The sequence below is a fragment of the bacterium genome (genome assembly GCA_035419245.1).
Lineage (GTDB): Bacteria > Zhuqueibacterota > Zhuqueibacteria > Residuimicrobiales > Residuimicrobiaceae > JAKPUX01.
This window is the reverse complement of the sequence record DAOLSP010000006.1, coordinates 1-194,773: the sequence shown is the minus strand read 5'-3', so window position 1 is coordinate 194,773 and position 194,773 is coordinate 1. Positions and strand designations below refer to the sequence as shown.

General features: G+C 59.5%; 150 protein-coding genes, 1 pseudogene and 1 riboswitch. Of the genes and pseudogenes, 100 read left to right on the top strand and 51 right to left on the bottom strand.

Features of this window, described 5'->3' with window-relative positions; translation table 11 throughout:
* The first annotated feature begins 726 nt into the window (after positions 1-726).
* From PLH32_10370 to PLH32_10360, 3 genes and pseudogenes are all read left to right on the top strand, one after another.
* A pseudogene (locus PLH32_10370) lies at positions 727-834 on the top strand (alpha-amylase family glycosyl hydrolase).
* A 589-nt stretch (positions 835-1,423) separates the two neighbouring features.
* Positions 1,424-1,750 carry a recombinase family protein gene (locus PLH32_10365; GenBank protein HQJ65003.1) on the top strand — a complete coding sequence of 109 codons (327 nt, stop codon included), beginning with the start codon at positions 1,424-1,426 and terminating at the stop codon, positions 1,748-1,750.
* A 169-nt stretch (positions 1,751-1,919) separates the two neighbouring features.
* A complete protein-coding gene (locus PLH32_10360; GenBank protein ID HQJ65002.1) occupies positions 1,920-2,156 on the top strand; it encodes a hypothetical protein in 237 nt (78 codons plus the stop codon).
* Between the two features lie 104 nt (positions 2,157-2,260).
* Here the strand turns inward: PLH32_10360 and PLH32_10355 are convergent, their stop codons facing one another.
* Together PLH32_10355 and PLH32_10350 are read right to left on the bottom strand one after the other, a co-directional pair.
* Positions 2,261-5,764 carry an FG-GAP-like repeat-containing protein gene (locus tag PLH32_10355; protein ID HQJ65001.1) on the bottom strand — a complete coding sequence of 1,168 codons (3,504 nt, stop codon included), beginning with the start codon at positions 5,762-5,764 and terminating at the stop codon, positions 2,261-2,263.
* Between the two features lie 673 nt (positions 5,765-6,437).
* A complete protein-coding gene (locus PLH32_10350) occupies positions 6,438-7,499 on the bottom strand; it encodes a hypothetical protein (GenBank protein ID HQJ65000.1) in 1,062 nt (353 codons plus the stop codon).
* Positions 7,500-7,790: 291 nt separating this feature from the next.
* Here PLH32_10350 and PLH32_10345 point away from each other — a divergent pair, with 291 nt between their 5' ends.
* Complete coding sequence (locus tag PLH32_10345) at positions 7,791-8,954, top strand: ATP-grasp domain-containing protein (GenBank protein HQJ64999.1); 1,164 nt, start codon at positions 7,791-7,793, stop codon at positions 8,952-8,954.
* 21 nt (positions 8,955-8,975) lie between these two features.
* Positions 8,976-9,710 (top strand): alpha/beta hydrolase-fold protein, encoded by a 735-nt coding sequence (locus PLH32_10340; protein ID HQJ64998.1) that lies wholly within the window; start codon positions 8,976-8,978, stop codon positions 9,708-9,710.
* A 22-nt stretch (positions 9,711-9,732) separates the two neighbouring features.
* Here the strand turns inward: PLH32_10340 and PLH32_10335 are convergent, their stop codons facing one another.
* Positions 9,733-10,689, bottom strand: a complete 957-nt coding sequence (locus PLH32_10335; GenBank protein HQJ64997.1) for an L-lactate dehydrogenase — start codon at positions 10,687-10,689, stop codon at positions 9,733-9,735.
* A 246-nt stretch (positions 10,690-10,935) separates the two neighbouring features.
* Here PLH32_10335 and PLH32_10330 point away from each other — a divergent pair, with 246 nt between their 5' ends.
* The 4 genes from PLH32_10330 (at position 10,936) to PLH32_10315 (ending at position 19,192) form a co-directional block, all read left to right on the top strand.
* Positions 10,936-14,259 carry a glycoside hydrolase family 38 C-terminal domain-containing protein gene (locus tag PLH32_10330; GenBank protein ID HQJ64996.1) on the top strand — a complete coding sequence of 1,108 codons (3,324 nt, stop codon included), beginning with the start codon at positions 10,936-10,938 and terminating at the stop codon, positions 14,257-14,259.
* Positions 14,260-14,321: 62 nt separating this feature from the next.
* A riboswitch (TPP riboswitch) is annotated at positions 14,322-14,438 on the top strand.
* Positions 14,439-14,536: 98 nt separating this feature from the next.
* Positions 14,537-16,936 carry a TonB-dependent receptor gene (locus PLH32_10325; protein ID HQJ64995.1) on the top strand — a complete coding sequence of 800 codons (2,400 nt, stop codon included), beginning with the start codon at positions 14,537-14,539 and terminating at the stop codon, positions 16,934-16,936.
* 135 nt (positions 16,937-17,071) lie between these two features.
* Entirely contained in the window at positions 17,072-17,707 is a 636-nt protein-coding gene (locus tag PLH32_10320) for a thiamine diphosphokinase (protein ID HQJ64994.1), read from the top strand.
* A 51-nt stretch (positions 17,708-17,758) separates the two neighbouring features.
* Positions 17,759-19,192: a sodium:solute symporter family protein gene (locus PLH32_10315; protein HQJ64993.1), complete on the top strand. Its 1,434-nt coding sequence runs from the start codon at positions 17,759-17,761 to the stop codon at positions 19,190-19,192.
* Here PLH32_10315 and PLH32_10310 read toward each other — a convergent pair.
* Positions 19,148-20,743 carry a radical SAM protein gene (locus PLH32_10310; GenBank protein HQJ64992.1) on the bottom strand — a complete coding sequence of 532 codons (1,596 nt, stop codon included), beginning with the start codon at positions 20,741-20,743 and terminating at the stop codon, positions 19,148-19,150. The genes PLH32_10315 and PLH32_10310 overlap by 45 nt on opposite strands.
* Positions 20,744-20,823: 80 nt before the next feature.
* Positions 20,824-21,777, bottom strand: coding sequence for a YitT family protein (locus tag PLH32_10305; GenBank protein ID HQJ64991.1), 954 nt, complete (start codon positions 21,775-21,777; stop codon positions 20,824-20,826).
* Positions 21,778-21,902: 125 nt separating this feature from the next.
* Here PLH32_10305 and PLH32_10300 point away from each other — a divergent pair, with 125 nt between their 5' ends.
* From PLH32_10300 to PLH32_10285, 4 genes are all read left to right on the top strand, one after another.
* Positions 21,903-22,871, top strand: coding sequence for a quinone oxidoreductase (locus PLH32_10300; GenBank protein ID HQJ64990.1), 969 nt, complete (start codon positions 21,903-21,905; stop codon positions 22,869-22,871).
* 269 nt (positions 22,872-23,140) lie between these two features.
* The gene (locus PLH32_10295; protein HQJ64989.1) at positions 23,141-25,570 is read left to right on the top strand and encodes a M6 family metalloprotease domain-containing protein; all 2,430 of its coding nucleotides are present in this window, start codon (positions 23,141-23,143) and stop codon (positions 25,568-25,570) included.
* Positions 25,571-25,681: 111 nt separating this feature from the next.
* A complete protein-coding gene (locus PLH32_10290; GenBank protein ID HQJ64988.1) occupies positions 25,682-28,525 on the top strand; it encodes a PAS domain S-box protein in 2,844 nt (947 codons plus the stop codon).
* A complete protein-coding gene (locus PLH32_10285) occupies positions 28,522-29,178 on the top strand; it encodes a response regulator transcription factor (protein ID HQJ64987.1) in 657 nt (218 codons plus the stop codon). Before PLH32_10290 ends, PLH32_10285 begins: the two co-directional genes overlap by 4 nt.
* 263 nt (positions 29,179-29,441) lie before the next feature.
* On the opposite strand, the gene PLH32_10280 is transcribed toward PLH32_10285, so the two are convergent.
* Entirely contained in the window at positions 29,442-29,600 is a 159-nt protein-coding gene (locus PLH32_10280) for a rubredoxin (GenBank protein HQJ64986.1), read from the bottom strand.
* Positions 29,601-29,688: 88 nt separating this feature from the next.
* Positions 29,689-33,090 (bottom strand): methionine synthase, encoded by a 3,402-nt coding sequence (gene metH, locus PLH32_10275; GenBank protein ID HQJ64985.1) that lies wholly within the window; start codon positions 33,088-33,090, stop codon positions 29,689-29,691.
* Between the two features lie 149 nt (positions 33,091-33,239).
* On the opposite strand from metH, the gene mazG reads away from it, so the two are divergent.
* Entirely contained in the window at positions 33,240-34,043 is an 804-nt protein-coding gene (mazG, locus tag PLH32_10270; GenBank protein ID HQJ64984.1) for a nucleoside triphosphate pyrophosphohydrolase, read from the top strand.
* Here the strand turns inward: mazG and PLH32_10265 are convergent.
* From PLH32_10265 to PLH32_10255, 3 genes are all read right to left on the bottom strand, one after another.
* Positions 34,040-34,513, bottom strand: a complete 474-nt coding sequence (locus tag PLH32_10265; GenBank protein HQJ64983.1) for an HIT domain-containing protein — start codon at positions 34,511-34,513, stop codon at positions 34,040-34,042. The genes mazG and PLH32_10265 overlap by 4 nt on opposite strands.
* 71 nt (positions 34,514-34,584) lie before the next feature.
* Positions 34,585-36,672: an elongation factor G gene (gene fusA, locus PLH32_10260; protein HQJ64982.1), complete on the bottom strand. Its 2,088-nt coding sequence runs from the start codon at positions 36,670-36,672 to the stop codon at positions 34,585-34,587.
* 62 nt (positions 36,673-36,734) lie between these two features.
* A complete protein-coding gene (locus PLH32_10255; GenBank protein ID HQJ64981.1) occupies positions 36,735-38,216 on the bottom strand; it encodes an AMP-binding protein in 1,482 nt (493 codons plus the stop codon).
* Between the two features lie 268 nt (positions 38,217-38,484).
* On the opposite strand from PLH32_10255, the gene PLH32_10250 reads away from it, so the two are divergent.
* The 6 genes from PLH32_10250 (at position 38,485) to PLH32_10225 (ending at position 46,363) form a co-directional block, all read left to right on the top strand.
* On the top strand, positions 38,485-40,032 hold the full coding sequence (locus tag PLH32_10250) for a S41 family peptidase (GenBank protein HQJ64980.1): 1,548 nt from the start codon (positions 38,485-38,487) through the stop codon (positions 40,030-40,032).
* Positions 40,033-40,324: 292 nt separating this feature from the next.
* Complete coding sequence (locus PLH32_10245; protein ID HQJ64979.1) at positions 40,325-41,278, top strand: PleD family two-component system response regulator; 954 nt, start codon at positions 40,325-40,327, stop codon at positions 41,276-41,278.
* A gap of 15 nt (positions 41,279-41,293) precedes the next feature.
* Positions 41,294-42,787, top strand: coding sequence for an ATP-binding protein (locus PLH32_10240; GenBank protein ID HQJ64978.1), 1,494 nt, complete (start codon positions 41,294-41,296; stop codon positions 42,785-42,787).
* 35 nt (positions 42,788-42,822) lie between these two features.
* Positions 42,823-43,503: a response regulator gene (locus PLH32_10235; protein ID HQJ64977.1), complete on the top strand. Its 681-nt coding sequence runs from the start codon at positions 42,823-42,825 to the stop codon at positions 43,501-43,503.
* A gap of 26 nt (positions 43,504-43,529) precedes the next feature.
* Positions 43,530-44,987, top strand: a complete 1,458-nt coding sequence (locus tag PLH32_10230) for a PAS domain S-box protein (protein HQJ64976.1) — start codon at positions 43,530-43,532, stop codon at positions 44,985-44,987.
* The gene (locus PLH32_10225) at positions 44,984-46,363 is read left to right on the top strand and encodes a sigma-54 dependent transcriptional regulator (protein ID HQJ64975.1); all 1,380 of its coding nucleotides are present in this window, start codon (positions 44,984-44,986) and stop codon (positions 46,361-46,363) included. The genes PLH32_10230 and PLH32_10225 overlap by 4 nt, the downstream gene beginning before the upstream one ends.
* A 4-nt stretch (positions 46,364-46,367) precedes the next feature.
* On the opposite strand, the gene PLH32_10220 is transcribed toward PLH32_10225, so the two are convergent.
* Both PLH32_10220 and PLH32_10215 read right to left on the bottom strand, forming a co-directional pair.
* The gene (locus PLH32_10220; protein ID HQJ64974.1) at positions 46,368-47,315 is read right to left on the bottom strand and encodes a 4Fe-4S cluster-binding domain-containing protein; all 948 of its coding nucleotides are present in this window, start codon (positions 47,313-47,315) and stop codon (positions 46,368-46,370) included.
* Between the two features lie 10 nt (positions 47,316-47,325).
* Entirely contained in the window at positions 47,326-48,486 is a 1,161-nt protein-coding gene (locus PLH32_10215) for a metallophosphoesterase (protein HQJ64973.1), read from the bottom strand.
* Positions 48,487-48,651: 165 nt separating this feature from the next.
* Between PLH32_10215 and dacB the strand changes: the two genes are divergently transcribed.
* The 10 genes from dacB to PLH32_10165 all read left to right on the top strand — a co-directional run bounded on the left by dacB (position 48,652) and on the right by PLH32_10165 (position 59,970).
* Entirely contained in the window at positions 48,652-50,136 is a 1,485-nt protein-coding gene (dacB, locus tag PLH32_10210; GenBank protein HQJ64972.1) for a D-alanyl-D-alanine carboxypeptidase/D-alanyl-D-alanine-endopeptidase, read from the top strand.
* A 163-nt stretch (positions 50,137-50,299) separates the two neighbouring features.
* Complete coding sequence (locus PLH32_10205; GenBank protein ID HQJ64971.1) at positions 50,300-51,688, top strand: adenylate/guanylate cyclase domain-containing protein; 1,389 nt, start codon at positions 50,300-50,302, stop codon at positions 51,686-51,688.
* A gap of 10 nt (positions 51,689-51,698) precedes the next feature.
* Entirely contained in the window at positions 51,699-53,942 is a 2,244-nt protein-coding gene (locus PLH32_10200; protein ID HQJ64970.1) for a tetratricopeptide repeat protein, read from the top strand.
* On the top strand, positions 53,920-54,084 hold the full coding sequence (locus PLH32_10195; protein HQJ64969.1) for a NusG domain II-containing protein: 165 nt from the start codon (positions 53,920-53,922) through the stop codon (positions 54,082-54,084). Before PLH32_10200 ends, PLH32_10195 begins: the two co-directional genes overlap by 23 nt.
* Positions 54,085-54,088: 4 nt before the next feature.
* A complete protein-coding gene (locus PLH32_10190) occupies positions 54,089-54,250 on the top strand; it encodes a Gx transporter family protein (protein HQJ64968.1) in 162 nt (53 codons plus the stop codon).
* Positions 54,251-54,443: 193 nt separating this feature from the next.
* Positions 54,444-56,837 (top strand): tetratricopeptide repeat protein, encoded by a 2,394-nt coding sequence (locus PLH32_10185; protein HQJ64967.1) that lies wholly within the window; start codon positions 54,444-54,446, stop codon positions 56,835-56,837.
* A 36-nt stretch (positions 56,838-56,873) separates the two neighbouring features.
* A complete protein-coding gene (locus PLH32_10180; protein HQJ64966.1) occupies positions 56,874-57,683 on the top strand; it encodes a dihydroorotate dehydrogenase electron transfer subunit in 810 nt (269 codons plus the stop codon).
* Positions 57,676-58,587, top strand: coding sequence for a dihydroorotate dehydrogenase (locus tag PLH32_10175; GenBank protein HQJ64965.1), 912 nt, complete (start codon positions 57,676-57,678; stop codon positions 58,585-58,587). Before PLH32_10180 ends, PLH32_10175 begins: the two co-directional genes overlap by 8 nt.
* A gap of 21 nt (positions 58,588-58,608) precedes the next feature.
* Positions 58,609-59,085 (top strand): septal ring lytic transglycosylase RlpA family protein, encoded by a 477-nt coding sequence (locus PLH32_10170; GenBank protein ID HQJ64964.1) that lies wholly within the window; start codon positions 58,609-58,611, stop codon positions 59,083-59,085.
* Between the two features lie 48 nt (positions 59,086-59,133).
* Entirely contained in the window at positions 59,134-59,970 is an 837-nt protein-coding gene (locus PLH32_10165; GenBank protein ID HQJ64963.1) for a phosphatidate cytidylyltransferase, read from the top strand.
* Between the two features lie 72 nt (positions 59,971-60,042).
* Here the strand turns inward: PLH32_10165 and PLH32_10160 are convergent, their stop codons facing one another.
* A complete protein-coding gene (locus PLH32_10160) occupies positions 60,043-60,861 on the bottom strand; it encodes a M55 family metallopeptidase (protein HQJ64962.1) in 819 nt (272 codons plus the stop codon).
* Positions 60,862-60,894: 33 nt separating this feature from the next.
* Positions 60,895-61,851 (bottom strand): aminopeptidase, encoded by a 957-nt coding sequence (locus PLH32_10155; GenBank protein HQJ64961.1) that lies wholly within the window; start codon positions 61,849-61,851, stop codon positions 60,895-60,897.
* Positions 61,852-62,109: 258 nt separating this feature from the next.
* Between PLH32_10155 and PLH32_10150 the strand changes: the two genes are divergently transcribed.
* From PLH32_10150 to PLH32_10045, 22 genes are all read left to right on the top strand, one after another.
* Complete coding sequence (locus PLH32_10150; protein HQJ64960.1) at positions 62,110-62,907, top strand: energy-coupling factor transporter transmembrane component T; 798 nt, start codon at positions 62,110-62,112, stop codon at positions 62,905-62,907.
* 6 nt (positions 62,908-62,913) lie between these two features.
* Positions 62,914-63,678, top strand: coding sequence for a tRNA pseudouridine(38-40) synthase TruA (gene truA, locus PLH32_10145; GenBank protein HQJ64959.1), 765 nt, complete (start codon positions 62,914-62,916; stop codon positions 63,676-63,678).
* Positions 63,675-64,328: a fructose-6-phosphate aldolase gene (fsa, locus tag PLH32_10140; protein ID HQJ64958.1), complete on the top strand. Its 654-nt coding sequence runs from the start codon at positions 63,675-63,677 to the stop codon at positions 64,326-64,328. Before truA ends, fsa begins: the two co-directional genes overlap by 4 nt.
* A 30-nt stretch (positions 64,329-64,358) precedes the next feature.
* Positions 64,359-65,600: a trypsin-like peptidase domain-containing protein gene (locus PLH32_10135; GenBank protein HQJ64957.1), complete on the top strand. Its 1,242-nt coding sequence runs from the start codon at positions 64,359-64,361 to the stop codon at positions 65,598-65,600.
* Positions 65,597-66,895: an adenylosuccinate lyase gene (purB, locus tag PLH32_10130; GenBank protein HQJ64956.1), complete on the top strand. Its 1,299-nt coding sequence runs from the start codon at positions 65,597-65,599 to the stop codon at positions 66,893-66,895. Before PLH32_10135 ends, purB begins: the two co-directional genes overlap by 4 nt.
* Positions 66,896-66,938: 43 nt before the next feature.
* Entirely contained in the window at positions 66,939-67,634 is a 696-nt protein-coding gene (locus tag PLH32_10125; protein ID HQJ64955.1) for a phosphoribosylaminoimidazolesuccinocarboxamide synthase, read from the top strand.
* A 118-nt stretch (positions 67,635-67,752) separates the two neighbouring features.
* Positions 67,753-68,538: a CDP-diacylglycerol--serine O-phosphatidyltransferase gene (gene pssA / locus PLH32_10120; protein HQJ64954.1), complete on the top strand. Its 786-nt coding sequence runs from the start codon at positions 67,753-67,755 to the stop codon at positions 68,536-68,538.
* A 16-nt stretch (positions 68,539-68,554) separates the two neighbouring features.
* The gene (locus PLH32_10115) at positions 68,555-68,845 is read left to right on the top strand and encodes a DUF4321 domain-containing protein (GenBank protein HQJ64953.1); all 291 of its coding nucleotides are present in this window, start codon (positions 68,555-68,557) and stop codon (positions 68,843-68,845) included.
* Positions 68,846-68,910: 65 nt separating this feature from the next.
* Positions 68,911-69,090 carry a twin-arginine translocase TatA/TatE family subunit gene (tatA, locus tag PLH32_10110; GenBank protein ID HQJ64952.1) on the top strand — a complete coding sequence of 60 codons (180 nt, stop codon included), beginning with the start codon at positions 68,911-68,913 and terminating at the stop codon, positions 69,088-69,090.
* A 28-nt stretch (positions 69,091-69,118) separates the two neighbouring features.
* Positions 69,119-69,319, top strand: coding sequence for a twin-arginine translocase TatA/TatE family subunit (locus PLH32_10105; protein ID HQJ64951.1), 201 nt, complete (start codon positions 69,119-69,121; stop codon positions 69,317-69,319).
* A 39-nt stretch (positions 69,320-69,358) separates the two neighbouring features.
* Positions 69,359-70,816 (top strand): Asp-tRNA(Asn)/Glu-tRNA(Gln) amidotransferase subunit GatA, encoded by a 1,458-nt coding sequence (gene gatA / locus PLH32_10100; GenBank protein ID HQJ64950.1) that lies wholly within the window; start codon positions 69,359-69,361, stop codon positions 70,814-70,816.
* Positions 70,813-72,279, top strand: coding sequence for an Asp-tRNA(Asn)/Glu-tRNA(Gln) amidotransferase subunit GatB (gene gatB, locus PLH32_10095; protein HQJ64949.1), 1,467 nt, complete (start codon positions 70,813-70,815; stop codon positions 72,277-72,279). Before gatA ends, gatB begins: the two co-directional genes overlap by 4 nt.
* Positions 72,280-72,323: 44 nt before the next feature.
* The gene (efp, locus tag PLH32_10090; GenBank protein ID HQJ64948.1) at positions 72,324-72,884 is read left to right on the top strand and encodes an elongation factor P; all 561 of its coding nucleotides are present in this window, start codon (positions 72,324-72,326) and stop codon (positions 72,882-72,884) included.
* Between the two features lie 10 nt (positions 72,885-72,894).
* Complete coding sequence (gene accB / locus PLH32_10085; GenBank protein HQJ64947.1) at positions 72,895-73,374, top strand: acetyl-CoA carboxylase biotin carboxyl carrier protein; 480 nt, start codon at positions 72,895-72,897, stop codon at positions 73,372-73,374.
* 41 nt (positions 73,375-73,415) lie between these two features.
* Positions 73,416-74,777: an acetyl-CoA carboxylase biotin carboxylase subunit gene (gene accC / locus PLH32_10080; protein ID HQJ64946.1), complete on the top strand. Its 1,362-nt coding sequence runs from the start codon at positions 73,416-73,418 to the stop codon at positions 74,775-74,777.
* On the top strand, positions 74,774-75,151 hold the full coding sequence (gene gcvH, locus PLH32_10075; protein HQJ64945.1) for a glycine cleavage system protein GcvH: 378 nt from the start codon (positions 74,774-74,776) through the stop codon (positions 75,149-75,151). Before accC ends, gcvH begins: the two co-directional genes overlap by 4 nt.
* A 479-nt stretch (positions 75,152-75,630) precedes the next feature.
* Complete coding sequence (locus PLH32_10070) at positions 75,631-76,710, top strand: PorV/PorQ family protein (GenBank protein ID HQJ64944.1); 1,080 nt, start codon at positions 75,631-75,633, stop codon at positions 76,708-76,710.
* 107 nt (positions 76,711-76,817) lie between these two features.
* Positions 76,818-79,892, top strand: a complete 3,075-nt coding sequence (locus PLH32_10065; GenBank protein ID HQJ64943.1) for a T9SS type A sorting domain-containing protein — start codon at positions 76,818-76,820, stop codon at positions 79,890-79,892.
* A 39-nt stretch (positions 79,893-79,931) separates the two neighbouring features.
* The gene (locus tag PLH32_10060) at positions 79,932-81,185 is read left to right on the top strand and encodes a hypothetical protein (protein ID HQJ64942.1); all 1,254 of its coding nucleotides are present in this window, start codon (positions 79,932-79,934) and stop codon (positions 81,183-81,185) included.
* Positions 81,186-81,221: 36 nt separating this feature from the next.
* Positions 81,222-84,245, top strand: coding sequence for a hypothetical protein (locus PLH32_10055; GenBank protein HQJ64941.1), 3,024 nt, complete (start codon positions 81,222-81,224; stop codon positions 84,243-84,245).
* Positions 84,246-84,262: 17 nt separating this feature from the next.
* Complete coding sequence (locus PLH32_10050) at positions 84,263-85,084, top strand: hypothetical protein (GenBank protein HQJ64940.1); 822 nt, start codon at positions 84,263-84,265, stop codon at positions 85,082-85,084.
* Positions 85,085-85,089: 5 nt separating this feature from the next.
* On the top strand, positions 85,090-85,779 hold the full coding sequence (locus PLH32_10045) for a hypothetical protein (protein HQJ64939.1): 690 nt from the start codon (positions 85,090-85,092) through the stop codon (positions 85,777-85,779).
* A gap of 57 nt (positions 85,780-85,836) precedes the next feature.
* Here PLH32_10045 and PLH32_10040 read toward each other — a convergent pair whose 3' ends face one another.
* The 5 genes from PLH32_10040 to PLH32_10020 form a co-directional block, all read right to left on the bottom strand.
* On the bottom strand, positions 85,837-87,027 hold the full coding sequence (locus tag PLH32_10040) for an ABC transporter permease (protein HQJ64938.1): 1,191 nt from the start codon (positions 87,025-87,027) through the stop codon (positions 85,837-85,839).
* Positions 87,024-88,232 carry an ABC transporter permease gene (locus PLH32_10035; GenBank protein ID HQJ64937.1) on the bottom strand — a complete coding sequence of 403 codons (1,209 nt, stop codon included), beginning with the start codon at positions 88,230-88,232 and terminating at the stop codon, positions 87,024-87,026. Before PLH32_10035 ends, PLH32_10040 begins: the two co-directional genes overlap by 4 nt.
* 23 nt (positions 88,233-88,255) lie before the next feature.
* Positions 88,256-89,233, bottom strand: a complete 978-nt coding sequence (locus PLH32_10030) for an efflux RND transporter periplasmic adaptor subunit (protein ID HQJ64936.1) — start codon at positions 89,231-89,233, stop codon at positions 88,256-88,258.
* Between the two features lie 40 nt (positions 89,234-89,273).
* Positions 89,274-90,749, bottom strand: a complete 1,476-nt coding sequence (locus PLH32_10025) for a TolC family protein (GenBank protein HQJ64935.1) — start codon at positions 90,747-90,749, stop codon at positions 89,274-89,276.
* A gap of 82 nt (positions 90,750-90,831) precedes the next feature.
* The gene (locus PLH32_10020) at positions 90,832-91,443 is read right to left on the bottom strand and encodes a TetR/AcrR family transcriptional regulator (protein ID HQJ64934.1); all 612 of its coding nucleotides are present in this window, start codon (positions 91,441-91,443) and stop codon (positions 90,832-90,834) included.
* Between the two features lie 181 nt (positions 91,444-91,624).
* On the opposite strand from PLH32_10020, the gene PLH32_10015 reads away from it, so the two are divergent.
* Both PLH32_10015 and galB read left to right on the top strand, forming a co-directional pair.
* Complete coding sequence (locus PLH32_10015; protein ID HQJ64933.1) at positions 91,625-94,471, top strand: glycoside hydrolase family 31 protein; 2,847 nt, start codon at positions 91,625-91,627, stop codon at positions 94,469-94,471.
* Positions 94,472-94,554: 83 nt separating this feature from the next.
* Positions 94,555-96,990, top strand: coding sequence for a beta-galactosidase GalB (gene galB / locus PLH32_10010; protein HQJ64932.1), 2,436 nt, complete (start codon positions 94,555-94,557; stop codon positions 96,988-96,990).
* Positions 96,991-96,999: 9 nt separating this feature from the next.
* Here galB and PLH32_10005 read toward each other — a convergent pair whose 3' ends face one another.
* The 5 genes from PLH32_10005 to PLH32_09985 all read right to left on the bottom strand — a co-directional run bounded on the left by PLH32_10005 (position 97,000) and on the right by PLH32_09985 (position 106,873).
* A complete protein-coding gene (locus PLH32_10005; GenBank protein ID HQJ64931.1) occupies positions 97,000-98,931 on the bottom strand; it encodes a T9SS type A sorting domain-containing protein in 1,932 nt (643 codons plus the stop codon).
* Between the two features lie 83 nt (positions 98,932-99,014).
* A complete protein-coding gene (locus PLH32_10000) occupies positions 99,015-100,271 on the bottom strand; it encodes a hypothetical protein (GenBank protein ID HQJ64930.1) in 1,257 nt (418 codons plus the stop codon).
* A gap of 20 nt (positions 100,272-100,291) precedes the next feature.
* Positions 100,292-101,356 carry a PorV/PorQ family protein gene (locus tag PLH32_09995; GenBank protein HQJ64929.1) on the bottom strand — a complete coding sequence of 355 codons (1,065 nt, stop codon included), beginning with the start codon at positions 101,354-101,356 and terminating at the stop codon, positions 100,292-100,294.
* A 13-nt stretch (positions 101,357-101,369) separates the two neighbouring features.
* A complete protein-coding gene (locus PLH32_09990) occupies positions 101,370-103,643 on the bottom strand; it encodes a hypothetical protein (GenBank protein HQJ64928.1) in 2,274 nt (757 codons plus the stop codon).
* A gap of 35 nt (positions 103,644-103,678) precedes the next feature.
* Entirely contained in the window at positions 103,679-106,873 is a 3,195-nt protein-coding gene (locus PLH32_09985; protein HQJ64927.1) for a TonB-dependent receptor, read from the bottom strand.
* A gap of 102 nt (positions 106,874-106,975) precedes the next feature.
* Here PLH32_09985 and PLH32_09980 point away from each other — a divergent pair, with 102 nt between their 5' ends.
* Positions 106,976-109,006 (top strand): tetratricopeptide repeat protein, encoded by a 2,031-nt coding sequence (locus tag PLH32_09980; GenBank protein ID HQJ64926.1) that lies wholly within the window; start codon positions 106,976-106,978, stop codon positions 109,004-109,006.
* A 112-nt stretch (positions 109,007-109,118) separates the two neighbouring features.
* Here PLH32_09980 and PLH32_09975 read toward each other — a convergent pair whose 3' ends face one another.
* From PLH32_09975 to PLH32_09960, 4 genes are all read right to left on the bottom strand, one after another.
* Entirely contained in the window at positions 109,119-110,948 is a 1,830-nt protein-coding gene (locus PLH32_09975) for a T9SS type A sorting domain-containing protein (GenBank protein HQJ64925.1), read from the bottom strand.
* Between the two features lie 382 nt (positions 110,949-111,330).
* A complete protein-coding gene (locus PLH32_09970) occupies positions 111,331-112,203 on the bottom strand; it encodes a C1 family peptidase (protein ID HQJ64924.1) in 873 nt (290 codons plus the stop codon).
* Between the two features lie 133 nt (positions 112,204-112,336).
* Positions 112,337-112,960: a LysE family transporter gene (locus PLH32_09965; protein HQJ64923.1), complete on the bottom strand. Its 624-nt coding sequence runs from the start codon at positions 112,958-112,960 to the stop codon at positions 112,337-112,339.
* A 102-nt stretch (positions 112,961-113,062) separates the two neighbouring features.
* Positions 113,063-114,310 carry a nucleoside recognition domain-containing protein gene (locus tag PLH32_09960; protein HQJ64922.1) on the bottom strand — a complete coding sequence of 416 codons (1,248 nt, stop codon included), beginning with the start codon at positions 114,308-114,310 and terminating at the stop codon, positions 113,063-113,065.
* Positions 114,311-114,542: 232 nt separating this feature from the next.
* Here PLH32_09960 and PLH32_09955 point away from each other — a divergent pair, with 232 nt between their 5' ends.
* Together PLH32_09955 and PLH32_09950 are read left to right on the top strand one after the other, a co-directional pair.
* A complete protein-coding gene (locus tag PLH32_09955; protein ID HQJ64921.1) occupies positions 114,543-114,728 on the top strand; it encodes a ferredoxin in 186 nt (61 codons plus the stop codon).
* Positions 114,729-114,843: 115 nt separating this feature from the next.
* Positions 114,844-116,562: an amidohydrolase gene (locus PLH32_09950; GenBank protein ID HQJ64920.1), complete on the top strand. Its 1,719-nt coding sequence runs from the start codon at positions 114,844-114,846 to the stop codon at positions 116,560-116,562.
* 60 nt (positions 116,563-116,622) lie between these two features.
* Here PLH32_09950 and PLH32_09945 read toward each other — a convergent pair whose 3' ends face one another.
* The 3 genes from PLH32_09945 to PLH32_09935 are packed head-to-tail and all read right to left on the bottom strand — an operon-like array spanning position 116,623 to position 122,127.
* The gene (locus PLH32_09945; protein ID HQJ64919.1) at positions 116,623-118,602 is read right to left on the bottom strand and encodes an alpha-amylase family glycosyl hydrolase; all 1,980 of its coding nucleotides are present in this window, start codon (positions 118,600-118,602) and stop codon (positions 116,623-116,625) included.
* On the bottom strand, positions 118,538-120,301 hold the full coding sequence (locus tag PLH32_09940; protein HQJ64918.1) for an ABC transporter ATP-binding protein: 1,764 nt from the start codon (positions 120,299-120,301) through the stop codon (positions 118,538-118,540). Before PLH32_09940 ends, PLH32_09945 begins: the two co-directional genes overlap by 65 nt.
* Before the next feature lie 8 nt (positions 120,302-120,309).
* Positions 120,310-122,127 carry an ABC transporter ATP-binding protein gene (locus PLH32_09935; protein ID HQJ64917.1) on the bottom strand — a complete coding sequence of 606 codons (1,818 nt, stop codon included), beginning with the start codon at positions 122,125-122,127 and terminating at the stop codon, positions 120,310-120,312.
* A gap of 268 nt (positions 122,128-122,395) precedes the next feature.
* On the opposite strand from PLH32_09935, the gene PLH32_09930 reads away from it, so the two are divergent.
* The gene (locus PLH32_09930) at positions 122,396-123,979 is read left to right on the top strand and encodes a M28 family peptidase (GenBank protein ID HQJ64916.1); all 1,584 of its coding nucleotides are present in this window, start codon (positions 122,396-122,398) and stop codon (positions 123,977-123,979) included.
* 16 nt (positions 123,980-123,995) lie between these two features.
* Positions 123,996-124,832 carry a hypothetical protein gene (locus PLH32_09925; protein ID HQJ64915.1) on the top strand — a complete coding sequence of 279 codons (837 nt, stop codon included), beginning with the start codon at positions 123,996-123,998 and terminating at the stop codon, positions 124,830-124,832.
* A 61-nt stretch (positions 124,833-124,893) separates the two neighbouring features.
* On the opposite strand, the gene serC is transcribed toward PLH32_09925, so the two are convergent.
* From serC to PLH32_09910, 3 genes are read right to left on the bottom strand one after another with little or no spacing between them, the layout of a single operon-like run.
* A complete protein-coding gene (serC, locus tag PLH32_09920) occupies positions 124,894-125,979 on the bottom strand; it encodes a 3-phosphoserine/phosphohydroxythreonine transaminase (GenBank protein HQJ64914.1) in 1,086 nt (361 codons plus the stop codon).
* Between the two features lie 41 nt (positions 125,980-126,020).
* Positions 126,021-126,905 (bottom strand): NAD(P)-dependent oxidoreductase, encoded by an 885-nt coding sequence (locus PLH32_09915; GenBank protein HQJ64913.1) that lies wholly within the window; start codon positions 126,903-126,905, stop codon positions 126,021-126,023.
* Positions 126,906-126,926: 21 nt separating this feature from the next.
* On the bottom strand, positions 126,927-128,168 hold the full coding sequence (locus tag PLH32_09910) for a DUF1015 family protein (protein HQJ64912.1): 1,242 nt from the start codon (positions 128,166-128,168) through the stop codon (positions 126,927-126,929).
* A gap of 714 nt (positions 128,169-128,882) precedes the next feature.
* Here PLH32_09910 and PLH32_09905 point away from each other — a divergent pair.
* From PLH32_09905 to PLH32_09845, 13 genes are all read left to right on the top strand, one after another.
* Entirely contained in the window at positions 128,883-129,056 is a 174-nt protein-coding gene (locus PLH32_09905; protein HQJ64911.1) for a Flp family type IVb pilin, read from the top strand.
* Between the two features lie 119 nt (positions 129,057-129,175).
* Complete coding sequence (locus PLH32_09900) at positions 129,176-129,346, top strand: Flp family type IVb pilin (GenBank protein ID HQJ64910.1); 171 nt, start codon at positions 129,176-129,178, stop codon at positions 129,344-129,346.
* A 185-nt stretch (positions 129,347-129,531) separates the two neighbouring features.
* Entirely contained in the window at positions 129,532-130,011 is a 480-nt protein-coding gene (locus PLH32_09895) for an A24 family peptidase (GenBank protein HQJ64909.1), read from the top strand.
* A complete protein-coding gene (locus PLH32_09890; protein HQJ64908.1) occupies positions 130,008-130,394 on the top strand; it encodes a TadE/TadG family type IV pilus assembly protein in 387 nt (128 codons plus the stop codon). The genes PLH32_09895 and PLH32_09890 overlap by 4 nt, the downstream gene beginning before the upstream one ends.
* 15 nt (positions 130,395-130,409) lie before the next feature.
* Positions 130,410-131,297, top strand: coding sequence for a Flp pilus assembly protein CpaB (cpaB, locus tag PLH32_09885; protein ID HQJ64907.1), 888 nt, complete (start codon positions 130,410-130,412; stop codon positions 131,295-131,297).
* 32 nt (positions 131,298-131,329) lie between these two features.
* Positions 131,330-132,406 (top strand): pilus assembly protein N-terminal domain-containing protein, encoded by a 1,077-nt coding sequence (locus PLH32_09880; GenBank protein HQJ64906.1) that lies wholly within the window; start codon positions 131,330-131,332, stop codon positions 132,404-132,406.
* The gene (locus PLH32_09875) at positions 132,403-133,383 is read left to right on the top strand and encodes a pilus assembly protein TadG-related protein (protein ID HQJ64905.1); all 981 of its coding nucleotides are present in this window, start codon (positions 132,403-132,405) and stop codon (positions 133,381-133,383) included. Before PLH32_09880 ends, PLH32_09875 begins: the two co-directional genes overlap by 4 nt.
* Positions 133,384-133,401: 18 nt before the next feature.
* Positions 133,402-134,595 carry an AAA family ATPase gene (locus PLH32_09870; GenBank protein ID HQJ64904.1) on the top strand — a complete coding sequence of 398 codons (1,194 nt, stop codon included), beginning with the start codon at positions 133,402-133,404 and terminating at the stop codon, positions 134,593-134,595.
* A gap of 3 nt (positions 134,596-134,598) precedes the next feature.
* Positions 134,599-136,008 (top strand): CpaF family protein, encoded by a 1,410-nt coding sequence (locus tag PLH32_09865; GenBank protein HQJ64903.1) that lies wholly within the window; start codon positions 134,599-134,601, stop codon positions 136,006-136,008.
* The gene (locus tag PLH32_09860) at positions 136,005-136,973 is read left to right on the top strand and encodes a type II secretion system F family protein (protein ID HQJ64902.1); all 969 of its coding nucleotides are present in this window, start codon (positions 136,005-136,007) and stop codon (positions 136,971-136,973) included. The genes PLH32_09865 and PLH32_09860 overlap by 4 nt, the downstream gene beginning before the upstream one ends.
* A gap of 8 nt (positions 136,974-136,981) precedes the next feature.
* A complete protein-coding gene (locus PLH32_09855; GenBank protein ID HQJ64901.1) occupies positions 136,982-137,932 on the top strand; it encodes a type II secretion system F family protein in 951 nt (316 codons plus the stop codon).
* A gap of 22 nt (positions 137,933-137,954) precedes the next feature.
* The gene (locus PLH32_09850; GenBank protein ID HQJ64900.1) at positions 137,955-138,296 is read left to right on the top strand and encodes a hypothetical protein; all 342 of its coding nucleotides are present in this window, start codon (positions 137,955-137,957) and stop codon (positions 138,294-138,296) included.
* Between the two features lie 3 nt (positions 138,297-138,299).
* Complete coding sequence (locus PLH32_09845; GenBank protein HQJ64899.1) at positions 138,300-139,274, top strand: methyltransferase; 975 nt, start codon at positions 138,300-138,302, stop codon at positions 139,272-139,274.
* A 61-nt stretch (positions 139,275-139,335) separates the two neighbouring features.
* On the opposite strand, the gene PLH32_09840 is transcribed toward PLH32_09845, so the two are convergent.
* A complete protein-coding gene (locus PLH32_09840) occupies positions 139,336-142,158 on the bottom strand; it encodes a pitrilysin family protein (GenBank protein ID HQJ64898.1) in 2,823 nt (940 codons plus the stop codon).
* A 257-nt stretch (positions 142,159-142,415) separates the two neighbouring features.
* Here PLH32_09840 and PLH32_09835 point away from each other — a divergent pair, with 257 nt between their 5' ends.
* The 12 genes from PLH32_09835 to PLH32_09780 all read left to right on the top strand — a co-directional run bounded on the left by PLH32_09835 (position 142,416) and on the right by PLH32_09780 (position 156,413).
* On the top strand, positions 142,416-142,889 hold the full coding sequence (locus tag PLH32_09835) for a hypothetical protein (GenBank protein HQJ64897.1): 474 nt from the start codon (positions 142,416-142,418) through the stop codon (positions 142,887-142,889).
* Positions 142,890-142,910: 21 nt separating this feature from the next.
* Positions 142,911-143,843 carry a 16S rRNA (cytosine(1402)-N(4))-methyltransferase RsmH gene (gene rsmH / locus PLH32_09830; protein ID HQJ64896.1) on the top strand — a complete coding sequence of 311 codons (933 nt, stop codon included), beginning with the start codon at positions 142,911-142,913 and terminating at the stop codon, positions 143,841-143,843.
* 4 nt (positions 143,844-143,847) lie between these two features.
* Entirely contained in the window at positions 143,848-144,252 is a 405-nt protein-coding gene (locus PLH32_09825; protein HQJ64895.1) for a hypothetical protein, read from the top strand.
* The gene (locus PLH32_09820) at positions 144,249-146,399 is read left to right on the top strand and encodes a penicillin-binding transpeptidase domain-containing protein (protein ID HQJ64894.1); all 2,151 of its coding nucleotides are present in this window, start codon (positions 144,249-144,251) and stop codon (positions 146,397-146,399) included. Before PLH32_09825 ends, PLH32_09820 begins: the two co-directional genes overlap by 4 nt.
* Positions 146,400-146,406: 7 nt before the next feature.
* Positions 146,407-147,810 (top strand): UDP-N-acetylmuramoyl-tripeptide--D-alanyl-D-alanine ligase, encoded by a 1,404-nt coding sequence (gene murF, locus PLH32_09815; GenBank protein ID HQJ64893.1) that lies wholly within the window; start codon positions 146,407-146,409, stop codon positions 147,808-147,810.
* A gap of 11 nt (positions 147,811-147,821) precedes the next feature.
* Entirely contained in the window at positions 147,822-148,907 is a 1,086-nt protein-coding gene (gene mraY / locus PLH32_09810; protein HQJ64892.1) for a phospho-N-acetylmuramoyl-pentapeptide-transferase, read from the top strand.
* A 17-nt stretch (positions 148,908-148,924) separates the two neighbouring features.
* A complete protein-coding gene (locus PLH32_09805) occupies positions 148,925-150,145 on the top strand; it encodes a putative peptidoglycan glycosyltransferase FtsW (protein ID HQJ64891.1) in 1,221 nt (406 codons plus the stop codon).
* The gene (gene murG / locus PLH32_09800; GenBank protein ID HQJ64890.1) at positions 150,142-151,275 is read left to right on the top strand and encodes an undecaprenyldiphospho-muramoylpentapeptide beta-N-acetylglucosaminyltransferase; all 1,134 of its coding nucleotides are present in this window, start codon (positions 150,142-150,144) and stop codon (positions 151,273-151,275) included. The genes PLH32_09805 and murG overlap by 4 nt, the downstream gene beginning before the upstream one ends.
* On the top strand, positions 151,272-151,994 hold the full coding sequence (locus PLH32_09795; protein ID HQJ64889.1) for a cell division protein FtsQ/DivIB: 723 nt from the start codon (positions 151,272-151,274) through the stop codon (positions 151,992-151,994). The genes murG and PLH32_09795 overlap by 4 nt, the downstream gene beginning before the upstream one ends.
* A gap of 27 nt (positions 151,995-152,021) precedes the next feature.
* Positions 152,022-153,248 (top strand): cell division protein FtsA, encoded by a 1,227-nt coding sequence (ftsA, locus tag PLH32_09790; protein HQJ64888.1) that lies wholly within the window; start codon positions 152,022-152,024, stop codon positions 153,246-153,248.
* Between the two features lie 175 nt (positions 153,249-153,423).
* Positions 153,424-154,764, top strand: a complete 1,341-nt coding sequence (gene ftsZ, locus PLH32_09785) for a cell division protein FtsZ (protein HQJ64887.1) — start codon at positions 153,424-153,426, stop codon at positions 154,762-154,764.
* Positions 154,765-154,814: 50 nt separating this feature from the next.
* Complete coding sequence (locus tag PLH32_09780) at positions 154,815-156,413, top strand: radical SAM protein (GenBank protein ID HQJ64886.1); 1,599 nt, start codon at positions 154,815-154,817, stop codon at positions 156,411-156,413.
* A gap of 48 nt (positions 156,414-156,461) precedes the next feature.
* Here the strand turns inward: PLH32_09780 and rpmB are convergent, their stop codons facing one another.
* The 12 genes from rpmB to PLH32_09720 form a co-directional block, all read right to left on the bottom strand.
* Positions 156,462-156,653 (bottom strand): 50S ribosomal protein L28, encoded by a 192-nt coding sequence (rpmB, locus tag PLH32_09775; protein ID HQJ64885.1) that lies wholly within the window; start codon positions 156,651-156,653, stop codon positions 156,462-156,464.
* Between the two features lie 192 nt (positions 156,654-156,845).
* Positions 156,846-157,724, bottom strand: a complete 879-nt coding sequence (locus PLH32_09770) for a D-hexose-6-phosphate mutarotase (GenBank protein ID HQJ64884.1) — start codon at positions 157,722-157,724, stop codon at positions 156,846-156,848.
* Positions 157,717-159,186 (bottom strand): pyridoxal-dependent decarboxylase, encoded by a 1,470-nt coding sequence (locus PLH32_09765; protein HQJ64883.1) that lies wholly within the window; start codon positions 159,184-159,186, stop codon positions 157,717-157,719. The genes PLH32_09770 and PLH32_09765 overlap by 8 nt, the downstream gene beginning before the upstream one ends.
* A 30-nt stretch (positions 159,187-159,216) precedes the next feature.
* Complete coding sequence (locus PLH32_09760) at positions 159,217-159,759, bottom strand: hypothetical protein (protein HQJ64882.1); 543 nt, start codon at positions 159,757-159,759, stop codon at positions 159,217-159,219.
* 46 nt (positions 159,760-159,805) lie between these two features.
* Positions 159,806-160,639 carry a glycoside hydrolase family 16 protein gene (locus PLH32_09755; GenBank protein ID HQJ64881.1) on the bottom strand — a complete coding sequence of 278 codons (834 nt, stop codon included), beginning with the start codon at positions 160,637-160,639 and terminating at the stop codon, positions 159,806-159,808.
* A 66-nt stretch (positions 160,640-160,705) separates the two neighbouring features.
* Positions 160,706-161,572 carry a DUF72 domain-containing protein gene (locus PLH32_09750; protein HQJ64880.1) on the bottom strand — a complete coding sequence of 289 codons (867 nt, stop codon included), beginning with the start codon at positions 161,570-161,572 and terminating at the stop codon, positions 160,706-160,708.
* Positions 161,573-161,580: 8 nt separating this feature from the next.
* On the bottom strand, positions 161,581-162,249 hold the full coding sequence (locus PLH32_09745; protein ID HQJ64879.1) for an RluA family pseudouridine synthase: 669 nt from the start codon (positions 162,247-162,249) through the stop codon (positions 161,581-161,583).
* 59 nt (positions 162,250-162,308) lie between these two features.
* Positions 162,309-163,988 carry a peptide MFS transporter gene (locus tag PLH32_09740; protein ID HQJ64878.1) on the bottom strand — a complete coding sequence of 560 codons (1,680 nt, stop codon included), beginning with the start codon at positions 163,986-163,988 and terminating at the stop codon, positions 162,309-162,311.
* A gap of 134 nt (positions 163,989-164,122) precedes the next feature.
* On the bottom strand, positions 164,123-166,426 hold the full coding sequence (locus PLH32_09735; protein HQJ64877.1) for a heavy metal translocating P-type ATPase: 2,304 nt from the start codon (positions 166,424-166,426) through the stop codon (positions 164,123-164,125).
* Between the two features lies 1 nt (position 166,427).
* Entirely contained in the window at positions 166,428-166,625 is a 198-nt protein-coding gene (locus PLH32_09730) for a cation transporter (protein HQJ64876.1), read from the bottom strand.
* A gap of 106 nt (positions 166,626-166,731) precedes the next feature.
* The gene (gene sppA / locus PLH32_09725; GenBank protein ID HQJ64875.1) at positions 166,732-168,645 is read right to left on the bottom strand and encodes a signal peptide peptidase SppA; all 1,914 of its coding nucleotides are present in this window, start codon (positions 168,643-168,645) and stop codon (positions 166,732-166,734) included.
* A 42-nt stretch (positions 168,646-168,687) separates the two neighbouring features.
* Positions 168,688-169,485 carry a lysophospholipid acyltransferase family protein gene (locus PLH32_09720; protein HQJ64874.1) on the bottom strand — a complete coding sequence of 266 codons (798 nt, stop codon included), beginning with the start codon at positions 169,483-169,485 and terminating at the stop codon, positions 168,688-168,690.
* A 203-nt stretch (positions 169,486-169,688) separates the two neighbouring features.
* Here PLH32_09720 and PLH32_09715 point away from each other — a divergent pair, with 203 nt between their 5' ends.
* A complete protein-coding gene (locus tag PLH32_09715; protein HQJ64873.1) occupies positions 169,689-171,140 on the top strand; it encodes a CsgG/HfaB family protein in 1,452 nt (483 codons plus the stop codon).
* A 24-nt stretch (positions 171,141-171,164) separates the two neighbouring features.
* On the opposite strand, the gene PLH32_09710 is transcribed toward PLH32_09715, so the two are convergent.
* Together PLH32_09710 and PLH32_09705 are read right to left on the bottom strand one after the other, a co-directional pair.
* Positions 171,165-171,740 (bottom strand): YiiX/YebB-like N1pC/P60 family cysteine hydrolase, encoded by a 576-nt coding sequence (locus tag PLH32_09710; GenBank protein HQJ64872.1) that lies wholly within the window; start codon positions 171,738-171,740, stop codon positions 171,165-171,167.
* Positions 171,741-171,751: 11 nt separating this feature from the next.
* Positions 171,752-172,681: a CorA family divalent cation transporter gene (locus PLH32_09705; GenBank protein ID HQJ64871.1), complete on the bottom strand. Its 930-nt coding sequence runs from the start codon at positions 172,679-172,681 to the stop codon at positions 171,752-171,754.
* Positions 172,682-172,873: 192 nt separating this feature from the next.
* Here PLH32_09705 and PLH32_09700 point away from each other — a divergent pair, with 192 nt between their 5' ends.
* Together PLH32_09700 and PLH32_09695 are read left to right on the top strand one after the other, a co-directional pair.
* Entirely contained in the window at positions 172,874-177,103 is a 4,230-nt protein-coding gene (locus PLH32_09700) for a fibronectin type III domain-containing protein (GenBank protein ID HQJ64870.1), read from the top strand.
* A gap of 14 nt (positions 177,104-177,117) precedes the next feature.
* Complete coding sequence (locus PLH32_09695) at positions 177,118-178,107, top strand: hypothetical protein (protein HQJ64869.1); 990 nt, start codon at positions 177,118-177,120, stop codon at positions 178,105-178,107.
* A gap of 1 nt (position 178,108) precedes the next feature.
* Here the strand turns inward: PLH32_09695 and typA are convergent, their stop codons facing one another.
* Positions 178,109-179,938, bottom strand: coding sequence for a translational GTPase TypA (typA, locus tag PLH32_09690; protein ID HQJ64868.1), 1,830 nt, complete (start codon positions 179,936-179,938; stop codon positions 178,109-178,111).
* 191 nt (positions 179,939-180,129) lie between these two features.
* Positions 180,130-182,025, bottom strand: coding sequence for a FlgD immunoglobulin-like domain containing protein (locus PLH32_09685; GenBank protein HQJ64867.1), 1,896 nt, complete (start codon positions 182,023-182,025; stop codon positions 180,130-180,132).
* A 308-nt stretch (positions 182,026-182,333) separates the two neighbouring features.
* Here PLH32_09685 and PLH32_09680 point away from each other — a divergent pair, with 308 nt between their 5' ends.
* From PLH32_09680 to plsX, 13 genes are all read left to right on the top strand, one after another.
* A complete protein-coding gene (locus PLH32_09680; protein HQJ64866.1) occupies positions 182,334-184,175 on the top strand; it encodes a glycoside hydrolase family 2 TIM barrel-domain containing protein in 1,842 nt (613 codons plus the stop codon).
* A gap of 30 nt (positions 184,176-184,205) precedes the next feature.
* A complete protein-coding gene (locus tag PLH32_09675; GenBank protein ID HQJ64865.1) occupies positions 184,206-186,164 on the top strand; it encodes a glycoside hydrolase family 97 protein in 1,959 nt (652 codons plus the stop codon).
* A gap of 60 nt (positions 186,165-186,224) precedes the next feature.
* The gene (gene dusB, locus PLH32_09670) at positions 186,225-187,205 is read left to right on the top strand and encodes a tRNA dihydrouridine synthase DusB (GenBank protein HQJ64864.1); all 981 of its coding nucleotides are present in this window, start codon (positions 186,225-186,227) and stop codon (positions 187,203-187,205) included.
* A 119-nt stretch (positions 187,206-187,324) separates the two neighbouring features.
* Complete coding sequence (locus PLH32_09665) at positions 187,325-188,632, top strand: cyclic 2,3-diphosphoglycerate synthase (protein ID HQJ64863.1); 1,308 nt, start codon at positions 187,325-187,327, stop codon at positions 188,630-188,632.
* Positions 188,633-188,645: 13 nt separating this feature from the next.
* Entirely contained in the window at positions 188,646-189,602 is a 957-nt protein-coding gene (gene arcC, locus PLH32_09660) for a carbamate kinase (protein HQJ64862.1), read from the top strand.
* 50 nt (positions 189,603-189,652) lie between these two features.
* The gene (locus PLH32_09655) at positions 189,653-189,892 is read left to right on the top strand and encodes a 4Fe-4S binding protein (protein HQJ64861.1); all 240 of its coding nucleotides are present in this window, start codon (positions 189,653-189,655) and stop codon (positions 189,890-189,892) included.
* A 3-nt stretch (positions 189,893-189,895) separates the two neighbouring features.
* Positions 189,896-191,029 (top strand): 2-oxoacid:acceptor oxidoreductase subunit alpha, encoded by a 1,134-nt coding sequence (locus PLH32_09650; protein HQJ64860.1) that lies wholly within the window; start codon positions 189,896-189,898, stop codon positions 191,027-191,029.
* A gap of 22 nt (positions 191,030-191,051) precedes the next feature.
* Positions 191,052-191,879, top strand: a complete 828-nt coding sequence (locus PLH32_09645) for a 2-oxoacid:ferredoxin oxidoreductase subunit beta (protein ID HQJ64859.1) — start codon at positions 191,052-191,054, stop codon at positions 191,877-191,879.
* Positions 191,876-192,436 (top strand): 2-oxoacid:acceptor oxidoreductase family protein, encoded by a 561-nt coding sequence (locus PLH32_09640; protein HQJ64858.1) that lies wholly within the window; start codon positions 191,876-191,878, stop codon positions 192,434-192,436. Before PLH32_09645 ends, PLH32_09640 begins: the two co-directional genes overlap by 4 nt.
* Positions 192,437-192,466: 30 nt before the next feature.
* Positions 192,467-192,892, top strand: coding sequence for a nucleoside-diphosphate kinase (gene ndk / locus PLH32_09635; GenBank protein HQJ64857.1), 426 nt, complete (start codon positions 192,467-192,469; stop codon positions 192,890-192,892).
* 84 nt (positions 192,893-192,976) lie between these two features.
* The gene (locus PLH32_09630) at positions 192,977-193,489 is read left to right on the top strand and encodes a DUF177 domain-containing protein (GenBank protein ID HQJ64856.1); all 513 of its coding nucleotides are present in this window, start codon (positions 192,977-192,979) and stop codon (positions 193,487-193,489) included.
* A gap of 2 nt (positions 193,490-193,491) precedes the next feature.
* Entirely contained in the window at positions 193,492-193,674 is a 183-nt protein-coding gene (gene rpmF, locus PLH32_09625; GenBank protein HQJ64855.1) for a 50S ribosomal protein L32, read from the top strand.
* A 93-nt stretch (positions 193,675-193,767) separates the two neighbouring features.
* Positions 193,768-194,773: phosphate acyltransferase PlsX (gene plsX, locus PLH32_09620; GenBank protein ID HQJ64854.1), on the top strand; the 1,006-nt coding region annotated here is incomplete at its 3' end.

The window sequence follows — 194,773 nt, the reverse complement described above, 5'->3', positions numbered from 1 at the left end:
CTGGTGGCGCCCGCGGACTTCAAATCCGTTGTGAGGCGGCGACGTCTCGGGTGGGTTCGATTCCCACACATTCCCGCAAAAACAACGCCCCCTTGATCGGAGATCAAGGGGGCGTTGCTCTTTATACCCATACAACGCCAGCGGGGTGGGAGCAAGAGTGTGGAGATGCTGCTATTCATGCCAGCGAGACACCAGGCGGGGTGAGGGTGAGAAATTGATCTTCAGGGATTGTGGAAATCCTGCATCGAAGAGCATATCCTGGGGGGCCATCAGAACCAGGCCGGGAAGATATCTCGGGCAGCTCACCTCAGGACCTTTCGCGAATGCTCCGCCTCTACTGAACAGTGCTCTGCCATGATCGCGTGCATCTCTTTATTTCGTTTTCCGGAAGGGGTCCGGCCTGGCCCCGTCCTGAGAAAGCCTGGATTAAATGCATCCTTCTGCTCTGAGTGCTATTTGCAGAATAAAATGCTTCCTTCGCTTCGTCCGCACCACCACGACCACGCACGAGTCGGTGTCATTACCGGAAATCAAGTCCAGAGCATCGCTGCCCTGTTGCGAATTTGGCTATTATACTCGATTCCCGGCGCGGAACTGGCCAATTTGCCGGCAAAGAGGAAAAGGGGAGAATTATGGCAAAAAAACAGGCGCGAAGCTGCACTTCACACCGGGGCAGGGGAAAGCCCCTCATCCTGGCGGCGGGAAGCTGTGTTTTATCAGATCTACATGCCTTTCTTTGAGGACAGCGATGGTGACGGCTGCAGTGATTTCGCGGGAATGACCTCCAGGCTGGATTACCTGCATGACCTGAGCATCAAAGGGATTTGGCTCACTCTGCTTCTGCAATCGTCCAAATGGATAAGCGCATGGAAGAGAACATGAGCGATCTTCCGACGCTCTTTTCCGGGAGCCATGATTATCCCCGGCTCATAGGCCGGCTGGCGGGCGGAAATCTTCAATGCGCCAGGACGCATAACCGCTAGCGCTCCCGCAGCCCGATCAAATGGGATGACAGTCCCCAGGCCGGATTTACCACCGGCACGCCCTGGATCAAGCTGCATGAAGAGTATCCGGAGGTGAATGTCCTGAAGTGCCTGGCGCGAGACGATTCGATCCTGCGCACCTACAAGGCGCTGTTGCGCTTGAGAAGTACGTAGAATATCCTGCGCTATGGACGATATGAACGCCTGGAGCGGCATCGGGATAGCTTTTTCCCGCCCGCGCCTGCAGAGACGATCGGATTACGGAGGGTGACGTTCAATTTCTTCGGCATCGCCATTGGAGCGGCCAGCCCTCATGCGGCTCATTGCTGGCATCGGGGCGGGCGAATTTGATTGCGTGCTGGTCTACAAGGTGGATCAGCTGAGCCGGTCCCTTCTGGACTTTACCTGCCTGCGCATTGGAGCTCTTCGAGAAGCACTCCGTGCGCTTCGTCTCGGTCACCCAGCAGTTCAACACAACCTGTTCCATTGGGCGTCTCACCTTGAACATCCTTTTATCCCTTGCCCGGTTCGAGCGGGAGATCGTCTTGGAGCGCACCCGCGACAAAATATTCGCCGCCCGGCGCAAGGGCGAGTGGGTCGGTGGAATGCCGGTTCTCAGATATGACGTGAACCCGAAAAGCGGAAGGCTGATCGTCAACGAGGGCGGCTCAGTGCCGGTTCGGGGGATATCCCCGCTCTGCCTGGAACACAAAGCCTTGATCCCTGTCGTTCAGGAAATCGAACGGCGCGGCTGGAAAAACAAGTAGTGGACCACCAAGAAGGGTCGGGAGCGCGGCGGATAGCCTTTCTCCAAGAACAGCCTCTTCCGGCTCCTAACCAACGTGATCTACTCCGGCAAGGTCGACTACAAGGGAACCATCTGCAGCGGCGAACAGAATGGGATCGTCGACATCGATCTTTGGCAGCGAGTGTAGGATGCTTCACGGTGGAGCGGCAGCAAAGGTTCGGGTAGAGTACGGCAAACGTATGGCGGAACTGAAAACCGAACAACGCAGCCCCGAGCGTGAACTCAACGGGCTGCCCGGCCTCGCCCAGGAGAATCCCCACGTCTATTTTTTCTCCTGTAATGGCAAATTCTGGATCGCCGGTCCCGCTGGGGCCGAGACTGAGCTGGAATCCCTACGGAGGCCGGAATTCCGTCGTCCTCGTTAACCCGGCACAGCACCGAGATCAGCCGACGCCGCGCAGTGTATTCGGCGTATTAAAAAAGCCGGGCGAAGAACCCGGCTTTTTTGTTTTCAGGACACACGGCAGCGTTATTTCATAAAGAGCAACCGGCGGATTTGCACCTCCTGCCCTCTCCGCAACACAGCGTGGTATATCCCGCTCGGCAGAGGATGCCCGGAGTCATCCCGGGCATCCCAATTCCAGCTTATCACCCCTGGGGCAAGGAGACCCTGTTGGAGCAGGCGCACCCTCTGCCCGCGGCTGTTAAAGATCGCAAGGCTGGCCTCCATCGCCTCCGGCACCTCGACTGTAATAGTAGTAGAGGGGTTGAATGGGTTGGGATAGTTTTGCTGCAGGCGCAGAGCGGTGGGAAAAGCGGCTTCCTCCTCCACTCCGGTGAGAGCGACCAGCACCCGCCAATCGACGCGGGCGGTGTCCTCCTTGTCCATCACCAGAGCGGTGACCAAATAGACCTGTCCCATCTCGATCGTCGGATAGAGTATCATCTGGCTGTCTGTGGAGGCGACGACATCATTGATCCGCCAGAGGTAGTGCAGGGAATCGCCGTCAGCGTCGTGGACAGTCGTCAGCGCGAAACGGAGGGGAGTGTAGTACTGGCCGTAAACCGGATTCTCGGTCGGGAAATAGGTGTAAATCTGCGGCGGCTGATTGGGCACCACCACCGGCAGGGCTGTGACCACCGCGCTGTCGGCCAGGGTGCTGCCGATCCCCTTGACCCGGGCATGAACGACGTATTCGCCCGGCTGCGAAGCTGAAAGGGTGGCCATGACGCGGCCCTGGGCATCGGTCAGGGTATCGGCGACACTCAGAACATAACCGCTGCCGCTCGCAAACAGTTCGACCGTATAGCCCGCGCCGAGGGGCTGGCCGCTGCTGTTGCGCAGGGTAGCGACGATATCCGACTTGGCGCTCCCGTCTCCATAGATGGGCGAGGAGGCAATGACACTCGAGAAAATCGCGCTCAGGTCGGCGGCCGGGTAGAAGAAAGTGAGCGGTGATCCGGCGATCTCTGCGCCGTCCAGCCATGCGGAGGCCTTGAGAAGATTGGCAACCCCCTTGTAGGGGCCGGGGGTCCAGTGGACGCTGGCATAACCCTCATCGTCGGAAAAGATTTCCAGACGCGTCTTACCGCGAAGGTGGCCTCCTCCCTCGAGCACCTCAAAGAGAACCGGTTGGTTGACGAACGGAAGACCGTGCTGATCCATGATGCGGGCGGTGAAATCATTCGCAAACTCCTGGCCTGGAGTGAGAACCTGACCGTCGCCCGACCCCTTGCTCATGGTCGGGATGCGTGCCGGCTCCGCGGCCGCAGGCTGTAAAAGCTGGCGGGCGGCCGCGCCTTCGATATCGATCGTCTGCTTATCGGTCAGGATGACGCGAACGTCGCAGGTGGCGCGGGTGCCGAGCCCGAAATGGAGCAGGACCGGGTTCTGGCTCATATAGCCGAACTGGCTGCCCACCTCCTGGTAGCCGATGATAAATCCGGCTTCGCCGAGGTGGCCCGCTTCATAGAGGATCACTTTCGAGCCGATGCCGCCCAGATCGCCGCCAGGGCCAGTGCAAAGGATATCGATCCAGTTATAACCGTTGTCGAGGTCATTGCGTACGAGATGGTTAGCCCCTTTGGCGCAGGCCATATAGATGTCGAGATCGCCGTCCTGGTCCACATCGGCCAGCGCCGCGCTGCGCGCATCAGCGGCCGAGACCTCCACGCCGCAGTTTTCGGCGAGGGTGAATCTCCCGCTGCCGTCGTTCCAGAAGAGCTGCGGTTTGGCGCCGGCATCTTTTTCGCCATTACGCAGAAGAAGCAGATCGAGGTCAGCATCGTTGTCCATATCGCCAAAGGCAGCGGTATAGCCGCTGACAGGCAGATTGTAGGTCGACGAGCGGTCGATGAAGTGACCGGTGCCGTCGTTGATCAGGACGTTGAGCAGGGGCACATTTCCTGAGGTCAGAAGATAGTTGACGACGAAGAGGTCGAGATCGCCGTCATTGTCAATATCCGCGAAAGTGGCGCCGTGGGAGCGGCCGTCGATTGCGGCTCCGCGCGACGCCGCCTCTTCTGTGAAGTGGCCTTGTCCGTCATTGATGAAGAGCCAGTTGGGCGCCGGCTGACTGGTCGATTCCTGACGCCGGCAGATATAGAGGTCGATATCGCCGTCATTGTCGATATCGCCGGAGGTTGCGCCCTGACGCCCGACAAATTGGGTATCCTCTACGCTTCCCTCGACCCCGCGCAACACGAGGGTAAAGTGGCCGTTGCCGTCATTCTCATAGAGTTCGTTGAACTCACCGGAGTTGACGATGAAGAGATCGAGATCGCCATCCCCCTCCATATCGAAAGCCACGCTGCCGTTGGATGTTCTCACCGTCTGCCGCAGGCCGGCCGCCGCACCGCTCTCGTTGAAAAAGCCGTCGCCATTGTTGAGATAGAGGGCGTTGATGCCGGCCGGATCGCCCGCTGCGAGGGGGACATTCCCGAAAAAGGCGTCCAGATCCGCGTCATTGTCGAGGTCAGCCAGCAGGATCGCTTTGGTCAATCCCCGGCTGATCGTTCCGCGTGCGGCAGCTTCTTCGCTAAAGGTTCCATCCCCCTCGTTCATGTAGAGCAGGTCAGGCATGGGGCCGTAGCTGGTGCCGTTGCTGACGAAAAGGTCGATCCGGCCGTCCTTGTCCAGATCACCAAAGGAGCTGCCCTGACCGTAGCCCGAGGAGGAATAGCCGCCGGTGAGGGAATAGGCAGTCACATCGGTAAAGCCCTTGCCCGAGGGATCAGGCACTTCGGTGGTATCGGGGGGTGGCGGTGGAGGAGGAGGAGTGCTGCCGTCCGGTCCATAGATGGTCAAATTGGAATAGATCGGACCGATCTGGGCTTCATACCCCCAAATCAGGTTCTCCTTGCCGAGGAAGATATAGCGGAAGGGTTCCAGTCGGCCGGAAAAGTTATGGTAGGTCCGGTTTCTGTAGTAGTCGCCAAGAAGGACATTGTTCAGGTAGAGAAAGGCCCTGTCGGCAGTCCAGACGATACGAAAAGTGTAGGTTTTGGATTTGTCCCAATCCTTGTTCAAGAGGTAATAGTCCTCCTCGCGGGAGTCATCCCCCGAGCCATGGGTCTGGGTGAGCCATTTAAAGCCCGCGCGCCCGTCACCGTCACTGTACTTGTCATGTCCGGAGGTGCGGATCTGGGTCCAGGAGGCCTGGGTCTCATAAGCATCCTTGTCCGCCTCCGGCCGTGACCAGATGTTGATGCAGTGATACTTGATCTCTGGATCATCCGCCTGCTCCGCGGGGTCAAAATTGGTCACGTCGACCTCAAGCGAACCCTCCCAGGGCAGTTCAGCGGGCAGGGTAATGAAAAGTTTACTGGTGGAGGCGACGGCCTGCCAGCCCTTGCCCGAAATAAAGACCCCGTCCGTGTTCTGCATTGTACCGATGGCTTTGGAGTTAGGGTTGTCGAGATTATCATGATAGAGCACCTGGGTGTGCCAGGGCTGTCCATAAAGCGGCAGTGCCAGGAGGATAAACATCCAGAGAACTATCGGGAGTATATTTTTGGATCGTTTACACTGCATGATGGGGTCTCCCGCATATTTTAGAATTGATAAAATGAATTCACGACTGCACCCGGTCTGAAGCCCTGAGGCAGGAGTGGTGTGCTGGTGTTATTACATACAGGCACAGCCGCAAGTTGCGTACAGGAGAGTTACCGCCTTGTGCGGGGGATCACATGGCCGGGTGAGGGGTGAGAAGCGTTTTCGCCGCCCCGAAATCCGGGACAGCGGAGAGCCGCGGAGTTTACCTGGGCGGGATGGTTTCACTTGCGGCGCGTTCAAAGATAATCCGGCCGTCAAGCACAGTGAGGACCACCGAGAGATCGCGGATCTATTAAGGCGGAATAGTGAAGTGGTCCCCGGGGAGGACGACCAGATCGGCGAGATTGCTTTTTTCAGCGTTTCCTTGATCTTTTCATCGAAAGAGGCATTGGTGCCCATCCGCCGGTTACTGGTGTGAAAGCGGATAGTGGGTGGGAGCGAGAGTATGGATTCGTATGGGCGCGAGAAGGGCGGGGCGGGGTGGTGCGCGGAACGAGCCCCCCGATCTCGGCCCCACCCGGATTCGCGTTCTACCATGACGAACCGGGTGGGAGCGAGAGAGGTAGAAGACCGGGTCGAAGCGAGAGCGGCAGTCGAACGGGTGGGAGCGAGATTTCGGGGCCAGGTGGCCACGTGAGCCAGGCGGCAAGATCTAGTTACTCTTGTTCTTTTGCAACTGGTAGCCCGCAGGCACCTCAAACTGTTCGCTTGCAACGGCGCCGACTGTGATGCTCTTCAGTTCGGTGGTGGTATGAAAGAAGCCCTTTTTCTTCTCGTCACCGCTGGCCTTGTTCTCTTTGGACTTGTCCGCCCGGGCTTTGGCCATCTCCTTCATCTTTTTGCCGAACATGCCTCCCAGGGCGCCCTTGACGTCCCGGACATCGGTCGTCTGCGGTTCTTCCTTTTCCTCCCCGGCGACCTCCTGGTCATCCCTGGATTTCTCCGGCATGGAATGGCGCGTCATCGAGAAGACCATTTCAGTGCGAACGGGGTAGCCCTCGACCTTTTTCATCTCCTCGGCCAATTTTTTCATCTGATCGCCATACTGGGCAGCCAGCGGACCAGCCAGCTTTTTCATTTCATCCAGACCAAGGGCCTGAGCCAGCCGCAGATCAAAGTCGGAGATCTGCTTCATCGCCTTGCCGACATTGATGCTGTTGAACATGTCTGCCGAGAGCACCAGGGTATCCAGCTTGCCGGTAGCGAGCTGTTTACCGATTGTGGTGACGGTCACCAGGTAATGGTTGCAGGCGAAATTGTTGATGGTCTGTTTTTCATTGAGGTTCTGAGCCTTGACGATCGGCGTCTGCCACTCATATTCCGGCTTGCCCTCCTCTTTCTCCCGCTTCTGCTCCTGAGGAAATCCCTTCAAGGCCTCTTCCATCATCTTTTTGTATTCGGCGAAAGTCATTTCGGTGTATTTTTTATCCTTGTCGTTGAACTTCCAGATGAGTTCCTTGTCGAGCCGAGTAATCTCGATTTCGGTCCCCTTGGGGCTCATGTGCTTCATGATCGAGCCCGTGAACTGCATTTGGCTTTCCTGACGGCGGGCATCCCCCTGAATGCTGGTCTTGACCGTTGAGGTCGCGGCGCCCATGCCCATGATGCCGTCGGTCGTTGTAACCGTCTCGTAGGTGACCTGCGCCTGAAGTGCGGAGAAGGCCAGCACGGCGGTCAGCATCAGGACAGCGGTGAGGAAGGTGTTTTTTTTCATAAACTTGCCTCCGGGTAGAATCGTTGCGGAATGATGCGATGGATAGGGACCCTGTAAGAGAGGGCCGGTACCATCTCTAACAGCACGGGCAGGGGCCGCATTTCCTCTTCCGTGCACTGAACGTGACCATCATCAAGAAAACGCTCAGGCTCTTAACCTCTATAATTACCTGCATCCGATTGATTTTGCAGGAATTTCCCGGATGTAAAGTTGTGTTTTCTACTTGTATTGCGGTGCAATTGTTCCGGCTGCAGGCCATCTTTCTTCGGCATCCAGACTAGAGGAATCCGTGTGAATTTCGTCTTTCTTTCCCCGCACTTTCCGCCTAACTATTTCCAGTTTTGCGTCCATCTCCATCACCTGGGCGTGAACGTCCTGGGGCTGGCGGACGAGCCCTATGAGCTGCTCAACCCGGCGCTGCGGGCGGTGCTCACCGAGTACTATCGGGTCAATGACATGCACAACTACGACGAGCTGCTGCGCGGGGTGGGCTGGCTCACGCACCGGCATGGCAAAATCGACCGGCTTGACTCGCAGAACGAATACTGGCTGGAGACCGAGGCGCGGCTGCGCACCGATTTCAATATCTTCGGCCTCAACGACGAGACCATCGCCCATGTCAAGCGCAAATCCCTGATGAAGGAAATGTTCGCAAAGGCTGGTGTTGCCTTTGCCGAGGGGGCTGTTGTCCATACCCTCGCGGAGGCCCGCAAGCTGGTTAGGCGGACCGGCTACCCAGTCGTCGCCAAGCCGGATATCGGTGTGGGAGCCTCACGGACCTACAAGATCCACAACGACGGCGAGCTCGACCGTTTTTTTGCGGCCAAACCGCCGACCGATTATATCCTCGAAGCCTTCATCCAGGGCAGTATCTGCACCTTTGACGGCCTCACCGACCGCGACGGCCAGCCGGTTTTTTACACCAGTCACCGCTACAGCAAGGGCGTGATGGAGACGGTCAACGAGGACAGTGACATCTATTATTATTCCTTGCGCGAGATCCCGGCGGATCTCGAGTTTGCCGGGCGCCGTATTCTCCGGGCTTACGATCTGCGCGAACGCTTTTTCCATCTGGAGTTTTTTCGCACGCAAAAGGAAGGCCGGATCGTCGCCCTCGAGGTGAACATGCGCCCGCCCGGCGGCATGACGACCGATATGTTCAATTTCGCCAACGACATCGATATCTACCATGAATGGGCGCATGTGGTCACTCATAACCGCTTCACCGCCCGTTATGACCGCCCCTACCACTGCTGCTATGCCGGCCGCAAGTACAACCGCCGCTATACCTGGAGCCATGAGGAGATCCTTCGCACCTTCGAGCGGCAGCTGGTGCATCACGAGGCAATCAACGGCGTTTTCAGTGCCGCACTGGGTGATTACGGGTACCTCTTCCGCTCGCCCGATCTTGAGGAGATCGAAGCGATCGCGGCTTTTATCCTCAAACAGACCTGAGCATCCCATTACGAGGAACACGTGCACACCGAACATCACAGCTGGTACAGCAGCCGTCTCGGGCAGGAGATGGGGATCAATGTCTACGGCCATGCGGGAAAGCCGGCTCTGGTCTTTCCCTGTCAGGGCGGACGGCACAACGAATACGCCGATTTCGGCATGGTCGAGGCTATTGCCGGCTTTATCGAGGAGGGCCGGATCATGGTCATCACCGTCGACAGCGTAGACGATCAGTCCTGGGCCAACTGGCAAGTCCATCCTCACGACCGCGCCGTGCGCCATGAGGTCTATGAATCTTATATCAACGACGAGGTGCTGCCCTTCATCTATTATCACCAGGGAGCGCAAGGCAAGCTGCTGGTGACCGGCTGCAGCATGGGCGGCTACCATGCCGCCAATTATTTCTTCCGCCGTCCGGATGTCTGCGATGCGATGATTTCGATCAGCGGGCTTTTCCAATTGGACTATTTCATCGGCGATTATATGGATGACAAGGTTTATTTCCACACGCCGCTCGCCTATCTCCCCGGTCTCCAGGACCCCTGGCACCTCGAGCAGTATCGACGCAGCCGGATCATCGTCGGGGTCGGCCAGGGCGAGTGGGAAGAGCCGATGGTCGCCGACGCCCTGCGGTTGCAGGAGATCCTGGCAGCGAAGCAGGTGCCAGCCTGGATCGATCTTTGGGGCCATGACGTCAACCACGACTGGCCGTGGTGGCGACGGATGATGCCCTATTTTCTCTCCACCCTCGTCTGACCTTGCCGGCATCGGGCGACGGCTAGAGACCGGCGGCTTGGATGGCCTGCCGGATGACCTCGGCCGAATGGCGTAATCCCGCCACCTCCTTCTCGTTGAGGGGCAGATCGATATGCGACTGGATGCCGCCGCGGTTGAGGATCGCGGGCACGCTGATGGCGACATCCGAGATCCCCTTGTACCCCTGCAGCAGGCTCGAGACCGTCAGGACCGAGTTCTGGTCGCGCGCAATACTTTCAATGACATAGAGGGTGGCCAGGCCGATGGCATGGTAGGTGGCGCCTTTTTTTTCGATGAGATGGTAAGCCGCGGTGCGCACTTGTTCAAAGATCTCGTCCTTGCGCAGCTGCGGGCAACCCTTGCCGCACTGCGCGCAATAGTCGTCCATGCGCAGGCCGGAGATATTCGCGAGACTCCAGACCGGCACTTCACTGTCGCCATGCTCGCCGATGATCATGGCGTGGACGTTGCGTGGATCGACGCCGCAATGCTGGCTGAGCAGGTAACGGAAGCGGGCGCTGTCTAGGGTCGTGCCGGAGCCGATCACCCGCTGCGGCGGCAGACCGGAGAGCTTGACCGCCGCGTAGGTGAGGACATCGACCGGATTGGAGACGACGATCAGGATGGCGGAGGTGGTGTGCCGCGTGATCTCGGGGATGATCTGGCGGAAGATATCGACGTTGCGCCGGGTCAGCTCGAGGCGGGTTTCGCCGGGCTTTTGCGCCGCTCCCGCGGTGATTACGATGATATCGGCGTCACGGCAGTCGGCGAAATCGCCGGCATAGATATGCGCCGGCCGCACATAGGGGAGGCCGTGGCTCATATCCTCGGCCTGGCCCTCGGCCAGCGCCCGGTTGGCGTCGATGAGGACGATTTCGGAGGCGAGGCCGCGGATCAGCAAGGCATAAGCGAAGGTCGCGCCCACCTGCCCGGCTCCGACCACGGCCACCTTGATGCTCAATTTATGTTCTTTTTCCATACAATCTCCTTTTGCATGAGTAACAGCGTCCACCGGGGGGTTATTTCATCCCTTTTGCCGGGGGCAAGCTGGATCCGGCAGATTCCGGAGGGCGCAGAAAAAAGTTGAAAAAGAACCGAAGGCTTTGTATACTTGAACAGCCTGCGATGCAACCTTTCCGGCCAAGAGGAGGCCATGAGCAGATTCATAAATTTCATTGTATTATGTATAATGCCTTTATGCTCCCTGACAAAGGAGGGTCCGGCCATGCCCGCAACCGGTCAACGAACGGCAAGACTGCTCAGCGGCTATGCGAAGAGCCTCTCCGGGACCGCCATCGACTATGAATCGCCGCTGCCCTGGCTTAACCACGCCCTGATCGCGCGCGCGAGTGATGGCCGGTCGGCGATCGCCTGGGAAACCGATCCCTGTCCGCCGGTCCGTGCTGGCGGCCGGCTGCGGTTCGTCTGGCTCGCCGGCCTCGGCTGCAACCTCGGCGAGCAGCGTTTCCGGCTCCATCTCAACGGCGAGCCGGTTCTGGAGTTCACCAGCCGGGATGCCGAAAGCTGGCAAAAGGGCGGGAGAGAGGGCATCGTGCTCTCCTTTCAAGGCATGAGCCGCGACCGCTATAACGATCGATTCGGGCTGATGATGCTTGACCTGCCCGCGAAGTGCTGTCCGGCCGGCGCTCCCCTGACTTTGACGGTCGTGGGTGACTCCGCCGCCAGCGCTGCCTGGTATATGACCTTCACCGGGCCTGTCCGGCAGGAGGTGCTGATCCAGCCGTCGAGCCTGCTGCTGCGCAATCAAGGCCATCCGGTGCAGCCGGTCCGCGTCGAGGTCATTTTTCTGCACCCTTCCGGCAGGGTGGTCCTGCGGCCGGAGGGCGGACCGGAACAGCGCCATCGCCTCCATTTCGGGCGCAATACCTTCACCCTGCTCTACCCCCCGGTTGCCCAGGAGGCGTCCCGTACCCTGCAGGTCGAGCTCGGCGGCGAGGTGCTCTCACAAAGCTTCGTCCTCAAACCGGTGCGACCCTGGGAGATCTATTTCGTCCAGCACACCCACACCGACATCGGCTACACCCGGCCGCAGACTGACATCCTCGCCGAGCATCTCCGCTACCTGGACTTTGCCCTCGACTACTGCGATCAGACGGATGCGCTGCCGGATGAGGCGCGCTTCCGCTGGACGTGTGAGACCGCCTGGGCGGTGCGTGAATACCTCAAGTGCCGCCCGTCAAACCAAATCGCCCGGCTGAAACAGCGCGTGCAGGAGGGGCGCATCGAGGTGACCGCGATGCTGCTCAACTGGGCGGAGGTGGCCGACGAAAACGCCCTGCTTCATTCGCTTGAGGCGGTCCGGAGTTTCCGGGAGGCCGGCCTGCCGGTGGAGACGGCGATGCAGGATGACGTCAACGGCTTCGCCTGGTGTCTGGTCGACTATCTGCACGACCTGGGCATCCGCTATGTCACCTCGGGCATCAACGACGCGCGCGCCCTCAAACCCTTTGCGGTGCCCACCGCCTTCTGGTGGGAATCGCCCGCCGGCAAGCGGGTGCTCGCCTTCCGCGCCGACCACTATATGACCGGCAACATGATCGGCCTCACCGGCGGCGGTCTCGAACGCCTCGAGGACGGCCTGCCGCGTTATCTCGAGCGGCTGGCGGCGGACGGCTACCGTATGAACCGGGTGAGTTTGCAATATAGCGGCTATTACACCGACAATGCCCCGCCCTCGACCGGCGCTGCAGAGATCATCCGCCAGTGGAACGAGAAGTATCTCTACCCGCATCTGCGCAACGCCACGGTGCATGAATTTCTCACTGCCATCGAGCGGGAGGAGGGCGCGGATCTGCCGGTGCTGCGTGTTGCCTGGCCGGACTGGTGGACCGACGGCTATGGCTGCGCCATGCGCGAGACCGCGGCCGGGCGCGCGACCCAGGCGGGGATGGTGGTGAATAAGGGGCTGCTCGCTATGGCGCAACTGCTGGGGGCGGCGCTGCCGGAGGCGGCGCAACGCCAGGCCGAGGCGGTGATGGAAAATCTCCATTTTTATAACGAGCACACCTTCGGAGCAGCGGAGAGCATCAGCGATCCCCTGGCCGAGAACAGCCAGGTGCAGTGGTCGGAAAAGGCCTCTTACGTCTGGCAGGCGGTGATGGGCGCCCGTCTGCTGCGCGAAACCGCCCTCGGGCAACTGCAGGCCCTGCTTCCTCCCGCCGGCCCGCCCTTGATTGCGGTCTACAACACCCTCAACTGGCCGCGCTCGGGTCTGGTCACCCTTTTTGTCGACAACCAGATCCTGCCCAGGGACAAGGCTTTCCGCATTCTCGATGACGGCGGCCGCGAGGCTGCGGTGCAGCTGCTCGCCAGCCGCGCAGAGGGCTGCACTTGGACGCTGTGGGCCGAGGAGATCCCCGCGCTGGGCTGCCGGACCTACCGGATCGTGGCAGGAGAGCAGCCCGCGCCGCTGGCGGAAAAATTTGTCCCAGCTGAGGGGATCATCGAAAATGGCTATTACCGGGCAGAGCTCGATGCTCGGAAAGGTACGCTGCGCTCACTGCTGGACCTTGAACTCGGCCTGGAGCTACTCGATCCGCAGCGGGAGTGGGATCTGGGCGCGCTGATCTATGAACGGTTGCAGGACCGCCGGGCGCTGGAGGAACTGCGGCTGGGGCCGCATACGCGAACCGCTCTCAAGAACGTCCGGATCGAGCCGGGCACCGATGGGCCGATCTGGCAAAGCATCCGGATCACCGGCGAGTGCGACGGCTTTGGCGGCACGGCGCCGGTGAGCTGCGAACTGCGGTTTTATAAAAAGATGAAGCAGATCGAGCTGCTCTTCCGGGCGCGCAAGCTGGCGGTGACCGATCCCGAGGCGGTCTATGTGGCTTTCCCCTTCGCCCTACCGGAGGGGAGTCTGCTGTTCGAGGCCCAGGGCGGCGTGGTCCGACCGGGGGAGAATCAGCTGGAGGGGACGGCCAGCGACTGGAACACGGTGCAGAATTTCGCCGCGTTGCACAACGGCCGGGCGCAGATCGTCCTGGTCAGCGACGACATCCCGCTGATGCAGTTCGGCGGCATTAATACCGGGCGCTACCAGCGCGCCGCCCGTCCGCTCTCGCAGCAGATCTTTTCCTGGGTGCTGAACAACTACTGGACGACCAATTTCCGCGCCGCTCAGGAAGGGGAGATCAGCTGGTCCTATCAGTTTACCTCGGGGACGGAGGCCTCCGATGAATCGGCGGCCCGCTTCGGTTGGAGCCGGCGGCTGCCGCTGGTGGCGAGGGTGTTGCCGGCAGCCGGCCAGGCTGCCGGACTGCGCACGGCGTTACCGCCGCCGGTCTCGCTATGGCCCTTCAAGCCTGCGCCGGTGCTGCTGGTGTCCGCCCAACCGGCCAAGGAGGGGGTCCTCCTTCACTTGCGCGAGCTCTCGGGCCGGGTGGTGCGGCTCGAGTGGCAGGAACCCGGCACCAGCTGGCAAGCGGAGGCCTGCAATCCCTTCGGTGAGCCGCTCGCCGATGCCAGCGACCTGGCGTTGGCCCCGCTTGAAGTCAAGTTCATCCGGCTGTGGCGCCAGGGCCGATGAAATAAATTTTCCGGCCCGGCTGTTTTCATTGCTGTAATGGATCCCAATGTGTTCTTTACAGTTGTCACCGTTAGGGGTGTCTCGCCACCTTTTTGCGAGTCTGAGATCATACCCTGCGTCCCTGTGGACCATGACCTGATCTGGGTAATTCCAGCGTAGGCAAACGAAGTATTCTTTTCGCACGCTTGAGCCGCCACCCTTGCAGGATGGCGGCTTTTTTTGTTGGCCTCAGTCACCCGGTCCGCAGCTGCGCACCACCTGTTTGAGGCACAACGCCATGAAATCTCTCCTTTTGATCTTTCTGACAGCCGCTCTGGCTGCGGCGCAGCCCTGGTCGCTCTCCGGTCAGGTCTACGACCAGCAGAACGGCCTGCCCCTCGCGGGGGCGCAGATCACCGTGGACGGCACCCTGCTGGGCGCCATCAGCGCGGACGATGGACGCTTTCAGCTGCAGCACCTTTCCAGTTCCTACGCTGATCTCACGGTCCGGCTGCTGGGTTACGAGACGGCCCATCTCTCGGTGCAGAGAATGCCCGAGACATCTCCAGCGATCCCCTTGCGGCCGACCGTTCTGCCCTTGCAGAGCATCCTTATTACCGCATCTCGCAGCCGCGAAAGCGAATGGTCGCCTTCCATCACCACCCTCAAGCAGCAGGAAATCCAGCGGCGCTATACCGTTCAGGATCTCCCCGTCCTTCTCTCCGAGATGCCCTCCAGCACCTTCTATTCGGAGAGCGGCAACGGCATCGGTTACACTTATCTCTCCCTGAGGGGCTTCGACCAGCGCCGGGTGTCTGTTCTGGTTAACGGTGTGCCCCAGAATGATCCCGAAGATCACATGGTCTATTGGCTGGATTTCCCCGATCTCGCGGCGAACCTTGAGGATATCCAGGTCCAACGCGGCGCCGGCAGCTCGTTCAGCAGCACCCCGGCCATCGGAGGAGCGATCAATCTGATCACCTCCAATTTCAGCCGCCGCTGCGGCATCACCCTGACCGGCGGTTATGGCGCTTTCAACACCCGCAAATACGGCCTCACCGCCAGCTCCGGGCTGGCAGACAACCGGTACGCCATCTATGGGCGGCTCAGCAAGATCAGCAGTGATGGCTACCGCGATAACAGTTGGGTCGAGCTGGGCAGTTATTTCCTTGGCGCTGCGCGCTTCGACAAGAACATGACCACCCAGATCAATACCTACGGCGGCCCGGTCTCCGATCATCTCGCCTATTACGGCGTCCCGGCGGCTGCTTTGTCGAACCGGACCGCTCGCCGGGACAATCCCATCCGCCGAAAAGAGGAGATCGAGAATTTCTCGCAGCCTCATTACGAGCTGATCCACGAGTGGCGCCTCGGCCGGACCACGCTGCACAATACCCTCTTTTATATCCGCGGCGAGGGTTTTTATGATTATGACGGCTCCTGGGCCCCCTACAGCTATTTCCGGATCACGCCCGAAAACGGTTTTGCGGTCACAGGCGATCCCGACAATCTCTACATTCCGAACACCTTGATCCACGCCACGGTGGCGAATGACCAGTACGGCTGGATGCCGCGCGCGCAGATCAACCACGATCGCGGTGTGCTCACCCTGGGCGGCGAAGCACGCCTGCACCGCTCCCTCCATTACGGCACGCTGAAATGGGGCGAAGCGCTGCCGCCGGGCGTCACTCCGGATTACCGTTACTACGAGTACCGCGGCGGCAAGCGGATGTTCTCTCTCTACGCCAATGAAGTCTATTCGGCATCCGGCAAGTTGCGGCTGCTGGGCGAGGCGACCCTGGTGCATCACACCTACCGGCTCTATGATGAAAAGTATATCGGTACCGACTTTTCCGTACCCTACCTCTTCTTCAATCCGCGGATCGGGGCGAACTACCGCTTCAGCCCGCGCTGGAGCGGTTATCTCACGCTTGCACGGACCAGCCGCGAGCCGCGGCTCAAGAATCTCTACGATGCCGCCGAGGCGAGTACGCCGGCCAGTTGGGGCGCGCCAGTGCGGCCGCAGTTCGTTGTGCGTGGCGCCGGCTATGATTTCGCGTCGCCCCTGGTCCGCCACGAGACCCTGTACGATCTCGAGGCGGGCGGCGGCTATACCGGCAGTCGGTTGGCGCTGACGGCCAATTACTACCGGATGGAATTCCACAACGAGATCGTCAAGAGCGGGCGGCTGGACCGATTCGGCCAGCCGGTCACCGGTAATGCGCGACGCACCCGGCACCAGGGGTTCGAGCTGGTGGGGCGGACGCGGCTCGGGCCGATGTGGCAGGTCAGCGGCAATCTCACCTGGAGCCGCAATACCCTGGTTCGTCACACCCAATACACCGGGGCGGGCGCGGTGCGGCTGGATGGCAATCCCATCGCCGGCTTTCCCGATCTGCTGGCCAATGCCCGGGTGAGCTACCACAGCGGGGCTTGGAACATCGCCCTGATTGGCCGCCATGTCGGCTCTTTTTATACCACCAATTTCCGCGATCCCGCCCGGCGGGTGGCCGCCTGCACCCTAGCGGACCTCCAGGTGACCTGTACCCTAGTGAGGGTGCCCGGTTTGCAGTCGGTCTCCTGGCAGCTGACGGCGACCAACCTCTTCGACCGCCTCTATGCGGCCGGGGGCGAGGGTGACGAATTCTTTCCCGGGGCGACACGGTCGCTCTTCGCCGGGATGAATCTGGAGCTGTGAGCGTTGGAGAGCAGACCACCCAATCCCAACCGGCCGCTTTTTCCCGTTTCCTCGGAAGCCGGATCGCGAGAGCCCGAGGCCCTGACAACCGGTTGCCGCTGCGACGCATCAGGCGGCATAGCTTGAGGCTGCGCGATGCATAACTGGACGAGCGCCCTGATTATCGGCAACGGCCCCCTGCCGCCGCGCCGGCGGATCTTGCCGCTCATCGCGTCCGGCACACTGATCGTATGCGCCGACGGCGGGGCCAACCGCGCCCGGATGCGCGGGCTCCGGCCCCATGTCATCGTCGGCGATCTGGATTCCCTGCGTCCGGAAACGGCGGCCGCCTTCCCCGAAGCCCGGATCGTACGCATTGGGGACCAGGAAAGTACCGATCTCGAGAAGGCCATCGATTATGTGCTAAAGCAGGGGATCGGCCGGGCGATCGTCATCGGCGCCACGGGGCGGCGTCCCGACCACGAGCTGGCCAATCTGAGCATTCTCGCCCGCTATCAGGGCCGGCTGGAGCTTTCCTTTCTGGATGCCTGGTCGCGGATCCGGATTGTTGACGGCGAGATCTCGTTGCCCCTGGAGATTGGCACCACGGTCTCCCTGCTGCCCCTGGGACGATGTGAGGGGATTACGACTCGGGGACTGGAATGGCCCCTGAACAATGCATCGCTCGAGCCGGGTGTGCGCGAGAGCATCAGCAACCGAGTGATTTCCTCCCCGGTCCTGATCCGTCTGCGCAATGGCAAACTCCTCTTTTTTATCATCGACCGGCTGTGATCCGCCGCCGACGGGAATACCATGGTCCACTTTGCATTTATTGATATATTTTTGATTATATTGTACTTTTCGGCCATTATTTGGGTGGGTTATCGCAGCCGCGGCGGGCAGCGGGGGACGAGCGGGAGCGAGAATCCGGGCGAGGCCGACTTTCTCCTCGCAGGGCGGACCTTGACGCTGCCGGTCTTCGTGGCCACCCTGGTCTCCACCTGGTATGGCGGCATTCTCGGGACCGGGGAGTACTCCTATTCGTTCGGCCTCGCGAGCTGGGTGATCTTCGGAGCGCCCTATTACGTCTTTGCTCTGATCTTTGCCCTTTTTCTGGCGGGACGGGTGCGTGAAACCGGTTTGCTGACGATTCCGGACAAACTGGCCTGCCATTACGGCCAGCCCGCAGCGTTGCTGGGAGCGCTGCTGGTCTTCCTGCTGGTCACTCCGGCCCCCTATCTGCTGATGCTCGGCGTGCTGGCACAGCTCATCTTCGGCCTGCCCCTGTCGCTGACTCTCCTCCTGGTGACCCTGACCAGCATAATCTATCTGATCAAGGGAGGCTTTCGCGCCAACGTCATGGTCAACCTCGTCGAATTCCTCCTCATGTTCCTCGGCTTTTTCCTCATCATCGGCTTCGCCCTCCACAGCTATGGAGGTCCGGCCTTTCTCCGGCACAATCTTCCTCCGGTCAACCTCACCTGGACCGGCGGCAACCCTCCTCAATTCATCCTGGTCTGGTTTTTCATCGCCCTATGGACCCTGGTCGATCCCGGCTTTCATCAACGCTGCTACGCCGCCCGGGACAGCGCCACCGCGCGGCGCGGCATTCTGGTCTCCATTCTCTTCTGGATGCTCTTTGATTTCCTCACCACCACCACCGGCCTTTATGCGCGCGCCGTTCTGCCCAGGCTGGAATCGCCGATCTTTTCCTATCCGCTGCTGGCGGAACGTCTGCTGCCACCGGTCGCCAAGGCACTCTTTTTCATCGGGCTGCTGGCTACCATCATGTCGACGCTGAGCAGTTATGCCTTCATCGGGGGTATGACCATCGGCAACGACATCGCCGGGCGACTTGCGCGCTGGCGGCGGGACCGTGAAGCTGGGACGCAGCCGGGTGGGCGTGATGCGACGCACCCGGCTGCAATCGATGCGCTGGTTAAACGCTGGACGCAGATTGGCCTGCTGCTCGCATCGCTCTACGGAATCCTGCTGGCCCTGGCCCTGCCCTCGGTCGTGCGCATCTGGTATGCGGTGGGTACCACCTGCATCCCGGGTTTATTGCTGCCGGTGCTGGCCGGTTACATGCCGGGCCTTGTGCTCAAGCCCCGGTATGCCTTTGCCGCCATGCTCGGCGGCTGGCTGCTCTCGCTGACGTGGCTGCTTTGGGGCGTTCTTCACCCCAGCGGGTATTGGTGGGGCATCGAGCCAATGTACCCGGGCCTGGCGCTGTCACTCCTGATCGGGCTGGCGGGCATCCGCCGCACCCGAATGTGATGACGCCTGCGCCATCACCTGCATGCGGCCGGCAGGGATCTCCGGCGTGATCCGCCAGGTATCGGAAAAGGGAAGGGGGTGCACCTTGAGGGGGGGCTGGGGATGCAGACGCTTGATGCGGAAATACTGGAGGAGCTGCCAGCCCGCGCGGAGGGAGCGGAAGCCCTCGGCCGGACGGGTGATCGCTTGACGCAACTTGCGGGCCAGATAGAGGGGGTGGAGGTGGAAACGGATCGTGGCACGGTCGCAGAACCGGTCGATCATTTTAGGGGTCAAGCTCGGCAGGTTGAGGACACAGCGGGACCATCCCGCGTGGGTGAGCCAATCGCGGAAGTTGAGGGTGGCCAGATAGCCGTGATGCTGGTAGTAGCGCCAGGCACCGGTCCCGGGATAGGGCATGATCGGATAAAATTGAGCGCTGTCGGGTTTGATGCGGCGGGCCCACTGATAGAGTTCCTCCATGCTGCGCCGGGTTTCTCCCGGAAAACCGACCAGGAAACACCCGTGGACCAGGATATCATGGCGGCTGGCGGCCTGCATGAAGGTGGCGATGCTCTTGTCACTTTGATGTTTTTGCATTTTTTCCAGGAATGAATAACGACGGGTATCAAAACCGACGGCGCAGTTGTGGAGGCCGGCAGCCTTGAGCGCGTCGAGGGTGGCGCTGTCGAGCTGGGCGCTGATATTGGCGAAGATCGGCAAGGTGATCCCGCGGACCTGCGCGACTTCCCCCAGCCGGCGGGCGAAGGCCTTGTCTTCGCCGAAGTTTTCGTCCTCGAAATTGATCTGGCGCACTTCCGGCATATTCTCCTGAATCCAGAGCATCTCCCGGACAATATTTTCCGCCGTGCGGTGGCGGTAGGTGTGGCCATGCGAGATCTGCGGAAAAGGGCAAAAAAAGCAGGTTGAGGAGCAGCCGCGTCCCGCCATGATCTGGACGAAGGGGTGGCGCGAGAGGTTGAAGGTGTAATGGGTGGGATGCAGAAAGCGTTTGTAGATAGGTGAAACAAAAGGCAGCTTGTCTAGTTCCTCGTTGAGCGGCCGCTCCACCGGGTGGCCATGGTGTAGGTGGCTTCGGGTCGCCACACCGGGGATGTTCCGGTCATCCGCGCCCGCTTCGAGCGCATCGGCCAGTTCGGTAACGCTCTCTTCGTATTCACCGAGAGCGATATAGTCGATCGCCGGGGCGCGCTCCAGGGTTTCATGCCAGAAGGCGGTGGCGTGGTGGCCGGTCATACAGATACGGGTGTGGCGGAGCTGCTCCTTCAGGGCCTGGGCGGTCTCGCAGTCGGCGTACCAGCTCGGGGTCGAGGTCTCCAGAAGAATCAGACCGGGATCGAACTGGACGGTCAGCTGGAGGAGTTGATCCAGACCGATGCCATCGGCCGGGCAGTCATGAAGCTGGATGAGATGGTTGTGCGCATCGAGCACCGCAGCGGCCAGGGCGAGCCAGTGCGGATAAAAGAGGTTGCCGGATTTCTCGACCGCCGGAACCCGGTGGCTGCGGCAGTAGCGGGGAAGGAAGGGGGGATTGACGACAAGCACACGCATGACCGCACCCTCGTATGGTTTTCATCCGGCGTTGTGGCGATCAGGAGCGCGGGCGGCAGGGTGAACCGCCAGACCCCAGGCTAGATCCGGCCGCGAAAGCCCTCGCCGAGCACCTCGTGAACGTTGTTGATGATGATGAAGGCCTGGGGATCGATCGACTTGACCACCTCAATAAGGGTGGCGATCTCCTTACGGCTGACCACGGTATAGAGCACCTTGCGGGGCTCGTTGGTATAGACGCCCTGGGCGGCGATGGCGGTCGCCCCCCGTCCCATGTCCTGGACGATGTGCAGGGAGATCTCCTCGGGCTTGCCGGAGATGATCATCACCGAACGGGCATAATCAAATCCATCGATGATCACATCCACCAGATGGCTGGAGACGAAGAGCAGGAAGAAGGCGTACAGGGTCAGCACCAGGGCCGGGCGTTCGGAACTGAGGTGGCGGTACTGGATGACAAAGCCGGCGAAGCTGATGACCAGTGAATCGACGCCCATGAAGACCATGCCGGGTTTGAGTCCCCAGCGCTTTTGTCCGACGGCCGCAAGCACATCCGAGCCGGCGGTGCTACCGCGGAATTTGAAGATGATGCCGAGGCCGACCCCCAGCAAGACGCTGCCGATGAGAATGAGAAAGAGGAAATCGTGCTGGCGCAGGTTGATGATGGCCGGATGGTCGTGCAGGTGGATGAAGTCTAAGCCCGGAGCCTCTCCGCGCAGCAGGTCGATGAAAAAGGAGTTGGCGGTGAAGCCGACGAAGGTGCGGGCGCCAAATTGCTTGCCCAGTTCCCGGACACCCCAGATGTAGAGCGGGATATTCATGATCCACATCATCATGCCGACCGGAAACCGGTCGCCACTGAGATAGTGGAAAGCCATGGCAAGTCCGCTGACACCGCCGGGGACCACCTTGGCGTCCACCAGAAAGATGGCGATGCCGGAGGCCATGATAAAAGCCCCCAGGAGGATGGCCAGATAATCCCGGAAAAGGTGCCTCCGGTTGATGGATTGGATCAATTGCTTGGCTGCGACCATGCCGATGAAATCCTCGTGATGCGGTCCCTGACCGGTTCCGGAAACTATTGCACAAGACCAAATTTACCATTATTTTAGGATAAAAGCCAGACAATTTTTACGCTCGACATATAAAAGGAGATCCCATGATAGCGATACGCATGCACCAGACCGGCGGTGCGGATGTGCTGCAGCCGGAAGAGGTCGCCCTGCCGCAACCCGGCGCGGGTGAGGTCCGGGTCAAGCTGGAGGCGAGCGGCGTCAATTTCATCGATATTTATCACCGCACCGGCCTTTACACGGTGCCGCTGCCCTACACCCCCGGCCAGGAGGGCGCGGGGGAGGTGGATGCAGTGGGGGAGGGTGTGACTGCGCTGCGGCCCGGTGATCGGGTAGCCTGGGCGATGCATGCCGGCGGTTATGCCGAATATGCGGTGATCCCGACCTGGAAGCTGGTACGCCTCCCGGAGGGGATGGACGCCGGCCTCGCCGCGGCGATGCTGCTTCAGGGGATGACCGCCCACTATCTCGCCGTTGATACCTTCCCGCTCCAGCCCGGCGCGCAGGCGCTGATCCATGCCGCTGCGGGGGGGACCGGCCAGCTGCTGGTGCAGATCGCCCGGCTGCGCGGTGCCCGCGTAGTGGCGGTGGTTTCGACGGCGGAAAAAGCGGAGATCGCCCGCCGTTGCGGCGCCGAGGAGGTGGTGTTCTCGAGCGATCCCGAATGGCCGCAGCGCGCCCGGGCGTGGAGCGGCGGCCGCGGTGTCGATGTGGTCTTCGATTCGGTGGGCCGGGCCACCTTTGCGGGAAGCCTGGTCGCCCTCAGGGAGCGTGGCATGCTGGTGCTCTTCGGGCAAGCGAGTGGTCCGGTGCCGCCCTTCGATCCCGCCCGTCTTGCCACCGGCGGCTCGCTCTATCTCACCCGGCCAGTCCTGGCCCATTACGCCACCTCCGCCGCTGAGGTGCAGCGGCGCTGCGGCGATCTCTTCACCTGGCTGCAGGAGGGGTGTCTGCAGGTGGCGATTGCCCGGCGTTTCCTGCTGACCGAGGCGGCAGCGGCCCAGGCGTATCTTGCCTCCCGCCAGGCCCTGGGCAAGGTCCTGCTGGTACCTTGACCGGCCCTGCGCCCTTGCAGCCCTGTTTTTGGCATGCCCGTTGCAGGAGAAGGTTGAGACGGAACACACGCAGCCAGCAGCCGGCAATTCTATCCAACATAAAAACAATATGATAATTGAGGGAAGCCCAAGCCGCTGCAGTTTCCGTCTGGCCCGCGCAGGGGACATCAAGACCGCAGCGATGTCCCCTGCGACGGGACAAGGCCATGGAACAGGTGGCAGCGGCCGCCGGGAAGCGGTCCGGATGGCGGAGAGGGTGGTGAGGCGAGATGGGATGGAGAGGAGGGTGGGCGGCCGCATGCGCCATTTGGCTGGTGATAGCGCCGGCCGGCCTGGAGGCGGCCTGGCTGGAAAAGGTGCCAATAGACCTGCAGCAGCCGGACGGCCGGGTGTTCATGGCATACATGACCGGGGATGAATTCTGCAACTGGCTGCACGACGCGGCGGGCTACCCCCTTCTCAAGGAGAGCGGCGGATGGTATGTCTACGCCCGTCGTTCCGGTGTGGCCCTGCTGCCGACAACCTTGCACGCCGGTTCCACTGATCCGGCCGAGGCGGGATTGATGCCCGGCATCCCGCTGGCCGCTGAAAAACTGGAACTGGCGAGGCAGAAGTATTGGCAGGCGCCGGCCCTGGTGTCCCGGATCGCAGCTCAGACCGCGCCCAAATCGGGCGTGCTAGAGAACCTGGTCGTCTTCATCCGTTGCAGTGATGACCCCGAATTCGGCGACGCCGCTGCAATCTACGAGACCTCCTTCAACAGCAGCGGCGTGGGTGTCAACTCTGTCGTCAATTATTTCCGTGAGGTCTCTTACCACCAGTTGACCGTGCGATCCCATTTCCTTCCGCTGCCCGGGGAGACTATCCTCTCGTGGCAGGATGCCCACCAACGCGGCTATTTCAAGCCCCGGAGCGACAATCCCCTGGGCTATGCCGACGAGGCCGAGCGTACCCGCCGCGAACAAACCCTGATTCGCGATGCCCTCGAGGCGGTCAAGAGCCAGGTTCCCTCCAGCCTCAATCTGGATGCAGATGGAGACGGCTTGATCGATAATATTGTGATCATCCTCCAGGGTACACCGTCGGCCTGGAACACTCTGCTCTGGCCGCATGCCTGGGCTCTCTATCAGTACGCGGTGACCATCAACGGCAAGCGGGCCTACTCCTATAATCTGCAGACCCAGAGTTTCGTCAGCAACGGCAGTACCCAAACCCTGGTACATGAAATGCTCCACAATATCGGCTTTCCCGATCTCTACCATTATTCCTATGACGGCCTCAATCCTGTCGGGGTTTGGGACGTCATGGCCAGTCCTACCGATCCGCCGCAGCATCCGGGCGCCTGGTGCAAATACAAATACGGACACTGGATTGGCGCCTTGCCGGAGATCTCCGGCAACGGCACCTACACCCTGAATCCCCTGACCAATGCCACGAGCAATGCGTTCCGCATTCCCTCCCCAGCGGTTCCCGATGGCGGGCAGTTTTACGTGGTTGAGTACCGGCGCCGGGCCGGCAGCTTGTTCGAGTCGGCGCTGCCCGATGCGGGTTTGCTGCTCTATCGCATCGACCAGCGTGATCCCGGCCATGAGGGCGACGGCGCCCTGCCGGATGAGGTCTATATTTACCGGCCCAACGGCACACCCATCGCGAACGGCAGTTTGTGGAGTGCTTCCTTGAGTGTGGAATCCGGGCGGACTGCCATCAACGATGACACCAATCCGGCGCCTTTCCTCGCCGATGGCGCGCCCGGTCATCTCGATCTGTTCGGGGTCGGCGCGGCCGGGGAGACAATCTCATTCTCCCTCGCCATGCAGCTCCCCGAAGCACCCACGCCGCTGAATCCCGCCAATCGCGCCCGGGACATCCCGCGTTCGGTGGTTTTTTCCTGGCAGGCCGCTCCGGGAGCGCTCTCCTATCACCTCCAGCTCGCCGCGGATTCCACATTCAGCCAACCGCTCGTCGACACACCGGGCCTGACGCTGCTCTTCTGGCCGGTCAACGGCCTGGAGGCTGCTACCACCTATTATTGGCGTCTGCGCGCTTCGAGCTCTCGCGGCGCGGGCGGATGGTCGCCGGCGTGGCGTTTTACCACCCTGCAGCCGGCCGATTTGCCGGTCGAGCTGCTTTCCTTTTCCGCGTCTGCGGAGACAGATGGGATTGTGCTGGAATGGACTACGGCCACTGAGACCGAAAACTTCGGCTTTGAGATCGAACGCCGCAAGGGAGAGGCCGAAACCGCGAGCTCCTGGGAAAAGATTGGATTCCGCGAGGGGCACGGCAACAGCAGCAGCCGGCAGAGCTACCATTTTCTTGATCCCATCCGCACCGCGGGAACCTATGGCTACCGGCTCAGGCAGCTCGATTTCGACGGCACAGCGTTCTATCATCCGGCGCGGGAGGTGACCTGGACTCAGCCCCAGGCCTTTTCGCTCGGACCAAATTGTCCTAATCCCTTCAATCCAGCGACGACGATCACCTACCACCTGGCGGAAGGCGGCGAGGTCTTCCTGGGGATCTACAACAGCCGCGGCCAGCTTGTGCGGCGGCTGGCGACGGGCCCGCAGCAAGCCGGCTCCTATGCGGTGCGCTGGGATGGCTGCGATGAGACGGGGATTCCGGCCGCTAGCGGCGTCTATTATAGCCTCCTGAGATGCGGCAATAAGGCCGATCGCCGCTCTATGATGCTGCTGCGTTGAGGGGCATAAATTTTCTTGCATTTGTCCCCCGTTATGATGAAATTCTCTTGAACCGTCCGGATAGACCCGGACCACAGACCAGGAATTTCATCCGAAGGGTGGGTAGCCATCGTGCCCGGCAGCAAGCCAGAGAAAATCGAGGGAAAAGCAGCGAAACGCAGGGGGGGCGCCTGCCCTGCCGAACCAGCGAGCCCGGCGCTTACCGAGGCGCCCGATTTCGCAGACTGGCAGCAGATGCAGGAGCAGCTGCGGCGCAAGGCGGAAGAGCTGGAGACGATCAACCGGATCGTCTCGCTCACCAATGCCTCGCTCGACCTGGAAACCATCCTGGAATCCGCCCTCGAAAGTGTCATCCATGCCGTGCAGGCTGATCTGGGTGTGATCTATTTATATGTCCCGGGAACTACCCTCAAGCTTGTCACCAGCCGGTATCGCGGTCTGAGCCCGAGCGAGGCGGAGGTGCTGGTCCCCACCCCGGAAGTCTCCACCCAGACTTGGCGGGCCATCCGCGAGCGCCGGGTCATCTATGTCCCCGACGTTCAAGCGGTGGAAAGCTTTCCGCCGCTTTACAGCCTGGGCATTTCCAGTTTTATCACCATCCCGCTCTACAGCAAGGATCTGCCCCTGGGATCGCTGAATCTGGGTATGCGCGACCGCAAGCCCCTGCGGCTGTTATCGATGGAAGCCCTGACCAGTATCGGCAACCAGATTGCTGTGGCGATTGACCATGCCGGGCTGCTGAAAAACCTGGAGCGCGAGAACGAGGAACGCCGCAAAGCTGAAGAAATGGCGCGTGAAAGCGAACTCCGTTATCGCCAGATCATCGATACCTCGCCGGAAGCCGTGGCCTTGACCGATGCCGCAGGAAATTACCAGATCGCCAATGACCGTTATGCGCACCTTTTCGGGTACGAAACCAGCGCCGCGTTTCTGGCGGCCAAACCGTGCGCTCGCCAGCTGATGACGCCTGAATTCTTGGCCGAATTGACGGCCCGGCTGCAGCAACTCGAGGTTGGCGACTCCATGCGGAACCTTCACGGCCAGATGGTGCGGCGGGATGGCACGCTCTTCACGGCGGAGATCAGCGCCTCGATGATCCGCGACCTGAGGGGAGAGATCAAAGCGGTCATCGGTATCGTCCGCGACATCACCGAACGCCAGTCCATGGAAGAGGCGCTGCGTAAGAGCGAAGAGCGCTATCGCACCCTGGCGGAGGCCGCCAATGACATGATCTTCATCATCGATGCGGAGGACCGCATCGTCTACGCTAACCGCTACGCCGCGAACCATTTCAATGTCGAGCCCGACGAGCTTGTCGACAGAGTCAGCACCCGTTTTTTCGGGGGTGACGCCAATAAAAGCCAGCTGATAAAACTGCACGAGGTTTTCAGGAGTGGCAAGCCGATTTATTTCGAGTCCAAAACCCCCTTTTGGGGACGGACACTCTGGCTGGGTACCTGGCTGGCGCCCATCTTCGACAAGGAGGGCCAGGTCTTACAGGTCCTTGGTGTAGCCCGTGATATCACTGAGTACAAACTGAATTCGCAACGCCTTGCAGAATCGGAGCAGCGCTTCCGTGAGACCATCGAGCGCTCGGTGGACGGCTATTATTTTCTCGACAAGGACGGTGCCATTACGGCATGGAATGAGGCCTTTGCCAGGATCCTCCAGATCAAGCCGGAGGAGATGGTGGACCTCCATCTCTTCAGTCGGGCAACGCCTGAAGTCCATTCGAAACTGGCCAAATTATTTGCCAAGGTCAAGGGGGGGCAGAACATCGCCAACGAGGAGATCAACGTCACTCTCTTCAGCGGCGAGATCCGCTGGCTCAGTTTTAATGCCCGCCGGGTGATCAAGGACGGCATTGTCATCGGGGTGGAGGGATTCGTGCGCGACGTCACCGAGCAGAAATTGGTGGCCGAAGCGCTGCGGATCAGCGAGGCACGATACCGCACCCTGTTTGACAGTATCCGCTATGAGGTGTACGGCATGGATCCGGAGGGGCGTTTCCGTGAGATCAATGCGGCCTTTCAGGAGGCCTGGGGACCGGTCCTGGGCTGTACCGTGAAGGAAGCGATCAAGGAGCGCACGGCCGCGCGTAATTTCAAGCAATTGGTCCGGCGGGTTCTTGCCACCCAGGTGACGGTGCAGGCCTCGTTCTCGCTGAAACGGGCGAGCGGTGTGGTTCATTATTCGGCAACGCTTAGCCCGGTTTTGACCAAAGACGGCCAGCTGATTGGTTTGGTCGGGATGAACCTGGATGTAACCGAGCAGGTGACGACTCTGGAAAGCTTGCGCCGCGTCTCCATGCGGCTGGTGCAGGTACAGGAGGAGGAGCGCCGCCGTATTGCGCGTGAGATTCACGACGCCCTCGGTCAGCATATGACTGCGCTCCAGCTTGAAATAGCTGCTGCCAGCCAGTCCCTGGGCACCAGGGGTGATGCCTCCAGGGCCCTTACGGACGCCCTCCAGACGATTGAGGAGTCGATCGAGCTGGCACAAAACCTCTGCTACGACTTGAGGCCGCCGCTGCTGGACGATTTCGGGCTCGAGGCCGCCCTGCGCGATTTGTTTTCTGAATTTCAGGAGAAATGGGGCATTCCCATCGAATTCGAGACAGAGACGCTCCATTCTTTACTCAGCCGGGATGCGGAGACCGCTCTTTTCCGGGTTACGCAGGAGGCGCTCACTAATGTGCTCAAGCACGCCCAGGCCAGGCGGATACGGATCCGCCTGCGGCGGGTCAAGCATAATATCGTCCTGCAGATCCAGGACGATGGACGGGGATTCGAGATGCAACAGATGCGTCGGCTCGAACGCAGCGGACATTATGGATTAATGACCATGAAGGAGAGAATTAAACTGCTGGGTGGTGAGTTCGAGGTGGAAAGTTCAAACGGCGGGGGTACGACGATCACCGCCCTGCTGCCCGCTGAATTGGGGGAGAAAGCATGAAACACAACCGGATCCTGCTCGCGGATGATCATGCCCTGCTGCGGGATGGACTGCGCATGGTGCTCTCCTCTGAGCCTGGGTTCGAGGTGATCGGCGAGGCTGAAGACGGCCTGAAAGCGATAGCTATGGCGGCTGAACTCCAGCCGGATGTGCTGTTGCTCGATGTTCAGATGCCGAACATGCGCGGCACCGAGGCCATTTCTGAAATCAAGCGCCTGGTTCCACAGATCCGGATCCTGGTACTGAGCATGCACGACCGGGAAGAGTATATCCTCGAAGCGCTCAGGAGCGGCGCCGACGGCTACATTCTCAAAAAATCAGCCGCATCCGAGCTGATCTCGGCTCTCCATCACGTCGTGGATGGCGAACTCTACCTCAGCCCCGCAATAGCGCGGCATGTGGTGCGCAAGTGGGTGCAGGATAGCCAATATCCTCCCCAGGCGATGTCAGCGGAATCGGAACTCTCCGACCGGGAGCGAATGGTGCTCAAACTAATCGCTGAAGGTCACTCCAACAAGGAGGCCGCGGAAATGCTGCATATCAGTCCTAAAACGATCGAGACCCACCGCGCCCGCATTATGGACAAGCTCGGTTTGCGGTCCGTCCCCGATCTGGTTCGGTACGCGATTAAAAACGGGCTGATCGAGCTCTAATTTGTTGCAATTGAATAAAAAAGGCTTTATATTAATAATGTAACGCGGTACCACTCCCGCACAGCAGCAGGAAAGGGGAGAATCCTTACACGATAATACATGATTTTCCCTATTGTTTGTTTCGCAGCCACGTTGTATATTATGTTGTTAAAAGAAACCTTTCTGTCTGGTTTAATGCCGGGCGTCCCCTCGGTTGTTGGTAACCCCCCTAATCCCAACGCCATGGACGGCTCGGCATTTTTTTTGCCCTGATAATTTTGCCCTCATAATGGATCGAAACGGTCGCGGCTCGCATAGCAGACCGGACAAATCCACTCCTCCGGCAGCTCATCAAAGGGCGTTCCCGGCGGAATGCCCCGTTCGGGATCCCCTTCCGCGGGATCGTAAACGAAACCGCAATTCGTGCAAATGTACTGCTCCATCACCTGTTCCTCCTTCTGCTGCTCCTGTTCCTTTTTCTGATTTCTTGTCCTCGATCCGGGTGTCACGACCGGATCAAAGCCTCCCCTCTCACTGGATATTGAAGTATTTGGCCTGCGGATGGTGCACGATGAACGCCGAGGTGGATTGCTCCGGTTCCATCTGGTCCCCTTCGGTCAGGGTCACGCCAATGCGTTCGGGCCGCAGGATCGCGAAAAGCTTGCGATTCTCTGCAAGGTCGGGACAGGCTGGGTACCCAAAGGAGTAGCGCGAACCGCGATATTTTTGCACAACCAACTCTTCCACACTGCTGCCGTCCTCCATTGTTATCCCCAGCTCTTCGCGCACCCGGCGGTGCCAGTATTCGGCGAGGGCCTCGGCGCTTTCCACGCTCAGTCCATGCAGCAGCAGATAGTCTTTATAGATGTTCTCCTGATAGAGCCGTTTGGTTTCTGTGCTGGCGCGATCTCCGACGGTCGCCACCTGCAGCGCAATGAGGTCCCGGCGGCCGGAAGAGCGTGGCAGAAAATAGTCGGCGATGCAACGGAACGGGGCCTGGCGCTCACGCGGAAAGGCAAAGCGCACCCATTCCGTTCCGTCTTCGGGATGGAGGAGGATCACCTCGTCCCCCTCGCTGTTGCAGGGATAATAGCCGTAGACCACCCGTGGCACTAGGAGCTTTTCCTGCTTGCAGCGCTTCTTGAGCGCCCTGAATTCGGGCAGAACGTGCTCCTCCAGCAGGGTCTGATATTCGGCCGCTGTCAGCTTGCCACGGCGGTAGCCCCAGCGGCCACGGAAGAGGACCGACTCGGTCAGATATCCGAAGACGGTGTCGAGATCGATCTCCTCGACGATCCGGTCGCCCCAGAAGGGCGGAACCGGGATATCGATGTCGCGGCGGATGGGGGCGAATTCCCGGGCTGGAGCCGGGGGCGCCGGTGCAGCGGCAGGACGTGGCGCCACGGCTGCGGACAGGGCGAGGGTGCCCTCACGCAGCCTGCCCATGGCTGCCAAACCCTCGAAAGCGTCGGCGCAGTAGACCACCGGGGCGTCATAAACCGGGGCGCAGACTCCCTCGACATAGCTGCGGGTGAGGGCGGCGCCGCCAAGTAGGACGGGCAGCCGCAAGCCGCGGCGCTGCAACTCCTCGAGATTCTCCCTCATCACCACCGTCGATTTGACCAGCAGGCCGCTCATGCCAAGGGCGTCGGCGCTTACTTCGCGGGCTTTATGGATCATGGTCTCGATTTCGCATTTGATGCCGAGGTTGTACACCTTATAACCGTTGTTGGTGAGGATGATGTCGACGAGATTCTTGCCGATGTCGTGGACATCGCCGCGTACGGTGGCCAGGACGATGCTGTTCTGCGACGGCACCTCGCTCCGGTCCATAAAGGGCTGGAGCTTGTCGACGGCGAATTTCATCACCTCAGCTGACTGCAGGACGAAGGGGAGCTGCATGCGGCCGCTGCCGAAGAGGTCGCCGACCTCGCGCATCGCTGGGATGAGCAGGGTGTTGATGATCTCCACTGCAGTGGCACTCTGCATGGCCTCCAGGAGCATTGGTTCGAGGCCGGAGCGGTTGCCGGCGATGATGCGTCGGCGGATGCGTTCCGCGATGGGGAGCTGGCTCTCGTCGCCGGCCGCCTCTGCCTGCTTGCCTGATTTTTTATCGAAATGATTGATGAAATCGAAGAGCGGATTCTCGCCACGGTTGTATATGAGATCACGGCAGTGTTCGAGATCCTCCGGATCGATCTGGTACAACGGGAGGATCTTTTTGACGTTGACGATGGCCAGATCGAGTCCCGCCTCGACCGCTTCGGCGAGGAAGACCGAGTTGAGGATTTCGCGGGCATGGGGGGCGAGGCCGAAAGATATGTTGCTGACCCCGAGCAGGGTGAAGACACCGGGCAGTTCTGCCTTGACGCGGCGGATGCCCTCAAGGGTGGCGATGCCGGCGGTTTTGAGGGAGGCATCGCCGCTGCCGAGAGTGAAAGTGAGGGTGTCAAAGATCAGATCCTGGGGTCGCAGGCCGTGACGGCCGACGGCGATGTCATAGAGACGACGGGCCACGGCTAGCTTGCGTTCGACTTCAAGGGCCATGCCCTGTTCGTCGATGGTCAGGGCGATGAGCGCGGCGCCGTAGCGCCTGGCAAGACCGCAGATTTTATCGGCTCGTGCTTCACCTTCCTCGAGGTTGATGGAATTGATGACCGCACGGCCGCCATAGCGCTGCAAGGCCTCTTCGAGGACGCGGACGTCGGTGGAGTCGATGAAGAGCGGCAGCTGCACCCGGGCCGCAAAGCGGCTGACGGCCTCGCGCATATCCGCCATCTCGTCGCGACCGGTATAGGCGACGCAAAGGTCGACGCCGTGCGCGCCGGTCTGTTGCTGCTCTATGCCGATCGCGACCACGCCGTCCCAGTCGTTCGCCAGTAGGTAATCGCGAAAGAGCTTGCTGCCGTTGGTGTTGGCGCGTTCGCCGACGAAGAAAGGGGCGGGTTCCTGCCGCAGGGTGACGCTGGTGAAGAGGGATGAGATCGCGGCGGCTGGCTGCGGCTGGCGGGGATGGGGCACGACGCCGGCGAGCTCTGCAGCGAGGCGGCGTATGTAGGTTGGGGTGGTGCCGCAGCAGCCGCCGGCCAGTTGCACACCCTCCTGGCGCACCATCGCCGCCAGATGACGGACGAATTCCTCCTCACCCAGGGCATAGACCATCTCGCCATTCACATTCTCCGGCAGTCCGGCGTTGGGCTGGCAGAGCACGGCGCCGGGGAATTCTGCGGCGATCTGCTGGATGTACGGCCGCATCGCTTCGGGCCCCGTGGCGCAATTCAAACCGAGAATGTCAATCCCATAGGGGGCCAGGGCAGCGAGGACGGCACTGATCTCAGAACCGACCAGCAGGGTACCGGTGGTCTCGACCGTCACCGAGACCGCCAGGGGAAGGTCACAGCCGAGCGCTTGCATCGCATCGCGGCAGGCGAGCAGCGCCGTCTTGATCTGCAGCAGATCCTGGCAGGTTTCGATCAGCAGCAGATCGGCCCCGCCCTCGATCAGCCCAAGGGCCTGTTCCAGATAGCTGGCGTGCAGTTCGCTGAAACGGATCTGGCCGAGGGAGATGAGTTTGGTCCCCGGCCCGATCGAGCCGGCCACATAACGCAGCGGGCCCCCCGCTGCGGCGGCCGCCCGCCGCGCGATTTCAGCGGCAGCGCGGTTGATGGCGCGGGTCTCTTCCTCCAGGCCGTATTCCGCCAGGACGATACGGTTGGCGCCAAAGGTGTTGGTTTCGACCACATCGGATCCCGCTGCGAAATAAGCCGCATGGATGGCGGCGATCCGCTCCGGGGCCGTGAGATTGAGAATCTCGTTGCAGCCTGTTTTGCCAGCCCATTCCGCGTCACGGATTGGCATCCCCTGGATCTGCGTGCCCATGGCACCGTCGAACAGGAGCACCCGGGGCTGCTGCAATTGCTCACGAAAGGTCATCGCTCTCCCTTCTGCTGATGGAATAAATCCCATGAAACTACTAAAATAATGGCAGTTTTTCAAGCCCTTAGTGGGAGAATGATTGCAGGACAGGCGAAAAATAACTATATTTTCCTCTGTTTGAAAACGCTCACCCGGAAAGGAATGCAATGGCGAGAGACACGGAAACGACCAGCGGGGATAATCGCCGCTTTTCACGGCTGGTGGAGATCATGGCCCTGCTGCGCAGCGAGCAGGGCTGCCCCTGGGATCGCGAACAGACGCACGCCTCGCTGCGCCAGCATCTGCTCGAGGAGGCCTACGAGGTCATCGAGACCATTGATGAGGGACGCTATGAGGAACTGGCGGGCGAACTCGGGGATGTGTTGCTGCAGGTGGTCTTTCACGCGCAGATGGCTGCCGAAGCGGGTCTCTTCACCATTGAAGACGTGCTCGAGCATATCAATAACAAGCTCGAGCGTCGTCATCCCCACATTTTTGGCGACGCTGTCATCAAGACCGCGGCGGAGCAGACCGTGGCCTGGGAACAATCCAAGCTGGCCACGGAGGGCAAGAAGTCGGCCATCGATGGAGTGCCCAAAGAACTGCCGGCATTGATCCGCGCCTATCGCATCCAGAACAAGGCGGCGGCGGTGGGTTTTGACTGGCCGGACGCGGGGCCGGTCTGGGACAAGATCCGCGAGGAGGTAGGTGAACTCGAGGAGGCGGTCGGCACTGCCAGCGCCGGGCGAATCAGCGACGAACTCGGGGATTTGCTCTTCTCCATCGTCAATGTCTCCCGATTCCTCAAGGTCAATCCTGAGGATGCCTTGCGCGGCACCATCGAGAAATTTTCCCGGCGATTTCACGCCGTGGAGGAGGAGTTGCACCGCCAGGGGCGGCGCATCGAGGATTCGAGCCTGACGGAAATGGACCGGATCTGGGACGAGGTCAAGCGGGAGGAGCGCTCCTAAAACAGGCCGCGCAGGGCTTCCCAGGACTCCTGCAATCCCTGCGAGAGCACCTTGGTGTGGCCGGTGACCGGCATGAAATTGGTGTCGCCATTCCAGCGCGGGACGATATGAAAATGGAGGTGCTCATCGATCCCCGCCCCCGCAACCTGGCCCAAATTCATCCCGATATTAAAGCCCTGAGGATGCATCTGCGCCCCCAGGACCTCGGTACAGCGGCCGAGCAGGGTCATCATCTCGAGCCGTTCTGATTCGGTCAGTCCGGCCAGATCGGCGGTATGACGGTAGGGGACGACCATGAGATGGCCGTTGTTGTAGGGATAAAAGTTCATGATGACGAAGCAGGAGGCACCGCGATGCAAGATCAGGTTCTCGCGGTCGCGCGCTTCGAGGGGTTTATCGCAAAAGATGCACCCCTCCGGTTTTTCCTGCAGGATATATTCCATGCGCCACGGCGCCCACAGCTTGTTCATACGCTCTCCTTTGCAATAAAAAGCCCTCCCCTGCGAACCAGCGGGAGGGCGTGTTGGTTGCGACCGTCCGCTTAATGCGCGGCGGCTTTTTCCGCCTGGGCTTCTGCGATGACCTTGGCCTCGACCTCTTTGGGCATCGGATCGTAGTGCGAGAATTTGCGCGTATACGAGGCGCGCCCTTGGGTCAAAGAGCGCAGGGTGCTGCTGTAGTTATGCAGTTCTGCGAGGGGAATCTTGGCCTTGACCACTTGGAAGCGGCCGATCGATTCCATGCCCATGATGCGGCCGCGGCGGCTGTTGAGGTCGCCCATGATGTCGCCCATATTCTCCTCGGGGCACTTGACCTCGATGTCGTAGATCGGCTCGAGCAGGATCGGCTTGGCCGACTGGACGCACATCTTGAATACCTCACGGCCGGCGATCTGGAAAGCGATGTCCTTCGAATCGACCGGGTGCTCCTTGCCGTCGTAGACGATGGCCTTGACATCGACGATGCGATAGCCGGCGATCGCGCCCTCCTCGAGGATCTGGCGGACACCCTTTTCGATAGAGGGGATAAACGGACCGGAGATGGAGCCGCCGACGATCTGGGATTCGAATTCGAATCCGGCACCGCGGGGCAGGGGCTCGATGCGCATCCAGACCTCGGCGAACTGGCCGGCGCCGCCTGTCTGCTTCTTGTGACGGTACTTCTCATCCGCCTTGCCCGTGATCGTCTCCCGGTAGGGGATCCGCGGCTTCTTCTGTTCCACCTCGACGCCATAGCGCTCCTTGAGGCGGTTGACGATCACGGCCAGATGGATCTCGCCCTGCCCGGAAAGGACCGTCTGCTTGAGTTCGGGATTGATTTCGATGGTGAAGCTTGGATCGGTCTCATTGAGGGTATGCAAGCCGCTCGAGATCTTGTCCTCATCGCCCTTGCTTTTCGGTGTCACCGCCACCTGGACCACCGGCTCGGGGAAGATCACCGCCGGGAACACTACCGGCTTCTTGCGGTCGGCCAGGGTGTTGTTGGTATGGGTGTTACGCAGCTTGACCAGGGCGGCGATATCGCCGGCGATGAGGGTGCCCATTTCCTTGCGGTTGCGGCCGTTGAGTTCGTAGATCTGGCCGATCTTTTCGGTGACGTTGTTGGAGGTATTGAGCACCTCGTCGCCCGATTTGATCTGGCCGGAGTAGACGCGGATGAGCGAGAGCTCGCCGACATGCATCTCGGAGAGGGTTTTGAAAATCAAGCCGCTGAAGGGAGCCTTGACATCCGTGGCCACCTCGACCGCGGTTCCGCCGGCATCGACAGCTGCGACGGCCGGCCGGTCGCTTGGAGCGGGACCGTAATCTGCGATGAAATCGAGCAGTGGGATGCTGCCGATGTTGCGATTCGCCGCACCGCAGAGCACCGGATAGATCGACGCGTTGCGGATGCCGGCGCGAAGGCCCCGGGTGATCTCCTCGGCTGTCAGCTCGCCGGCATCGAAGTACTTTTCGAGAATGGCGTCATCTGCCTCGGCTATCTTTTCAATCAGGGCATTGCGCATCTCATCGGCACGGCCTTTGAGGTCGGCAGGGATCTCTTCAATCTTGTATTTACCGCTGCCATCCGTCTGAAAGGTCAGCTTTTTCATCGTCAGCAGGTCGATGACGGCATCGAACCCCTCGCCCTCACTGGCGGGGAACTGCACCGGGATCACACTGAAACCATAGGCCTCCTGGGTCTCGGCGACCACCTTGCTGAAATCGGCGTGCTCCTTGTCGAGACGGTTGACGAAGAAAAGACGCGGCGATTTGTTCTTTTCGAGAACCTCCCAGGCCATATCGGTGCCGACCTCGATGCCGGAAACGCCGTTCAGCAAGACCACAGCCAGATCGGTAACGCGGATGCCACAGTACACCTCGCCGATGAAATCGGGGTACCCCGGGAGATCGAGGAGATTGAACTTGCACTTCTTCCAGTCGATGGTCATCAGGGCTGCACTGATGGATATCTTGCGATCGATTTCATCCTGGCGATAATCCGAGGTGGTGGTGCCGTCGTCGATGGTACCGAGACGCGTGACGGCGCCGGCGGCGAAAAGCATGCCTTCAACCAGTGTTGTTTTGCCTGTCGATTGGTGTGAGACCAGGCCGACATTGCGGATATCATTGGGGCCGTAATCTTTCACGATGGTTCTCCTTTTATTTGCCCTGCCAGAGGCAGGGGGCGGTCTGTTTATAATGAAATGAACTATTGTTTGCCATGGGCAGCCTCGCTGCGCAATTTGTTTTTCAGGATCCTTCCCGTCGTAGTCTTGGGCAGTGCACTCACAAATTCGATATACCGGGGGGTCTTGTAAACCGGTAGATACTCCCGGCACCAGGTTATGAGCTCATCGCGGCTGAGGGTCACGCCGGGACGCAGCACCAGAACGGCCTTGACCTCCTGGCCTTGCGTTGGGTCGGGGATGCCCACCACCGCCGCTTCAGCGATCGCCGGATGGCGGGCGAGGATCTCCTCGACCTCGAAGGAAAAGATCTGGAATCCTCCCTTAGTGATGATGTCCTCCTTGCGCTCCTGGACAAAGAGGTAGTGCTCGTCATCGAGGTAGCCGATATCCCCGGAGAAGAACCAATCGTCGCGCAGCCGCTGCAGGGTTCGGTCCGGTTTGTTGTGGTAGCCCTGCATCATGCTGGGGCTCTTGACCCAAATCTCGCCACTCTGGTGCGGGCGCAGCTGCACACCCTCTTCGTTGAGGATGCGCACCTCAACGCCGAGCAGGGGCAACCCGGAGGAGCCGGGCTTGCGTTCCCGGTTGATCCGGGCGGAGGTGACCAGAGGGCCGGCTTCGGTGAAACCGTAGGCCTCGAGCAGATGGCAATGGAAGTTGGCCTCAAAGGCCTCGACCACGCCGGGCTGCAATTGGGCACCGTAGCTCAGCGCGTATTTCAGGGTGGTCACCGGGGGATCGGGCGGCCCCAGTTGTGAGAGGATTTTGAACATGTCGGGCACCGCGGCCAGATAGGTGATCCGGTGATCGCGCAGGGCGGCGACCACCTCGGCGGCGACGAAGCGCGGCTGCAGGACCAGCGTGGCGCCGGTATAAAAGGTGCCATGCATCACCAGGGTCTGCCCGAGGGGATGGAAGAGCGGCAGGACCGCCAGGATGCGGTCGTCAACCGTCATGCGGAACATCTCGGAATAGGTGGTGGCGCTGGCCACCAGGGCGGCATGCGTGAATTCCGCGCCCAGAGCCTCTTCAGCGCTGCCGGCGAGATAATTGATGACCGCCAGATCATCGGGGCTGCTCACGGGATCGTAACTCTGTTCTGGCGAGCGCGCGATCAATTGGGTGAGGGAGAGGGCCGAACGGGGCATGGTATCACCGAGGAGGAGCCAGAGGGTGCACTCACGCGCCTGGGTGAGGGCGGATTGCACCTGCGCCGTGAAGCCGGTCCAGGAGATGATGGCCCGGCAGCCGCTGTGTTGCAGGATGGCGGTGAGTTCCGCCTCCCGTGAGAGGATGTTAAGCGGGACGACGACAGCGCCGATGTGCAGCAAGGCATAATAGCTGATACAAAAATGGGAGACGTTGGGCAGATGAAGCGCCACGCGGTCGCCGCGCTGAATTCCGAGGCTCTGGAGCCCGGCGGCAAGACGGCAAACGGCTGAATAAAAGCGGCGATATTCAATTCTGTGACTGCCGAAAACCATGGCGCAGTTTTCTGGCATTTTATTTGCGACTTTAATCAGATGAGCATTGAGCGTTGACAAAAAATATACCTGTAATAAAATGATTATATTATTATTAAGATACTTCTTCAGGAAAGGCCGGAGGCCGCCGCCGTGTCAAAACCGGACAGGGGTGGTTCATCTCGGGCTTCCCTGATGCCCTTTCGCCTTTAATTATATCTGAAAAAATTACTTCTAAACTTTGAAAATGTCAAGAGAATTTTCTCTTGAGGCTTGTATAACTTAGATTTTTTCATTAACTTTACGCATGTCTCACCTCCGCCCGAAATCTCGAAGACTTCTTGCCGTCGGCATCACCCTGGCCGCAATCACGCTATGGATCGGCCCCGCTCGTCTGCTCCAGGCCGCCCAGCGCGCCTACAGCAAGATGATGATTCTCTCCATGGTCCTCGACAAGATTGAGCGGTTCTATGTAGATGATCATGATCCCGATGATCTCATCGACCATGCCATCACCGGAATTCTCAGCGCCCTCGATCCCCATTCGGTTTATCTCACCCCGGTGGAATTTGCCAACTACAAGGGAACTTACCAGGGCTATCAGGGGATCGGCCTGAAATACAACCGCCTGCCGGAAAAACTCTTGGTCGCCGCCGTCGTCCCGGGCGGTCCAGCCGCGGAGGCGGGCATCCGGCCCGGGGACAAGATCATGCGCATCAGCGGCCGCATGGCCCAGTACATCGACGACAAGGAGTTGCCGGCGCTGTTGCAGGAGCCGGTCGTCCGCCTCGATATCGAACGCGAAGGGGTGCGCGATCTGCTGCCTTTTGCCATCAGCAAGCGCGTCATTGTGCCGCAAACGATCAGCAGCGCCTTTATGCTCAACGATTCGGTCGCCTATTGTCATCTTGAGCGATTCATTCAGACCACCCCTGCTGAATTCGACCAGGCCTGGAGCCGGCTGCGCGGCGCCAAGCCCACCCATCTTATCCTCGATCTTCGCGACAACTTCGGCGGGGATCTTCAGGCCGGCATCAAGGTGGCCGACCGCTTTCTCGCCGCGGGCCAGTTGATCGCCTACACCACCGGCCGGGGCCCAGGGGCGAACATGGAATTTCGCGCGGGCGCGGAGGCTAAATTTCCCCCCCTGCCGATCATTGTTCTGATCAACGGCGGCTCGGCCAGCGACGCCGAGATCGTCGCTGGCGCCCTGCAGGATTGGGAACGCGCTCTCCTTATCGGCCGACCGAGCTATGGCAAGGCGCTGGTGCAGAGCGAATTCACCTTTCAGGACGGCTCCGCGTTGCTGCTGACAACCGCGCGTTTCTACACCCCGCTCGGCCGTTCGATGTCGCGCGCCGGTACCAGCACCACGGGCGCCAAAACCGCCTCGGACGGAACCGGGGCCGCCTTCGTGCGCACCGCGAGCGGCCGCTTGCTGCCGGCCAGCGGCTGCATTGCCCCCGATGTCGAGTTACCCGAGGATTCCGTGGATTACGCTCCGGCTCTGCGGCGCCTGCTGGCGGCCCAAGAAAATCCTCTAGCCATCTTCAGCGAAACCTTCGCGGCGGCCCACCCCGAACTGGCGCGAAACCGCAATGCCTACATTCGCGAGTTTCAGCCCTCCGAATCGCTGTTGCGTGATTTTCAGCAGGTGGCGCGCCAGGCCGGCGTCCATTTCACTCCGCAGGATCTCAACCGTAATCGCGACGCGGTGCGCTTTCTCCTCAAACGCGAAATCGCCGCCATGATCTGGGGAGAAGAGGGGCGCACCATGATCACCGTGCTCGAGGACAAGCAGGTGCAGAGTTGCGCCCGCTACTGGCATCGCGCCCGCTCGCTCGTCCGTCGCTGAGGCGCGCCGGATCCCCTTATACCCGCTTCCGTCCCGGCTGGACTCCTTCTCCCCGCTGCGCCCGGGCCGCAGAATCACAAAAAATAGCTTGACATAGTCTTGTGGAAATTGTATGTTTACTGGTCGGTTTCCGGCCAGTCTTTACTCCGGCGGCGGGAAAGGCCTGCCTCACTGTTTCCGACAGGCCACAGGGCGGGGTGGTGTGGAACTCCCGCGAGGGAGCGTGTCGGCGGCCACAGCAACGCCCAAGGAATGTTTTGCTTTCACGATGAGGTTTTGCCTGGACAATGCTGTGGACCCACTGAATCGTGTTAACAGGCCGCTGATCCTGGTTGTCGATGACCTCCCGGTCAACATCCAGCTGATTCAAAACTACCTTTCCGCTGTGGGCTATGACACCATGGCGGCCACCAACGGCGAAGAGGCCCTGTCGCGCATCCATGAACGGTTGCCCGATCTCATTCTGCTCGACGTCATGATGCCGAGGATGGATGGCTTTGAAACCTGCAGGCGCCTCAAGAGCAACCTCTCCACCCAATACATACCCGTGATCATGGTCACGGCGCTCAACGAGCTGGATGACAAGATTCGTGGCATCGAGGCCGGGGCGGATGATTTCATCAGCAAGCCCTTCAACCGGCTCGAGCTGCTCGCCCGGGTCAAATCGCTGCTGCGCGTCAAGACCCTGCACGATCAGCTCCAGGTCAAGATCCGCCAGCTCGAGCAGATGAAGGAACAGCTGCGTGCTCTGGCGGTCACCGACGGCTTGACCGGAGTCTATAACTACCGTTACTTCAGACAATACCTCACGCAGGAAATCCGCCGGGCCGAGCGGCACCAGCTCCACGTCTCCCTGGCGATGCTGGATATCGATTTTTTCAAGCGGTTCAATGATGCCCATGGCCATCTGGCCGGCGACGAGGTGCTCCGCATCGTCGCACGGCTGATGAAAAGCCATACGCGTGCCATCGATGTGGTGGCCCGATACGGCGGCGAAGAATTCGCCTTGATTCTGCCCGAGACCAACAAGGCCCAGGCCCGGATCGTGGCGGAAAAGGTGCGCCGCCTGGTGGAGAATTTCCCCTTCCCGCAAAAAAACAGCAAGGAGCAGGCGCATCTCACGGTCAGCGTCGGCGTGGCCGCCTACACCGAGGATGCCAGGACGGCGGATACCCTGATTCATATCGCGGACCAGCGCCTCTATCGCGCCAAATCGGAAGGACGGAATTGTGTTGTGGATCAGTAATGGGAGACTGCATCAGTGAGCAACTGGATCGCGCTACAACTCAAGAGCAAACTCTTCCGCAAGCTCTTTCTTTACACCTTCACCACCGCCATGCTGCCGCTGGTCCTGATGGGTTTTTACTGGCTGCGGTGGACCGATGGGGGCAGCGCCGTACTCTTCCCCGGGTTCTTCAGCGTCATCGTCCTCGCCTTGCTCCTGGCCGGTATTGTCGCCTTTTTCCTCTCACGCAACATCACCCTGCCGATCTCCGATCTGGCCAAGAGCGCCACGGAGATCGCCCGCGGCAATTTTTCCCACGAGATCAAGGTGCTCTCGAATGATGAAATCGGCCGTCTTGCCCGCCTTTTCAATTACATGACCACCGAACTGCGCCGCCTCGACAACATGAACCTAGCCCAGATCATCGCGGAACGCAACAAGACCCAGACCATCATCAAGAACATCGCCGATGGCGTCGTCGTCACCGATCCCCGCGGCAATATCTTGCTGCTCAACGCATCTGCCGAACGCTGGCTCGGCCTGCGTGAACGCGATGCCCTGCAACAACCCCTCGAAAATTTCATCAGCGAGGAGAAGATGCTGCAGCTTCTGGCCGATGCCGGCGAGAACAAACTGAGCGCCCTGCCGCCGCTCGAGATCACTCTGCGGCCGTCGGGCGAATGGAAGCCGCGGATTTTTCAGGCCCATGCCGCGCGCGTGCTCCAGGAGGATGGCGAACTCATCGGCATCGTCACCATCCTCAGCGACATCACGCAGCAAAAAGAGATCGACAAGATGAAGACCGAACTGGTCTCGATGGTGGCACACGAGCTCCGCTCCCCGCTCACCAGCATCTCCGGCTTCAGCGAACTGCTCCTCGATCCCGAACTGAGCCGCGAACAGCAGGAAGAATATGCCGGAATCATCCTCAAGGAATCCAACCGCCTCGGCGAACTGATCAATAAATTTCTCGATATCTCCCGCATCGAATCGGGACGGATTCAGCCCAAGAAGAGCCCCATCGATCTAGCCGAAACGGTGCAAATGGTCGTCGGCAATAACTCCTACCTGGCCGCCAAGAAGAACATCGAGGTGGAGGTGCACCCTCCGGACGAGCCTGCGGAGATTCTGGCCGACAGCGGCATGATGGAGCAGGTTTTTCTCAACCTCCTCTCCAATGCGATCAAATACAGTCCGGAAAATACCCGTATCACCCTCCTGCTGCGTCAGAACGAGAAGGAGGTCATCACCGAGGTACACGATCAGGGCTACGGCATCCCCCGCAATGCCCTTGGCAAGATATTCGACAAGTTCTTCCGTGTCACCGAGCATGAAGCGGTGCGCGCGAACACGGGAACCGGGCTGGGGCTGGCCCTGGTCAAACAGATTGTCGAACTGCATGGCGGCCGGATTACCGTCGAGAGTGAAATCGGCAAGGGCTCGGTCTTCACCGTCTACCTGCCCAAGGCCCAGCCGGGCCATGCCGACGGCGCGGCGCCGGAAGAAGACACCGAAAATATGATCCGCTGACACAAGAACGGAACGACCTCTGGGAGGCTAGGACGATGAAAAAGGGCACAGTGCTGATGGTGGATGATAACCTGGATATGCTGCTGATCGGACAGCGCATTTTCACCAAGGCCGGATTTGAGTACCTGTCGGCGCGCAGCGGCCAGGAGGGACTGAACAAAATGTCAGGCGAGGAGGTGGACCTGGTGATCCTCGATTATATGCTCCCCGACCTCACGGGCCAGCAGTTCCTCCAGGCGCTGGGTGGGGAGCCGGCCTGTGCCACGCTCCGCTCGATCCCCGTCATTGTGCTGACCGCGCGGACCGACTATCTCGAGGAACTGGATCCCTATTATGCCGCCAATCTGCGCGCCATCCTCACCAAGCCGTTCGGGCACCGTGAGCTGGTGAATGTGGTTGACAACACCCTCCGGCTCGAAAAGAGTCTCAAGAGTTTGCGGCAAAGCGCTGCTGCAACTCCGGCCGCCGCTGCTGTAGAAGCCCCCCTGCCCGCCGCCGCGGCTCCGGCACCGCGCTGGGCCGATGATCTGCGCATTGCTGCCAACACCATCGCCAGGCTGGTGGCAGAATTGCGCCAGGAACTGCCCGCAGGTCTCAGCGAACAGCAGCACCTCGACCTGGATGCGGTGCTGACCAGCAGCCGGCGACTGGTGCGGCTGATCGAAGAACACTTTCCCGCCAGCGAACTCTTCACCGAGACGACACTGACAACCTGACGACCCGCAATCCCGAGGCTGGAGCGATGCAATTCGACTATGAGGAACTGATTGAGAGCGTGCAGGACATGGTCTTCGCCGTGAGCCGGCCCGGCAGGCTGATCTACTGCAACCGCCAGTTTGCGGCCTTCGCCGGCCGCACCAAGAGCGGACTGCGCGCTTTCCCGCTCATCGAGCTGGTGCATCCGCAGGACCGTCCGCGGGTTCAGCATATCCTGCACGAAACCTGCCGCGGTGCGGTGCGCAGTTTTGAAGCGCGCTTTCTCTCCCGGGACGGGGTGCCCTTTTACTTTTCCACTAACATGACCCCCATCATCGAAAATGGTCATGTGACGGGTGCAGTGGGCATCTCGCGCGACATCAACGAACGCATCATGCTCGAACAGCAGATCACCGGGCTGAAAAATTTTCAGGAGAGTATCCTCAAGAGCATGCAGGCGGGGCTGATCACGGTCGACCTCGAGGGCCGGATCACCTCGTTCAATGCCGGAGCCGAGGAGGTACTCAAAATCAGCGCCCGCGAAGCGCTCGGACTGCCGCTGGCGCAGATCGTCGGCGAGGAGGCCGCTCGGACCTTTCTCCAGCAGGCACCGCGCGGTGATTTCCCCACCAACCGCGAGATGCCCCTTAAAACCCGCGCCGGCCATGAAACCGACATCGGTTTCACGGTCACGCCGCTGCTCGACGACAGCGGCGCCCATACTGGCTCCATCCTCAGCTTCAAGGATATCTCGGCGATCAAGCGCATGCAGGCGGAGGTGATGCGCATGGACCGTCTTGCCTCCCTCGGGGTGCTTGCCTCCGGCATCGCCCACGAGATCAAGAATCCCCTGGCGGGCATCAAGGCGATGGCGCAGACCCTCCAGCAGGATGTGCTGCCGCGCGAAGAGAGCTTTGACTATCTCGAGCGCATCGTCCGGCAGGTCAACCGCCTCGACGCCCTGCTCAAGACCTTTTTTGACTACGCGCGGCCGCGGCCGCCACAGCGCAAGCGCCACCGCATCCAGGATATTCTGCATGAGGTGATGACGCTGGTCGACAAACGGCTGCAGGAGCATGAGATCCGCTTCGACTCGCGCATTCCGGCCGAGACGCCGCCCATATTCGCCGACTTTCACCAGATCCAGCAAGTGCTTCTCAACCTGATTATCAATGCCATCGATGCCATGGAGGATGGGGGCGAACTGGTGATTCAGGCGCAACCCCGCAACTTCGCCCCGGCGCCCTATCCCGCCGCCACCGGCGCGCCCGCGCGCGGGGGAGTGGAGATCTCCGTGACGGACACCGGCGTGGGCATTCCGGAAGAAAACCTTGAGGTCATCTTCGATCCCTTTTATACCACCAAGGCGCAAGGGACCGGCCTCGGCCTTTCGATCGTCTATCGCATCATCGCCGCCCATGATGGGGAGATCACCGTCACCAGCCGGGTCGGAGCAGGGACCACATTTCGCGTACTACTGCCTACGGAGGAGGAGAAAAGATGAAGGCGAGTATTCTCGTCGTCGAGGATAATGAGGATCTGTGTAAAACCATCGCCGACGTGATGAAGCATGAGGGCTACGCCGTCAAAACCGCAGCGAGCGGGGAGGAGGCGATCACCCGCATCGAAAAGGGATTGATCGATTTGGTGCTGCTGGACATCAAACTCCCCAAGAAGAGCGGGTTGGAGGTGCTGGCGCGCATCCGCGAGCTGCAGCCAGAGCTGCTGGTGATCATGATCACCGCCCTGACCGACGCCCGTCCCGCCGTCGAGGCCCTGAAATCGGGGGCCTACGATTATCTGCTCAAGCCCTTCGAACTTGACGAGCTCAAGCTGGTGGTAGCCAAGGCGCTCGAGACGCATCGCCTCAAGCTCGAGGTCGCGCGCCTCAAGGAGCAGCAGCGCCGCCGGGCTCCGGAATCGGGCCTCTACGGCGAGAGCGCCGCCATCCAAGAGGTGCTCAACCTGGTCAAGATCATCGCTGAAACCCCGCGCACATCGGTGCTGCTGGAGGGCGAGAGCGGCACCGGCAAGGAACTGGTCGCCGATGCCATCCATGCAGCCAGCGCCCGCGCCGACAAGCCGATCATCAAGATCAACTGTGCCGCCATCCCGGAAAACCTACTCGAGAGCGAACTCTTCGGCTATGAAAAGGGAGCCTTCACCGACGCCAAGGGGACCAAGCGCGGACTCTTCGAACTGGCCCACGGCGGCACCATCTTCCTCGACGAAATCTCAAGCATGAAGCTGTCGCTGCAGCCCAAACTGCTGCGGGTCCTTGAGAGCAGCACCTTCCGCCGCATCGGCGGGACCACCGACATCACGGTCGATGTGCGCGTCATCGCCGCAACCAACCAGAATCTCGAATCCTGCGTCCGCGACGGGCTGTTCCGCGAGGATCTCCTCTACCGCCTCAAGGTGATGGTGATCCAACTCCCGCCCCTGCGCGACCATGCCGAGGATATCCTCCCCATGGCCAAGCTCTTTGTCGAACAGAACAACCGCGAGTTCAACCGGTCGATCAAGGGGATCTCGGCCGAGGCGGCGGAGATGATGCTGCGCTACCCCTGGCCCGGCAATGTGCGCGAACTCAAGAACGTCCTCGAACGCGCCGTGATCCTCTGCAAGCGCGACGAGATCACCCCGGAGCTGCTTCATCTTGAACCGATCGAGGTTCCCGCCGCCACGTCCCAGACGGCGCTGCCGGTCCGGAACTCCGCTGCTGCTGGCGGCGATGCGGAGACCCTGGCGGAGATTGAGCGCCAGCACGTCCTGCGCACCCTGGAGAAGTACCATAACAACAAATCCCGGACCGCCAAGATGCTCAACATCTCGCGATCCACTCTGCGGGAAAAACTCAAGGAATACGGACTCGAATAGAGGGTCAGCGTACGTTGCCCTTGAAGGGGCGCTCCCGGTTGAAATCGGGAAGGAAGGGGTCCTCCGCCTCGACCGGGCCCTCCAGCGGCTGCACGAACAGGTTTCGGAAGCCCAAATCAAGCGCATGCTCGTAGACGCGGTAAAACTCCTCGTGCCGTAGCGGGCGGTTCAGTTCCGCCTGCCGCACCATCCGCGCCGGGCGGTACTGGGACATCAGACTCAGCGGCAAATCGCGGCCGAATTCGGTGAAGAGGGTGGAGAGGGCGTCTATGGAGTTGGTCACCTGACCAGGCAGGACGAGATGGCGGACCAGGACGCCGCGGCTGGCGAGGGGCTTGGCCGCGGTAAAATGGTCGAGAAAACCCTTCTGCCGCACCATCTCGCAGAGGGCATCCAGGGCGACCAGGGGGTAATCGCGACATCGCGAGAGGGCATGCGCCAGATCGGCATTGCTGTATTTATAGTCCGGCAGATAAATATCCACGCTGGTTTCGGCCCACCGCAACATCTCCACCTTTTGATATCCGGAGCTGTTATAGACGACAGGGCGATCGAATCCCTGGCCGCGCAGTCGCTCGACCAGATCGAGGATGTGCGGCAAAAAGTGATCCGGCGTCACCAGATTGAGGTTATGGATTTTTTGCTGCCGCACCAGTTCGAGTATGCGCGTCGCGATCTGCTCGACGCCGACGATGGCGCCGAGATGCAGGCCGGAGATTTGAAAGTTCTGGCAAAAGGTGCAGAGCAGGGAGCAGCCGCTGAGAAAGAGGGTTCCGGAACCACAGCTGCCGCTGAGGGGGGGTTCTTCACCGAAGTGGGCTTCGAGTGAGGCGACGCGCAGCTCGGCTGATTCGCCGCAAATCCCCACTTTGCCGGCGCTCCGGTCCACTCCGCATTCGCGCGGGCAGAGGGCGCAGTGCTGGTAGGCCACATAGGGATCTGCCGGAATCATGCCGTCTCCCTCATTGCGGCGCCGCGAAAGTCAGATCGATGGTCACAATCTCGGGCCGGTTGCCGAGTCGCAGAGGCGGACCCCAGGTACCGGCGCCGCAAGAGACGTAGTACTGGGTTCGACCTTTGCGCAGGTAACCCCAGCTCATCTCATAGATCCCTTTGGTGATATACTGGAAGGGGAAAATCTGGCCGTGATGGGTGTGGCCGGAGAGCTGGAGATCGATGCCCTGCGCTTCGGCTTCATCGAGGTGGAAGGGTTGATGGTCAAGGAGGATCAGCGGCTGATTTTTATCGGCTTTTAGGACCAGTTCGCCGAGCACAAGACGTTGGCGTCCGAAGGCGTGGCCCTGGCGGTCGTCACGGCCGATAAGCCAGACTGCATCCGCCGCCTTGACGACACTGTCGCGGAGCACGATAATCCCGGCGCTGCGCATATAGTTGAGAGCATGGTTGATGCCGCTGAAATACTCATGATTGCCGGGGATGGCATAGACGCCATGCCGCGCCGAGAGCTGCTGCAGCACTTCGGCCATGTTTTGTTTGGAGAGGGAGAGTACATCCTCGTCGAACAGGTCGCCGCCGAGGAGGATGAGATCGGGTGTCTGGGCGTTGATCAGCGAGACGATCTGCTGCATCCGCGAGTTGTGGATCATCGTGCCGAGATGGATATCAGTGGCGAGGACCAGACGCAGCCGGTGGACGGGTGCCGGTTTGGCGATTTCGAGGCTCAGATGCCGGACGCGCGGATGGCGTGCATTCACCGCTCCGGCTGTGGTCAGTACGGCGATGAGGACGAAGGTCAGCCAGAAAAACTTCAGGCTGGCCGGCGTATGACTGCCCCGCCAAGATGCCGGCATGAAGGCAAGGAAATGGTCGGCAAGCCGGATGAGATCGATGGCCAGGAGGGCCACCAGGGTCAGAACGAGCATGCCGGTATAATAGGCGCCGATATGGACAAGCAGATTGCCGAGCCAAGGGCTGGGGCTGCGCTCCAGCCAGCGACCCATAGGATAGGCGGCCGCGAGCAAGACAATGAGGAGGGTGAAGAGGCCTCGCGACCAGCTTTGCGCTGGCAGGGCCTGCAAACCGCGGCGGATAAGATAATAATTCATCAGGGCATAGAGCCCCAAAGCGATGGAGATGAAGAGGATAAAGCCGCTGTGTTTCATCTTTTGCAGCACTCCGATCAAATTAATTTCCGCAAATTTACGATTTTTTGCATATAAAACAAAAGGGAATCCTCGATCCAGACTGCACAGCCATAAAAGGCTTGATTCTTTGGTGAATTTTATCTAATTTCAGTAAATTGATTTTCTTACCTTGGGCACATGATGATGAGACGCCAGAATCTGGTTATTCTATTGCTGCTCCTATGCGTCGTCGTTGGGCGCGCCGGCATGCCGGTCTCCGGTTCGCAGGAGGCGCTGGTACAGATCCGCAATGATCTTGATTATATCTTTTCCGATCCCTCCTTTAGTGCAGCGCACTGGGGGGTCGCGATCCAGTCGGCACAGACCGGGGAGTACTTTTACCTGCGCAACGAGAACAAGGCCTTCATGCCGGCCTCGAACATGAAACTTTTCACCACCGCCGCGGCCCTGCTCGGCCTAGGCAGCGAATACCGTTTCGTGACGCGGCTGGTGGCGCACGGGCTGATCACCACCGATGGGGTGCTCGAGGGGGATCTGATCATCCGTGGTTGCGGCGATCCCTCGATCAGCGGGCGCTGGGAGAATGACAAGATCACCGCGGTCTTTGAGCGCTGGGCGGACAGTTTACGGGTCCGTAAAATCACCACCATCGCCGGCAAGGTCATAGGCGATGGAAGATATTTCACCGACAGCCGAATCGGCTCCGGTTGGGCCTGGGACGACCTGACCGATTATTATTCGGCGCAAATCAGCGCCCTGACCTTCAATGACAACTGCGTCGACATCGTCTTCAATCCCGGCGATTCCCTGGGCGCTCTGGCGCGCTATGCGCTTTATCCGAACACGGCCTATGTCCAGATCGTGAGCCGGGTCCGGACCGACCAACGCACCCGGCTCTCCTTCTGGCGCGATCCGGGCAGCAACAAGATTTTTTGCGACGGCACGATCGGCCTGAAGACCAAAGATCGCCGCGACTGGATCACAGTGGAAAATCCGGCGAAGTATGCCGCCACGGTGCTGCGCGAGATTCTGCTCAGTCGCGGGATTCGCGTCCTGGAAGAGGCCTTCGAAATCGAGGAGCTGCCGGGCTATCTGCCGATCGAATACAAAACCGTGCAGCTGGCTTCGCACACCTCGCCGCCGCTGAGCGAAATCGTCCGCGAGGTTAACAAGAACAGCAATAACCTCTTCGCCGAGCTGTTGCTACGCACTGTTGGACGCGAGCTGATGCAAGATGGCAGCGCCGCAGGCGGAGAGAAGGCGGCGAAGCAGCTTTTCGAGGCGGCCGGGATCACGCCGGACATGTTCTACGCCGCCGACGGCTCCGGGCTCTCGCGGCAGGATCTGGTTTCGCCGATGAGTGTGATCCGGCTGCTGCGCTACATGCATGAGCAAACCGCGGGTCAGTCTTTCTTTGACAGTCTGCCGGTCGCCGGCGTGGACGGCACCCTGAAGGGGCGGATGCGCGGCACCGCTGCGAAGGGTACGGTGCATGCCAAAACCGGATTCATCGGCCGGGTGCGGGCTCTTTCAGGCTATGTGACCACGAAGGATAATGAACTGCTGGTCTTTTCCATGATTGTCAATAATTACAGCGTTCCCACGGGCACCGCGAACCATCTCCAGGATCTGGTTTGCGAGCGCCTGGCCAATTTTACCCGGAAATGAGGGCTTGCGGAGCGCCGGGTATCGGGATCGATTCGCAGGGACTGCACGTGCACACAGATGCCCTGGTGATGGCGGCCCGGGAGCGCAACAGGCGAGAGGGATGATGGGTAGTGGACTGCGACATATAACGCGCTGGTTTGGATCGGCCCCACTGAGGGTCAAGTTGATCCTGACCATCGGACTCCTCTTCATTGGTCTGATGTCGATCCTGAGCTTTGTCGTGATCCAGCAGGGCAAGAGCATCCTCAACGAGCGTCTGGCCGAGACCTGTACCATGGTGATGCGTCATGTCTCGGTGGCGATCAAGGATGATCTGCTCCTCTATTACCGCACGGATATGAATCCCAACAGCAGTTCGTTGCAACTGGGGCATATTCGCGAATCGATCCTCTCGGTCTATAACGAGAATATCGCCGGTTTGGCTTACGTCGGCGTCATCGACCGCACTGGCATGATCCTCGCCCACACCAATACGGAGCGGCTCTATCGCAAGCTGGCGCCGGCGGACAGCAGCTGGCTGCTTGCGCTCGAGACCACCATGGTGCGGGAACGCGGTGAAAATATCGAGTACATCCATCCGATGTTCACCCGCCGCGAAAATGCCGGAGACCGGCGGATCTTTCTCGGGATCGCCGTGCTCGGCTTCACCAAAGATATCGTCATGCATCCGATCCAGCGGGTGACACGGGCGATCCTCTCGGCGACGGCGCTGATTATCATCGTCTCGATCGTCATAATTTTTATCATCGCGCGGCGGATGACCGCGCAGATCGAGATGCTCGGGAGCGGCTTGCGCCAGGTGAGCAGCGGCAATCTCGGCGTGCAGATCCCGGTGCTTGCGGCCGATGAGCTTGGCCGGCTGACCATGGAGTTCAACGCGATGATCGTGCAACTGCGCGAAAAACTGCAGATGCAAAAATTCGTCTCCAAGCTGACGTTACAGATGATCCGCTCCAGCGCCAATGGCGAGGTCCGCTCCACCTCGGCGGGCCAGCGCCGGGTGATCACCGTGCTTTTTTCCGACATCCGCAGTTTTTCGGCGATGACCGAGCGGCTCGGGGCTGAGGAGACCATCAAGCTGATCAATATCTATCTCGACCTGCAAGCCCGTATCGTTGAGGAGAACAACGGCATCGTTGATAAGTTCATGGGCGATCAGGTGATGGCCATCTTCCTCGGCGAACGGCAGGCGGATACCGCAATTCACGCGGCAGTCGAAATCCAACGCTCGATCCGCGAGCTGAATCTGCGGCGTAGCCGCAATGGCGAGGTGACGCTGCAGGTGGGCTGCGGTCTGCACATCGGTGAGGCCATCCTGGGGCACATGGGCTCGCAGGACCGTCTCGATTACACGGTGATCGGCGAGGTTGTCAATCTGGGTTCGCGGCTCTGTGCCCTGGCCAAACCGGGGCAGATCATTGTGCCCGGGGAGATGGTGGGACAGCTCAACGGCGAGTATCCCACCCTCCATCTCGACCATGTCCAGGTCAAGGGGCGCACCCAGCCTGTTGAGATCTATGAAGTAGATTATGACCGATCGATGATCGTTTAGGCAGATCCGGATGAGGATTCTCCTGCGAATAACCGTCCTGGCCCTGGCTGTTGGAGTGAGTTCGCCTTCCTGCCTTTTCCCCCGCTCGATTCCATCCTATCAACCCGGTGTGCGGCCGCTGCTACAAGGGGCGCAAGGCACGCTCGGCCTCAGCGACCTCTCTGCCCTCTACTGGAATCCTGCAGGGCTGGCCCTCTTCCGCGGCATGCAGGGCTATCTCTCCTTCGCTGAATCCTTTCGCATCGAGTACGGCGGTTTTTCGGGTTTCTTCCCGGTGATCGGCACGGCCGCCGTGGCAGCAGGAAGACCGCCGTTATCTTCAGGAGGCAGTTTCACTTCAGCCGGTGTCGGGCACTCTTTCTTCAACCGTCTGCACACCGGCATCAGCCTGACCAACCACCCGGATGGCCGCACCAGCTATACCGCGCTGGGGCTTGGGGTGATCTGGCAGCCGCTCGATCTGGGTGGCCCCCAATCCCCGGCCTTGCCGCACTGGCTGGCTCCCCTCGCCGCTGGCGTTGCGCTCAGTAACCTCTCCCTGAATCCTTCTTCCGGTCCTCCATATCAAGGCTCAGCGGCTCTTTCCTATGCATTCACGGGGCTGGGCCCCCGCTTGAGCTACGGCTACAGCTGGCAAAACGGGGCGGGATGGCACCATCTTGGAGCCGCGTTCTCCCCGATCTCCTGGCTGACTCTGATGGCGGGGATGGCCGATTTCAGTAGTGACGGCATCGCCGCCGGGGTGAGCATCCATGCCGAAAACCTTCAGATCGATGCCGGATATGATTTTGGCGGCGAGAGCGGCAAGGTCGCCCTCGCCTTCGAGATTGGTCGTGCGCCCGCCGAGCGCTCCCGGCGCGCCCAGGAGAGGGCTACGCAGATGCTGCAGCAGGGCAATCAGCGCCAGGCGCTGCATTACGCCCAGCACGCCCTGGCGTACGATCCGGCGAACAACGAAGCCCGTGAGATTATCCACACCCTTTCGGGGCATATGCGCATTAAGGACAGCGCCGTCGATTCTCTGTTACAGCGCGCCCAGCGCGACCTGCAAAAAAAGTGGTACATCAGCGCTGCGGTGCAATACCAGAAGGTGCTCCGGATCGATCCGGAGCACCACTTCGCCCGCCTGGCCTTGCAGACGATCGCCCCGAATGTCGCCCAGAACGGCGAGCGCTGGTATCAAAACGGCCGGCAGCTCTTTGAACGGGGCGACCTCAAGCGCGCGCGCGAGGTCCTCGCATCGGTCCGCCAGGTCCTGCCGGATCATCCCGGGGTCAAGGAGTACCTCGATCGGATCGACGAGCAGATCGGACAAAAAGTGCAGGAATATTATTTCGCCGGTTTGGGCTATTATACCCAGAAAAAATATTACGATGCAGAGGAGCAGTTCCGCAAGGCGCTCAATCTGAATCCCGAATTCCGTGAGGCCTCCGAGTACGTGGAGCGCATTCTGGCGGAACGCAGAGAGAGCCAACAGGCGGTCGACCATCTGCTGCTTGAGGCGCGGAAGCGGGAGGAAGCCAGCGACTGGCTTAAAGCCCTGCAGCTCTACCGTCAGATCCTCGGAATCGAGCCCGATTTTGCTTATGCGCGCAAGCGCGAGACCGAGATGGAGAACAAGGTGACGGCGTACATCAATCAGCAGTATGCCAAGGCTGAGGCCGCCTTCAACAGCGGCGATAACGAGACTGCGCGTAAACTCTTCCGTGCGATCCTGGATATCCGTCCCGGCCATGCGGGTGCGCTGCGGTATCTTGAGAACCTGCAGCCGGCTACCGCGAACAAGGGACAGTATTTTCTGGATCTGAGTCGTCGCCATTTCGCCCAAGGCCGCTGGGAGGCCACACTCTCCGCTCTTGACTCGCTCAGCCGGTATGAGCCGGAAGCGGCGGAGATCGTGGAACTGCGCCGCAAATGTTACGCCAACCTGCCGGTTGACCGGCTGGTCCAGATCGGCCGGGCGCGGTATCAGGCGGCGCGCTATCTGGAGGCTTTGGAAATGGCGCGCGAAGCTCTGAAAAAGGAGCCTGGACGTCTGGACGCCCGGGATCTGGCCGAGCAGTGCGAAAACAGCGTCACGCGACTTGTGGATACCTATTTCAACCGCGGCCTCAATTATTATACGGAAGAGAAATACCGCGCCGCGATCGCCGAGTGGAACCGGGCGCTGCTGATCAATCCGGCGCACCAGGGTTCCATCGAATACAAGCGCCGTGCCCAGGAGCGGCTGGATGCCCTCAATCAGCTGCCGTGAGGCTACCTCCCCCTGTCCGGAAAAACGATGCGTGCACAGCGGCGCCGTTCAGCGTCGCGGGGGCCTTATCGTCTGCGTTTCCAACCGGATGGTCGTACGCATTGAAAGCGGCAGCAATCCGCTGGATATGGTCACGGAGTAGGCTGATGGCCCGGATGGATGCCCGCAAACATTCGCGTCTCGCTCTGCTGACCGCCGACGGCCTGGCCCTTTCCCTCTTCGAAAGCGTGATGCCCCGCCCCCTCCCGTGGATCAAACCGGGATTGTCCCGGATTGCAACCCTGGCGGCACTCTATCTGCACGGCTGACTGTCGATCTGGCCGCCAGGCTGTTCCTCCTTTTCACCGACCGCAGCGGTAGAGCATGGGGAACCTGACGCCCTCCCGACGGTTTAACCGGATGGAGATGCCGGCACAGCAACGCTCTTTTTTTCAGTTGTTATTTTGCCCGGCAAGATGTATTTTAGAATCTAAATCGTCGCCGCCGAAAACGGGATAGACCATGCGCCGAAATTGCGCCTTCCTCCTCATCGCCGTGACGCTGAATCTCCTCAGCGGGTGCGCCTATTACAACACCTTTTACAATGCGAAGCAGTTTTATCACGACGCCTCCAAGGAGCGCAAAAAGCGCGAGCGGGTCCAGGTCGTCGAACTCTCGCCGGAAGAAAAGGAGCAGGCGCGGCGTCAGGGTAATCTCAACACCGCCAGCCAGGGAAGCAAGCCTGGCGCGACAGAGATGCAGAATTACCAGAAGGCCATCGAAAAAGCCTCCAGCGTTCTCGAATATTATCCCAAAAGCCGCTGGGTCGATGATGCGCTGATCATGGTAGGTGAATGCTTCTTTTACCGCCAGGAGTATACCAAAGCGCAACGCAAATTCGAGGAGATTATCAGCCTCTATCCCCACAGTGAATTCGTCCCGCAAGCCGAAATCCTCCTTGGCAAAACCTTTCTCGCCCTGCGCGAGTTCGATGCCGCCGAGAAAAAATTTCGCGAGATCACCCTCAACGATCATTTTCCCAAGAGTATCAGGCAGCAAGCCGAGTACGAACTGGGCTCTCTCTACTTTGAAAAAGACAATTTTGAGGCGGCGGCTGAGGTCTATACACGCACAGCCAGGCAGTCGGATGATCGTCTGACCCGAGCCATGTCGCTCTACCGCCTGGGGGAGTGCAAGGTTCAGCTCAAGAGCTACAGCGAGGCGGTGCCCGTCTTCAGGCGCGCCGTGCAGGAAAGCCCGAACGAGGATTTCAAATCCCAGGCCTCCTACAAGCTCGGAGAATCCCAGATTCTGCTCAAAGAGTATGACGCGGCTATCCGCACTTTTTCTCTCCTGCTCGCCAAGGAACTGGAAGTAAAGCGAATCCCGATGATCAAGCTGATGTTGGCCAACAGCTACCGCTTTCGCGGCGATGAAGCGACCGCCGTCAAATGGTATAACAACATCCTCGAGGAACACAAGGGGACTGAAGCTTCGGCCCGCAGCTATTACAACCTGGCCGAAATCCAGGAGTACAGCAAGGGGGATTTTGTCAAGGCCAAGGAATTCTATGACCTAGTGCGCGGCGAACAGTCTGCATCGCTGATTGCCACCACCGCCAAGCTGCGTTCTGACAACATCAAGCGGATGCTCGAGCTGCAGCAGTCGATCAATGAGCTGCTGGGCATCGTGACGAGCAAGGATTCAACGGGTACGGCGGCCAAAGGGGAGAAGAAGGCGGATCTCGATGATGCGCCGATCGATCTTGGGTCGGAGGGGATGTGGATGAATTATGCCGGCCGCGGTCGGCGGCCGCCGCGGGATTACGACAGCGAGGATCCCGCGGCCCTGCTGGCGTCCACCGCAGGCTCCTCCGTCAAAAGCGAAGCCGATTCTCTCAAGGGGGATGCGGCCGTGCCAGACAGCCTGCGCAGCCTTAAGGCTCGGGAAGTGGCAGAAAAAAAGAAATCCGTCACGCTGGCCGAAAAACGCCTTGAACTGGCTGAGCTGCTGATGTTCAATTTTAATCACCCCGATTCTTCCATGAAGCTCTTCTTGCAGGTTGTCGAGAGCAAACCGGACAGCATCCTGACTGCCCGGGCGCTCTATTCGATCGGGTATATCATGTACGCGATCAAGCAGGATACGGTACAGGCCGACTCCCTCTTCCGCAGCTTGGTCTACCTCTATCCGAAATCACCGCATGCCGAAGGGGCCCGGCGGATCCTCGGCTGGCCGCTGCTGAGCGAGAAGGTGGATTCCGCCGGTGTGGCTTATCGCGAGGCCGAAAAGGCCTACTGGGACGGGAGGGACCTGACCCGGGCCCTCGCCCTCTATGATTCGATCACGGCAGCCTATCCGCACTCGCCCTATGCCATCAAGGCGGAATTCGGCAAGGGATGGCTCTACGAGCACGACCTGCACGACTATGACAAGGCGATTGCCACCTATAAGGAGATCATCGAAAAATATCCCGAGTCGGCTTATGGCAAGAATCTGAAAAACAAGCTCACGCGTCATGAACAGGCGATCAAGGCGATTGAGGAGCGCAAGAAGGCTGTCGCCGATTCGATCAAACTGGCGGCTGAACAGGCCCGGGCTGCGGCCGATTCTCTGAAAAAAGGCGTGGCGCCGGGCGGCAGCGTCCATGATGCAGTGGCCGATTCCACTACCGGCCCGGCCGCCCTTGATAACACCCTTACGGCACCGGCGCAAGGCGTGGTGCAGCCGGCGGGGGCGATCCCAGATACCGCCGCCGTGGATGCCGATCTTCGGCGTGAGCAGGAGATCGAAAAGCGGCGCGTTGCTCATCCTGCCAGCGACCGGCAGCCGGGTACGCCGCCGGCAGATCAGAAGCCGACGGATGCCAGCCCGCCTGCACCAAAGCCAAAAGCGAAACCGCTTCCGGTGGAATAGCCGCAAGGTGGCCCCCGGCGAAGAAGGAGAGCGATCGTGACTAAATCGATGCTGCAAGCACGGGTGATTGCGGTGAACGCGGCGGCGGCCGGGACGGTGCGGCTGACCCTCGAGGCACCCGACTGGGCAGCAGCGGCGCATGCGGGCCATTTTGTCAATATCCAGGTGCCACAGCGCTGCGATCTGCTGTGGCGGCGTCCTTTCAGCCTGCACCGCGCTGATCCCGTGCGCGGAACGATTGATCTGCTGATCGCTGCAGTCGGCCGCGGCAGCCAGGCCCTCGCCCGCTGTCAGACTGGCGACCGGCTCGATGCCATCGGCTTGCTCGGCAATACCTTCCCACTCGACCCGGCTGCACGCGAGATCATCATGGTTGCGGGCGGTATCGGCATCGCCCCCTTTGATCTGCTGCTGCAGGACGCTGCGGAGATCCGCTGCCGCAAAACCCTGTTTTACGGAACCCGCTGTGCGGAGGCCCTCTGCCGCAGCCCGCTCTGGCAGGAGCATGGCGTCGAGTTCCATCTCGCCACGGAGGATGGCAGTGCGGGATACCGGGGCCGGGTGCTGGAGCCGCTGCGTCGCTATCTGGAGAGTGACCAAGATCGTTCCGGTCGGATTCTCTATGGCTGCGGTCCGACGCCGATGCTGGCGGGACTGTGCGCGCTCGCCCTGGAAACCGGATTTCGGGGATTTATATCTGTGGAAAATCTCATGGCCTGCGGCTTTGGGGCCTGTGTCGGCTGCCCGGTTGAGCTGAGGGTGCCCCGCCCGGATGGGCAAAAGTATCTCCTGGCGTGCAAGGATGGTCCCGTCTTCCCAATCGAGGAGATTCTGCTCCATGATTGACCTCTCCGTCCGGATCGGCGGATTGCAGCTGGCCAATCCCATATTGACGGCCAGCGGGACCTTCGGCTATGGCAGCGAATTCGCCGACTTTATGGATCTGAACCAATTAGGCGGGATCGTCACCAAGACGATCACTCTCGAATCGCGCCCAGGCAATCCTGCGCCGCGAATTTGCGAGACGCCGGCGGGCATGCTCAATTCGATCGGCTTGCCGAACCTCGGAGTCGCCCGGTTCATCGAAGAAAAGTGGCCTTTCCTCTCCACCCTGCGTACCGCTGTAATCGTCAATGTTGCGGGCCGGAGCATGGACGATTTTGTCGCCGCCATTGAGGCGCTCGAGCCTGTGGCGGGCATTGCGGCGTACGAGTTGAACTACTCCTGTCCCAATGTGAAGGAGGGGGGGCTGGCATTCAGCAGCGAGGCACAGGTTGCGGCCAAGCTCACCCGGAAGATCCGCGGGGTAACGCGCCGGCCGCTGATCGCCAAGTTGACGCCCAATGTCGCCCGCATCGGCGAGATCGGACGCGCCTGCGAGGCCTCCGGGGCCGATGCCGTTTCCGCCATCAACACCCTCGTCGGTATGGCTGTCGATATCCGCACCCGCAAGCCCCGGCTCGCCACGGTAACCGGTGGGCTCTCGGGACCCGCCATCCGGCCGGTGGCTTTGGCCAAGGTCTATGAACTCGTACAAACCCTCTCCATCCCGGTCATCGGCATCGGCGGGATTGCCACCGCCACCGACGCCCTCGAATTCATCATCGCCGGAGCGGCCGCGGTGCAGATCGGGACGGCCGGCTTTATGAATCCCTGTGCCGCTGCAGAGGTGGTGAAGGGGCTTGAAGCGTATTGCCACCAGGAGAGGGTCGAGAGCCTGGCCGAATTGCGCGGTTCCCTGCGACTTTGATATTTCTTACAGGAGGCTGACATGAAACGACGATGTTTCGTGCTTTGCTCCCTTTTTCTTCTGATCGTTTCCTGCTACCCGAACACCCGCTGGTGGGATATTGGACCCGCAGCCGGGCCAGAGGACAGCGAAACGACGGCCAGACCCGCTGCCGATAAGGGTGATCTTCGGGCCGACCAGGCGCCGCTGCGTTTGCGCGACACCGAGACCGGCATCGCCTCCTATATGGCCGACGAGATCAATGGCCGGATGACCGCCAATGGCGAGCTTTACGACATGCGCCGCCTGACCGCGGCCCACCCCAACCTGCCCTTCGGCACCATCGTCGCCGTCAAAAACCTTGCCAACAACAAAATCGTGGAGGTGCGGATCAACGACCGCGGTCCTTATGTGCCCGGGCGCATTATTGACCTCTCCTTTCAGGCGGCCCGCGACCTCGAGCTCGCCGAAAAGGGCAGCGGCATGGTGGAGATCAAGGTGATTCAGTTGCCCCGTTAAGCGCCGTTCACATCCGGATGGTTTTACCCTTACCCTGATGGAGGAACCTTGAATTTTAAATCCTTTGGCATTCGCACCTTGATTGCCTTGCTCTTCGGTCCGCTCATTGTTCTGGCCGTTTTGCAGGGAGGACTCTGGTGGCTGACCTTTGTCCTGCTCGTCGCCGTCCTCTCGGTCTATGAATTCTATGGCCTCGCCCGCCATAAAGAAAGTATAGCTTACTATGCGCCGGGACTGGTCTGCGCTACCGCCCTGGTTATCTCCCTCTACTTCTTCGATGTGCGACTCGTTTTGCCGATCATCCTGCTTTATCTGGTCTGGGTGCAATTCGCGGCCCTTTATCGCGGCAGCGGCTCCACCCTCCTCGATACCTCGGTCAGCGCCTTTGCCGCTCTGTATTATCCGCTCGCATTCGGCAGCTTCATCCTTATTCGTGAACTTCCTGCATCGCGCTTCGGCCTCGACAGCTCCCCTGCCGGCGGCTGGATCCTGGTCCTGATTTTGAGTATATGGGTGTGCGATACCGCCGCCTACATCGGTGGATCCTATCTAGGCCGGCATAAGCTGATGCCGCGTATCAGCCCGAACAAGTCGATCGAAGGGTCGCTCCTGGGTTTCCTCTTTGCCTTGCTCACCGCCTGGCTTTGCCATCACTGGTTCATCCGGGGCCTGCAGCTGCATGATTCCCTGGTGATTGGCGCGATCGGCGGCAGCCTGGGGCAGTTCGGCGATCTCTTTGAGTCCATGTTCAAACGCGATGCCGGAGTCAAGGATTCTTCACGTCTCATACCGGGGCACGGGGGGATCCTGGACCGGTTCGACAGCCTGACCATCACGGCGCCGGTGGTCTATCTTTATCTTTACCTGCGATTTTTTGCGTACTAGCTGGAGGGAGTCCTCGAAAAGCCAAGCGGCACCGCGCGTGCCTGGCTTTTCGGGGCGGAAAATGGCCGGGGTTCAGACTGATTTGGCGAGGCGGAAAAGAGCGAGGAATTGACGGTAGAGCCCGGGATAGTCGGCCGGGTGGCAGAGAACGCTGCGCATGCCGCTCCGTTCTGCGCCCGGAAGCAGCATCGCGGCCTCGGCCATCTCGACCTTGGGAAAGAGATATTCGAGCGTCAAGGGCGGCGTAAAACCAAGCGGCGGGTGGGTCGCGATGGCCCGGACTGCCGCCTCCGCTTCCCTGCGGATCGCTTCGAGACTTTGCGAAAAGGGCTCGCAGACGGCACAATTGCGGCCGCGCCCTTCCTTGACGACCACTGCACCCACGCCGGGCAGGAGGGCGCGCGCTTCCGCGACGACGGCGCGGTCGCCGGTTACCAGCAGGGTGGGAACGCCGTAGTAGCCGGCGAGCCCGGCATTGAGTCCGAATTCACCGACTTGCACACCATTAATACGAATCGCGTCGACATAAGAGTAGGCCCAGGTGTGCTCAAGGACCGCCAGCGGTGTCCCAAAGGCGGCATGATAACCGAGAAAAAAAGCGCCGGCGCAGGAGCCATCGATCTCCTGCATCATTGAGAAGGGCTTGCCGGGGCCGGAAACCAAGCGGGCTGCGGGATGGAGGCGGTCCACGGGCAGGTTGGCCATGTTGTTGTGCGAATCGTTGACGATTACTTCTGTCGCACCGCCGGCTACCGCACCCTCGATGGCCGCATTGACCTCGGCGACCATCCAGCCTCGGGCCATCTCATACTCCCGGGTGGTCGGGTCGACCTGCTCACGCAGTACTACCCCGTTGACCCCTTCCATGTCTGCGGTAATGTAGATCTTCATGGGCCCTCCGATAGGCCGTGTCCGGCGTTTGAACTACATCAGAACCAGTTTGCCATGTTCGAGAATTTTGCGCCCATCGATGGCCACGCTAGCTTGATAGACGATGGCTTCCAGGTGGATGGGCACATCATTGCTGCCGCCGAATGAGAGATTGTTGCCGACTGCCACGTGGATCGTGCCATGGACCTTTTCGTCCTCGAGGGGATAGCCGCTGAGACGGGCGCTCTCATTGGTACCGATGCCAAATTCCGCGATCAGACGGCTCTCCGGCCCGTAGGGTGCCAACTGGCGGCGCAGACGGTTGGCCGCTACACCGCCGGCGATCCGCACGACGCGGCCGTCCCGGATGTGCAGGACGGTGCGCTCGTGATCGTTGGGCTGTACCCCCATGCCGCTGTCGATGACCACCTCGCCGGAGGTGCCGGCGAATTCCGGCGCGAGCGAAGCCTCTCCAGCCGGCAGGTTGGAAAAAGCCCCGGGCTGCGTTACTTCTCCGGTATCGGCATAACCTTTCGCCCGGGCTGCGGCAATCCGCAGTTGCGTGCCGTTGGGCGCCGAAATCTCGATCTCCTTGGCGATGGTCAGGATATCGGCGAGCTTGCGGCTGAGCCTGGCAATGCGGGAAAAATCCATCTCCGCAATGCGTGCGAAGGTGTCGTTGGTGATGGCCGTCATGGTGATGCAGCGTGCTCCCTGCCGGCAGGCTTCCCGGCGGCTGGAGCTGTGTGATATCGAGGTGGAGGTCAGGGCGAGGATGACATTCATCTCCAGCATTAGCCGTTCCACCGGGCCGCACAGGGCATTACGCTGGAGATAGTCGCGTCCTACCTGGAGCAGGTGGATATGGTTGGACTTCTTTTCGGCAGCTGCGAAGAGGAGGTGGGCAAGGTCGAGATAGGGTTCGTCGGCGATGATAAGGACAGACTCGCCCTTGCGGAGATCAAGGGCGCGGGTGATCACGGTCTGCGCCGCTTTTTCCAGTTTGTTCATTCGGGTACACTTTGTAAATAATACGGCTGCCCCCCGCCAACATAGCAATAAAATGAGAAAAGGTCAAGTGAAAAATCGTCAGCGCAGACGAGGGGAGCACGAAGGGGGCGGGGCTCGCCGTGTCGGCTGGAAGCATGCGGCTGGTACCGGCCTGGGCGGGAATGAGAAGCTGGTGCCGGCCCGGGTGGAAAAGCTACTTTTGTATTGTATTTGCCCGCCAATTTCTGTATATTTCCTTGATTTAACCGACAGTTAATTATGGCCTTTTTCAACGATATCACCTTCGGTCAATATTTTCCCGCAGCCTCCTTTCTCCATCGGCTCGATCCCCGCAGCAAACTCGCCGCGGCTTTTTGCCTGACGGGCGGTCTGCTGTTAACCTATAATTTGTATGTTCTGGCAGGGATGGCGGTTCTCTCTCTCCTCGTAGCGCGAAGCGGCGGGATCCCGCTTCCGTTGCTGATGAAGAACCTCCGCCCTTTCCTCTGGCTTTTTGCCCTGACCTGGATCATCCACATCTTCTGGAGCGACGGCCGGGTGCTGTGGGTTGTGCCCCTGACCAGCCTTGTCGTGACCCGGGAGGGGCTGGCCCTCGGCGGGATTTATGTGACACGCCTGGCGCTGCTGATTCTCTATGCCGCCTTGCTCACCCTCTGCACCTCGCCGCTGGAACTGACGGATGCCCTGGAGCGCATGACGCGGCCGCTGAAACGTTGGGGAGTGCCAACCCACGAGTTGAGTCTGATGTTGACGCTCTCGCTGCGCTTCATACCGACGCTGCTCGAGGAGGCCCAGCGCATTCGTAACGCCCAGCTCTCGCGGGGTGCACGGTTCAACGGATCCCTGCGGCATCGCATCCGAAGTTTACTGCCGCTGCTGGTGCCGCTGTTCGTCTCCGCCTTCCACCGGGCGGATGAACTCGCGTCGGCTATGGATGCCCGCTGCTATACCGGAGGCGAAGGACGGACCGTCTATACCCGCCTCCATTTTGCCTGGACCGACTATCTGGTGATGACCGGATCCCTGCTCTTCTTCACTCTCTGTATCTGGCTTTGAGACGGCGTGCGTAATATCAGGCTGACATTGGAGTACGACGGCAGCGCGTTTTGCGGCTGGCAGGTCCAGCCCGGGCAGCGTTCGGTGCAGGGAGAACTGGAGATGGCCCTCGGCCGTCTCACCCAGAGTGAAACCGCGGTCATCGCCGCCGGGCGCACCGACAGCGGTGTCCATGCCTTGGGCCAGGTGATCAATTTCCATACGCCGAGCGTGTTGCCGGTCGAAACCTTCATCCGCGGCGCCAACGCCCTGCTTCCCCCCGATGTGCGGGTGATCGCCGGTGAGGAGGCCACGGAGGAATTTAATGCCCGGCATGACGCCATCAGCCGCGCTTACCGTTACCGCCTCACGACCCGGCCGCGCGCTGTCGGGCGTCAATATGCCTGGTTCCTTCCGCTGCGGCTGGATCTCGTCGCGATGCAGCAAGCCGCGTCGGCTTTGCGGGGTGTGCATGATTTTGTTTCTTTCTGTCGGAGCGGTTCGGAACTGGAGCACCATCGGTGCCAGGTTTATAGTGCCGAGTGGCACAGCGAAGAAGACGAGTTCATTTTCGAGATCCGCGCCAACCGCTTCGTTCACAACATGGTGCGGATCATCGTCGGCACCTGCGTCGAGATCGGCCGCGGAGGCCTGGCGCCTGCAGTGATGACCGAGATCCTCGCCGCCCGGGACCGTTGCGCTGCGGGACGCACCGCCCCGGCGCACGGGCTCTTCCTGTTGCAGATTCTCTATCCATCGGATATCCACCCCTTGCCAAAGGAGCGAGCATGAAATTTTTCATCGATACCGCCAGTCTCGAAGAGATCAAAAAGGCGATGGCCCTTGGCGTCGCGGACGGGGTCACCACCAATCCCACCCTGGTCGCCCGCGAACCGGGCAAGCCGGAGGAGATCTATCGCGCTATTTGTGGTTTGATCGAAGGGCCGGTCTGTGCCGAAGTGATCAGCCTCGACAGCGAGGGGATCATCCGCGAGGGCCGGGAACTGGCCAGGATCGCCCCCAATATCGTCGTCAAGATCCCGGTAACCCGGGAAGGCCTGATCGCCGTCAAGGTGCTGGAGGGAGAGGGGATCCGCACTCTCGTGACCCTGATCTTCAGCCCGTTGCAGGCCCTGCTCGCTGCCAAAGCGGGGGCCTCATTCGTCTGCCCCTTTGTCGGCCGCCTCGATGATACCGGTCAGGTGGGCATGGAACTGGTTGAGCAGATTCTCTCCATTTACGCCAATTATGAATTTCCGACCGAAATCATCGTCGCCAGCATCCGCAATCCGCTGCACGTCCTTGATGCTGCCATGATGGGCGCCCATATCGCCACGATACCGCTCAAGGTCATTGAACAACTGGTCAAACATCCGCTAACCGACGTGGGCATTCAGCTCTTTCTCAAGGATTGGGAGAGCGTGAAGAAGCGCCAAGCCTGATACCAAAAAAGACCGATGCAAATCAAACTCATGACAGGTCGTACAGTCCCGACGATCCCCTTGTCGGCGGCGCGCTGGTGGTGTTGGACCCTTGCACTCCTGATCAGTGGATGGCTCGGGTGCAGCGCTCTCTTCGTTCCGGCCGTCTTGGCCCAGTCCAGACTTTGGAGCGCCTCAGAGCACCGCGCTCCAGCCAGCGAGAGGGGAGAGGCTGCGGTCCAGGATCAGATCGCCAATTCACGGCACAATGCCATCACCCGCGCGGTGGCCGAGGTCAGCCCGGCCGTGGTGGGCATCAATGTGGTGCAGGTGCGGCGCTATTATCCCAGCTCGCCCTTCGATGACGACCCTTTTTTTCGGCAGTTCTTTAGAAATAATCCGGTGGAAAAGCGGGTGAAGAGCCTGGGCTCCGGCTTTATCATCTCGCGCGAGGGGTATATCCTCACCAACCAGCATGTCGTGGCGGACGCGACTGAAATCATCGTCACCCGCACCGGCGGCAAGCAGTATGTCGCCACCAAGGTGGGGGAGGATTATATTTCGGATGTTGCCATCCTCAAGATCGAGGGCGCCGACTTTCCCAGCGTGCAACTGGGGGATTCGGACGATGTCGTTATCGGCGAGTGGGCGATCGCTCTCGGTGACCCCTTCGGCCTCTTTGATATAGGCTCCAAGGCCACCGTTACGGTGGGGGTGATCAGCGCCACCGATCGCGATTTCGGCCGGCGCGAGGACGATCGCATCATGGAGGATATGATCCAGACCGACGCCGCAATCAATGCCGGTAACAGCGGTGGGCCCCTCGTGAACTGTCATGGTGAAGTGATCGGCATCAATACCTGGATCCTCTCCGGGACCGGTACCAATACCGGCGTCGGCTTTGCATTGCCTATCAACCGCGTCAAGCGCATCCTCGACGACCTGATCAATTATGGCAAGGTCGAGCGGCGTTGGTATACCGGGCTGCGCTATGAGGCGATGTCACTGGCCACCGCGCGGTATCTCGGCCTGGCGAGCCGGCACGGGGTGATCATCTCTGAAGTCGAGCCCGGCAGTCCGGCCGCCCGCGGCGGATTGCAAATTGGCGATGTCATCATGGGCATCAACGGCAAAGAAGTCGAAGCCTTCGAGGATGTCAAGGCGATTATCGATGGGCTGGATCTGAAAAGGGGGGATACCCTGGTTTTCCGCATTTATCGTGGACAGCGGTATCTCAATCTGGGCATTCAACTGGAGTACCGCAACAACGCGACAAGAGGGCGCAGCCGATGATCAAGCGTTATTCGCGGCCGGAGATGGCCGCCATCTGGACGGACGAACACAAATACGCGACCTGGCTGCGCGTCGAGATCGCGGTATGTGAGGCCCAGGCCGATCTGGCGCTCATCCCTGCTGCGGCTGTGGCCGCTATCAAGGAGAAAGCCGGCTTTTCCGTGGAACGCATCGAGGCGATCGAAGCCGAGGTGAAGCACGATGTCATCGCCTTTTTGACGGCGGTGGGCGAGAAAACCGGCGATGAAGCGCGTTACATCCACCTCGGCATGACCTCCTCGGATCTGCTCGATACCGCCCTTGCGTTGAATATCCAGGAGGCGGGGGAGATTCTGCTTTCAGACATGGAGCGGCTGCGCGAGATCCTGCGCCGTCAGGCTCTCCAGCACAAGGAGACGATCTGCGTCGGCCGCAGCCACGGGATTCACGCTGAGCCCACCTCCTTTGGCCTCAAGTTCGCTCTCTGGTATGATGAGATGGGCCGCAATCTGGAGCGTATGCGCACGGCGCTGGCGGACGCAGCGGTGGGCATGGTCTCGGGCGCAGTCGGCACCTTCGCTTACATCGATCCGCGCATCGAAGCAGCGGCCTGCGCCCGTCTTGGATTGCGGCCGGCGCCGGTCACCACCCAGATCATTCAGCGCGATATTCATGCCCAGGTCCAGACGGCCATCGCTCTCTGCGGCGCCGGCCTCGAGAAGATCGCGGTTGAAATCCGGCATCTGCAACGCACCGAGGTCCTCGAGGCGGAGGAGCCCTTCAGCGCCGGGCAAAAAGGCTCCTCGGCGATGCCGCACAAGCGCAATCCCATCGGCAGCGAGAATATCGCCGGGCTGGCACGCCTGCTGCGCACCAATGCCCTGGCTGCCCTTGAAAACATCGCCCTCTGGCATGAGCGGGATATCAGCCACTCCTCAGTGGAGCGGATCATCTTTCCGGACAGTTTCATCCTGCTCGATTACATGCTGCACCGGCTGAGCCGGATCCTTGAGGGCCTGGTGGTCTATCCCGACCAGATGGCTACCAACCTGCGCCGGACCCGGGGATTAATCTTTTCCCAGCCGGTGTTATTGGCATTGACCGGCAAGGGGATGAGTCGCGAAACGGCCTATAAAATTGTTCAGGAGAACGCCATGCGGTGCTGGCGTTCCGGTGAAGAGTTCAAAGAGATCCTGCTCGCTGATCAACGCGTCCTGGCGCTGCTTTCCCCCGCCGAGATCAGCGCCTGCTTTGACGAACGCATCGGACTGAAACACGTGGATGCCATTTATCGCAAGGCCGGGATTATCCAATAAGTATTTTATCGCTCCGGATAGTCGACAATGAGAGGAGAGGAGCTTGAAAAAGAAAAAGGTCTATGAAGGCAAGACCAAAAAGGTCTATGAAGGCGAGCATGAAACCGAACTCATTCTCGAATTCAAGGACGATGCCATTGCCCTGACCGGCTCGAAGGCGGTGCATACCCGCGGCAAGGGCAGCCTGAACAATCAGATGTCGACCTATATGTTCCGGCTGCTGGACAGCTACCACATCGCCACGCACTTCATCCGTGAACTCTCTGACAAGGAGATGCTGGTGAAAAAGCTGGCAATGATCCCGGTTGTGGTCATGGTGCATGATGTCGCCGCCGGCAAGCTGGTCAAGAGCTATGGCCTGCCACAAGGCAAGGAGCTGGAATGCCCGATCATCGAGTACTACCTCAAGGATGATGAGCGCGACGACCCGATGATCAACGAAGATCACATCGTCTCTTTCGGGCATGCGACCTCGTTGGAGATCAAGGAGATGCATCGCCTGGCTTCCAAAATCAACGCGGTGCTGAAGGCCTTTCTGCGCCGCCGCGATCTGCTGCTGGTGGATATCCGCCTCGAATTCGGACGCCATCAAAACCGGTTGCTGGTCGCCGATGAGATCAGCCTCAACACCATTCGCTGTATCGATCTGCGTCATCCCGAAATGGACATACTCGATGGCGACAACCCCAAGGTGCTGGAACACCTTGCCGAAGTGAAATCCCGCTTCTTCACCGCCTGATCGCACCCAATCGAGAATTCTCTCGACAGGCGTTAGCCGATGGTGGCCGCCCTGCGCGGCCCTGAACCCCAACCAATAGGGAGCATGATCGCTTTGGGGAAAACGATCGAAGAAAACCATGAATACCAGTAAAAAAAGGACGCGGAAGCAGCGCTCTTACATCAACGTTCCCAACCTTTTCACAGCCTTGAATATCTTTTGCGGTTTTGTCTCGGTGATCCAGACCATTGAAGGCAACTATGTGACCGCCGCCTGGCTGATCTTTTTCTCCGCAGTCTTTGATGCCCTCGACGGGCGCATCGCCCGCGCCACCGGCCAGAGCAACGAATTCGGTCTGCAGATGGATTCTCTCGGCGATGTCCTCTCGGCCGGCCTCGCCCCTGCGGTACTGGTCTACATGATGCAGCTTAAAACCCTGCATCCTCCAGTGGGCTTGATCGTCGCCTTCTTTCCCGTCCTCTTTGCGGCCTTCCGCCTGGCCCGCTTCAACGTCTTTACCATGGCTGAGGGCAAGAAAGCCGATTACCTTGGCCTGCCGGCCCCGATGGCGGGGGTCACCCTGGCCAGCTGTGTCATTCTCGCCGACAGCGCCGAGTGGACCATGCTTCTCCGCGGTCTGGTGGTGATCGTCCCGGTTATCAGCCTGCTGATGGCCAGCACCATCCGCTATGAGGGATTCCCGCGTTTCTCGATTCGGGAAAAAGGCTCCAACCGCTTGAAACTGCTTTTCTTCATCACGGTGTTCATACTCTTTCTGATCTACCCATCCTATGTCCTCTTCCCCTTCATGGTCCTCTACATCCTCATTGGAATCGTGAACGCGGTCCGCTCCCTGCTCCGCGGCGGAGACAATGGCGAGATCGCGATCATCCCTGAAGCGGACGAACTTTCATCTGACCGTTGAGGGGAGGGAGGAAGCCATGCTTTCCAAGGACAGATACCGCATCAAACGGAAGCTTTCGTTCGGAACCCTGCTGCTGGCGGTGGTTCTCGGCGCTTTGATCGGTTCGGCAATCGGCCAGGCCATCGGCGTCCTCCTGCCGCAAGGAGTGGTGCACGATTTTCTGTTGCGCTCGGCCGGTTTTGGCATCACGCCATTCCAGCTCAATCTCGCCATTATCTCCTTCACCCTGGGTTTCACCTTCAATCTGAACATCATCGGCGTGATCGGCATCATCCTTGCGGCTTACATCTTCCGCTGGTATACGTGAACAATTTCTCTTGCTTCTGAACAGCCAGCGCCCTATATTTTTCTATTATATCTTTGGAGGAGACAATGCTGCCCGGTGTAGGTTTGGATGAGATGTTTGTCATCCTTCTGGTCGCGTTGATACTGTTCGGTTCCAAACAACTTCCGGAGCTGGCGCGTGGACTTGGTAAAGGCCTGCGCGAGCTGAAAAAAGCCACAGATGATGTGAAACGGGAACTGGACCTCACCGATCATCTACCCAAATGACCGATATCAGAACCAAATGGAGGTTTATATGGGCATTGGCCCAACAGAATGGCTGATTATTATTTTCCTGGTTGTGCTGCTCTTCGGCTCCAAAAAGATCCCTGAGTTGGCCAAGGGACTGGGACAGGGCATCAAGGAGTTCAAGAAAGCCGCCAACGACATCAATGATTCCACGTCCCATACCAGCAGCCAGGACGAATTGCCCCCAGCGGACAAAAAACAGGGATAGAAGCTGCGCACTTCCTCTCGTCCTGTAAGGATCAATCGATTGCATACCGGTCTTGCTGATTTCCAATCCCTCAAGCCGCTTCTCGCCGGCGGGACGCTCAGTTGCACCCGCCTGGTAGAGACCTATTTGCAGCAAATCGATAAAGGCGCTCATCTGAACGCCTTTGTCACTCTGTTTTCAGAGCATTTGCTTGAAAAGGCCGCGGCCATCGATCGCAAACGCAGCCAGGGCAAGGCTGGCCGGCTGGCCGGCATGGTTCTCGGCATCAAGGACAACCTGGCCTGGACGGAGGGGACGACCACCTGCGGATCGAGATTTCTCAGCGGCTATGTTTCCCCTTACGCCGCAACGGTGCTGCAGCGGCTCGCGGCGGCGGATGCACTCTTCATCGGCAAGACCAACATGGATGAATTCGCCATGGGTTCATCCAGCGAGCACTCCGCTTTCGGACCAGTGCATCATCCTTTGGACCTGGATCGCGTCCCTGGCGGTTCCTCCGGCGGTTCCGCGGCGGCGGTCGCTGCCGGACTCTGCACCGCCGCCCTGGGCAGTGATACCGGAGGTTCGATTCGCCAGCCCGCATCGTTCTGCGGCATTGCGGGGCTGCGGCCGACCTGGGGCCGGGTTTCCCGCTATGGCCTTGTCGCCTTTGCCTCTTCTCTGGATCAGATCGGTCCGCTCGCACACTCGGTCGCCGATTGTGCGGAGGTATTACAGGTCATCGCCGGTCAGGATCCCGCCGATGCAACCTGCGCCGCCGTTCCGGTCCCTGATTATATGGCTGCCTTGCAGCGGGACCTCAAGGGCTTGCGCATCGGTCTGCCAAGCGAGTATTTCCAGGGGGGGCTGGAAGCCGCGGTGCGCGATGCGGTAGAAGAGTGCGGCCGCATCCTGAGCGCAGCCGGCGCCGAGCTGATGCCGGTCTCCCTGCCGCATACCGAGTATGCGATCGCCGCTTATTACATCATTGCCGATGCCGAAGCCTCCGCCAATTTAGCCCGGTTCGACGGGGCCCGCTTCGGACACCGTTCTGCCGGTGCTACGACTCTGGAGGAGATGTACTTTCGGTCGCGCAGCGAGGGATTCGGCGAAGAGGTCAAGCGGCGCATCATGCTCGGCACTTTTGTGCTGTCGAGCGGCTATTACGAGGCCTATTATGGCAAGGCGCAGAGGGTGCGAACCCTGTTGCAGCGGGACTTTGCCGAGGCTTTCTCGAAGTGCGATCTGCTGCTGACCCCGGTCTGCCCGACGACCGCATTCCGTCTCGGCGAAAAAGCCGCTGATCCGCTCTCCATGTACCTCTCCGATGTCTACACGGTCTCGGTGAACATGGCGGGTTTACCGGCACTGGCGCTGGCCTGCGGACGGGATGCAGCAGGGCTGCCGATCGGCGCCCAGCTGATCGGGCCGGCCTTCTCGGAGCCGTTACTGCTGGCCGCCGGCCATTATCTTGAAAGTCGGATGGTTGCGGCGTCAGGGGGGGAAAGCCGCTCATGAGTGCCCGTTTTGAGCCGGTCATTGGGCTCGAAGTGCATATTCAGCTGCAGACCCGCAGCAAGATCTTTTGCGGCTGCAGCACCCGGTTCGGGGCGGAGGCCAACAGCCAGGTCTGTCCGGTCTGCATGGGCCTGCCCGGCGCCCTGCCGGTGTTAAACCGGAAGGTCCTTGAATCCGCCTGCCGTCTGGCCCTGGCCACCGGCTGCCGGGTCAATCGGGTTTCGCTTTTCGCCCGCAAGAACTATTTCTATCCGGATCTGCCCAAGGGATACCAGATCTCCCAATTTGATCAGCCCTTCGCTGAGGCCGGAGAGATGCCGATCAACCTTCCGGACGGGCGAGAGCGGGCGATCCGCATCCGCCGCATTCATCTTGAGGATGACGCCGGCAAGTCGATCCATGCCGAGACCTTCGTCCGCGCCGGCGAGACGCTGCTCGATCTCAACCGCTGTGGCGTGCCCCTGATTGAGCTGGTCACCGAACCCGATTTCCACGCCCCGGCTGAGGCGGCTGATTTTCTGCAAAAGATGCGCCAGCTGGTGCGCTACCTGGAGATCAGCAGCGGGAATATGGAGGAGGGCAGTCTGCGCTGCGATGCCAATATCTCGCTTCGTCCCGCCGGCAGCACGGGGCTCGGGGTCAAGACCGAACTCAAGAACATGAATTCCTTCCGCCATGTTGAACGCGCCCTGGCTTTCGAAATCGAACGCCAGAACAGGCTGCTGGCAGAAGGCGGTCGGATTGAACCGCAGACCCTGCTCTGGGATCCCCTTCGCGGCGCTGTCGAGCCGATGCGCAGCAAGGAGGAGGCCCACGATTACCGCTATTTCCCGGAGCCCGATCTGATGCCGGTGCGGCTTTCCGCAGCATGGATCGAAGAGCAGCAGCGGCTGCTGCCTGAATTGCCGGCGGCGCGCAAAAGCCGCTACGAACGCGTTTACGGATTGCCAGCCTACGACGCTGCGGTTCTGACCAGCGACCTGGCCGTGGCGGACTATTTCGAGCGGCTCGCGAGCCGGGTGGAGGATAAAAAAGCGGCGAGCAACTGGGTCATGGGCGAGGTCTTGCGGGCTGCCCGGGTGCGGAACTGCCCGGTCAATGAACTGGCCGTTATCCCGGAGCATCTGGCTGAACTGCTGCAGGCGCTCGGCCAGGGCCGGATTCCTCCCCAGACCGCCCGGCGGATCTTTGAGGAGTGCCTGGAGAACGGCCTCCCGCCGGCGGCTGCCATCGCGCGCGAGGAGCAGGCCCAAGTAACTGACGGCGAAGCACTCCGCGCGCTCGTACGGGAGATTCTTGATGCCCATCCGGAGGAGACGGCTGCCTGGCTGAACGGCAAGGATAAGCTGATCTCTTTTTTCGCCGGGATCATCATGCAATCCCTGCAGGGCCGCGCCGATCCCCGCCGTGTAATGGCTCTGCTGAACGAGGAACGGGCGGCACGCAGGACCATCGAGAAATAAAATGGATTCAAACCTGATTGTATAGAGGAGAATGAGCATATTTTATGGCAACAACGGCGGATTTCAAGACGGGTTATGTGATCGAACTGGAAGGGGACCTCTGCTCGGTGGTGGAGTTCCAGCATTTCAAAATGGGCCGCGGCGGCGCTTATGTGCGCACCAAATTGCGCAGCCTGCGTAGCGGCAGGGTACTCGAGAAGACCTTTCGCGCCGGCGACAAGGTGGAGGAAGCGGAACTGGAACGACGACCCATGCAGTACCTGTACCGTGATGAGGATGCCCTGATGCTGATGGATAGCGAGACCTATGAGCAGTTGAGCGTGCCGGTGGAGATGATCGGCGCCAACGTCGGCTTTTTAAAGGAGAGCGAGCGCGTTACGGTCCTGCTGCATCGGGAAAATCCGATCGGCGTCGAGATGCCCAATTTTGTCGAGCTGACCGTCGCCTCGACCGAGCCGGGCGTGCGGGGGGATACGGTTTCCGGGGCTACCAAAAAGGCGGTGATGGAAACCGGCGGCGTGGTGCTGGTTCCTCTTTTCATTGAAGAGGGGGAGAAGCTGAAAATTGACACGCGCACGGGTATTTACGTCGAACGCGTGAGATAAGGGAGCCTACATGCATGCCAAAGAGATCAGAGAGCTGGTCCGGATCGTCGAAGAAAGCCAGATCGGCGAGTTGGAGATCACCTATTGGTGGGGACGCAAGATCCGCATCAGTAAGGCGGTCTCTGCGGGCAGCAGCCGTGGCGGCGGCGTGGAGATTGTGACTTCCACCAGACCCGCTGCCGTAACACCCCAGCCGCACCATTCGCCGGCGGCCGTTGCAGAGGATCTCCCACAATCCTCGGGTAATTATCTCGAGGTCAAGGCCCCGATGGTGGGAACCTTCTATCGGGCCTCCGCACCGGATGCGGAGCCCTATGTGCGCGAGGGGGAGACGATCGCGCCCGGCAAAGTGCTCTGTATCATCGAAGCGATGAAGCTGATGAATGAGATCGAAGCGGAAATCAGCGGAAAGGTAGTCAAGATCCTGGTGCAGAATGGCCAGCCCGTCGAATACAACCAGACCTTGTTCCTCGTCGAACCGGCCTCCTGACCGGGCCGGAGTGAATCTGCGAACCCTTGACAGAGAAACGATTGTTTAAAAAGATCCTCATAGCCAATCGCGGCGAAATTGCGCTGCGCATCATCCGCGCCTGCAAGGAACTGGGCATTGCGACGGTGGCGGTGTACAGCGAAGCCGACACCAACAGTCTACACATCCGTTTTGCAGATGAAGCGGTTTGCATCGGTCCGCCCCCCAGCCATAAGAGCTACCTCAACATTCCCCATATCATCAGCGCGGCCGAGATCACCAATGCCGAGGCGATTCATCCCGGCTATGGATTTCTGGCCGAGAACGCCCAATTTGCCGATATTTGCACCTCCTGCGGCATGGTCTACATCGGCCCGACGCCAGAAGTGATCTCGCTGATGGGTGATAAGGCACGGGCCAAGGATACCATGCAAGCGGCGGGCGTGCCGGTCATCCCCGGATCGGATGGCGTCGTCCACAGCATCAAAGAGGCCGGAGAGATCGCTGCCCGTATCGGTTATCCGGTCATCATCAAGGCGGTCGCTGGCGGTGGCGGACGGGGCATGCGGGTGGTCCAGTATGCCCACGAACTGGCCAATGCCTACAGCACCGCTCAAGCCGAAGCCAAGGCTGCTTTCAATAACGACGAACTCTATCTGGAAAAGTACTTCGAATCCCCACGCCACATCGAGGTGCAGATTCTCGGCGATAATTATGGCAATTGCGTAGCGCTCGGCGAGCGCGAATGCTCGGTCCAGCGCAAGCATCAGAAGCTGATCGAGGAGAGTCCCTCACCTGCTGTCTCACCACGTCTGCGCCGCGAGATGAGTGCGGCGGCCGTCAAGGGCGCGAAACGGGTGCGTTATAACAGCGCGGGGACCATCGAGTTTCTTCTCGATCCCAAGGGCCATTTCTACTTTATGGAGATGAACACCCGCATCCAGGTGGAACATCCGGTTACCGAGATGGTGTTCGGACTGGACCTGATCAAGGAACAGATCCGGCTTGCCGCGGGTGCCCGGCTGCGCGCCGACCTGCGCTTCTGGAAGATGCGGGGTCACGCCATGGAATGCCGCATCAACGCCGAGGATCCCGCCCACGGGTTCCGCCCTTCGCCGGGGCAGATCACCACCCTGCATTTGCCGGGGGGGCTGGGAGTACGCGTCGATACCCATGCCTACGCGCGGTATGTCATACCGCCCAACTACGATTCCCTGATTGCGAAACTGATCGTCCACGCCCCCACGCGGGAGGAAGCGATCATCCGCATGCAACGAGCGCTCGATGAGTTCATTGTGGAAGGCATTTCGACCACCATCCCTCTGCATAAGCAGATACTCGCCGAAAAGAATTTTCGTTCCGGCAATATCAACACGAAATACATCGAACAGTTCATCCTGACCAACAATGGAGGTGCATCATGACAGCCCCGGAAAATCTGCTATACACCAAAGAACATGAGTGGGTTCGTGTTGAAGGCGACATCGCGGTGGTTGGCATTACAGAATACGCACAGGGCGAACTCGGGGATGTTGTATTTGTCGAGTTGCCGCAGGTCGGCGCCGTCCTGACCCAGAACGACCCCTTCGGCACTATCGAAGCCGTCAAAGCGGTCTCGGATCTCTTTGCGCCGCTCTCTGGGACGGTTACGGAGACCAATACCCAGCTGACCGATGCCCCGGAGACCGTGAACAAGGATCCCTACGGCTCGGGCTGGATGGTCAAGGTCCGGATCGCCAATCCCGGCGAGATGGCTGCCCTGATGAAGGCTGACGCCTACAAAGCGATGATCGGCTGAGTTGCTGATCCCGGCGGTTGTACTCTGCAGTGGCTGAAAGTTGGCCGGTTGTTCCAAAAATGAGACACATCGGCTGCTGCAGCCCATTCTACCTTACCGGGACATGATTTGCAACTATAAGTAAAGCAATGGTTTGTTGCAGACCTTGCCTCATTGCAGCCGCCGCTTCACTTTGGTATGATTATTGTAACTCATGCCGTAAATGTAAAAAAATGCTTGCAAATTTCTTTTTTCATTGTTACTTTTTAATACAGAAAAAGAGTTTGATCGTACAGGAGAAAGCCTATATCCATTCGTTAGAGTTTTTTAACCAGTCTGTTTAAAACACGCTGCAACTGGTGTTGCTTTAACGAATACGTATAGGCTTCTTGCACTATTTCCGAATGCCCATGGGCGAGAAGCTGTAACTATTCAGCCCGACATTCGGATTTTTTTTTGACAAGCAGCAAATTGGATTGTGTGTTCACCGGGAGGAAGTCATGAAAAACCTGTTTAGATGCCTCATTGCGGTCGTCATCCTCGGCTCCTTCGCTTCGGCCCTTGCCGTAAGTGAATCCGCCGTGCTCTTTCTCCAGATCTCACCCGGTGCCCGCGCCGCGGGCATGGGCGAAGCCTTCGTCGGTCTGGCTGATGACGCCACTGCCGTCTATTACAATCCGGCCGGCCTGGGATTCCAGCGGGGCCGGGAGCTCACCCTGATGCATACCAACTGGCTGCCGCAGCTTGGCACCGACCTTTTTTACGAGTTCGGCGCCTACCGCATGCATTTCGAGAACATCGGCACCGTGGGCATCAACGTCACCTACCTCAATCTGGGCACCCAGTCGCGCACGGATGAATCGGGCCCCGATCCCATCGGCGAATTTTCCAGTAACGAATATGCCATCTCGCTGACCTATGGCACCCAATTGAGCGAAAAGTGGGCCGTCGGCCTGGGCGCACGCTTCATCCAGTCCAACCTCTCGCCATTCGGCGCCGGATCGGAACAAGGCGATGGCCGCGCCAGCGCCTTCGGCTTCGACCTCGCAACCCTCTACAAGGTTTCCAACGCTTTCAGTGTCGGAGCCAACCTCTCCAATATGGGCCCCAAAATCACCTATATCGACGCCTCTCAAGCTGACCCCCTGCCCACCAACCTCCGGGTCGGCTTCGCCGCGCATGCCATCAACAATAAATACAACAAGCTGACCTTCGTCGCTGATCTGAACAAGACGATGGTCAAACGCTATGCCGATGGCACCTCCGATCCCTTCTACAAGGCGATTTTTACCTCGCCCTGGGTGGAAAAGAAGCGGACCGGCGCATCCAATGACACCAGCAACGTAAAATATGACAACGTGTTCAAGGGGATCGTCAGCGGTGGCGCCGAATATTGGTATAACGACCTCTTCGCCTTGCGCGCCGGGTATTACTGGGACCAGGACGGCAAGGTCGACTATTTCAGCCTCGGCGCCGGCATTGCCTACAATCTCTACCGTTTCGATTTCAGCTATGTCTCCGCCGATGAGGGCCATCCCCTCGCCAACACCATGCGCTTCTCCTTGAGCATCGGCTTTTAATTGACCATTTGACCGTTCTGAAAAAGGGCAAAAGCTTGCGAAAGCTTTTGCCCTTCGCATATTGTCCCCCGCGCAGTACCTAGGTTATTCATTTTCCGGGTCGGATCATGCCACGACGCTTTCTCCTCTCTTTCAGCGCCCTCTGCTCTTTCGGGGCCTTCCTGGCTGCTCTGGCAGCCCCGTTGCATGCGATCGGCGTGCCGGGCGCGCGTATCCTCGCCGCTCCATTGGCCGCACCGCGTCTGGCGCAGGGCGCGGTGCGCATTCTCGCTCTGCGGGTCGAGTTTGTCGCCGATGCGGTCGCCACGACGACCGGAACCGGCCGCTTCGACTATAGTACCACGGCCACCCATCCACTGGACCGACCGCCGCATAACCGCACCTATTTTCAGCATCAGCTGCTCGGCCTGGCCAACTATTTTGCACGGGTTTCGGGCGGCCGCGTCCAGATCTCGTCCGATGTCTTTCCCGAAGCGGAGAATGAGGCCTATCAGCTGCAGCATGACATGGTCTGGTACAGCGGCACAGAAGACGAGAAACTGCAGCAGCAGCGCTGGGCGGAACTGCTGCGCGATGCACTGCAGCTGGCTGCGGCCGGGGGCGGGATCGATTTCAGCCGTTATGACGCGCTGATGGTTTTTCATGCCGGTGCCGGCCAGGATTTCGCCTTCGACATCGACTACACCCCCTATGATATCCAGTCGGTCTATATGGATGCCGCGGCCCTTGCCGGCGGCCTGGGCCTGGATCCCGCGACCTTCAAGGGAATCGCCTGCCCGGGCGGCGTCTATTTCCACGATGGTATCATCCTGCCCGAAACCCAGAATCAGGAATCCTATGACCTCGGGCTGCTCGGCACCATGACCCTGCTGTTCGGCAGCCAGCTTGGCATGCCCAGCCTTTTCGACACCCGGAGCGGCCGCGCCGGCATCGGCTCATGGGGGCTGATGGACCAGGGCTCCTACAATTTTCAGGGTTATATCCCCGCCGAGCCCAGCGCCTGGGAAAAAATCTGGATGGGCTGGGAGACCCCGGTTGTTGTCCAGAGCGGCAGGGGGGTGCGTATCGGCACCTCACACACCGTCTCCGCCCCGCACATTATCAAGGTGCCGGTGACTTCCAGCGAATACTATCTGATCGAAAACCGCCAGCGCGACCCCAACAAGGACCACCGGACCATCGGTCGTGATGAGAGCGGCAAGAAAGCCGAATTCGACTCGACCGGCCGCGTAGTTGCCGCGTCCGGCATTGGCGTACTGACCCGCGTTGACGAGTACGATTTCGGTCTCCCTGGGAACGGGCTGCTCATCTGGCATATCGATGAAAAAGTGATTCAAGCCAACCTGGCCTCCAACACCGTCAACGGCCAAATCGATCACCGCGGTGTCGATCTAGTCGAATGCGACGGCGCCCAGGATATCGGTTATGTCTACAGCATGCTCGATGCCGGCTACGGCACCGAAAACGGCGACTGGTGGGACCCCTGGTGGTCGGGCAATGAATCGCATCTCTATGTGAACCATGCAGATGCCGTAGTCTTTTCGGACTCTTCCATTCCCAGCAGCAATGGCTACAACGATGCAGTCACCCGGATCCGCTTTGACCATTTTTCAGGGCTCGATACGGTTATGACGCTCGATATCTCCTCTGGCGCCATCAAGTCCGGCTTCCCGCGTCTCGAGGCACTCAACAGCGCGCTCGATCCCGCCACGCTGTCCGGGCGTCCCGGCAAGGATGCCACGACTGGACTGATCACCGCGGCCACCCGGGAGGGACAGCTCTATCTCTGGCGCAGCGACGGCGGCGTCTTCTTAAGTGGCGGCGGGTATGTGGCCGCCTGGCCCCTCGCCGCTCCGGCCGGCGCCCCACTTTTTGCTGACCTCGACCAGAACGGGACCGATGAACTTTATTACCCCGCCGTTACAGGCGAACTCTATGCCTATAATCTCGCCGAAAAGGCCTCCGCACCGGGACTCCTCGATCTGCGCGGCATCGTCCCGCTTAGCGATTCCGGGATCATGCGCCTGGCCGTGCTCGGCGGCGATCATCCCGCCTTGCTGCTTGGCGACAGCCGCGGGCGAATCTCGCTGCTTCGCTACGACGGCACCAACGGTCCGCTGAAAAGCGTGGCGAGCTTTGAGGGTAATGGATCCGCCGTCTCCGGACTGGCCGTTGCGCCTGATGGTCTGGTAGTGGCTGCGTGCAATGACGGTCTGATCACGGCCTTGCGCCTCGAACCCTTGACTCTGCTCTGGCAGCGGCAGAGCGGCCTTGGACCGAGTCAGCCTCTGATTGCGGATTTCGATGGCGTGGCCGGCTACGAGATCGCCGCGTTGGACAGCAACGGCGTGCTCGCATCAATCGCCATCGACGGGACCTTGCTCGGCCGCTACCAGGCGCCGGTCCGGCTCAGCGGCGCCGGCCGCCCGGCCCTCGGCGACATCGACCTCGACGGCCTGCCGGAAATCCTTTGCGCCACCCGTGAGGGCGCGGCGGCCTTTGAGTTCAACGGCGCTCTGGTGCTGAATTTCCCGGTCGCATCGCCATCGGGCGGTGGTATTCCCGCGAGTCCGCTGTTCATCAAGGCGAAGCAGGGAAACGAAGCCTGGCTCCTCTTCGCGGGCGGCGACGGCCTGATCCACGCCTGCAATCGGCGCGGCAAGACACCGGCGGGATTTCCGCTGGGCGCCGGGACGGCCGCCGGCGCGGCGCTGCTCCTCGAAGACCTCGACGGAGACGGCACTCTGGATCTGGCGGCGGCCGGCACCGACGGCAGTCTCAACCTCTTTGACCCCGGGCTCCAAGCCAGCGACAATTCTGTCTGGGGCGAGGCCGGCGGCGCGCAGCGCACCTTCTGCCTGCCGGGAAGTTCCGTGGCGCCCACCCCTGTTTCCGATCTGCTGCCGGCCCGGAAGGTCTTTTGCTACCCCAACCCCGCTGCGGAAGGCCAGGCCACCATCCGATTCACCCTGAGCCGCCCGGCCGATGCAGTCCGCGTGCGGATCTTCGATCTCGCCGGCAACTTTGTGGAAGAACTCAAACGCACCGGTCTGGGCCCCGGCGATCACGAGATCGTCTGGAACGTGGCACGAGTGCAGAGCGGCGTCTATCTCGCCAGGGTGATAGCCGAGACCGGCAGTACAAGCCGTTTCGAAATAATCAAAATAGCGGTGACCAATTGAGCGGGAGAGTCTGGATTTGACCTGTCAGGGGAAGTCTGTATGAAACACAGAGCCGCAGGAATGGTGATCCTGATTCTTGGTGTGAACTGCTGCCGGGCTCTTGCCGTCTCGGAAGCGACGGCCTGCCTCTTTTTGACCATTTCGCCTTCTCCGCAAGCCATTGCTATGGGTTCGAGCTATGGTGCGGCAGCCACAACATCGCCGATGGCTGCGATCATGAATCCGGCCGCCCTAGGACTTTTCGGCCGGCATCATTTTTTCGGCCAGGAGTACTATCCGGAGGAAATCGCCTGGCTTCCGCAACTCGGCGGGGACATGACCTATGATGCGCAGGCGACCGCGATAGGCATCAACCTGAGGCAATTCAGCCGGATCCCGATCTCGATCGGTGTCGCCCGTACCAAGGTTGCGCTGGATCTGGGGATCCTCTACCGGACCAGCGAATCGAGCCCGGAACCCATAGAGTCCTCTTTCGGTTTCGAAAACAGCGAAGGCACAAGCCTGGCTTTGGCGGTGGATTATTTCCTCCGGGTGAGCCTGGGTTTCACCTGGAAAAGAGTGAATTCTCATCTCGCCCCTCTCAGCGCAGCGGCCGAAGCGCAACTGGATGCCAAAGACTGGGGCCTGATGCTGCAAGCGCCGTTGGTTGAAATGGGGCGGAAAACCGGAGTGCTCAAGCCCGGACTCACGCCAGTTTTTGATTTCTGGCTCGATCCCGGCTTTTATTACAGCAAGACCAATATCGGCGATAAAGTCGTCTATATCGATGCCGCCCAGGCTGATCCTCTGCCCCGCACCCTCAGCATGGGCCTCAATCTCCAGGCAGGAGTGCGCTATCGCGGTCTGATCCTCGCCGGGTTCAGCTGGAGCCGGGAAATGGATGACCTGCTGCTTGAACGCGATCGGGATGGCTCATTCCGCTATCTCGACGCACCGCCGGATCTTCGCTTCTGGGATAACGTGGTACGGGGCAAGGCCAATTCCGGCACTGTCCGGAAATGCGGCCACGAGATCAATCTCGCCGATTTCTATTTTCTGCGTTCTGGCACCTATGAGGATATCGCAGGCAGGGCCAGCGCGGGGACTTCAGGGTATGGTATCAGTTTTCTCCAACCGCTGCGTATCGCCGCCGTGATATTCAAGCGGGACAATACGAGATGGGGGCGCATCTTGAGCCGAATTTCCTTTGAAAAACACCATGCGGAATATGAAAAGGACGCACAGTATCCCTTCACCGGCCAGACCTTTAACAGCTATCTCTTGAAGCTGAGTGGCTTCCCGATACTTGACTAGAGCACAATGGCACATGACCCCAGGGTACTTTCAAAAATGAGACGCACTAGAAACCGAGATCTCCTCATAACCTGTCTGCTGCTGATATTGCTTCCTGCATCCCTGCTCTTCGGCCAGGAGGAGCCCATCAACCATCCCGAACTGGATTGGTATACGATCCGGACCGAGCACTTTGAGGTTCATTTCCATGAAGGCGCCGAGCGCACGGCCCGCACGGTCGCTAAAGTGGCCGAGGAGATTTATGGACCGATCACCACGCTCTATCGATACCGCCCGAACGGATTGATCCATTTCATTGTCAAGGATTACGACGACAACTCTAACGGCGCCGCCTTTTACTACGACAACAAGGTCGAGATTTGGTCGCCACAAATGACCTTCATCCTGCGCGGCACCCACGACTGGCTGCGCAACGTCGTCACCCACGAATTCAGTCACATGATCTCGCTCGGGGCGGCGCGCAAGATGCCCCGCAAGATCCCCGCCCTCTATCTGCAGATGTTCAGCTACGAACCGGAAAAGCGCGAGGATGTCCTTTATGGCTATCCCAATATCATCGCCTCCTATCCCATCGCCATGACCGCCGTGCCGATGTGGATAGCCGAAGGCATGGCCCAGATGCAGATCCCCGGTCTCCAGTACGATCTCTGGGACAGCCATCGGGACATGCTCATCCGCACCGCCATCACTGCCGGCAAGGCGCTGACCTATGACGAGATGGGCGTTTTTGGCAAGACCAGCTTGGGTAACGAACGAACCTATAATTCCGGCTATGCCTTGATCCGGTACATCGTCCGGCAACACGGCCGCGAGGCGTTGCGAAAGCTGAGCGAAGGCCTCTCGAGCCCGCTCTCTTTCACCGCGAATGGCGCCCTAAAGGAGGTGACCGGCCTGGATGGCGAGAGCCTGTATCAGCAGTGGCAGGCGCAGATGCAGCGTTATTACGCCCAGCGCCTGGCGGTCATCGACTCCCATCGCGTCGCGATCGAGATTCTCACTCCCAAGGGATTGGGCAACACCGGTGCTGCCTGGTCACCGGACGGCAAACAGCTCGCTTTCTGCGGCAGCGAAGCCAACGATTACCTCAGCCTCACCCATCTCTGCCTCTATGATGCCATCACAGGCAAAAAAAAGGTACTCAAGCGCGGTGTTAACAGTCAGCTCGCCTGGAGCCCGGACGGCCGGTCGCTCTATTACTGCCGCATCGAGCGCGGCCGGTACGGTTCCCATCTCAGCGACCTCTTTCGGTACGATCTCAACAGCGGCAAGGAAAAACGGCTCACCCGGCGGATGCGCGCTTTTGCCCCCGATCTGGCGCCGGATGGCCGGAGCATCGTTTGCGCCGTGCAGAAGGACGGCACCGATAATCTGGTGCTCCTGGATGCCGAGGGAGCATTGATCCGCCCGTTGACCACCTTCAGCGAGGGCGAGGCGGTCAATTCACCCCGCTTCTCGCCGGATGGCCGGTCGATCGTCTACTCCCAGGCGAACCGCCACGGGCGGGAGTTGGTTCTGCTCGATGTCGCGACCGGTGAACGCCATGCCCTGGTGGCCGAGGGTGGCGATGCCCGCGATCCCGTTTATGCTCCCGACGGCCAGCGGATCTACTTTGCCTGGGACAAGAGCGGCATTTTCAATATCTACAGCATTCGGCCCGACGGCGGTGATTTGCAGCTGTGGACCAATACAGCAGGCGGGGCTTTTATGCCCACCGTTGCAAGCACAGGGGACCTGGCCTGGTCGGAATTTCAGCACGACGGCTACAAGATCGCCCGGTTGCGCAGCGCGAAGCCCGTACCTGCAACGTGGGCCCGCTATCCCCAAGCGGACAACGCGGACGAACTGGGATTGACCGAGTCGGAAACCCCCGCCGACCTGATGGCCCTGCGCGATTACGACGATACCCGCCTGCCCGAATACAAGGCCGAGCCCTACGAGATGACCTACGGCCAGATCTCCCTGCTCCCGCGGGCGATGATCGACTACAAGACCCTTAAACTCGGCAGCTATTTCGCGGCCAGCGACATCCTCGACCGTTACTCCATTTTCGGCGGCGCGACCCTCAACAAGCAGATGGATCTCGATGCCTTTGCAATCGCAGAAATGCGCCGTTTTAAACCCACCCTCTTCGTCGAGCTCTACGCCTTCTCGCGACACATCAAGCGCGATATCGAGGTCATTGAGGATTATCCTATCAAGGCCGGGGTGGATATCCGCTTCAATATCCTCGAAGCCGATCTTGGCGGCCGGATCAATCTCGCGGAGGGGCAAACCCTGCGCGCTGCTTTTGCCCACAGCCGCTACACCAGCAAGATCGGCAATTTCTTCTTCAAGGGAATCGACTGGGTCTCGCCGGCGAACACCTATTTCATCGGCAACCAGTTCTCCGCCACCTGGAATCTCTCCGCAGTAGCCCCCGGAGTGACCTCCGGCATCAACCCACGGTTGGGCCGCAAGGCTGAGGTGCGCTATGGATACGAGCGCAACCGCTTTTTCGAGGATTTCGCTACCGACAACAGCTACGGCACGCTTCAGGAGGTTTATGCCCATTACAACTACCACAAGCTGGAAGTGAACTGGCACGAGTATCTGCCGGCGCCCTGGGCACACCGGCATGGCCTCTCCGCCAACCTCCAGGCGGGCTGGATCGATCGTCCAGTCGACAGCTTTTTTAATTTTTTTGCCGGCGGCCTCCCCGGATTGCGCGGCTACCCCTATTACAGCATCGAGGGACGCAAGATGCTTATCGGCCGCTTCACCTACCGACTTCCCGTGCTGACCGGCTTCCAGAAGCAGTTCCTGCACTTGACCGGGGATAATCTCGTCCTGGGCGCCTTTTTCGACTATGGCAACGCGTTTGATGCGGACCGTGTGGATCTCAACCGCTTCAAACGCGCCATCGGCGGCTCCTTGCGCGCAGGTGCTTTCTCCTTTTATGGTTTCCCGACCGCCCTCTCCTTCGAGGCCGCCTATGGGCTGGACCGCGTCGAGAACGGCGGACAGCAGTACGGCCGCGAATGGCGGTACTACCTGATGGCCTTGTTTGACTTTATGGATTGATCGGAAGGGAGTTGCAGATGAAGAAGGTCTTTCTGGCCGCCCTCCTGGCGCTGGCGGCCGTCGCACAAGCAGGAGATTGGCAGGATTTCATCCTCGATAGCCCGCGTACCCGGCTGGCCCTGGCCGATACCGCCATGCTGCAAGACTCGACGGCCGAGTCCGCGGACGCCTATGTCGCCCTCAAAAAACCCGGCAAAGCCCTCCTGTTCTCCGCTATCGTTCCGGGCGCCGGCCAGGTTTACGACGGCTCCTACCTCAAAGCCCTCGGCTTCCTCGCCGTCGAAGCGGCGAGCTGGTATCTCTACAGTGGGTATCAGGGCAAGGGTCAGGATATCGAGGACGAATATGAAAAGTATGCCGATTCCAACTGGAGCGAAGAAAAATACTGGCAAGCCATTGCCTCGATGTCCGGCAAACCAGTCGGCGATATCGAAGCGCTGCGCGAGTGGGAACACCTCAATTTCAGCCATGGTCTGCATTTGACCAAAGACCAGCAGTACTACGAAATGATCGGCAAGTATAACCAGTTCAACTATGGCTGGAATGACATTTATACGACCACCCCGAGTCCAACGGACAAGATGACTTATCTCAAGGATCAGATTCGGTCGCCGCGGCGGCTCTATTACGAAACCCGTCGCGACGCCAGCAACCGGAATTTCAAGCACGCAACGACCTGCCTGACCGTGGTCATCCTCAACCATATGACCAGCGCCCTCGAAGCGGCGTTTAGCGTCAGCCGGCATAACCGGGAAGTCGCCGAGGCCCGTCTCTATTTCGAGCCGCGGCAGATGGACCAGAAGCACTACAGCGCGCTCACTCTTCGCGTAGATTGGTGAGCCCTATGAAGCGAATCGCATTCTGGATCGGTATGGCTTTACTTTTGGCCGCGGCGCCGCAGGGCATCAGCGGCGGATTCGCCATGCAGGAGGAGACGAGCGATCCGCTGGCACTCGCCGCCAAGTCCAGGGGCAAGGCCATGATGCTCTCTTTCCTGCTGCCCGGGCTCGGTGAGCGCTACGCCGATGCAACCACCAAATCCTACATCTTTCTCGGGACCGAGATCAGCTTGTGGCTGGGCTATACTGGCTTTGTGACCTATTCCGGCTGGCGGCGTGATGAATATGAGAGTTTCGCCGCCCGGCATGCCGGAGTGGATCCGAAGGGCAAGAACGATACCTATTACACCAATATCGGCAACTATGCCGATATCGGCCAGTATAACGCCGCCAAGCTGCGCCAGCGTAATCTGGAGGACTATTATCAGGACACGGCGCGCTATTACTGGAAATGGGACACGGCCGCCAACAAGGCCCATTTCGACCAGATACGCATCGCCTCCGAGAAGGCGCGCAACCGCTCCACCTTCGTTCTCGGCGCTATCCTCGCCAACCACCTGGTCAGCGCCATAGATGCGGTCTGGAGCGTCAACCGCCACAATAAAAACCTCGCCAGTCACACACACTTTAACCTGCACTTCGGCGATGGGGTCTTCCAGCCCCGCTGCCTCTTCTCCCTGCAAACCTGCTTTTAAAAGAAAAGGCCGGTGACTGCGATCCCGCAATCACCGGCCGAGCACACCCCATAAGAACTAATCCTGGCTCTTTTTTTCATAGAAGACGCCGCGCAGCTGCCCCCGTATCCTCCAGCGCGCCACAGCCAGCCCGATGAGCGTCAACAGAGCGAGATGGAGGAACTCCCCGCTGACATGCCGCCATCCCGCGCCCATTTGTGTGATCCGGACAAAGGCCTGTAAATAGGGGGTGCAGGGTAACAGCTGACTGAAGCTTCGCACCGCCCAGGGCATGGAATCCAGCGGCCAGCTGTATCCGGAGAGCAGGAACAGGGGGTAGGAGGTGAAGACGAAGAACTGCATGGCGACGATCTTTTTGCCGAAAAAGGAGGAGATAAAGAGGCTGAAATAAATCACAGCGAGTAAAAAGAGCACCGTCAACAGCGCCAATGCCGTGATGCTGCCGCGGAAAGGGATCCTGAAAAGCGCAAAAAGAGAGCCATAGAAAAAGAAGGCATAGGCCAGATAGAGGACGAGATAAAAGAATCCCTTGCCGCTCATCACCGCCCAGGTGCTCTTGCCGGAAATCCGGTAGAGCTCACCCAGTGTGCCAAATTCACGCTCCTTGGCCACACTCTCGGCGAGCCCGATGAGCAGGGTCTGCTGGAGAATCATCACCAGCAGTCCGGGGATAAGAAAATCACCATAGCTGTCGGTCGGGTTAAAAAGCGCCTTGTGCTCGACCTCCAGGGGTTCGATCATTTCGAGTGCCTGCGCCCGGCTGAAACCTGCACTCTCAAAGAAGTGCAACCGGATCCCGCCCGCCAGGGTACCGCTGACCTCGGCGACGGCCTTGCTGATGTCATTGGCGATGAGAAAGCGGCTGGTATTGAGATACACCGGAAGATGCGCGGTGCGGCCTCTTTTAATCTGCACGCTAAAATCCTCCGGGATATAGACGATGCCATGAACCCGCATCTCCATGAGCCCCGCAACCGCTTCGGCATAGGTGGCAGGCTGTTCAGCAATGCGCACCAGCTTGCTGCTGTCGAGGTAGCGGATCAGGTCGCGCGCCACCTGCGAATGGTCCTGATCCACAATGGCAATGGGCACATCCCATTCACTCTTCAGACTGTAGATGGAGCCATAGAAGAAGGCATAAAATAGCGGCGCGAGCAGAATCACCACAAAGATGTTGGTATCACTGTGGATACGGCGGACCTCCCGGCGCACGACCGACCACCAGCCATGGATCTTGGACTGGATCATAGCATGCCTCCTTTTCCGCTTTGCTGCTCCGACTGCAGCACCGGAAGGTGACGGCAATGGTAGTGAAGCAAAGTCCAGCTGACTGCCGCAGGCACGGCGACGAACAGCGCTAGGATCATCACCTCATTGCGCAGGCTGTGCAGTGGCGCGCCCATCTGATAGAGTTTGATGAATCCGGTAAGGAAATGGGTGAAGGGCATGATCTGTGCAAAGGCGCGGTGGATGACTGGCATCCCCCAAAGGGGGAAGGTATAACCACTGAACATGAAGGCCGGCGTGTTGATGAAGACGGCCACTTCAGTCGCCAGCATCTGGTTATGCACCAGGCAGGAAATCATCAGACCGAGAAAGAATGAGGCGGCGATGAAGAGCAGGAAGAGTCCGAGGATGACCACGGCCGGGGCCGCCACGGGAATATGAAAAATCGGGAAGACAATCCCCAACAAGCCAAGCGCCATGGCGCCATATACCAGCAGATGCGGTAAGGATTTGCCGAGCAATACCACCCCGGCATGGCCATCTGCCGCTGCGAAAAGCTCGGCGAGCGTCCCTTCGTGGTACTCTGCGGAGATCACCAGCACCGCCACCAGCATGATGAACATCTGCATGAAGGCCGGCAGCAGTCCTGGAACCAGATAGTTGGCATAGTTGTAGGAGGGGTTGAAAAGAGCCTGGGTATCCACACTGACCGGATTGGCGAGGGCCATGGCCTGGCCGGCACCCAGTCCGCGCCCTTCCAGTTTTTTGACAAGAATCGCAGCGGAGGCCATACGGCCGATCGTCGCCGCCTCCTTGTAGATCATGTTGCCCGAGAGCAGGTTGATATGGTTGCGGTAGACGACCATCCGGGCCGGCACCCCCTGCTTGATATCCCGCTCCATCCCTTCCGGCAGGTAAAAAGCCCCCTGGATCCGGCCGGCACGCATCGCCTCCTCGATATCGGCGGGGGAATGCACTTCGGAGGTGATCCGAAAAAGCCGATCGGCAGCGACCGCGCGCACCAGGCTCCGTGAGAGTTCCGACTGGTCGGCGTCCAACACCGCCACGGGTAGAGCCTTGACCACCTCATTGCGGTAGATGGCGGCGACAAAGACAAAGAGGATGACCGGCAGGATGATCATCAATAGGTAGAGATTTTTGCGGTTGGCGATCCGGCGCCATTCCCGTACCATGATCCGTCGCACCGCATTGAGATAGTCTGTCATAGGGTGTTCTCTATTCTGGCCGGTTACAGCGTCACCCGGGCAGTCATGCCCGGAATGAGCCCCGCAATTTCCTTCTGCGGGCGCAGGTGGATTTCAAGAGTCTTGATGTCAAAGTCACCCTTCTGATTGGTAGCGCGCCAGGTGGCAAAGTCCGCCATCGCGGCGATCTGGGTCACCTTGAAAGGGTGTCGCTCAGGGCCCAAAGCTGGAATGACTACCTCCATCATCTGATTCTTCCTAATCGAGGCCATCTGGTCCTCGCGTACCTGCAGGATCACCCAAACATCCTTCGGATCGACCAGCGTGAAGATCGGATAACCGGCGGCGACGATCTCGCCAGGATCGCTGATCCGTTTGAAAACCTCACCATCCAAGGGGCTTTTGATCAGGGTCTCATCTTGATAGGCCAGCGCCTCGGCCAACCCCTGCTCGGCTTGATGATAGAGCGCCTCGGCAGCCTGTATCTCCTCACTGCGCACGCCTTTGAGCACCATCTGGTATCGGGCGTGGGCGGCATCGAGCTGTTCCTTCGCTGCCTTGTACTGGAATTCGACTTGATCGTGCTCCTGAGTCGAGATGACGCTGTCGCGATAGACGGAGCTGATGCGGTTCCAGGTCTTTTCCGCGAGCTCGAACTGATGCCTGGCGGTCTCATAACCCTTGGCGGCCTGTTCCTTCTCCTCGGGGCGGGCGCCATGACGCGCCATCTCCCATTTGGCCCGGGCGGCGGCCATCTGGGCGCGGGCTTGCTCCACCTTGGCGTCGATTTCCCGGCTCTGCAGCCGCGCCAGCACCTGTCCGCGCCGTACCGGCGATCCTTCCTGCACAAAAATAGAGTCCATCCGTCCTGGGAGCTTGGAGGCAACGTCCACTTCGGTGCATTCAACCTGGCCGGTCAGAACGACTTTGTTCGCCGTAAAAGCGCGGATGACCAGGGTCATGGCCGCGATCAGGGCGATCATCGCCGGGACCAGTAATATGGATTTGGCATTTGATTTCATACAATTTCCTCCAGCCGGCGCACCGGCGCTTGATGGTGTTTTAATCGACCTGCTTGTTCCGGTTCCAGACTTTCAGTAGGGCTTCGGGTTTGCCGGCGGCGATATAGATGTCGGCCAGGGCGGAGTAATAGGCCTGCAATGAGCTCAGTCGTTCCATGCGGATGCGCTCCTGCGAGAGGCGGGCGTCCACCACCTCCAGAGAGGTGCCTAAACCCGATTGGAAGCGTTTGTCATTGAGACGTAGATTCTCGTCCGCCAGAGCCAGGGTGGTGGCGAGCTTTTCATAACGAGAGCGGGCATTGGCTGCATCCCGCCATGCCTTTTGCACCCACAGATCCACCTGCTGCCGGGCATCCTTCTGAATATGCTCGACCTCGCGCTCAAGATGAACCGATTGCTGGAGCGCATGCATCCTTTTCAGGCCGTTAAAAAGGGTCCAGTTGGCTTGGATCCCGACAACCCAGCGCGGTTCCAGTGCCGATAGATACTCCGGATAGAGCTCATACTTGCCGAAACCGGCCACCTCCGGAAGCAGTTCGGAGCGGGCGACCGCATAGTTTTGCCGGGCTGCGCGCTGTTTCATCGCTACCAGATGCAACAGGGGCTGGTTCTCCTGCGCTGAATAGATGAGCGCGTCGAGCGAGTCACCGGCGGCAGTGTAAGCAAGGGTATCCGCAGCCAATAAAACAGATGCGGACTCCAGACCCAGGGTATGGGCGAGGGCGATGCGTGCCAGGTCGAGCTTGTTCTGGTCATCGAGGAGGTTGCGTTCCGCATCGGCCACCGCTACCTCTGCCCGCAACAGGTGATAGCGGGGGATGAGGCCTTCCTCAAAGAGACGCTGGGCATCCAGGCGGTGGCGTTTCATGCCCTCGAGCACGTCGGCGCGCGTGGCGACTACCTGCTGGAGCAGGGCGACAGCAAAATAGTCGTTGGCCGCCTGCTTGAAAACCTGGTTGCGGACTTGGATCAGCTCGGCCGCCGCGGCTTCCTCCTCGGCCGCAGCATATTTCTTGGCGGCGATCAGCTTGCCGCCGACAAAGAGCGGCTGCACCCCGACCAGCGCGGCACTCGGATAATCCTGCTTCTTCAGGGTTTCCGAAAAGGGCGGCAGCAAGCCGTCCAGAGCGCCATAATACTGTCCATTCAAGGCCTGGCGCTGCGCCGCGCTCAAGGGCGCTTTGCCCTGCAGCAGCGAATAGATGTTGGTCATCTCGGTCTGATTCCCGGCTTGAATCGTGATGATCGCCTCCCGAATGGGATCGAGGTCGATTGCCAAAGGCGCATCGAGGTGCCGGTAACTGGCCTCGACCTTGGCCGTGGGCAAAAAGTTGCCCCAGGCGGCCTTGTTCGCCTGTTTTTTCTGTTTGAGGCGCTCTTCATACTGGCGGATCTTTTCGTTGCCCCGCAGCGCGGTATCGACCGCTTCCGCAAGGGTCATCGACTGCGCCAGGGCCAGCGCCGGAAGCAACAGGGCAACCAGTAGCAGGCGGATTTTCGGTGTTGAACGGGACATGGCAGTCTCCAAATTATTAATGAATATCTGTTCATTATTGATCAAAGGGCATGGCCGCGGGGTTCTGGAAACGCTTCCGTCATTACGTCAAGCCATGCGAAGGCGGAGTGATCAGGATGCCCTCACGTACGATGCTTTTCACCTGCTGGCAGATGCTTTGCAGCGAGATCTGTTCGGGATTTTGGGCCCATTGGTGGATAAGGTAGCGGATACCCCCGAAGAAGAAGAGCCGGATGATCCTGAGATCGATGTTCTTACGGAAAACCCCCCGCTCAGTCCCTTCGATCAGGATCTCCTGGGCGAGCTCCAGAAAGCGATCATAATAGGGGAGAAAGGCATTGTCTTGATTTAGCAGCAGATGGTTCTGCTCGTTGACGAAGACCAGGGCCAGGGCGGGCTTGTTAAGGAAGAGTTCGAAGACATGGTCGATGAGCCGGTCCAGTTTTTGCACAGGCTCCAGGTCGAGCCGCAGCGTCAGAATTTCGATCTCTGCCGCCAGGCGCTTCCAGAGATCATGAAAGATACGGTTAAGGATCTCCTCCTTGCTGGCGAAATAGAGATAGACGCTGCCGGTTGCTACGCCTGCCCGCTCGGCAATGGTGAACATCCGGGTCTTGTGATAGCCGTTCTCGGAGAAAAGCTGAACGGCCGCCTGGAGTATATCCTGTTCCTTGTTGCCTTCCTTGGTGCGCATGGTACTCGATTTTTAAAAATGAATATTGATTCACTAATCAATATACGATACTTTTATTACAAATACAAGTTTTTTTGCTGAAATTGAGGATGTTTTTTCGTATCTTTGCTTGGGATGAAACGGCCGGAACGCCTCCTGGTGTCTGGTGACATTCCGCCTCTTCCGATGAAAGGATCAAACCATGAATCGTGTGTGCTCCCGCCTCTCGCTGGCAGCTGGGATGATCTCCGCCCTCGCCGCGGCAGCGTTCAGTTTTGAGAAACTCCCGGATGGCCTCCTTTTCACCCTGGACAAAAGGCTGGCATCGGGTACGGCCCGCCTCAAAATCGAGGTTTGCGGTGATCAGCTCATCCGCGTCGTGGCCTCTCCCGCCGATACCTTTTCAGCCCGTCCCAGTCTGATGCGCATCGCTTTCGATGCCGGGACTCCGAGCTGGAACATCAGAGACAAAGGGGTCTATGTGGAGTTGACCACCGCCAAGCTGCGGGTTCGGGTCCACAAGACCACTGGCGCGGTCTCGTTCTATGACCGCAAGGGCTCGCTTCTTCTCGCCGAGCGCACCAACGGCCGCCGCTTCACCCCGGCGGTGGTTATGGAAGAGCAGGCCGACCACATCCAGCAGCTCTTTCACTCCCCGGCTGATGAGGCCTTTTACGGCCTCGGCGAGCAACAAAACGACATGATGAATTACAAGGGGCAGGATGTCGATCTCTTCCAGCTTAACATCCTCGATGTCAATCCCTTCCTGGTATCGAGCCGGAATTACGGCATCCTCTGGGACAATACCTCCCAGACTCGCTTCGGCGACTGCCGCGATTTTCAATCGCTCTCCGGTCTCAAACTCTACGACAAGAACGGCACCTTGGGAGGCCTCACCGCTGAATATTTCCGGACGGCGGGTTTTCAGGATCTCTTTACGGCGCGCACCGAGCCGCGTATCGAGCATGAGTTCATCGATGTCAATGATCCCTATCCTGATGGATTTCGGGAAAATGTCGCCAGCGTTCGTTATTCCGGCCAGATCGAAGCCGCGGAGAGTGGTGAGTTCAAATTCCGCCTTTATGCCTCCGGCTTTTATAAAATGTGGCTGAATGGAGATCTGGTCGCCGATGGCTACCGGCAGAACTGGCTGCCATGGACGACTCTGCCACGTCTGCAGATGTCCGCGGGCAAGCGCTATGACCTCCGAATCGAATGGATTCCGATGGGCGGTTACATCGGCCTCAAATTTCTGCCGTTGGACCGGGATACCCCGCCCAATACGCTTTCGCTCTGGTCGCAGATTGGCGATCAGATTGACTATTACTTCGTCCATGGCGGCAGCTTCGATGAGGTCATCCATGGCTACCGCACCCTCACCGGCAAGGCCCCGATGATGCCCAAATGGGCACTGGGCCTCTGGCAGAGCCGCCAACGCTACACCTCGCAGGAGGAACTCCTTTCCGTGGTCAAGGAGTTTCGCGCCCGCAAGATTCCCTTCGACAATATCGTCCTCGACTGGTTCTACTGGAAAGAGGATCAATGGGGCAGCCATGAGTTCGACCCGAGCCGCTTCCCCGATCCCAAGGGGATGGTGGACGAGCTCCACAACGACCTGCATGCACAGATCATGATTTCGGTCTGGCCCAAGTTCTACGTCGGCACCGAACATTACAACGAGTTCGCCGCCCATCCCGGCTGGCTCTATATGCGCAATGTTCTGGTCAAAGAGCGCGACTGGGTGGGCCCGGGCTACACCTGCTCGTTCTACGATCCCTACCGCGACGAGGCCCGCAAGCTCTTCTGGGACCAGATCAACGAACATCTCTTCAGCAAGGGCTTCGATGCCTGGTGGCTTGATGCTACGGAACCAGACATCCATAGTAACCTCTCTCTCGAGGAGACGCGGCGGCGCATCGGCCCGACCGGCCTGGGTTCTTCCTCGCGCTATCTCAACAGCTACACCCTGGTCCATTCGGGCGGCATCTACGAAAATCAGCGCAAGACCCGGCCCAACCAGCGGGTTTTCATCCTTACCCGTTCGGTCTTCGCCGGGCAGCAGCGTTATGCCGCCGCCACCTGGAGCGGCGATATCGTCACGCGCTGGTATGACCTCAAGGCGCAGATCTCCGCCGGGCTCAATTTCAATCTCTCCGGTGTACCCTGGTGGACCATGGATATCGGCGGCTTCTCGGTCGAACCGCGTTTCGAACGCAACGTCAAACCCGAAGATCTCGAGGAGTGGCGCGAGCTCAATGCCCGCTGGTTCCAGTTCGGGACCTTTGTGCCTCTGCTACGGGTGCATGGCGAATTTCCCTACCGGGAGATATGGAACATCGCCCCCACCGGGCATCCCGCTTACCAGGCTATGCTGGCTTATGACGAGCTGCGCTATCGCCTGCTGCCCTATATCTACTCTATGGCTGCGGAGGTGACCTTCAAGGACTATACCTTCATGCGCGCTCTGGTTATGGATTTCCCGAAGGACCAGAAGGTGCGATCGATCGGCGACCAGTACCTGTTCGGTCCGGCGATTCTGGTCAACCCGGTCACGACCTACAAGGCCCGCGCCCGTGCCCTCTATCTGCCTGCCGGCACCGGATGGTATCGCCTCCAGACCGGCGAATTTGCGGCCGGCGGGCGGGAAATCGTCGCCGAAGCGCCGCTGGGCGATATCCCGCTCTATGTCCGCGAGGGGTCGATCATCCCCTTCGGGCCGCCTGTGCAATACGTTATGGAAAAGCCTCCCGATCCCATCCGCCTCTACGTCTATACCGGCCGCGACGGCGCCTTCACTCTTTACGAGGATGAAGGGGTCAATTACAATTACGAGAAAGGGCAGTACGCGACTATCCCGGTCACCTGGTCGGAAAAGGAGCGCAAGCTGACGCTGGGCGCGCGCCAGGGAGAATTCCCCGGCATGCTCCGGGAGCGCACCTTTGAAGTGGTCTGGGTGAGTCGGCAGAAACCGTCCGGACTCGATTTTACCGCTGCGCCCGCGGCCCGAGTGCCCTATACCGGTGCCCCTGTCACTGTACGGATGCAATAGGAAGAGCGCAGCCACGCGGGAAGGGAGGGCGTGGCTGCTGGACACTCGTCCTTCAAGGTATTTTAATTTTATCAGGAGTGTCTATGACCTGTAATCAGAGTCTGGTGGCCCTTAGGATGGCGGTTTCCCTTATGGCCTTGGCGACGATCTGCATGCAGTGTTCCGCCCCTGGACCGTCCCCGCGGAGGATCGAGCGCTTCACCCGAGACTGGAAGTTCAAGCTGGGGGATCTCCCTGGCGCCCAGGAACCCGGTTTCGCCGACAGTGACTGGCGAACCCTGAACCTGCCCCACGACTGGAGCATCGAGGGGGCGTTCAGCAAGGATAACCCCGCTACGACCGACGGCGGCGCCCTGCCCGGCGGCATCGGATGGTACCGCAAAACCTTCACGCTGCTGCAGGCGGACATGGGCCGTAGCGCTTTCATTGATTTCGACGGCGTGTACCGCAACAGTGAGGTATGGATTAACGGCCATTACCTTGGCAAGCGGCCCTACGGGTACAGTTCCTTCCGGTATGAACTCACACCGTGGCTGAAATTCGGTGGTGCCGCGAATGTCCTCGCGGTGCGTGTCGACAACTCGAAGCAGCCCAATTCGCGCTGGTATTCCGGCTCGGGGATCTACCGCAATGTCTGGCTGACCCTCACCGGCCGGGTCTATGTTGATCACTGGGGCACCTGCATCACTACGCCGGAAGTCTCGGCGCAGCAGGCGGTGATTTCCCTGCAGATCCGGGTTCGCAATGACCGCGAGACTTCGCAGCAGGTGACGGTCATGACCGAGGTTTTCGATCCCGCTGGCCGCCGGGTGGCTGCTCTGCGCAATGCGATAAGTGTGCCCCCGGGAGCCGTTGAACCAATATCAGGGAACGTCACCGTGACGCAGCCGGCCTTGTGGTCGGTCGAAAAGCCGGTGCTCTATCGTGCGGTGACCCGGGTGCTGGCTGAAAACCGGGAGGAGGACCGGTACGAGACCCCCTTTGGCATCCGCACCATCGCTTTCGACCTGGAGAAAGGCTTCGCCCTCAACGGGGTGGCGATGAAGCTGCTGGGGGTCTGCAACCATCACGATCTCGGCTGCCTCGGGGCGGCGATCAACGAGCGCGCCCTCGAGCGTCAGCTCGAGCTGCTCAAGGCGATGGGCTGCAATGCCATCCGTACCTCCCACAATCCACCGGCGCCGGAATTGCTCGACCTTTGCGACCGCATGGGCTTACTGGTTATGGACGAGGCCTACGATATGTGGAAGCTGCCCAAGAATCCCTACGATTATCACCTCGATTGGGATGCATGGCACCGCCGTGATCTCGAGGATCTGATACGGCGTGACCGCAACCATCCTTGCGTGGTGCTCTGGAGCATAGGCAACGAGATTCCCGAACAGTGGGATGACAGCGGCATCGAGATGGCCAAAGAGCTGGCTGCAATCGTCCGCGATCTCGATCCTACCCGACCGATCACCTCGGCCTGCAACGACCCCTCGCCGCAGAATCGCATCATCCGCTCGGGCGCTCTGGATGTCGTCGGCCGCAACTATCACGAGCAAGATCTGCGAACCTTCCCCCAGGATTATCCGGGACTGAAACTAGTCGCCAGCGAAACCAACTCCGCCATCGCCACCCGTGGCGCGTATGACATGCCCTCCGATTCCGTGCGGATCTGGCCGATTGCCTGGAACAAACGGGGGCCGATGAATCCCGATCTCACCTGCTCGGCTTACGACAACTGCCGCGTCCCCTGGGGGGCCACCCATGCTGATAACTGGCGGATCGTGCGCGAGTATCCCTATGTCTCCGGCATGTTTATCTGGACCGGTTTCGATTATCTCGGCGAGCCGACGCCCTATCCCTGGCCGGCGCGCAGCTCCTACTTCGGCCTGATCGATCTGGCCGGTTTCCCCAAGGATGGCTACTATTTTTATCAGGCCGAATGGACCAGCCGGCCTATGCTGCATCTCTTCCCGCATTGGAACTGGCAATCCGGCCAGGTGATCGATGTTTGGGCCTACACCAACCAGGGTGCGGTGGAGCTGTTCCTCAACGGTCGTTCCCTGGGCAAAAAGGAGAAGACCCGCGATACCTTCCAGCTGGTCTGGCGGGTGCCCTTCGAACCAGGCTTTCTCAAGGCGGTGGCCTATAAGGAGGGCAGCGCAGTGCTCGAGCAGCGTATGCAGACTGCCGGGGCTCCGGCAAAAATAGTCCTGACCGCCGACCGCGATCGCATCAAGGCGGACGGCCGTGATCTTTCGTTCGTGACGGTCGAGGTCGTGGATAGCGCCGGGGTCCTGGCGCCGCGGGCGGACAACCTGGTGCAGTTTTCCCTGCAGGGGCCGGCTGTGATCGCCGGTGTCGATAACGGCCTCCAGACCAGCATGGAGCCCTTCAAGGCGGACCATCGCATGGCGTTCAACGGTAAATGCCTGTGCGTGATCCAGACGCGCGACGAGCCGGGCGTGATCGTTTTAACCGCCCGTTCGGAAGGCTTGCAGGAGGCGGTGCTGCAGATCATCAGCGAATAGGTAGTGGGATCACTTGATCAGGAGCATTTTCCGGGTTGCAGCGAGGGGGCCTGCCTCCAGTCTACAGAGATAGAGGCCGCTGCTGAGACAGCTGGCATCAAACGCGATGCGGTACACACCAGCTTGCTGCCGGGTGCCAGCGAGCAATTGAGCGACCTCTCGCCCGCTCAGGTCCAGGATCCGCAGCCTCACCTCTATCTCATGGGGTAGACGATAAGAGATCATGGTCCGGGCGTTGAAGGGATTCGGATAATTGGGGCCGAGTTCGAAATGGTCCGGCGTTAGGGGGGGTGCGGATTCGACGCGGTTCACGGCGCGGCTAATGAGCACATACTGCACCGACAACGGCGGTGAGGTGTAGCGGATCCCGCCGTTGGTGTCGTAAGCCCGGGCGAGTATCTTTTCCAGCCCCTCAACCGGTCCCCAGGCTGCTCCCGATGGGCCGGCGTCGTTCACCACGACCTTTTGCGCCCATTGCTCGCTGGTCTCTCCGACGAGCGAGTAGAGGTAGTATTGGCCGCCTGGGGAGAAATCTTGCGGCGAGAGCTGGATGATCTGTTCGGTGGCGCCCTTGTTGACGGTCACCACGCCCAGCTCGCCGGAGGCGAAGGTAGTGGCGTACGAGAGCACATCGCTGCTGCCGGCCACAGCTGATTTGATGCTGTGGTTGCCGGTGAAACGCTGCAGGTAGTAGAGATAGTAAAAGTCGGGACGCGGGCTCCAGGCTGGAATGGCCGGGTTGGCGCCCTTGTAGAACATCCCGCCGGATTCCCAATGAACCAGCAGCCAGCGGGCCGACAGGCCGAACTGGTTCTGGATCATCTCGCAGCTGAGCACGACGGCCTGCATGCCGTTCGCGATGGAGGTCACGGCCTGGGGATGATCGACCATATTCCACTCCGTCAGGGCGACCGGTCTGCTGAAGGCCTGTTTCCGGGCGATATCCTGGCGGATGAAGGTTATGTTTTTGTTGATCTCGCTGCGCGCCAGATCGATCTGGCTCCTGGCCTTGCTGACCCCGGTGCTGCCGAAATAATTGTGCATCACATAAAAATCCGCACTCCCACCGACTTCCCGGAAAAACCCTTCATTCCAGGTTCGGTCCGCGACATTCCAGCTGGTCGTGCCGTCATAGTGGAGGATCTGACCGCCGATGTAAATGGTTTCATCCATTTCGGCCGCCGCGGCCCGCATGGAATCAGCGAAAATTCTAAAGTGGCGTCCATAGATCTCGCCGGTGATGATTTTGGGTTGGCCGTCCCGGTTGCGGGTGGTATCAATCTGCCAGCCGGCTTCCCACGGCCCGGCGTTCTCATTACCGATCTCCCAGAATTTGGTGCGACCTTCATCATGGCGGACCCAGTCGGCAGCCAGATGGGCGGCGCGCTCCACCGGTTTATCACCAAGGCCGTAGCGGGCATAGCCATAGTTGACGGTGATCAATCCCTGGGTTGCGTTGACCTGATCGCGCATGGAATAATAGTTATCCAGAGTCGTGGTCCAGCTGTTCGCACCGAACTGAGGGGAGAGGGGGATCGCTGCGCCATTGTTGGCGCCGTCGGGGATGGTGGCAGGCAGGTCGCCTGGATCGCCATTCCAAAAAAAGATATCGCCCCAGCTGCCGCCGGGATAGCGGATGAGGGTGGGGGAGAGCTCCTGGATATGGCCGATAAGCACCTTGTTCATCACGTCATTGCCTACCCAGGCCGCCAGGGCATTGCCAAAGATGTACGGGGAAACCTTGCCAAGCGTATCCATGGTGCTGATGGTCACGATCACGTCCGGATTGGCGGGCGGTTTAGCCGCCGCCTGAGAGGGTGGGATCCACGCCGTCCTGGGGGCGAAATCCACGAGAAAACAGTTCTCGGCCGTTTGCGCCGGAAGCAGCGTGGATCCCGCGAGGCCGAGGAAACAAAGCAGGCTTGACATGGTAAGACGCATGGAGACTCCCTGGGGTTGACCGTGCAATTAATAATAGGGCCTGTTGCAGACGCCACAGGCCCTGGGCTGGATGGTGACGGGGGTCAGTTGCCCGCTGTCGTCCCCATGTCGACGCGATAGACCGTCCACTCTTCGCCGGCGGTGTCATCGCCGCAGATCATATAGAGATAAGTCTTACTGCCCCAGGAAAAGTGCTTGCAATATGGATTGAGGATTCCCTTGTAATAATAATCCATCTGGCCGGTGGCGGGAGTATAGCTGAGCAGGGGATCGGCTGCATCGGTTGCGATTATCATGGTACCATCCGAGGCGAAACTGATGGCCTTGAGGCTTCGGCCGGCGAACATGCTGGTTTTGGAGAGATCGAGGACCAGCTCTTGGGCGCCGACGCTGCCCTTGTCGCCAATGGCATGCCGGTAGATCTTGACCGGATCGGCTGCTGTGGCCCGGGCAGCGACGTATACGGCGCCGTTATAGCAGCGGATGGCGAGGATCTCCTGCGTGGCGTAAAAACCGGCTGAGACCGCGGTGGTTGACAGATCCCCGGGAATGACGACCAGATCGGTACGGGTTCCGCCGGCAAAGCAGTATCCGGTTTCGCTGAAATCAAGGAATTTCACCACTTTTCCCGATGGGAGGTTCACCCAGCGAGCGATGGTTCCAGTGGAGAGGTCAACCCGGTCGATGGCCCTGTTGTTTCCGGCCAGATAGAGATTGCCGTCCCCTCCGATGCTGGCGTCGTAGGGGACGCGCAGGGCGGAGGCGATGTTGGTCTTGTCGCCGCTAGGGGTGATTTTTTGGATATAACGGGTGTTGGTCTCAACTACATAGAGATTCTCGCGGGCATCCACGACAACCACTGCCAGCGGCAGATCCTCGTTGAACAGGCCATAGCGGCCGACGACCGCGTCGATCCTGTAAGGCTGGGCATATTTGGCCGTGGCCATCGCCTTATTGGAGACCACCTTGACCTGACAGGCCTCGTTGGCCAGTTTGGGTCGGCGCACCTTAATGACGGTGTCGGAGAACTCGACAACATCCGCCTTGACATCATCGAAGTAGATGCCATTATAGAGATAGCGGTAACTGGTATCCTTGTCCGAGCTCTTGACGATCAGGGTATCAATCGCGCCGGTGAAATTAGCGCCATGAATGGTGATATAATTCACGCCCGCAACCGCGGCTGCCGGATCGATCGATGAAATCGAGACGGCGGCGGTAGCAGGCGCGGGCTCCTCCCACTTGGGCTCGGCGACATCAAATTCGCAACCGGTCAGCAAAAGTCCGGCAGCCGCCAGCAGGAGCGTGACGAGGGTTAAGATACAGCAAGGTTTCATCATGGTATTCTCCTTGGCCTTGATTACAGTGAGATCCGGGCGGTCATGCGCTGGACGTTATCGAAGACCCCGTAGGGGGTATAGGCGTAATCAAAGGCGAAGCCTGATTTATAGACGCCGAGTCCGAACGAAAAGCCACTGTTCTCATCGCTGGCGGTGACATAGCCGCCGCGCAGGGCGATCATGTTCATGATCCGGTAATCCAATCCGACCTTGAGCTGCTCGGGATGGTCCCGGTAATGGCTTGCATCGATGCTCATCACCAGGGACTGGTTATACGGGACCTCATGAAAAAGATCCATCAGATTCATCGAGATCCCGAGGGTGAAAACCAGGGGCAGCTGGAACTGCTCATAGACATATTGAATTTCCTTGGAGAAGTTACGCACCGACATGCCGAAGACGAGGCTCTTAACGCCGGTCTTGAACTGGGTGCCAAAGTCGAAGACCAGGGGCGTGAGGCGGTTGGTGCCTGTAGCCGTCGAGTCCTCATAGCCGATGATGGCGTGATTCGAATCATCATAGATCGGGATGTGTTTGGATTCGTTGGGAATCCGGCTCTCTCCGAGATCCTGATGGGCCATACGGATTTGCCCACCGACGCTGAAGCGGTCGGTAAGCGCCCTGGCGTAGCCGAGACCCACGGCATAGGCATTGAGATCGAAAAGGCCGGTCTCTTCGTAGCCTTTGAGGTTGGCAGGATCCTTGCTGACCACTGTGCCAATGAAGCTCCCAAAATCGGCATACTGCAGACTCAGTCCGACCACGCCGTATTTGCCATTGGCCGGATTGAGTGCCAGGCCCACCGTATAGTGCCGGATATCAGCGATCCACTCGTTATTGCTGAGCGATAGGTCGGCGCGCCTTTCCATATTCGCCATCCCTGCCGGATTGAAAAAGAGGGCGCTGGAGCCCAACGGCAGGCTGGTCATTGCGCCGGCCATGGCGGCGCCCTGGGCGTCAGAGACGACACTCAGGAATTTGAAACTGGTCTGCGCCAGTTTCTGGTTATCCTGGGCATTTCCACCGACCGAGGCGAGCAGGACCAGGATACTTCCGAAAAGGCGAATTGCGGTTATTTTTTTCATCGATCTGCTCCCGTTATCGAATAATTACGAATTTGCGGAATGTCGACTGTCCGGCGCTGAAGATTTTGTCGCCTTTGTGATAGAGCACTTCACCCTGTTTATAGATCGTCTTGAGATTCTCGTCCGTGATGTCGTAGCGCGCAATGCGGTCGTCGGTTGCATAGGTATCCTCAGTCACCTCGACATAGAGGATGTAGATGCCGCTGACGACGATCTGGTTAGAGGAGGTCTTGGAGTCCCACGGCTCATCCCCGGAGCCATTGTTGTGCACGGTTTCCCAGATCAGGGTGCCGTCGTCGCTGAAGATTTTGAGCTTGCATTTGGGTGGGATCCCATAAAACATGATCCGATCATAAGGCCCGACCTCGCCGAATTGCCATTTGCGGGAGCGGATATCGTAGGGATTGGGGACAACGCGCACCTCGGCGAGGAGATCGCCTGATGGGCGGAGCAGATTGGCAGAAACCGAGGTCATCGTCAGGAACATGCTGCTGTAAAGCGGCACGCCCGGTTTGACGTCGTTCTGCGTCCCGTCATCCTTGGATTGAATAAAGTAGTAATAATTGAAGCCGCGGGTTGCGGAGGTGTCGTCAAAGCTGTGGGTCACATGGGCGGCATCGCATTCAAAGATCTTTTCATAGACCGCGCGGTAGTCCTTGACCAGCCCCTCAGAGCGGTAGATCACATAGCCGTTGAAGTGGGGGGTCTTGTCGGCGTTGTCGGCCCAGGTCAGGCTGATGGCATCGCCACCGGAGGCGACGGTGAAGGAGGCCGGCGCCGGCGGGGGCTGGGGGATTTTGTAGCCGGAGCGGAAATTGGCGCGGGCGTTCTTATACGTCTGTAGAATGGAATCGACACCCGAAAAGACCCAGGCCTTCTGGTATTCCGAGACGTTGGTCGTAGTGTTGCCATCCGGCTTGATGAGGGTCGGTGCCCCGGTCCCGGCGAAGTACTGATACCAGTTGGCCCCCACCTCGCGGCATTTTTCCCAAGCCAGACCATTGACGCCTTCGGCGAAGACGATGCGGATGCTGTCGCCGGGGGCCAGGGTATAGGGGCCGAAGCCCTGGCCATACATGCCGCCGGAGGGATGCAGGGGATCCGTGTTCAGCCAGTCGGCGTAGTAGCGTCCATCACCGACGGCCTCCCATAGCGACTTTTGCAGGTGGCCTTCGGTCATCTCCGCCCAGCGCAGCTTCATTGCGGTTTCGTCATACTGGCTTTGCGGGTTGGTTGTTGTTGAACCGTCGGCATTGAAATAGTTCACGGTCGCAGGTTGATTGTAGTCGTCGATGTTGAACAGGGCGCCGGATCCCTTGGAAGCGAGCAGGGTTACGCAGCCAGCAAATTTGGCGGCACCGAGGAGACCGTCGAGGTTGAGTCCGCCGCCGGTCTGCTTCGGGCAGCCCCAGTCGTAGTCATAGCCGAGACTGGTCACGGCGTTGCGGGTGCCATAACTTCCCTTCAGCGGGCTGTAGAAGGCATAAAAACCGCGGAGGCTGTCCGGGCGGGAGCGGTAGGGGGGTCCGAAGTCGTGGGCTACCGTGCTGGAGCCCCATTCCATTCCGAAATCGCCCCATGCCGAACTGTAACCATTCGAGCAGACCCCATTCATCGCATATCGGTAGCTGAAATAGACCCAAAAGTTCTTGAGCGTCTGGGCGTTGATTTCACCCTTGGTATTATAAATGCCGGTATTCTTGAAAACGTAGTCGTGGATGAAATAGGTGTCATGGTTTTGCTGGACAAAGCCGAGAACTTTTTTGATGACCGACACCCCCATGGAGGTGTTATAACGGATGACCACCATCCGGTCGCTGGGGAGGTTGGGGTCGATTTCGTCCAGGGCATCATAAAGGGTATTGGAAGAGCCGTTCTGGTTGTCGACGATGACTTTCGGGGGTTGTTCGCGGCCGATCAGCTTGATGCTGGTCGAAAAAATCATCGCCGCCTGGTTGTCCGCGTCATAACGCGGTCCGGAGCCGATCACCTTGACCGATTTGGTCTTTTTCTCGACGGGGTCATAAAAATCGCTCGCCCCTATCCAGACCGCTTTCGCGCGGGTGGCATACTGGTTATCTCCATACTGGGCGGGCCAGGCGAGAAAATTGGTCGTCGTGAAAGGATAAAGTTCGCACTCGTTTCCGAAATCCATGAAAAAGCATTGCAGCTGGCCGACTCGGATCCACCGGAGGTCCTGGGCCGTTGTACGATCGATACTGCCGGCCCCTAACAGGGTACTAATGGCCAGCAGCAGGGGCAAGCGTCTCATTTTCTTTTTATTCATCGTGCATTCCCATTCGTTAGGTTGGTGGCTGGCCATCAATCGATATCGAAGGCGAGACGAACCCCAAAGGTGACCGTCCGCGGATTGAGGAACCAGTAAGTGGAGGGATTGGGCATATCGATATACGCCCTGTCCTTGATGGCCTTATCGACCTTGGCCTTATCGACCTTGGCCCAGCGGTCCTTAACCTCCAGGACCGTAACGTTGTCGGTATAATACCAGTAAGCGTTCGTGGATTTGTCGTAATACCAGGCACGGTTGGAGGAGGGGATGGAGTTAAAGTCCACGCCATTCTCCATAGGCTGCCAGGCGACGCCGGGCTTGCGGTAATCGCCAAATTTATCGTCGCCTGGGATATTGTTGTAGGCATCGCTCCGGGGCAGATGCAGGGATTTACGATAGTTCAGATCACCGGTGTTATTGAGACGACGGGTGTTGAAGAGGTTGTTGATGTCAGCGAAAACCTGCAGATTGACCTTGCGGATCTGGATGGACTTGCTTAAACGCAGGGTGGCATCGAAGTAGTCGAGATACTGAATGTTGTTCTGGATCTTGTTATTGGTGTTGTTGTTGAAACTGGTGGTGCCGGCGTTATTGGGATTGTAGGTTGTCCAGCCGCCCTGATTCCAACGCAGCAGAATATTGGCGATCAGATCACCCAGGACCGCGTGGTTGAAGAGTCTTGGGCGGCCGAACTGTCGCGGCGTGGAGAAGGTCAGGTTGGCCCGGGCGAAGGGAGAGGGCACCGAGCGGGTCTGATAGATATTCACCGTGTTCTCATCGTAATCTTGCTGCGACTTGGGATCCTCGAAGACATAATTCTCGCCGAAGGCGCCATTCGAGGTGGCTTGATAGGTATAATTTAAAAAGCCGTAGAACCAGCGTCCGGCCGATTTGCGCAGGGTGAGCTCGAAGCCTCGGATGTCGGAATAAGCGGTGCTGGTGGTCACCGTGTAGGCTGTGCCATAGGCCGGGCGGTAGGAGGTGGTATTCTGCTGGTCGCTGATGTCCCGGTAAAAAGCGGCCAGTTGGAGGAGAAGCTGGCCATTGAAGAGATCGTGATCGTAGCCCAGTTCATAGGCGATGGTTTTGGCCAGGGTCAGATTGGGATCGCCGAAACGGACCAGCGTATTGTCAGAGGAGCGGTCAAAGCGGTACTGGGATTCATAGGTCGGCATCTGTTTGAAATGGCCATAGTTGAAGTAGAGCTTGGACCGGTCGGTGATGGGGTGGGAGATGCCGAGGCGTGGAGAGAGCTGCCATTGCCCCTTCGCCTTGGTCTTGGCCAAATCGGCGGTCTCTGTATACTTGTAGGAGTAGAACAGGGGATTGAATGGGTCAAGGGCCCACCAGTCGGTGCGCGAATTGCTATAATCGAGGCGCAGGCCCACGTTGAGGATGAATCCCTTGGTCTCGAGTTTATCCTGTAAATACATGGCAGCCCGGACCGGGAAATCGCGCATCTGGGTCCGATTGTCATATTGCAGCCCGCCGCTTTGCATGCGGATGTAGCCGTAATCGAGGTTCAGGTCGTTGTAAACAAACTCGACCCCCGACTTGACGAGGTTGTTGAAGTTGACCTGGCTGGTCAAATCCGCCTTGAGCGTAGTGCTGCTGACGTTCGACTTGTCGCGGGCAAGGGCGTTCTGGTTGCCTTCATTGATGCCGCTAACGATGCCGTCGATGCCGTAGAAAACCCCATAAGGCGTGGAGGTGGCGAAATAGCCGGGGATGATTTCAGTGGTTTTGGAGGTATCGCGCATCTCCGGCGAGTGGGTGTCGTATTTACGGTTGAAATATTCCGCCGAAATCTCATAATAGGTCGATTTGCTGAGCATGTGGGTCAGTTTGGCGGAAAGGGCATTGTGTTTGCGGTTTGCGAGGCCGTAGGTCCAGTCGCTGAACATGTTGAAAAGGGCATAGCCCCCGGTCCCGAGCGTGGTGCCGGCCAGTTCGTAGGGCCATTGCTTGTAGGTGGATTCGGAAGCGCGGTTGCCGGCCATGGTCGCGATGTTTCCGGATAAGCCCGAAATGCGCAGCCTCATGGACTCACTGACGTCTGAATTGACGACGATGCGGGCGTCGTAATCCTTGTAATCCGGCCGCGCGCTCGGCCACAGCAAGAGGCTCTTTTGTCCGCGGTAGGAGGCGAAGAAACGCAGGTTGCCCAGCATCTTGGAGACAATTGGCACCGGTCCGCCAAAGCCGCCATCGATTTCATAGTCGGGCTGATCGTTGATCTGCCGCTTGCGGGTATAGTATTCGAAAACCCGCCGGGCAGCCAGCGGTGAGAGATCATTGTTCGGGTTGTTGTCGGTGCAGAGCTGCTGCGAAACAGCATTCCAGCCCTCAAATTCAAGATATTTGGATTGGGTGTAGGTGTCCCAGGCGCCGCTGGTGGTCCCAGTCCAGCAGACCGCGTCATCATAGAAAGGGCGCAGCCAGTAGGATTGGGGTGAGTTGACATCGGGCATGTCCGAGCCGTGGAAATACTTGCGTGCCGGCGGAGTCAGACGAAGATTGAAGCTGCCCGAGTAGCCTCTGGCCTTGCCCTCGTTGGTGACCACGTTGACGATGCCGGACTGAACCTGGCCGTATTCGGCATTGAAACCGCCGCGCTCAACCGAGATCTCGCGTACAGTGCTTAGCGCCACCTTGGTGAGGGCCTGGTTGTTGCGCGGATCGCGCATGGTGACGCCGTCGACCATGAAGAGGGCTTCATCGAGACCGACGCCGCGAATGTTGGTACCGTCAATGCCTGCCTGCATCCCCATGACGTCGGTCACATTGGCTACCGGCAGGCTTTTGAGCTCGGTGCCGGAGACGGCGACCACACTGGTGGCCACATCGGGCTTTATCAGCGGCCGTTCAGCGACCACCACCACATCTCCGATCTCGATCGCTTCCTGGATCATGGCGACATCGACGCGCGCGGTCTGGTCGATGTAAACGCGGACATCATTGACGATGGTCTTCTGATGGCCAAGAAAGGTGACCTGGAGCGAATAGGTCCCGGGCGGAACCTCGAGAATGGTGTAGCGACCGCTAAGATCGGTCACTGCACCCAGGCGAGAGCCGGTGACGAGGATGTTGGCCCCGGGCAGGGCTTCCCCCGTCGACTTTTCGGTGATAGTCCCGGCGATCTTGCCGGTCGTTCCCGCGAGGAGCGCACCCGCCAGAATGAGCGAAAGCAAGAGGACCCATCCCAGCAGGTTTTTCGTCTGGTTCATCTTCTGTACCTCCAGGAAATGATAAATAGGAATTGAATCGGATTGTTTATTGCTATATATTCTCCCATCCCGTTTGCTCTGCTTCCGACAATGGAGAGAGATGTGAAAAAGCAAGATCGTGATGTTGTGCTCCAGGCCATGAATCCCCGGCGAAGGTGTCTCTTCACCCTGCTTGCCGTGCTGCTACCCCTACTGCTTCTCGGCTTGTTCGAGCTTTTATTACGCTGGATTGATTTTGGCCCCGATCTCGCCCTTTTTTCGCAGGAGCGTTTTCAGGGCCGTACTTGGTACACCCTCAATCCCGCCTGCAAGAACCGTTATTTCGGCAACAGCACCCGTTTCACTCCGGATCCATCGCCGGAGTACCTAGGTGCGGACAAGCCGGCTGGAACCTTCCGGATTTTCTGCCTGGGTGGATCGACCACCGTCGGCTACCCCTACTGGTACAACGGGGCCTTTGCTTCCTTTCTCCGCGAGCGTCTGAAAGCGCTTTGTCCCGGCCAGCCGGTCGAGGTCATCAATCTCGGCATGACGGCGACTAACAGCTACACGGTGCTCGATATTGGCCGGGAGCTCTTCCGGTACCAGCCCGACCTTGTGATCGTCTACGACGGCCACAATGAATTCTATGGGGCGCTTGGAGTCGCCTCGAACGCACGCCTGACAACCTCCCGCACCCTCAATCTCCTCTATCTCCGACTGGTCCACATGCGCACCTTCCAACTCGTCCGGGAGGGGCTCCTCAAGGTGCTCGGCCTTTTCGGGACCCAGGATGAGGAATCGGTCGGGCGCACGACGCTGATGGAACAGGTCGCGGGCGGGCGCACAGTACCACAGGGAAGCCGGCTTTACAACCAGGCCTTTGAGATTTTTCAAAAGAACATGCTGGCGCTAGCGGATCTTTGCCGGCAGCATCACATCCCGCTGCTGTTTTCGACCCAGGCCTCCAACCTGCGCCAGCAGGTACCTTTTGTTTCGCTGCATGCCGCGGGCCTGGATCCGGCTGTCATCAGGCGATTTCAGCAGCTCTTCCAGATCGGGCGGGATCTGCAGGCTCGCGGTCAGGCGGATTCCGCGCGGGTCCCTTTTCAGGAGGCGATGCAGCTAGATTCCAGCTATGCCGAGGTCCATTATCGCCTGGCGCAGTGCTGCGATGCCCTCGGCCACAAGGAACAGGCCTTGCACGAATACCAGCGGGCGAGGGATCTTGATGCGCTGCGCTTCCGCACCGACAGCCGGTTCAACGATCTGATCCGCTCGATGGCGCACCGGGAGGGTTGCCAGGTCGCGGATATCGAACTCTGCTTCAAGGCAGCTTCGCCGGACTCCCTCATCGGCCTTAATCTCATCAGCGAACATCTTCATCCCACCGCTCGAGGACAGTTTCTGATGGCCGCGGAGTATGCCCGCATCTTGCAGCAGCGGGGTTTGCCGGTGCCGGCGGCGGCCTGGGAGCATGGTGGCGCAGCGGCGGAGAGCCTGCTCTGGCAGAACCGGCCCTTGACTCCGGTGGATGACTATATGGCCGAGCGCAAGATTGCTCTCCTTACCACCCGCTGGCCTTTTCAAACCCGGGCGCTGCCCATTCCAGCCGTCCCGGCCAGCGATACCCTACGCGCGCTCGCGGATCAAGCCGTCCGCAACCAGTTCGGCTGGGTCACCGTGCATGAGCGCGCCGCGGCCTATTATCTGCGGCGGGGCGAGCGCGGACGCGCAGCGAAAGAATACGAAACCATTATCAATCAGCTGCCGCACCAGGTCATGGCCTATCTCCATCTAGCAAAAATTCACTACGATGATCAGGATTTTGTCAAGGCGGAGACCCTGCTGCTGGCTTCACTGCAGGTGGAGCCCACCCGGGTGGCAACACGGGTTCTCGGTGACATTTGCCTCAAGCAGCGCCGTCTCACAGAAGCCATCCGCTACTACGAATCCCTGGGGCGCTTTCCGGAGGACCCGGCCACAGCACCCGATACGGCCTATATGCTTGCCCTGGCCTATTTTGCCACAGGAAAAGCGGAACTCGCCGTCAGCCTGCTCGAGCGCACCCTTCGGCGCTTCCCGGGCTATCAGCCTGCCCGGGTGCTGCTTGCGCGAGTGAAAACGGCAAAGAACCTCCCGGCGGAAAAGTGAGTTTTTCAAAGAACGGTGAGGAATGGCAGGGAAGCGATAAATCCAGAGCGTCGTTCCGGGTCAAAGCAAGACAAGCCGGCAGTTCAGGACTGCCGGCTTGTCTTTTTTTGCTTTACTTGATCAGGACCATCTTGTTGCTGAGGAGCTGATCAGCAGTCCTGAGTTGATAGACATAGATGCCGCTGGGCAGGTCCTTCGGGGTGAAGCGGGCGATGTGCTCGCCGGCATTCTGGACCTGATCCACGAGAACCGCCACCTCGCGCCCGGTCATATCATAGACGGCGAGACGCACCTTGCCGGTGGTCCGGAGCGTATAATTGATCGTGGTGCTCGGATTGAAGGGGTTCGGATAGTTCTGGGAAAGGCTGAACGATTCCGGCGAGGCGACCGGGTGGGACTCCACTGCAGTGGCGAGCAGTGGCGTGGAGATGTCGCCCCATGTGGTGCCCATCCGCAGCTCATCAAAACTGGCTTGGAGGCCGTCACCCACCGTGCCGCCGAATTCGATGCGGACCGTGTTGAAGCCGTTCTCCATGCTGGTGTTGGCAACGGCGTCCGCGGCCGCTACGGCGGGCTGTCCACCTGCCGGATCCGGGTTGATCCACATGTAGGTGGTGTCATAATCGGCGTTGCCGACGCCCTTCATGACTGTTTTGCCGACGATCCATACCGGGCCGGCATCCCAGGAGACGTTGGAGACTTCGGGGCCGGCGCTGCCATGCCATCCGCTGCCCACGGTGTATTTGTCCATGCCGTGGCCTTTGCCGAACATCCCCAGCTCGCCGGTATCGCCATCATAATATTTGATGCCAAGCCAGGTCGCGTTGTCGGAAGCGTTCTTGACATCCATGATAAAGCTGATCCAGTAGTTCTGACCGGCGACGCAAGGCCAGGTTTTATCGAGGCGACGGCCCCAGCGCTGCTCGGTGGCGGTTGCTAACGGCACGCTTTCGAGGTGATTGCCGACATTGGCGATGCTGTAGTTGAGATCGTCATAGGGCAGGCCGGTATCGGAAGTGATCGCGGCGCCAGCCTGGGCAGCAACTATGGTATACCAGGCATCCTGCCAGCCATTGCCCGCAGTGCCCATTCCGGCATCAATGGAGGTGCCGACGGGGTACTCGAAGGATTCGCGGGCCAGGTAGATGTCGGAGGAGACTGCGGCGAAGGAGGTACCCATGCGCAGTTCGTCGAAACTGACCTGGAGCCCGTCACCGACGGTGCCGCCGAATTCGATGCGGACTGTATTGAAACCGTTTTCCATGCTGGTATTGGCCACGGCATCAGCGGTTGTCGTGCTGGGCTCGCCCGCGGTCGGATCGGGATTGATCCACATGTAGGTGGTGTCGTAGGCAGGGTTGCCAACGCCCTTCATTACGGTCTTGCCAACCAGCCAGACCGGGCCGGCATCCCAGGAGACATTGGATACTTCAGGGCCGGCGCTGCCATGCCAGCCGCTGCCTACGGAGTATTTGTCCATGCCGTGCCCTTTGCCGAACATGCCGAGTTCGCCGGTATCGCCGTCGTAGTACTTGACGCCGACCCAGGTGGCGTTGTCGGTGGCGTTCTTGACATCCATTATAATACTGATCCAGTAGACGTTGCCGGCGACGCAGGGCCAGGTTTTATCGAGGTGCCGGCCCCAGCGCTGCTCGGTGGCGGTAGCCAACGGCACACTTTCGAGGTGATTGCCGGCGTGGGGGACGTTGTAGTTAAGGTCGTCATAGGGCAGGCCGGCATCGGAAGCGACGGCCGCATTGGGGGCCGCAGCGACGATCTTGTACCACCCGCCCTGAAAGCCGTTGGCTGCTGCGCCCATGAGGGTATCGATGGAGGCGCCGATGGGATAATCGAAGGATTCTCTGGCGGAGTACTCCTGGGAGAAGGCCCAGGAGGTCATCAACACAAGGGCCATAATGGTAACAATTGCTCGAATACGCATTTTTACTCTCCTTGTTAGACTTGCCCCTAAGGGGTTGTTAGCGTACACATGTCGATGAGCACCGCAAAACCTCCACGGGTCAGCGGATTTTGTTTCGTGCACTGCCGTGCACTCCTAAAGCTGGGCGATCACCTCCTTCCCCATGTGGGGTTCACCCTGTCATTGTTCCCGGACGATACCGATCGGGTTCGTTTCACGAACTGTTCATTGGGCACGCTCTTATTAAAATGGTAAAGTATGCAAAATCAATAAAATCGATACCAGCTAAATTTTGCCCGCCGGCGTTTTCCCGACGACACGTCCGTCCGCAGCCGCAGGACTGTCCCAAACTGAATTTGGGTTCGTACCGACCTGGCGATGCCACGGGAGCGAGGCGTCCGGATCAGGGCTCAAACTGCCCGGTCTCGACCCACTCGTTTTTGAGGATCGACCACCAATCGATCGCCAATCCCTTGAGCAGATAATCATAGGGGAGCCAGCCGTAGCCCTCCAGGCCCCATTTGGGACCCCAGGAGTTGCGGATCAGAAAAGCACCCCGGGATTTGGGCCCCTCGGGATTGGCGTTGACGATCTCGACCTTGTCGTCGTAGCCCACCGCCATAATCGCATGCCCTCCGAGGATCTTTTCACCCTGTGTCGGATAGGGGATCAATCCGGTATCACTCGCCTGGGTGATCGAGCTGAATACGGTAAAACCGAACATCACCGGCAGCCCTGCCGCCAGATTGGTTTTCACCGCCTCCAGGGCCTCCGGTTTGCTGGTGCCTGCCGCGTCCAGACGATAGTAGCTGATGGCCTGATAATTCTGTGCAAAGGCATAGCAAAAGGCGGGCGGCTCTCTGTCGAAATCCTTCTCCTTGTAGGGCCAATAGAGTTCCGGAGGCACGCCAAAGAGCACCAGCGCGCCCATGGTGGTCCGGATGAAGGCTCCGGTGTCGCCTTTCTGCCGCATCAGGTTGCGGGTGACTTTATAAAGAAAGAGCCGCGAGACATCCGTGTACCGTTCCATCGTACGACGGGCGAAATACTCCACCAGACTGGCGCCAGCCTGGGCGGTGCATGAGCCAAGATCACCCTGATCCTCGATCGCGGAGCACCAGGGACGGAGATCCACCGCCGCGGGCAGCGTTTTTTTACCTTTGCCCGTCAAACCGATTTTTGCCAGCATGGGATGGATGATAGCATGATCGGGGGTATAATCGCGAAAATCCGGATAGTCGGGCAGCCAGCCCATGGAATATTTGATAGCTGCCATGAATAGGCCTCCTTTCAGAGCAAATCTGAACCACCGCGCGGAATGGGAGCAGGACCTCTCTCTCAATATACGCTTTGCAAACAAAGGTGTCAAACGATTCTTGAAAAGAATCGCTTCTTTTCGCCCTTGGCCGCTAAATCACCAGGGTGACTGCGGTATAGAGCGCAAGGAGGATGAGGATGAGGGCGGTGAAACGCAAGATTCTTGCGAAGGTAGATTGCGAAAACTGGTGGTGGTATTTGGCGACATAGCGGCAGAGGAGCAGGTACCAGAGGGTTGTGCCAACCCCTGCCATCAGGGCAAATACGAGACCGCTCCACTCGCGCGGCGAGACCAGGCGGTGGGCGCTGATGGTACCGCCGACAGCGAGCCAGAACATATACAGGCTGGGATTGGTCAGATAGAGTAGCATGGCGCCGATGATCGGGCGCGGCGCCGTCATCACCTTGGGTTGGTCGCTGCTCCTGATCGGGATAAAATGCCGGGCCTGATGGAGGAGCCGGAAGGCAATGGAGAGGATGATGATAACGCCGAGTAGCTTGATATAGGGGAGCAATTCGGTGATTCGGGAGGTCAGATGATGCGTGCCGGCGATGGCTGCAAAGCAAAAGATAACATCAAGAAGTGCGGAGGTGAGACCGGCCAGGAATCCATGCGTAAAGTCGCGTTTCATCGTCTGGGTGATGGCATAGACGTTGATCGGGCCGATGGGGATGGCGGCGATGAAGCCGATGATGGCAGCGATCACAATGTACATAGGGAACGGTTGTCCTTCAAGCCCCGTTTTCCAAATCCACTTGATGCGCCCCCTACTCCTGAATGGAAGTTACAACCTGCAAGCAAAAATGTAAAGCTTTTTTCACGCGAAAAGATAGCGGCAGATGAAGACCGCACCGAGGATTCCGGCGAGATCGGCGAGCAGCCCCACCCAGATCGCGCTGCGGATGTTCTTGATCTGAACCGATCCGAAATAGACGGCGACGACGTAAAAGGTGGTCTCCGAGCAGCCATAGATGGTCGAGGCCATGCGCCCTATCAGCGAATCCGGGCCGTGGTTTTTAAGCAGTTCGGTGATGATCCCGAGGGAACCGCTGCCTGAGAGCGGGCGCATCAGCGCCGCGGGCAAAACCTCGGCGGGCATGCCGATCAGGTTGGTCAGGGGGGAGAGGAGAGATACAAAGGTCTCCATGGCGCCGGAGGCCCGGAACATGCCGATGGCGACGAGAATGGCGGTCAGAAAGGGGATGATGCGGACGGCCACCTGGAATCCCTCCTTGGCGCCGTCGATAAAGACCTCATAAACCTTGATCTTCTTGATGAAGGCATAGAGCGGAATGATGAAAAGGAGAAGCGGTATGGCCCATGTAGAAACCCACGTGACACCGCTGCGGAAGGCGTCCGGCGGCATCAGGGCAGCGAGAACGGAGAGAACGCCGCTGGCGGCGAGCATGGCGATGGCGGCAACCATCGCTGCGGCAATCCCCAGGGGCCGCCAGGCGCGACGCAGCGCGGCCCTGAAATGGTCCCGGCCGGCGTCGAGCGCGAGAAAGCTCTTAGCGGCCAGGATGCCGGTGAGGGTTGCCAGCATGGAGGCGAAAATGGTTGAGCCGATGATCTCGGTCGGATTAGCCGAGCCCATGGTGGCGCGCACCGCGATAACGGTCATGGGGATGAGGGTGATGCTGCCGGTATTAAGGGCGAGAAACATGATCATCGCGTCGCTCGCGGACTCCTTTTTCGGATTCAGGGTCTGGAGCTGCTCCATGGCCTTGAGGCCCATGGGGGTCGCGGCGTTGCTGAGACCGAGCCAGTTGGCCGAGATGTTGAGGAGAATGGCGCCGATGGCGGGATGATCGGAGGGGATATCCGGGAAAAGCCGTTTACTGACGGGGCGGATGGCCCGGGAGAGGATCTGCACCAAACCCGCTTCTTCGGCAAGCTTCATGATGCCCAGCCACATCGTCATGATGCCGATCAGGCCGAGGGCGATGTTCACCGCGGTGCTGGCGGAGTCGAGCGCGCCCTTGGTGACCGCCTCGATGTTCCCCTTGAAGGCTCCCACGACAAAGGCAATCGCCACCAGTGCAAACCAGACATAGTTCATCATAGCGGTGTTCTCACTGAGGTCCGTTCTGTCCCACCTAAATTACACCTTTTGCGATAGGAAACAAGCAAAATATCGCAATACCTCGCCCGGCGATGCCCGGCTGCACGACCAGCCGAGGATCCCGCCGTGGACAAATAATTCGCTTGTATCCTTGGGTGGGAGTTTGTATATTTACGGCGATCATTTACGCCTTTCGTGAATGACAGCAAAACCCAATGATATGGAGGAAGTAATGAAGACCAAAGTTGATCCTGATCTCTGCACCGCTTGCGAGCTCTGCTCTGGTGATCATCCCGAACTTTATGAAATGAAGGGCGATGTGGCTGTGGCGATCTCGGAAGAGGTGCCCGCCGATATGGAAGCCGCCGCCCGGGACGCTGCCGATAACTGCCCCGCCGGCGCGATCAGCGTCGAGTAAGCAGCGGCGTTCCCCATTTTAGAGCCAAAGGGCCGATTCCCGGGAATCAGCCCTTTTTTTATGTGTTCTGGTCCTGCCGGCTGCTGTCGCCGGCGCCATTTACGGAGGTGGAAGCATGATGCTGCAGGAATGTGCACTGCATGGTGGCCGCTTTATCTTGGCGCTCTCTCTGGCTGGCTTCATCCTGGCGGTGGCGGTTCGGGCGCAGCCTTCGGGCCCGGCCGACCTGGTTTTCTATAACGGCCGGATATGGACGGCCGATCCACAGCGGCCCGAGGAGGAGGCCCTGGCCGTACGCAACGACCGGATCCTTGCCCTTGGCAGCCGCAAGGCGATCGAGGCCCTGATCGGCCGCACCACCCGGGTGATCGATTTGAAAGGCCGGGTGCTGCTGCCGGGTTTCATCGACAATCATGTCCATTTTCTTAGCAGCGGCGTGCAGCTCCTGGGAATAGAATTGCGCACGGCCAGGAGCGAAGCCGAATTCGTGGCAAGGATCAAGGAGCGCGCGGAACGCTATCCCGGCCGCTGGATTACCGGCGGCGACTGGGATCACGAGAGCTGGCCCGGTGCGCGCGAGCCGTACCGCGACCTGATCGATGCCGTGACCGCCAACACGCCGGTCTTCGTCAACCGCCTGGACGGCCATATGGCGCTTGCCAATTCCGCCGCCCTCCGGCTGGCGGGGATCGACCGCAATACTCCTGATCCTCCTGGAGGGGAGATCGTACGCGATCCGGTGAGCGGGGAACCCACTGGCCTGCTCAAGGACGAGGCGATGACGCCGGTCTATGCCGTCATCCCGGACGCGAGTGAGGCGGAACGTCTTGAAGGCGCACGGGCCGCCATGGCCCTGGCGCGCCGCTGCGGGATTACCAGCATCCAGGATGTCAGCTCGGCCGCGGACCTCCGCACCTATCAGACGCTCCTCGAAACGGGCGAACTGACCCTGCGCGTCGATTGCCGCCTGCCCATCAGCCAATATCGTCTGCTCGCCGACGCCGGCATCCGCGCCCATTTCGGCAACGATCAGCTGCGCATCGGCAGCCTCAAGGCCTTCGCCGACGGTTCGCTCGGCTCGACCACCGCGCTCTTTTTCGCACCCTACGAAGGCACCTACCATCACGGCCTGCCCATGGATATCCTCCTCGATGGCCGTCTCGAACAGTGGGCCCTGGATGCAGATCGATCCGGTCTGCAGCTCTCCGTTCATGCCATCGGCGACAGCGCCAACAGCCGCATGCTCGATATCTTTGATCGCTGCGTCCGCGAAAATCCCGCCTGGGACCGCCGCTTCCGCATCGAACATGCCCAGCACATCGCCCGCAAGGACCTCCCCCGCTTCGCCAAGCTCGGTGTTATCGCCTCAATGCAGCCCTATCACGCGATCGATGACGGCCGCTGGGCCTGGAAGCGCATCGGTGAAGCGCGCTGCCATGAGGCTTATCCCTTCCGCTCGCTGCTCGACCAGGGCGTGCATCTCTGCTTCGGCACCGACTGGTCCGTCGCGCCGCTCAATCCCCTGCTCGGCCTCTATGCGGCGGTAACGCGCCGGACCCTCGATGACAAGAATCCCGAAGGATGGATCCCGGAGCAGAAAATCACCCTCGCCGAAGCGGTCGCCTGCTATACCCGCAACAGCGCTTATGCTTCCTTTGATGAAAAGATCAAAGGCCAGCTGAAGGAGGGCTACCTGGCTGATCTGGCCGTCCTCTCCGAGGATATTTTCACGCTTCCGCCGGAGAAGATCCGGGAAGTCCAGGTCGATTTTACCATCCTGAACGGCCAGGTGATCTTCGAGCGCGCAAGGGGCGATTCCATCCCCACGCGTTGATCGCTCTGCCGCCGCCATGGAGGTTACAAAAAAAGCCGGAAAGTGCATCCGGCTTTTTTTTTATGGCACAATCACAATGGAGTTTTTCCCGCCATAGGGATCCAGTTCCGTCTCTGGGGCGGAAGGATCGGCGATCCAGCGGCTGTTGTCGATGACCAGCTTGTAGCGGTAGCGGCCCTTTTTAAGCGGGAGGCGGAGCTGCCATCCACCCTCACTGCTGCGGGCCAGGCTGTCCACGCTGGCGCTCCAGCCGTTGAAATCACCCGCAAGGGAGACACTGCGCGCGTCGCCCAGATAGCGGAACGTGACCCAGGCCATGTCGCTGCTGATGCGCGGGGTGAATTGGCACGCCCAGTCCAGGGTACGGAGGAGACGACGGTTCCAGTAGCCTTTGATTCTGAAGAGATGGCTGGCCCACGGCTTCAGGCGCAGGGAGAGGCCGTCGGCGTCGGGTTTGATCCGTAGCGGGGAGAGCTGATCCTCGAAGCGGGTTTGCGCGGAAAAAAGGCCAGGCGGCAGGGGCAAACGCCGCTCTTCGGGAGCGGACGAGTTGGAGAGCACCACCAGGATTGCCTCTTTGGGCTCGTATTTGACGAAGGCGTATACCCCATAGTCCTGGTAAATCTCCACCAGCGAGTCACTGCGCAGAGCGGCCAGTCTGGCACGCAGATGGAGGAGGCGACGGGTGTGACGGACCAGAGCGCGGTCTGAACCCGTCACGCGGGGCCAAGGCATCGGCAGTCGATTGAGATAGTCTTGCCCGGCTCCGGTTTGCTCATTGGTCGCGGCCGCTCCCTCGAGAGCGACCTCATTACCATAATAGAGCATCGGCAAGCCGTGCTGGACCAGGGTATAGGTCAGGGCGGCGGACATCTTTTCGCGGGCATGACCGTCCGCCCAGTAGCTGAAGCGGGCGACATCGTGGTTATCGAGGACCTGCGAGAGCAGTAGGTCGTGGTACCACTGGCGGTTGAGGGCCGTTTGACGGCTGAGCAGCGTGAAAGAGCCACCCTGGGCGAAGACGCGATTGAGGGTGTAGTAAAGAGGGATGTCAAAGAGGGCATTGAATCCCAGCTCCTGGTAGCCGGCCACATACGGCGTCTCGCCAGCAAAAACTTCGCCCAGCAGGAGAAAATCCGGCCCCGCGAAAGCATGGAGATCCCGGCAGATCCGCTCCCAGAAGGATTTCGGGATATGTTTGACCGCATCGAGGCGGAATCCGTCGCAGCCGCTTTCGACAATCCAGAACTTGGCCATATCCAGGAGGAAATCGTAGACATGGGGATTCTCCTGGGCCAGGTCGGGCAAGCCGTTGAGTTCGCACGTCTCGAGTTGCTGTTGATCCTGCCAATTGACGATGCTGGTTGAGGCGTCGGTGCCGCTGTGGGGATGGAACCAGTACCGGTAACCCTCCCCTTCCCACAGCTCTTTCCGGGCAACCCAGGGGTGGTCCGGCGCGACATGGTTGAAGATCATGTCCAGCAGCACCTTCATGCCGCGCCGGTGCGCTAGGGTGATCAGACGCCGCAGGGTCGCTATGTCGCCGAAGTGCTCGTCGACCTTGAAGAAATCGATCGGGTGATATCCGTGGTAGGGCCACCAGCCGACGAAGGCGCTGTCGCTGTTGTCAAACAGCGGCGAGAGCCACAGGGTGGTGACCCCAAGATCCTGGAGGTAATCGAGCTTGTCAATGACCCCCTGGAGATCGCCTCCCTGGTAATATTTCAAGGCCGAAAAGTTGTTGCGGGCGCTGTCGAAGCGGCAAAAGCTGGCGGGATTGCGGCCGAAGTCGTTGGCCGGGCAGCCGTTGTAGAAGCGGTCGACCAGGATCAGATAGAGATTTTCTTGCGACCAGTCGATGGCCCGCCGGGGATGCGGTGACCGGGCCAGCGTGACTCGGGGATACCAGACCGGGCCAAGTTCCCCGGCGCCAGCCGGTGCGGCCAGCAGCAGGAGGGCGGCGGCGAGGGCGTGCCTAATTCTGATATTGCAGTTGGTAGAGCCGATGGTAGATCCCCTTTCTGGCGAGTAGCTCGGCATGGGTGCCCATCTCGCGCAACTCGCCCTTGTGGAGAACCAGAATCCAGTCGACGTTCTGGATGGTAGAGAGGCGATGGGCAATGATGACCGAGGTGCGACCAGCCATCAGCCGGGTTGTGGCTTCCCGCAGCAGCAGTTCGGTCTCGGTGTCGACCGAGGAGGTGGCCTCGTCCATGATCAGGACTTCCGGATCGAAGACCAGGGCACGGGCAAAGGAGAGCAGCTGTTTCTGGCCGACCGAAAGATTGCTGCCGCGCTCGCTCAATTCGGTCTGGTAGCCGTTGGGCAGTTTTTCGATGAAATCGTGGGCATGCACATCCTTTGCGGCCTGGACCACCCGATCCATCGGGATCGATTGATCACCGAGACGAATGTTGTATTCCACCGTTCCCGAGAAGATGAAGACATCCTGAAGTACCATGCGCACCCGGCGGCGCAACTCGGCCAGGGGGTAAAGTCCTGTATCGATGCCGTTTAGGAGAATCTGCCCGGAACTGGGCTCATAGAGCCGGTCGATGAGGTTGATGAGGGTGGTTTTGCCGGCGCCTGTGGCGCCAACGATCGCCACCTTTTGGCCGCAGCCGATCCGGAAGGAGATCTGTTTCAGAACCGGTTCATCCAGATTATAGCTGAAAGAGACCCCGCGAAACTCGATTTCGCCGCAAGGCGGCGGCATTTTCGCGGGGTGATCAGGTATCAGCGTCTGCTCGGGCTCGTCCAGGAGTTTGAAAATCCGCTCGCTGGAGGCCATCGCCGACTGCATCAGATTGTATTTCTCCGAGAGATCGCGGATCGGCTGGAAAAAACGCTGGGAATACTGGACAAAGGCCACAACCACACCGATGGTCAAGGTACCGCTGATGACCCGGATCCCGCCATACCAGAGAATGATGGCCAGGGCCAGGGAGCTGATGATCTCGACCAAGGGGTAAAAGACCGAATAGTAATAGATGGTCTCGAGATAGGCTTCCAGATAGTCGTGGTTGAGCTCGTCGAAACGGCGGTAGTTCTTTTTCTCCCGGTTGAAGATCTGCACGATCGACATCCCCATGATGTTTTCCTGGAGATAGCTGTTGATGCGGGCGATGCGCAGACGCACCTTGCGGAAGGATTCGCGCACATTGATCCTGAACCAGGCGCTGGCGGCGAAGATGAGGGGCAGGACGGTGAAGCAGAGCAAGGCCAACTGCCAGTTGAAGACCAGCATCACGATGATAATGCCAAAGAGGACAAAGAGATCCCCGAACAGAGTCACGACGCCGCTGGAGAGCATGCTGTTGAGGGTTTCGACATCATTGGTCGCGCGGGTGACCAGGCGGCCGACCGGATTCTTGTCGAAGAAGGAGAGGGGCAGACGCTGCAGATGAGAAAAGATCTGGTTGCGCATGTCATACATCACCTTCTGCCCGATCTTTTGTGTCAGAAAGGTTTGGAAAAAGATGAAGGTCATTTGCATCAGCAGCACGGCGAAATAGACCGCCGCCAGCCCGATCAGCCCGCGGAATTGCCTGGTGCTGATGTAGCGGTCGATGGCCACCCTGGTCAGCCAGGGCAGGAGCAACTCCGCCAGCGACCCAAAGATGAGAACGACCACGGCCAGCACCACCTGCCAGCGGTAGGGATGAAGATAGGTGAGCAGCCGCCGCATCAGCCGGCTGTCGTAGGCCTTGCCGATAATCTCTTCTTCGTGCTGACTCACGCAGTGCCTCAACCGATTTCTGCCAATGATTCTTCCAGCATTTGCCGCTGGTATAACTGCCAGTACGCGCCTTTCTGCTCTAAAAGCGCGTCATGCCGGCCCTGTTCGATAATCCTGCCCTCCTTGAGGACAACGATGAGATCAGCCTCACGCACGGTCGAGATCCGGTGCGAGACCAGGATGGTCGTGCGGTCCGCCATGACGCCTCGCAATCGCTTGAGAATCTCCTCCTCGGTGTAGGTATCGACTGCAGAGAGGGCATCATCGAGAATGAGGATTTTGGGCTTGCGGATGACGGCGCGCGAAATCGCAGTGCGTTGCTTCTGTCCGCCGGAAAGGGTGATGCCGCGCTCCCCGACAAGAGTTGCAAAGCCATCGGGGAACTGGTCAAAATCGCTGCGGATCTGCGAGGTCTCGGCCGCTGCTTCGATCTCGGCCAGACGCATCTCCTCTTCCCCGAAGCCGATATTTTCTTGCAGGGTCTCGGAGAAGAGGATGGTCTCCTGAGGCACCATACCGATGCTGCGCCGCAGCAGGGCAAGGGGGATGCGTTCGACTGGATGGCCGTCGATCAGCAGCTCTCCCGGTCCGGCTTGATGGAGGCGAGGGATCAGGTTGACCAGGGTCGATTTGCCGGAGCCGGTTGCGCCGACGATGGCCACGGTCTTTCCTGCGGGAATATGTAGCGAGATCTCCTTGAGAACCGGCTCCGCCTCCGGCGAATAGGCGAAGGAAAGGTTACGGAATTCGATTTCGCCCTGCAGGGCGGTGATCCCACGATCGGTCTCCGGGCCATCGCTGATATCCGGCTGTTCGCGAAAGATTTCGAGGATGCGGCCGGTTGAGGCCAATCCTTCCTGCCACATGTTGAGGGTCCAGCCCATGGCGATCATCGGCCAGGCGAGCATCGCCAGGTAGGAAAGGAAGGCCACCAGACCACCAATGCTGAGTCGGCCCTCCATGACCTCACGGCCGCCGGCAACCAGAGCAGCGAGGGTGGTCAAGCCCAGGAGGAAATCGATGGAGGTCCACATCCCGGCCCGCACCTTGACCAGTTTGAGATTGCGGCGGATGTACTCCTCACTCTGGCTGCGAAAGTCCTCGATTTCGTGGGCCTCCTGGACATAGGATTTGACCACGCGGATGCCGGAGATGTTTTCCTGCACTTTGGCCGTCAGGCTGGAGAATTGCTCCTGAATCTTGTCGAAAAGCCGAGCGATCTGTCGGGCCTGACTGTAGACGATCAAGGCGACAAAAGGCATCAGTGCCAGCGACCACAGTGTCGTCCGCCAGGAAATCCCCGCCATCAGGGCGATTGAAATGAGGGCGACTATGAAGGTCGTGGCAAAGTACATGATCCCCGGCCCGAGCATCGAACGCACCGCTTCCATGTCGTTGGTCGCCCGAGCCATGAGATCCCCGGTCTTGTGACGCTGATAGAACGAGGCGGAAAGGGTCTGCAGATGGCGGAGATAGTCGTTGCGCAGATTATATTCCACCTTGCGCGACATGCCGATGAGCGCCATGCGCAGGTAATAGCGGAAAAGGCCCTGCAGCAGAGTCATCCCCACCATGGCCGCTGCGAAGAGTCCGAGGGCGAGCAGGGGTGAATAACCGCCAACCTGGCTCTGGAGCCATCGCGGCAGGACGGCCTCGGCGCTCCCCAATCGCCATTCCGCATACTCGATGGCATAACGGAGCACCATCGGCGTGGCCAACTGGAATCCTGTCGTCAGGAGGGTCAAGAGGCCTCCAATGACCAGGGTCCATTTGTACCGGAGCAGATAATAGAGGATAAAGCGTCGCAGCTGGTCGGTGGGCGGCATGCGGAACCATTCCCTGCTTTTGGTTGGATACGCTGCAACAAAAGGCCCGGCGGATGAAACCTCCCGGCCGTGCCTGCGTATGCTTGGTAAACCATAAAATAAAAAAAATATACTAAATCTGCGGCTTAATCACAAGCAATTACCACACCGTTCCACCATGGGTGTTGCTGCACTCTTCGTGAAGAATTCTTGCTTTTCTCCACGGACGGGCGTATATTTAGCCGATCAATGGGGATCTTCCATCCACCAGAAAAGGACACTTCGCTTCATGCGTACCCCCTCCATCCTGTTGCTCGCGGCCTTGACCACTGCAAGCATATTACCCTGCAGCGCCTCCGATTTTCCAGCCCGTTCCCTGGCAGCCATTCAACCGGACATCATGCGGCAGCAGCTGCTCTTTCTCGCTTCCGATTCGTTGCTCGGACGCAATACGCCCAGCCCCGGCCTCGATACCGCTGCTGCCTTCATCGCCCGTGCCTTTCAGTCGAGCGGTTTGCAGCCGTTCCAGGGCAGCTATTTCCAGGAGATTGACCTGCACCAAATCTTTCTGGGCGACAGCAACAGCTGCCGGATCACCGGACGCGATGGCCTCAGCCGGGATTATCTCATCAAGAAGGAGTATATGCCCTTCGAGATGACCGCCAACAAGCTCTGCCATGGCGAGATCGTCTTCGCGGGTTACGGCCTCGCCACCCCGGAGCTGGGCTACGATGATTATGCGGGCCTGGACGTTGCGGGCAAGATTGTCCTCGTCCTCAAAAGGGGTCCGCGCCAGAACGATCCGGCCAGCCCGTTTTTCATTCACAAGGATGTCAGCTTCACCCGTACGGAAGAAAAGATTAAAACCGCGATAGAGCATGGCGCTGCAGGCATTTTGCTGGTGACCGATCCGTTGCACAACCGGATGCTTACCCCGCGCGGATTCCCCTGGCCAAGCCTCTTTCCAGGATTTCCGGCCGATGCCGTCCCGGTCACTCTCGGCAAGACCGAGAGCGACAAGATTCCCGCCATCCAGGTGGGGGAGGAAGCGATCATCCAGCTTTTCGGCAGCGTCGCAGCGCTGCGGGCCGAGCAGGCGGCGATCGACAGCGCCATGATGCCACACTCACATCCCCTTGTCGGCTGCCGGGCGGACATTCGCACCTCGACCCGGCATCTTGTCCAGCATGCCCGAAATGTGGTCGGACTCATTCCGGGAAGCGACAAACGCCTCAAGGACGAGGTCGTGATCATCGGAGCCCATTATGATCATACCGGCTATACCCATCATGGTCCCGCCAGCCAGGACAGCATTTACAACGGTGCTGACGACAACGCCTCCGGGACGGTGGGCGTCCTCGCTGCCGCCCGGGCCCTGGCCATGGCGGAGAAAAAACCAAAACGCTCCATCCTCTGTATGGCTTTCGCTGGAGAGGAGAAGGGGCTGTTCGGTTCGACCCATTATGTGGCCGAACCTCTTTGGCCGCTCGACAAGACCGCGGTCATGCTCAACATGGACATGATCAGCCGTAATCGGCTGGATTCTCTCTCTATTACCGGCAGCAGGACGAGTCTCGAACTGCAGAAAGACCTGATCAAGGCCAACCGGAAAACCGGATTTCTGCTGGATGTCAGCAGCGACAACTATCTGCGCGGCGGCAGCGATCATGCCCCCTTTGTGCGCAAGGGGATCCCGGTCCTCTTTTTCAACTCCGGGATGCATCCGGACTACCACAAGGTCAGCGATGCAGCAGACAAGTGCAACGTCTATAAAATGGCCCGGGTGGCGGAGCTGTGTAGCCGGGTCGCCTGGCAAGTCGCCAACGACAAACAGAAACCGGTTTTTATTCCGCCTGTAAAACCGGTCAAATAACCCTCGGGAGGAAAGAATGAAAAAGATCGCTCTGGTCGTTTTGCTCTGCAGCGCTATTCTCGCCTTTGGGCAAAATTCGACCACCCTGCGCTATGCCTATGAGTCGGGGAAAACCTATACCTATGCGCTGACTACGCAGACCACCGTCACGATGGAGATGAATGGACAGGAAATGGTCACGGAGATGGGGCAGAATGCCAAGGTGGCTATCGTGCCCCAGGCTGTGGCCGCGAACGGTGATTTTACCTGCTGGGTCTCCTTTCCCGAACTCAGCGTCAAAATCAAGAACTTTCGTATGGATTCCACCATGGTGATGAGTGCGCTGTTGAACAAACGCGCCGAAATCGTCCAGACACCGCTGGGCGAGGTTCTTTCTTCGGTGATGATTGATACCATCGCTGCGGACCCCATGCTGATACAGATGGGCATCGAACCGGCGAACCTCTTCAAGCGACTTATGGTCCATTTTCCCGAAAATGGCCTTGCAGCCGGCGGCAGCTGGACCGACACCCGGGTGGATACGGTCCACCAGGGGGGCATCGCGGTGGCGATCGTTCCCAACATCACCTACACGCTGGCGGGTGAGGAGCAGCATGGCGGATTTCCCTGCCAAAAAATCGCCTTTCAGGGGACGATGAAGCTCACCGGCAGCGGCAGCCAGATGGGCGCCAATGTGGTCATCGACGGCGAGGGCAAACAGGAGGGGACCCTCTATTTCAGCATAGCCAAAGGCCTCCTGGTGGCTTCTGAAAGCAGCGCTGACCAGGAGATGACCATCGCCGTCACCGGGGCGGCCAATATGACTTTCCCGCAGACGCTTTCGACCCATTCCACCCTTACCTATCTTCCCTGATAACTGCCGGGAATAAAAAAAGGCGCTGAAACCTCAGCGCCTTTTTTTTGTACTGGTCCGGTTAGTGGCTCGCCTTGAATTGTTTCATAAACTTGACCAGCTTTTCGATCCCGGCCAGAGGCATAGCGTTGTACATCGAGACCCGTAGGCCGCCCACTGAACGATGTCCCTTGAGGCCGATCATGCCTTGGTTCTTGGCTTCGGCGATGAAGGCCGCTTCGAGCTCTTCGGTAGCCAGGCGGATGGGAACGTTCATCCAGGAGCGGGAATCGGGCGCAACCGTGCCGCGGTAAAAGCCGTCGCTGCCGTCGATGGCCGAATAGAGCAGTTCCGCCTTGTCGCGATTGACTTTTTCGATGGCGGTCAGTCCGCCGATCTCCTTGGCCCATTGCAGGGTCAGCTGCATGATGTAAATCGAGAAACAGGGCGGCGTATTGTATAGCGAGTTGTTCTTGATATGGGTGGCATAGGAGAGCATGGTGGGTAAACCCTCGCGTGCGGTGGCGGCCAGGTCATCGCGCAGAATGACCACGGTGACGCCCGCCGGGCCGAGGTTTTTCTGCGCCCCTGCATAGATCATCGCGAACCGGTTGATGTCAAAGCGGCGGGAGAGGATGTCCGACGACATGTCGCAGACCAGAAATTTGCCCTTGAGGTCCGGAAAAGTGCGATACTGGGTGCCGAAAATGGTATTGTTGGAGGTGATGTGCACATAGGCGGCGTCGGGAGCGAGGTCCCAGCTCGCCGGCTGCGGGAGATAGGAAAAGTTTTTGTCCTCGGAGGAGGCAGCGGCGCGGCCTTTGGCGACGATGTTGGCCTCCTTGAAGGCCCGTTTGGCCCATTCGCCGGTGACCACATAATCGGCCGAACCGCCCTGGGGGATGAAATTCATCGCCAGCATCGCAAATTGCAGACTGGCGCCGCCGCCGAGGAAGAGGATCTTGTAATTCTCGGGGATGCCGATCAACTCCCGCAACAGATTTTGCGTGTCGGCGAGAATAGCCTCGAACTCCTTGGACCGATGCGACATCTCGAGGACGGATAAGCCGGTGCCTTTGTAATCGGTGAACTCCGCCTGAGCTTTTTCAAGAGCGGAGAGGGGCAGGGTGCTGGGCCCCGGATTGAAATTATAGACACGTCCCATGATGATCTCCTTATCAATCGTTGGTCTGTTGGTTTTAGAACGGATCAGGCCAGCTCCCCCTTGGAGAACTTGTCGATCAGCTGGACCACCTCGTCGGCGATCCGCAGCAGATTTTCGGCGGTCGAAGCGCCGAGATGCGGGGTCATGATGACATTAGGAGCATGAAGCAACGGCGAGCCTTCGGGCGGCTCGGTGAAAAAGACATCGGTGCCGTAGCCGGCCAGCTGGCCGCTCTCCAGCGCCGCGGCCAGATCCGCCTCCACGACCGTTTTGCCGCGGCCGGTGTTGACGATATAGGCCCCCTTCTTCATCCGGGCGATGCGCTCCTGGTTGATCAGAGCGGTGGTCTCCGGGGTCAGCGGCAGGTGCAGCGAAAAATAGTCGCACAGCGGCAGCAGCTCGTCGAGAGATTTTTGTCCCTGGACGTACTCACTCTTGACCGGGACGACGTCATACGCATAGACCGTCATGCCGAATGCGCAGGCGCGCTTAGCCACCTCGAGGCCGATGCGGCCGCAGCCGAGGATGCCGAGGATTTTGTTGAACAGCTCGGTTCGTTTCAGTTCGCTCTTGAGGAACTGGCCAGCGACCGTGGTGTTGTGACCGGTGATCAGCCGGTTGGGCAGGGCGAGCATCAGGGCGAAGGCCAGTTCGGCCACCGCCACACTCGAGGCCTTGGGGGTGTTGTAGACCTTAATCCCCTTGCTCCTGGCATAGTCGCGGTCGACATTATCGAGGCCGACACCGCCGCGGATGATCAGCTTGAGCTTCGGCGCGTTGTCGATGAACTCTTTGGTGCATTTGGTTTTACTGCGGATGAGCACGACATCAGCGTCTGGGATCATCTCTTTATTGTCACTCACCTCACCATAGGGTGCCAGTCGGCCGGGCAGGGAGGGGTCGAATTTATCACTGAGGATTATTTTCATCATTCCATCCTTTATTCAAGATCAGTCCAGCAGGTGAATGACCAGGCCGCTGCGCAGTTTCGGCTCGAACCAGGTCGATTTGGGCGGCATGATCAGACCGGCATCGGCGACCGCGATCAGCTGCTCGATCGAGGTGGGATGCATCAGGAATGCAACCCTGAATTTGCCGGAATCAACCAGCCGGACCAGCTCTTCGGGTCCGCGGATGCCGCCGATAAAGTCGATGCGTTGGTCGGTGCGCGGATCGCCGATAGCGAGCAGCGGCCCGAGGATGTTGTTCATGAGAATGTTGACATCGAGGTTCTCAAGAGCGTCCGCCGGATTCCAGATCCCCGGCCTGGGGGTGAGCAGGTACCATCGGCCATCGAGGTACATTCCGATGGTGTGTTCCGACACCTCGGGGGGTGTGGATCCAGCGGGCTCGATTAAGAATGTCTCTCCCGCCTTTTGCAGAAATTCGGCGACGCTCAGCCCGTTCAGATCGGTGACGACGCGGTTGTAGGGGAGAATGCGAAGGTGGTTGTGGGGGAAGATCACCGCGAGAAAGTAGTTGTAGGGTTCTTCCCCGGTGTGATGCGGATTGGCGGCACGCCGCTCGCGGCACAGGTTGCTTGCGGCCGCGGAGCGGTGATGCCCGTCGGCGACGTAGAGTTTTTCAAGATGGGCGAATCCTGAGATGATCGCACTGATCCGCCCGGGATCCTCGATGCGCCAGAGGGTGTGGCGGACCTGGTCAGACGTAGTGAAGTCGACCAGGGGGACTCCGGCTGCCGCTGCCGCGAGGAGTCCATCGAGTTCCGGTTCAGCCTGATACATCAGAAAAACCGGCCCGATCTGGGCGTTCTGGCGGTCCATCAGTGTGGTACGATCTTTCTCCTTGCTCGCCCGCGTGAGCTCATGTTTGCGGATGCGGTTGCTGTCGTAATCCTCGACCGAAGCCAGGCAGAGGTAGCCGGTCTGGACGCGGCCGCGCCACTCCTGCCGGTAGACATAGATCGATGGCGACTGGTCCTGCTGCAGGATCCCCTCCGCCATGAAGCGGCGCAGGTTTTCCGCCCCCTTGGCGTAGACCGGCTCGGAGTAGAGGTCGGTTTCGGGGGGCAGGTCGATCTCCGGTTTGTTGACATGGAGAAAGGAGACCGGATTGCCCCGGGCCATCTCCCGCGCTTCCTCCGAGGAGATCACATCATAGGGTGGTGCAGCCACCCGGGCGGCGATGTCGTCGCGCGGACGCAGGCCGCGTAGGGGTTTGATCTTGATCATACACTCCCTCAAATAGATGAATGGTCAGCGGCATAATTTACACTTTTAAAGCCAGATTTCAAGGGATATTTTGCCTTCGCACTGCAGGCGGTGGTTTGCTGGCCTTTTTCGTGGAACCCGCAGGGCAAATGCGGTTCTTTTTTTGCTATAAATGGCGAAAAATGTAAAAATATTAAATAAGATGAAAATAGTTATTGACTTTCTGGTTTTAGTTGATTATACTCAATAGTGGGGTATGGGGTTTATTTTTCTACGCAGAACATGGGCCCGCTCGCGCAAGAGCGGGGGATTCTCGAGCCGGTTCGGGACAAGTTGCCTGTTCTTGCGTTCACTGCGATCATACGACACTCTTCTAGCCTTCCACGACACCGCGCTACTTCCGCAAGAACGCTACAGACATTTGCTTCGCATAGCTATGTTCTATCATCTTGTGCGAGCGCTACCTTTTTCATGACAAAGGAAAAATAAAAGGGACCGGCAGCAGGGGGATTGCACGCAGGCATCAGCGGCTTACGAGCCCGGACAGCCCTGGAGAGTCCGTTTTTCGCCCTGGAAAGCGCTCTCCCAAAGTGAAGCTTCATTTTGGCGGCACTCAATAAGGCATTTTCAGCCGGTCCCTTTTTAATTATTAATGATCTCTGGTTGGAGCAGGGATCATGGTAATACCTGGGGAACCTCTCAAATTGCACGATGTTTCGCTTCGGGGAATTGCTCATGCATCGCGTGCAACGGGCCATCTGCACCTTTATCTTCGATCAACGCGGACAATCGCTGGGGGAGTATGCTCTGATTCTGCTGCTCATCGCCCTGGCGGCGATTGCAGGCGTCATCCTCTTTGGGGCGCAGCTGGCCGCGTTGTATAATCAGATCGTCGCGGGTTTTCCATAATTCGATGCCATGTTATCCACACGCACCATCTCGCAGAAAGGGGGGATCAGATCCCATTCTTGGTTTTTTCCCGCACCACCTTATTCACAGACAACCTTGGTACAGCAAAGGAGACCATCATGCAATCCATCATCCGCTTTTTCCGCACCCTTTTTAACCGCGAAGAAGGTCAAACCCTGGCAGAATATGCCCTGATCCTGGTGCTCATCGCCATCGCCGTCATTGCTATGTTGACGCTTCTGGGCGGCAATATTGGCAACATCTTGACCCAGATCGCCAACGCTCTCTAGCCGAATCGACGGTCTGCAAGATCCGCTTCACTGCGGGACCGGCTTCAGATCTCTGCAGGCGGTGGAACATACTCCATCGTGTGTCAGCCGAATCGGTGAGATAGCCGTATAGGACAGCTTCATTGCCTCCTTGCTGCCTTTGTTGCTGCGGCCGGCCCCGGGCCCTTTTCCAGAATATCAAGGAGATGGAACCACTGCATCCATTGCAACTCGCTGCGCTGCTCATCCTGGTTGGTTGTGCCGCCTGGTGGGATGTGAAGTCGCGCCGCATCCCGAACGGCCTGACCTTGCCCGCCCTTGTACTCGGATTGTTGAGCCATGGGCTGGCCCACGGAATGACCGGTGTGGGCAGCGCTTTGGCGGGTGCAGCAGCCGGAGGCGTGATTTTAGGCATTTTTTACCTGCTCGACGGCATGGGAGCAGGCGATGTCAAACTCATGGCTGCGGTGGGCGCGCTGTTGGGCTGGCCCCTCGCTGTGGCTGCTCTGTTGGGCACCGCAATCGCCGGCGGCGCGCTCGCATTGGTGCTGGTGATCCGCCACGGGATCATTTCCGGGTGGAGTTATTCCAAAAGGGGAGAGTCCCTGCTCAGGATTCGATTGCCCTATGGTGTGGCGATTGCGGCGGGGACCTTGTGGATCATTGCACGAGGAGTGCTGCGATGAAAAGGCTGTTCAGACGCCAGGATGGACAATCGCTGGTTGAATTTGCGCTGGTCATCCCGATCTTTCTGCTGGTTCTGTTCGGGATTATTGAGTTCGGTCGTCTCTGGGAGACCATGAATGTTATGACTGGCGCAGCACGGGAGGGGGCGCGTGTCGCCGCGGTCACCGCCCCGGATGTCGGCCGCGCTCGCGCCGCCGCCCTCGGTCTACTCGGGGGCGTCACCCTCACCGGGCTGACGGTGACTGTCAGCGGCCCCGGCGGCTCCAATGAGGTCACCGTCACGGTCAGCGGCACCTATACACCCTTGACCAATGCATTCATTCCCGGACTGATCGGACCGATCGCCCTAAGCCGCAGCACGACGATGCACTGGGAAGGCTAAAACGGAGATCCCGCGATGTTTCTGCTCAAGCTCAAGTTCATCATCCCGCTTGCGATCCTGGCTGCCGTGTTTGCGACTTTTGGCGCCTACTCCTACCTAAAAAACCAGAAAACTCTGCTGGAGCAGAAACGGCTGGCCACGCGGCTGGTTGTGGTAACCCGCGCGGATGTGCCCGCGGGCACCCGCTTGACTGAAATCCTGTTACAGACCCGGGAATTCCCGACGGACCTTACGCCCGAAGGCAGCTTTTCCAGCCTCTCCGACCTGATCGACCGCGTCACAAAATCCGATCTCTACTCCGGTGAAGTCATTCTCGAATCGCGTCTTGCACCCAAAGGCTCAGGAGGCGGAGTATCCGCTGTCATCCCGGCGGGTATGCGGGCGATGACGGTGGCGGTTAATGTCGTCAGCGGCGTGAGCGGCTTCATCCTGCCCCACGCCCGGGTGGACGTCCTGGCTACCGTCTCCTCCAATACGGATAAGGAGGAATCGACGACCACCACCATCCTTGAGAATATCGAAGTCCTTGCCGTCGATCAGACTGTCAAATCCAAGGACGACGATCCCATCACGGTCAAATCGGTCACCCTCCTGGTCGATCCGGCGCAGGCGGAGAAACTGGCTTTAGCGAGTTCGGAGGGCAAGCTGCAGCTGGTGTTGCGCAACATGACTGATCAGGAGGCGGTGGCCTCCAACGGGGTGCGCCTTAAAGAGATCATCAACAAATCCGCGCCAGCGCCTGCACCGGCGCGGCGCGTGGTGGCCGCCGTTCCCCCAGCACCTGTGAAGGAGGAACCATCCAAGGAACCTCCTAAACAGGTCATCGAGGTCTACCGCTCCAGCACACGTTCCGAGGTGGTGCTGGATGAAGGCAAGGTGACAGAGGGCAAGCCGCAGAAGTAAGGAAAAACCGGATCGGAAAGGAGTACCAGACGATGCTTTGGAAGATGCGCATGCTGGCGTCAGCGGGAGCCATGATCCTGGCCGCCATGGTCCTGGTTTTCGCAATCCACGCCCAGGCGGCTGAAGAGGCGGAGCTTTTGACGGTGGAGCCCGGTCACTCCCAAGTTTTGGACTATCAAAGGGGTATCACCCGGGTGTCGATCGCCGACCCGGAGGTGGCGGACGCCAATGTCATCTCGGCCTCCCAACTGGTTTTGATCGGCAAGGCGGAAGGATCCACCAACCTGATCGTCTGGGATGCGCAGGGCCATTATCAGCAGTTCAACATTCTCGTGCGCAAGCCGATGGCCTTGCACCAGATCATGCTGCAGGTGCGCTTTGTCGAAATCGACCGCACCGCCATTCGTGATCTCGGGCTTGACTTCCTCATCAAGGATCGCAAGGTCGGCCATGAGCGCATCACGGTTGGCAGTTTTACGGGACAGGCCGCCATAGTGAACGATCCCCTGGGGCTGTCGGAAACTGTCGATCTCCTCATCGCTCTGCCATCGCAGAACGTGACCGCCATGCTCAAGGCCCTCGAGGAGAAAAACCTCATCACGGTGCTGGCCAAGCCCAATCTGAGCGCGCGTGAGGGCGCAGAAGCCAGCTTTCTGGCCGGGGGGGAGTTTCCGATCCCCATCGTCTCCGGCGCAGCGGGTATGCAAACCGTGACCATCCAGTTCAAGGAGTTCGGTATCAAGCTGAAATTCACGCCCAATGTCCTCGATTCCAGCATGATCAATCTGAAGGTGGCTGCGGAAGTGAGCAGCCTCGACTTTGAAAACGGCATTACCCTTTCCGGTTTTGTGATACCGGCGCTTTCCACGCGCAAAACCGAGACCAATGTGGATCTGAAGGAGAATCATTACCTGATTATTGGCGGTCTTTTTTCTGAAGAACAAGCGCGTACTCTGTCTCGTGTACCACTGCTCGGCAGTGTGCCGGTGCTGGGCAGGCTTTTCAGCAGTGAGCATTTCAGCAAAAAGGAGAGTGAGCTGATGATTCTGGTCTCGCCCCGGATCACCAGCGGCGTTGCGCAATTGCCTTCTGAAGGGATGAATCCATGAAAATGAGGACTTGCCCCGGCCGGTTTCTCCACCGGCAGGGTGGAGTGACCATGGTGCTCGCCGCTGCCTCGATGCTGGCGGTGATGGGCATGGCTGCATTGGCCATCGATGTCGGCTATATGCTCACGGCGCGCAACCAGCTGCAGGCGGGGGTGGATGCTTCAGCGCTGGCGGGGGCCGCGGGCTTGATGACCAGCCGGACTCTGGCTACCCAGCGCGCCATGGATTTCGCCGGCCGCAATACCTGCATCCAGCAACCGGTCACCGTGGGCGCAGGGGATATCACCTTCCCGACCGCCAACCGGGTGCGGGTTACCTCTTCCCGTCGATTAGCGCTCTTCTTTGCGTCCGCTCTGGGCATGAATTCGGTCAATATCACCGCCGCGGCGACCGCCGAACTGGGCTCTATCGTCGGCGCCAATCATCTCCGGCCCTGGGCGGTTCCCGATTTTGGTTTCCGGCTGGGGGATTATGTGATGATCAAGTCGGGTGAACTCGGGGCGCCGGGCACCAATCCCAGCTTTTTCTACCCATCCGATTATCCTCCGGTTAACAAGGGAAACCCTATCTCCGGCGCCAGCGAATACCGCTCCAACATCGAGAACGGCTGCGACGGCACCGTGGAAATCGGTGATATCTTGCAAATCGAGCCGGGCAACATGCAAGGCCCCACCAAACAGGGCGTGGATGCAATCATCCGCTGGGATTCCGGTGCCTACTGGGACACCAATTCCAATTCCATACAGGGATCGCGATATCCCGGCTACACCAGCCCGCGCATCTGCATCGTCCCCCTCTATGATGAGCGCTATCCGCCGGATTCAGGCCGCAATACCATCACGGTCACTGGTTTGGCGGTCTTTTTCGTCGAGGGGATGCAGGGAAAAAATGTCTACGGCCGTTTTATTGAAATGCTGACCCATGGCATCTGGGGCAGCGGCAATACCTACCTCTATGGCGTGCATCTGGTCGAATGATCTTCAACAACGGATACTATGGAAAAGGAATTTACCTGGATTTACATCGGCGAGGGCGAGCCGGGGCCGATTTTTCATGCGCTTAAGGAGATGGAGGCTCTTCACCTGTCTGGGCGGGAGAAAGATTGGAAAACCGGGCAGAGTTTGCTCACCTCCCTGCATCCCGACATGGCCCTGCTTGACCTGGGTGATGGGGAGGAAGGGCTCAAACACCTGGGCAAGTGGAGTGCGCTCTTCCCGAAGACCCTCTTCTTTTGCACCGCGGTTGCCGCCCAGCCCGCGTTGATCATCCGCGCGATGCGCGCCGGTGCACGTGAGTTCTTTCTGCCCGGCAGCGAAGCCGAGGAGATCCGCCGGGCAATCGCCAGCGCACGGCGGTGGCTCGAAGGAGGAACGGGCCGAGCCGCGCGGGCGAAACTCGTTTGCTGCTTCGGCGTCAAGGGCGGCCTGGGCACGACCACCCTGGCATCTAACCTGGCTGCGGCGGCCGCCCAGTATGCCCACCAGCGGGTGCTGCTGATCGATACCAAACTGCAGCTGGGCAACGCGGCGCTCTTTCTGGATCTGCAGCCGCGGATTACACTGCTGCAAATTCTCGAGAATCTCGCCACCCTCGACGTTTCACGTCTGCAGGCGACACTGGCGCGCCATAGCAGCGGCCTCTATTTTGTCGCCGGACCCGAGAACATGGAAGAGGCGGATGCGATCACCGCTGAGGCACTGGGTCAGATCATCGATCTGCTTCGCCCGGAATTTGATCTGATCCTCTTCGACAGCGACGACCATTTTGACGAAGTGACCATCCGCGCCCTCGACGAAGCGGATACCATCCTTACCATTGCCCAGCTCGACCTCTCGACCCTCTACAATCTCAAGCGAACCCTCGCGCTTTTCCGGCGTATGGGCTATCCGGATGATAAAGTCGCCATTATCCTAAACCGGTATCCGCCAAGACTGAACGAAGAGCTGGCTGCCATCGAGAAATCGATCAACCAGGCCATCGCCTGCCGGCTGCCCTACCAGGAGAATGGCGCCTTGATTGAGAGCATCAATGTGGGCGAACCCATCGTGCTCAGCCGACCGCGTCATCCCTTCAGTCAGCAGGTGCTGCAGCTTCTCCACGCCCTGGTGGCAGAAGAGCCGGCACCCGCTGCTGCTGCGCCCCGAACCGGGCCGGGACTGATCAGACGGTGGACGAGGCGAAAGGAGTAGGGCATGGGACTGCGGCAACGCCTGCGGGCAGACGATGGCCAGGGAAAGAGCACTGGGACGTCAGCCCCGCTGCCGGCCAAGAAGGAAACGGCGCCGGTTCATGCGGATCTGCTCAGCTTGCACGCCTATCACGAATTCAAGGAACGGATCCATCGCCGCCTGATCGAGAAACTCGATCTGAGCAAGCTTGACACCATCCCGGCGGAAACTCTGCGCACTCTTGTCCGTGATGTGATCGAGAGTCTTCTGGCCAACGAGGGCGAGATGGCCTTCGAACTCAACCGGGAACGCCTGACTGAAGAGATCCTCAACGAAACCTTTGGGTTGGGCCCGCTCGAACCCCTGCTGCATGACCCCACGATCTCGGACATTCTGGTGAACACGAGCAGCCAGGTCTATGTGGAGCGTTTTGGCAAACTCGAAGTCACCAACACCCGCTTCAAGGACGATGTCCATCTCCTCAACATCATCGAGCGCATCGTCTCCAAGGTCGGCCGGCGGGTGGATGAATCGAGTCCCATGGTCGATGCCCGGCTGCCGGATGGCTCGCGCGTCAATGCGATCATTCCGCCGCTGGCCATCGATGGTCCGATCCTTTCCATCCGTAAATTCGGGTTGCACCGGCTGAACATGGAGGATTTGTTGAAACTCCACAGCCTGACACCAGCGATCGCCGAACTGCTGACCGCAGCGGTTCGAGCGCGGCTCAATATTTTGATCTCCGGCGGCACCGGCTCAGGCAAGACGACCCTGCTCAACATCCTTTCGGGCTTTATCCCCAGCAGCGAACGCATCATCACCGTGGAGGACGCTGCGGAGCTTCAGCTCCAGCAGATCCATGTCGTCCGCCTCGAAACCCGTTTGGCCAATATTGAGGGACGGGGAGCGGTGGTGCAGCGCGATCTGGTGCGCAATGCTCTGCGTATGCGGCCCGACCGGATCATCGTCGGCGAAGTGCGCGGCGCCGAAGCGCTGGACATGCTTCAGGCGATGAACACCGGTCACGACGGCTCCCTGACCACCTTGCATGCCAATTCAGCCCGCGATGCCCTGCGCCGCCTCGAGACGATGGTCCTAATGGCCGGTGCTAATCTCGGCGATCGCGCCATGCGCGAACAGATCAGTTCCGCGATCCACATCATCATCCAGATATCCCGGCTCAGCGACGGCACCCGCAAGGTGATGAAGGTCGCGGAGATAGTCGGCATGGAGGGCGATACCATCTCATTGCAGGATATCTTCCTCTTCGAAAAGATGGGGATCCGGGAGGATGGGCGCGTGGTCGGAACCTTCCGCACGACGGGCATTCGTCCCAAGTTCGTCGAGCAGATCGAGACCTCCGGCATCCGCCTTCCGGATGAAATGTTCGAACCCCGATTCGAGATGATTCAGGAGGAGGAACTCTCCGCATGACTCTGTTGATGATAAGTTCCTTTCTCTTCTTCCTTCTGGTGGTTCTCGCTCTGCTCATCGCTCTCTATGAGCGCAAGCACGGCAGCAAGCGTAAAATCAATCGGCGCCTGAGTGCCTTCGCGGGAGAGATCGGGCTTAATGTTCAGGGGATGCCGTTTGTCCTGCGCGACGAACGACTGAGCGATATTTCGCTGTTCAACAGGTTCCTCTACCAGCTCAATTTCTTTATCAAGCTGCGCCATGTGCTGGAACAGGCGAACAGTTCCCTTACGGTTGGCACAGTGGTCCTGATGACGCTTACGCTTGGCGCTCTGGGCCTGCTGATGACGATGCGTTTGCAGGAACTGCTGCCCCGGATTTTGATCAGCGCTGGACTGGCGGCCTTGCCAGCAGGATACATCCTCTATCGCCGTTCCCGCCGGCTGCGCGCTTTCATTCGTGCTTTTCCGGATGCTCTCGACATGATGACCAGCTCGTTGCGTGCCGGCCATGCCCTCAACAAGGCCTTGCAGATGGTGGCCATCGAAGCCCCCGATCCAGTTTGCGAGGAGTTCCGCAAGACCTTTGAGGAGAATAACCTGGGCTTGCCGCTACGAGACGCTCTGCTTCATTTGACTCAGCGGGTCAACAGCCTCGATCTCAAACTTTTTGTCACCGCGGTGCTGCTGCAGCGCGAGACCGGCGGCAACCTTGCGGAAATCCTCGAGAAAATCAGCTATACCATCCGGGAGCGTTTCAAGCTCATGGGACAGATCCGGACTTACACAGCTCAGGGTCGTATGACGCTGTGGGTTCTCGGCAGCTTGCCCATGGTTGCCCTGGTGGCGCTTGAATTGATTAATCCGGACTACCTGGACCCCATGCTGCAGGAACGGTCCGGTCGGTTGTTACTGGCGATCGGCTTCTGCCTGCAGCTTTTCGGTTTTTTGGTGATCCGCAGAATTATTCGAATCAAATTTCAATAGAGGCTGGGATGACACTCTATCTGGTTTTAGCCGGGGTTTTTCTCGCGGCCTTTTCGCTCTTTTTCCTCCTGCTGCGCCGATTACGCAACCGCCTCGATCCAACCACCCGGCGTGTGAAGAAGCTTGTGGCTCATTCCACGACGGCTTCAGAACCGGTGGCCATACATGATGCGCTGCGGCAGAGCGATCTGCCTGCCGGGATCGAAAAAATGCTCATCACCCTGGGGCGACTGGGGAAATCCAGTGAAAAGGAGCGCTCCCGTTCCAAACAACTCCTGCTGGAGGCTGGCATCCAGCACGAATATGCACCCGTCATGCTGATGGGCATGCGCATCCTCAGCCTGCTCTTTTTTGTGCTCTGTTACTTCCTCTTTGTGCACCGGTTGATCGCCCAGCCTCTCATGGCACTGGCCGCTCCCCTGTTGGTAATTCTCATCAGCATGCGCCTCCCCGACCTGGTGCTGCGCTACCACGCCGCCCAGCGGCGGCAGGAAATCGGCGAGAGCTTGGCCGATGCCCTGGACCTGCTGGTCATCTGCATGGAGGCCGGACTTGGCCTCAACGCCGCCCTGCTCCGCGTCGCCCAGGAACTCGGATTGCGCGCCCCGGTGCTCAGCAGCGAGCTGCTCCAGGTCACCCAGGAGATGCGTACCGGGCTGGCACGGGAAAAGGCCCTGCGCAATCTGTGCGAGCGCAACAAGGTGGAAAACCTGCGTATCCTGGTGGGGGCGCTGATCCTGGCCGACAAACTCGGCACGAGTGTAGGGGATACCCTGCGCGCCCAGGCCGATTCGCTGCGCACCCGCTTGCGGCAATCCGCTGAGGAACAAGCAGCCAAGGCTGGCATCAAGATGCTTTTCCCGCTGGTTCTCTTTATATTTCCGGCCCTCTTCATCGTCCTGCTCGGGCCCGGATTTATGAGCATCATGAAGACTTTTTCAACGATTACTGGCAGGTAGCTCTGCCTGAGGAGTCCGCTTGATGAACTTTGCGCACCGCTGTTTCCTGGTGACGATCGGCGCCCTGCTGCTTTGCTGCGCCGCGCCCCTGCATCGCTATACGACCCCGACCTCGATGCCCAGCCTGGTCCTGATCGAGGATCAGATTTACGATCTGCGCAACAACCTGCCGATGCCGGCGAGCCGGGCGGAGGTCCATCTCCGCGACGGCCGCAAGATCAGCGGTAAGTTTCTCGCTTTTGACGGCGCGCAGATCGAAATCAGTCCGGGATATGAATTCAAGACCATCGAGGGGAATACCACACCAGTGGATCGCCGCGTCACTCTGGCCAAGCAGGATATCCTGATTCTGAAGATCTGGTGATTCATGTCCATCGCCAACCTTTCCACCGGGCAGCATCCACGGCATCGCCTTTTCTGCGCCCAAACTCGCATCCATCGCCTGCTCGGTTTTCTCACCTTGATCCCGGAATCCGGGCCCAGGGTGCTGCTGATCCGCAATTGCAGCGGGATTCATACCTTCTCTCTCCCGCACGCGCTGGGGGTGGCCTTTCTCGACAGCCAGGGCAAGGTCATCCGGTTGGAACGGGCGCTGCCGCCTGGCCGGATCATCGCCCATGTGCGCCATGCCCGAGATGTCCTGGAGTGGTCTGCGGATCCGGATCCTCTAGAAGGTGTGCAACTCGGTGACCGGCTTGAACTTGTATGCGATGCGACCCCCCAGTCCAGCCCGATGGCCTGGCGGCAGTTTTTACATGTGCCGTGCAATATCGTTATGGGACTTCTTTGGGCAGGATTTTTCCTGGCTGCGCTCAACAGCTGGCTGCCGCAGCGTAGTCTGACCGGATTGGGCCTGCTCATCTACAATACCCTGCTCATTTACCTTTTCCTGACGCGCCGGCCCAGCGCGGAGATCTCTACGAATGGAGTGGACTGGGCCGTGGCAATCGCCACCGTCGTGCTCTCTTTCTTGCTGCGGCCCGCAACCGGCGACGGGATAGCACCGGGCCTGTCGTTCGCTCTTCAACTCGGCGCAATTCTGGCCATTCTTTTAGCCCTGGCCAGCCTCGGCAAGAGTTTTGGCATCGTTCCGGCGAATCGCAAGGTCAAAACTGCCGGTGCTTACCGGCTGGTGCGCCACCCCCTTTATGCCGGCGAGCTCCTTTTCGTGGCCGCTTTTCTCCTCGGCAACCCCGGTCGGAGCAACCTGATACTCGGCAGTTTGATCGCAGCCGGACAGATCTATCGCGCCCTGGCTGAAGAACGACTCCTCGCACGCGATCCGGAATATCGGCAGTATATGGCTCAGGTGCAGCATCGTTTCATCCCGCATCTTTTTTGAATTCTCTCCTCACATGCTCCCCAAAAAAAGAGCCCTCTTCATAGAGGGCTCTTTTTTTGTCTCAAGGGAGCGGATGGCCTTCCCGGTCCAACAAGACCGGCTCGCCCCATCCCACTTCCCGCAACGCGCCCAACTGGGTTCTGGCGTCTCCCACCACGAGATAGATCATGTGCTCCGGATGAAGATATTTTTGCGCTAGCGCCGTATGCCGGAAATTGGACAGGCCACGGATATAGGCCTGGCGCTGTTCGACACAATCGCCCGGCAGGTCATAGAGCGCCATCTGTTCGAGCAAACCCACCAGAGCCCGCAGGCTCTCATAGCTGCGCGCGTAGGCCCTGAGCTGGGCGTTCTTGCTGAAAAGCAGATCCGCTTCGGCGACACCTTGCCGGTAGCGCTGCACTTCATCCCGGATGATCTCCACGGTCTCGAGGGTCGCATTGGACTGGACGCTGGTCGACACCATGAAGGTGCCGGCGCAGTAACCGCCGTTGAAGCGGGAGCGGGCGCCATAGGTGAAGCCCTTCTCCTCGCGAAGGATGAGGTTGAGAATACCGTTGAACGATCCGCCTAGTTTGTAGTTCATCACCGTCGCGGGGAAAAAATCCGCATCGCGCGCAGCGAGGGCGAGATGTCCGGCGCGCACCTCCGACTGCCGCGCCCCCGGAAAATCGATGAAATAGATCACGGGCCGTCGGCCGGAGGAGGAAGAGGGTGGGGGCGGTGCAGTCAAGGCGCTCTCTTCGCCTTGCCAGCGTCTCTCCAGCGAGCGCAGACTTTTTACTGCCCGTCTGGCATCGATGTCACCGGCGAGCGACCAATGTGCGCGCCAGGGGGTGAATTGCTCCTGGTAAGCCTCTTTGAGATCAGCCAGAGTCAGGGAGGTGACCTCTGCGGTGGTACCCTCGACCGGCCGGGAAAGCGGATGGTCATCGCCGTACACGATCCGGTTGAAGGCCTGGTTGGCGATCACCGCAGGGTTGCTCTGATTTCGCCGGATGTTTTCCAGAGCCTCCTGCTGCAACCGGGCAAATTCTTTTTCATCCCATCGCGGCTCGAGGAGGATTTCCGTGATCAGAGCCATCACCTCCGGCCAACGTGAGGAAAGTGAGGTGGCCGTGAGGGTGATCGCATCACCTGAGGCGGACAGGGAGAGGGTGGCCCCCCGTTCGGCGATCGCTTCCTCAAGCTCTGCCGGCGTTTTTGACCGGGTTCCCTCCATCATCAAGGCCGCAAGGAGACTGGCCGTGCCGCTCTTCCCCGCCTCATCGAGCAGCGCTCCGCCCTGGAGAATCAGCGAGGCTTGAAGCAGCGGCAGTTCAGGCTGGCTGATGCCGGAAAGTGTCATGCCGTTTTTCAGACTTTCGCGCCAGATCTGCGGGGAACGCAGCAGGGGCTCGGGGCCCAGAGGAGGTTCGATGGAGCGATCGAAGGCGTCGGGCGCCGCAGCAGCGGATACCGGCACGGTGGACGCGGCCGTAGTCTCGACGATATTAATACCGGGTGCGTGCTCTTCAGGCAGAACAAAGGGGAGGGAGACGGCCGCCGCGAGATCGCGGCGGCCCTGCGGCACGAAACTGGTCAGGACATACGGCTTGCTCTTGATGCAGGCGGAGTAGACCTGCCAGATCTCTCTGGTCGTAATCGACTTTGCTTGCTCGAGATCCGTGGTGATATAGTCCGGAGAACCGGCATACTCATTGTAATGGGCCAATTGCATCGACTTGCCCAAGACACTCGAAATGCGATTGTACCAACTGGTCTCCAGGCCTGCCTTGCAGCGCTGCAAGTCCCGGGCGGTGAAGCCGCGCCTCTCGAACCGCGTCAGGGCGCGCTGGATCGCCTCTTCAACCCGGCTCAAGGGGATCTCCGGAAAGGCGCGCACCCGAATGGAAAAGGTGCCAGCAATCTCCTGGCTGGCCTGCCAAGCGTGCACCGCAGGGGCGAGCTTTTCTTCTTCGACCAGTAACTGGTAGAGCGGTGATTTTTTGTTGCCGGCAAGCAGCTCGGCCAGAAAACTCAGGGCGTGACCCTCGCGGGTGAATTGCGGCACCGTCGGAAAGACCATGGTGAGCTCGGGGGATTTGATAAAAGGATCCTCGAAGCAGGCGCGACGGCTTGAGTCAAGCCGAACCGGCATCGGCTTCAGCGGCTGTACTTCCTCTCGTGCGGGAATCTCGCTGAAATACTTTTCAATCCACGCGCGCGTTTGCACAGGATCCAAATCCCCGGCCACCACCAGCGTGGCGTTGTTCGGGCAGTACCACTTTCTGTAAAAATCGTGCACGTCGGCCAGAGTTGCGCGGCGGAGATCCGCCATCTCACCGATGACCTCCCAGCTGTAGGGATGGCCGGGGGGATAAAGCAGCTTGCCGATGACGTAATTGGTGTGGCCATAAGGGCGGTTGTCGTAATTCTGCCGTTTTTCGTTCTGGACCACACTCTGCTGATTGGCGAAAGCCGAGGCGGTAACGGTTCCCAGCAGGAAACCCATGCGGTCGGATTCGAGCCACAAGACCAGCTCCAGAGCATTTCGCGGCACGGTTTCGAAATAGATGGTGCCGTCGGTGTTGGTGCCGCCATTGAGCTCGCCGCCGGCGCCCTGAATCTTTGTAAAAAACTGGTCCTGCCCTATATGCTCGGACTCCTGAAACATCATGTGTTCAAAGAGATGGGCAAAGCCGGTACGTCCCTGAACCTCACGGTTCGAGCCAACATGGTATTGAATGGCCACGGCGATCACCGGGTCGGAGTGATCCTGGTACAGGATTACCTCGAGTCCGTTCGGGAGACGATACTTGTCGCAAGGCAAACGGAAGGGGGCAGCCGCAGCGAGGACGGCGAAGAGCCAGGTCAGCAGAAAAACCGGGCGGAGAAGGGGCATGGAAGAACTCCCTGATAGAAATAGGCTGTAGGGATGGGTTCCTACTATCAACTTGATATTATGTGAGATAGCTGTTGCTGCCAGAAGCTGCAGGCCATTCCCCTGGGGGCAAAATAAATAATAAAAACGCTTTTTTTGCTTGATTTTTAAAAGCTAATAAGCTATCTTATGGATAGAAATGGAGTAATTTGGTTAATTACTGCTAATTTTTGGAAATTTTTGGAGATTTTCCCCTTTCATTTGGGGTAGATAAAACCATGGCCGAACTCTCCGGATCCTATACCATCACCCTCGATGCCAACCGGCGCCTGGCGCTTCCGGCGAAGTTGTACTATTCGCAGGAAGATGGGTTGCGGGACCGGATCAAGATCACCCGAGGGATCGGCAAGTGCCTCACCGGTTATTACCGGGATGAATGGAAAGCGTTGGTCTCCTCCTTAAATAAATTAAATGTGGATGAAAAATCCAAGCAAATTATGAAACGCCATATCATCGGTGCCGCGTCGGATTGTGAGCTCGACAAGCAGCGCCGGCTGATTCTGCCGGAGAACCTGGTGGCCTATGCCGAGCTGCCCGAGGATGGTGAGGTGCTGGTGGTGGGGTGTGGCGAAGTCTTTGAAATCTGGAACCCGGCGCTCTACAAGGAAGATGCCCTGGCGAGCGAGGAGACCATTCAGGATATTTTCAGCCGGATTTCACTCAGCGCATCCGGCTCATCTTCCCCGAGTTGAACTGATCATCGGGGAGGCGTAATGGAAGGATTTCACCAGTCCGTGCTCGTCCGGGAGGTTCTCGAGCTGCTCCAGGCCCGGCAAGCAAAGCTGGTGTATGATGTAACGGCCGGCGACGGCGGTCATCTGCAGGCGTTCTTGCAGACCATGCCGTCTGCAGGACGGGTTGTGGGCATCGACAGAGATCCTGAGGCCTTGCGGAGGCTGCGGCAGCGGCTGGCCAGTTATACAGATCGATTTCAGGTTGTGCGCGGGAATTTTCGCGATCTTGAGACCCTTCTGGCCGATTCCGATAGGGGCCATGTAGATGCTATTCTCGCCGACCTGGGTATTTCCACCCTACAAATTACTGATCCGGAGAAGGGATTTATGTTTTCCGCCGACGGGCCGCTATCCATGCAGATGGATCCGCAAAGCGGAATGAGCGCCGCCGAGGTCGTCAATGAATTCGATGCCGAGCGGCTTGGTGTCATCATCCGCACCCTGGGTGAGGAGCGCGCTTGGCGGCGTATTGCGCAGGCCATTGTCCGTGCGCGTAGCAAGTGCCGGATCGAACGCACCAGCCAGCTTGCCGCGATCGTGCGCTCCGTGGTCCCGGGCCCCTTTGCCGTCAAAAGCTGTGCCCGTGTGTTTCAAAGTCTGCGCATCTTTGTCAATGACGAGCTGAAGAATCTGGAGTTGTTTCTGCCTCAGGCGCTCACCGCCCTTCGGCCAGGTGGCCGCCTCGGCGTGATTTCGTTCCATTCACTGGAAGACCGGATCGTCAAGGAGTACTTTCGCCAGCAGGCCGATCCCTGTATTTGTCCGCCGAAACTGCCTGTATGCGTTTGTGGCGCGGTGCCGCAGCTTAGGGTCATCGGGAAGCTGGTCGTTCCGGCGGCGGCGGAAGTGGCCCTCAATCCGAGCGCGCGTTCCGCCAAATTACGCGTGGCCGAAAAACTGCAGCAGGCCTGAAACGATGCGACCCAACTCGACCCGATATCGCCCTCCTGCCCGCAAGAGTCAATACCAGCGCAACCGCGAGCGGGTGTTCGTGATTCTCGGCATAATCGCACTGCTGGTGTTTCTAAAGGTGTGGCAAAAGGTCGATGTTGATCATCAGCTGCGGCGCAACGGGGCGCTGCAGCAGCAGCTCCTCACGCTCCAGGGAGAAAATGCCCTGCTCGAAGTGCGTATCGATGAGCTGCGTTCGATGCAGCGGATGGATGATCTGGCCCGGAGCGATCTCAAGCTGGTTCCGGTGCCCACGCTCAAGCTGAAAGAGAAAAATATTCTCGATAAACTCATTGATATACTGGATGATTGGCAGCGCGAACCCGACCACGCGGGGCGCGCAGGGAAGAAAAGCGCTGACAAGCCATGAACTACACCTACAACCGCACCCAGCAGCAACGCCAGGATCAATCACGGCTGCAGCTGTACTACAGATTGATCTATGTCTTCATTTTGGTCCTGATCCTGCGCCTGCTTTACATCGAAATCTTTATGCGGGAGAAATTCGAATTGCTCGCTGAGAAGCAGTATCTACAAGAGGTCCGGCTCGATCCGGTGCGCGGCGGCATCTTCGATCGCCGCATGCGGCCGCTCGCGATCAATGTTCCTTCGGTTTCGATTGGCGCCTATCCGCTCCGCATCTCCAATACGGGCGCCACCGCGCGCAAGTTGAGCCGCGTCCTCGGCATCTCCAGCTCGACTCTGCAGGCCAAACTGCGCAAGGATCGCACCTTCGGCTATCTGGTACGGCGCGCGTCGCGGCAAACCGGTCTTGAGGTCGAGGCGCTCGGACTCGAGGGCATCAGCATCATCAAGGAGTACGCACGCCAATATCCTCTGGGCGAAGTGGGCAGCCAGATTCTTGGTTTCATGGATGCCGATGGTCACGGGATCAGCGGCGTTGAAAAACGCTACGAGTCGGTGCTCTATGGGGTGCCAGGCTATGCCGTCAAGCAAAAGACCGCCGTCGGCAATCAGTTCACCTTCTATCATCCTGATTATCCGATGCAGGAGGCTGAGCCGGGCGGCCATATCGTCCTGACCATCGACGCCTCCTACCAGGGCATCGCACATCGCGAGCTGCGCCGGACGCTGCAGGAGACCAGCGCCGACAGCGGCGTCGCCATCATCATGGATCCCAAGACCGCCGAGATCCTGGCCATGGCCTCGGAGCCCGGCTTCAATCCCAATGCCTACGGCAAGTATTCCCCCTCCTCGTACCGTCTGCGCGCGATCACCGATCAATTCGAGGCAGGATCGACGTTCAAGCTGGTGACGATGGCCGGGCTACTCAATGAGGGGATCTACTCCCCGAACGACAAGATCTTTTGCGAGAATGGGGAATGGACGGTTATGGGGGAGACGATCCATGACGTGCATCCCTATGGCATGCTGACCATGCACGACATCATTGCTAAGTCCAGTAATATAGGCATGGCTAAATCGATTCGGGACAAGGACAAAAGCCTGGTCTACCGCTATGCGCGCGACTTCGGGTTCGGCGCCAGGACGGGAGTCGGGTTGGACGGTGAGGCCAGCGGGCAGCTGCGCGACATGGCGCAGTGGTCGGGTTTCACCCCCTACGCCATGGCGTTCGGCCATGAGATCGCGGTGACCCCCCTCCAGATGGCGAATATGTTTTGCACGATCGCCAACGGTGGCACCCTGCTCACCCCCTATATCGTGCGCGAGGTCCAGGACGCTGAGGGGCATATTCGGGAGCGGAACCTTCCGAAAGCGATCCGCCGGGTGATTTCAACGGAGACGGCGGAGATGCTCAAGGCGATGATGGCGGATGTGGTGAAGGAAGGCACGGCCAAAAAGGCGCAGCTCGAGGGGCTGACGGTGTGCGGGAAGACCGGGACGGCGCGCATGGTGCGCAGCGGCGGCGGCGGGTACATCAAGGGGCAGTATATTGCCAACTTTGGCGGTTTTTTCCCGAAAGATCAGCCGGAAGTGGTGATCTACGTGATGATCGATAATCCCAAGGGGAGCTATCTGGGAGGAGATGTTGCGGCGCCCTGCTTCAGAAGGATAGCCCAGCAGATCCTGTATCAGCGCGGGGTTGATGTGGAGGCGGAGGAGGGTGAAGAGTTGGATCTGAAATTTGTCAAGCAAGATCGCAGGATTGTGCCGAGTTTTATCGGGTTCAATCGGGCCGCAGCGGTGCAGATGGCCGGCGATCTCAACCTCGAGCTGGATATCACCGGCCGTCAGGGCGTGGTGGTCGAGCAGACCCCCAAAGCCGGAGCGGAGATTTTGATCCCCGCGACGATTCGCCTGGTTTGCCGGGACGATTCTGGTGAGGAGGCTAGGCATCTGGTGCCGCGTGTGACCGGTTTGCCGATTCGCAATGCCCTGAATGTTCTTGCCGCCGAGGGCATTACCGCAGTAGTCAGCGGCAGCGGCAAGGTAATCTCGCAACAGCCGCCCCCCGGCCGCCATGCCAAGCCCGGCGATCAGGTGCTGCTGGTCTGCGAATCCTCCATCGACTTGAGAAAACTGTTAATCTTCTGAGTAGAACGTGGCTTATGCGGATTTGACATTGGCCAATATCGTGCACTGGAGCGGCGGCAACTGGACCGGCGATCCGGCCCTGCTGTCGCGCTGCCTTGGCGGCGTCTCCACCGACTCGCGCACGGCCCATCCGGACGAGCTTTTCATCGCCCTGACCGGCGAACAGTTCGACGGTCATAACTTTGTCCGCCCCTTCCTCGAGTCCGGCGGCGCGGCTGCCATGGTCTCGGAGAACTGGTACGCCAGCCAGCATCCTCTACCGGCTATGACACGCCTCATCGTTGTTCCCGATACCCTGAAAGGTCTCCAGTCCGCTGCGCGCGCCTACCGGAAAACCTTTCAGATCAAGGTTGTGGCAGTCACCGGCAGCGTGGGCAAAACCACCACCAAGGAGGCCATCCATGCCGTGCTGGCGCAAAAGTACGGCGTGCTCCGCAACGCTCATTCTTTCAACAACCATATCGGCGTCCCCCTGACGCTTTTGTCCTTGCGCGACGATCACCAGATTCTCGTGGCCGAGCTGGGGACCAACCATTTCGGCGAACTTGATCTTCTCAGCGGGCTGGTCCAGCCGGACATGGCCCTGGTCACCGCCATTGGCTTCGCCCATCTTGAATTTTTCAAGGATCTGGCCGGGGTTACCCGTGCGAAATTTGAAATCTTTAACCACTGCCGGCCCGAGGGTCTCGCACTTTTCAATGCGGATGATCCCATCCTTCGGAACCAGATCTATCCGCTGGCCCGGACCTACTCCTATGGATTCGATCATCCCGCCGATCTCCGCGCCGAGATCCTCGGTTGCGATGCGGAGGCGCACTACACGCTGCGTCTGCTGGGCCGGGAGGTGAAGTTGCCGCTGAGCGGGCGCCACAATGCCGGCAATGCCCTGGCGGCAGCGGCGGTAGGGGTCCAGTTCGATCTGACAGCCGGGGAGATCGCCGCCGGATTGTCTACGCTCACGGCTGTGGACAAACGAATGGTCCTTCTCCGCAAGGGCGGGGTGGTATTGATCAACGATACCTACAACGCCAATCCCGGCAGCTGCGCCGCGGCGCTTCACACTCTGGCCGATCTGGCCCTCGGCGGCAAGGGACGGCGCTTCGCAGTGCTCGGCGATATGCTGGAACTCGGCAGCTATTCCACCGGCGAGCACCGCAAGCTGGCCGATCTGGCCGCCCAGCTGCATATCGAAAGCATCTGGCTGTATGGACGTGAAACCCTCGCGACTCTGGAACGGGCCGACGAACTCGGCCTGGCGGCGCGCCACTTTAGCTCCAAGCAGGAACTCGAGCAGGAGCTGATCGGTTCTATCCACCCCGATGATGTCCTGCTCTTCAAAGGCTCGCGCGGCATGCAAATGGAGACCCTGGTGGATGGGATTATGCGTCATTTGGATGCTCAATCTAACTAGCGGATAGAGTCATGCTTTACTACTTGCTTGAGCCCCTTAAAGACGATTTCATCCTCTTCAATCTATTCCGTTATATCTCCTTCCGCGCGGCCAGCGCCGTGCTCCTGGCTCTGCTGTTGAGCCTGCTCATTGGGCCGGTTTTGATCCGCAAGTTGCGGGAGATGCAGATCGGCGAAGAGGTCCGCGTAGACGGGCCACAGACCCATCTCAGCAAGCGTGGAACGCCGAGCATGGGTGGCATCCTGATTCTGGTCAGCACCCTGCTGCCCACGCTCCTTCTGGCCAAGGTGGGCGAGACCTGCGTCTGGGTGGTGATGATCGTGACCCTCTGGCTGGGCATGCTGGGCCTGCTGGATGATTATCTCAAGATTGTCAAAAAGATGCCCAAGGGCTTGATCGGCCGCTACAAACTGGTGGGGCAGATCACCATCGGTCTATTCGTCGGCCTGGTGGTCTATTTTCTTCCGACTGTGGCGAGCGAACGCTCCTCGACCACGATCCCCTTTCTCAAGGATTTCGAACTCGAGTTCGGCTTTTTTTACATTTTCATCGTCGCATTCGTCATCACGGCAATGTCCAACGGTTCCAATTTGACAGATGGACTGGATGGATTGCTGATCGGCCTTATCGCCATCGCGGCGACCGCTTTCGGTCTGATCGCCTATGTCACCGGCCGTGTCGATTTCAGTGACTATCTCAACATCATTTATCTACCCGAGGCCGGCGAACTGGCGGTTTTTTGCGCCGCGCTCTTCGGCGCCGCTCTCGGATTTCTCTGGTACAATGCCTACCCCGCGCAGGTTTTCATGGGCGATACGGGCGCTCTGGCACTGGGCGGCGCGATTGGTGCGGTAGCGGTACTGGTTAAAAAGGAGCTCCTCCTCCTTTTGATCTGCGCTATCTTTGTGATCGAGAGCCTTTCGGTGATCCTCCAGGTCGGCCATTATAAGCGAACCGGCCGGAGGATCTTCCGAATGGCTCCGATCCACCACCATTTCGAACTGAGTGGTTGGGCGGAACCCAAGGTGGTCATCCGCTTCTGGATTGTGGGTATTATTTTGGCGCTTTTAACTCTGACAACCTTCAAAATACGATGACGGCAACGCATAAAAAAATGGATTGGGCCCGCACGGATTTCGCCCTGCTTACGTGCATCCTGGTTCTGGTCATCCTTGGTGCAGCAGCGATCTACTCGGCCAGCTCGTACCGTTCGGAAATTCGTTACGGCGACAGCGCCTATTTTTTCACCAAACAGCTGGTCCGCGCCATCATCGGCCTGACGCTGATGGTTATCATCGCTCGGCGCGATTACCGCGAATGGCTGCACTATGCCTGGCCATTCTTCTGGATTTCACTCGCGCTGCTGATCATACTCCTGTTGCGGGTGCCGTTCATCACTCCACGTAACGGTGCGCGGAGCTGGATCAACCTCTATTTCTTCAGTTTCCAGCCTTCGGACTTTGCACGCTATGCCCTGATTATGGTGCTGGCGCTGAAGCTGCACGAATGGCGCGAGCACCTGGATGATCTAGCAATCTATGCCCAACTCTTTGTGCTGGCCTTACTGATTGTCGGACCCATCGCTATGGAGCATGACATGGGGACGGCTGCACTGACGATGCTCGTAGTCTTCACGGTTTTTTTCATTGCCGAAGTCCGCGTCAGCTATTTGGCCGCCACCGCCATGTCCGCCCTGAGTCTGGCGTTGATCTATGCCAGTTTTAACAAGTATATGCTGATACGGATCACGGACCATCTGCGTGCGATCGGCGGCGAGATGCACCCCCACCTCAAACAGTCGATTATCGCTTTGGTGCAGGGCGGGATTTTCGGGGTGGGCATCGGCGGCAGCCGCCAGAAATATCTTTTTCTCCCGGAGGCTCACAACGACTTTATTTTTGCCATGATCGGTGAGGAATACGGGCTGATCGGCACGATCGGTGTGCTGCTGCTCTTCCTGGTGATCATTCACCGCGGCCTGATTATTGCTCAGCAGGCGCCCGATGCGACCGGACGCTATCTGGCCGGGGGCATCACCGCCTGCTATGCAAGCTATGCGCTCGTCAATGCGGCGGTGGTTATCGGGCTGCTTCCCACGACGGGCATTCCGATGCCCTTCCTGAGTTACGGTGGCACCTCGCTGGTGACCCATCTCTGCGCGCTTGGCCTGTTGCTCAACATTTCCGCTCAAGGCAGTCCGGCCTACGCCAAGAGTCCGGGCTGGCGCGAATACCGGCAGCGGGTTGAAGAGCGCGCCTTTCCGGAGAAGGCTCACCTCTTCTCCAGCCGGACCCGGGTCCGGCAAACCGTCTCTTTACGCCGGAGTGTTCGATGAACCGCACCGGAAAGCGGAAACCGGCCTACCTGTTCGCCGGCGGCGGGACGGGCGGCCATCTTTACCCGGCCATCGCCATCGCGTCGGAACTGCGCAAGCTGAATCCGCAGGCGGAGATCCATTTTGCGGGCACTGCGCGCGGTGTCGAATCGCGCATCGTACCGGAACTGGGATACCCACTGCACCGCATCCCCATCCGCGGCTTTGCCCGGCGTCGCTTCTGGATCAATCTGGCACTGCCTTTTTTGCTGATCTGGAGCCTGGTGCAGAGCGTCAGGGTGGTGCGGCGGGTGCAGCCCCGGGTGGTCGTCGGTACCGGCGGCTATGTCAGCGGCCCCATCCTGCTGGCGGCCCATCTGCTCGGGCGTCCGACGCTGATTCAGGAGCAGAACAGCTTTCCCGGCGTCACTACCCGGCTTCTGGCGCGCTGGGTGGACCAGGTGCACCTCGGTTTTGTGGAGGCGCGGCCTTATTTTGCGGGACGGAAGAATGTCTATGCGACCGGAAATCCGGTGCGCGATTTTCAGGTGTCGGTTACGCCGGCAGAGGCACGGCGTCATTTCGGCTTGAATCCGGACCGTCCGACGCTGCTGGTCTTCGGAGGCAGCCAGGGGGCCCGGGTGATCAACCAAGCGGTTATCGGTATGTTGTCCCGTCTGCTCTCAGAGTCGGAGATGCAGCTCATCTGGAGCAGCGGAAAATGGAATCAGGAAGCGGTACGGCAGGCACTTGTCGGGTGTGAGGATCGTGTGTGGATGACAGATTTCATCACCGAAATGCCCCTGGCCTACAGGGCGGCGGATGTGGTGATGAGCAGGGCAGGGGCGCTGACGTTGGCTGAGATCGCGGTGTGTGGACTGCCGTCCATCCTGATTCCATTTGCCGCTGCAGCCGGAAATCATCAGGAGGCCAACGCGCTTGCCCTGGCGCAACGCGGCGCGGCCGTGGTTATCCTGGAGCGCGATCTTGAGCACCATGATCTGGCGACAGAGATCATCGCCCTGTTCGCCGACCCCGAACGGCGTGAACAGATGGGACATATCGCACGGGAGGCGGCGTACGCCTCCGCCAGCGCCGACCTCGCTCGCGCTGTTCTGAACCTGGACTCCAAGAAGGGGGGGGCTGCATGACTCAACGCGTTCTGCAGTACAGCAAGGTTATGCTTTTTTTCAGTTTTGCCCTCGTGGCCGCGCTGTTCATCACCCAGCAGCTGCTTGAAGCCCACGACAGCGAAGAGCCGGTCCTGTCCATCGATCAAATGGCGACCCAGAATGCCCTGCAGTATGTGGATGGGGACGAGCTGCGCCAGAAACTGGAAGACAAGATCCGCCGTGCCGACGAGGAAAAGGAGATGCTGACGCTGGAGTCGCGCGAATGCAAGCTGTATCTGCAGGCGGGAGTAAAATCAGGCCGTCCGGTCGTCCTGCTGGCAGCCGGACGGATCCGGGGGGTGGACGGCAAGGGCAATATCCTCGCACTTCAGGAAGATGAGCCCATACCTAATCTGCCGGTCATAACCGGCCCCGGTCTGCGCTTTAATACCCACTCGCGGCAGCTGGACGGTTTCCTCTTTCATCAGGCGATGGCGTTTATCTCTGAGGTGAATGGCCGCAGCAGCCTGCTGGGCCAGAAACTTTCCGAGGTCCACTGCGACCCGGAACTCGGCTTGGTGGCCTATTTTTCACAAACCGGTATGCTGCCGGTACTGCTCGGGCAAGATGATCTGGCAGCGAAGGCGAGAAATCTCGATGTCTTCCTGAGCCAGCTCGGACCGTCCACCCTCATGGGCAACATCCGATGTCTGGACGCGCGCATGGCCAGCCAAATCGTCGTCAAAAAGAAATCATGACCGCGAATGCGAGATAAGGATAATCATATGGATGAAATCGATATCATTGCAGGGCTGGACATCGGCACCACCAAGATCGGCTGTTATATCGCCGAGGTCAATGAGGCCCAGGAGATCAAGATCATCGGCGTCGGTACTGCGCCCTCTGAAGGCCTGCGGTATGGTATTGTTGTGGATGCGGAGAAGACGGTCCATTCCATCCAGCAAGCCGTCGAGCGCGCCGAAGAGATGGCCGACGTCAAGGTGGATATGGTCTATGCCGGGATCGCCGGGGATCATATTCGCAGCATCAACGGCCGCGGTGTGGTCGCGATATCTGGAGAGGACAATGAGGTGAGCCAGGAGGATGTCCGCCGCGTCATCGAGGCGGCGCGCGCTGTCGCCCTACCCCTCGATCGCGAAGTGATCCACATTCTGCCGCAGGAATTCATTGTCGATGACCAGCGTGGCATCCGTGACCCGATCGGCATGATCGGCGTGCGTCTTGAGGCCGAGGTCCATATCGTCACCGGCGCGATCGCCTCGGCCCAGAACATCTACCGCTGCATCGAAAAGGCGGGTTATTCTACTGCTGACCTGGTGCTCGAGCCCCTGGCCTCCAGTTATTCGGTGCTGAGTGATGACGAAAAGGAACTCGGCGTGATCCTGGTCGATATCGGCGGCGGGACAAGTGATATCGCCCTCTTTTATGAGGGCTGCATCCGCCATACCGCCGTGGTCGCTCTCGGCGGCCGCAACGTCACCAACGATCTCGCCATCATGCTTCGCACACCGATCGAGTCGGCCGAACGACTCAAGATCGAGCACGGCCATGCCCTGCACAGCGAGGGCGACAAGGATATGGTAGTCGAGGTCCCCGGCATCCATGGAAGGCCGTCGCGCCGAATCTCCAAGGGCCTGCTGGTCGATATCATTCAGCCGCGCATGGTGGAGATCCTGACCATCATCTATGAAGAGATCAAAAAGTCGACCTATGTCAATCTGATGACGACGGGTCTGGTGCTGACGGGTGGGGCCTCGTTACTGCCCGGCACGATGGAACTGGCCGAGGAGATCTTTAACATGCCCGTCAAGATTGGCCATCCGGCGGGATTCACCGGTATGATTAACGAGGCCGGCACACCGCAAAGCGCCACAGGCGTGGGCCTGATCCAGTATGCCATCAAACACCGCGACGAGGAAGTGGAGCCGAAGAAAAAGAGCTTTACTTCGCTTTACGGAAAATTCAAGCAGCTGTTCGACCGCAAATTATAGCGCGACTTTACCCAGCCGAAATCTCAGGCGGGAAGTATCACCACCCTGGACCGAGGAGAAGGGATAGCTCCGGCGGCCAGGTCAACAAAGAGAGGGGTAACATATGGGACCCGAATCATCCACCAGACTAGGGATAGGTCTGACGGAAGATCTATTTAGCACAAGGGAGCCGGCTATGAATCTGACATTTGATTTCGATGATGTGAATCCCAACAGCGCGGTGCTCAAGGTGGTCGGTGTCGGCGGCGCAGGCGGCAACGCGGTGACGCGCATGATCTCCGAAGGGCTGAAGGGCGTAGGGTTTATCGCCATCAATACCGATGAACAGGCGCTGGAGTACTGCATGGCGCCCACCAAGATTCGCATCGGGACCAAGACCACGCAGGGTCTGGGTGCCGGAGCCGATCCCACGAAGGGCCAGCGTGCGATCGAAGAGGACCGCAATGCGGTTTATGATGCCCTGGCGGATGCCGATCTGGTCTTCGTCACCGCCGGCATGGGGGGCGGCACCGGTACCGGCGCTGCGCCCGTCGTTGCCCAGATCGCCCGCGATATCGGCGCCCTGACCGTGGGAATCGTCACGCGGCCTTTCATCTTCGAGGGACCGAAGCGGATGATGCGCGCCGATGAAGGCATCCTCGCCCTCAAGGAGTGCGTCGATACGCTCATCGTTGTTCCAAACCAGAGACTGATCTCCATCGTGCCGCCGGACACACCGCTCGACAAGGCCTTCCGCTATGCCGATGAGATTCTCTTCAACGCGACCAAGGGTATTTCGGATCTGATCACCGTGCCTGGGCTGGTCAATCTGGACTTTGCCGATGTGCGTGCAGTCATGAGCGAAGCCGGGGATGCCTTGATGGGTTCGGGTGTCGGCCGCGGCGAAAACAAGGCCAAGATCGCCGCCGAGCAGGCCATTCACAGCCCGCTGCTGGAAGACGTTTCCATCGCCGGTTCGCTCGGCTTGCTGGTCAACATCACCGGTGGTCCGAAGATGAGCCTGGCCGAGGTGAACGCCGCCACCACCATCATCTTCGAGGAAGCCGGTCCGCGCGCCAATATTATTTTTGGCGCGGTTATCGACAACAGCCTCGATGACGAGATGCGCATCACTGTCATTTCCACCGGGCTTTCGAGTGCGGTTCGCCGCCCGCGTGAGAGCGGCAACTGGACGAGCGTCAAGTTCGAACAGGGGGGACTCCTGGAGAAGGAAATCCCTGCCGTAACCCGCCTCGACGAGATCAATGAGCACGTCAGCAAAGAGGCGAGCCGCGACATTCTCAATCCATCTTGGCAGCAGCGCACGACCATCCCGGCGAACCGGCCCAAGCCGCCGCAGTCCGAACCGCATCCGCCGTCGCAAACGCCATCCAGCCGGCCGGAGCCCGCTTACACTTGGAAGGATGTCGAGCGGACCCTGCAGGATGTGCCCCTTGAATCCGGCAATGGCAACGGCCATGACGATAGTGAATTCGATATTCCGGCGTGCCGCCGCAACCGCTGGAAACTGCTGTGAACCGAGGCGTAGTGCAGCAGGTACGCCTTTAATGACCGGAGGCGGCTTGCATGGCTGATCAGGTCGGGGCATTCCGGGCGCATGCCCGGAAGCTGCTCAGCGCCGAGAGCCGCCGCCGTGAGAGTTTTCCCACCGGCCCCACTCCACTGGCGCTCGTCTATCCCAATAGTTATGCCACCGGGATGTCGAGTCTGGGCTTCCAGACCGTCTACCGGTTGTTCAACGAGCAGCCACTCCTCAAAGGCGAACGGGCCTTCCAGCTGGAAGGCCCGTTCGCTGCCTCTTTTCACACCCTGGAATCCCAGCGTCCGCTCAACCGGTTCCGCATCCTTGCCTTTTCGCTCTCCTACGAGTTGGATTATCCCCATGTGGTTGCACTGCTGAAACGGGCAGGGATTCCCCTGCTGGCGCAGCAGCGCTCCGAGCGCGATCCGATCGTTATGATGGGCGGCATCGCGGCGTTTTACAATCCATCGGTGCTCGCGCCGGTTGCAGATTGCTTTCTTGTCGGCGAGGCGGAGGGATTCATCCCCGAATTTGAAGGGACCTATCAAGAGCATCTCGATGCGGGGGGGCGCCGGGAACCGTTTCTCGAACGGCTGGCGCAGCTGGAGGGCGTGTGGGTGCCCGCCGTTCATGGGCTGGAACCGCCACCGGGCGCTGTCCGCCGTCGCTATCTTGATGTGCACACCCATCCCCCCGCCACCTCGGTTGTGGTCACGCCCTATATGCATCTGGAGATGTTCATGGTGGAGGTGGGACGCGGCTGCGGAAGAGGCTGCAGCTTTTGTGCTGCGGGGCATCTCTATCATCCCTTCCGAACCTGGCCGCTCGAGGCAGTTCTGCAGGAGGTCGAGCGCTATGCCCATCCGGGAGATCGCATCGGACTGGTCGGAGCCGCTCTCTCCGATTACCGTCCGCTCGATCGGCTGTGCGAAAGCCTGTTGGCACGCGGCCACAAGGTCAGCCTCTCCTCATTGAGAGCAGACCGGGTCTCTGAGGCTCTGCTACTGGCCCTGGACGCCAGTGACCTCCGCAGTGTCACCCTCGCTCCCGAGGCGGGCAGCGAAAGGCTGCGTCGCGCTATCCGTAAAGATCTGCAGGAGGAGGCGATCCTGCAAGCCGCCGCACGAATCGGTGCGTCACCGATCCGCCAGCTCAAACTCTATTACATGATCGGGTTGCCTTCCGAACAGCCCGAAGATCTTCGCGCTCTGATCGAACTCACCCGCAAGGTGGCAGCGCTTTTTTGCCGCAAGGAGAGCCAACGCGAGGTGCGCGTCAGCATCAATACCTTTGTGCCCAAACCCTGGACCCCATTCCAGTGGGCCGCGATGGCCAGCGAAAAGCAGATCAAGGAGAAGCGAAACCATTTGCTGGCCGAGTTGAACCGGATAGAGGGTGTGAGTGCGGGGCGCAAGAGTGCGCGTGAGGAACTCTTCCAGGCCCTCTTTGCAATCGGCAACCACGAGGTGGGGGAGGCTCTGGTGGCATCGATCGATCGTGGCGACGATTGGCGCGCGATCTATCCCCGCTTCGCGGAGTGGATCCACCGCGCCAAGCGGCGGGAGGAATCACTTCCCTGGGATTTTATCGACAACGGGCTGGAGAAGGATCGATTGTGGCAGGGCTGGCAGGCGGCACAATAAAAAAGCCGGATTGGGGATCCGGCTTTTTCATTCAGGTCGGTATTGCGCCTAAAGCGCCTTGGTGACCTTGTTGCCACGCAGACAGCGGGTGCAAACATAGGCTTGCCGGGTGGCACCCTTCTCGACGATACGCATCTTGCGGATGTTGGGCATCCAGCGCGTCTTGGTCAGATTGTGGGCGTGGCTGACATTATTGCCAACCTGGGGCCCTTTGCCGCAGATATCACATTTTTTCGACATCGTAAGCGCTCCTGCTCATGTATGAGTAGTAAAAAATATCGATTTTAGATGTTAAAATTAAAGAAATATTATTAAAAATGCAAGCAGAAAATCGAGCATGGATACCGCCGAAATATGCTCGCCGCCTGACGTCATTCCCGGTCCCACGTTCTGGCGGCAGACCAGGTGGCATGCGGGCTGCCTGATCCGGATTCAGTGGATCACTGCAAACTCTGTCACCAGCGTGTGGCTCGCGCCCGGGGCGAGGGTGCGCCCGTCTTGGCGTACATTGCCGGCCTCGATGCAGACCATGTATTGATATTCATCAGGACCCAGGTCGGCCATGCCGCGGCTGCGCTCGCTCCAGGGATTCCAGACCACCGTCGACCGGCTGCCCTCTTTCTTGACCACGATCTGTCTTTCCAGGAGGGGATCGTGGATCATACAGAGGCTGGCGGTATCGAGATAAATACGGTTGATCTCTTGGTCGACCTGGAGTTTGCCGCGTTGCAGGGTATACAAATCCTGCTGCAAGGTATCGATGTAAAAGGTATCGTCTAGTCCGGTGATGTGCACCTGGCCGGCTTTGCCGAGCCGGAAATAGGAATGCAGGGCTGAAGTCGTCGCCAGGGGTTCCGGTCCGGAGTTCACCATGGTCAGAGCGATGCGCAGATGGCTGCCTACGTCGATATGGAGCAGAAGCCGGAAAGGCTGGGGCCAGAGCGCCAGGGTCTCGGGCGACTCGGTCAGCATCAGCTCGATACGGCTAGCGCCGGACGGGAGGGTGGCGCTGGAGGTCAAGCGCCAGGTCATCAGCCGGGCAAATCCGTGCATCGGTTTGGCCGGGTCCGCAGGATGCGGTCCGAACCAGGGCCAGCAGATCGGAACACCGCCGCGGATGGGCTGGCCTGCCGTAAAGTGACTTCTTTCGCTGAGGAAGAGTACCTCCTCTTCGCCGCGCGGCACCCAGGAGAGGACCTGGCCGCCATAGAGGCTGATCAGGGCTTTGGCCTGCCCATTGACGACCTCGAGCATCGGCAGGCCGCCTTTTCCGCTCAATGGACGTGTGGCGGGATCTTCGGAACTATTCATCAGCGCCTCTCCTGCTTCTTTCCTGTTGCTGCCAGCGACCCGAGGCCTCTTGAAGGCGCTGCCAAATTGCTTGGACATGGTCCAGTTCCGTCCCGCTTTGTCCAACGCAGAGCCGCAGGGTGAGTTTCCCCGCTAGTATAGCATGGGTGAGATAGGCCCGGCCGCTCTGGTTGATCTCGTCCATGATATATTGGTTGGCCTGATCGCCGCCTCGGTGGCGGAAGCAGACCAAATTGAGGGGCGGAGGCAGGGCGATCTCAAAACCGGGATCAGCGGCAACCCACTCGGCGAACTGCTGTGCCAGCGCCACATGCCGGCGGATATGGTACTGCAGCCCTTCGCGGCCGTAGTGACGCAGGACAAACCAGAGCTTGAGGCTGCGGAAGCGGCGGCCGAGAGCAACCTGCCAGTCGCGGTAATCGATGACTGCACCCGATTCGGTCGCCCGGTTGCGGAGATATTCCGGCAGAATGCTCAAGGCGCGAATGAGCGCGCCGCGGTCGCGGACATAGTTACAGTCGCAGTCGAAATTGGTAAACATCCACTTGTGAGGATTGAAGCAGTAGCTGTCGGCCCATTCCAACCCTGCCTGGATGAAGCGGAATTCCGGGCAGAGGGCGGCTGTCCCGGACATCGCCCCGTCGACATGGAACCACAGACCGTAGTCCGCCGCGATGCGGCCGATCTCGGGAAGGGGATCGAGACCGTTAGCGGCGGTGGTGCCGATGGTGGCGCTGACGAAGAAGGGCTTGCGGCCGGCCTGCAAATCGGTCCGGATAGCCTCCTCGAGCAAGGGTGTGCGCATGGCGCAGCGGTCATCGACTGGAATCAAGCGGAGGTTGGCGCGGCCGATGCCGGCGATTTTGATCGCCTTTTCAATCGAGGAGTGGGCTTCGACCGAAGTATAGGCCGTGAGCCGGCCGTCGCAGCCGATCTCGTTGCTGCGCTGCGCCGTCGCCTGCTCGCGCGCTGCCAGAATGGCACAAAGCGCTGCACCGGAGGCCGAATCCTGGATGACGCCCCCGCCAGTGCCAGATGATCGGAAACTGCGCGGCAAATCCAGGAGATCGGCCATCCAGTCGAGCATGTGGGTTTCCAGTTCGGTGCAAGCTGGGCTGGTCGCCCAAAGCATGCCCTGTACCCCGAGGCCGGCTGAAAGCAGCTCGCCGAGAATGGAAGGGCCTGAGGTGTTGGCAGGGAAGAAAGCGAAAAAATTGGGAGATTGCCAATGGGTGAGACCCGGCAGGATGATCTCCTCAAGATCGTGGAAAACCGCATCGAGGGGCTCACCCTGATCAGGGGGGGCCGTAGGCAGCTTGGCCCGGATACTGCCCGGCTCTGCCCGGGAGAGTACCGGCAGCTCAGCGACCCGCTGCTGATACCCGGCGATCCAGTCGATCATGCGGTAACCAAGGCGGCGAAACTCCTCCGGTGTCATGTGATAAGAGGGGTGATCGGCCATGAAAACCTCTGGATGGAATCGTGGTGACGGCTATTTGAGATAGCGCTCCGGCAAAGGATTACGGCTGCTTTCGAAATCATAGACCAGCTGGGCTATCCACCAGCGTTCCTCGTGCCGGACCAACTGCCAGCTGTTGATGCCGCGACTGATGACCGGGCCGGTCGACGATCCCTTGCGGATTTCGAAGGTGCTCCAGATCTGGGCGACATTGCCGAAGCGCTGGATGGTTGAGGCGATCTCCCGCTCGAAAAAACCCTGCGCCTTGTAATAATCGGAAACCCGTTGAATAAAGCTCTCCAGGGTCAGGTTTTCCCAGCGGCTTTTGCCTTCATAGTCGGCGGAGGAGAGGATGATGCGGGCGTTGCCAATCCAGAGATTGCGCATCCGGTCCCAATCCCGATCCCGGCCACGCGGCCCGGAGATGCACTCGTAGGCCGCGCGCACCACCGCATCCGGCGCCACGACATCAGCCTCCTTGGCCCGGGCTTGATCGTTCTTGTCCGCCAGAAGCGGACGCGGCGAGGCGGCCAGCAGCGGCAGCGCCAGTAATCCGGCTTTTATCCAAACCTTCATTTCAATCCCTCTTCCGGCATGGGGGAAACCCCCTCGTCAATCCTTCTTATTGCGGTTTTTGGTAGACGCGGACGTAGTCGACTACCATCTGCTGAGGAAAAATGGAATCGTCGATGCCCTGCGCACCACCCCAGCTGCCCCCGATAGCAATGTTAAGGATCAGGTAGAACGACTTGTCGAAGGGCCAGTACTCCCAGCCCTTGCCTTCGTTCGGTGTGGTGAAATAGAGGGTGGTATCGACCCAGGCCCTGATCTGGGTCGCATCCCACTCGAGGATATAGTCGTGGAATTTGGAAGCGACATCATAGACTTTAAGGGTGGCTGTCTTCTGGGTATTGATCTTGTGGTTGTACTTTAGTGAATGAATCGAGGCATGGATGATGCCCATGTCGTAACCTACGTGCTCCATGATATCGATCTCGCCGTTATCCGGCCAGCCGCCGCTGCCGTAGGTTGATACGGTCGGCATCATCCAGATGGCGGGCCAGGTGCCTCGTCCTGCCGGCAGCTTGGCGCGGATCTCGAAGCGGCCATAGGTCCAGTCCCCTTTGCCCCGGCTGACCAGCCGGGCTGAGGTGTAGGGATGCCCCTCAAAATTATCCTTGCGCGCTTCGATGATCAGCATGCCATTCTCGACGCGGCAGTTTTCCGGCCGGTCGCCATAGTAATACTGTTTTTCATCGTTGCCCCAGCCGCTGCCGCCGGTCTGATAGCCCCAACGCGTCGCGCTGGGAAGGCCGTTGGTGGTAAAATCATCCGACCAGACCAGTTGCCAGCCTTCCGGCTTGTCCACCGGCTTATTATCCGCAGAAACGGAATCCTTTTCGCACGCCCAGAGCCCGAAGACCATCAACAAGCCGATCAACCGGATACTCTTCATCTGTTACTCCTAGATTGTCATCCGAATCAAGCTAAGGAAATCTCCTCTTATTCGCAACCCCTAATTTTACACATCAAGCAGCTCCAGCAGCCGGGCGATGGTGCGCGGTGCCGATCCTTCGTAGTGGTTATTGATGTTGACATAGAGTTCCACGCCGGCGGCAAGGATATCCCGGATCATTTCGGCAATCCCCAGCAGTTCTTGCTCTTTCGACCATAACACCCGATCCCAGGAGCCCGCGGCCTCCTTTTCGATACCTTGGCGGTCAGCGCCCATCAAACGCAGCATCAGGGTGGGATGGCGCACGATCAGGGCCCGGTGTTTTTCGTAAACCTGGGTTACCGGTGGCATCCAGTAGCCTTGCAGCAGGACCGGATGGATCCCGGCGGCGAGGAGGAACTCAAAAAAGGTTGCATTCAGCCAGGTGCTGTTGCGGATTTCCAGGCCAAGCGGCGGCCCAGCGGGCAGTTGTGCGCGAAACTCCTGCACGCGCTGCTGAAATTGCTGCTGGGAGGCCATTTTCTGCCGGTTGAGATATTCGAATTGCAGGAAGAGCATGCCGATCTGCTCCCGCAGCGGTTCGAGACGTTCGTACAAATCGCGCATGACCGCAGCGGATAGGAAGAAGGGATTGGCAGCAACTGGGCCATCGCTCGCCCCTTGATAAGGATGGGTGAGGGAGACGCTGTTGGGCGCCTTGATCGTGAAAGTAAAGCTTTTTGGCACGGCGCGGGCGTAACTTTCGACATCGGTTGTTTTCGGAAGCTGCACCTTGCCGCCTTCAAAGAGGGACCAGAACCACTGATCGATCTCGACGGTAGTATACTTTTGGGCGTACTCCCGGAGATAGTCGATACCCGTGGGGGCCGAATAGACCAGGCCCGCCCACGAGGGATATTTCCAGCTGCAAGTGCCGATGTGAAGTTTTTCCATGGCACCTCCTAAAGAAGGGGATCTTTCGGCCGAAGAGGCTCCAGTCTTTCGAGCACCGCGGTGAAGGAGGCAGGAGGGGGGGCGGTGAACTCCAAAGGTATGCCGGCGGCAGTGGTGAAGGCGATCGCTTCGGCATGGAGCATCAGGCGCGGCCAGGCCGGCCCGGTCGGGGTGCCGCCATAGCGGGGGTCGCCGGCAATGGGGTGGCCGATGCTGTAAAAGTGGACGCGCAGCTGGTGCCGCCGCCCGGTATGGGGAAAGGCGCGGACCAGGCTGGAGCCGGAAAAACGTTTGAGAACGGCGTATTCGGTGAGGGAGGGCTTGCCCCGTTCTGGATCGATCCCCATCCTTCCAGAGCCATACTGCCGGATTGCGGCATCGATTTGCCCGCGGTCACTCATGATCCGACCCAGCGCGAGCAAAAGATAGCGTTTCTCCACCGTGCGGCCGGCAAAGCAGGCGTTGAGGAAGCGATGCGCCGCCGCGTGTCGGGCGAACAGAATCAATCCGCTCACCTCTTTGTCGAGACGGTGAACGATGAAGAGCTTCTGGCCCAGGGCAGTTTCCGCCAGGTGCAGCAGGCATGCCGCGTCCGGATTTCGTTCCGGGATGGAGGCCAGTCCCGTGGGTTTGTCGAAGACGGCAATGTCGTCATCGAGGTAGAGGGGATTCATCATGCGTTTCTGCTGGCTTCTGCCGCGTCCAGCCTGGGTGCGGCGCAAAACCAGCTGCTTTATCAACCTTGGGTGGCCCGCTCGAGACGCTTCATAACCGAAAAAATGAAGGCTGCAGAGAGCAGACAGCAGATCACCAGGATCGTCCAGAGGCTCCAGAGGGGCACCTTCATCCATAGAAAACCGATGACCGACAACAGATAGTTGCCCAGGGCGGTCGCGGCAAACCATCCGCCCTGCATGACCCCCTTGTATTTAGGAGGCGCCACCCGGGCCACGAACGAGATACCCATCGGGCTGAGGAAAAGTTCGGCGATGGTCAGGGTCAGGTAGGTGCTGATCAGCCAGTATGGGGAGACCAGCAGTGCCGAAGGGGCGACTTGCCCGCCGAGCTCCTTCGGGCTCGGAAGACCGAGTGAGCCGAGAACGAGGATGAAAAAGCCTGCGGCAGTAATCAGCATGCCGAAGCCGATCTTGCGCGGGGCAGAAGGCTCCTTGCCTTTGGCGTTGAGCCAGCTGAAGAGACCCACGACGACCGGCGTGAGCGCGACGATGAAAAAGGGATTGAAATGCTGGAATTTTTGCGGTGTGAAGGGATTGACTGCACCGTAGCTTTGGAAACGCAGGGCGGCGATGATCAGGAAGAGAAGGGTTGCAGCCGCCCCGCCGATGCGCTGTTTGATAGTGCTCGACCTGCGGATGGCATAGTAGAGTCCGAGCGCGGCGAAAAAGACCGGCAGCAGCCCGAAGAGGTCGAACCAGAGATTGGTGAAACGGCCGACGCTGGGTTGGGTGTAATCGCGGGCGAAATAGGTCATGGTGACGCCGTTCTGATGAAAGGACATCCAGAAAAAGATCACCACAAAATAAACCAGACCCAGGGCGATGAGGCGTTCGCGGGTTTGCTGCGGGGTGAGGGTCTCGACATGCGCCGGTTGCGCTTTTGTCGCCGTGCTCCCCACCATATAGTCAGCCTCCCGGTAATAGCGGCGGAAAATCCAGAAGATGAGCATCGAAATAATCAGGCTGATGCAGGCAATGCTAAAGGCGTAATGATAGGACTGGCTCAGCTGGTTGATATAGGATTGTGAAAAATTGCCAAGGGTTGAGAGGGTGACGCCGGGGTCCTGAGCCCGGGCAACAGCCAGGTAGGCGCTGGGATCCTTAAGTTCGCCGTTTAGAAACTGGTTGGCCAGGGCGGGAATATGAGCATCGTAATGGAAGGTTTTTTTGGCCAGAACCCAGTTGCTCACCATCTCGGCAGCGGTCGGTGCGAGCATGGCGCCGATATTGATCCCCATGTAAAAGATGCTGAAGGCGCGGTCGCGATTGGCCGCGTATTCGGGCGGTTCGTACATCTTGCCCACTAGGGCCTGGAGATTGCCCTTGAAAAGCCCGGTCCCCAGGGCAATGACCGCCAGGGCGCCAACCACCAAGCTGAACCCCTGATTCATCGGGGTCGGCGTGGCCAGCATCAGATACCCGATGAACATCACGATAAGGCCGATGCTGATGGTCTTGCTGAAACCGAGAAACCGGTCGGCGATGAAACCGCCTAGCAGCGGAAAAAAGTAGACAAAGAACATAAAGATGCCGTACACCTGGCTGGCCGCAGCTGCATTCATGCCATATTTGGCCTGTAAAAAGAGGATGAAGATGGCCACCATGGTGTAAAAGCCGAACCGTTCCCCCATGTTGGCAAAGAATGCGACCAGCAGACCCTTGGGGTGTCCTTTGAGCATGTCAAGATCCTTTCAGTTGTCTTTGGCGTTGGTCGTGAGCGCCTGCCATCCTGTGAACCACCCTTCAGAGCCGCCGACCGCCCTTACCGATTACCTGAAATTAAGCTCATTTTGGCAAAAAAGCTACTTATTTTTCACTGCAACCCCGGCCGGGGTGACGCGATTTCGGGTGCCAGGCGCTTCAGCCGCAGTGAATTGGTAAGGACCGAAACCGAGCTGAAGGACATGGCCAGGGCGGCCAGCATCGGATTGAGGAGTCCCAGCGCCGCCAGGGGGATGCCGAGGATATTGTAGAAAAAAGCCCAAAAGAGGTTTTGCCGGATCGTCCGCATGGTGCGCCGGGAGAGATCGATCGCTTCGACCACCCGGGTGAGATCGCCCTGTACCAGAGTGATGGCGGCCGATTCGATCGCGACATCTGTACCGCTGCCGATCGCGATCCCGACATCCGCCTGTGCCAGAGCTGGCGCGTCGTTAACGCCGTCACCGACCATGGCAACCACATGCCCAGCTTGCTGTTCGCTCTGGACTACCTCCGCCTTGGCATTGGGGCGGATCTCCGCCATAAAGCGGTCCACCCCTGCCTCCTCGGCGATCGCGGCCGCAGCAGCGGAATGGTCGCCGGTGAGCATCACCACCCGGATCGCTCGCTGCTGCAGGGCGCGGACAGCGGCGGCCGATTCCGGCCGGATGACATCGGCAACGGTGATAAGACCGGCGACTTGCCCATCGACTGCAACGAAGAGCAGGCTCTTGCCCGCCTCAGCCAACACCTGGGCCCGATCCCGCCAACTCCCGATCTCGGCCCCGCTCTGCTCCACATAGGCTTGATGACCGATCTGGATCAGCCGGCCCTCTACCCGTCCGAGCACCCCGGAACCGGTGGCGCTGGCGAACTCCTGGCAGGCAGGGAGGACAATCCCGCGCTGGCGGGCCTCCTCGGTCACGGCTGTGGCGTAGGGGTGCGCGGCGAGATTTTCCACAGCCGCCGCCATCCGCAACAACTCCCTCTCCGCCATGCCGGCCGTCTGGATCTCCGTGACCCGCGGTTGCCCGCGCGTGATGGTCCCAGTTTTATCGAGCAGAATGGTATCGATCCGGTGGGCGATCTCGAGACTTTCGCCGTTTTTAATGAGGATGCCGCGCCGTGCTCCGGCTCCCGTGCCCACGATGATCGCGGCCGGTGTCGCCAGGCCGAGGGCGCAGGGGCAGGCAATGATCAGCACCGCGACGAAGGGAAGCAGTGCCTCCCCGAAAGGTACGCGGCCGATGAAGAGCCAGCCAGCCAGGGTTAGCAGGGCGATGAGGGTGACGACCGGGACAAAAATGGCTGCAATCCGGTCGGCCAGCCGCTGGATCGGCGCCTTGGAACCCTGAGCCTGCTCCACCATGCGGATGATCTGGGCCAGCACCGAGGCGCTGCCTGCCGCCGTAACCGTAAATTCGAATGCGCCGGCGGTGTTGAATGTGCCCCCGGTCACCCGGTCCCCTGCCGCCTTGTCTACCGGCAGGCTCTCCCCGGTGATCATGGCCTCATCCACAGCGGAGGCGCCGAATTCGATGCGGCCATCGGCCGGAATCTTCTCTCCGGGACGGACCAGTACCCGGTCTCCAGCTTGCAAGACATGGATCGGGATCTCCTCGATCCGCTCTCCGCGCCGGACTCGGGCGGTTTTGGGCTGCAATTCGAGCAGCCGCCTGATGGCCGCCCCTGTTTGCTTTTTGGCACGATGTTCCAGCCACCGCCCGAGCAGGATGAGGGTGATAATCACCGCTGCCGAGTCAAAATAGACCTGCGCCGTGCGCTGCGTCTCCCCGAGCAGCTGCGGGAAGAGAACGGCGAGTGTGCTATAACCGTAGGCCGACCCGGTGCCGATGGCCACCAGACTGTTCATGTCCGCCGTGAAGTGGCGTAGGTTGCGCCAGAAAATCCGGAAGAACCGAGCGCCGGAAATGAACATCACCGGCGTGGTCAGCAGGAAGAGGATTTTTCCGGTTGTCTCCATGGAAAAGGGCCAAAGGAGGTGGAAAAAGGGGAGGGGCATCCCCATGCTGATGAGAAATACGGGGAGGGAGAAAATCAGCGCGGTTCGCAGGTCACGCCGCAAGCCCTCATCCGATTCATCCTTTGCGCCGGCTGCTGCGGGGGATTCTGTAGGCGCGGTGGCGGGCGCCGGCAGCGCCAGCTGATAGCCGGCCGCAGCCACGGCTTTGGCAATTGCCTCCAGACGCACGGCGGGATCGGTGACGGTAAAAGAGGCTTTCTCTGTGGCTAGGTTAACCGCTACATCGGTTAGGCCGGGGATCTTCTTCAGGCTCTTTTCGACGCGGGCCACACAACTGGCACAGGTCATCCCCGCTACGGGAAGGGACCAACTCGTACCACCCGGAGTCCTTGAATCGCCGGCTAAGCCGGGGGGACGGATTTCATCAGCCATATCAGACAACCTGATAGCCCGCCTCTTCGATGGCCGCCACGATTTGCGCGCGGCTGACCTGATGCTCATCATAGCGGACGCGCGCACTGCCGAGCGCAACCTCAACCACCGTGAGGCCGAGGGTTTCCAAAGCCCTTTTGACTGCCGCGACGCAGTGCATGCAGGACATGCCTGAAATGGTGAATCGTTCTTCTTCCATTTATCCTCCTCATGTGATAATCGGATCAATAAAAACGCCGCATCCTGTTAGAGCTATAACAAAATGCGGCGTGGAATATTTCTATAGTGTGTGGCCGGCGGCGCCTTTACCGTATCAGCAGGGGTGCGATCGAGGGCATCGCGGCTAGCACAGGCTCCCGGGTGCTAAGTTCGTGCAGCAGCAGGATATATTCCATCTGGCTGCGCAGCGGCACGGGTAGCAGGGGCCAGGCCGGCAGGAGGGCGGAGGCTGCGGTAGCCGAGGCGAGCGGTGTCCGCTGGACGGCGATGCCGCTTGCCTCCTGACTCAGGAGATCAAAGAGTTTCTTGAAGGCGTCCCAGGGCTCCTGCGCCGGCGGGAAGAGCCGCAACCGGACCTTCTGGTCCGGGGCGATACCGATGCGGCGTTTGGCCAGATTCAGCGCCGTCCGCAATCCGCCAAGGGTATCGACCAAGCCCCTGGCGAGGGCGGCCTCGCCGGTCCAGACCCGCCCGCGCGCCAGCAGGCGCGTCTCCTCGAAGGACTTGTCCCGGCTGTCGGCAACTCGCTGCACGAACCGCTGATAGATGTTGGCGGAGAGACGGCGGTACAGCTTTTTATCCTTGTCGCTGAAGGGGAGCAGGGGATTGAGGAAGAGCGCCCCGTCGGTGCTTTTAAGAGTATCTACGTGTGCGCCGATCTTGGCAAGTGCACCGCTGAAATTCGGGATGGTCGAGATGACACCGATCGAGCCGGTGATGCTCTGCGGGTGCGCGATGAGCGTGTCGCAGGCCATGGCGATGTAATAGCCGCCCGAGGCCGCAACATCGCTCATCGAAGCATAGAGGGGTTTGACTTTACGGGTTTGCTCCAGCTCCTCCCAGATCTCGTCAGCGGCCATGACCGAGCCGCCGGGGCTATCGATGCGCAGAATGATGGCCTTGATGTGCTTGTCCTCGCGCGCCTGACGGAGGTAGCGCACGAAATTTCGCGAGGCGACCATCGCTTGATCGAGCAGGGGATTGGATTCGGTCTCCCCGCTGACGATCAAACCCGAGGCATAGATCAGGGCGATTTGTTTGCCCTCCACGACCTGTTTCAGGCCCTTGTCGGCGCTGTGCGCATAATTGGCGATTGTGACCAGGGGACTCTTTTTGGCCGTCGAGTCGCCATCGACCTTGCGGCGGAGGAGCTGATCTCGCACGTACCCCTCGGAGCGGATGCCGTCGATGAAGCCCAGTTCCAGGAGCGAGTCGGCTGAATAGAGACCGCGGTTCAGAGCGGCCGCTGTGGTGCGGGGATCGAGATTACGGCTGGCTGCCACAGCCTTGAGAAAGGTCTCCTGCCGCTGCTGCAGCAAGGCATGCAGGGATTCGCGCGCCGGGGCGCTGAAACCGGTGCGACTGTAGGCTTCCCCCGCGGATTTGTACTCCTCGAATTGTTCGACATAGAACTGGATGCCGATGCGATCAAGCGTCTCCTTCCAGAAGATATCCTCGATGGCAAATCCGTTGAGCTCGAGCAGACCTTCGGTCGGCATGAAGATCGAGTCGGCCGCCGAGGCAAAATAGTAATCCAGTTCCCCGCCCAGGTCGAGATAGGCCTTGAAGGGTTTGCCTGAGGTTTTAAAATCGAGCAGGGCGTCGCGGATTTCCGTAGCTTTGGCCATGCCGCAGGAGAGGTCGCCGGAGCGGTAATAGAGTCCGCGGATGCGGTCGTCGCTTTTAGCGCGCTGAATGCCGTTGAGGAGATCGAGCATGGTCGCGCTCTGCGCCTCGCCGCCGAAGAGGGAGAGGGGTGCTGTCTGAAGGTTTTCAGCCAGATCGCCGCGGATGCGCAGCTCGATCACCGAGCCGGTTTTGATCTCCACCGGCTTCTCCGAAAAGGGGCCCTTGACCAGCGCGAAGAGTCCGGCGATAAAAAAGATCACGCCGAAGAGAAAAAGCAAGGCAAAGATCGCAAGGATGAGCCACCACCGGCTCTTGCGCCGCGGCGCTGCCGCTGAAGCTGGAGGCTGGGGATAAAGGGGCATTTGCTCCATCATCTGCTCCTGGTTGAAAGAAGAAACGAAACCACCGTAGTGCTAAAACGCGGGCGGGCGGACCACACCGGCCGCATCGACTTGTTCAACAGCTACGCCCTGCCAGGAGGCGATCTGGCGGATGATCGCCGCACGGACCTGCCGGGTCAACTGCGGCACATCCTCCTTGCTCATGCCGGACGTTTCCACCGGGGGCAGGACTTGAATCTTGATATCATGCAGGTCGCCGAAGATCCAGGAATGCTTGGGAAGGCAGTCGCTGGCGCCCTCGATGGCCATGGGCAGGACCGGAACCTGCGCCTTGACCGCCAGAAAAAAGGCGCCCTCATTGAAATCGTAGACGCGCCGATCCTCCGAGCGGGTGCCCTCGGGGAAGAAGAAGACGGAGCACTTGCGATCCAGGTACGTGCGCGCCGCCTTGAGGGCTTGGATGCCGCTGCGGGTGCTCGCGCGGTCGAGCGGGATGTCGCCGGCCAGGCGCATCATCCAGCCAAGAACGGGGATGCGGAAGAGAGGTTCCTTGGCCACCCATTTGTACTCCATCGGTATCAAGGCCAGCATCGGGATGTCGAGAATGGATTGATGATTGGCGACCACCACATAGGGCCGGCGCGGATTCTGAATCTCCACTCCCTCCACACGCGCCCGCCAGGAGGGGCCCAGGACCGCAATGGGGTGGGCCAACCAGCGGAAGAACCGGCCGGTGCGATAACGGGCTGGATCCCGGTCGAAGAGCCAGACGAGCGCCGTGAGGGGCAGCCATAGAAGGATCAACAGCACAAAAAGCAACCATACTACGGCAGAAAGCAGGGCATTGAGGATCTTCGGTCTGCTCGCCATCGTCCATTTGCCTCCGGATCAGGGTTTGATTGCTTCAATATACAACACTTCGGGCTATGAAAAAAGATAAAAGTGCGGTGAATATCAGGTTGCCGGGCCGGCGTGCGATTTTAGTAAATAGTTATTGACTTTTATTCCATGGGATGATATTTTGTTTTATTGAGCAGAATGTGGTTCATCGCGGATAAACCAGGAGTGCGGTCATGACCAAGCAGCATATCGTCTTTGGGTCGGGTTTGATTTTATCTCTTCTTTTCGTCTGTGGGCTGGCCGGTACTGCTGCTGTCGCCCAGGATCTCAAATGCTTCATCCTAACACCCCCGGAGCAGGTTATGGAGGGAGTACGCCAGATGGCCGTCGCCGATTTTTCGGTCACCTCGCGCTACGAATCGGAGAAAAAGCCCGCTGGCAGGAAAAGCCTCGACAAAATTCTCAACACCATCGAAAATGTCGCCGCCAGCGGGGACAAGGGCCCGAAACCCTTCGAGGATGCCGGCAAAAAGCTTGCGGACCTGCTCATCACCCAAATGGTCGAAACGGACCGGGGTGTCAAGGATGTCGGTTCGGGCTTTCTCGGCCTCAAGCGCAAGGAGGGCAAGAGCTTCCAAGATGGCGCCCGCACCAACGTCTTTGTCGTCGTCGAGCGGCAGCGTATGGAGCAAATTCTCGAGGAGATGAAGCTCGGCCAGAGCGGACTCATCGATGAAACCCAAGCTGCCCAGGTAGGCAAGCTCCTCGGCGTCGATGCCATCCTCACCGGCCAGGTCAATGCGGCGGTGAAGGATACCTGGGATTCCGAGACTCGTACCACCACCAAGGGCTCCGGCAAGAACAAGGTCGAAGAGAAAAAAGAGGTCTGGTGCAACAAGCGGGTCGCCACCGTCTCGGCGACCATCCGCATTGTCCGCGTAGAGACCGGCCAGTTGATCGGTACCAAAGAGGCCACCAACAAGCAGGAGGTCAAGAGTTGTGATGATGACAACAGCAGCAAAGGACTGCCTCCGGCCGACCAGACCATCGACCTCTGCCTGCAAAATGTCGCCAAGGAACTGATCAACTATTATACGCCGCGCTTTGAACAGAACAAGTTCGAATTCGCCCGTATCGAGGGGAAAGAGTTCAAGCGGCAGGCGGACGCTGCCCGGGAGTTCATCGATCAGTACGATTTGCAGAACGCCTTTGTGAATTACAGCGCCATTCTGGAGCAGGATCCCTATAATCATGCCGCGATCTTTAATCTCGGGCTGCTGCACGAAGTGGTGGGCAATTACAAGGAGGCCATGCAGAATTACCGCACGGCGGCGACCCTGGTCAGCAAGGAAGACAAGTACCGTAAAGCGCTGCAGCGGGTGGAGAAGCAGGAGAAGTACTGGGAACTGCTCCAATCGATGGGTGTGGATTTGAAAGAGCACGATTTCACGGTGACGGCCGAGCAGACAACCGCCGCTCTTGTGCCGCGGATCCAGATCAACGGTTCCGGCGCGGATCGCACCGCCCTTTATGAAAAGCCCGACACCGCCAGCAAGGTTCTGGTACGCGTTCCCGGCGGCATCGAACTGGAGGTGACGGCCTCACAGGGGGATTGGTATCAGGTCAAACTGCTCGACGGCCGCTTGGCCTGGGTTCCGCAGGACGATGTCAGGGTCCTGAAATAGCCGGACGCGGCCTTGGCGCCGCTTCTATTCCATATTTTTCAGGATGCCCCGGTCTGTCAGCTCCGTGGAGGTCGCGATATCCTCCGGCACCATGGAGCTGTCACTGAGGCCGCACTTGAGATCGATGCCGCAGGCGTTATAGACATGCGCCACATAGGCGGAGCAGAAAAACTTTTTCTCCTTGCGCAAAGCATCCCGCCGCTCCGGTTCCCAGTTGAATAGCAGCTTGATCCCCACCCAGATCGCATGCCACAGGTCATACTTCTTGCCTAACTCCTCCTGACCCTTCATGATCATCTGGCGGCGCTGTTCCTCGGTCAGAGGCCGCACCGCGGTGAACCAGTGGACCCGGGCCTTGTGCTTCTTGATGCCAACGGAGAGCGGGGTGACCCCCACACCGCTTCCTACCGCCTCCATGACCATGAGCCGCTCGAACCACCAGACCGCAATCCCGGCATGGGTGTAGCGGGAATGGGTCACCTTCTTGATAATCCGTGAATAAAAGGTGTCACTTTCATAGAGCAAAATATCGCCATCGCGGATGTCAGCGCGGGTGCTGGCATAGTCCAGAAAAACAGCGGGGTTGGCAGGCGTTCGCATTTTCCCCTCCCTCACTCCCCCTCGGAGCCCAACCACCCCTTGCGGCGGAACCAGGAATAAACCGCTACGACTACAAGGAGCATGGCCAGCAGGATGAAGGGGTAACCCAATGGATGATGCAATTCGGGCATAAATTCAAAATTCATGCCGTAGATGCCGACGATAAAGGTCAGAGGCAGAAAAAAAACTGAAAAAAGGGTAAGGACGCGCATGACTTCATTGGTCCGCTGCGAGGCGAGAGAAATGTGCATGTTGAGCAGGGTATTGGTGTTCTCCAGGAGCGCGTCGGCCAGGAAGAAGAGGCGATCTGCGGTCTCGATGAGGTCCTGAATCAACGGCCGGTGCTGATGCGTCTCGATGGTGAGGGCTCTGAGCACATCCTTGGTTAAAAAGATCATTTTTTTAAAGACCGTCGCCTTGCGCTTGAGCAGGTAGAGCTCCTTCAGCAGGCGCGGTTCAGCCCGGCTGGTGAAAACCTTTTCCTCGTAACCATCCAATCGCACCGCGGCGGTCTCGAGGGGCTTTTCATAGCTGATCAGAACGCGTTTGATCAGGTCGTGCAGCAGCGGCACCGAGGGCTCGGTGGTAGCTTGCGTGCCCGGCGCGGTCCAAAGGCGCCGCAGCTCTTCGAGAAAGGGCTGATCGAGCCGGTGAATGGTGATGAAAAAATGGCTGTTCCAGAAGATGGCAATTTTGCGGGTCAGCGCTTGGATCGAATCGGCGTCCTCCGGACACGCCTCATCGAACGCCCGGACGATGAGAAAATGGGTGTTGTCGAACCGTTCAAACTTGGGCAGATGCTCGGGCTGAAGGCAGTCCTGCACCGAAGTGGGATGCAAGGTGTAATCCTGAGCGACCTGATCAAGCTCTGCGGGTGTGGGCTGGATACAGTCCAGCCAGCGGAAGCCATCCTGGCCTCTCTCGAATACGGTGTTTGTCATGGTATTAACAGGATATTTGTTCAACCTCTCTTTTTACTAATGTACATAATCCGCGGCGTGAAAAAAAGTATTTTGTCCCTGTAACGATGAAAAATATCTTGCGACAAGGGGCAAATTGTCGTACTTTACGGAAAGCCGAATCGGATTTAGAGTTATATAAAATATATAATTACAAAAAGATATGGAAATGCCATGAATGCAAGAAAGACCGTATCCCTTCTCGCCATTCCGCTGCTGCTGGCCGCTAGCCTCCAGGGCGCTGACCGGATCCGGGAGGGGGCCGTCCGTCTGGCAGACGAGCCGGGACGGCTCTGCGGCACACCCGTGATCGCAGGGAAAGAGGCGCGCCTGCTTGAGAATACCCGGCTGCTGCAACCGCAGCTGCCGGCCACGCTGGCTAAACCCGGCGGCACGGCCCATGAGGTAGGCGATACCCTGAGCTTTTACACCATTGATTTTGCCACCTCTTCTTATTCCTCGATCAAGGCGGTGTGCAAAAAGAAGACCAGCCACAGCTATATCTTTGTCGGCACGGAGGATTTGGACGAGGGTCGGGTCACCGTTGAGGATGTCGACGGCTTTTACACCGCCTTCGAGACGGCCACGCCACCTGCTTCGCTCGACCCAGCCCGCGGCATCTATGATCTCGTGACCTCTATCTTTGGCGCGCCACCGGATCGCTTCAACGAGAAGGCGGTCTATATCCTCATTCATGATATCAAGGATTCATACAATCCCGATCTGGGCAAGCGCGTCTATATCGCCGGCTACTTCAGCCCCACGGACCAGACCACCGGCTCCTACAGCAACCGCAAGAACCTGATCAATGTGGATTGCTATCCGCAGAATCCAGCCGGTGATGGGGCCCTGGCGACCGTCGCACACGAGTTTCAGCACCTCATCCACAACGGCCTCGATGCCGATGAAGATACCAATGGCCTCTGGGTTGATGAAGGAGCCTCCGAATACAGCGAAGTCCTTTGCGGGTATGCCTTGCGCAGCCCGGCCTATTATCTGCTGCATCCGCAGCGCTCCCTGACCGAATTTGATGCCAGCGACGAGAACCTGTGGGATTATCAGAAAGTCGCCCTCTGGACCTACTATCTCGCCGAGAAATTCGGCCCCGAGCTGATCGGGACGATTGTCCGCGATCCGAAGAACAGTATCGATGGGGTGCGCAGCGCCCTGGTCACGCGCGGTATCCCTCTGAGCTTTGAGGAGATCTTTACGAATTTTGCGGTCGCCAACTATGCCGACAACCCGGATCTCGGCGCGAACGGCTGGTATGCCTACAACAAGATCGTTCTCCCCAGCCTGCCGGCCTCAAAACCCCATGCCGTCTATCCCCTGGCCGATCAGTCGGCTTCTCTCCCCAAATGGTCCATGGGCTATTACCGTTTCACGGGCGAGGATTCGACCGCCGTGCTGCATCTCCAGGGCAAGCCGGGATTCCAGATGGCGGCGGAGATCTATGAAAGCGGTAGTCAGGATGCCCTGCACAGCGTGGCCCTCGATGCCGCCAATTCCGGCAGCTATAGCCTGCAAGCCATCGGACGCTCTGCGGATGCCCTGGTCCTGACCGCCGTGAGCCTGAAGGATAACAACAGCTTCATCTATTCCGTCAGCAGCGAGCTGACCGACAATACGCCGCCTCTCATTCTCAGCGGGCCGCGGGAAATGCTGCCGACCGGTCATTCCATGGCCATTGCGTGGCAGACCGACGAGCCCGCCGCCAGTTTGATTGAATACGGCACCACCAGCAGTTATGGACAACGCCTCAGGGATACCACCCTGGTGACCGACCATGTCGCCACCCTCACCGGGCTGGAACCCAACACCCTTTACCATTACCGGGTTGGCGCGACGGACGCCTATGGCAATGGCCCCCGGTATAGCGCGGATTTCCAGTTTCAGACTGCAGCGGCTTTCGACCAGAGCCTCGCCAGCGTTCAGCAGAGTCATGCTTATGCCTATTCGGGACGGAACCTGACCCGTACCCCGGATCACCGCCTTCACCTGCTCTATCATGAGGTGGCAGGTAGCCGGCGCTTCATTTACCACAAGGGCAGCGCCGATGACGGAACCACCTGGTCCGATGCGATCCAGGTGGATGCGACGCTCTTTCACGGTGGCATGCCCAGTGTGGCGGCAGACGCCCTGGGCGGTCTACATGCCGCCTGGCACGCCCGCCCCGTCTCGAGCAGTGACAAGCTGGGGATCTATTACAGCCATTCCGGCGATGGCGGCGCCACCTGGAGCGCACCTGTGCGCCTCAGCGATCCCGATGAAGATCGCGATATGCTCTACGCCGCGATCGCCGTCGATCCCGCCGGCAACCCGCATGTGGTCTGGAATTCGGCCCTCTACGACGACGATTACGCGGGTGATGTCTATCACGCCCATTCCAGTGATGGCGGCCTGACGTGGTCTCCAGTGCAACTGCTCAGCAGTTTGAGCGGTTCCCGCCGCTGCCACGTTCCCGTGATCGATTTTACTCCCACCGGTGAAGCCTGGGTGATCTGGTGCGACGGGGTTTTTGATGACGCAACCCGGAACGTCTGGTGCACACGCAGTATGAATGATGCCGCCTGGGATGCGCCCTCCCTGCTGACAACCTCGGGGGTGCTTTACGACCGCTACCCCGCGCTGGTCATCGATGAGGCGGGGGTCGTCCACCTGGCCTATACCGACAACTACAAGCCGGGCGATATTCGCATTCTCTATAAATACTATCAGGATGGCGTCTGGTCGACGGCCGAACCCGCCGCCAAGTCCGCCACCGGGAATGTCAGCAGCCCAAGCCTGACCTGCGATGGCGCCGGGACGGTGGCCCTACTCTACCGCGACGATCAGGGTGCTGCCGCGCTTGGCCGTTACGTCGCGGCACCCTGGCAAGCCGCCGATGCGCCGGTTCTCGCTAAAGCCTCTGCCGCGGACGGCGACATCTTTCTCAATATCCGCAACCAGGGGGAATGGATTGCCGGGGGCAACATCAGCAACGATGAGGTGGATGATCAATACCCTGAGACGCCCCGGCGATCTCCCGCCGGCAGCGTGGATGCCCTGTGGATGCGCGTCAATTCAGCCACGAGCAACGAGATCCATTTCCTGCATCTCGCCACCGTCGCCCGCACCTCTAGCAAGCCGCTGCACGTCAGCGCCGTCTACCCGGTCCCGGGCGCAGTGGGGATCTCCTATTTCAAGCAGGATTTTTATGTACAGGCCGATTTTGATCAACGGGTGATCAGCGACTCGATCACTGCGGCGACTTTTTCGGTCACCAGCGCCACCCGAGGCCCCCTCATTGGTCTCATCACCTACGATCCCAGCATACGCCGGCTGCGCTTCCAGGTCGATACCCTAGTACCTGCCGATGACTCCATCACGGTACGGCTCAAGGGAACCATCCCCCAGGAAGGTGGCGTCGGACTCGACGGCAACAACAACAGCATCGCTGAAGGGTCGCCGGTCGATGACTTTGTCTGGGGCTTCCGCACGGCTGCTCCCGACCAACAGCCTCCGGCCTTGACCATCGGCATTGCCCAGAACCCGGTGCTCACCCGTTATATGGATATCTACATTTTTTCCTCGGAAACCCTCGCCAAAACGCCTGCCGTCGAGATCGGCGGTGCCGCGGTTCCGGCGCAGCGGGTGCCCGGCAACATCCCCCTCTACAAGGCGGATTATCAGCTCGCGCAGAACGGGATCCTGCACATCAAGGTCAGCGGGGAGGATCTGGCGGGCAACAACGGCCTGGGTGAACGGGACTTTTCCGCACAGTTTATGCTGGCTGGAAGCGGAGGTGAGCTGGCTTCCCCCGATGGACGGTTGACCCTGGCCCTCGGTCCCGCCAGTGTGCCGCAGGACCTTTACATGACCATCGTCCCCGAGGAGGAGACGAACTCACTGACAAAGCCATCCTGGGCCATCGGTCCCGCCGATCTGGTGTTGAATCGACCGGTCCAGCTGCGACTCGCCCTTGCGGCCCCTGCCGCTGGCAATCCTTGCTTCGAGCAGCGGCAGCCGGACGGTTCATGGCGTGCAATCCCCACGGCGGCGGAGAACGGGATCCTCCGCGCTGCTCTTACCCGTCTGGGTTCTATCCGCCTGGCGGCTGCTGCACCGAGCCTGCCGCAACACTTCGCCTTGCGGCAGAATTATCCCAATCCCTTCCACATCAACCTCGAGAAGACGACCTTCCTCCTCGATCTACCCGAAGCACAGGAGGTGGAGATCAGCCTTTTCAATCTGCTGGGAGAACGCATCTGCACCCTGCACCGTGGCAGACTGGAGGCCGGCGAGCACGTCCTGGTCTGGGACGGCCTGGATGAGAGCCGCAGAGTCGTCGCCAGCGGCGTCTATTTCTACCGCTGCAGCACCCCGGCAAGAACCCTCACTCGTAAATTGCTGATTCTGCAGTGAAAGGGGAGAGGAAGATGACCAAGCGAGGTAAGGACAGGAAAAGAGGCATGATGACCACCACCCTGGCGGTGCGCCGACTGCGCCGCATCCTCAGGCCGGTGATCCGGACCGGACTGCTCGCAGCCCTGATCACAGTCGGCGGCTGCGGGAGTGACAGCGGTACCAACCCCCAAAACTACCCCAAGCCGGTGATCACGGACATTCCGGAAGTGAGCGAGATCCAGAGCTATCAGGTGACAATCAGCTGGACCACCGATATCCTGTCGACCAGTGCCGTCCTCTATGGCACCTCCAGCGGCAGCTATACCCTCAAAGACAGCATCAGCGCCTTCCAATCAACCAGCCATCGTATGGTCGTGGCCAGTCTGCGCTCCAATACGCTCTACTACTTTGTCGTGCAGTCCAAATCCCAGGGTGGGCTGGTCCGTTCCGCGGAAGATACGTTCCGCACCGCCATGGCAACGGCGGATCTGGCAGGGGCAGCCTGGACGAAATACCGGCTAGCGGATATCCCCGGGGCGATGGCCTTGTTCCGGAGTTTGCTGACCGTCCAGCCGCAAGCCTCGGAGGCCTATACCGGGCTGGGATGGTGCTGCGCCCATCCGGCCCTCGATTCCCTTACGACGGCCCTGAGCTGGTTCAGCGGCGCTATCGCCCTGAACGGCGCTGATGCCGATGCCCTTGCCGGGCGCGGCTTTGTGCGGCTGGCGCTCAATCTCTACAACCAGGCTGGCGCCGACCTGGCGAAAGTGCTGAGCCTCAATAGCGCCTATAGCATGGCCTACAACAGCAAGGTGAATGCCCGGGCGGTCCGTCTTGGACTGGCCGAGGCGCGTTTCTATCTCCAGGATTTCGCCGGAGCCCAGGCCCAGATCGACCTGCTGGCGCCCGGCAACGGCCTGGATGCCGGCCTCAAGGCAACCTGGCAGGTCGATGGCACCTCTTTCGCCACCTATCCCGAGGCCCTGCTGGCCTGGGTCGAAAAACTCAAAGCCCAGGGATAGATCACGCGCCCTGCCGCTCGTACTCCTTGCGCTGCTGTGCGCTGAGGATCGTCTTGCGCAGACGGATTGATTTGGGGGTCACCTCGACCATCTCATCATCCTTGATGAATTCAATGGCCCGCTCCAGGGTCATCGGGGTGAAAGGCGTGAGCTGGATCGCCTCGTCCTTGGTCGAGCTGCGCATGTTGGTCAGCTTTTTCTGCTTGGTAGCATTGACATCGATATCGTTGTCACGGTTATGCTCGCCGACGATGTGACCCTCATAGGTGGGCTCGCCAGGACCGACGAAGAGGATGCCACGGGGCTCGAGGTTGCCCAGAGCGTAGGCGACGGTGTCACCGGAGCGGTCGGAGACGATGGATCCGGTCAGACGGGTGATAAAATCGCCGCGATAGGGTTCGTAGCCCGCCAGGAGAAAATTCATGATCCCTGTTCCCTTGGTATCCGTGAGAAACTCGTTGCGGTAGCCAATGAGCGAACGGGAGGGAACGGAGAATTCGACGCGGACGCGGCCGGTGCCATGGTTGACCAGGTTGACCATTCGCGCCTTGCGCCGGGAGAGTTTTTCGGTGACGATTCCGAGGAACTGCTCTTCACAATCGATGAACAGGTGCTCGATCGGTTCGTGACGGACGCCGTTGATGGTCTTGTAAATGACATTAGGCCGGCTGACGCAGAGTTCGAAATCCTCTCGCCGCATGGTCTCGATCAGTATGGCCATTTGAAATTCGCCGCGGCCCTTGACGATGAAACGGTCCGGACTTTCCCCCTCCTCGACGCGAATCGCGACATTCCGCAGGATCTCCTTCATCAGCCGTTCCCGCAGCTTACCCGACTGGACATTTTTCCCCTCGCGCCCGGAGAGGGGAGAGGTGTTGATGGTGAAAAGCATGGAGATGGTCGGCTCATCCACGGTGATCCGCTTCAGTGCCTTGGGAGCCTGCGCGGTGCAGATGGTGTCGCCGATATGGACCTCCTCGATGCCGGCAAGGATGATGATATCCCCGGGTTCGGCACGGTCGGCTTCGCGCAGAGCGATGCCATCATAGACCTGGATCCGCGTCACCCGCAGGGGTTGCAGACTCCCATCTTCAGCGATGCAGATCAGACTGTCGTTGTTGTAGGCGCTGCCGTTGAAGACCCGGCCAATGGCCAGACGGCCGAGATAATCTGAATAGTTGAGGTCGGAGACCAGCATCTGAAAGGGCTCTCCCGGGATGTAGCTGGGCGGCGGGATGTATTCGAGGATCGCTTTGAAGAGGGGCTGGAGGTCGTCTCCCGCTACGTCAAGGGCGCTCTGCGCGATCCCCTGACGCCCGATGGCATAGAGCACCGGAAACTCGATCTGCTCCTCCGTGGCGTCCAGGTCGATGAAAAGGTCATAGATCTCGTTGAGGACCTGCTGCGGCCGGGCATCCTTGCGGTCGATCTTGTTGATGACCACGATGATCTTGAGATCACCTTCGAGGGCTTTCTTGAGGACGAAGCGGGTCTGGGGCAGCGGCCCCTCCGAGGCATCGACCAGCAGGATCGCCCCATCGACCATCTTGAGAGCACGCTCGACCTCGCCTCCAAAATCGGCATGACCGGGTGTGTCGAGAATATTGATCTTGACGCCCTCCCAGCGGACCGAGCAGTTCTTGGCGGCGATGGTAATGCCGCGCTCGCGCTCGAGGTCCATATTGTCCATGATGCGCTCCTCGACTTGCTGGTTTTCACGAAAGAGACCGCTTTGACGCAGCATCTGATCGACGAGCGTGGTTTTGCCATGATCGACGTGGGCGATGATGGCGATATTGCGGATCAGCGGATTGTGACGGCTGTTTTTCATGGTGGCGACCCTGCTAAAAATAAGATGAGGGATTTTAATAAATTATCAAGCCTATAATATACGCAGAACAATAGTCAGATGCCAGACAAATATTAGCCCGATGCACCTATCCCCCCGTTCTGAGTTGTGGAGAGTCCATAAAAAAAGGCGAGCTGCCGGCAGCTCGCCTTTCTGGTTACAGGGTATTGCGCTTACTTGATCAGGGTCATCCGCTGGCTCAGCTCGGAATCCGGCATCTTGAGCACGTAGAGATACGCCCCGGTCGGGAGGTCATGCCCGTTGTCATCGCGGCCATCCCAGATCGCTGAGTAACTGCCCGCTTCCAGACGGTTGCTGATCAGGGTGCGGACGCGCTGGCCCTGCAGATTATAAATGGCCAGCAGGACCTGCCCCGGCTGCTTGACGGCATAGGCGATGCGAGTCTGGGCGTTGAAGGGATTGGGCGAGTTCTGTTCCAGGCGGTTCGCGGCCGGCTGGATCATCTCGATCATCACCGGTCCATGCCATTGCATCGTGCCGTTGGTGGCGATGTCTACGATCTGATAGTAATAGATCTGCCCCGTTTCAACCGAGTTGTCGACATAACGGTAGGTGTGGGCGCTGGCGCTGCTGCCGGCGCCGGGGATCATCCGGGTGTTGATCTGAGTGAAAATGCCATGCTCGTCGGTGGAGCGATAGACATTGAAACCCAGATTGTCACTCTCGGACTGGGTCTCCCATTGCAGCACCACCGAACCGTCCATCCGCGTCGCCGAAAAGGCGCTCATTTCCACCGGTGTATAGACCGGCACCAGATAGTCCTCCACCTCGCCATCCGGTGCCGGACCGTCCACGCCCAGGCCGGAGACTGTGCTGAAGCGGAAACGACAGAAGGAGAAAAGCTCTTTCAGACCCGTCATCGGCACGGCGACCGGAAGGGAATTGACGCCCGGCTGGAGGAGCACATTGGTGAGGACGTGATCCATCGCGTCATTCCAGTTGCCATCGCCCTTCCAGTCGAACCAGGCGTTGAGATAGCCCTGGGTGCTGGCTGTAACCTCGATCTGGGCGGATTGCCCCTGCACCAGACGGGTTTTGAACTCCACACCATCCTCATCATCAATGCCGGTGGCATCGTCGCCGTCGGCCTTGTCGCTGGGTGTCGCATCCTCCTCGGTGTCAATTAGAGCGCCAAGCATACAGCCGGGTTTGAACAGATGGCGCGCGCCGTTGTGGCTCAGCAGGGTGGGAAAGCCATGTTCCATGGCGTCGCCAAAGTCCATGCCGCCGCAGCTGGAGGTTGAGACCATCAGGCCGCTCCAATAGATCGAGTCGCCGGTATCCATTGGTGAGGTGAGGGTTGCCTTGATCTCGGTGACATCCCCGGGCACGCTTTTGAGGGTCAGGGTTTCGACCAGGACCTCATCGCCGAGATTGGGGTCATCGAAGGTTTTTGAGATGATCTGGGAACCGGCTTCAGCGCGCAGCACTGCCAGACGCTTGGAGCTCTCCTTCTCGGTGACGACAAAGGTCACGTCGACATCGCGTGGTGCGGTTGCCGCCGGGATGGACCAGGTTTCGCTCCAGGAGAGCGGCCGGTCGCTAGCCTCCCACCACAAACCCTTGTGCACCAGTTGGCCCGCGGAAAAGCGGGCATCGGGATTCTTGCGGAAGATGTAGGCAATCACGCCCCGCGCCGCATAATATCCCGGATTGGTGTCGCCCTCGACGTAGATCTTGATCCAGTTCGCGGGTTTGAGCAGGGTTTCATAATGGTATCCATATCCCTCGGTGATGACCGTTGGTTTATCCAGATGGATCTTGTCGGCCGGGGTGGCGATGTAGACTTCATCGGGCGGCGTCACTTCGGGGGGCACTTTGGCGACTACCTGAATGAGGATGCTGTCGACATTCGCAGGATTGGGGATGTAGAGGATTTTGGGGTAGGCCACAGAGGCCGACCGGTTTCCCAATCCTGCGGCGATAATTTCGACCTGGGACTGGTCTCCACACGTGAAATGCCATGGGTGATCCTGGGCTCCGGCCGGCAGAACGGCCAGGAGCAGCACTGCCCAAATGAGGATCACGATCGGTTTCGTTTTGAACATCTTTTCCTCCCCGGAGCAAGAGGGCGCTGGGCAGCAGTCCAGGTGCCATCTAAAAGCGTCACCTCTGTCCCTTTTCTTTGACACCGCGATGAATCGTGATTTCAACCAAGTGATTGAAATACAATTCATTAGGAATTATCATCGTTTCAATCCGGCCTCTATTTTACAATAATCGGACCAGATTCGAAAATTCTGGCTTTTTACCTTCAGGTTGTTTAATTTATTCTTGCTACTTCATCCGGTTACCGTGACCGATGCTGAAAGAATTCGGGCATTGCTGCAAGCCCCTTTTCGGGAGAGCGAAACCTATGCGTATTGCCGTTCTTCAGTTGCCCTGGATGCCGCTCTTTCTCATTCTGACTGTTCCGGCGTTTGCCTCTACTCGCGAGGCCGGAAGCTGGCACAAGATCACGCCGCCGCTCGCGACGCGCTGGAGTGCAGCGGTCGGGCCGGAGAATGCCCGCCCGGAATATCCCAATCCGGCGATGGCCCGCCCGAATTGGCTTTCGCTCAACGGGCTGTGGCGCTATGCCATCCGCCCGCGCGGCTCCGAGGCACCGGGTTCGGGCGAGTCAGAGTGGGAAGGCGAAATTCTGACACCCTATCCGGTCGAATCGGCCCTCTCCGGCGTGCAGCGCAGCGTCTCGGAAAAAGAGCGGCTGTGGTATCGTCGCGGTTTTACGGTTCCGGCGGAATGGCGCCGGCAGCGGATCCTGCTCCACTTCGAGGCGGTCGATTGGCAGGCGCAGATTTGGGTCAACGGCATCGAAGTCGGCAGTCATGAGGGCGGATACGATCCCTTCGAGTTGGATATTACAGCAGCCCTCAAGTCGGGCGAGGCGCAGACATTGATGGTGGCGGTGTGGGATCCGACCGATACCGGCACCCAACCTCGCGGCAAACAGGTGCTCCATCCCGGCGGCATTTTTTACACCCCGTGCACGGGGATATGGGGAAGTGTCTGGCTTGAACTGGTGCCGGATAGCCATATCCGCGACCTGTTTATTGTGCCGGAGGCTTCCCGGGGCATCCTGACAGTGCGCGGTCTCATCGAAAAGCCGGGGCCGCAGGACCGCCTCAAGGTCACCGCATCCGACGGGCCGGCCATCGTCGCCACCGCCGAGGCGGCTGTCAGCGCCGCGATTCGTTTGCAGATTCCGGATCCGAAACTCTGGTGGCCGAATGCTCCCCATCTCTATGACCTCCGCATCCAGCTCTTGCGTCAGAACAAGGTGATCGATGAGGTCACTAGCTATGCCGGCTTGCGTTCGATTACCCTCGGCACCGACGAGGTCGGCGTGACCCGGCTGCTCCTCAATGGCGTCCCGCTCTTCCAGGCCGGTCCTCTGGACCAGGGGTTCTGGCCGGACGGTATCTACACCGCGCCAACTGAAGCCGCGATGCTCTATGATCTTGAGGTGCTCAAGCGGCTGGGCTTTAACATGCTGCGCAAGCATGTCAAGGTCGAACCACGGCGGTTCTATTATCATTGCGACCGCCTCGGCCTGCTGGTGTGGCAGGATATGCCCAGCGGCGACCGATCCATCGAGCCTGGCGATCCGGATATCGAGCGCACCCCGGAATCGGCACGCCAGTATTACCATGAACTCGAACGCCTCATCACCACCCACTTCAATCACCCCAGTATCGTCATGTGGGTGCCCTTCAATGAGGGCTGGGGGCAGTTTGAAACGGCGCGGGTGGTGGAGTTCATCCGCGGTCTCGATTCCACCCGCCTGGTCAATCAAGCCAGCGGCTGGTCTGAACGCGGAGCCGGCGATGTGGTGGACTGGCATCGATATCCCGGACCGGATTCTCCGCAGCCGGAGGCCCATCGTGCCGCCGTCCTCGGCGAATTCGGCGGTCTCGGTCTGAAGATCCCCGGCCACATGTGGGCGGAGAAGAACTGGGGGTATCAGGTGATGGCCGATGTGGTGGATCTGCAACGGCGTTACCAGGAACTCTGGACCAGGGTCTGGGAGCTGCAGGAGAAACCGGGCCTGAGTGCCGCGGTCTATACGCAAACCACCGATGTTGAAACCGAAGCGAACGGCTTGATGACCTACGACCGCGAAGTCATTAAACAGGACACCACCAGAGCCCCGTTGATCCATTCCGGGCGGATGCCCGCCCTGCCGGGGGTGAAATAGGGCGATTTATCCAAGGGAGGACGCAACGCCATGAAACGATCGATGCTATTCTGGCTGGCCGGGCTGATCTCCACGGCGGCCCTTTCCGCTGCAGAGGTGCGTCTGGACTCTCCGGACGGCCAAATCCAGCTCAAGGTGATGGTCGGAGAGAACATCCGCTATGCTGTTTTCTGGCACGGCAGCGAGGTGATCCGGCCCTCCGAAATCTCGCTGCTTCTCGATAACAACCGTCATGTCGGAGCGGCACCGCGGCTGCAAAAGAGCAGCCGCAGCAGCGTCGACCAACTGCTCGAGCCTGTGGTCCGGCAAAAAAGCACCCGGATACGCGACCGCTATAACGAGATCCTGCTCGACTTCAAGGGGAACTACAGCCTCCGCTTCCGCGCCTACGACAACGGCGCAGCCTGGCGGTGGGAGACCCGCTTCCCCGGCCGTGTCAAGGTGCTTTACGAACAGGCGCTTTTCGATTTCGCCGGCGACCAGAAAATCTATTTCGGCGAGGAACCCAGTTTCTACAGCCATCAGGAACGCCTCTTTCTGCCGACGCGCCTGCAGGAGATCACCAGCCGCCGCCAGGCCGTGGCGCCCGTCCTGGTCGAAGTGGACAAGGGCCCACGCGTGCTGATCTCCGAGGTGGATCTGAAGGATTATCCGGGCCTCTGGTTCACCGGCAGCGACCAGCGCGCTACGACTCTGGTCGGCCGCTTCCCAGCTGTTGTTCTGAAAGACACCACAACCTCCGACCGCGATGTCAAACCCCTGGTGCGGGCCGATTATATTGCCGAGACCGCCGGAACCCGCACCTACCCCTGGCGCCTGATGGTCCTGGCCGGCCGCGATGCCGACCTCATCAGCAACAGCCTGGTTTACCAGCTTTCCCAGCCGGAGAAGATCAGGGATGCCGCCTGGATCAAACCGGGCAAGGTGGCGTGGGACTGGTGGAACGCCCTTAATCTATTTGGCGTCGATTTCAAGGCGGGGCTCAATACCGCCACGTACAAACACTATATCGATTTCGCCGCGGAGTATGGACTGGACTATGTGATCCTCGACGAGGGCTGGTACACACTCGGCAACGTCCTGGCGGTCAATCCGGAGATCAACATGGAGGAACTGCTGGCGCACGCCCGCTCCAAAAAGGTCGGCATCATCCTCTGGGTGACCTGGAAAAGCCTGCTCGACCAGCTCCAGCCGGCCCTGGCGCAATATGCCGCCTGGGGTATCAAGGGTATCAAGATAGATTTCATGCAGCGGGACGATCAATGGATGGTCAACTATTACTGGAAGATCGCTGAAGCGGCGGCAGGATACCATTTGCTGGTCGATTTTCACGGGGCGTACAAGCCGGCCGGACTTGAGCGCGCCTGGCCAAATGTGCTCACCCGCGAAGGGGTCAAGGGGCTGGAAAATGTTAAATGGAGCCGCGACATCACCCCGGAGCATGACGTAACCCTGCCCTTCACCCGCATGGCCGTTGGCCCGATGGATTACACCCCGGGAGCGATGGTCAATGCGACGCCGGAGCAGTTCCACCCCGTCTTCGACATGCCGATGAGCATGACCACGCGCTGCCATCAGATGGCGCTGTATGTCGTCTACGAAAGTCCGCTGCAGATGCTCGCCGACTCGCCGAGCCGTTACCGTCAAGAGCCCGAGTGCACCCGTTTCATCGCAGCGGTGCCTGCGGTCTGGGATACGACGATCGTCCTCGATGCCCGGATCGCCGACTATGTGCTGATCGCCCGCCGCAGCGGCTCGACCTGGTATCTAGGCGCCCTGACCGACGGTTTCGCCCGGCAGCTGGATCTCGATCTCTCCTTTCTGCCATCGGGGCGGTATGCCCTGACGCTTTTTGTCGACGGTCCCAACGCCGAACGCGTAGCGATGGATTACACCCGGGTAGTTCGGAGTGTCACCGCAGGCGACCCGCTCCGGCTCGATTTGGCGCCGGGCGGCGGCGCGGTCGCGATGCTGACGCCGGAGAAGTAATTTGCTGCAGGGCGCTGAGGAATCCCTTGCTTTATACTTTTTAATCATTTATATTAGCCCGTGATTCTTGCAGGCACAGAGATAGCACAACCCGTCGTCCTCGCACCCCTGGCGGGCTGGACCGATACGGTTTTCCGGCAAATTTGCAAAGAGTTCGGCGTGGGCCTTATTTTCACCGAGATGGCCAGCGCCGACGCCCTTGTGCGCAACAAGACGCGGACGATGGATATTTGCCGCTTTACAGCGGCGGAGCGTCCCATCGGCATCCAGCTTTTTGGCGCTGAGGCAGAGACCCTGGGGCGGGCAGCGGCCATCGTCGCTGCCGAACTACAGCCCGATTTCATCGATATCAATTTTGGCTGTCCCGCCAAGAAAGTTGTAAAACGGGGCGGGGGATCGGCGCTGATGCGCGATCTTTCGCTGCTTGAGGCGATCGGCCGGGCGGTGGTCAGCGCCAGCCCGATCCCGGTGACCGCAAAGCTCAGGGCCGGTTGGAATGACCACGTCGTTGTTGAAGCCTGTCAGCAACTCGAGGCCGTCGGCATCGCAGCGGTCACCATCCACCCCCGCACCCAAAAGATGGGATTCAAGGGGGCAGCGGATTGGCGGCTGATTGCAGCAGTCAAAGAGGCGGTCCGCATCCCGGTGATTGGCAATGGCGATGTCACCTGCGCTGCGGATGCCCTACGTATGTTTGCGGAGACCGGCTGCGATCTGGTCATGATCGGCCGAGCGGCTCAGGGCAATCCTTGGATTTTTCATCAGACCATCGCAATGTTGCGCGATGGCATTGAAATACCACCGCCCGCCGCAGCGGAACGGCTGCGTCTCTGCCTCCATCACCTCGATCTCCAGGAAGAGACCTATGGCGCGCAGGTGGCCGTCCTCACCATGCGCAAGCATATCGCCAGCTATCTCAAAGGGCTGCCCCACGCCACTGAGGTCAAGGCGCAGATTTTCCGCCAGACCAACATCGCCCAGGTCCGGCGTGAATTGCAGGCGTATCGGACGTCCATTTTGCCGGCGGCTGCCGGCGCTTGAAGACCCTACAAGGCAGGAGTATATCCTGCTTTTTTCTTTCTAACTGCTAAGGATGGGCCAGGGACGGGTGTGAATCCGCACCCTGGTCCTGAACTTTCTCACCTTCCTCCGGAGGATGCATGTCGAAGCGGAAAGCCATTATCATGGGTGCTGCAGGCCGGGATTTCCACAATTTTAACCTCTATTTCCGTCAGAATTCCGACTATGAGGTGGTCGCCTTCACCGCGACCCAGATCCCCAACATCGACGACCGCAAATACCCGGCTGAATTGGCTGGTGCACTCTATCCCAACGGTATCCCTATCGAGCCCGAAGATAGCCTGCCCGAGCTCATTCGCAATAACGGGGTGGACGAGGTCTTTTTTGCCTACAGTGATGTGCCACATACCTATGTCATGCACAAGGGATCCCTGGTCAACGCTCTGGGTGCGACGTTTTCCCTTCTCGGTCCCAAATTTTCGATGATCAAATCGCGCGTGCCGGTCGTGGCGGTCTGCGCGGTGCGCACAGGCTGCGGCAAGAGTCAGACCACGCGCCGAGTCGCGGAGATCCTGATGGCCCGCGGCAAGCGTGTCGTCGCCATCCGCCACCCGATGCCGTACGGCGATCTGGTCAAGCAGCGGGTGCAGCGTTTCGGGTCGCTGGCTGACCTTGAGAAGCACCAGTGTACGATCGAGGAGATGGAAGAGTACGAACCCCATATCACCCGCGGGATCATCGTCTATGCGGGCGTCGATTACGGCGCCATTCTCGAGCAAGCCGAAAAAGAGGCGGATGTCATCCTCTGGGACGGGGGGAACAACGATACTCCCTTCTACCAGCCGGACCTCCATATCGTGGTGGTGGACCCGCTGCGTCCCGGACACGAGATCACCTATCATCCTGGCGAGACCAACCTGCGTATGGCGGATTGTCTCGTCATCAACAAGGAGGTCGAGGCGAGTCTCGAGGATCTGCGAACCGTCAAGAACCACATTCGCGTCTACAATCCCCGCGCCGTGGTCATCGATGCGGCTTCCCCCATCCGCGTCGAGCATCCCGAACTGCTGGCGGGCAAACGCGCCCTGGTGGTCGAGGACGGGCCGACTCTCACCCATGGCGAGATGACCTTTGGGGCTGGCATTGTCGCCGCACAGCGCTACGGCGCCGCCCTGGTCGATCCCCGGCCTTGGCTCAAGGGATCGCTGATCGAGACTTTTGCCAAATACACGGGTATCGGTACCCTGCTGCCGGCCATGGGGTATGGTGCGGAGCAAATGCGCGACCTCGAAGCCACCATCAACGCGGCCGAGTGCGATGTCGTCGTCATCGGAACCCCTATCGATCTCCGCCGCATCATCAAGCTCAACAAACCGAGCGTGCGCGTCTTTTACGATCTGCAGGAGATCGGCGAGCCGACCCTGCAAGATGTCCTGGCGCGTTTTTAGCGGGAGCCGGCGCGTGCCTGGTGCAGCGGACCATCCGATTGCCGTCGTCGCCCTCGGCGGCAATGCCATCACCCGCGAGTTCGAGGAGGGCGACATCTATCAGCAGTTCGCCAATACCCGGCGCGCCCTGATGGGGGTTGCCGACCTGATAGAGCGCGGCTACCGCCTCGCCATCACCCATGGCAACGGCCCGCAGGTGGGGCATGCGCTGATGCGCGTCGAACAGACCCGGCATCTGGTGCCCCCGATACCGCTCGGGGTGATCGTCGCCGACCTTGAGGGTGGCATGGGCTATATGATCGAACAATCCCTGATCAATAAGCTGCTGTTGCGCGGCATCCGCCGCGAGGTGGTTACGCTACTGGCGCAAGTCGTAGTGGACCGGAACGATCCCTCCATCCGCCATCCGACTAAGTTCGTCGGCCCCTTCTACCGGCAGGAGGAGGTGGCCGAACTGGTCGAGAAACGCGGCTATCTCATCCGCGAGGATCCCGGGCGCGGCTATCGCCGAGTGGTACCCTCACCGCGGCCGCAACAGGTGGTTCAGGCGAACACGATCCGCCGGCTGGTGCAAGAGGGCACCATCGTCATCACCGCCGGCGGGGGAGGCATCCCCGTCTATCGCGAGGAAGATGGTCGGCTGGAAGGGGTGGACGCCGTCATCGACAAGGATCTGGCCTCGGCGGTGCTCGCCCGGGAGATCGGTGCGACCGAACTCTACATCCTCACCGCTGTCGACCGGGTCGCGCTGAATTTTAACAAACCGGGTGAACGCTTCCTCGACCGTCTGACGATTGCCGGGGCGCAGCGGTACCTTGCGGCGGGTCAGTTTCCGCAAGGCTCGATGGGGCCCAAAATCGAGGCAGCCGTACAGTTCATCGCGGCCGGGGGCCAAAAAGCGATCATCACCTCGGTCGAACGGTTGTCCGAAGCCCTGGCCGGTGAAACCGGGACCACCATTGTTCCGTAGCCGGACAGCTGGATGGACTTTCACAATCCCTTTGAATGGAGTATGCATACATGGCCGAAGAAACGCTCCGCAGGAAACGGGAGGCGGTCATCACCATCAACACCGCCTGGTGCAAGGGGTGCGTCATCTGCGTCGAACTCTGCCCTGAAAGGGTCCTGGTGATGGAAAGCGGCAAGGCCAAAGTCGCCGATCTGGAGAAATGCACGGTTTGCGGCCTTTGCGAGCTGCGCTGCCCGGATTTCGCCATCACGGTCGTGGATAAAAACAAAACTGAAAAAGCAGGTGAATAGGCGATGGCTGAAGAAAAGAGAATCCGGGTTCTGACCGGCAACGAGGCATGCGCCGAAGGCGCCCTGGCGGCCGGCATGCGCTTTTACGCGGGCTACCCCATCACCCCTTCGTCCGAGGTGGCCGAGGTGCTCGCCGTCGAGCTGCCGAAGCTCGGCGGGGTTTTCATCCAGATGGAGGATGAGATTGCCTCCATGGGAGCGATCATTGGTGGTTCGCTGGCGGGAGTTAAATCGATGACCGCGACCAGCGGGCCGGGTTTTTCCCTGATGCAGGAAAATATTGGCTTCGCCGCTATGGCGGAAGTGCCCTGCGTAGTCGTCAACGTCATGCGGGGCGGCCCCAGCACCGGCCTGCCCACCCTGCCCGCTCAGGGAGATGTCATGCAGGCGCGCTGGGGTACCCATGGGGATCATCCCATCATCGTGCTGGCCCCCTTCAGCGTGGCCGAAACCTATGAGCTGACCGTGCGCGCCTTCAACCTCTCCGAGCAATACCGGACCCCGGTCATCCTGCTGCTCGACGAGATCATCGGTCACGTTAATGAAAAGGTCGAGCTGATTCCCGCCGAACAGCTTGAGACTGTCAACCGGACCAGGCCGGAAGAACCACCGCAAGAGTACAAACCCTACCGCCATACCGCCTCCGGGGTGCCGCCGATGGTTCCCTACGGGGAGGGCTACCGGTTTCATGTCACCGGGCTGGCGCACGATGAAACCGGCTTTCCGACCAACAGCGCCGCGGAGATCGGCCGGTTGATGGAACGGCAACACCGCAAGATCGAACAAGCTCGCGACCATATCGTCGCGGTGGAACGGTTCATGATGGAGGATGCCGAGATCGGAATCATCGCCTACGGATCGACAGCCCGCTCGGCACGTCATGCCGTGCGCCTGGCGCGTGAAGCTGGCAAGCGGGTGGGACTGCTGCGGCTTAAGACGCTTTGGCCCTTCGCAGAGGTGGAGATCCGTTCGCATCTCGGCCAGATCAAGCAGTGGATTGTACCCGAGATGAATCTGGGGCAGATGGCCCATGAGGTCGAATGGGCGGTAGCTGGCGCCGTTCCGGTCGCCTCTCTCAATAAGGTCAACGGCGACCCGATCAGCCCCGCCGAAATCTGCCAGGTCATCCCCGATTGAACCGGATTGGAAGGAGAGTAGTATTATGTTCAATTATGACAGTTACTTGCGGCTGGACAAGTTCCCCCTGATCTGGTGTTCGGGCTGCGGGGACGGCATCGTTCTCAAGGCGATGATCCGCGCCATCGACAAGCTCGGGCTGCAAAAGGATGACATCTGCATGGTTTCCGGTATCGGCTGTTCCAGCCGGTTGACCGGCTATGTTGATTTCAATACCCTGCATACGACGCATGGGCGCGCCTTGACCTTTGCCACAGGAATCAAGATGGCCAAACCCCGGCTGCACGTCATCGTCGTCACCGGGGATGGCGACGCCACCGCCATCGGAGGCAACCACTACATTCACGCCGCACGTCGCAATATCGATATCACCGTAATCCTTTTTAATAATTTTATCTATGGCATGACCGGCGGCCAGGTTTCGCCGACCACCCCTAAGGGCAAGCGGGCCAGTACCGCCCCCTTTGGCAATTTTGAGAATGCCTTCAATATCAGTGGGCTCGCGCAGGCCGCCGGTGCCAGTTTTGTGGCGCGCGCCACGGTGTACAACGCCGTGCAGCTCGAAAAGATCATCCAGCGTGCGATCGAGAAGAAGGGATTTTCGCTGGTGGAGGTACTTTCCCCTTGTCCGACGGCGTATGGACGGCGCAACCGTGAGGGCACGCCGGTGGATATGATCCTGCAGCAAAAAGAGCGGAACGTCAACGTCGCTGCAGTAGAAAAGATGACGCCGGAGGAGCTTGAGGGCAAGATCGTAACCGGTGTACTGACCGATATCGAACGGCCTGAGTGCCGCGAAGAGTACCAAAAATTGATCGATTCACTCAGCAAGGAGGGAGGACCGCGATGAGCTTCCGTTATGAAATTCGCCTGAGCGGAGAAGGCGGTCAGGGGCTGGTGCTGGCGGGCAAGATTCTTGCCGAAGCGGCCGCAGTCTATGACGACCTCAATGCCACCCAGAGCCAGAGCTACGGTCCGGAGGCGCGCGGTGGTGCCAGCCGTTCGGAGGTGATCATTTCCGATGAAGAGATCGACTATCCCAAGGCGGTCAACATCGATCTGCTCCTGGCCCTCACCCAGGAGTCCTGTGACCGTTACGGCCGCGATCTCAAGCCGAAAGGGATTTTGCTGGTGGACAGCGAGGCGGTCAAGCGGCCGCCGCAAGGGGATTTCACCGTGATCAGCGTTCCGATCATCGGTCTGGCGCGCGACCGGGTGGGACGGGCGCTGGTCGCCAATATCGTCGCCCTCGGCTTTATTGCCGGGATCTCCAATATCGTCTCGGAAAAATCACTGCGTTCAGCGATCGAGGCCCGCGTCCCCAAGGGTACCGAGCAGCTCAATCTCTCCGCTTTCTCCATTGGCTTGGATGAGGCGCGCGCTATCATGAAGGAAGGCCAGAAATAGCCGGATCTGCAGTTACTTTACAGGAGTACCATGCAAAGAACACTTGCCATTTGCAAACCCGATTGTGTCGCCCGTCAGCTCACCGGCCAGGTATTGGCGCGGATCGAAGCGGCGGGTTTTCGCATCGTCGCCCTCAAGATGATCCGGATGTCCCCGGAACAGGCCGAGGGCTTTTATACAGTCCACAAGGGGAAGCCTTTTTTCCCCGAATTGATGAAATTTATGACCGAGGGGCCGGTTGTGGTCGCGGTCCTGGAGAAGGAGGGGGCGGTGGAGGCCTGGCGTGCCCTGATGGGAGCGACCAATCCCACGAATGCCGAGCCGGGCACGTTGCGCCGGGATCTGGCCGAGAGCATGACCCGTAATGTGGTGCATGGCTCCGATTCCCCGGAGAACGCTTGCCGCGAGATCGCTTTTTTCTTCAGCGAAAGCGAACTGCTGGGTGCGGCAAAATGAATCAAATTCAGGAAAATGGCATTTTTCTCTTGACTATGAGTCGCTTTATTGCTAAATTTTCCACGATTTTCGAAAGAAAAAAACGTGCTGCGTCTTGAAATCGCCAGTCTTTCGCCCGGCCACTATGAAGAGCCCCGGCATGCTGTTGCCGCGGATCTCGGGCTGCAGCAGTGGGCTGAATTCACGGCACCCATCGATATCCGGTTGCACCTTGACAAGGCTTCCGACGAACTCATCGTCCAGATCGATTGGCAGACCGTGATCTCCAGCTGCTGCGACCGCTGCGCGGAACCCTTGCAAACCTCCTTGAGCGACAGCCTTACGGTTGTCTATACCTGGAATCCGGAAGAATACGGAGGGGAGGCGGAAGAAGAGGTTGTTTTGATCAGCGAATCGACCCGTGAAGTCGATCTGGCCGATCCTTTGCGGCAAAGCCTGATTCTGGCGCTGCCTGCCAAGCAGCTGTGCAGCGACGAATGCCGGGGATTGTGCAGCCGCTGCGGCGCGAATCTGAATCTTGAACCCTGCAAGTGCCCGCCGGAACCTGTCGATCCGCGCTGGGAGAAACTCAATCAACTCCTTAACCGAAAGAATTAATCATGCCTCTACCCAAAAGAAGACACTCCAGTGCGCGCCGCGACAAACGACGGGCGAACTGGAAAGCAGCCACACCCACGGTGACCGAGTGCGCCAATTGCCATCAGCCCAAACTCTCCCACCGTGCTTGCCCCAGCTGTGGCTATTACAAAAGCCGTTCGGTCTTTTTGCCCAGAGAGTCATAAATCTGACCCTATTTCCCACCATTCCTGGCGTGACCTCAAGAATGTCAAGGATTCTTGAGGTCATGTTCGTTTGAACTCTTTCCGGAGTCTTAATTGATCAGGATCGCATTGGATGCCATGGGAGGGGATAATGCCCCTCATGATGTCGTGCATGGAGGCGTTGAAGCCGCACGGGCCGCAAAGGGCGATCTCGAGGTTGTGATGGTGGGAGATGAGGCGATAATACGACAGCAGTTACAGCGTCATTTCCACATTCAGGATCTGCACCTGTCGGTCGTGCATGCCTCACAGGCCATCGCCATGGATGAGGCGCCGGCGACCGCTGTCAAGCAAAAGAGCGATGCATCCATCACCGTAGCCATGCGTCTGCACAAGGAGGGCAAAGTCGATGCGGTGGTCAGCGCTGGCAACACCGGCGCCATCATGACCTCGGCCTTGTTCACGCTCAAGCGTATGGAAGGGATCCGCCGGCCGGCGATCACCACCTTTCTCCCCACGGAGAAAGGGCGGATGCTGCTGCTCGATGTTGGTGCCAATGTCGAGAACAAACCCCAGGATCTGGTCCAATTCGCTATCATGGCCAGCACCTATTACAGTTCGCTTTTCGATGTGGCGCGCCCGAGCGTCGGTTTGCTCAACATCGGCCATGAGTCGATCAAAGGCAACGAGATGACACAGCAGGCCTATAGGCTGCTTTCCTCCTCCAATCTCAATTTTATCGGCAATGTCGAGGGCGGCGATCTCTTGCACGGTGCGGCCAATGTAGTGGTCTGCGATGGCTTCGTTGGCAATGTGGTGCTAAAGTTCGGCGAAAGTCTCCTGAGCATGTTCACATCGAATCTGCGCCGCCTCAGCCGCAAATACATCTTTTCGCAGCTCGGTGCGGTGATGATGAAGCCGACCTTTGACGGGATCCGCAAGATTTTTGACTATCAGGAGTATGGCGGCGCACCCATGCTCGGTGTACAAGGCATTTGTTTCAAAGCGCACGGCCGATCCACCCCGCGCGCCATCCGTAATGCGATCCTCGCGGCCAAGAAAATGGCGGATGGCAACATTAACCAACGGATTCAGCAAGAAATCCAGGCCTGTGGCGCTT

Bases quoted from the DNA above. Each gene is read 5' to 3' on its own strand.
- PLH32_10360 (HQJ65002.1), top strand. From the start codon at position 1,920: ATGCTTCACGGTGGAGCGGCAGCAAAGGTTCGGGTAGAGTACGGCAAA.
- PLH32_10355 (HQJ65001.1), bottom strand. From the start codon at position 5,764: ATGCAGTGTAAACGATCCAAAAATATACTCCCGATAGTTCTCTGGATG.
- PLH32_10350 (HQJ65000.1), bottom strand. From the start codon at position 7,499: ATGAAAAAAAACACCTTCCTCACCGCTGTCCTGATGCTGACCGCCGTG.
- PLH32_10335 (HQJ64997.1), bottom strand. From the start codon at position 10,689: ATGGAAAAAGAACATAAATTGAGCATCAAGGTGGCCGTGGTCGGAGCC.
- PLH32_10330 (HQJ64996.1), top strand. From the start codon at position 10,936: ATGCCCGCAACCGGTCAACGAACGGCAAGACTGCTCAGCGGCTATGCG.
- PLH32_10325 (HQJ64995.1), top strand. From the start codon at position 14,537: ATGAAATCTCTCCTTTTGATCTTTCTGACAGCCGCTCTGGCTGCGGCG.
- PLH32_10320 (HQJ64994.1), top strand. From the start codon at position 17,072: ATGCATAACTGGACGAGCGCCCTGATTATCGGCAACGGCCCCCTGCCG.
- PLH32_10310 (HQJ64992.1), bottom strand. From the start codon at position 20,743: ATGCGTGTGCTTGTCGTCAATCCCCCCTTCCTTCCCCGCTACTGCCGC.
- PLH32_10305 (HQJ64991.1), bottom strand. From the start codon at position 21,777: ATGGTCGCAGCCAAGCAATTGATCCAATCCATCAACCGGAGGCACCTT.
- PLH32_10300 (HQJ64990.1), top strand. From the start codon at position 21,903: ATGATAGCGATACGCATGCACCAGACCGGCGGTGCGGATGTGCTGCAG.
- PLH32_10295 (HQJ64989.1), top strand. From the start codon at position 23,141: ATGGGATGGAGAGGAGGGTGGGCGGCCGCATGCGCCATTTGGCTGGTG.
- PLH32_10285 (HQJ64987.1), top strand. From the start codon at position 28,522: ATGAAACACAACCGGATCCTGCTCGCGGATGATCATGCCCTGCTGCGG.
- PLH32_10280 (HQJ64986.1), bottom strand. From the start codon at position 29,600: ATGGAGCAGTACATTTGCACGAATTGCGGTTTCGTTTACGATCCCGCG.
- metH (HQJ64985.1), bottom strand. From the start codon at position 33,090: ATGACCTTTCGTGAGCAATTGCAGCAGCCCCGGGTGCTCCTGTTCGAC.
- mazG (HQJ64984.1), top strand. From the start codon at position 33,240: ATGGCGAGAGACACGGAAACGACCAGCGGGGATAATCGCCGCTTTTCA.
- PLH32_10265 (HQJ64983.1), bottom strand. From the start codon at position 34,513: ATGAACAAGCTGTGGGCGCCGTGGCGCATGGAATATATCCTGCAGGAA.
- PLH32_10255 (HQJ64981.1), bottom strand. From the start codon at position 38,216: ATGCCAGAAAACTGCGCCATGGTTTTCGGCAGTCACAGAATTGAATAT.
- PLH32_10250 (HQJ64980.1), top strand. From the start codon at position 38,485: ATGTCTCACCTCCGCCCGAAATCTCGAAGACTTCTTGCCGTCGGCATC.
- PLH32_10235 (HQJ64977.1), top strand. From the start codon at position 42,823: ATGAAAAAGGGCACAGTGCTGATGGTGGATGATAACCTGGATATGCTG.
- PLH32_10230 (HQJ64976.1), top strand. From the start codon at position 43,530: ATGCAATTCGACTATGAGGAACTGATTGAGAGCGTGCAGGACATGGTC.
- PLH32_10225 (HQJ64975.1), top strand. From the start codon at position 44,984: ATGAAGGCGAGTATTCTCGTCGTCGAGGATAATGAGGATCTGTGTAAA.
- PLH32_10220 (HQJ64974.1), bottom strand. From the start codon at position 47,315: ATGATTCCGGCAGATCCCTATGTGGCCTACCAGCACTGCGCCCTCTGC.
- PLH32_10215 (HQJ64973.1), bottom strand. From the start codon at position 48,486: ATGAAACACAGCGGCTTTATCCTCTTCATCTCCATCGCTTTGGGGCTC.
- dacB (HQJ64972.1), top strand. From the start codon at position 48,652: ATGAGACGCCAGAATCTGGTTATTCTATTGCTGCTCCTATGCGTCGTC.
- PLH32_10200 (HQJ64970.1), top strand. From the start codon at position 51,699: ATGAGGATTCTCCTGCGAATAACCGTCCTGGCCCTGGCTGTTGGAGTG.
- PLH32_10195 (HQJ64969.1), top strand. From the start codon at position 53,920: ATGCCCTCAATCAGCTGCCGTGAGGCTACCTCCCCCTGTCCGGAAAAA.
- PLH32_10190 (HQJ64968.1), top strand. From the start codon at position 54,089: ATGGCCCGGATGGATGCCCGCAAACATTCGCGTCTCGCTCTGCTGACC.
- PLH32_10185 (HQJ64967.1), top strand. From the start codon at position 54,444: ATGCGCCGAAATTGCGCCTTCCTCCTCATCGCCGTGACGCTGAATCTC.
- PLH32_10175 (HQJ64965.1), top strand. From the start codon at position 57,676: ATGATTGACCTCTCCGTCCGGATCGGCGGATTGCAGCTGGCCAATCCC.
- PLH32_10170 (HQJ64964.1), top strand. From the start codon at position 58,609: ATGAAACGACGATGTTTCGTGCTTTGCTCCCTTTTTCTTCTGATCGTT.
- PLH32_10160 (HQJ64962.1), bottom strand. From the start codon at position 60,861: ATGAAGATCTACATTACCGCAGACATGGAAGGGGTCAACGGGGTAGTA.
- PLH32_10155 (HQJ64961.1), bottom strand. From the start codon at position 61,851: ATGAACAAACTGGAAAAAGCGGCGCAGACCGTGATCACCCGCGCCCTT.
- PLH32_10150 (HQJ64960.1), top strand. From the start codon at position 62,110: ATGGCCTTTTTCAACGATATCACCTTCGGTCAATATTTTCCCGCAGCC.
- fsa (HQJ64958.1), top strand. From the start codon at position 63,675: ATGAAATTTTTCATCGATACCGCCAGTCTCGAAGAGATCAAAAAGGCG.
- PLH32_10135 (HQJ64957.1), top strand. From the start codon at position 64,359: ATGACAGGTCGTACAGTCCCGACGATCCCCTTGTCGGCGGCGCGCTGG.
- purB (HQJ64956.1), top strand. From the start codon at position 65,597: ATGATCAAGCGTTATTCGCGGCCGGAGATGGCCGCCATCTGGACGGAC.
- pssA (HQJ64954.1), top strand. From the start codon at position 67,753: ATGAATACCAGTAAAAAAAGGACGCGGAAGCAGCGCTCTTACATCAAC.
- PLH32_10115 (HQJ64953.1), top strand. From the start codon at position 68,555: ATGCTTTCCAAGGACAGATACCGCATCAAACGGAAGCTTTCGTTCGGA.
- tatA (HQJ64952.1), top strand. From the start codon at position 68,911: ATGCTGCCCGGTGTAGGTTTGGATGAGATGTTTGTCATCCTTCTGGTC.
- PLH32_10105 (HQJ64951.1), top strand. From the start codon at position 69,119: ATGGGCATTGGCCCAACAGAATGGCTGATTATTATTTTCCTGGTTGTG.
- gatB (HQJ64949.1), top strand. From the start codon at position 70,813: ATGAGTGCCCGTTTTGAGCCGGTCATTGGGCTCGAAGTGCATATTCAG.
- efp (HQJ64948.1), top strand. From the start codon at position 72,324: ATGGCAACAACGGCGGATTTCAAGACGGGTTATGTGATCGAACTGGAA.
- accB (HQJ64947.1), top strand. From the start codon at position 72,895: ATGCATGCCAAAGAGATCAGAGAGCTGGTCCGGATCGTCGAAGAAAGC.
- gcvH (HQJ64945.1), top strand. From the start codon at position 74,774: ATGACAGCCCCGGAAAATCTGCTATACACCAAAGAACATGAGTGGGTT.
- PLH32_10070 (HQJ64944.1), top strand. From the start codon at position 75,631: ATGAAAAACCTGTTTAGATGCCTCATTGCGGTCGTCATCCTCGGCTCC.
- PLH32_10065 (HQJ64943.1), top strand. From the start codon at position 76,818: ATGCCACGACGCTTTCTCCTCTCTTTCAGCGCCCTCTGCTCTTTCGGG.
- PLH32_10060 (HQJ64942.1), top strand. From the start codon at position 79,932: ATGAAACACAGAGCCGCAGGAATGGTGATCCTGATTCTTGGTGTGAAC.
- PLH32_10055 (HQJ64941.1), top strand. From the start codon at position 81,222: ATGAGACGCACTAGAAACCGAGATCTCCTCATAACCTGTCTGCTGCTG.
- PLH32_10050 (HQJ64940.1), top strand. From the start codon at position 84,263: ATGAAGAAGGTCTTTCTGGCCGCCCTCCTGGCGCTGGCGGCCGTCGCA.
- PLH32_10045 (HQJ64939.1), top strand. From the start codon at position 85,090: ATGAAGCGAATCGCATTCTGGATCGGTATGGCTTTACTTTTGGCCGCG.
- PLH32_10040 (HQJ64938.1), bottom strand. From the start codon at position 87,027: ATGATCCAGTCCAAGATCCATGGCTGGTGGTCGGTCGTGCGCCGGGAG.
- PLH32_10035 (HQJ64937.1), bottom strand. From the start codon at position 88,232: ATGACAGACTATCTCAATGCGGTGCGACGGATCATGGTACGGGAATGG.
- PLH32_10030 (HQJ64936.1), bottom strand. From the start codon at position 89,233: ATGAAATCAAATGCCAAATCCATATTACTGGTCCCGGCGATGATCGCC.
- PLH32_10025 (HQJ64935.1), bottom strand. From the start codon at position 90,749: ATGTCCCGTTCAACACCGAAAATCCGCCTGCTACTGGTTGCCCTGTTG.
- PLH32_10020 (HQJ64934.1), bottom strand. From the start codon at position 91,443: ATGCGCACCAAGGAAGGCAACAAGGAACAGGATATACTCCAGGCGGCC.
- PLH32_10015 (HQJ64933.1), top strand. From the start codon at position 91,625: ATGAATCGTGTGTGCTCCCGCCTCTCGCTGGCAGCTGGGATGATCTCC.
- galB (HQJ64932.1), top strand. From the start codon at position 94,555: ATGACCTGTAATCAGAGTCTGGTGGCCCTTAGGATGGCGGTTTCCCTT.
- PLH32_10005 (HQJ64931.1), bottom strand. From the start codon at position 98,931: ATGCGTCTTACCATGTCAAGCCTGCTTTGTTTCCTCGGCCTCGCGGGA.
- PLH32_10000 (HQJ64930.1), bottom strand. From the start codon at position 100,271: ATGATGAAACCTTGCTGTATCTTAACCCTCGTCACGCTCCTGCTGGCG.
- PLH32_09995 (HQJ64929.1), bottom strand. From the start codon at position 101,356: ATGAAAAAAATAACCGCAATTCGCCTTTTCGGAAGTATCCTGGTCCTG.
- PLH32_09990 (HQJ64928.1), bottom strand. From the start codon at position 103,643: ATGAATAAAAAGAAAATGAGACGCTTGCCCCTGCTGCTGGCCATTAGT.
- PLH32_09985 (HQJ64927.1), bottom strand. From the start codon at position 106,873: ATGAACCAGACGAAAAACCTGCTGGGATGGGTCCTCTTGCTTTCGCTC.
- PLH32_09975 (HQJ64925.1), bottom strand. From the start codon at position 110,948: ATGCGTATTCGAGCAATTGTTACCATTATGGCCCTTGTGTTGATGACC.
- PLH32_09970 (HQJ64924.1), bottom strand. From the start codon at position 112,203: ATGGCAGCTATCAAATATTCCATGGGCTGGCTGCCCGACTATCCGGAT.
- PLH32_09965 (HQJ64923.1), bottom strand. From the start codon at position 112,960: ATGTACATTGTGATCGCTGCCATCATCGGCTTCATCGCCGCCATCCCC.
- PLH32_09960 (HQJ64922.1), bottom strand. From the start codon at position 114,310: ATGATGAACTATGTCTGGTTTGCACTGGTGGCGATTGCCTTTGTCGTG.
- PLH32_09955 (HQJ64921.1), top strand. From the start codon at position 114,543: ATGAAGACCAAAGTTGATCCTGATCTCTGCACCGCTTGCGAGCTCTGC.
- PLH32_09950 (HQJ64920.1), top strand. From the start codon at position 114,844: ATGATGCTGCAGGAATGTGCACTGCATGGTGGCCGCTTTATCTTGGCG.
- PLH32_09945 (HQJ64919.1), bottom strand. From the start codon at position 118,602: ATGCCGAGCTACTCGCCAGAAAGGGGATCTACCATCGGCTCTACCAAC.
- PLH32_09935 (HQJ64917.1), bottom strand. From the start codon at position 122,127: ATGCCGCCCACCGACCAGCTGCGACGCTTTATCCTCTATTATCTGCTC.
- PLH32_09930 (HQJ64916.1), top strand. From the start codon at position 122,396: ATGCGTACCCCCTCCATCCTGTTGCTCGCGGCCTTGACCACTGCAAGC.
- PLH32_09925 (HQJ64915.1), top strand. From the start codon at position 123,996: ATGAAAAAGATCGCTCTGGTCGTTTTGCTCTGCAGCGCTATTCTCGCC.
- PLH32_09915 (HQJ64913.1), bottom strand. From the start codon at position 126,905: ATGAAAATAATCCTCAGTGATAAATTCGACCCCTCCCTGCCCGGCCGA.
- PLH32_09910 (HQJ64912.1), bottom strand. From the start codon at position 128,168: ATGATCAAGATCAAACCCCTACGCGGCCTGCGTCCGCGCGACGACATC.
- PLH32_09905 (HQJ64911.1), top strand. From the start codon at position 128,883: ATGCATCGCGTGCAACGGGCCATCTGCACCTTTATCTTCGATCAACGC.
- PLH32_09900 (HQJ64910.1), top strand. From the start codon at position 129,176: ATGCAATCCATCATCCGCTTTTTCCGCACCCTTTTTAACCGCGAAGAA.
- PLH32_09895 (HQJ64909.1), top strand. From the start codon at position 129,532: ATGGAACCACTGCATCCATTGCAACTCGCTGCGCTGCTCATCCTGGTT.
- PLH32_09890 (HQJ64908.1), top strand. From the start codon at position 130,008: ATGAAAAGGCTGTTCAGACGCCAGGATGGACAATCGCTGGTTGAATTT.
- cpaB (HQJ64907.1), top strand. From the start codon at position 130,410: ATGTTTCTGCTCAAGCTCAAGTTCATCATCCCGCTTGCGATCCTGGCT.
- PLH32_09880 (HQJ64906.1), top strand. From the start codon at position 131,330: ATGCTTTGGAAGATGCGCATGCTGGCGTCAGCGGGAGCCATGATCCTG.
- PLH32_09875 (HQJ64905.1), top strand. From the start codon at position 132,403: ATGAAAATGAGGACTTGCCCCGGCCGGTTTCTCCACCGGCAGGGTGGA.
- PLH32_09870 (HQJ64904.1), top strand. From the start codon at position 133,402: ATGGAAAAGGAATTTACCTGGATTTACATCGGCGAGGGCGAGCCGGGG.
- PLH32_09865 (HQJ64903.1), top strand. From the start codon at position 134,599: ATGGGACTGCGGCAACGCCTGCGGGCAGACGATGGCCAGGGAAAGAGC.
- PLH32_09860 (HQJ64902.1), top strand. From the start codon at position 136,005: ATGACTCTGTTGATGATAAGTTCCTTTCTCTTCTTCCTTCTGGTGGTT.
- PLH32_09855 (HQJ64901.1), top strand. From the start codon at position 136,982: ATGACACTCTATCTGGTTTTAGCCGGGGTTTTTCTCGCGGCCTTTTCG.
- PLH32_09850 (HQJ64900.1), top strand. From the start codon at position 137,955: ATGAACTTTGCGCACCGCTGTTTCCTGGTGACGATCGGCGCCCTGCTG.
- PLH32_09845 (HQJ64899.1), top strand. From the start codon at position 138,300: ATGTCCATCGCCAACCTTTCCACCGGGCAGCATCCACGGCATCGCCTT.
- PLH32_09840 (HQJ64898.1), bottom strand. From the start codon at position 142,158: ATGCCCCTTCTCCGCCCGGTTTTTCTGCTGACCTGGCTCTTCGCCGTC.
- PLH32_09835 (HQJ64897.1), top strand. From the start codon at position 142,416: ATGGCCGAACTCTCCGGATCCTATACCATCACCCTCGATGCCAACCGG.
- rsmH (HQJ64896.1), top strand. From the start codon at position 142,911: ATGGAAGGATTTCACCAGTCCGTGCTCGTCCGGGAGGTTCTCGAGCTG.
- PLH32_09825 (HQJ64895.1), top strand. From the start codon at position 143,848: ATGCGACCCAACTCGACCCGATATCGCCCTCCTGCCCGCAAGAGTCAA.
- PLH32_09820 (HQJ64894.1), top strand. From the start codon at position 144,249: ATGAACTACACCTACAACCGCACCCAGCAGCAACGCCAGGATCAATCA.
- mraY (HQJ64892.1), top strand. From the start codon at position 147,822: ATGCTTTACTACTTGCTTGAGCCCCTTAAAGACGATTTCATCCTCTTC.
- PLH32_09805 (HQJ64891.1), top strand. From the start codon at position 148,925: ATGGATTGGGCCCGCACGGATTTCGCCCTGCTTACGTGCATCCTGGTT.
- murG (HQJ64890.1), top strand. From the start codon at position 150,142: ATGAACCGCACCGGAAAGCGGAAACCGGCCTACCTGTTCGCCGGCGGC.
- PLH32_09795 (HQJ64889.1), top strand. From the start codon at position 151,272: ATGACTCAACGCGTTCTGCAGTACAGCAAGGTTATGCTTTTTTTCAGT.
- ftsA (HQJ64888.1), top strand. From the start codon at position 152,022: ATGGATGAAATCGATATCATTGCAGGGCTGGACATCGGCACCACCAAG.
- ftsZ (HQJ64887.1), top strand. From the start codon at position 153,424: ATGAATCTGACATTTGATTTCGATGATGTGAATCCCAACAGCGCGGTG.
- PLH32_09780 (HQJ64886.1), top strand. From the start codon at position 154,815: ATGGCTGATCAGGTCGGGGCATTCCGGGCGCATGCCCGGAAGCTGCTC.
- rpmB (HQJ64885.1), bottom strand. From the start codon at position 156,653: ATGTCGAAAAAATGTGATATCTGCGGCAAAGGGCCCCAGGTTGGCAAT.
- PLH32_09770 (HQJ64884.1), bottom strand. From the start codon at position 157,724: ATGAATAGTTCCGAAGATCCCGCCACACGTCCATTGAGCGGAAAAGGC.
- PLH32_09765 (HQJ64883.1), bottom strand. From the start codon at position 159,186: ATGGCCGATCACCCCTCTTATCACATGACACCGGAGGAGTTTCGCCGC.
- PLH32_09760 (HQJ64882.1), bottom strand. From the start codon at position 159,759: ATGAAGGTTTGGATAAAAGCCGGATTACTGGCGCTGCCGCTGCTGGCC.
- PLH32_09755 (HQJ64881.1), bottom strand. From the start codon at position 160,639: ATGAAGAGTATCCGGTTGATCGGCTTGTTGATGGTCTTCGGGCTCTGG.
- PLH32_09750 (HQJ64880.1), bottom strand. From the start codon at position 161,572: ATGGAAAAACTTCACATCGGCACTTGCAGCTGGAAATATCCCTCGTGG.
- PLH32_09745 (HQJ64879.1), bottom strand. From the start codon at position 162,249: ATGATGAATCCCCTCTACCTCGATGACGACATTGCCGTCTTCGACAAA.
- PLH32_09740 (HQJ64878.1), bottom strand. From the start codon at position 163,988: ATGCTCAAAGGACACCCCAAGGGTCTGCTGGTCGCATTCTTTGCCAAC.
- PLH32_09735 (HQJ64877.1), bottom strand. From the start codon at position 166,426: ATGGCTGATGAAATCCGTCCCCCCGGCTTAGCCGGCGATTCAAGGACT.
- PLH32_09730 (HQJ64876.1), bottom strand. From the start codon at position 166,625: ATGGAAGAAGAACGATTCACCATTTCAGGCATGTCCTGCATGCACTGC.
- sppA (HQJ64875.1), bottom strand. From the start codon at position 168,645: ATGGAGCAAATGCCCCTTTATCCCCAGCCTCCAGCTTCAGCGGCAGCG.
- PLH32_09720 (HQJ64874.1), bottom strand. From the start codon at position 169,485: ATGGCGAGCAGACCGAAGATCCTCAATGCCCTGCTTTCTGCCGTAGTA.
- PLH32_09715 (HQJ64873.1), top strand. From the start codon at position 169,689: ATGACCAAGCAGCATATCGTCTTTGGGTCGGGTTTGATTTTATCTCTT.
- PLH32_09710 (HQJ64872.1), bottom strand. From the start codon at position 171,740: ATGCGAACGCCTGCCAACCCCGCTGTTTTTCTGGACTATGCCAGCACC.
- PLH32_09705 (HQJ64871.1), bottom strand. From the start codon at position 172,681: ATGACAAACACCGTATTCGAGAGAGGCCAGGATGGCTTCCGCTGGCTG.
- PLH32_09700 (HQJ64870.1), top strand. From the start codon at position 172,874: ATGAATGCAAGAAAGACCGTATCCCTTCTCGCCATTCCGCTGCTGCTG.
- PLH32_09695 (HQJ64869.1), top strand. From the start codon at position 177,118: ATGACCAAGCGAGGTAAGGACAGGAAAAGAGGCATGATGACCACCACC.
- typA (HQJ64868.1), bottom strand. From the start codon at position 179,938: ATGAAAAACAGCCGTCACAATCCGCTGATCCGCAATATCGCCATCATC.
- PLH32_09685 (HQJ64867.1), bottom strand. From the start codon at position 182,025: ATGTTCAAAACGAAACCGATCGTGATCCTCATTTGGGCAGTGCTGCTC.
- PLH32_09680 (HQJ64866.1), top strand. From the start codon at position 182,334: ATGCGTATTGCCGTTCTTCAGTTGCCCTGGATGCCGCTCTTTCTCATT.
- PLH32_09675 (HQJ64865.1), top strand. From the start codon at position 184,206: ATGAAACGATCGATGCTATTCTGGCTGGCCGGGCTGATCTCCACGGCG.
- PLH32_09665 (HQJ64863.1), top strand. From the start codon at position 187,325: ATGTCGAAGCGGAAAGCCATTATCATGGGTGCTGCAGGCCGGGATTTC.
- PLH32_09655 (HQJ64861.1), top strand. From the start codon at position 189,653: ATGGCCGAAGAAACGCTCCGCAGGAAACGGGAGGCGGTCATCACCATC.
- PLH32_09650 (HQJ64860.1), top strand. From the start codon at position 189,896: ATGGCTGAAGAAAAGAGAATCCGGGTTCTGACCGGCAACGAGGCATGC.
- PLH32_09640 (HQJ64858.1), top strand. From the start codon at position 191,876: ATGAGCTTCCGTTATGAAATTCGCCTGAGCGGAGAAGGCGGTCAGGGG.
- ndk (HQJ64857.1), top strand. From the start codon at position 192,467: ATGCAAAGAACACTTGCCATTTGCAAACCCGATTGTGTCGCCCGTCAG.
- rpmF (HQJ64855.1), top strand. From the start codon at position 193,492: ATGCCTCTACCCAAAAGAAGACACTCCAGTGCGCGCCGCGACAAACGA.